Origin of the sequence: Marinobacter sp. DY40_1A1, from assembly GCF_016597815.1 — a bacterium.
Lineage (GTDB): Bacteria > Pseudomonadota > Gammaproteobacteria > Pseudomonadales > Oleiphilaceae > Marinobacter > Marinobacter xiaoshiensis.
Window position 1 is genome coordinate 56,622 of the sequence record NZ_VCHA01000002.1, and the last position, 230,686, is coordinate 287,307.

Sequence of the window (230,686 nt, forward strand, 5' to 3'; positions counted from 1 at the left end):
GACTACCGGACATTCCCATGTTTGATCTGAAAGGCTATGGCCCGGAGCTGCTGAACGGAGCAGTTGTCACCATTGAACTGGCCTTCCTGTCTCTTGCCCTGGCACTCGTTCTGGGGCTGATTGGTGCGGTGGCCAAGCTGTCTGGCAGCCGCGTAGCTGTTGGCCTTGCGACCACATATACCACCCTGATTCGTGGTGTTCCTGATCTGGTGATGATGCTGCTGTTCTATTACGGCGGCCAGGTGGGCGTGAACATGCTCTCCGACTATATTTGGGAGACGTACGAAGTCGATTTTTTCTTCCAGTTTAATCCGTTCATTTCCGGCGTAATAACCATAGGGCTGATTTTCGGCGCCTACATGACCGAGACTTTCCGGGGCGCTTTTCTGGCGGTTGAAACCGGGCAGATTGAAGCCGCCCGCGCCTACGGATTCAGTACCTGGCACACCTTCCGCAGAGTAATGGTTCCACAAATGCTGCGCCATGCCCTGCCAGGCATCGGCAATAACTGGCAGGTACTGCTCAAAACCACAGCTCTGGTGTCTATTATCGGCCTCACGGATATGGTCCGTGTAGCGGAGGAGGCGGCCAAGGCGGAGCGCATGCCCTTTCACTTTTTCATTCCGGTGGCGTTTGTGTATCTCGCCCTCACGGCAGGCTCCGAGCTTTTCATTAAGTGGCTCGACAAACGAGCCAATGTCGGCGTGATTCAGGAGACTTGACGATGCCACCCGACTTTATTGCTGCCTGGCTCAACAAAAACGATATTTTTACAGCCATGACCATCATGGAATACTGGGATGGGATGGTTACGACTGTTCAACTGGTATTTCTGTGCCTGATTATCGGGTTGGCGTTTGCGGTTCCTTTGGCAATTCTTCGTACGGTTAAGAACCCGTTTGTGTCTGGCCCGGTGTGGCTTTACACCTATCTTTTCCGTGGCACGCCGCTGCTGATTCAGCTGTACATTATTTACTATGGCGTTGCCCAGATTCCCGGCATTCAGGAAACTTTCTGGTGGGAGATTTTCCGGGAGCCCTTCTACCCTGCCCTGCTGGCATTCACTTTGAATACCTGCGCCTACACCACTGAGATTATTCGCGGTGCGATCATTTCGACACCCCATGGTGAGATTGAGGCTGCGAAGGCTTACGGTATGAATTGGTTTATGCGGATGCGGCGTATTGTGTTGCCCAGTGCTGCGCGGCGGGCGGTGCAGGCGTATTCCAATGAGGTTATTTTCATGCTGCACTCGAGTGCGATTGCGAGTGTGGTTACGATTGTGGATCTTACGGGGGCTGCGCGGAATATTTACTCCCGGTTTTATGCGCCGTTTGATGCGTTTATTTTTGTGGCGCTTTGCTACATGGTGCTTACGTTTATTCTGGTGTTTGCGTTCCGCAAACTTGAGAATCATTTGTTGCGGCATCAGCGGCCTGTGGGCTCTTGATCAATGATTAAAAGCACCGCCTGAAACAATGTGCCAGGGCAGGTGGTTACGCTCCTTCCGGGAGACGCTACGAGCACATCCATGTGGGCTTGACTGAAGCCATCCATGGCTTCAGACACTCCCGGAAGGAGCGTAACCGCCCGCCCTCCGAGCTCTTCGGGGAGCCTTCATGACAGCAACTGCACAAATACACTTATTTGAACCCAATCCTGACTGGCTAGCTCATACGCTTGCCCACGCCGCAGTCGATCTCCCGGAAACCAAAACCATCCTTTCTGATGGCACCTGCATCAGCCGCAAAGCTGTTGGTGTTTTACAGCTTACGCCGCCACCTGATCGTGCCAATCCGAATCAAGAGGCGCTGATTGTCTCAGCCGGAATTCACGGCAATGAAACCGCTCCCATAGAAGTTCTTAACGCGCTGCTCAGCGAGCTAGTGAACGGAGAGTGGCAGTTGGCTTGTCCGCTGTTGCTGATTATGGGAAACCCGCCAGCCATGGTGGCGGGGGAGCGGTTTTTGGATGTGAACCTTAACCGTTTGTTTAACGGTGCCCATGGCAAACCGGAGTATGACGGGCTGCCGGAAGCGGGTCGGGCGAAGTTTCTTGAGGAGGCCTGTCGGCAGTTTGCTACAGCGCATCCGCATGCCCTTTCCCACTATGATTTGCATACGGCCATAAGGCCTTCCCAGCGGGAGAAGTTTGCGCTTTATCCGTTTGTTGAAGGCAGGCAGGTGCCGGAGGTGCAGTGTGATTTCTTGCTGGAGGCGGAGGTGGAAACTCTGCTGTTGCAGCATAAGGTGGGCACTACGTTTTCGTCGTTTTCCTCATCCGTGCTGAACGCTGAAAGTTTTACGGTGGAGCTGGGCAAGGTTCATCCTTTCGGTATGAATGATCTCACTCGATTCGAGGGTGTTAAAAATGCACTTCGGCGGCGGTTTTGTGGTGAACCCGCTCCTGCCACACAACCACCCTTTGACCATCTCACGGTGTTTGAGGTGGTGTACGAGATTCTGAATACAGGGAAAAACTTTCAGTTTCACATTCCGGATGATGTGGCCAACTTTACCGAGTACGCCCCGGGTACCGTCATCTGGGAGGATGACGATACCTGTTACAAGGTTGGCGAGATTCCAGAGGCGATTGTGTTTCCAAACCGGGATGTGCCGGTTGGTCAGCGGGTGGGCCTGTTGATCAGGCCCCGTTAAGCCCCGCCGGCACAACGCTACGCCGGAGCGTTTTCCGGTTCAGCCACTTTCACCTTGATCAGCTGCGTACACACCGCGGGGATGACCAGCAGGGTCAGTACAGTTGAAGCCAGTAGCCCTGAGATGATCGCCCAAGCCATGGGTGGCCAGAGTGTGGAGCTGGAGAAGGCCAGTGGCAACAGGCCGGCTACGGTGGTTGCCGTGGTCAGCAGGATGGGCCGGGTTCTCTGGATCACGGCTTTGCGCATGGCTTCGTGAATGTTCTCGCCGTTTTCCAATTCTCTGTCCATCACATCGAGCAGTACTATGGCGTTGTTCACCACAATGCCCACCAATGCAATCACACCCAACAGCGACTGAAACCCGAAGGGTGAGCCGGAAAGCACCAGGCCGGGGATTATGCCCACAGTGGCCAAGGGTACGGTCAGCAGAATAATGCCCACGCGGCGGAATGAGTTGAACTGCAGCAACAGGAAGAAGAGCAGCAAGAGTATGCCGATGGGTGCTGCGGTTAGCAGTGCGCCATTAGCATCGCCGGAGCCTTCAGCATCACCACCCATTTCCAAACGGGTACCTTCAGGCAGAGGATTATCTTCCAGCGCGCGCTGCAATCCGTCCAGCGCCTGGCTGAAGCTGTAGCCCGTCAGCAGGTTAGCCGTAACTGTATTGAGTCGGGTACCGTTGCGCAGATAGCGGGCGGCGGGCTCCCAAGTGGTCTCCACACTGGCAACAGCAGAAAGTGGAACAGCTTGCCCCTGATCGTTATAGATATTCACCGAAAGCAATCGTTCCAGTGGCAGCGACGTGCCTTCCTGGGATCGCAGCACCAGTGGTATGGGGTCTTTCTCCTGGCGGTAACGCTCGGCAACCACACCAAAGCTTTGGCCATACAGGCTCTGGGCCACATCCGCACGGGTAAGCCCGTATCTTGCAGCGGTGGCATCGTCCACATTTATGGCAATGCTGGGCACACCAATATCCAGGTCGTGCCGCACATCCACGGTGCCTTCGACTTGGCGCAATGCACTGAACAACTGCTCCACCGCGTGCGTGCGGGTCTGTTCATCGGCGTGATAAACGCGCACCTCCACGGGGGCAATGCTTGGCGGCCCTTGTCCCAGAACACCTACGCCAACATCCAGCTCGGGCATCTGTTCATCTACGTGGGCACGAATCCAGCGAATCATTTCGGTTGTGTCTTCCAGCGTTGGTGTCGCTATCACTAGCCGGCCTCTGTTTGGTGCTTGAGGTGCGCGCTGGAGGTTGTAATAGAATGCGGGGCCGGTAAAGCCAACAAACCGGTGAATTTGTAGCGCTTTGGGCTGAGTACGTATGGCGTGCTCCAGATTGGCGGCCGCTTCAGCAGTGCGCTGCTGATCTGTGCCTTCGGGCATAAAGAGCTCGACAATCACCTGAGGCCGATCGGCATTGGGGAAGAACTGCTGTGCCATAAATGTCGTCATGGACAAACTGATCACAACCAGAAAAGCGCCAGCAGCAATCAGACGCTTTGGATGGCGGTACACCATGCCACCAAGAAAACGCGCCAGGCCTAGCAGCCGGTCGGCCTCGGCATTGCGGCGGGGCTTGAGGAAGCGTGCTGCCAGCAGGGGCACCACCGAGATCGCCAACAGGTAACTCACAGACAACGTGAGCATGATCATCACTGGCACGCCCCGCGTGAAGTCTGCCGCACCGCCCTTGGCAAGCAAAAGCGGAGCAAAGGCGGCGAGTGTAGTGCCGGTAGAAGCTCCCAGTGGTCCCGCAAGCTCACTAACCGCTTTGCGCAGAGCATCCAAACGGCGCATGCCCTCATCCAGATGGCCCTGAATGTTCTCCACGATCACAATGGCGTTGTCGATCAGGATACCCAGGGAAATAACCATCCCGATAACGGCTATCTGGTGCAGCACGCCACCGCCAAGATCGTAAAGCCCAACGCTGATCAGAGCCACCATCGGCAGAATGGAAGCCACCAGCAGGCCCATTCGAATACCCATGCCGGTGAACACCACAGCCACGATGATCAACACCGAAAGCACCAGGCTCCAGGCCAGATTATCCAGGCGCTCCGAGACCTTATCCGGCTGGAAGAACATCTCGCGGATTTCGTAGGGCTCAAAGTCAGGGCGAATCTGGGCAAGCCGTTCTCGCACCCGTTCACCAAAGCGGATCGCGTCAGTCGAACCTTCTTCCATAATCAACGAGAGCAATACAACTCGCTCACCATCGAACCAGGTTTCTGGCTGGCGTGGCTCTGCGGGGCCACGCCATACATCGGCCGCCGCCGCCAGCGGCACCTGAGAGCCGTCCGGAAGTTCGATCGGTGTCGCTCGAATGGCATCAATATCCGCAAACTCGGTATTGGGGAGCACTGACAATCGCCGGCCGTCGACAACCACAAAACCGCCGGGGGTGGTCTGGTTGCGCTGGGCAAGGGTTTGCAGAATTCGCGCCGGCGAGATGCCCAGGCGGTAAAGCGCCGCATCATCCAGAGCCAGGGTAATCTGCTCGTCGGCATCACCTTCCAGCTCAATTCGGGATACACCGCTGAGATCGGAGAGGTTTTCTTTCAGGCGTTCCGCCACACCCGTCAGCTCACTCACCGAAGGCGCGCCGCCAATAGCCAGAACAATGGCCGGGTTATCGATCAGGCGATCATCCAGAGCCATCTGACCAACGTCGTCCGGGAAGTCCTGCTGTGCACGCTCCATTGCTTGGCGAACTCGATCCCAGGCAGGGTCTGTATTGTAGATGTTATCGTTGAGGCGCAATCTTACAAGGGCAACGCCGGTGCGCGCCGTGCCCTGGGCAACATCCACTTCTTCAACCTGGCGCAGCTCATCGCTAAGAGGTCTCAGTACCAGTCGCTCTACAGCATCGGCACTGGCCCCCGGGTAGCTTACCGAGACCAGCCCGGCCCGGTAGGGAAATGAGGGATCTTCCTGGCGCGGCATGGTGCTGTATGCCGCGATACCCAGCAAACACAGCATGGTAACCACCATGCCCAACAATCGCTGGTAATTGAGCAAACGGCGCGTCATCAGCGCACCTCCACGGCATCACCGTCTGCAAGGCGCGTCATACCTGCATAAACCACTTGATCGCCGGGTTCCAGCTCACCTGTCCGCACCACAACGCGCTCACCTACAACACGCTCAACCTGTATGGGAACTCGCCGGGCAATGCCCTCACGTACCCGAAATACCGTCATGCCATCAGCGCTGCGGAGCACGGACAAAAGCGGCACTGTCATGGCTGATTCCCGAGTGGGTGTAATACCCACTTCAACAGGCTCACCGGTATCCAGGGTATTGATCGGCAAGCTAACCAGAACCGGATGCAACTCACCCCGGATAGCGCCCGCCTGAGCAATTTCAACAACCGAGCCAAGTACCGGAGCCTCAATTCGATTCTGCACAGACCATACCGGCAATTCTTCATCTACCGCAACATGGGCGAGCAGGTAGGCAGGCACCCGTACCTCTACTTCCTTACCTTCAGGAGAAGACAGACGCATTACCGGTTGGCCGGCCGCTACAAACTCGTCTCTTTCGACCAGTAGCGCTTCCACACGACCACCAAACGGCGCTCGCAAAGCACTTTCTTCCAACAGTTGAGCGGCCTCAGCCAATGCGGCCTGGGCTGTTGCTACGCTGGCCTTCAACGAATCCCGGCGAGCCGCAATCTGCTCAAGGTTTTGCTCTGAAACAACACCCCGCTCGTGCAGACGACTCGAACGCTCCCACTCACGCTTGGCTTGATCATAACGGGTGTTCAACTCGTCCAGCTTGGCTTTTGCCGAATCTCGCGCCGGTTCCAACGCCGGATTGTAAACTCGCGCCAACAAGTCGCCGGCGGCGACGGTCTGGCCCAATTCCACTGCCCGTTCCCGAAGCGTTCCGCTAACCTGGAAGGTAAGCGTTGCACGCTGGGTTGACCTTACAATGCCGGAAAAACGCAGGGTGATTTCCTGAGCTTCGCCACCCGTAACCTCTGAAACACGCACCGAAACCACATGCCCACCCGAGGCAGCGGGGGCATCATCAGCCAGGCAACCAGATAAAAACAGGCCGCAGGCAGCAAGAAATAAAAGGGCAGCAGGGGTACGCGATGGTGTCATAAAGTATCCTTTCGTCCGTGCTCAAGTTGTTGTTGATACCGCTTCCTGCGGAAATCCGGGGCGTTAAGCCCGACATGATGTCATTCTTTGACATTATGTCAATAATCAGCTTTCATTCTCCAATTGAAAAATTAACCGTTGAAAGAGCCTGACGAGAGAACCCGATGACTGAACCGCTGAAAACACGCCGTGAACGGGAAAAACAGGCCCGCTACGACACGATTCTGGACGCCGCTGAACGGGTCTTTTCAGAGAAGGGCTACGAACGCACCTCCATGGATGACATTGCCCGCACGGCAAGCCTGAGCCGGGCTCTACTGTATGTCTACTTCAAAGATAAGGCGGCAATTCAACGGGGCATCATGCTGCGTGCAGGGCATAGCTTGTATGAACGCTTCAGAAAGGCACGGCTGACTGCCGATACGGGGCTGGCGCAAATTCGCGCTATGGGGGAATCCTATTATCGTTTCTATCTGGATGAGCCAGATTATTTCTCTGCCCTCACCAAAGCCTCCACCGCTATGGCTGAGGCAGATGAAACCCAAGCCAAAGAAATGCTTTGCTCAAAGACAGAGCTGATGGCGCTGATGACTGAGGCCATAGAGCTGGGGCTGAAAGATGGCACCATGAGCCGTCAACGTATCCACAGCCCGGAGCAGACCGCGCTCTATCTACGCGGGGCACTGCACGGCGCTCTCTTGTTGTGCCAATCCGAAGCCAGCGAGAGTGGCGATAACTTCCCGGCCGAAAGCCTTATCCGACACACGATGGATATGCTGGCTTCTTCGATTGCGGCACCCTGACCATGCTTTTTCGGAGCAACCGGGAAGGCTGCTACATCTGGAAATCGTAAATAGAACCCAGCCCCAGAATTCCGGTCAGTTCATCCAGCGCTTTGCGCACTTCTTCCAGCAGCATGGGGTCGGCCAGGTCTTCCCTGCCAAGTTCGCTACGGTAGTGGGCTTCAACCCAGGTTGTCAGGCGCTCATAGAGCGCATCGGTCAGAATCACGCCCCGATGCATGGCCTTTAGTTCGTCGTCATTCAGAACCACTCGCAAACGCAGGCAAGCAGGGCCGCCGCCATTGCGCATGGACTGCTTCACATCAAACACTTCCACTGAGGTAATAGGCCCGCCAGAGGCCAGCAGCTTATCGAGGTACTTGCTCACAGAGGGCACTTCCCTGCACTCCCCCGGAACCGCCAGCAGCATGCCATCGGGCGTATTCAGCAACTGGCTGTTGAACAGGTAAGAAGCCACCGCGTCTGAAACAGGCACTTCCGCACTGCTTACACGAACAGCCTCCAGCTCAGCGCCAGTCAACCGGGCACGAATATCTGACAGCACCCGCTGTTCATCAAGAAACGCCAGGTCGTGATAGAAGAGCGTATTACCGTTACCCACCGCGATAACGTCGTTATGAAACACTCCCGCATCAATGGCTGCCGGGTTTTGTTGAGCAAATACCAGATGCCCATCTTTCAGGCCGTGCAGGCGGGCGATAGCCTGTGAGGCCTCAAGAGTCTGCCGGGCCGGGTATTTTTTCGGAGCCGGGGCTTGCTCGTTGAATGCAATCTGGCCATACACAAATAGCTCCACCCCCGGGTCACCATATCCGCCGCAAAGACGGGTGTGGTTGGCTGCGCCTTCATCACCAAAGTGACTGACCGAAGGCAGCGCCGGGTGATGGGCAAAATACCCTTCGTCCGCGAAGATAGATTTGAGCATGCGGCCAGTTACCCTGTGCTCAATGGAGCGATGGAACTTGGCGCTCAAGTTGGCGGGGGTGAAATGCACCCTGTGGTCGTCTGTATCGGCACTGGGTGAAACCGTAGCCGCATTAGCTGTCCACATGGACGAAGCCGAGGCCACAGCCGCCAAGATCGACGGGCTGGATTTAGCTGCTCGCGCCAGAATTTGTGCATCCGTGCCGCTGAACCCAAGCGCTTTCAGAGAAGGTATATGAGGGCGCTCATGGGGTGGCAATACACCCTGAACGTAGCCCCGATCTGCCAGGCGCTTCATTTTCGCCAACCCCTGAAGCGCTGCTTCCCGGGGGTTGGATAGCGCATTCACATTGGACTTCGATGCCACATTGCCCCAGGACAGGCCCGCATAATTGTGGGTTGGGCCAACCAGGCCATCAAAGTTTGCTTCTACCGCATGTTTTGCCATGTCTGGGAATTCCGTCCATCCGGATTCAGGGAATAAATCTCAACGTTGCCAATCAGGAATCGAAGTTAAGGCCCGGCGCCAGGCTTTCCGGCACCTCACTTTTGCCCGCTTCAAGAGAGGCCATAGGCCAGGCGCAGTAATCAGCCGCATAGTAGGCGCTGGCCCGATGATTTCCGCTGGCGCCTACGCCTCCAAAGGGTGCGGCACTACTGGCGCCGGTCAGAGGGCGGTTCCAGTTAACAATGCCTGCCCTTGCCTCTTCCAGTAATCGTTCGTAGAGCTTTCTGTCGTCTGAAAGCAGGCCGGCAGAAAGCCCATAACGGGTGTTGTTAGCCAGCTCCAGGGCATCATCAAAACTCTTGTACCGGTAGACGGTTAACAGGGGCCCGAAGAACTCCTCATCCGGCAGTTCCAACCCGGTTACATCCACAATGCCCGGAGAAAGAAGGCCGGTATCTGGCTTGAGTTGTTTCATCTCCAATAGCGATATTGCGCCTTTTTCGAGCATGCTGGCCTGAGCCGCCAAAAGCTTTTCCGCCGCCTGTGCGGAGATTACCGACCCCATAAACGGTTGGGGTTTGTCATCAAACTCCCCCACCTGGATACGGGCAGACACAGTCACAAGGCGATCCAGAAACTCGTCGCCCTTCGCGCCTTTTGGAACCAGCAACCTTCGCGCGCAAGTGCAACGCTGGCCAGCAGACAGAAATGCGGACTGCAGAGCGTGATGGACCGCGCCATCAACATCCGAAACATCTTGCACAATCAGCGGGTTGTTGCCGCCCATTTCCAGGGCAAGGATCTTCTCCGGCTGACCGCCAAGTTGCTCATGCAGCTTATGGCCCACCGTTGAGCTACCCGTAAAGAACAAACCATCAATTGCAGGGTGGCCCGCAAGCGACTTGCCTGTATCCGCAGCACCCTGAACCAGGTTGATTACACCATCCGGCAGTCCCGCCTTTTCCCACAACTTAACCGTCAGTTCCGCCACGCCGGGGGTCAGCTCACTGGGTTTGAATACAACCGTATTGCCCGCCAACAGTGCAGGCACAATATGGCCATTAGGGAGATGGCCGGGGAAGTTATACGGGCCAAATACAGCAACCACTCCGTGGGGCTTATGGCGAAGTACTGCATGACCACCGGCGACATCCGATTCAGAATGCCCGGTGCGATCATTATAGGCTTTCACCGAAATGCCGATTTTGCCTGCCATGGCAGCCACTTCCGTGCGGGACTCCCACAGGGGCTTGCCGGTTTCCAGGCCAATCTGGTGGGCCAGATCTTCCTTGTTTGCGTCCAGCAACTCAGCAAAAGCTTCAACAACCGCCAGGCGTTCGGCAAAGCTCTTGCGTCGCCATTTCAGGAAGGCGTCCCGCGCGCTCCGCACGGCTGCATCCACATCGGCCAGGCTCGCGCCGGTGCCTTCCCATACGGCCTCACCGGTAACGGGCTGAACAGACTCAAACGCGGCCCCGTGGCCTTGCAGCCAAAGCCCGCCAATAAACAGTTCGCCTGTCAGGTTTGCCATATCACTAACTCTCCTGCTGCTGGAATAATAAGTTTTTAGTTTGCGGCCTTTGCCGGTGCCTGAGACCTTTCCTTAAGAGGCGCCAACCGAACCGGATCGCCAGATTCGATTTGCAAGGCCTCTGCCACTTCCGGTGGCAGACTGACCGTATCTATGCCAACGCAACTGGCCGGCACCGTTGTTACCCGGAAGTTACGGAACGAACGATTGGAAATCATCACCCGCTTATCAGCTGGCACATCAAGATCAATGGCTTTGCGGGTCACCGAGGCATAGCGGTTGAAGCTGTCCCGAACTGTGCGAATGGTGTGCACGAACGCCTCAACTACCGGGCCACCATCAAAGATGTCGACCATGCCATTAAAGTTAAATCCTTCGGCTTTCAGCATGGTGAGCGCCGGAGCCGTATTGCCATGAACCCGCCCAATAACTGCCCGGGCCGAATCCGGCAACATGGGCAGGTAAATTGGGTACTTGGGCATCAGCTCAGCAATAAACGATTTATTGCCAAGCCCGGACAGCATGTCGGCTTCTATAAACTCCATATCAAAAAATTTGCTGCCCAGCGCATCCCAAAGCGGGCTCATTCCCTGCTCATCAGACACGCCGCGCATTTCTGCAAATACTTTTTCAGAGAAGTGCTTTCGAAACTCATCAAGAAACATGAAGCGACAACGGGACAAAAGCAGACCATTGCCACCGCCGTGGTAATCGCTGGATAGCAGCAACGAGCATATCTCGCTGGTGTCTGTCATATCGTTTGAAAGGTGCAGTGTGGGCGTACGCACATGCACACCCAGCTCTTTGGAGGCGTTTACGGTAACGCTGAGCCGATAGTTATAAAACACCTCATCCAGGCCCACACGGGCCTGAATACCGCTAATCCCTACAGCTTTGCCAGTATCTGTATCTTCCAGAGCAAACAGGTACAGGCCCGCTTCCGGTGCACAGCGCTGATTGAAGGTTTCCTGTGCCTGGTTAATTTTACGCTGCAACATGTCCCGGTCGGCTGGCAGCGAAGTCAGTCCTTTGCCCGCTCTCTGCGCCATAGTATAGAGATCTTCAAGATCGCTTTGCTGGAGCGGTCGGATGACTAACATGGCGCTACCCTCACTTCATCACCAGCGGTCTTCTCCAGTAAACTCCAGACCTTCACAGGTACCTTAAGGGTACCCTCAAGCGTGCCGGCTGCGCGGGCCAGAGTGCAACGAAATCCGGCGCCGTCACCCGCTGCAATCAGGCAAAGATCCCCACCTCCATCGTCAGCATCACCCACAGCACCATGGAGAGCTTTGAGCTGGCTGGTCACCAGCGTGTGTAAGGCATCAGTGCGCGCTTCCAGCACTGGCCCGCCGTCAAAAATGTCCAGATAACAGCCGGCCTGGAACCCTTCTCTCTGTAGCAGTTCAAGGTTTGGCACTGTCAGTTCATGGGGCTGCCCTAACGCCTCCTGCGCTGCCTCGGAAAGCAAAGTGACATACACAGGATGCGGCGGCATAAGCTCCGCAATAAAGGTTTTACTGAGCGCACCCGAGTGCTGGTCCGCCGTTTCAAAGTCCATATTGAAAAAGTGACGCCCCAGGCTGTCCCAGAATGGCACGCTGCCATCTGCATGCTGAACGCCCTGAATTTCCACTGCAACGCGCTGGGTGAACCAGTCGCGATGCCCGGCAATGAACAGGATTCGGGCTCTCGACAAGAGTTCAAAGGCTTCCGTGTTGCGCAATTCCGGGGTAATGGAAAACGAACACAGCAGTGTGTGATCGGTCAATCCGTGGCTGGGATAGAGAACGTCTACGCGGCTTGATATGCCAAGTTCGTGGGAGGCGTGAATCAATGCATCACGGCGGTAGTTATAAAACGGCTGACCATTGCCCGCACGGGCATCGATACCAGCTGCGCCGTGAACCCTGCCAGTGGCGGTATCTTCCAGAACAAACAGAAATCTTGGCAATGGGCCGCCAGCAATGGTTTTACCGGCGAGAGAAGTAAGCGAGTGTTTTATTTTTTCGGCAAGGGCTTCACGCTGCCGGGGCAGCGTGGATGAAAGGCGGGCGGTTTCTGAACCAGCCGCGCCTGCAATTTCCAGTATCTGGTTCACGTCATCCGGTAGTGCCGGACGTACCAACCACATAAGATCTCCTAGGCAGTCAGTCTCTTCACCGCCGCTTCGAAACGCTCAAGCGCTTCATCAATATCAGTATCCGGAATGATCAGCGAAGGTGCCAACCGAATCACATCAGCGCCAGCAATCAACACCATCACACCTTCATCCAGGCCAGCGTTGAGAAACTCTTTCGCCTTGCCTTTCCATTTTTCAGTCAGCACACAACCCAGCAAAAGCCCCTCACCGCGCACTTCACTGAAGACATCATAACGCTTGCCAATATCCATCATGCCTTTACGCAGGTGATCAGCGCGGGCCTTAACGCCTTTCAGGATCTCGGGCTGGCTCACGGTATCGAGTACCTTCTGGGCAACGGCACAGGCCAGCGCATTGCCGCCATAGGTGCTGCCGTGGGTGCCAATACCAAGGCTGGCTGCCACTTTTGCCGTGGTCAACATGGCGGCTACCGGGAAACCACCGCCCAAACCTTTGGCGCTGGTAAGAATATCAGGCACCACACCGTACATCTGATATGCATACAAATGGCCTGTACGGCCTACTCCAGACTGCACTTCATCAAAAATCAGCAAGGCATTGTTATCATCACAGAGCTTGCGCAAACCTTCCAGAAACTCAGGGTCAGCCGGAACCACACCGCTTTCACCCTGAATCGGCTCCACAACCACAGCGCAGGTCTTCGCCTTGGAGATCAGCTTTTTGACGGATTCCAGGTCGTTAAAGTCTGCGTGGTGAATACCACCTGGCGCAGGCTCAAATCCCTCCAGGTATTTTGCCTGTCCGCCCACACTCACGGTGAACAAGGTACGGCCGTGGAAGGCGTTCTTGAAGGAGATAATTTCGTGCTTCTCCGGGCCTGTGTGCTCCCAGCCATAACGACGTGCCAGTTTGAACGCCGCCTCGTTGGCTTCACCACCGGAGTTGGCAAAGAACACTCGCTCGGCAAACGTGAGATCGCATAAAGTTTTGGCCAAACGCAAAGCCGGCTCGTTAGTCATCACGTTAGAGAGGTGCCAGATTTTCTCTGCCTGCTCCATCAATGCACCAATCAGCCCGGGATGCGAATGCCCGAGACAGCTCACGGCAATGCCACCCTGAAGATCTATAAACTCGCGGCCGTCCTGATCCCAAATCCGGGAACCCTCGCCTCGCACGGGAATAATAGAACCCGGTGCGTAGTTGGGGACCATAACTTCATCAAACAGTTCTCGGCTGACAGGTTCTTTGTTCATAGATCTCTCTCGGAAAAGCAGTTAAGCCTATAAAAATAGTAGAGTTGCCGGCGTAGGCAAGTAAGTAGGTGTGCGGATCAGTCACTTATACTACGCCACTTGATGCCTCAGCACATCTGGCGCTATCGCCGCTGTAAAGTTCCGTCACACCACTGCAACACAGCCTCTTCTGAAAAAGGCAGGTCTATTGCCTGGCCACCACCAAACTCATGCCACTGGGAAAGGAACTTGCGCTTGACCACCGTCAAAACCGGAATACCAGCATCAAGCAACTGAATAATCTCTGCGCGGCAGCCTTTGCCATCTATTTCCTGCTGCCCAAACCGATTCACAACAGCCAGCCGCGGCGGCTGATTCAGTAACGCACGCAACACCTTGGTTGCATCCGCAAGCCCATGCGGGTCGAGGCAACAGGATTGCGACTCCTTCCCCAGGTTCTGGGCAATGGAATATTCCTTGCCGGTTTCCAGATCCTGAAGCGCCATTGGCGCTCGGCGCAGGCCCTGTTCATTCAATACCATCGCCAGACCGGCGGTTCTGTCACCACGCTGGTTCAGTGTCGCTGCGACCATGTGCAGCAGTTTATCCACGGGCTGCTCGTCGTTGTCGTAGATAACAGCGGCGAGGTTCAATTCTGTGCTCATAATTTCGGACCTATTCACCAGCGCGCAACCGGGTTCTGACGCCCCTGGTTGTCATTACACCCAGTACTTCAACCAGTGACCACAGCCCCCGGTCGTGCTGTCGAGGCGGCTTGCCATTGCCCATGCGCCCAAGTTGGCGCGCGTACCAGCTCACCTCCATCAACGCCATGTTGTCGATTGCCTTGATACCGGTTTTGATCGGTTTTACAAGGCTGGTAAAGGCTTCCCCCGACATGACCCGGTTTGGCAGATCCGGCTCCACTGCAAGCGGCCGGGCCAATCCCACCAGATCCGTCGCTCCGGAGGCCAGAGCATGGGCCATACCCTCGCTGGTACGAAAGCCCCCGGTAACCATCAAGGGCACATCCGCGCGCTTGCGCACCTTCTCTGCAAATGCCAGAAAGTATGCTTCCCGTGCCAGGGTGCTCTGCTTTACGTCTCCATCCCCTTTGCCTTTATTGGTTCCCTTCGCCATGGCAGGGCTCTCGTAATTGCCCCCTGAGATCTCAACCAGGTCAATTCCCTCGCTCGCCAGAGCATCGATAACCGCCAGGGACTCCTCCTCGGTGAAACCACCACGCTGAAAATCCGCCGAGTTCAATTTGATACCCACGCAAAAACCGGGTTGAGTTGACGCACGAATCGCTCGATAAACTTCAAGCACAAACCTCATCCGTTTCTCTGCGGATCCGCCCCACTCATCCGTGCGCTGGTTGTGGTGCGGCGACAAAAACTGACTTACCAGATACCCGTGAGCGCCGTGGATCTGCACGCCATCAAATCCTGCCTTCTCGGCAATGGCGGCACTGCGGGCAAACCGCTGAACAATGTCCTCAACTTCTGGCCCGGTGAGTGCTCTGGGCGTGCCGAACATGCTTTGCATTTCCTTGCGGAACGGGATAGCACTCGGCGACACCGGCGCCTTGTTGAGCATCTTCGGGATCTGTTTACCCGGATGGTTCAGCTGCATCCAGATCTGCTTACCCCCCACCTTGCCGGCTGCAGCCCACGCCTTGAGAAGCTCGATGTCCTGCTCATCCTCCAGCACAATATTCTGTGGCTCGCCAATATGCCGGCGATCGATCATCACGTTTCCGGTAATCGACAACCCCGTTCCGCCTTCAGCCCAGGTGCGGTAGAGCGTAACCAGTTCTTGGGTAGCCCGGTTATCAATCGTGCCCAGAGCCTCACTCATGGCAGACTTGGCGAAGCGATTGGGAATAACGGATCCGTTCTTGAGCTTTAGCGGTTTGGAAAGAACTTCAGCGGGGTTCATGACGAGCATCTCTGATGGGTCTCTGAATCACTTTATGGTGACAGAATACAAAAAATCCGCCCCAGCCAGGAAGACTGAAGGCGGATTCAACGTTATCAACCTACCAGAGCTTAGAGCAACAGGGTACGAATATCCCCTAGTAGCTGACTGAGCAGCGAGGTAAAGCGCGCCGCATCAGCGCCATTCACGGCACGATGATCGTAGGACAAAGACAGCGGCAGCATCAGCCTTGGCTGAAACTCGCTTCCATCCCACACAGGCTTCATAGCCGCTCTGGAAACCCCCAGTATCGCTACCTCCGGCGAATTCACAATCGGCGTGAATGCCGTACCACCGATACCGCCCAAGCTTGTGATGGTGAAACAGGCGCCCTGCATTTCTGCAGGTTTTAACTTCCTGTCACGGGCTTTCTGGGCAAGCTCGGCACTTTCTGCCGCCAGCTCCCACAGTCCCTTCTGATCCACATCACGAATCACCGGAACCATCAGCCCGTTGGGTGTATCCACTGCAATACCAATGTGAATGTATTGCTTGTGAACCACCTCTTTGCGCTCCATATCAAGAGACACGTTGAACTGCGGCAGCTCGGCCAGTGCCGTTGCACAGGCCTTCAGAATGAACGGCAGAGGCGTCATCTTCACGCCCTTCTTCTCACCCGCCGCTTTCTGGGATTTTCGGAATGCCTCCATATCGGAGATATCCGCATCCTCAAACTGGGTTACGTGGGGCACATTAAGCCAGCTACGCTGCATGTTGCTGGCAGTAACCGCCATCATCCGTGACATAGGCTCTCGCTCTATGTCGCCGAACTGGCTGAAATCTGGCAGCTTCACACCCGGTATTCCCGATCCCGTACCAGCGCCCGAGCCTCCCTGCTGAGTCTGTTGCAGCTGACTTTTCACATAGTCGTTCACATCGTCTTTCAGAATCCGGCTTTTCGGGCCAGATCCTTTGATGCGAGTCATATCTGCACCCAGCTCTCTAGCCAGTTTGCGCACAGCCGGGCCAGCATGAACTCTGGCACCCGGTGAGGGTGGCTCGTAGGTTGAACTTTGCGGCTGCACCTCCGGCTCTTTCGGTGGTGCTCCCTCTGACTTGGGCTCAGGCTTCGAATCCTGGCTGGAGCCTGACGATTCCTCGCTCTGCTCTTCAACTTCTTCATCACCGTCGTCGGCAACCATCATCTCCAGAAGTTTGTCACCCTCTGAAAGCTTGTCACCTTCGGCAACCAGAACCTTTACCACTTTGCCAGCATAAGGTGACGGTATATCCATAGATGCCTTATCAGATTCAACCGTCACCAAAGATGCATCTACCTCAATGGTATCGCCTTCAGATATGTTGACTTCGATAACCGGCACTTCTTCCATCCCATCCAGAGGCGGAACCAGCACCGTTTCCTTGCGGGAGCCGCCAGACTTTTTCTTCGGCTCCGGCTTGCTCTTTTCAGGCTCTGATTTGTCCTCGGAACTGGCGCCACTTTCTGCTTTCGCTTCCGGCTCATCCTCCGCTCCGCCAGCGGCGCCTTCCGCGTCCATCATCGCCACCACGTCGCCTTCTTTCACCTTGTCTCCAACCTTCACGGAAAGCTTGGTGATCTTACCGGCACCAGGGGATGGCAAATCTACGGAGGCCTTATCGGTTTCAACAGTCAGAATCGAGTCCTCTGCCTCCACCGAATCGCCGACACTTACCAGAATCTCAATTATCTCAACTTCATCTGCCCCGCCGAGATCGGGAACCTTGATTTCCTGTTCGCTCATGACGGTCTCCTTAGCAGTGCGCCGGGTTCGTTTTGTTACGATCGATACCGTACTTGCGCATGGCTTCAAGAACCTGTTCCTGCTTGACCTCGCCATCTTTCGCCAAGGCAGACAGAGCAGCAACCGTTACGTAATAACGATCCACCTCGAAGAAGCTTCTCAGCTTCTCGCGAGTGTCACTGCGACCAAAACCATCTGTACCCAATGTCAGGAATGTTTTGGGGATAAACGCCCGCAACTGTTCGGAGTGCAGCTTGATGTAGTCTGTCGACGAGACGACCGGGCCTACCTGGTTTTCCAGGCACTGAGTGACATGGGCCTTGCGGACTTTGTCATCCGGGTGCAGCAAGTTCCAGCGTTCCACGTGCTGACCATCACGGGCAAGCTCGTTAAAGCTGGTCACACTCCAGACATCCGAGGCAACACCCCAGTCCTCTTTCAGCATCTGAGCAGCAGCCCGCACTTCATTGAGAATGGCGCCTGCACCCAATAGCTGTACACGCAGCTTTTTCTTGCCGCCTTTCACTTCAACAGATTCGAACTTGTACATGCCTTTGATGATGTCTTCTTCACAACCCTTGGGCATGGCCGGCTGTTCATAGTTCTCGTTTTCCATGGTGATGTAGTAGAAAACGTTTTTGTTCTCTTCAAACATCTCCTTCAAACCGCGATGAATTACCACAGCCATTTCATAGCCGAAGGCAGGGTCATAGGCCTTACAATTGGGAATGGTGTTTGCCAGCACATGGCTATGACCATCCTGGTGCTGCAAACCCTCGCCATTCAGCGTGGTGCGCCCTGCGGTACCGCCAATCAGGAAGCCACGCGCCTGAATATCGCCCGCGGCCCAGGCCAGATCTCCCACCCGCTGGAAGCCAAACATGGAGTAGAAAGCATAGAAAGGAATCAGCGGGAAGTTGTTGTTGCTATAGGATGTCGCAGCCGCTATCCACGCGGCCATAGCACCACCTTCATTGATACCTTCCTGCAGGATCTGCCCCTTCTTGTCCTCCCGGTAATACATGATCTGTTCACGATCCTGGGGCACATATTTCTGGCCTTCAGATGTGTAGATACCCAGCTGGCGGAACATGCCCTCCATTCCGAAGGTGCGGGCTTCATCGGGCACAATCGGCACTATGCGCTTGCCAATGCGTTTGTCCTTGACCAGCGCGCCAAGCAACCGCACAAACGCCATGGTTGTGGATATTTCACGGCCGTTTGAACCTTCCAGAACCTGCTTGAAAATATCCAGATCAGGAATCTGGAGTGGCTGGCAGTCCTTGCGGCGCCGAGGATAGAAACCACCCAGTTCCTGCCGGCGCTTATTCATATACGTCAGCTCTGGACTGTCTGGCGCCGGGCGGTAATAGGGTACGTCTTCCAGCTCTTCGTCTTTCAGCGGAATCGCAAAGCGATCACGGAATGATTTGAGGGTTTCAAGATCCAGCTTCTTCAAGGAGTGAGCCGTATTCTGGGACTCACCCGCTGCACCAAAACCGTAGCCCTTGATGGTGTGGGCGAGAATAACAGTGGGCTTGCCATTGGCATCAGTCGCCGCTTTTTTATACGCGGCATATACTTTGTATGGGTCGTGACCACCACGGTTGAGCTTGTTGATGTCTTCGTCCGTCCAGCCTTCTACCAACTTGGCCAACTGCGGGTACTTGCCGAAGAAATGCTTGCGGGTGTGAGCAGGCCCGTTGTGGGTAAAGTTCTGCAGATCGCCATCGCAGATCTCGTCCATGGCACGCTGCATAACGCCGTGTTCGTCCTGATCGAACAAGGTGTCCCACACCCTGCCCCAGACTACCTTGATCACGTTCCAGCCAGCACCCCGGAAGGCGCCTTCCAGTTCCTGGATAATCTTGCCGTTACCCCGCACCGGCCCATCCAGACGCTGCAGGTTACAGTTCACTACGAACACAAGGTTATCGAGATTCTCCCGACCAGCCTTTGAAATACACCCGAGCGTTTCAGGCTCGTCAGTTTCACCGTCACCTACAAAACACCAGACTTTGCGGTCACCCATTTCAACGAGTTCGCGGCTGTCCAGATACTTCATTACGTGGGCCTGGTAGATAGCCTGAATCGGCCCAAGGCCCATGGAAACTGTAGGGAACTGCCAGTAATCCGGCATCAACCACGGGTGCGGGTAGGAAGAAAGGCCGTCTCCGTCAACTTCTTCGCGATATTTATCAAGCTGCTCTTCTGTGAACCGCCCTTCCAGAAAGGAGCGGGCATAATTCCCCGGCGATGCGTGGCCCTGGAAATAAACCAGATCAGACTCGCGCTTTTCATCACCGCCGTGGAAGAAGTAGTTGAAGCCCACGTCGTAAAGCGTGGCTGCCGAAGAAAATGTGGAAATGTGGCCGCCCAGATCGCCCGGGCGCTTGTTCGCCCGCACTACCATGGCCATGGCGTTCCATCGAATCAGCGAACGAATCCGGCGCTCCATAAACAGATCGCCCGGCATCCTCGCTTCCTGCGTTGCTGGAATGGTGTTCCGGAAAGGCGTCGTGATCGAATAAGGTAATTCGGTACCATCCCGGCTGGCGCGTTCGGAGAGGCGCTCCAGAATGTACTTAACCCGATCTATTCCTTCGTTCTCCATGAGCGATTCAAGCGCTTCAAGCCATTCGCTCGTTTCAATGGGATCATCATCCTGGTACATCAAACCTTCCCCCTTCGCATCCAAAAATGCTGCAGGTGCCAGTCGTGGCATCCGCGCATGCGGTAACAATAAAAACTGTGACAACGACAGTTTTTTCTATGAGTGTTCTGCCGGAAAACTTACCGGCCAAGGGTACAAACTGTATTCATCAAGCATAGAACAGCTTTTCCACTTTTACTGCCTGCCCCCTGTAAGGATGGCCAACTTGCAACACGAACTCGACCAACCCCCTGGACAAGAGCCCAAATTCCGTAGTCTTTTTACTACACAAAACTCCAAATCTACCCTTGAGAACGTGATGCCTTGCGGAAAACAGCAAAATTATTTCGATTAGTTACGCAATAATGCCTTTTTTCCGAACACCAAACAACCAGCCTCAGACCAACGTCTTAGTCCCGCAAGCCATCACTTTTTAATTACCACGCTAAATGATCAAAACAGAAACTACCCGAGAAAAAACTCAAACAATACTCTTATATTTCAACGCTATAGAAAACAACTGAAACCTGGAGTAACTTTATTCAACTCATTTTTAATTAGACCTGAAACTAAACAACAATTTATGTATACTCGCCTGCCCATTTTTTGACCATCGGAGCGGCGTTACTTTTGCCCTCCAGTCACTTCATTCTTTTAACCACAGAGGGCGAACTATGAATTCAATCGTCACCTTCCCTAATCGGATTCCCACCACAGAATTCGAGGAGCGACGCTTCAAGGTTTATACAGACCGCCAGCTAGACAAAATCGAAATCATCCAGAACCTTCCGGAAGAGACTCTGTTTGAAATGAAGGTGGTGGCCAGCGTGCTGCCGTTTCGCGTAAACGAATACGTGATCAATGAGCTGATCAACTGGGACAAAGTACCCAACGACCCCATCTACCAACTGGTATTCCCGCAAAAGGGCATGCTCAAAGACGAACACTTTGAGCGCATGGCCAAGCTGCACCGTGAAGGTGCCGAGAAAAAAGAGATTCAGGCCGTCGCCAAAGAAATTCGCGACGACCTGAACCCGCACCCGGCTGGCCAGATGGAAATGAACATGCCGGAACTGGAAGGCGAAGTGCTCGACGGCGTGCAGCACAAATACCGCGAAACCGTGCTGTTTTTCCCGGCCCAGGGCCAGACCTGCCACTCCTACTGCACCTTCTGCTTCCGCTGGGCGCAGTTTGTGGGCGACAAAGACCTGAAGATGTCCAGCACCGAGGCAGACAAGCTGCACGGCTACCTGCAGGAGCACACCGAAGTAACTGACCTTCTGGTTACCGGTGGCGACCCCATGGTGATGAAAACCAAGAGCCTGGCTCAGTACCTTGAGCCTCTGCTGCAGCCGGAATTCGACCACATCCAGACCATTCGCATTGGCACCAAGGCTTTGACCTTCTGGCCTTACCGCTTTGTAACCGACAAGGATGCAGATGAGCTGATTGACCTGTTCGCCAAGTTGGTGGATGCGGGCAAACACATTGCGATCATGGCCCATTACAACCACTGGCAGGAAATCACCACCGACATCGCCGAAGAGGCCATTCGCCGCATTCGCGCCACGGGCGCTGAAATTCGCGCGCAAGGCCCGCTGATCAAGCACGTTAACGACAATGCGGATGATTGGGCCAGGCTCTGGAAGAAAGAAGTACAGCTGGGCATCATCCCTTACTACATGTTTGTGGAGCGGGACACAGGCGCCAAGAACTACTTTGAAGTGCCCCTGGCCGAAGCCTTTTACATTTACCGCGAGGCCATGAAAAAGGTCAGCGGCCTGGCCCGAACCGCCCGCGGCCCCAGCATGAGCGCAGGCCCCGGCAAGGTTGAAGTTCAGGGCATTACGGAAGTCGCTGGCGAGAAAGTCTTCGTGCTGCGCTTCCTGCAGGGCCGCAACCCGGACTGGGTACAGCGTCCTTTCTTCGCCAAATACAGCGAGACGGCTACCTGGCTGCATGAGCTGGAGCCAGCGTTTGGTGAGGAGAAATTCTTCTTTGAGGATGAGTTTGAGGCGATGAAGCAGGGGATTGGCTAACGCTGCTGCATGAGCAGCATCGCAGATTGCGAGTGAGGCCGGGTGGAAGGATTAACCCGGCCTTTTAGTATGCTGTCTTCTCTTCAAAATCTGTCAAACAATGTAGAATTGTGTTTCTTTATATATCTGCAGTTTAACCACCTATCCCCCTCGAAAGCCTGCCCTTACTGGGCTAAACCCTCTTTTTGCTAAAACCACCTCGAAAATACTGAACCCGGGACACCCCCATATAGGGGCATGCACCCCAAAAGGCACATGCTAACTTCTTCGCCGTTAACATTGTCGATTCATAAGGGGTTTCCAGTGAAAAAATAAAACATATTGCTATGGCGGGCGCGCTGTCCTCCACATTGTTACTTGTTGGCTGCGGTGGATCATCGAGCAGCGAGAGTGGTGCGACGGTTGAACTTATCCGGGTCGACAATAGTGGGGCCCAAGTAGGGGGTGTGCTGGCAACTACAGCAACCTCAATCACCGGGGACTATACCCTCACCCTTCCTGAAGGAGTCAATCTTGCAGGCAACCTGGTTGTAAGAATTACCGGTAGCAATGATGCTCTCCACGCCCAAGTAGTAGAGAGGGAAGTGGACATCTCGCCGGTATCCGAGTTCGTGCTGCAGAAGTTCATCGACCAAGGCGCAGCACTGGACCAACTGGCAGTATCGGATGTTGTTAAGCTTTCTGGCCGAGTGGAGGAGTTTGACATCACTCTGGCAACCGCAGCCAATCTGGACGCCGTTTTTGCAGCCCTGGAAAGTGAAATAGGGGATTTCGTTGAAAATGAAGTGGCCGTTTCCACCGCACCTGCCGGTAACGCTGCCAGCATTGCAGGAAATTACCGTAACGCCGCTTTTTCATTCGGGCTCAGTGACAGTGAGAGCAATGGCTATGGCTCCTTTGCAATCGACGTATGGACGGGCGATTTTGCGTTTGCAGACAATGGAGCCAACAATCTTTCACTCACAATTCTAAACGAGGAAAGCGCATTCGGCGACCTACGTGGTACAGCAGTAAACCAGGGTAGCGTTTACTATGAGAGCGAGGTGGAGCCCAATATCAACGAGACCTTCCCCGGGAAACTCTCTGCCAATGGCATCCTTTCCGTTTCTGGCGAGTTCGAAGAAGATATCGATGGCGATTTTGGCTGGCGCTACCCTCCAATGGCATACAACTTTTCACAAGTTGGCGATTCGGGGCTTTTCTTTCTTCTTACTAACGAAGCGTCTGTCCGGTATGTCACCATTGATGCCAATGGCGATGGAATAAAGGATGCAATCGACCCACAACAAAAAAGTGGCGACGAAATCTTCCGAAATCTCGAAATGTTCAGTCGTCAACCGACAAATTTCAGCGACACTGATCTAGTGGGCCAGTTTGGCCGAGTCTATATCGAGGCCGGCATGTCCACGAGTCATATTGAACTACTCACGGAGACCAACACTCTCACGTTTGCAGGGGACGGCACCTTCACTTACGGCGCCTTTACCGATGCGGACGGCACCAATACGCAAGATGCAAACTTTGGCCAGACGTTCTTGCTGAAGCTCCCAACTGTCGCGCCCGATGTAACGAACAACAAATACCGAATGCTCCTGGTGGCTATGCAGCTGAGTGATAGTGGCGAACTCATTCTCTCTTCAAGCAAATTTAACAGTTATGTGAACATGAGTTCCGCCATAGAGGGAACTGTGGACGGCGCATTCATTGAAGTCATAAAGCCGAATCTTGGTGGCGACATTTCAGTCGAGACGTATACAGAGTCAGGTACAGATCTTACAGCCAATATCGCCAGTAATGGGGCGGCGACACTTACAGTAGGAGACACTGAAGGCACAATGACCATGGAGGGCTTCTTCAACAATGGCGCGACCTTGGGTATCTTCACGCTCCGCTATGCTGATTCTGGAAGCGATCCTGACGAGCTCGGCATCGTTATTCTGGTAAAAACCAACAGTTAATAAACACCCGAAACAGCAGAGCGCCCCTTATCCGAGCGCCCTGCTGTTCACCACACAAGCAGCACATCTACCGCAACAAAGCCGAAAGAATCGTACTAATCAATTGCCCCTGCCGACTCTGACCGGTTTTATGGAATATCTGTTTCAGATAACTACGAATGGTCGCCTCACTTTTATGCCGTTTTGCGGCAATGTCTTTCAGGCTGAGGCCGGTAACAAGATCCTCACAAACCTCCGCTTCCACCGGGGAAAGTAAAAAGTACTCGGCAATCTCTTCGGCACTGGGAAACACTCTCGAATCTGAATTTATCACCGTTATCAATACACCCCCGGTCAGCAAATCATTATGCTCAAGAGGCCTTAAGGTCATTACCAGCGGGGTTTCTTTATCCCGACCAATGATCAGGGTTTCAGGACGCGCGGTCTCATCGCCTACAACGACACCAGAAGCGCGCGTAACTGCACCAAGAAAGGCCTTTTGAACAACACTGGACTGAAAGCAGATGCGCTGATCCCGAATAGCCAGGCACTGTTCCCGGCCCATCAACTCATCACCTCGCTGATTCGAAAGCACCACATGCCCCCGGTTGTTCAAAACAAACGCCGCCTCGGAAATCAGCTCTGCTATTGCTGAAAGTGATTGTTCCGCGCTTGGATGCTGGTGAAAGGTCTGCGCCAGGCCGACCGTTTGCCGTACAAATGGCACAAGGCGGTTCAAGGCTTCAAGCTCTCCCGGTACATAGGGGCCTTGAGCGACAGTACGTTGAACGGTAAGCAATATAATGTGGGTGCCTGATGCATCAACCACCAACCACGCCGAATCAAGCATGCTCTGATCTGACTCCCACCGATCATAATCGTCGCCGGGACGGGCCATTCTCCAATAGCGGCAAGGCGGAATTGAACTCGCCTGGCGGCTGAGTAATCGCATAATTGGTGACTGCATCATGCTCAATCATATTGTTGTCAAGATACCAGGCTAGAACCTCATCAGAGAGCCCGGCGTGCCAGAGATGCTCTATCGCCCGGGGCGCCTTGCGGATGAAGGAAAGCTGGGCTGCGCATCCGTTAATGGCGGCCGTCAGCATAGCCAGAAAATCATGGAAGCCGGCTTGGTGCTGTAAAGACTCATACAGGCACCGAATCAACTCAGGCTCATCTGGAAGGACTTCCTGGTGGCTATATGCCCCATGAAGCGATTGAGACTCCATCAGCTCTCCCACGTAGTTGGTTTTTATTGTTACGGGAACTTATTACTTGCTTCCGCTAACCAAACTATAGAAGAAACTCAACGATATGTAGAGAAAAACGGGCTATCAGGGATTTTCGAGGAAGTTAGCGGGCCATCGTCATGGCGGACAACCCGCTAAATAATGGGATCAGTGCATAAGGGTATAAAGCTTGCGCCGGTATACGCGCACATCCGGGTTGTTATTCCCCAGCTTCTCAAACAACTCAACCAAGGTGGTTTTAGCCACCTCGTCTTTGTATTTACTGTCTACCTGCATAAGTTTGATGAGTAGTTCCATCGCTTCCGCATTTTTGTCCTGCAGCACATTGTGCAGCGCCAAAAGGTGCAAGGCATTGGGGTCTTTCGGGTTCTGCTCCAGCGCCATTTCAAGATCCTTCATGGGCGGTAGCTCTGCAGACTGCTTCAGGAACTTTATTCTGGCCGCCAGCTGTTTTGCCTGATGCTGCAGCTTTTCCTCTGGCGGAAGGCTTTCAAGCACCTGCTCGGCGGTTTCTATGTCACCACTTTCGGCTTTCAGCTGGGCCAGATCGATCAGCACCTTCATATTTTCCGGATCTTTCCGGTTCATCTCAGTGAGAATAGCCAACGCTTCATCAACATCACCTTCCTCCCAGATGCGGTGGGCTTTCTCGTATGGCGCTTCCTCAGGAAGCTCAACATGTTTCTCTAGCACCTTGCGGATTTCACTCTCAGGCAATGCCCCGTTGAATCCATCAACGGCCTGTCCATCCTTCACCATAATAACGGTTGGCAGGCTGCGCACACCCAGGCTGGTAGTTAGCTGCTCCTGCTCATCCGCATTGACCTTCGCAAGCCGAAAGGCCCCCTCGTACTCGATAGCCAGCTTTTCCAGCAAAGGCATTAGCTGTTTGCAGGGCGCGCACCACTCGGCCCACACATCCACAAGTACGGGCGTGGTAGAGGAGGCATCCATAACCTCCTGCTGGAAGTTTTCCATGGTGGCTTCAAAAATATGGGGAGAGCTGCTCATGTAGGGCACCTGAAATGTTCGTATATTGGTTAAAGCATAAATGGGGTTACAGAACTGGAATTCAAGAGCGTCAGGCCAAGGCTTGTGTGCCCTTGAGCTTGAAAATATAACTTTAGGCTCTAGGTAGTGAACAGACACGCCTCTTATCAGGAAGCATTAGCAGCATGAATCACGACACCGACAAAGACTCGCTGGAAGAATTCGAGGAAGACATCACCGAATACATTGGCAAAAATGAACACAGCAAGGAGTTGGCACTGCCGGCACAATCCTTGCCCAAGCGGATGTATGTATTGCCTGTATCAAACCGGCCATTTTTTCCGGCACAGGTGCAACCTGTCGTGGTTAATCAAAACCCATGGCAGGAGACCCTCAAACGCGTAGCCGAAACCGACCACAAAATGCTTGGCATTTGTTTCGTCGATGATCACCAGCCTGGGCAGAACATACCCGAGAGCGGCGAACTGGCCACGATTGGCTGCGCTGTACGGGTTCACCATGCGCAGAACAAGGATGGCAACGTTCAATTTATAGCCCAGGGTCTGCAGCGCTTCCGCATAGTTCAGTGGCTGCGCCGCAAACCGCCGTATCTGGTCGAAGTGGAATACCCTCAGGAGCCCGAAGAAGACGCCGATGAAACAAAGGCATACACCCTTGCCATCATCAGCGCCATTAAAGAACTGCTACGCACCAACCCGCTCTATGGCGAGGAAGTAAAGCAGTATCTCTCCCGCTTTGGTCCGGAAGACAGCTCCCCGCTGACAGATTTTGGCGCATCCATGACCAGCGCGCCCGGCACGGAGCTGCAAGAAGTTATAGACACTGTCCCGCTGCTCCGACGCATGGAAAAGGTGCTGTTACTGATGCGCAAAGAGCTGGAAGTTGCACGGCTCCAGACTGAAATCAGCGACGAAGTGAATGAGAAGGTGCAGAAGCACCAGCGAGACTTCTTCCTGAAAGAACAGCTCAAGGTTATCCAGCGCGAACTGGGCATGTCGAAAGACGACAAAACGGCCGATGCAGAGCGCTTCGAAGCGCGCATGGCGGAACTTGATCCGCCCGAGGCTGTGCAGGAGCGCTTTGATGAAGAACTGCAAAAGCTGCAGATTCTGGAACAGGGATCGCCGGAGTATGGTGTTACCCGCAACTACCTCGACTGGCTCACCCAGGTGCCCTGGGGCCAGCATTCCGAGGATCAGTTTGATCTGGCAAAAGCCCGCAGCATTCTGAACCGCGATCACGATGGCCTCGATGATGTAAAAGACCGGATTATCGAGTTCCTCGCCGAGGGTACGTTCAAGGGCGAAGTGAGCGGTTCCATACTACTGCTTGTTGGCCCGCCGGGTGTGGGTAAAACATCCATTGGCCACTCAGTGGCGGACGCGCTCGGGCGCAAGTTCTACAGATTCAGCGTTGGCGGCATGCGCGATGAAGCTGAAATCAAGGGCCACAGGCGCACCTATATCGGCGCCATGCCCGGTAAATTTGTGCAGGCACTGAAAGACACAAAAGTGGCCAACCCGGTGATCATGCTGGACGAAATCGACAAGATCGGTGCGTCTTATCAGGGCGACCCCGCGTCTGCACTGCTGGAAACCCTGGATCCGGAACAGAACAAGGAGTTTCTGGATCACTACCTGGATGTGCGTATGGACTTGTCCAAGGTGCTGTTTATTTGCACAGCCAACCAACTGGATACCATTCCCCGCCCGTTGCTGGATCGCATGGATGTTATTCGCCTGTCCGGGTATATCACCGAAGAAAAGCTGGCGATAGCCAAACATCACCTGCTTCCACGTCTACTGAAGCGGGCCGGATTGCTCAAGAAGCAGTTCAATATTACCGATGCTGCCATCCGCCAGATTATTGAAGGCTATGCCCGGGAGGCGGGCGTGCGGAATCTGGAAAAGATGCTTCACAAGGTCATGCGAAAAGGCATAGTAAAGCTGCTCGAATCCCCGGACGAGCCAATAAGGGTAGGCGTATCGGACTTGCAGGAATATCTGGGCCAGCCTGCGTTCCGCAAAGAGAAAGCCCTGAAAGGAATTGGGGTGGTCACCGGATTGGCCTGGACCTCTATGGGCGGCGCAACGCTGAGCATTGAGGCGTCACGAATTCATAGTAGCCAACGAGGCTTCAAGCTGACCGGCCAGCTTGGTGATGTCATGAAGGAATCCGCAGAGATCGCCTACAGTTACGTTGCCTCGAATCTGAAGCGGTTCAAGGGTGACCCTGGCTTTTTCGACAAGTCATTCGTACACCTTCATGTACCGGAAGGCGCAACACCTAAGGATGGGCCAAGTGCAGGTGTCACCATGGCAACAGCACTGCTTTCCATTGCCCGCCGGGAAGCACCTCAGCAAAACACAGCAATGACAGGAGAGCTGACACTCACCGGCCAAGTGCTACCCGTGGGAGGCATTCGCGAAAAGGTCATCGCGGCCCGCCGACAGAAAATCAGCAACCTGATTCTTCCGGAAGCGAACCGAGGAGATTACGACGAACTACCGGACTATCTCAAAGAGGGTCTGACCGTTAACTTTGCCCGACACTATAACGATGTGTTCCAGGTGTGCTTTGGCAACAAACCCAAAACCGGTTCAGTGGTGCATTGAGGCCGGGGAAAGAAAAGGCTCAGGCCTTTTCTTTCCAGCCATCATCCTTCAGCACAGGGCCGACATCCAGCACGGGTGAAGCATCAATGTCGTCGGCATCCATCATGTTGGCGACTCGCTGAAGGGAGGCCAGAATCATGTTCTGCTCCCATTCATGAAGGCTCTGGAATTTCTTGATGAAGTCTTCTTGCAAGGGGTTGGGCGCGCGAGAAAGTATGTCGGCACCACTCTCCGTCAGATGCGCATGAACCTTGCGTTTGTCTTGCGTACTGCGAACACGGTAAACCAGTTGCCGATGCTCCAGGCGATCAAGAATGGTAGTGACGGTTGCCTGGCTCAGGCTCACCTTGTCGGCAATGGTGCCAATCGTGACTTCACCCAGATCCCGGATGGTCCGCATAATCAGGAGTTGCGGCCCGGTAAGCCCCGCATTCTTGCTGAGTCGCTTGGAATGAAGATCTGTTGCCCGGATAACACGTCGGAGTGCCACCAGAACATGTTCATAATTCTGCACTGTATTACTGCTCCAATAAGGCCTACCGGCCATTGCTTACACCACTAACTATTAGAGGTTTTCGTACCCCTGAATGCAAGCAAATACACGCGCCTGCTTCCTTTTTTCCCCACTGCACGCAATACTTTTTTAATGTGAGCTTTGAACAGTTGCGCGACAACGAAAGCTTCCGCACACTGGCACTCACAGATCATCTCTACATCACCGGGACTTTAACTGGAAAATGTTAAATGATCGCAGAAGCCTCGGGCTAGCTTGACAAGGCAGGATGTGTAGTGTTTGTTTAGCTATCTGAGAACATAAGAATAACCCTGAACCTAACAGGACAGACTCAATGACAACTTCACTAAAAAAACTCGTAACCGCCGTTAGCACTTCCGTTGCACTCATGGGCGCAGGCTACGCAGCTGCAGACATCCAGATTGGTATCGCTGGTCCAATGACCGGCCCGGTTGCCCAGTATGGCGACATGCAGTTCTCCGGCGCCCGTATGGCCATTGCACAGATCAACGCAGCCGGTGGTGTAATGGGCGAGAAGCTCGTCGCTGTAGAGTACGACGACGTTTGCGACCCCAAACAGGCCGTTACTGTTGCGAACCGGTTGGTAAATGATGGCGTCAAGTATGTCATTGGCCACCTCTGCTCAAGTTCAACCCAGCCTGCGTCTGACATTTATGAAGACGAAGGCATTCTGATGATCACTCCTGCATCAACCAGCCCGGAAATCACCGAGCGTGGTTATGAACTGGTGTTCCGCACCATCGGCCTCGATAGCATGCAAGGCCCGGTTGCCGGCAACTACATCGCCAGCCAGAACCCCAAGCGCGTTGCTGTCGTGCACGACAAGCAGCAGTACGGTGAAGGTATCGCCACCGCCGTTCGCGACACTCTGAAAGACAAAGGCGTCGAAATCGCCATGTTTGAAGGTGTCACCGCCGGTGACAAAGACTTCTCTTCTCTGGTGACAAAGCTCAAGCAAGCCGACGTGGACTACGTTTACTTTGGCGGCTATCACCCTGAACTGGGCCTGATTCTGCGCCAGGCGCGCCAGGCAGACCTGAAAGCCAAGTTCATGGGTCCTGAAGGCGTTGGCAACAAAGACATCAACACTATTGCCGGCGAAGCCGCAGAAGGCCTTCTGGTAACTCTGCCACCCAGCTTTGATGAAAAGGCCGAGAACAAGGAACTGGTTAAAGCATTCGAAGCCAAAGGTGAAGATCCATCAGGCCCGTTTGTGCTGACATCTTACGCCGCCGTCCAGTTGGTTGCCCAAGGCATTGAAGCAGCGAAATCCACGGATGCATTCGACGTGGCAGCAGCACTTCGCAGTGGCAGCTTTGAAACGCCAATCGGCACAGTGCAGTACGACAAAGCCGGCGATATGAAGTCATTCGAGTTTGTTGTGTACGAATGGCATTCAGATGGCAGCAAAACTCCGGTAAACTAAGCCAGATCGTTACTAAACGGTAATCAAAAGAGCACCTTCTCACCGCGATCCGGGAGAAGGTGTTTTTCTAGGCTCCCGTTAATTCTGTCTCATTCCTGGCGTAGTTATCCTGCGCCAGGCTGAAACAGCGGAGGGAGCGGGCCTCCGGAGTCAAACAATAATGCAAGACCTCCTTTATTTCTCTCAGCAGCTCATTAACGGGCTTACGATCGGGAGTGCCTATGCCCTGATCGCCATCGGCTACACGATGGTTTACGGCATCATTGGCATGATCAACTTTGCCCATGGTGAGATCTACATGATCGGCGCCTACACCGCGCTCATCGCCATTACCGGCCTGACAGCTCTCGGCCTTGCCTGGCTACCACTGATTCTTATCGTTGCACTTCTGTGTGCCATGCTCGTCTCCAGTTCCATGGGCTGGGCAGTAGAACGAGTCGCCTATCGGCCAGTTCGCGGCCGTCACCGCCTGATCCCATTGATCTCTGCAATCGGCATGTCCATCTTTTTGCAAAACTATGTTCACCTGGCTCAGGGCTCCCGCAACATCGGCTTTCCTGCGCTCATAGAAGGCGGGTTCAACTTCAGCGCTGATGGTGCATTCGAGATGTCGCTCTCCTATATGCAAATCACCATCTTTATTACCACATTGATTTGTATGACCGCACTGTCGCTCTTTATTTCCCGCTCCCGCACAGGCAGAGCCTGCCGGGCTGTTTCCCAGGATATCGGCATGGCCAGCCTGCTGGGCATAGACACCAACCGCATCATTTCCGCCACTTTTATCATCGGCGCAGCACTGGCAGCAGTTGCCGGCCTGCTCCTTGGCATGTACTACGGCTCGGTTGATCCATTATTCGGCTTTATCGCGGGGCTCAAAGCCTTTACCGCGGCAGTACTTGGAGGTATCGGCAGCATTCCCGGCGCCATGCTTGGCGGCCTGATTCTCGGGGTCTCGGAAAGCATGACATCTGGCTATCTCAGCGGTGAGTATAAAGACGTGGTCTCCTTCGGCCTGCTCATTCTCATACTGCTGTTCAAACCCACGGGCCTGCTCGGCAAACCGGAGGTTGAGAAGATCTGATGGCTGCTAACAACATAAGACACGCCCTGTTCTGCGCGATTGTCACACTAATCATTTCTTTCCCTATTCTTGGCCTTAGCCTCGAAGCCAAGGGCGTAAACATCACGCTCTCCGGCGCAAAAACCTCAACCTATGTCGCCATAGTGCTGGCTGCGGTTGCCGTGTTTGTGTTCCAGATCTTCCGCGATACATTCATGGGCGCGCTGGGCAAGCTACCCAACCTCAACCCCTTGGCCGGCAGAGAGCCAATGGAACAGAACAAACGGGTAAAGCTCGAATCCTGGTTACTGACAGGTATCGTGGTGTTTGCACTGTTCTGGCCGTTCCTTGTGTCACGGGGCTCGGTGGATCTGGCAACGCTGGTACTGATCTATATCATGCTGGCTCTGGGCCTTAACGTAGTCGTAGGCCTCGCGGGCCTGCTGGATCTCGGGTACGTGGCATTCTATGCAGTTGGTGCTTACACCTTCGCCCTGCTGTCCCAGTACACTGGCATTTCGTTCTGGATGGCCTTGCCTATCGGGGCCTTGCTGGCCGGTTTGACCGGAATGATTCTGGGCTTCCCGGTATTACGGCTGAGGGGGGATTATCTGGCGATCGTCACCCTGGGCTTTGGCGAGATCATCCGCATCCTGCTCAACAACTGGACAACTCTGACCGGCGGCCCCAATGGCATTGGCGGCATTCCCGAGCCCACCCTGTTTGGCATGGAGTTCGGCCGTCGCGTGAAGGAAGAAGGCAACACCTCCTTCCACGAAACCTTTGGCATTGCTTATAGCGGCGAGCACAAGGTTATCTTCCTGTATCTGATTGCTCTGGTGCTTGCGGTTATTACGGCGCTGATCATCCGACGCTTCATGCGGATGCCCGTTGGCCGGGCCTGGGAAGCCTTGCGGGAAGACGAAATCGCAGCTCGCTCCCTTGGCCTTAGCCGAACGGCCGTCAAGCTATCTGCCTTCACCATTGGCGCTTTCTTTGCCGGGTTTGCGGGCACTGTATTTGCCTCCAAGCAGGGGTTTATCAGCCCCGAATCTTTCGTGTTCCTTGAATCCGCCATCATCCTGGCAATCGTGGTTCTGGGCGGCATGGGCTCTCAGCTTGGCGTCATATTGGCGGCTATTGCGGTAACCATCCTGCCGGAACTGGCACGAGAGTTTTCCGAGTACCGCATGCTTATTTTCGGCGCTGCCATGGTGCTGATGATGGTGTGGCGACCACAAGGCTTGCTGCCTGTGCGCCGTGTCCAAATCACACTGAACAAGCAGGGGTGACAGACGATGCTTGAAGTACAAAATCTGTCCATGCGTTTTGGCGGCCTGCTGGCAGTTGACGGCGTTTCACTGGACGTGCAGGAACGGGAAATCGTTTCTATCATCGGCCCTAACGGCGCCGGAAAAACCACCGTATTCAACTGCCTGAGCGGGTTTTACAAGCCCACGGGCGGCAAAGTCATTTTTGAAGGCAAAGAGATACAGGGTATACCAGACTACAAGATTTCCCGGCTGGGTATGGTGCGAACCTTTCAGCACGTGCGCCTGTTCACTCAGATGACCGTTGTGGAGAACCTGCTTGTAGCCCAGCACCGCCACCTTAACACCAACATGATTGCCGGCCTGCTGGGCACGCCCAATTACAAGGAACGGGAACAGAAAGCGCTGGATCGCGCAGCCTATTGGCTGGAGCGTGTTGGCCTTCTGGATCTCGCCAACCGGGATGCAGGCAATCTGGCTTACGGCCAGCAGCGGCGGCTTGAAATTGCTCGCTGCATGGTCACCGAGCCCAAACTGCTAATGCTCGACGAGCCCGCGGCTGGCCTGAACCCGGCGGAAACCAAAGAACTCAACCAGCTGATTGTGAGCCTGAAAGAGGACTACAACGTTTCCGTGGTGCTGATTGAGCACGACATGAGCCTGGTAATGGATATTTCCGACCGGATTAACGTCATCAACCAGGGCAAACCCCTGGCCAGCGGCACCCCGGAAGAAATCCGCCACAACGACGACGTGATCAAAGCCTACCTGGGCGAGGCCTGACTATGAGCATGCTTGTACTAGAAGATGTCCACACCCACTACGGCAAGATTGAGGCCCTGCATGGGGTATCTGTTGAGGTAAACAAAGGGGAAATTGTCTCGTTAATCGGGGCCAACGGCGCTGGGAAAACAACGCTGCTGATGACAGTATGCGGAATGCCTCAAGCCACGTCCGGGCGCATCATTCTGGAAGGCCGGGATATCACCCGCGAGCCCACCGCGCAGATCATGCGTTCAGGGTTGGCCATAGTGCCAGAAGGTCGGCGTATATTCTCTGGCCTGACGGTTGAAGAGAACCTGCACATGGGCGGGTTCTTCACCAGCAAATCCGAGATTCGCAAAAGCCAGGCCCATGTATACGAACTCTTCCCGCGATTGAAAGAACGTGAGAATCAACGTGCGGGCACCATGTCTGGTGGCGAGCAGCAGATGCTGGCCATAGGCCGGGCACTGATGAGCAGCCCCCACATGATCATCCTGGACGAACCCTCACTCGGGCTGGCGCCACTGATCATCAAACAGATCTTCGAGATCATCGGCCACCTGCGGGACGAAGGCATTACGGTGTTCCTGGTGGAGCAGAACGCTCACCAGGCATTGAATCTCGCCGACCGTGGCTATGTATTGGAAACAGGGAAAATTCGCCTGCATGACACAGGCAAAAACCTGCTCGCCAATCCGGACGTGCAAAACGCCTATCTGGGGGGCTAAGCGTCAATTCGCGTGACTCAAAACCGGAGCCTGCTCCGGTTTTTTTATGCCCGTTTTCTATCCCGCCAAATGAAAAAAGGCAAATAGTCTGGCGAAATCAAATAGTCACAGAAGTGTAGACTTGCCTTTATCAAATCTGCACTATACTCAAGGCAACGGTCTTAATGCCTGTCTCCACGGGAGCCCGTCAGGGCCGTTCCCCACAGCCAGCAACCGAGCTGGCCATGTGGATTTTGCGACGACTGTATAAAATACAAAGGAGTGGATAATGAAAAAATTGATCGCAGGTGCAATTCTTCTGGGTGCTTCTTCCATGGCTTTTGCTCAGCCTGGCTGTGGCGTTGGCGCCATGATCTGGAAAGGCCAATCAGGTATTGCTCCGCACGTACTGGCTGCTACAACTAACGGCACATTCGGCAACCAGACCTTCGGCATGACTTCTGGCACATTGGGCTGCACGACCAACGAGTCTGTTCAGTCAATGGCGATGTACATGGACAGCAACATCGACAAAGTAGCTCGCGACATGTCTCGCGGCAACGGCGAGAACCTGGAGACTCTGGCAGTTCTTCTGGGTGTTGAAGAAGCAGATCGTGGCGATTTCCGTCAGATTCTGCAGGACAACTTTGCTGCTATCTTCCCAAGCTCCGACACCACTTCTGGTGAAGCAGTAGACGCAATCGTCGCCCTGCTGGAGAAGAATGAGTCGCTGAGCAAATACGTAGCGGCCTGATAGCTAAACCGTAGGGATGCACCAAGCGCCAAGGATGGCGCGCTCCCCTCGCTTCATAACTCCCGACCGGACCTTGTATTAACCCATGGGCAAAACGCTTCGCATTGGGCCAGTGGTGCTTTGGCTCATCGCCAGTTTACCTCTACAGGCTCAGACTCAGGCCACCAAAGACCCGCTCCATCTGGATCCGGCCTGGCTCACACTCATTCATTATCAGCCCGACCTGCTCGGGAATGGCCATACCAGCCAAGCCGACGACCCGGACTTTTTTCTGAGCGAGGATGGCAAAACCTCCCCCAAGGCAGAACTGGAGGCGACACTGGCAGCAATACAACAAACTGGCAGCGGCGATAATCATGCCCGATGCCGTTTTCCTGCGCGGGATGCCTGGCTTCGTGAACGTCTGGAGCTACCGGCAACGGCAGCAGCGTGCCCGGGTTATCAGAAATGGACGGAAACGCTGAATACTGAAAGCGTTACGCTGGTTTTTGCTGCCTCATATCTGAACAGCCCTTCATCAATGTTCGGGCACACATTTCTGCGACTGGACCCACCCCAGGAAGACGAGCAAACCAACCTGCTGCTCGCCAATACGATCTCTTATGCGGCTGATGCCGCTGCCCACGACAGCGAATTGCTGTTCGCCTATCGTGGAATCTTTGGTGGTTACCCCGGCATTACAACCATTCAGCCTTATTACGAAAAAATCCGGCTCTACTCGGATATAGAGCACCGGGATCTTTGGGAATACAAACTCAACCTGAATCAGCAGGAAGTAGACTTCATGCTGGCTCACGCCTGGGAAATCCGGGACCGGAATTTTGATTACTACTTTTTCGATGAAAACTGCGCCTACCGGCTGCTGGCACTCATCGACATCGCGCGCCCTGGCACCAACCTCCTGGGCGAAGTCAGCACTCACGCCATTCCTTCTGACACCGTGCGCTGGGTGGTCGATAAAGATCTGGTTGAGAAGGTGCACTACCGTGCGTCTGCCGCCACGGCTGTAGCCCACAGCCTGGATGCGCTACCCAAACCACAGCAGACTCTTGCCGCAGCCATCGCAAATGGCTATGTGGAGCCAGACAGCGACGAAGTACTTGCCCTGCCAGCTCAAGAACGGGCGCACCTGCTAGACGCCACCTACGATTACGTGCGCTATCAAACTGAGGCGGATAGCTGGCCTAGAGAGGTCGCTGCTCCTCTATCCCACAACCTTCTACGCGAGCGCAGCAAAATTCACGGTGTAGTTTCCCTTGATGAACCACCAGAACCTCAGGTGCGTGACGATCAGGGACATGACACTTTCCGCATAAGCCTGGGAGCCGGCCAGTTGGACCATCGTGAGTTTACCCAGCTCACATTCCGACCGGCCTACCACGACGTTCTTGACCCACCGGCCGGCTATCGCAGTGGGGCACAGTTACAATTCCTGCGCCTGGATGCTCGCTACTACACAAACAACGACGAACTTCAGCTAGAGCAGCTTACTGGCGTTGAAATCCGCTCCCTGAGCCCGAGAGATGCGTTTTTCTCACCTTTATCCTGGCAGGTGGGCTTTGGTGGTCGTCGTACCGATACCGGCTACAAACGGGTTCTGACGCCCTACCTGGAAGGTGGTGCAGGTGGGAGCTGGCGCTTGGGCCAGCAAACGCAGGCCTTCGCCGTTTTTACTGCAGATGTGGAAATCGATGACGACCTTCGTCGCGGCTACGATGCGGCACCCGGCGCTGACATCGGCCTGTTGCACCAGAACAACCAATTCAGCCTGCTGGCCGGTGCAAAAGCCAAGGCCTGGATCGTCAGCAGTCAACACCGGCAAGATCAACTTTACGCCAAAGGCGACTGGCACTTCGGCCGCGAATTCAGCCTGTTCGCCGAATTTACCAGAGAAGATCACTACGACAGGTACCAGAGCGCATGGCACGCCGGACTCCACGTTTACTTCTGAAAACACGCTCGCTGAAAGCGCCCCTGCTGGCGCTTTTCGTCTCAGCCGCAGTACTTATGCAGGGCGGCTGCAGCAGCCTGTTCTTCTTTCCGGACAAGAACACCTACATCACCCCCGATCGCCTGAATCTTTCCTACGAAAACATCCACCTCAACACCGCAGACGGTGAAACCCTCCACGGCTGGTGGTTACCCGCAAAGGGCGAAGTAGTACAAGGCACCGTATACTTCCTCCATGGCAACGCCCAAAACATCAGCAGCCACCTGCTCAACGTGGCTTGGCTGCCAGCCGAAGGCTACAACGTATTCGCCATCGACTACCGGGGCTACGGTAACTCAACAGGCGCGCCCGACATAGAAGGCGCCCTGCACGATTCCGAAACCGGCCTGCGCTGGCTAGCCACAAAGCCTGAAACCAAAAACACCCCCATCTTCCTCCTGGGCCAAAGCCTGGGCGGCGCCTTAGGGCTAACTCTCGCCAGCGAATGGGTACAAAGAAACGAAACCCCGGAACTCAACGGCGTCATCCTCGACGGCACCTTCTCCGGCTTCCGTGGCATTGCGAGAGAAAAGCTCTCAGACTTCTGGCTAACCTGGGCCTTCCAGGTCCCCCTGAGCTGGACCATCCCGGACGAATACGAAGGCGTAGACCTTATCGCCAATATTAGCCCCACCCCGATTATGATCATCCACAGCGTGCGCGACGGTATCATCCCTTTCCATCACGGGCAGGCGCTTTATGAAGCTGCTGGCGAACCAAAGCAATTCCTGCCGACAGACACGCCTCATACGGCTACGTTCATAATTCCTGCGTATAAGGACGCCGTGTTGGAGTTTTTAGAAGGCAAATAGGCAACTCGGATACATAAGCCTCAGTCGGAAGAACCTTTTCAAAACTGTAGAGGGCCAAGGACGGCCCGAAACAAGCGCACATGGATGTGCTCGTAGCGTGTTTTGAAAAGGTTCTTTCGACTGAGGCCGCCACCCAAGCAGGGAGGCAAAAAAAACCCGCCAATCCATAGGAAAGGCGGGTTTTTATTAGCTGCTAACTATCAGTCAGAAAAGTCAGTCGGCTGCTCGCCTTCTTTCACTTCCTTCATGGACAGCTTCACACGGCCTCGGTTATCAACATCCAGAACCTTGACCAGAACTTCCTGACCTTCACTCAGCTCGTCAGTCACGTTCTCAATCCGGCGCTCGGAGATCTGGGAAATGTGCACCAGACCATCCTTGCCAGGCAGAATGTTAACAAAGGCACCAAAGTCCACAATGCGCTCAACGCGGCCCTTGTAGATAGCACCAACCTCAATCTCAGCAGTAATTTCCTTAACCCGGTTAACCGCCGCCTGAGCCGCTTCCTGGTTATCTGCGTAAATCTTCACGTTACCGTCGTCGTCCAGATCAATGGAAGCGCCAGTTTCGTCACAGATAGAACGGATCATGGAGCCGCCCTTACCGATAACGTCACGAATCTTCTCAGGGTTGATCTTGATCGCAGTGATGCTTGGAGCGCGCGGAGAAAGCTCGGTACGCGACTCAGAGATAACCTTGTTCATCTCACCCAGAATGTGCTGACGCGCGCCATAAGCCTGCTCAAGAGCAAGTTCCATGATTTCGTCAGTAATACCCTGGATCTTGATGTCCATCTGCAGTGCAGTAATACCGTCTTTGGTACCAGCAACCTTGAAGTCCATATCACCCAGGTGATCCTCATCACCCAGAATGTCGGTCAGGATGGCAAACTTGTCGCCTTCCTTGACCAGACCCATGGCGATACCGGCAACTGCTGCCTTCAGCGGAACACCAGCATCCATCAACGCCAAGCTTGAACCACAAACAGACGCCATAGAGCTGGAGCCGTTGGACTCAGTAATCTCGGACACCGAACGAACGGCATACGGGAATTCTTCCAAAGTCGGCATAACAGCCATCACACCGCGCTTGGCAAGACGCCCGTGGCCAACTTCACGACGACCTGGGGTGCCAACACGGCCCGCTTCACCTACCGAGTACGGAGGGAAGTTGTAATGGAACAGGAACGGATCCTTACGCTCGCCTTCGAGTGCATCGATAGTTTGCACGTCGCGGGAAGTACCCAGAGTCGTCGTAACGATTGCCTGAGTTTCACCACGGGTAAACAGTGCAGAACCGTGAACGCTTGGCAGAATGCCCACTTCGATTTCGATCGGACGAACTGTCTTGTTGTCACGGCCATCGATACGGGGCTTACCGTCGATAACCTGCTGACGAACAACTGCCTTCTCGATCTTACCGAAGTTCTTCTTAACATCTTCCGCAGAAGGCTCGCCTTCCTCTTCGCCGGCAAGCTTTTCAACCGCAGCGGCTTTGATTTCGCCAAGACGCTCGTAACGAGCCATCTTGTCGCGAATTCCGTAGGCTTCTTCGATCGCACCGGCAAACTCGGCTTTGATCGCGCCCAGTAGTTCAGTGTTTTCAGCAGCTGGCTGCCAATCCCAACGGGGCTTGCCATTTTCGGCTGCGAATTCCTTGATTGCAGTAACGGCTGCCTGCATTTCCTGGTGAGCATAAAGCACGCCGCCAAGCATCTGGTCTTCGGTCAGGCCTTTGGCCTCAGACTCAACCATAAGTACGGCTTCGTCCGTACCGGCCACAACCATATCCAGCAGTGAGCTTTCCAGCTCTTCAAAGCTTGGGTTTACGAAGTAACCTCTTTCGTTGGTGTAACCAACGCGACAAGCACCAATAGGGCCGTCAAAAGGAATACCGGAGATAGCCAGAGCGGCTGAAGCAGCCAGCATGGCAGCAATATCCGGATCCTGCTTCTTGCTGGACGACATTACCGTACAGATGACCTGGGTTTCGTTCATGTACCCGCTCGGGAACAGCGGACGAATCGGACGGTCGATCAGACGGGACGTCAGAGTTTCTTTCTCGGAAGGACGTCCTTCACGCTTGAAGAAACCGCCGGGGATTTTGCCCACAGCGTAGGTTTTTTCAAAATAGTTAACAGTCAGCGGGAAGAATGGCTGACCCGGCTTGGCTTCTTTGGCGCCAACAACAGTACCCAGAACCGAAATATCACCAATGGTGACCAGAACGGAACCTGTAGCTTGACGAGCAATACGGCCCGTTTCCAGAGTGACGGTTTCGCCACCCAGTTCAAATGATTTCTTACGCGGTTGCAGATCCACAACGAACTCCTGCGTTATCTGTTCAGAATGATTGAAGTGTGATTCTGAAGACACTCTGCCTGAAAGCTAACAGGCTGTTGTAAAACCCCGGCTGGATAGTCGGCACGCTGACATCGCGTACCGCCCGGGCTTTCAACAACCTGCTATCTAATTCAGCTTTCCAATACGACAGAAAAGCCCAGTTTCACCAAATTACTCAATGCAGTGATGAAAAGCACAACCGGCAGGCCCCCTGAGGAACCCGCCGGCTGGTGGCTACTTCCGGAACAATGCCGGAGCAGCCGTCAGGTCGTAAGACCGGATTTAGCGACGCAGACCCAGGCGCTTGATCAGCTCCAGGTAACGATCGCCGTTCTTCTTACGAAGGTAGTCCAGCAGCTTACGACGCTGGTTTACCATCCGAATAAGGCCACGGCGGGAGTGGTGATCCTGCTTGTTAACCTTGAAGTGATCCTGCAGCTTGTTGATGTTGGCGCTCAGCAGTGCAACCTGCACTTCCGGAGAACCAGTATCACCTTCAGCTTGCTGATAATCTTTAACGATCTGTGCTTTCTCATTGGCAGACAATGCCATAACTCACCTCAATGTTTGCGATGCTGTCTAATCCGGCCGAACCGCGCATCTCTACAGCCCGGCTAAACAGCGGCGCGCTTAACGCTTGCCGCTGTCACTCACCAGCCGACGTGGAACCAGTTTGGTCTCCTCGCCTTCCGGCAATGCTTCTGCCAGCCCGACAAAACCTTCGTTGCCATAAATGCGAACGAAGCCGTCATAAGCCTGGCCCGGTATTCTAACCGGTTGTCCATTCAATATCGACACCAAAGGCTGCCCCGACAGGCGGTGCTCCGGGAACATCGAAAGTGCTGCATCCGGTGCAACCAGAAGGCCATCCAGACTTTCATCACGCTCTCGCATAGCCTCAAGATCAGGCACTGCATGCACATCCGCCAGGGTAAACCCGGCAGCCAGAGTGCGCCTCAGCTCAATCACATGAGCCCCACAACCCAAGGCCTCGCCGATATCTTCAACGAGTGAGCGAATGTACGTACCCTTGGTGCATTTAACCGCAATATCCAGCTCATTTTCGCGCACAGCCAGAAGCTCAAGCTCGTAAATGGTTACCGGGCGTGCCGGGCGCTCAATTTCGATGCCTTCGCGGGCATATTCATAGAGCGGACGTCCATTGTGCTTGAGCGCGGAATACATGGAAGGGACTTGCTGGATATCACCACGGAACTGTTCAAGCACCGGCTCAAGCACTTCCGGTGTAAGATTTTCAGGTACTGGTTTGGTAGCAACCACAGCGCCTTCACTGTCACCGGTTTCGGTACGCTCACCGAGCCGCGCGGTAGCGATGTAGGCTTTATCGCTGTCCAGCATCATTTGGGAGAACTTTGTCGCTTCGCCGAAACACAGGGGAAGCACGCCAGTTGCAAGCGGGTCGAGAGCACCGGTATGGCCAGCCTTGGCAGCACCGTAAAGGCGCTTTACCTGCTGCAAAATGCCGTTGGAGGTAATACCCAACGGCTTATCGATTACCAGAATGCCATTAACTTCACGGCCTTTGCGTCTGCGGCTCAAGCGTTTGACTCCGGATCACTCTGACTGTCGTCCTGACTTTCTTCATTCAGCGTAACGGCTGGCTTGTCGCCAACCGCCTCGCGAATCAGGTTGTCCATTCTGCGGCTGTAGCCTTGAAGCGCATCAAAGTGGAAGCGAAGTTGCGGTATAACCCGCAGTTTCATGGCTCTTCCCACTTGCCCACGCAGGAACCCCGCCGCTCTGTTCAGTACGGAAATCGAATCCACGACCTCGGGAGACTCAGCAGTGAGCTCCTCGGTAGTCAACAGGGAGACATAGATATCGGCGTAGCCAAGGTCACGACTGACCTTGACCGCATTCACCGTTACCATGCCTAACCGCGGATCCTTGACCTCACGCTGAATCAGCAGGGCAAGCTCACGCTGCATCTGATCGCCAATGCGATCAATACGACTGAACTCTCTAGCCATTAGGCCCCCGTGGATTCGAGCTTACGCTCGACCCTGATACGATCAAAGACTTCGATCTGGTCACCGACCTTCACATCGTATCCCTTAACACCGATACCACATTCCATGCCGTTACGGACTTCGGGTACGTCGTCCTTGAAGCGGCGCAGGGATTCCAGCTCACCTTCAAAGATAACCACGTTGTCACGCAGCACACGAATCGGCTTGTTCCGGTATACGTTGCCCTCGGTCACCATGCAGCCAGCTACCTGACCAAACTTTGGTGAACGGAACACGTCGCGAACATCGGCAATGCCAACAATATCTTCGCGGAATTCCGGTGCCAACATACCTGTCAACGCGCCTTTAACATCGTCCAGCAAGTTGTAAATGATGCTGTAGTAGCGCAGATCCAGACCTTCCTGTTCAACCAGGCGCTTGGCTGATGTATCAGCACGCACGTTGAAGCCGAAAATTACGGCATTGGTTGCCATAGCCAGGCTTACATCTGTCTCAGCAATACCACCAACGCCAGACGACACAATTTTCACCTGAACTTCTTCGTTACCCAGATCCTGCAGCGACTTGGTAATCGCTTCCAGAGAACCGCGCACGTCTGTCTTGAGAACCAGGTTGAGGGTTTTAACTTCATCCTTACCCATGTTCTCGAACAGGTTCTCAAGCTTGGCTGCCTGTGCCCGCTGCAAACGCTGCTCGCGCTCACGTACGTGGCGGAACTCTGCCAGCTCTTTCGCCTTGCGCTCATCAGCTACAGCGAAGAACTCATCACCGGCGTTAGGCGTACCGTTCAAACCCAGAATCTCAACAGGGATAGACGGACCCGCTTCTTTAACTTGCTTGCCAGCCTCATCAGTCATTGCCCGGACCTTACCGAAGAAGGACCCAGCTACAACCATATCGCCCCGGCGCAATGTACCGTTCTGAACCAATACAGTAGCTACAGAACCACGACCGCGCTCAAGACTGGACTCAACAACAACGCCATTAGCTGGCGCGTCAGGAGAGGCTTCAAGCTCAAGAATTTCGGCCTGAAGCAAAACTGCTTCCAGAAGCGTATCAACGCCTTCGCCCGTGTGCGCGGAGATTGGTACGAACTGTACGTCGCCGCCCCAGTCTTCCGGGATAACTTCGATAGCAGAGAGCTCGTTCTTTACGCGATCCGGGTCGGCCTGCTCTTTGTCCATTTTGGTGATTGCCACAACAATGGGCACACCAGCAGAGCGGGCATGCTGCACCGCTTCTTTAGTCTGTGGCATAACGCCATCATCAGATGCAACTACCAGGATAACGATATCCGTACACTGGGCTCCACGAGCACGCATCGCTGTGAAAGCCGCGTGGCCCGGGGTATCCAGGAACGAAATCATGCCGTGGTCGGTTTCAACGTGGTATGCGCCAATGTGCTGCGTAATGCCACCGGATTCACCTGAAGCGACCTTGGTACGCCGAATGTAATCCAGCAGCGACGTCTTACCATGGTCAACGTGGCCCATAACACTCACAACAGGGGCACGCTTGGCCTTTTCCTGGCCTTCCACTTTGAATTCGCTGAGCACGTCATGCTCAAAAGCGTCATCGCTAATCGGCTTGGCCTTGTGACCCAGCTCCTCAACAACCAGTGTCGATGTTTCCTGGTCCAGAGGTTGGTTAATGGTTGCCATCACGCCCATGCCCATCAATGCTTTGATGACATCACCGGATTTGACGGCCATCCGCTGGGCAAGATCGCCAACGGTAATCACTTCGGGAACTTCTACTTCTCTGACCATTGGTTTGGTCGGCCTCTCGAAGCCATGACGCTTCTCTTTGGGTTTCTTTTTCGCCCGCAGTGGTTTGCGCAGCGTGGTGTCATCATCATCTTCCGAGACTACCAGCGGTGCATCTGCAGGACGACTGCGTGGCCCACGATGTCCAGCCTGCTTTTTCTTGGGCTTACCATCTTCAGCATCGTCGCCACGTTCGCGAACTTTTTCTTTCTTCTTCTTGGGCTTGCGATCTTTACCATCACCCTCAGGCGGCGGCATCGGGATATCTTCCGGAGCAATCACCGGATCAGCTTCTGCCGCTTTCTTGGGCTCAGCTTTTTCAGCTGCTGCCGGCTCGTCCACAACCGGTGCTTCCACCTTGGCTGCCTCAGAAGGCACTTCCGTCTCGGCCTGAGGCGCAGTTACCTTTGGCGCCTGCTCTGCCTGGGACTGCTCTACTTTTTGCTCTTCCGGCAACTCTTCTGCTACTGGTGCTGGCGTTGCCACTTCTGGCTCCGGTTGCAGCTCCGCACGCTTGACATAAGTGCGGCGCTTGCGTACTTCCACATTAACGGTCTTGGCTTTACCAGCCTTGAGCGTGGTAGTGGTCTTACGCTTGAGAGTAATCTTGTTCGGCTCAGCGCCTGCTTCACCGTGGGTCTTTCTCAGATAGGTCAGCAGCTGCTGCCTCTCATCACTGGATACAGCGTCGTTTTCCGAGCGGGCTTTCAGGCCAGCTTCCACGATCTGTTTCAGCAAACGATCCACGGGAGCGCCTACATCTTCGGCCAGTTGTTTTACCGTTACTTCAGCCATACTGGTCTCCTCCCGAATTAAGCCTGGTCTTCAAACCAGGGGGCGCGTGCTGCCATAATCAACTGGCCTGCACGCTCTTCATCCATACCTTCGATATCGAGCAAATCATCAACCGACTGCTCCGCCAGATCTTCCATGGTACGTACACCCATGCCGGCGAGTTTAAACGCCAGACCACGATCCATTCCGTCCATGCCCAGAAGATCTTCTGAGGGTTCTGCGCCGTCGAGGGCCTCTTCGCTAGCCAGAGCCTGGTTCAATAGGACATCTTTGGCTCTGCGGCGCAGCTCGGTGACTGTGTCTTCATCAAAACCTTCAATTGCCAGCATTTCTTCCATGGGTACATAGGCAACCTCTTCAATAGAGGTAAAGCCTTCGTCAATGAGCACGCCGGCAAATTCTTCATCCACATCAAGATGCGCAGTAAATGTTTCAACCAGAGTATTGTACTCCTGCTCCTGACGCTCACCGGCCTCCTCTTCAGTCATAACGTTAAGAGTCCAGCCTGTCAGCTCGGTCGCCAGGCGCACGTTCTGACCGTTACGGCCTATAGCTTGAGCCAGGTTGTCTGCCGCTACAGCTACTTCCATGGTGTGGCGATCTTCATCCATCACAATGGAGGCCACTTCTGCCGGAGACATGGCGTTAATAACCAACTGTGCGGGGTTGTCGTCCCAAAGAACGATATCAACACGCTCACCGCCCAGTTCGTTGGAAACAGCCTGAACACGGGAGCCGCGCATACCTACACAAGCACCAACAGGGTCAATACGACGGTCGTTGGTTTTCACTGCAATCTTGGCGCGGGAGCCAGGATCACGGGCAGCACCACGAATTTCGATCAAGTCCTCGGCGATCTCGGGAACCTCAATGCGGAACAGTTCAACCAACATCTGCGGAGCCGAACGGCTAAGAATCAGCTGTGGACCGCGGTGATCCGTGCGGATCTCCAGCAACAGCGAACGAACCCGGTCGCCCATGCGGAAGGTTTCACGCGGAATCAGGTGTTCTCTGGGCAGCAAGGCTTCAGCATTAGCGCCAAGATCGACAATTACGTTATCCCGAGTAACCTTTTTGACGGTACCTGAAACCAGCTCGCCAACACGGTCACGGTAGCTGTCGACAATTTTGCTGCGCTCAGCTTCACGAACCTTCTGGAAGATAATCTGCTTCGCGGCCTGAGCCCCGATGCGACCGAAGGCAACCGACTCAGCCTTTTCTTCATAGGTATCGCCCGGTTTCAGTTCGGGATCAATTTCTTCGGCTTCCTGAAGCGTCAGCTCGGTGCCAAGAGCAGGCACCGCATCGTTATCAACGATCAGCCAGCGACGGAAAGTTTCATACTCTCCGGTGCGACGGTCGATAGAAACACGCACATCCGACTCTTCATCTTCGTAGCGTTTTTTTGCCGCGGTGGCGAGTGCCAGTTCGATTGCCTCGAAAATCACTTCCTTCTCGACGCCTTTTTCGTTCGAGACGGCCTCAACTACCAGCAAGATCTCTTTACTCATTGGATTGCCCTGCCCTGAAAATAAACTGTGCATCTACTGAGTTGTTCAAATAGCTCACTCGAATACCGGAATGATTTGGGCTTTTTCAATGCTGTCAAAAGGCAACAAATACTCATGATCGTCTACAACAATCACAACTTCGTCGTCTTCCACACCCTTTATAAGCCCTTGAAACTTGCGTCGACCTTCAAACGCCATGCGCAAGCGAATTTGTACTTGATGCCCCACAAACGCCTGATATTGCTCAGGCCGGAACAGCGGTCGATCCATTCCCGGTGATGAAACCTCAAGCGTGTACTCGGTCTGGATGGGGTCTTCTACATCCATAACACCACTAATCTGACGGCTGACTTTCTCGCAATCGTCGATACCAATGCCTTTCTCGGCATCGTCTATAAATACCCGAAGCATGGACTGATAGCCCTTGGAGCGATACTCAATACCCCAATACTCGTAACCCATGCCTTCGACCACAGGGCGAAGAATGTCTTCCAGTTGTTTAAGCTTGCCTGACAAGTTAGGCGGTCTCCGTATGAAATTTACCGGCCCAAAAAACAAAAAAAGGGCTGTTGATCAGCCCTTTTTACGCACCAGGGCCTGTTGCGCCAGGCCCCTTAATCAAAAAGCCCCGATAACCGGGGCCTTTTGTTGCAAGAACTCGCAGGAAGCAAACCGGTAAACCGCTTCCTGCTGACAGACACCTGGCCTGCCAGAAGCCCAACAACAAAAGATGTCAGACTCCAATATCCGCCGGAGTATAGAGACGCCGAACGGACTGGTCAAGGACTGCTCAAAAAAACGGCCTGGATAATCCAAGCCGTTTTCTCATTCAATTGGTGCCCAAGGCCGGACTCGAACCGGCACAGCTTTCGCCACTACCCCCTCAAGATAGCGTGTCTACCAGTTCCACCACTTGGGCAAACCTCACTCGAGCTCGGGAAGATCAGACTCCCCGCTCCCGGTTTCGCTTCCAGCCGCATCCTGAACCGGAGCCTGGCGGGATTCCTTAACAGTTGGAATACCGGCTTCTCCAGCCACCTCAGCGCGCTGCTTGGCAAATACTGCCAACGAAAAACTTGTTACAAAAAACACGATTGCAAGCAAGGTTGTCATGCGGGTCAGGAAACTGCCACTACCCTGACTACCGAATACCGTTTGCGACGCGCCGCCTCCGAAGGCTGCACCTGCGTCCGCACCTTTGCCTTGCTGGATCAGAACAAGACCCACCAGTGCCACCGCGATAACCACGTGCACAACGACTACCAGTGTCTCCATCCAATCCATATCGATTCTCGCAAACCTTTAACTTTATGCACCCGCCGGGAAATACCGGCAAATACTAACAAAATCTTCTGCGACCAGCGATGCGCCACCGATTAAACCGCCGTCTATATCGGGCTCAGAAAAAAGCGCCGCTGCATTATCCGCTTTTACACTGCCGCCGTAAAGCAATGAAATCTCTTCGGCCGGGGCGCCCATATCTTTAAGTACGCCGCGTATTGATGCATGCATAGCCTGAGCGTCTTCTGCAGTAGCCGTCTTACCGGTACCGATAGCCCAAACTGGCTCGTAGGCGACTACGATATTCTTCCATGCACTTGCGCTACTTGCTGCCCGAACTACTGACGACAATCCTGCACGAACCTGAGCAGCAACAACCGATTTTGCCTGCCCGGACTCCCGCTCTTCGAGCGTTTCGCCAACACACACAATGGCCGTCAAACCACTGGCAAGAACCAGCGACACCTTCTCAGCGACCTGCTCATCAGTTTCACCGAAAAGCTGACGTCGCTCCGAGTGCCCAACCAGCACATAACGACAGCCGGCATCTTTTGCCATTTCCGAAGAAATCTCTCCGGTATAGGCGCCTGCCTGCCACTGCCCTACATTCTGGACGCCAACTGAAACAGCATCCTGCGCCAGCCTCAACACATCCCCGACATATAGTGCGGGAGGAATAATAACAACCTCCACGCCATTATCAAGAGATCCGGCCTCAGACCGGACATAGCCAACCAGTTTTTCCGAAAGGTCTTTCGACCCGTTCATTTTCCAGTTACCGGCTACAATCCTGCGACGCATAACAGTTCCCGAATGTAAGGGAGGGCGCACTATACAGCAGTCCCTCATAACAGACAACCGCCTGAATTCAACAAAATCAGGGCGTTGAGTTTTCTACAACTTTCACCAGCTTTTCCACAACGCGATGTATATCTCCGGCATTCCGGCCTTCCGCCATCACTCGAATCAAGGGCTCAGTCCCCGATGCCCGCAGCAAAATCCTGCCCGCATCACCAAGCTCCAGCTCTGCTTTCTTCACGGCCTCAACAATATCCGCACGACTGAATGGATCAAAGCGCTGCTCTACGCGCACGTTTATCATGGTCTGGGGCAACTTACTCATGCCTTTGCGCATTTCAGCAAGCGTTTTTCCAGACTTCCAGATTGACAAAAGCACCTGGAGCGCCGAAACGATACCATCACCGGTGCTGGTGCAATCCCGAATGACCATATGCCCAGAGCCCTCGCCACCTAGCACCCAATCATTTGCGATCAACCGCTCCATCACATAGCGGTCACCGACATTGGCACGCTCGAATGATATTCCCATTTCTGTCAGGGCCAACTCAACCCCAAGATTGGTCATAAGCGTACCAACCACGCCACCCTTGAGACGCCCCTCTTCAAACCTCTGGGCAGCCATGACGTACAGTAACTCGTCGCCATCAACTTCGGAGCCGTCACGGTCAACCATAAGTACCCGGTCACCATCGCCATCGAAGGCAATTCCCAGATCAGCATCTTTATCGATAACTGCCTGCTTGAGAGCATCCAGATGTGTAGAGCCAACTTTCAGATTGATGTTCAGCCCGTCTGGCTCCGCACCAATAACAAACACCTTGGCTCCCAGCTCGCGAAATACCTTTGGTGCTACGTGGTACGTAGCGCCGTGCGCGCAGTCAAGTACGATCTTCAGGTTATCCAGGGTAAACTCATTCGGCACGGTGCTCTTGCAGAATTCAACGTAACGCCCCGGCGCATCCTCTATTCTTGAGGCCTTACCCAACTCTCCCGGACCGCAAACCTCAATGGGCGTCTCGAGCCAACGCTCAATTTCTGCCTCCAGAGCATCATCGAGTTTGGTGCCCTCAGCGGAGAAGAACTTGATACCGTTGTCGTGATGGGGATTGTGGGAGGCACTGATCACGATACCTGCAGATGCCCGAAATGTACGAGTCAGATAGGCTATGGCCGGCGTGGGCATTGGCCCCAGAAGCTTCACATCCACTCCCGCTGCTGACAGACCTGCCTCGAGCGCAGATTCGAACATATAGCCAGATAAGCGGGTATCTTTGCCAATCAGCACACTGTTGCGCTGACCTGCTTTCTTGAATGCCTGTCCGGCAGCCCAACCCAAATGCAACATAAACTCAGGGGTAATTGGATGCTCACCCACTCTGCCGCGTATGCCGTCGGTTCCAAAATATTTTCTTCCGGCCATTAACTTGCCCCCTTTACGGCCGCCGCAATCTTGACGGCATCTATAGTTTCCCTGACATCGTGCACACGAATAATACTGGCACCCTTCATTGCAGATATTGTCGCGGCCGCGAGGCTCGCCGGCAACCTTTCATCAACGTCCCGACCCGTAATATGGCCAAGCATGGACTTTCGGGACATACCCACCAGCAACGGATGCCCCAGCGCCCGAAGCTGATCCAGATTAGCCAGCAGGCGCAAATTATGCTCAAGGTTTTTCCCAAACCCAAAGCCAGGATCGAGAATGATGTTCTCCGCAGAAATTCCAGCCTTCGCTGCAAGGTGAACGCGCTGAACCAAAAACTCCCCCACCTCTCGCATTACGTTCTGATATTCGGGGCGCTCCTGCATGGTTTGCGGCTCCCCCTGAATATGCATAATGCACACAGGCACATCGGCAGCTGCTGCTGCAGCCAAGGCTCCATCTCTTTGCAGTGCACGTACATCGTTAATGAGCCCAGCCCCCAGTTCAACCGTCTGAGCCATGACTGCCGGAGTACTTGTGTCGACGGAAACCACCACATCCAGCTCCCGGGAAATAGCCTCAACCACAGAACAAACCCGATCAAGCTCTTCCTGGACCGACACAACTGCAGCACCAGGGCGGGTTGACTCACCACCCACATCAATAAATGCTGCACCATCAGCGACCATCTGACGGGCTTTCAGAAGCGCCACATCAAGCTGATTGAACCGACCGCCATCGGAGAACGAATCTGGTGTCACGTTAAGGACACCCATTACATGACAACGGGACATGTCCAACGCTCGTCCGGCAAATTTCATTTCCATAAAAAACCTTTCTGGACTGGCATACCTGAACCGGGGGAAGAGCAACTTGCAAAAACAAACGCCGCCCATAGTCAGGGCGGCGTCAATCAGCTTGAGCGCTTTGAAGCCAGGAAGCTTAATGCTCTCCCGCTGGACGACCTACATCTGGCCGCTTGCCATCGTCAGCCGGCCTGGATTCGGAAGCACTGTCGGAACCGCCTGCTTTGGCACCACCTGCTGAATCCCGATCATCCCAGCCTTTGGGCGGACGCGGAGTGCGACCTTCCATAATGTCATCGATCTGATGACGATCAATGGTCTCGTACTTCATCAAGGCTTCTGCCATAGCATCGAGCTTATCCCGGTTAGCGACCAGAATCTCTGTCGCCTTCTCGTAGCACGAATCGATGATATTTCTGACTTCCTCATCAATACGCTGCGCCGTTTCGGGAGAGTATACCGTTTGCGCCTGGCCGGCCGAACGACCAAGGAACGGCTCTTCGCTGTCAGTATCGTACTGCAATGGCCCGAGCTTTTCGGACAAGCCCCAACGAGTGACCATATTACGCGCCAGACTGGTGGCACGCTCAATATCATTCGAGGCACCGGTGGTAACGCCGTCAAAGCCTAGCGTCAACTCTTCCGCAATACGACCGCCAAACAAACTACAAATAGAGCTGATCAGGAAGCGCTTGCTGTGGCTGTACCTGTCCTCTTCGGGCAGGAACATGGTCACACCCAGAGCGCGACCACGAGGAATAATGCTCACCTTGTAAACCGGATCATGCTCAGGCATCAACCGGCCAACAATCGCGTGGCCCGCCTCGTGGAAAGCAGTATTCAGCTTTTCCTTTTCACTCATCACCATGGACTTGCGCTCGGCGCCCATCATGATTTTATCTTTCGCGAGCTCAAATTCTTCCATGGATACCAGGCGCATATTCCGGCGAGCTGCAAAGAGCGCTGCCTCGTTAACCAGGTTTGCAAGATCAGCACCGGAGAAGCCCGGAGTACCACGAGCAATCAGCGCAGGTTCAACGTTCTCATCCAGGGGCACTTTTTTCATATGCACCTTGAGAATTTGCTCACGACCAATGATGTCGGGCAGACCAACAACCACCTGGCGATCGAAACGACCTGGGCGCAGCAGCGCCGGATCCAGAACGTCCGGGCGGTTAGTGGCAGCGATAACGATAACGCCTTCGTTGCCTTCAAAACCGTCCATTTCAACCAGCAACTGGTTAAGGGTCTGCTCACGCTCGTCGTGACCACCACCCATGCCAGCGCCACGGTGACGACCGACCGCATCAATTTCGTCAATGAAGATGATGCAAGGGCTTTGTTTCTTCGCCTGTTCGAACATGTCCCGCACACGGGATGCACCAACACCCACGAACATCTCGACAAAGTCCGAACCGGAAATCGAGAAGAACGGAACCTTCGCTTCGCCGGCAATGGCCTTGGCCAGCAGGGTTTTACCTGTACCCGGCTGCCCCACCATCAATACGCCTTTGGGAATGCTGCCACCAAGACGCTGGAACTTACTGGGATCCCGAAGAAAATCCACCAGTTCTTTAACATCTTCTTTGGCCTCATCCACACCGGCCACATCGGCAAACGTGGTTTTGATCTGATCTTCGCTCATCAGGCGCGCTTTACTCTTGCCGAACGACATGGGGCCTTTGCCACCACCTCCGCCCTGCATCTGGCGCATGAAGAACACAAACAGCGCAATAATGATCAGAATCGGGAAAGCTGCAACCAACAACTGCGTCCACAGGCTCTGGCGCTCGGGTTCTTTACCGATCACCTCCACCTTGTTCGCCAGCAGATCGTCCATCAGCTTGTTGTCCGCCACTTGTGGGCGAATTGTCTGAAACTGGGAACCATCGCCACGGGTGCCCTGAATTTCCAGACCATCAATAGTGACTTTATTGACCTGGCCCTGCTGGACCATCTCAACGAATTGGGAGTAATTGACTTGCTGACCGGTGGTGGTGGGAGAGAAGTTCTGAAACACCATCAACAGTACCGCGGCTATTATCAGCCAGAGAACCAGATTTTTTGCCATATCGTTCAAGGATCATCACCTGTGAATTGAAGAGCAGGCCATCGAAGGAACTACTCTTTACTGACACCTTACACCAATTATACGTCTATCCACCAGAAACGGCCCATCCGTAACGGCCACAGAAAAACGTAGCTGCGGATCAACCTGAAGACGTTCCTGAACGCCGGATAAATCCCCATGTTCCTTGTATGTGGGCCTTATCTCGGAAATTACAACGCCTGCAGGGTGATCTGTATACAAGGTTGTCTGTTACAATCCGCCGATTATACGACGTTGCCAGCGAATATGCCGCTGACCTTTTGTTAATTGCACCGATAAAGAGAATACATCATGAGCCTTTCAGCGGAACAGCGCCGGGAATACCGGGCCATCGCCCACAACCTGAAACCCGTCATCATTGTGGGCGACAAGGGACTCTCCGAAAACCTCCAGGAAGAACTGGAGCGCGCCCTGAACGACCACGAGCTTATCAAGATCAAAGTGGCGAGCCAGGATCGGGAAGCCCGCCAGGAAGCAATCACTGCCCTGTGCGAAGCCAGTGGCGCTGAGCTAGTGCAAACCATTGGCAAGATTGCTGTGTTGCTGCGCAGAGCCAAGAAGCCAAACCCGAAGCTGTCTAACCTCTTGCGCCTCAGGAACTGACTTTCCCGTAACTCATAAAACAAAAAGCCGGCTGCATATCACTCAGCCGGCTTTTCTTTGTGGACTGGATTGACCAGCGCTGCAAAATCAGATGTATTCAACCTTTCCGATTTCGTACTCCACAGTACCTGATGGCACACGGATGGCGACAACATCATCTTCGCTCTTGCCTACCAGTGCCCGCGCAATGGGCGAAGAGATCGATAGTTTGCCTTCCTTGATATCCGCCTCATCTTCACCGACGATTTTGTAAACCACCTCTTCGTCAGTATCCATATTCAACAGATGGACCGTGGTGCCGAAGATCACCCTGCCGGTATTTTCCATTTCCGTTACGTCGATTACCTGCGCCGCCGAAAGCTTGCCTTCGATTTCCTGAATGCGGCCCTCTATGAAACTCTGTTGCTCACGGGCAGCATGGTATTCAGCATTTTCCTTGAGATCACCGTGCTCGCGAGCATCCGAAATGGCCGCAATAACCCGCGGCCGATCCTTGGATTTCAGCTGCTGGAGCTCCTCACGTAAGCGGGCTTCCCCCGCCTTGGTCATAGGCACTCTATCACTCATAATCTTACTTCCCTGCGTGGAGGTCTTGCAGGCGGCGTACTGTACGCTCCGGGCCAAATTTGATGGCCCGACAGAAGGCTTCGCCGCCCGCCAGTGTTGTTGTATAAGCTACTTTGGTCTGCAGAGCTGACTGGCGAATCTGCGCCGAATCAGACACAGCCTTGCGACCTTCGGTAGTATTAATGATGAGCTGAACCTGGCCATTCTTGATGGCGTCCACAATATGCGGGCGCCCTTCGCCAACCTTGTTAACCCGCTCCACTTCGATGCCCTCAGCACGGAGCGCTTTCGCAGTTCCAGTGGTAGCAACAAGTTCGAAGCCAATAGCCACCAGATCACGGGCAACCTGAATTGCACCTGCCTTATCTACATCACGAACCGACATAAATACGGTTCCGCTGGACGGCAAACGCTCGCCAATCGCCAGCGACGCCTTGGCAAAGGCCTCGTCAAAGCTATCACCAAGCCCCATTACCTCACCCGTGGACTTCATTTCGGGCCCCAGGATCGGATCAACCGAGGGGAACTTGTTGAACGGGAATACAGACTCTTTTACCGCATAGTAGCTGGGCACGACTTCTTTGGTGAAGCCCTGCTCGGCAAGTGAGGTGCCCGCCATAACACGCGCTGCAACCTTGGCCAGAGACACTCCAATAGCCTTGGATACGAAAGGCACCGTTCTTGAAGCACGCGGGTTGACCTCGATCACGTAGATCTCGTCATCCTGCCACGCCAACTGAACGTTCATCAACCCGACAACCTCAAGCTCGAGAGCCATCTTCCTGACCGCATCACGCATGGCATCCTGAACTTCCGGCGGCAGCGTGTATGGCGGTAAGGAGCACGCAGAGTCACCGGAGTGAATACCCGCCTGCTCAATATGCTGCATGATTCCACCAATAACGACATCGGTACCGTCGCAGATGGCATCGATATCGACTTCAATGGCTGCATTCAGGAAGTGGTCCAGCAAAACCGGGCTGTCGTTGGAAACCAGCACGGCGCTGCGCATGTAACGCACCAACTCGTCCTCGCCGTAAACAATCTCCATTGCCCGGCCACCCAACACGTAGGAGGGGCGAACCACCAGCGGATAGCCAATCTTACTGGCTGCAACAATTCCTTCTTCAAGACTGCGCACGGTGGCGTTTTCCGGCTGCTTGAGCCCAAGGCGCTGAATCATCTGCTGGAACCGCTCACGATCTTCCGCGCGGTCTATCGCATCCGGGCTGGTACCAATAATGGGCACACCGGCGGCTTCCAGGCCACGAGCCAGCTTCAGGGGTGTCTGCCCGCCATACTGGACAATCACGCCCTTGGGCTTTTCTATGTGGATAATTTCCAGCACGTCTTCCAGAGTAATTGACTCAAAGTACAAGCGGTCAGAGGTATCGTAATCGGTGGATACCGTCTCCGGGTTGCAGTTGATCATGATGGTTTCGTAGCCATCTTCCCGCATGGCCAGTGCCGCGTGAACACAACAGTAATCGAACTCGATGCCCTGACCAATCCGGTTAGGGCCACCACCAATAACCACGATTTTTTCGCGATCAGTCGGCTCTGCTTCGCACTCTTCCTCGTAAGTGGAGTACATGTAAGCGGTATCGGAGGCAAACTCTGCTGCACAACTATCAACACGCTTGTATACGGGGCGAATATTCAGATCGTGCCGCAGCTTACGCATGCTCACGTCCGTAATGCCCAGCAACTTGGCCAAACGGGCATCCGAGAAGCCTTTACGCTTCAGGCGGAACAGGGTGGCGTGATCAATATCGGCCTTACCGGCTGATTTCAGCGCCTGCTCTTCTCGAATCAGATCTTCGATCTGCACCAGATACCAAGGGTCTACATGGGTGTACTCGAATACATCTTCCACGGTTAGCCCGGCACGGAACGCATCACCGATGTACCAAATACGCTCGGCACCGGGAACACTGAGTTCGCGAGTGAGGGTTTCACGAGAGGTTTCCGAGGTAAATTCTTCGAGCCGCTCATCAAATCCGTCTGAGCCGACCTCCAGCCCACGAAGGGCTTTCTGCAGGGATTCCTGGAAGGTGCGACCGATGGCCATGACCTCACCCACAGATTTCATCTGGGTGGTAAGGCGGGCGTCGGCCTGGGGGAATTTTTCGAATGTAAACCGGGGGATTTTGGTAACGACATAGTCGATGCTGGGCTCGAACGATGCCGGTGTTATACCACCGGTAATTTCATTGCGCAGCTCGTCCAGCGTGTAACCAACGGCCAGCTTGGCAGCAACCTTGGCAATCGGGAAACCCGTTGCTTTGGAGGCCAGCGCCGATGACCTGGAAACCCTTGGGTTCATTTCAATCACAACCATGCGGCCGGTGTCCGGATGGATACCAAACTGCACGTTGGAACCACCGGTTTCCACGCCGATTTCACGCAGTACAGCCAGGGAGGCGTCCCGCATGATTTGATATTCTTTATCAGTCAGCGTCTGCGCTGGTGCGACGGTGATGGAGTCGCCCGTGTGGACACCCATGGCATCGAAGTTCTCGATGGAGCACACGATTATGCAGTTATCTGCCTTGTCGCGCACAACTTCCATCTCATACTCTTTCCAACCAATCAGCGACTCATCGATGAGCAGCTCGTTGGTGGGCGAGAGATCAAGCCCGCGGGTGCAGATCTCCTCAAACTCGTCCCGGTTGTATGCAATACCACCGCCGGAGCCGCCCATGGTGAACGAGGGACGAATGATGCACGGGAAGCCGATGTCTGCAGCGACCTTCCACGCCTCTTCCATAGTGTGTGCAATGGAGGCACGAGGGCACTCAAGACCAATTGCCTTCATCGCCTTGTCGAAACGGCTCCGATCTTCGGCTTTGTCGATGGTGTCGGCGTTGGCGCCAATCATTTCCACACCGTACTGGGCCAGCACTCCGTGCTTTTCCAGTTCCAGTGCGCAGTTCAGTGCCGTTTGGCCGCCCATGGTTGGCAGTACGGCATCAGGTCTTTCTTTTTCTATAATTTTGGCAACGGTTTGCCAGGTAATCGGCTCGATGTAGGTGGCATCCGCCATCACCGGGTCGGTCATAATGGTGGCCGGGTTCGAGTTAACCAGGATGACGCGGTAGCCTTCCTCACGCAGGGCTTTACAGGCCTGGGCTCCGGAGTAGTCAAATTCGCACGCCTGCCCGATTACAATCGGGCCTGCGCCCAGAATCAGGATGCTTTTAATATCGGTCCGTTTTGGCATGTCTTGGTAAACCTGTCAGCAACATTTAAATTCTTGCAGCGCATAAACGCGGCGCGTGTCTGGTGTGGCACTTTTGCCATGAATCGGCTTCAGGCCGTTCTGGCTTCCATCAGCTGGACAAACTCATCAAACAATGAGGCCACATCACCGGGACCCGGGCTTGCTTCGGGGTGCCCCTGAAAACTGAATGCTGGTTTGTCGGTACGGCGAACACCCTGCAAGGTGCCATCAAACAGCGACTTGTGGGTAACTTCCAACACCGCAGGCAAGGATGCCTCATCCACTGCAAAGCCGTGGTTTTGGCTGGTAATCATGACTGTGCCGTTGGGTATCCTCTGAACCGGGTGGTTAGCACCGTGGTGGCCGTGCTTCATCTTCATGCTTTTCGCACCGCTGGCAATGGCAAGAAGCTGATGCCCCAAGCAGATGCCAAACACTGGAATTTCGGTTTCGAGCACTTCCTGGATTGCCTTGATTGCATAATCGCAGGGCTCTGGATCGCCCGGGCCGTTAGACAGGAAGATGCCATCCGGATTCATGGCCAGCACTTCTGAAGCAGGGGTTTGGGCAGGCACAACAGTGACTTCGCAGCCGCGGGAGGCAAGCATGCGCAAGATGTTGAACTTAACTCCGTAATCCCAGGCCACTACTTTAAACCTGGTTTCGCCGCCTTCTGCGTATCCTTTACCGAGCGTCCAGTCTCCCTGGGTCCATTTGTACGGCTTTTCGCAGCTAACCACTTTTGCCAAATCCATACCTTCGAGCCCGGGAAACGCGTTTGCGAGTTCCAGTGCGCGCTCGGCAGTGGCGTCAGCACCAGCCACAATGGCGCCGCTTTGTGAGCCTTTGTCGCGGAGGATGCGCGTTAGGCGTCGGGTGTCTATATCGGCTATTCCGACAATGTTGTTGCTTCGCAGGTATTCGTCGAGCGATCCGGTGCTGCGCCAGTTGCTGGCAACCAGTGGCAGGTCGCGGATAATCAGGCCGGCAGCCTGTATACGGTCTGATTCTACGTCTTCTTCGTTTACACCTGTGTTGCCGATGTGCGGGTAGGTCAGGGTAACGAGTTGGCGGGCGTAGGACGGATCGGTCAGTATTTCCTGGTAGCCGGTCATCGCGGTGTTGAACACCACTTCGCCGCTGGTTTCGCCGTCAGCGCCAATGGCGGTGCCATAAAACAGGCTTCCGTCTGCGAGTGCAAGGATTGCGGGTGTGCTCAAGGCTTGTATCCTCATCGAGTGGCGTTTCGTTTCGTCACGTGCAGGAACGCAAGCGCAAATTCAGGTCGCAAAAAAGCGAGAGGGAGTAAAAACTCCGTCCCGCTTATTGTTATCCGGGGACTTTTTGGTCCCTTGGGCTTTTCGAAGCCTACGCTTGGTGCAGTTAAACCGCCCTATTGTATGAAATTTGCGGTTTTGTGTCCATGTAAAATCGCCCTGCTTTAGAGTACGGCTGAAACACCGGCCGGCACTTGGGATCTTTGCTCCGGGAACCGCTACGAGCACATCCATGTGCGCTTGTCTCCGGCCGTCCTTGGCCTACGACATTCCCGGAGCAAAGATCCCAAGCCCCTGCCTCAGAGCAAGTCGTCAGAACCCCTCGGAAAGAGAGCTCACTTCAAGCTCAAAACATCCTGCATGTCGTACAAGCCAGCAGGCTTGTCTTTCAGCCACAGAGCTGCTCGCATGGCGCCTTTTGCGAAGGTCATCCGGCTGCTTGCCTTGTGAGTAATTTCGATGCGCTCACCTTCGGTGGCGAACAGGACTGTGTGATCGCCCACTACGTCACCGGCGCGGATGGTTTCGAAACCGATTTCCTTGCGGGTACGCTCGCCAGTGAAGCCTTCACGGCCATAGACTGCACACTCTTTGAGATCGCGGCCCAGTGCATCAGCAACCACTTCGCCCATGCGCAGAGCTGTGCCGGAGGGCGCGTCTTTTTTATGGCGATGATGGGCTTCGATGATTTCGACGTCATAGTCGTCACCCAGCGTTGCTGCAGCGGTGCGCAGGAGGTTGAGCACTACGTTAACGCCAACGCTCATATTGGGCGCAAATACTACCTGGGTAGATTCTGCCGCCATGGCCAACTGCTGCTTTTCGGCATCGGTCAGGCCGGTGGTTCCGATAATCAGCATTTTGCCGTTGGCTGCGCAGAACTCGGCGTTTTCCAGGGTGAGGTCCGGGAAGGTGAAATCGACAAGCACGTCGAAATCATCTTTCACGTCAGCCAGGGCGCCCGCCATCTTTACGCCGGTTTTGCCGATGCTGCTCATTTCGCCGGCATCGGCTCCGATAAGGCTGCTGCCTGGCTCGACAATGGCCGCGCCCAACTCGAGCCCCTCTGTGCCGTTAACCGCCTCAATCAGCACTTTACCCATGCGCCCGGCGGCGCCGATGATTGCTACCCTCATGGCCTTTTCCTTATGTGAAGCTGATCAGAATTTCATTTCGTCGAAGAAGCTCTTAACACCCTCAAACCAGGACGTTTTCTTCGGGGCATGGTTCGTGCCGTTGTTGCTGCCGTCGAGAGTTACCTGAAACTCCTGAAGCAGTTCTTTCTGGCGTTTGGTCAGGTTAACCGGTGTTTCGATAATCACACGGCACAAGAGATCACCTGATGGGCCACCGCGCACAGGGCTAACGCCTTTGTTGCGCAACCGGAACAACTTACCTGTTTGGGTCTCGGCCGGGATTTTCAGCTTCACGCGACCATCCAGCGTTGGCACTTCCAGCTCACCACCCAGCGTGGCGTCAATAATGCTGATCGGCACTTCACAGTACAGGTTGCGCCCGTCGCGGGTAAAGATTGAGTGCTCACGAACCGACATCTGCACATACAGATCGCCTGGCGGACCACCATCTATGCCCATCTCGCCTTCACCGGAGAGCCTTATACGGTCGCCAGTATCAACACCGGGCGGCACTTTAACAGAGAGGGTTTTCTCTTCCTGCACCCTGCCCTGTCCATGACAGGACTTACAGGGGTTCTTGATAATCTGACCGGAACCACGGCAAGTGGGACACGCCTGCTGCACGGCAAAGAAACCCTGCTGCATGCGCACTTGCCCCATACCCTTACAAGTACCGCAGGTTTCAGGACGGGAGCCTTTTTCCGCACCACTGCCATCACAGGTATCGCACTCCCTGTGTCCGGGAATGGTTATTTTTACGGTTTTGCCTTTTACCGCTTCTTCAAGATCCAGTTCCAGGGTGTAACGCAGATCCGAACCACGGGTATTGCGGCCGCCTCTGCCACCGCCACCAAAGATGTCACCAAACACATCACCGAAGATATCGGAGAAGTTACCACCACCGCCGAATCCACCGCCGGCTTGTCCATCTACGCCGGCATGGCCATATTGGTCGTATGCCGCACGCTTGGTCTGGTCTGCCAGCACTTCGTAGGCTTCAGTGGCCTCTTTGAATTTGCTCTCGGCGTCTTTGTCTTCGGAGTTGCGATCGGGATGGTATTTCATCGCAAGCTTTCTGTAAGCTCGCTTAATCTCTTTCTCGTCCGCGCTCCGGGAAACCCCGAGAACTTCGTAATAATCGCGCTTGGCCATGCTTCAAAACCCTGTTTTTTAAACGCGGAAAACGCGGATCAACTCCGCGTTTTCCAACCAACTACCTGATAAACGTCCGAATTACTTCTTTTCGTCGTCTTTAACTTCTTCGAACTCGGCATCCACTGCATCGTCGGCGGACTGAGCTTCTTCCTGTCCACCAGCCTGCTGTGCCTGGCCATCCTGATCTGCGTACATCTTCTGAGCCAACTCACCAGAAACCTCCGTGAGCTTCTGCGTTTTAGCTTCGATGTCGTCTTTATCAGAACCGGTCAGTGCTTCTTCCAAGTCCTTGATGGCCGCTTCAATAGACTCTTTCTCGCTGTCGCTGACTTTGTCTCCAGCGTCAGTCAGGGTCTTGCGCACGGCGTGAACCATGCCGTCGCCCTGGTTGCGAGCCTGAACCAACTCTTCAAACTTGCGATCTTCCTCAGCATTCGCTTCGGCGTCCTGCACCATTTTTTCGATTTCGTCATCGTTCAAGCCAGAAGAGGCCTTGATAACGATGGACTGCTCTTTGCCGGTAGCCTTATCTTTCGCAGACACGTTCAGAATACCGTTGGCATCGATATCGAAAGTAACCTCGATCTGCGGCACGCCACGTGAAGCAGGTGGAATATCAGCCAGATCGAAACGTCCCAGGGACTTGTTCTGCGTCGCCTGCTTGCGCTCACCCTGAACAACGTGAATGGTAACCGCTGTCTGGTTGTCTTCTGCCGTAGAGAAGGTCTGCGACTTCTTGGTCGGGATCGTGGTGTTCTTGTCGATTACTGGTGTAGCAACGCCACCCATGGTCTCAATGCCCAAGGTCAGAGGAGTTACGTCCAGAAGCAGAACGTCTTTCACATCGCCAGACAGTACGGCCGCCTGAATCGCTGCTCCCATTGCAACAGCTTCGTCCGGGTTCACATCCTTACGCGCTTCTTTGCCAAAGAATGCCTTAACTTTTTCCTGAACCAGCGGCATACGTGTCTGACCACCAACCAGGATAACTTCGTCGATCTCACCAACGCTCAAACCTGAGTCTTTCAGGGCAACCTTACAAGGCTCGAGACTGCGTTCAACGAGATCTTCTACCAGAGATTCAAGCTTGGAACGGGTCAGCTTCACGTTCATGTGCTTGGGACCGCTAGCATCTGCAGTGATGTACGGCAGGTTAACGTCGGTCTGCTGGCTGCTGGAAAGCTCAATCTTGGCCTTCTCACCCGCTTCTTTCAGGCGCTGCATGGCCAGTGAGTCACCGCGCAGATCAATGCCGCTGTCTTTCTTGAACTGGTCGGCCAGGAATTCGATGATTTTCATATCGAAATCTTCACCACCCAGGAAGGTGTCACCGTTGGTCGCCAGAACTTCAAACTGGTGCTCGCCATCAACATCTGCAATTTCGATAATGGAGAGGTCAAACGTACCACCACCCAAGTCGTAAACTGCTACTGTGCGGTCGCCAGTTTTCTTGTCCAGACCATAAGCCAGGGCTGCGGCAGTCGGTTCGTTAATGATGCGCTTCACATCCAGACCTGCAATCCGGCCCGCGTCTTTAGTAGCCTGACGCTGACTGTCGTTAAAGTAGGCCGGAACAGTAATTACCGCTTCGGTTACTTTCTCGCCCAGATAGTCCTCTGCAGTCTTCTTCATTTTCTTCAGGATTTCTGCAGACACCTGGGGAGGAGCCATTTTCTGGCCCTTTACTTCTACCCACGCATCGCCGTTATCTGCCTCGGCAATCTTGTAAGGCACCATCTTGATGTCTTTCTGAACAACATCATCTTTAAAACGACGACCAATCAAACGCTTGATAGCGAAGATTGTGTTTTGCGGGTTAGTAACCGCCTGACGCTTGGCAGACTGACCCACCAGAATTTCATTGTCATCAGCGTAAGCGATGATAGATGGAGTGGTGCGATCACCCTCTGCGTTTTCAATAACCCGGACTTTATCGCCATCCATAATGGCGACACACGAGTTCGTTGTTCCAAGGTCAATACCGATAATTCTGCTCATTTAATCACTCCAGTTCTTCTGAATGCGGTACTTAATGGTTGCCCGGAAAAATATAAATCCGGTTAGTTTTGCTTAATGGCTATATTGGCGCTTTAAGTGACTTTTCAAGCCTGCTCATCAATTTTTGGTGCATCCTGAGCCTTGGCCACCATCACCATTGCCGGACGCACTACGCGCCCGTTCAGCAGGTAGCCCTTCTGGATTACCGCTACCACGCTGTTGGGCTCAGCATTGGGTGCTGGCACCATCGACATGGCTTCGTGCTGCTGGGGATCAAACGGCTCGCCCACAGGGTTCAGCGGCTCCACATTGAATTTTTTCAGACTGGAAACAAACAAGCTGAGCGTCATTTCCACGCCCTGACGGATAGACGCCACTAACTCACCAGCACCTTCCTGCCCTTCTGTGCTCTCAACCGCCTTCTCAAGACTGTCTGCCACAGGCAGCAACTCTTTAACAAACTTTTCCAAGGCAAACTTATGCGCCTTCTCAACATCCATCTCGGCGCGGCGACGCACGTTTTGCATTTCCGCATGCAAGCGCAACATTTGCTCCTGCGAATCCTGAAGCTGCTCTTTCAGGGAGTCCAGCTCGGAAACCTCTTCCTGCTCTACTCCTTGCTCGCCAGCCTGCGCATCCTCAGCTGCTGCCTTGGCGGCTTCATTCAACTCATCCAACTGCTCGTTGCGGTTTTCTTCGGTGCTCATGAATACTCCTGCCAGATCTTCGGCGGCCGGCTTGAACGCGGCCAATTGAACATAGGCTCTGACCCCACGGAGCCAGAAGAATGCTATTGCGAACCGATATGGGGTTCAGCGCTCAGGTTTCAACCGTTAAAAGCACCATTCCTTGAGAAAATATCTGCGAAGTGATTGCAAACCCGAAAACCCCTGTATATATTCACAGTCACTGTATGAACGAACAGTATATTTTCAAGAGCGGAGGTTATCTGCATGCTCACACAGCTCACCGTTTCCAACTACGCGATCGCCGAAAGAGTAGAACTGCAATTCAGCAAGGGCATGACAGCTCTTACTGGCGAGACAGGAGCAGGCAAATCCATTGTGCTGGACGCACTGGGGTTGGCCATGGGCGGGCGCGCCGATGCGGGTGCTGTGCGCCATGGCGCCAAGCGTGCAGACATTACAGCCACTTTTGATGTTTCGGGCATATCAGATGCCCAACAGTGGCTGGAAAACCACGAGCTGGATGACGACAACGACTGCATTTTGCGCCGCGTCATCAGCAAGGACGGTCGGTCTCGAGCATACATTAATGGCCAACCCTGCCCTCTCGCGCATCTGAAAGACCTGGGTGGACTGCTGATGGACATCCACAGTCAACACCAGCACCAATCACTCCTGCGAAAAGAAACCCATCGCAAGCTGATAGATGAATACGCGGGCGCGGAAAATCTTGCAGACCAGACTCGCGAAGCATGGAAAGCCTGGAACCAGATTCGCACAAAACTGATCGAGCGCCAGCAAAATGCAGAGGAGTCTGAAGCCCGACTGCAGTTGCTGCGCTATCAAGTGGAAGAACTTGACCGCCTTGCTCTCGAAATCGGGGAGCAAGAGCAACTTGAGCAAGAGCAGGAACAACTGAGCCAGGCCGATGCAATTCTTCACAATAGCCATCAGGCAGCACTGCTGTGCACAGAAGATGAAACCAGCGCAGCTGGCTTATTGCGCCAGGCGCTACAGCAATTAGAGCAGTTACCGGTTGAAATACCTGCGCTGGCCGACACGATTCAAATGCTCAACGAAGCGCAGATCCAGATCAGTGAAGCGGGCGACAACCTTCGCCACTTTGTAGATGACTACGAAGCCGACCCTGCGCGCCTGACCGAAGTTGAAGACAGACTAAGCGCCATCTACCAGATGGCGCGCAAACACCGCATCAACCCCGAAGATCTCCCGGAGTTTCATTTGCGGCAAAGTGCGGAACTGGCCGAACTGGATGGCGGCGAAGGCAGCCTGGAACAACTGGAAATAGACCTTGAAAGCCACCGCACCACCTTCAATGAACTGGCAGGCAAACTCTCCGATCTCCGCGCTAAAGCAGCAGCTGAGCTGGATCAGCGCATTGCCGGTGAACTTGCCCAGCTGAGCATGCCATCGGTTCAGTTTGTTACCCACCTGAGCAACAACAACCAGAACGAACCGGCACCTCATGGGCTGGAAGAAGTGGAATTTCTGGTTAGCGCAAACCCGGGGCAACCCGCAAGACCTTTGGCAAAAGTTGCCTCCGGCGGCGAACTTTCACGAATCAGCTTGGCAATTCAGGTAGTAGTCGCGCAAACGTCTACCACTCCAACCCTGATCTTTGACGAAGTCGACGTGGGCATTGGCGGCGGCACAGCTGAGGTGGTTGGCAAGCTACTGCGCTCGCTGGGAGCCAACGGACAGGTTATCTGCGTCACTCACTTGCCGCAGGTTGCGGCCCAGTGTCACCAGCACTTGTTTGTGAGCAAATTCACCCAGCAAGACGCAACTTTCTCGAAAATCGAATCGCTGGACGATCAGGGAAGAATCAGTGAGGTGGCAAGAATGCTGGGGGGTGTTGATATGACAGAGCACACCATAGCCCACGCAACAGAAATGTTTTCCAAAGGACAGGCGACCCACCACTGAACGGATGCCGCCAAACACTCCCCCTCTCGACCCTGAGAGCTGTTGGGGCAGGCTTCACGGCCTGCCCCTTTTTTATTCGGGGATAACTCTGCAGCTTCAGGACTTCAGGGGTTTCACATACAGAATCAGACTGTGCTCGACTATTTCATAGCCGTGCTCTTTCGCAATTATCTGCTGACGCTCCTCAATCACTTCATCAACAAACTCAATCACTTGCCCTGTCTGGGTACAAACCATGTGATCATGATGATCTTCGCCGGCCATCTCAAATACTGCATGGCCGCCTTCAAAGTTGTGACGTAACACCAGTCCCGCTGTCTCAAACTGAGTAAGTACGCGGTATACGGTGGCCAGACCCACATCATCACCCTGATCCAGGAGCCGTTTGTACACATCTTCTGCGCTGAGATGATGGTCCTTGGCGTTTTCCAGGATGTTGAAGATCTTCACTCTTGGCAGAGTTACCTTGAGACCGACTTTTCGTAGTTCGGCGTTTTCAGATGACATGTTACTATTCACTCTTTGGTGTGCCTCACGGCTTCCGGTATGATGAAGCCGCCATTTAACGGTTAACCCGTGCCACACCTGCCCTTGGCAGGCGATTTCAAGATAGAGGATTTCCTCCGGCGATGCAAAAGCTCACAGCTCTCATTCTTACTATCATTCTCTCCGGTTGCGCTTTCCCGGGCGTATACAAGATCAATGTCCAGCAAGGCAACATTGTTACCGATGAAGAGCTGTCCAAACTTAACGAAGGCATGCCCCGTAGCCAGGTTCAGGCGTTACTCGGGACCCCTTTAATGCTCAACCCGGTTGATAGCTCCCGGGAGTACTATGTATACACCTTCCAACGCAGAGGCGGCTCTATTGAAGAGCAACGCATCATCGTCTTTTACGACGCTGACCGTTATACCCACTATGAAGCAGAACTCCTGAACGAGACCCCGGCCTACTGATCAGCTGCGGGCTTCTTTTTAGCCCGGTTCAATCGCGCCTGCTTCGGATCAATCTGGAGCGGGCGGTATAGCTCAACTCTATCCCCTTCTCGCAGTTCGTGATCCGCGGGCTTTTTTATCACCTTGCCAAATATCCCCATACTGATGGAGTCCACATCAATCTCCGGGAAAATAGTGGCAATTCCTGACAGCCGGGCAGCGTCGACGGCTGTCGCGCCATCAGGCACTTGTACCGATATTATTTCCTGCTTGTCTGGCCGCGCGTAAGCCACTTCAACCCTGAGCATCAGCCACCCCCTTTATAGATGTCATCCGCACGACGACAGAAGGCATCCACCATGGTTGTTGCTGCCTGATTGAATACAGGCCCGAAGGTCATGCGCGAAAGAGAACCCGAGAACTCGAATTCCAGCGTCAGAATCACCTTGCAGGCATTTTCATCCAGAGCTTTAAAGTGCCAGCGGCCCTTCAGGTTGCGAAACGGGCCATCCACCAGATTCATTTCAATGGCTTCGGGCATCAGCAACTGGTTGCGGGTGGTGAGCTTATGGCGAACGCCTCCCTTGGCAATTTCCAGCGACGCCATAATTTGCTCAGGGTTTTGCTGATGAATCTCAGCACCCGCACACCAGGGAAGAAACTCGGGGTAGCGGGCAATATCGTTAACCAAGTGAAACATGCGCTCCGCGGAGTGCATAACCAGGGCTGTTTTATCAATCTGATGAGCCATCGGAACCGGTTGTCCTGCTTACAAATACACTTTAAGGCCGACTACAGGCCCTACAACAACAATCACACCTGCGATCAAACGCTATGATAAAGGATATCACCGTCTTTAGGGGCATTTTGAGGGAGGGACTGAGGCAGGTCAGGTTTGTTCTCAGTCGCTTGCTCTGCTGGTAGCAACTCACCCGCACCCTCTCCTGCCCCGTCGTCGACAACACCCGCACTACCCGTTTCAATTATTTGTGGTGGAGTGCCATTTTGTTCCTGGAGCACCAGCCCAGGCCCGGGTTCGCACCAGAGTGCCTCACTGCCTGTGTCGCACATATTTACCAGTGAACCTGCAGTGTAGTGAACGCCAATGTAAGCAACGACCAGAGGCAGGACCAGGCGCATAACCCAGAACCAGATTGTGCCAAAAAGCCCCGGGGTCTTTCCGAGCATGCTTTTTGAGAGATTGCGTGTCAGGCACCAGCCAGTAAAGAGCGCTATAAGAATCGAAACTAAAGGAATCATCAACCCGCCGGTTAACAACTCAAGCCAGCGGAATACCGTGGCGCCTCCAAGCCGGTATTGCGACCACAAATTGAATGAAAACAAAGAAGCGAGCCCCGCAAGCCACACGACCAACCCCACTAACAAAACAGACAACCCTCGGGGCGCTCCCGTCCACTCACGGAACCAGCCAACGACCGGCTCCAGCAGTGCAAGTGCCGTCGACCAGACGATCATCACTACCATCAGAAAGACAGTTGCGATCACAAACTGACTCGCAGGCAGTTCAGCAAGCGAAACCGGAAGCGATACGAACAGAAGGCTAAAGCCTCGTTCACCATCAAAAGCACTGCCTTGCGTCGCCATGGCGAAAATCATTAACCCCGCCAGAATCGCAACCAGCGTATCCATCAACACAACGGCCAGAATGGATCGTTTGAGTTGCGTATTCGGTGTGGTGTAAGCACCCAGAACCGCCCACACACCCATACCTAATCCCAGGGTATAAAAGGCATGAAACAATGCCGCGCTCAGGCTGCCCCATGTGAGATCCTGTGGATGCATCTCGAGTATCTGGCTCATGGCGCCATCAATCCGGCCATACCAGGCAGCAAGCCCAAATAGCGCCAGCATAAGCATCAGCGTACCTGGCGCAACGATTCTGAAGGCCCGCTCAAGCCCGCCAACTACACCCTGCCCAGACACCCACAAGACCATCACCAGGAAGAACCCATGCCAACCCATGAATACGCGAAACTCGCGGGGGTCGGAAACCAGCGCAGCAAGAATCCCGGTAGCCTCTGCATGACCAACTCCGGAAAACCGTCCTACGGCACCGTAAAACACATAGGCCAGTGCAATCGCCCCGAAAACCGCCGTAAACGACAGGACCAGGAATGCGCCCAAAATACTGAGTCGACCCACGGCCATCCAGGCTCTCGAACGTTTAGCGCTGCGTATAAGCCCGTCCATCGCCAACACAATACCGTGACGGGCATGCCGGCCAATGACCGCCTCAGTAATCATTAGAGGCAGGGTAACCAGCAACAGGCATCCGAGATACAGGAGAATAAATAGCCCACCACCATGCAAGCTCGCCAGATAAGGGAACTGCCACAGGTTTGCCAAGCCCACAGTTGCACCCACTGCAGCCCAGAAAAAGGTTGATTTTCGGGTAAACGACCCGATATGTGTTTGGTATGGCGTAGGCATTTTCGCCTCGGAAAGTGTCTGGCCAAGTATTGTAGCCGAAGGACTCCTCCACGCACGAACCGCCTGTACCTTTGAGGGTGATTTCGTGACCAGTCTGGCACTCCTGAGCTACAATGCGCCTTTTGCCGACCTGCGACAGGCCGGCCCGTTCATTCGTCCGCATCCGGATAATTGATTCATGAGCAAGAAAAAACCCGGTACGCCGAGTAGTACCATCGCCCTGAACAAAAAGGCGAAACACGAATACCACATAGAAGAACGCTTCGAAGCGGGTATGGTCTTACTCGGCTGGGAAGTGAAATCACTGCGAGCCGGCAAGGCCCAGATAACCGACGCCTATGTATTATTAAAAGACGGCGAGGCTTTTCTGCTGGGCGGGCATTTTCAGCCCCTTACAGAAGCCTCCACCCATGTTATTGCCGATCCTACTCGCACCCGCAAATTGCTGCTGCACGCCAAGGAGTTGGCGAAGCTGATCGGGGAAACAAGCCAGGCAGGTCAGACTTGCGTGCCTTTGGCACTGTACTGGAAAAACAACAAGGTAAAGTGCGAGATCGCCTTGGTGAAGGGCAAGAAGCTATTCGACAAACGCGCTACTGAGAAAGAGCGCGACTGGGACCGCCAGAAGCAGCGTATTCTGCGTGATGGCAACGCCTGACACCAGTTTTTAGCCGACCCTATACTGATCCGCGTCATAAAGTGCAGGTGCTTTGTGTCGCATACTCCCTCTCTATGCACCGTTTTTTATCCTGCCTATACTGCGGTTTCGGTGCACCTCGGAGGGAGGAACTATGCCACCTAAACGAACCCCAATGACGGCGGTAGACCGCTCATGGTTGCGGATGGACACGGCCAGTAACCCGATGATGATCTCGGCGGTACTGGTTTTCGATAAACCGATCGCAACAAGCCGCCTCAAGCTCATCCTCAATGAGCGTTTCCTGCGTTTTCAGAGGTTCCGCCAGCACATTGTTGATGAAGGTGACAAGGTATACTGGCAGAACGACCCGCTCTTCGATATTGACAACCACCTGCACCGGATAGCCCTCCCTGGCAAAGCCGGAAAGAATGAACTCCAGGCATTGACCAGTGATCTGAACAGCACCTCGCTGGATTTTCGTCGCCCCCTCTGGCAGATACATTACATCGATAATTACCAGGGCGGATGCGCGCTCCTGATCCGCATCCACCATTGCATTGCAGATGGCATTTCCCTTGTACGGGTGCTGCTGTCACTCACAGACAAAACACCGGAACCCGGCAGCAAGAGAGCATTCCCGACACGAGCCCAAAAACAGCCCTCATCTTCAATCGTGGGCCGGGTTCTACATCGCGCCCTTGATACCACCGAAGCAGCAACACAGCAGGCTCGCCTGTTTATGCAGGCGGTAAGGGACCAACCCAACTACCCCCTAAAGCTTGCCAGCACTGCCAGCGGTGTTGCAGTGGACCTGCTAAAGCTGGGCCTTTCGCCCTTTGAACCCAAAACAGGCCTCAAAAACCCACTTTCTGGCCGCAAGCAGGTAGCGTGGGCGGAACCACTGGATCTTGCGGAAGTAAAAGCCTGTGCCAAGGCGCTGGGTGGCACTATTAACGATGTCCTCCTGTGCGCCACAACCGGCGCACTCCACAGGCACTTTAAAGCGAGCAAGGAAGTTATCCCGGGCTGCGGGATACGTGTTGCCGTGCCCTTCAACTTGCGGCCACTTAACCAGCCCATCGAAACGCTTGGAAACCAGTTTGGCCTGGTACTGGTATGCCTGCCGATTGAAATCGCAGACCCGATAATGTGTTTCCAGCAGGTGCAGGAGAACATGAACCGCCTCAAACAGTCCTATCAGGCCCAGGTTACCTACAGCCTGCTGGACCTGTTCGGGCGTGGCCCGGACATTCTGGAGCGGCGAGCCCTGGACCTCCTCAGCAATAAAGCCTCGGCGGTACTCACAAACGTACCGGGCCCAAGAGAACCCGTTTATCTGGCTGGGAGCAAACTGGTGCAGCCTATGTTTTGGGTGCCACAAAGCGGCAACATAGGTATTGGCATGAGCATTTTCAGCTACGCCGGTACGGTGCAGTTCGGTATTACTGTGGACAAAGCCATTCATGCCGACCCGAATGACGTGATGGACTATTTCCGGGACAGCTTCGAGGCCTTGAGCCACGCAGCTCTGGCAGGCCGGCATGAGAGCAAAAAACACCAGTCAGCCTGAGAATCATTGGCCCTTCAGGCAAGACCGCACAAAACAACAACAATGAGGCCTTGAAGTTAAGCGAGGCGGCCACATATACTGTGAGTAAGGGGACGACATGGCTTCGACGCTGGTGGCGAACCCTTGGGTGCATGTCGAGATGGCAGCGAATCTCGTAAATCCAAAGCTGCAACGCAATAGTCGCAAACGACGAAAACTACGCACTAGCAGCCTAAGGGCCGCTAGTCGTCCTGACTGGGTCGCCCGTAGCCCAGAGCTACATCTCAGGACGTCATCGCTTACGGGATGCTCCGTTATCCAGAGTTCACTGGCTAACGGCTAAGATTTAAAGAACTCGCCTCTTACACCCTGGCCTTCGGGTCGTTCGAGGTTAAATCAATAGAAGGACATAAACATGTAGATCTCAAGGCACAGTGCTGGCGGACGCGGGTTCAATTCCCGCCGTCTCCACCAACCAAGAGTTTCAAGGGGTCCAGCGAGACCCACTGAAACGCCCCAAAGCCCCGGAAACGGGGCTTTTTTATGCCTATTCATTCCATAATGATCCAAAAGCCAAATTACATCCCACTCCTTTCAAACCATGCATCATAAATCCGCTTATCCCATTTGCTCTGGAAGAACGCGATGGCGGCTTTTTGATCGTCCCTGGAGAGTTCATTTCCGAACGGGGGCATTTGGCCACCCATGGGAGCGCCACCCTGATTGATCGTGCCCATCAGCATGTCGAATGGATGGTGCCAGGCGTGCCCCGTTCCGTTAAGCGGTGGCGGCGGGAAGGAGCCATCTTCGAGCCGCTTTCTCCAATTAAAGGCCCCTTGGGCGTTGGAGCCGTGACAGCTTGCGCAGTTGTCGTCGAATACGGTTGCGCCACGCTCGACCTGGGCTTGGGTGTACCAGCGGCCATCTACCGTCCCGTCACTGCAACCACTGATCAATCCTACTAAAAGAATTCCAAATGAAATTTTTACCTTACGCATTCAATTCGTGCACCCAAGTTATTCAGTGGTGGTGTTCATCTATCTTCCTTTATGCTTCTTCTCTTAAAAGGAGAGCCGCGCCCCAACGACTACAAACCAATCCTCCGTGCTACCGCCATCGGCCCTGGCAAAATCCGCTGTATCACCGTATTTGCGTTCGTGAACAACACCAACGTAAGGCGAGAAAGCGCGGTCAACTAGGTCGTAGCTCAGCCGTAACCCGGTTTCTGTGGACACCAGGCCCTTCCCTACTCCAATTTCCCGATCCTCGCTGAACGCTGCTGTTGCATCGAAAGTAGCTGTGAGTATCCAGTAATTGGTGAGTAGCAATTCATACTCTGCATCCAGATCAGCAGAAGTGTCGCCGTCCTTGCTCACGTAAAGGTTCGCATCGATTTCAAACCACTGCGGCGCCAGGCCTGCCACACCGAGAACTGCATAGGTTCGATCCGGGCCTTCCGGAGTGTCGAATCGTACCCCGGCCTTTGCATCGAAGAATGTTGATATCGGGATTTGCCCCACCAACTGGTTTTCGAGTTTTTCGTAAGCTTGCTCTTCGAAGGAATACTCCCCACTGGAAAGCCAGCGAGCTTTGAAATTGTCAGTGCCATAAAAGAAATCCGCATCCCAAACACCTATTTCTTCATCACTGTCACTGTAACGGTATTCAAGTTCTTCGAACTGCGCGCCCCACACCTTCAGCGGCTGCTTACGCTGGGTGGTATCCGGCATCCGCTCTTGAGCAGACGCCAGCGCCGGTATGACACTCAAGCTAACAACCGCACTTGCAATCAACGGCATCCAAAGCTTCATACGTCACCCCCAATTTCGCTCGGCTGCTCACTGAATGCGGCCTGAGTGGATTCCGGCCCACCCTCAACAATCACTTTTCGGAACATGCCAGCCGCCATGTGGTAAGTCAGGTGGCAATGGAAGGCCCACTGCCCAGGCGCATCCACTTCGGTTTCCATGTAAACCGTCGTACCAGGCTGCACACTGACTGTGTGTTTGATCGGATTCCATTGGCCAGCACCGACATCGAGAATCGACCACATACCGTGCAGGTGCATGGGGTGCGTCATCATGGTTTCGTTTACAAATTTGAAGCGAACTCGTTCGCCATATTTCAGGCGTATGGGCTCAGCGTCCTCGTATTTAACGCCATTGATACTCCAGGTGTAGCGTTCCATGTTGCCGGTAAGCCGCAACTCGATTTCTCGTGCGGGCTCCCGTTCTTCATAAAGAGGCTTCTGTGCTTTCAGATCGGCATAGGATAGAAATTTGCCGCCATTGGCTGCGGTTGGAACCAGCCCGCTACCTTTAGCGTAAAACGGATCACTTGCACCGCCTTCAGGCATCATCATGGCGCTATGATCCATACCCTCCATATTGGAATGGTCCATATCGGGCATCTCAGCCATTTTGTTTGCACTGCCCATGTCACCGTGATCCATTCCCGGCATGCCGCCCATGTCCGCCATGGTCAATCGTGCGGGCTCGCGCAATCCGGGAACAGGCGCTTCCATTCCTTCCTCTGGCGCCAGCGTTGCTCGCGCATAGCCGGAACGCCCCATAGACTCGGCAAAAATCGTATAGGCTTGCTCGTCCTTGGGCCGAACGATCACGTCGTAGGTTTCCGCAACACCAATACGGAATTCATCCACATTGACCGGCTGTACGTTATTGCCATCAGCCTGGACAACGGTCATTTTCAGGCCCGGAATCCGGATGTCGAAATAGGTCATTGCGGATGAGTTTATAAAACGCAGCCGAATTCGCTCGCCGGGCTCAAAGAGACCGGTCCAGTTCTGTTCCGGACCTTTGCCATTAATCATGCCGGTAAAACCCTGCAGATCCTCAACATCGGCCTGCATCATGCGCATGTCGCCCCATGCCAGGCGTTCTTTCACCGTGCTCAGGAAGCCGTTTTCTGAAACGTCCGAAAAGAACTCCCCCACGGTTTGCTGTTTACGGTTGTAGTAATCCGGCGTTATCTTGAGGTTGCGCATAACCCGTTCGCTGGCGTGCGGGTGTTTATCCGTCAACTGAACCACGTATTCGCGATCGTAGCGAAACGGCTCTCGCCCTTCTGGTTCGATGATAATGGAACCAGAGGCCCCCTCCGGCTCCTGAAAGCCCGAGTGGCTGTGAAACCAGTAGGTTCCCGATTGTGTAATGGGGAACCTGTAGGTGAACGTCTCTCCGGGTTTGATGCCAGGAAAGCTGATCCCTGGAACACCATCCTGCTCAAAGGGAAGAATCAAACCGTGCCAGTGAATAGAGGTCATCTCGTCAAGGTTGTTGGTGACGTTGATAGAAACCTCTTCTCCCTCTTTGAAGCGTAAAGTGGGGCCAGGAGATGTACCGTTGTAACCAACCCCCTCTTTCACAAATTCCCCGGTATCGATTGTCACTCGGTCCACGGTCAGGTTGTACTCACCCGCTAAGCCAATAGCGGGCAAAAGCAGGCTCAATGCGCCTGCGACAAGGGTCCTCATCATGATCAACTGCTCCCGAACTACTTCGTCGTATTCAAAGATCCCGACGCGCCGGCTATTGAGCGGGCGCGCTAAACTCTTACTTGTTCAAAAGGATTCAGTTGAAATTCACTTCGCCGTACATGCCTGCCTGATAGTGCCCTGGAACGTTGCAGGCAAACTCGATATTGCCCTTTTCGGAAAACGTCCAGATGATTTCCTGGCTCTCTCCCGGCTCTAAAAGCACGCTGTTCGGGTCGTCGTGCTTCATGGACTTGCCGTGCCCCATATCCATTTCCATCATGTCGTGATTGAGCTTGCCGCCCTGAATAGCGCCGTGCTCAACCATCATCATCATTTCTTTTTGATGTGCTTCGTGCATATCGGGGGTGCCAATGTTGAATTCGTGCACCAATTGACCTTTGTTCTGAACCAAAAAACGCACCGTTTCTCCTGGTTTGACTTCGATAGCTTCAGGCTCGTAGTAGTTGTCATACATCTCCACTGTAATGCTGCGACTGACATCAGACGCTTTACCCGGTTCGCCGCTCTTGGCGCTGTGACCATGCCCACCTCCGTGGGTACCTGCTCCAAGTGCTGCCAAGGGCATTGAAATGGCAACTGCTGCAACTGCGAACTTTGCTAGACTCATCAAATCTTCTCCTGTGGTGCGGCGTAACGTGCGTTCAAAACCTGTGTTTGCCCCGCAACGTGAATGTTGTGCTAAAACGCCTGATACCATCGCGCACGAACCTGAACTCTTTCTGAAAATCCGGATTTATTTGCAGTTCAGGCTCAGTTCAGTTTGATAAGCGACACTGCTGCCGACTGTTTTGACGTAAGAAGGAAGCGACACATGAGACTGCTGCTGGTAGAGGATGATCAACTGCTTGCGGAGGGGCTTTCTAGCCAACTTGAGAAGGCTGGATTCAGTGTGGATATCGCCCACACAGCCAAAGAAGCGGGGGTTTTAGGTGAGCAGGAAGACTACAAGGCAGGCGTGCTGGATCTCGGGCTGCCAGACGGAAATGGCCTGGATGTGCTGAGACGGTGGCGCGCAAACAAAGTTGCCTTTCCGGTACTGATCCTGACCGCAAGGGGGGACTGGCAAGATAAGGTAAACGGCCTCAAAGCAGGCGCGGATGACTACCTGGCCAAACCCTTTCAAACGGAGGAGCTGATTGCCCGCTTGAATGCCATCATGCGCAGAAGCGAAGGCAGGGTTCACTCAACGGTAAAAGTGGGGCGGTTTGAACTCGACGAAAATCGACAGTGCCTGCAAATCGAAGATGGCACGGAACACAGCCTGACCGGTACGGAATTCCGGTTACTGCGCTGTCTGATGGGACGGCCTGGTCATATTTTCTCCAAAGAGCAGCTCATGGAGCAGCTATATAATCTAAACGAAAGCCCCAACGAAAATATCATCGAAGCTTACATCCGACGCCTGCGAAAGCTGGTTGGCGCAGAAACCATCGCAACCCGGCGCGGTCAGGGATATCTGTTTAATGACACTGTTTAGAAAGCCTGTTTCCATAAAAGGGGCACTTCTGCTCCTGCTATTACCCGCAGGCATAGGCTTGATGGCCATCGCATGGTTTGTGCATGGATTGCTTCTGGAACGAATGTCCCGGGAATTTGTCGAGAGCCGCCTAAAGGATGAAGTGGCTTTTCTGGAGCATCATATTCGCCAGGCTGATGGCCAGACAGACATGTTCAAGACTGGAGATTATTTTGAGAAAGTATTCCATCATGCTTTTGCTATCCAGTCTCCGGCTCAAACAGTCATATCTCCACAATCCTGGCAACCGTTGCTGAGCCCCATGCTGTTATCGAATGACCAGAACAGCATCAGGGTACACGGTGCTGAGATTCCGAATGCGCCCTCCGACATTCTCGCCTATCGAAAATCATTTTTGGCAAACGATATACCTTTCACCGTGATCGTTTCAGAAGATATGGGCGCGCTGCAAAACAGCCAAGCCGAACTGCATGCCTGGACAGCAATCGTATCGATTTTGCTGATCTTGTTGCTTGTGGGGATTATCTGGTTCGGCATCAATCTGTCGATGCGCCCCGTGGTCTCGCTCCAAGCTGCTCTCAAGCGCCTGCAGAGCGGTGAAATTTCCCGGATAAACGTGGAGGCTCCGGAAGAATTCCGGCCACTGGTGCAACAACTCAACCAACTTCTGGACTCCCTGGACCAGCGGCTTGAGCGCTCCCGGGAAGCGCTCGCAAACCTGTCTCACAGCGTTAAAACGCCCATCGCTGCCGTCAGGCAGGTTCTCGAAGATACCAGCCGCCCGCTGGAAAATGATCTGAGGCACGAGATGGGATCGCGCCTGAGTGATATTGACCGGCAGTTGGAAGCGGAAATGCGGCGCAGCCGGTTTGCGGGTCCTCAGGTGGGTAAAAGCGCCTATCCCGTTCAGCAAGCCCGCGATCTCCTGTGGATGCTGGGCCGGCTCTATCCCGAAAAGTCGTTTGAACTGTCAACGTCACTCAGCGGCGAGTGTCACTGGCCAATCGAGGAACAGGACCTGAACGAAATATTAGGGAACCTTCTCGATAATGCCGGTAAATGGTCGACCTCGTGCGTTGAACTTTCTCTGACACAAGGAAAAAGCATTGCCAGCATCGTTGTGACTGATGACGGCCCCGGAGTCAAAGCTCATGAAATGTCCAGCCTGGGCCAGCGCGGGTTGCGTCTGGATGAACAGATACCCGGGCATGGCCTGGGACTCGCCATCGTAAGTGAGATCGTTGAGCGGTACGGTGGGAACATAACCTTCTCATGCACTTCCAGGGGATTGAGCGTAGCTGTCGAAATGCCCAGCTAGCCTGCGAGCATCAACTGGATATAGCCCTCCCGATATCACTCTTGAACCTCGACATGACTGCTGAGTTCGGATGTTCCTCAGCATGCTTCCCAGAAGCCGCCAAACGAGCGCCTCCATGGGCAGAAAAACCGGGCCTGGATTGGTATTGGCAGGGTTTTTATGGCACTGTCCCGCGCCAGAATTTATTAAAAAAGGTTTAGTTTATGATTAAGGGCAACGACAAATCAGGCGGAGACTATTCAATAGCTCAGCTTGGCGACCCAGTAGTACTCACGCTCAGCGTTGGTTTTATTGCGCTGTTTGTTGGCTTTTCTCTGTTCGATCTCAAAGGCGTAGCTGAGCTGATTGGTAACGGTTTTGCCTGGACAGCCAAAGTGTTTGGCACTTACTTCCAGATGTTGTTGTTGGCCACATTCTTTATTGCTATTGGTCTGGCTTGTACCCCGGCAGCCAAAGCCAAGATTGGCAACCTTGCCAAGCCAGAGATGAGCACCTTTCGATGGCTCTCTATCATTATGTGTACTCTGCTGGCCGGTGGTGGCGTATTTTTTGCGGCTGGCGAGCCCATCTATCACTTTGTAGTAACACCGCCTGCCTACACCTCAGAGCCGGGCACTGCGGCTGCAGTTTCCAATGCACTGGCTCAGTCCTTTATGCACTGGGGCTTCCTGGCTTGGGCCGTTCTCGGCACCTTGGCCGCAATCATTCTGGCTCACGCCCACTATGTGCAGGGCAAACCACTGCAACCACGCACACTGCTTTACCCGGTATTCGGTGAGCGCGTTATGAGTGGCTGGCTGGGCAGTGTAGTAGACGCCTGCTGCGTAATCGCCATTGTAGCCGGTACTGTTGGCCCCATCGGCTTTCTCGCAACCCAGATGAGCTTTGGGCTCAGCGAACTGTTTGGCCTGACTGATGGCCTGATAACACAAATGGCCATCCTGATTGCCTTGGCTATGATCTACGTGACCTCAGCGGCAACCGGCGTTCACCGTGGCATTCAGTTTTTGAGCCGGATGAACGTGTTTTTGGCATTGGCCATCGGAGCCATTATTTTTGTCTTCGGCCCTACTTTGTTCCTCACCAACACCTACTTCCAGAGCATGGGCCAATACGTTTCTTCCTTCATGGCTATGGCAACCATGACGGCCGATACCGCCCCGGACTGGTGGATGCAGTGGTGGACTGTGTTCTTCTTCGCATGGTTTATTGGCTATGCACCGCTGATGGCCATTTTTGTTGCCCGTATCTCTCGCGGCAGAACCATTCGTGAAATGATTCTGGCGGTTGCGGTTATGGCACCTGTTGCCACTACCATCTGGTTTACCCTGCTGGGCGGCTCAGGCATCTACTACCAGATGACCGGCGTGATAGATCTGACTGAGGCTCTGAACAGCTTTCGCTTCGATATAGCAACTTTGACGGTTGCCCAGGCTCTGCCAGGCGGCGGCTTCATGGCACTGGCTATTCTGGTACTAACCACGGTTTTTGTTGCCACCACCGGTGACTCCATGAGTTACTCCATTGCTGTTGTGAGCACTGGCCACGATCAGCCGAATACTTTTGTGCGCGCATTCTGGGGTTTGGCAATGGCAGGCATGGCAGGCATTCTGCTGTACATGGGTGCGGGGCAGATCAGTGTGCTTCAGCAGTTCATTGTGATCACAGCCATTCCGGTATCTCTGATCCTGCTGCCTTCTCTGTGGCTCGGCCCCAAAGCGGCTTATGCCATGGCGCGGGAACAGAAGCTGATTCCTGAATAAACAATACTGATCAGCAGCCTCGGGAGCGTCGCTCTCAGGCTGTGAAACATTCTTGCTCCTCCCGACAAGCGCTCTGCTTTGCGGGAGGGGCAAGCACATCAGCACCCTGCCCCGTCACACCACGTCATACTGCAACTTCTCCAGAACAAAAGAGTGCATAGCTTGAGCTGCCGGGCTGAGCGTGCGGTTTGCCGCCTGCACCAATCCAATTCTGCGCACCACATCCGGATCACTTAACGGGATAAAGCAAAGGTTAGCGCTGTGCTCCGGGAACGCCAATCGCGGCAGGGTTGTTATGCCAGCACCCGCTTCCAGCATGGCAATCAGTGAAATCATATTGGAAATGTAAAAAGCGCTGTTCTCCACCAACTCCGTAGCCTCAGTGCCCATCAATAGCCGGGATGTTCCGTTCCGAATCAACTTTTCACCCTGCAAGCTGCGCCAATCCAGCGACGTTGCCGCAGCAAAGACATGATCCTTACGACACACCACCCCAACCTTGTCCTCAAAGAGGTGGGTGTATTCCAAGTCATCAGTATTTTGCCAAAGACTGGTTATTCCCAGATCAACCTCACCGTGCGCCACCATCTGACAAACATAGTGGGCGTTTTCATCATGCAAACTGATATTGAGACCGGGAAACTGCTCAATAAACTCCGCCAGGAACGACGGCATAATCCGACTGGCCACCGAGGGCACGGTGGCAATGTGTATGTGGCCCTGCTGCCCACCAGCCTGGCTCACCACATCTTTTGCAGTGCGGTCATGCTGGCCTACCAGATCACGGAACCTTGGCAGGCAGTACTCACCAAACGGCGTTAACTTGTTTTGTGCGCCACGCTCAAACAGGTTCTGCCCAAGGCGGTTTTCCAGCTCACGCACGGCCATTGAGATGGCTGGCTGGGTACGGTGCAATCGCCGGGATGCCCCGTGAAAACTACCCTCTTCCACAACCGTGATCACATAGCGTAACTGCTGAATTTTCAGCTCTGGCAATATTGCACTCACCTGATAAGCACTCCTTATCGCTCAATCTTTATAATTGATTATTCTTATTATTACATCTTGACTAGTATGCATGCATCGTAAATAAGGAGGTCGTCATGTCCACTTCGCATCCGCTTTATATCAATGGCCAATGGGTAACCGGGGCTAGCAGTATCACCAACACCAGCCCGTCTGATCTCAGCGATGTTATCGGCGAGTATGATCAGGCTACCAACGAGCAAACCAAAGAGGCCATCAGTGCCGCCCAAAGCGGTTTTGCCCAGTGGAGCCAAAGTGGCCTTGAGCAGCGCTATAACATTCTGATGGCAATCGGTAACGAGCTGATTGCCCGCCAGGATGAACTGGGCGAGTTGCTTTCCAGAGAGGAAGGCAAGCCTCTAGCAGAAGGCAAAGGCGAGGTTTATCGCTCTGGCCAGTTTTTCCATTACTACGCCGCCGAAGTTCTGCGCCAGATTGATGAGCGTGCAGACTCCGTTCGCCCTGGCGTGGAAATCGACGTTCGGCGTGAGCCACTTGGTGTTGTGGGCATCATCAGCCCATGGAACTTTCCGATGGCAACCGCCGTCTGGAAAATCGCCCCTGCACTGGCCTTTGGCAACGCGGTGGTATTCAAGCCCGCCAACCTGGTTCCTGCCAGCGCCTGGGCGCTAGCTGAAATCATCAGCAGACAAAACCTGCCTGCAGGCACCTTTAACCTGGTGATGGGTTCCGGTGGCGAAACCGGCGAAACCCTGATCAACAGCCCGGACATACAAGCCATTACCTTTACCGGTTCCCTCGAGGTAGGCCGCAGGGTTGCAGCAGCTACCGTAGGCAATCTGGTTAAGTGCCAGCTCGAAATGGGCTCAAAGAACGCCCTGATCGTGCTTGATGATGCAGACCTCGACCTTGCCGTAGAAGCCGCATTCAACGGTGCCTATTCAGGTAGTGGGCAAAAGTGCACCGCATCCTCGCGCTTGATCGTGACAGAAGCTGTTCATGATGAGTTTGTATCAAAACTGAAGGCACGGCTTGAGCAGGCCAAGGTCGGTCACGCGCTTGAAGAAGGTGTACAGATTGGCCCCATCGCAGACAAGCGTCAGCTGGAATCCAACATGGCGTGGATTGAGCGCGCCAAGGCCGACGGCGCAACACTCGCGTTTGGTGGCTCCAGAGTAGACACCAAAACCGATGGCTACTACATGCAGCCTACGCTCTTCACCGACACCACTAATGATATGGAAATCAACCGGGATGAGGTATTCGGCCCCATTGCGTGCGTCATCAAGGTACCCGACTACGAAACCGCGCTGTCCACCCTGAACGACACCCAATATGGGCTGACAGCCGGCATCATCACCAACTCATTAAAAATTGCTTCAGACTTCAAAGCCCGGGCACAAACCGGCTGCGTGATGGTGAATCTGCCAACCGCAGGTACGGATTACCACGTTCCGTTTGGAGGCCGCAAAAACTCCAGTTTCGGCCCCCGTGAGCAGGGTCAGTATGCCCGCGAATTCTACACCGTTGTGAAAACCTGCTACGTGCGGGCCTGATAAGAGGATGAACTCCATGCTCACCATTGATGGGCTTCAGTACTCCAACTGGTCCCGGGAGATATTCGAGCAGATGCGTGCCGGCGGTGTTTCCGCTGTGCACGCCACTCTGGTTTACCACGAGAACACGCGGGAGACTCTCTCACGATTTGGTGACTGGAACCGGCGCTTCGAACAACATAGCGACCTGATCATGCCGGTCTATGAAGCCGAGGATATCCAGGTAGCACAGGAAGCTGGCCGAATCGGCATCTTTTTTGGCGCCCAGAACTGCTCGCCCATCGAAGATGACATCGACATGATTGCCGTGATGCGCCGCCTTGGCCTGATGATCATGCAGCTCACCTACAACAACCAAAGCCTGCTGGCCGCTGGTTGTTATGAAGCTGAAGACAGTGGCGTGAGCCGGTTTGGTCGACAGGCCATCGCGGAAATGAACCGTGTGGGCATGATCATCGATATGTCCCACAGTTCGGAAAGATCTACGCTGGATGCCATTGAACTCTCCAGCCGGCCGGTGATTATTTCCCACGCCAACCCGGCTTCGTTTCATCCGGCGAAGCGTAACAAATCAGACAGGGTACTGAAGGCCATTTCGGAAAGCGGCGGGTTACTTGGTTTCTCCGTATACCCCTTTCACCTGAAAGACGGGCCGGACTGCACCCTCGAAAGCTTCTGCAACATGGTGGCCGATACCGCGGATTTGATGGGCATAGACCACATCGGCATTGGCACGGATTTGTGCCAAGGTCAGCCGCAGTCGGTTCTGGACTGGATGCGCAACGGCCGCTGGTCGAAAGAAATGGACTTTGGCGAGGGCAACAAGAACAACGCCGGATGGCCCAGGCCTCTGTCGTGGTTCAAGGACAACCGCGACTTCCCTGCCATTATCGAGGGGTTGCGACAAAAAGGATTTAACGAGACAGAGATAGAGAAAATCATGGGTCTTAACTGGCTGAACCAACTGAAAATCGGTACCAAGCCTTTGTAATGATCCTGAAATGCCAGCATGCACGGATGGCCAAACAGCACAGATAGAGCAAGGTGCAAAAACAACAAAGGTAGGCATCATGAAAAACAACAACATCAAGGCCGGTGGAGACTATTCTATAGCTCAACTTGGCGACCCCATTGTCCTTGCGTTAAGCGTGGGCTTTATCGTTCTGTTTGTCGGATTTTCGCTGTTTGATCTCAAAGGCGTGGCTGATTTGATTGGCGGTGGCTTTGCGTGGACGGCCAAAGTGTTTGGCACTTACTTCCAGATGTTACTGCTGGCAACCTTCTTTATCGCCATGGGTCTCGCCTGCACACCAGCAGCAAAGGCCAAAATCGGCAACCTCGACCGGCCGGAGATGAGCACCTTCCGCTGGCTCTCCATCATTATGTGCACCTTGCTGGCCGGCGGCGGCGTGTTCTTTGCGGCCGGTGAACCCATCTATCACTTTGTTGTGACACCTCCTGCGTATACAACAGAACCTGGTACCGCAGCGGCGGTGTCCAATGCCATGGCACAGTCCTTCATGCACTGGGGCTTTCTGGCTTGGGCGGTTCTGGGAACTCTCGCGGCGATTGTTCTGGCCCATGCTCACTATGTGAAGGGCAAACCGCTGCAGCCAAGAACACTGCTGTACCCGGTATTTGGTGAACGCATTATGTGCGGTTGGCTGGGCAGTGTGGTGGATGCCTGCTGCGTGATTGCTGTCGTTGCCGGAACCGTTGGCCCTATCGGCTTTTTGGCCACCCAGATGAGCTTTGGGCTTAGCGAATTATTCGGCATGACAGACGGCCTCGCCACACAAATGGCCATTCTGGTGGTTCTCGCAATTATCTACGTGACCTCCGCGGTAACGGGTATTCACCGCGGCATACAGTTCCTCAGCCGGCTAAACGTGTTTCTGGCGCTGGCTGTCGCCGCGATCATTTTCGTGTTTGGCCCAACACTGTTCCTCACCAACACCTATTTCCAGAGCATGGGGCAGTATGTGTCTTCATTCATGGAAATGGCCACCATGACCGCTGAAACGGCGCCGGGCTGGTGGATGCAGTGGTGGACCGTATTCTTCTTTGCCTGGTTTATTGGTTATGCACCGCTGATGGCAATCTTCGTGGCCCGCATCTCTCGCGGCAGAACCATCCGCGACATGATTCTGGCGGTTGCCGTGATGGCGCCTATTGCCACCACTATCTGGTTTACCTTGCTGGGCGGCTCAGGCATTTACTACCAGATGACCGGCGTGATTGATCTTGCCGAAGCACTGAACAACTTCCGCTTTGATGTGGCCACCCTCACGGTCGCCCAATCCCTTCCCGGTGGCGCATTCATGGCGCTGGCAATTCTGGTGCTGACTACCATTTTTGTCGCCACCACAGGTGACTCCATGAGCTACTCCATTGCCGTAGTAAGCTCAGGCCACGACCAGCCAAATACCTTTGTGCGGGCCTTCTGGGGCCTGGCGATGGCCGGCATGGCCGCCATCCTGCTGTACATGGGCGCCGGGCAGATCAGTGTGCTTCAACAGTTTATTGTGATCACCGCTATTCCGGTGTCGCTGGTACTGCTGCCATCGCTGTGGCTTGGGCCCAAAGCGGCCTATGCCATGGCACGAGAGCAGAAACTCATATCCTGATAACTTTGAACACTAGCCTGTAGATATGCCTGTAAGGGCAAGGGTGAGATCATGATTTCAGCAACCTCAGCATCCGCACCACACGACAACCTACGCCCTGCAAGTGAGGTGATGAAGCTGGAACGGCTGGGCAGCATGTTTGCCAGCCGGCTCAGCTTTGTCAGATCGCTAATGCGAAAAATGATCGCTGAAAGTTGGCAGATTACCAATACGGTGTTTGATCTGGATTCAAAGGGCCACGGCCTGGCGATCTACCGCATCACAACACCGGGTAACTACTACGAGTGTGTGATTTTTTCCAGGGATCTGGAGCCAGAACAGCGGTCCGACCGGGTAATAGCGGAAGCATGGGATGTCACCTTTGCCCTGGTTGAAGGCGAAGCAGAAAGCTCGCTGCTGGAACAAATGGCGGCCAACGTACCCTTGCAGGAAGCCGGCCGCCAGCACCCGAGGGTACTTGTGCTCTCACGGGCCAACAGAAGCCTGCGCAATTTCAGCCAGTTTCTGGCGGCTCTTTCTGCGGGAAAACAACCTGATCCTGGGTGGCTAACGGCCGTTGGCTATCTCTACAGAACCACGGCGGTTTATGGCAACGGCAAGTTTGGCATTGCTGACTTTGCCCGGCTTGAGCGCAATCCGGATTTTAATCGTCCATTTGCAGCCCAGATGCTGGCCGTTTACGTGCTACGGCAGTTCTCAGTGGAACAGCTGAATCATCTGGCAAAAGTGCAGTCGCCCGATCGGGCCGTGCCTTTGCACCCGGAGCTGCAACGCTATTTGGGCATTGGCAATTCCACGGGGCTTGGTATGGCTCCGTTTCTTATCGACCACCCGCAACTGATTCAGCAGTGGGTTTACGGTAGGGAGCGCGCTCTGGCCTTTGCCCGTGCAGAGCCTGCGAATGAACAAACCCACAAGGCATTGCGATCTCTGATGGCTCGCGCTCTGAAGCACCTGCAGCAGACCATCACTGAAGATGAAGAACAGACCCTGCGCAATCGGGAAACAGCCAAGTCGGTTATTGAAGTTATTGAATGGCTCGATCGCACGCCAGCGCACCAGGGGCTTTATAAAGAACTCATAAGCTGGGCCGGGAATCACTGTTCCCTGGAAGCCCAGGAACTCATCAACACCATGCTGATAGAGCTGTACCCGGAACTGGTTGAGCCTATTGATGATGAACTGGGCTGTCAGGAATCCATGGATCTGAAGCCCGACATGAAAGCCTCGAAACTGCGCGACCTGATTCACGAGAAGTTTGACTGGGCTCTGAGTTACCGCGAGGACTGCCCGGATGACAACTACTGGTTCTGGTATCGCTCCGTCGAAAAAGAAGAACCCAGGTTAGGCATTCGCGGAACGGAGTCCGGCGCCGAGAAGGAACTGGCCCTCGCGGTTGGCCCACGGATTAGCCGCTGTCTTACAAAGCTCGATGAATTTCTGGAGAGCAACCCGAATGCCATAGTAGTGGAGTTCCTCCTGGCCAACCCGGGGCAAAAGGAGTGCGTACGCCGCATCCAGACCATCGGAGATACACCTTACGGAGAGATCCGCGCAAACCTCTGGCACAGGGATATGAAACCCATGCACCTGTTAAGGACCAAACTGTCATTTTTTGGCGCCAGCCGGTTTGATCCGAAGTCTGACCGCTGGGTTCGCATCACGTTGTTTCAGGGGGCGCCGCTACCCTGTGAGCTGAACGATCCGAGGCTACCGTTACACCAATTGGATGACTGGGGCTTTCCTCTGGAACCTGGCCTCGAAAGTATTGTGAACGACCAGAAAACCCTGGGTGGCAAGCTATGAAAGTGTCATACAACGAGCTGCAAGGGCTCTCCCGAAAAGCATTCATAGGCATTGGTTTTGACGATGGCGATGCCAGCGATGCGGCTGACATGGTGGCCTGGATGGAAGCCCATGGCCTTAATGGCTTGGCGGCTCTGGGCAAAGGTCTGGACTTTCTGCTCAACGAAGACAAATCCCAGCCACCCAAGCTGATCTACCAGGATGCGGATTTGTGCGTTGTAGATGCCCAGAACAAGACGATTCTTGGCCACGCCAGCCTGGCAATTGAGCTGGGCTATGCAAAGTGCCGGGCCAGAGGCCTCTCGGTTACCAAAATTCGCCACTGCCATAACCGGATGCTGATTGTGGGATACCTTTCCCGCATCGCCCGCCGTGACATGAGTGTTACCGCATTCTGGCGCAACTCTCACGAGCCGTTGACGGAAATTCTGGTGAGCTTTAAATCAGGCGAGGCTGAGCCAGAGATATGCATGTACGGCTTGCCATCCATTCCAGATGACACCGAGCCCAATAACGGCATAACACTGGTGATGGTGAACCACGTAGACCTTCTGCCAAACCTTAAGCCCGAAGCGCCAGCAAATGACCTGATTTTGCAAAACCGCGCCGCAATGCTGGACTGGCATGAACGATCACTCGTTGATGGCATCGAAGTAGACACTGTTCTTTGGGAGCGACTCAAAGTACTGGCAACGAAAATGCTGGTGGAAGCTTCCGACGATTCACGTCAGGGCGCAGGCGCCGGAACAACCGATAACGACTAAGGAGTCACTGATGAATCCATATCCGGTTAAAACAGACTTACCTGCTTCCAAGTCCCCTCTGGCTTGGGCAACCGTGGGCAATGGCATGCTGTTTACAGCACAGATTCCCATTGATGCAGAGGGAAAGGTTGTGGATGGTGGTATTGAGCCTCAGATTATCCAGACCCTGGCCAATCTGAAGCACACACTGGAAAGCGCGGGGAGCCGTGTATCCGACCTGACCCAGGTTGTTATATACGTGACCGACCGGGAACATCTTGCTGTGGTGAACCGGGTATATGCAGATTTTGTATCCGAGCCTTACCCCAACCGCGCCGCCATTATTGTGTCCGGGTTTGCCCGTGAAGAAATGCTGGTGGAAATCCTCGCGTATGCGGTTGTACCTTAAGCCACGAACACTCATTGCCATCACTGCTCTAACTTTTCTGATGATAACGGCTCGTAAGCTTGCTATCGTTAGCCCGTATCGAATGTGATCTGCTCCCCTTACTCGCTCTGGCATTATGAGGGGGGCTATCTTCAAGGATCCGGGTGTTATGTCCAGTAAAGCCACACAATCCCAGAAATTGCTGTTATTCAACCTGTCCGGCAAGCGGCTATTCGGGATTGGCACACTGAAAATCCGCGAAATACTGCCCTTCAAACCGCTCACCAAAATGCCTCACAGTCATCCCGCGGTTGTAGGAGCAACGAGTTTCCGTGGTTCAGCCGTGCCGGTTATTGATATGGCTGCGGCCGTTGGTTATCCGGCGTTAACCGCAGACGAGCAAAAAACGTCGACCATTATTATCACGGACGTTCAACGCCAGGAAACAGGCTTTCTGGTGCGTAGTGTGCAGAAAATCATCGAGACAGACTGGAAGAAGGTGACGTCCCCACCGGCGATGCTGGGCGACAGGGCATTTATTACCGGCCTGCTGAACGTGGATGACGAGATTGTTCAGCTGTTGGATGTTGAGCTTCTGCTGGCGAACGTATACCCCGATTCGCTGGAAACCCGCGATGTTGCGCTCACAGACGTGCAGCGCGAAGCCTTGAAAGCCCTGAACATTCTTTTAGTGGATGATTCCAGAGTTGCTCGCAAGCAACTGTGTGATGTGCTCGACGCCAAAGGCATCCCCTACCAGGTCACCACCAACGGTGACGAAGCGCTGAAAATCCTGCTGAACGATAACGAACTCGGTAGACCGGTCGATATTCTGGTGAGCGATATCGAGATGCCCGGTCTCGACGGCTACGAATTGACGTTTAACGTTCGGGACAGGGCTACTCTGAAACAGCCATTCATCATTCTGCACACATCCTTGAACAGCCAAATGAGCCTGAGCTATGCCAATCAGGTAGGCGCAAACGAGGCCTTAACCAAGTTTGATGCAGACGAATTGCTAAACGCCATGCTCAGAGGCTGCCCGCCCAGGCAATAGGAGAATGACCGGATTATTCTGCTTGGGGTGGTTCAGCCTGAAGATGATTAACGGGCATCCGGTCTTCTCCCCAACTACGATAGACCCGTGCCATTACCCGCTTTAGCTCTTCCTCACCAACATCCGCCGGTTCACCCCGCTCAAGTGGATCGAAGTGGAAGATGTATAGCCGGGAGGTAAACTGCTCGAACGGCAGAGACGCTTCTCCAAACCGCTCCCCCATGCCTTCCGTGCTCACGTGCACATCATCACCCCAGTTTTGGCCACTGTCGTTATTTGGGTTGTAGAAATACGCGCGCATCTCGCCTTCCGGATCCAATGCTATCCGCAGAATGGTAATCGCGTGCCAGCCAATGAAACGTGCGGCCCTGTCGGTTACGGCAATCCCTGCAGGCTGGGGGTGTATCAGAGGTTGATTGCCATTGTAATAAGGGTGGTAACTGGCATAGAAATGCCTGATGAACCCCTCGAGATCCTGCAGGTTACCGGTAGCGACATCCACATTGATGGCAAACCCTCGCCCGGCAGACCAGCCATGGAATTCCGGGTTTACCCACCGGTGCGGGTCGCCCTCACGCCCTATGCACATGCGGCCCATCTCCCCGTATACCCGGTCAAGGTGGGGCACCACAACCAGCGAGACCGGGTCGAGATCCAAGGTCACTTCCGAAGCAACACCACCAAGGCTTTGCGTTGAAGAAACCGGCTGCCCTTCAAAATGCATGACAATTTCGTTGTCTCTGGCCGCCCAGGCAACCATCTGCAAGAGATAGTCAGGGTCGTTGTAGGCCCACATGGACAGAGCTCGAGCAGACTGACAGGTTGGATTGTTACCCTGCCCCACGCCCAAAGGCTGCCCCAGCATATTAAGCACACCCTGGATCAACCAGGTGCCTGCCTGAGGTTGATAGCCATAGGCAAGCTGCAGGCGTTCACGGGCCTCTGGGCAAAGATTCAATCTTGCTTGGCGCCAGAGCGCGGGTGCCACTGGGGGCTGATAAAGAATGCCCCGCTCCAGCATCAGTGCAAGGCCATACAGCCCCTGCGCTGTCTCAGGAAAAACACCTTCAGTGATGAGGGCATACACCAGTTCCCGGTAGCACATCATGCAATCGCGGCCGGTACTCGAGAGCCCCAGGGCTTCGCTTAGCAGGTAATCCTGCCCCTCCAGTATGTAGCGCACAAAGCAGGCATGGTAGGGCGACACCAGGCCGGTATCGTGCATGGAACGGGCAAAGCCGGTAGCTTCATTCTGCAGCGTTGGGCCATCCATGGATTCCAGCCGCTGCTGGTACACCACAATACCCGGGTCTTCGCTGCACGCCCGAGTCGGCCCGTACAAGCTGGAGATGAGTCGGTCCGCACCACGTCCCGCGTTGCCCAAATCGACATTGGGCTCAGCCCTGCAAATGGCAATCTGGGTAATCATCTTGCGCGCGTCACCCACCTGAATCGGGCGCTGCTGCAGAATCCGCCAAATTTCCTCAATCAGGCTATCAATAACGTGTTCGTAGCCAATATGCTCGGCCACGTGCTGCACAACGTGCTGGCTGATAAGTGCCAGCTTGCCCTGCTCACGCTCCGCCTCGCCGGCCATACCGAACAGCAGGCCAAGGTTAATTGCCAGAACCTGCGTCAGGTAGTCCCGTGCCTGCTCAGCAGACACCAGAGGATGCAAATAGGCGCCCCGGACAACCGCCAGCAAACGAAGCTCGCTAAGTGCTTCGATTACTACCGTATCTGCGTTCGGGCTTTGCAAAGAGTGGGTGGTTAAGGAGGGGAGCAAGGTGGCGGGCTCTGCCCAGTCCGAACCTGTGAATACACCGGCTTTTTCAAGGCGCTCTGCGCGCGCTTCAACAAATGCGCAACCTTCCGGCTGCACGAGTATCTGGCGCACAAGTTCGAATACAAGGGTGAGCTTGCCAAATCTGGCCAAACTCTCGCTTTCGTCCAAGGCACGGATAGCATCATCCAGCTTGTGCGCCAAACCATGCAGATCCATTGCCGGACCTGCATGGTCAGATGATTGATCGTTCAAACGATGTTCCTCGGGGCTTGCACCAAACCCCTTAGATGTTAGTGCATCACCCGATTATACATAGATATCCCGATCGCCCTGATGTTTCAGCGATTATCCGTTCAACTTCAGGGTAGAGAGCGTTCTTTCTCGTACTTTCGCCAGCAATTCACCGTCATTCACCAGTGACTGGCCGTAGGAAGGCACCATCACCTTCATGCGCTCCTGCCATTCAGGTGTCTGCATGCTCTGTGCAAAGCAGCGCTCAATAACGCTGATCATTGCATTTGCAGCTGTCGATGCACCAGGGGATGCCCCAAGAAGAGCCGCCAGGGTACCGTCTTTCGAGGCCACGATTTCAGTCCCGAACTCCAGTTTCCCGCCACCGCCTTCAGCCTGCTTGATTATCTGCACGCGCTGACCGGCATTCCGCAACTCCCAGTTTTCTTCCTCAGCTTCCGGGAAGAAGTTACGGAGCGCTTCCACACGGTCGCTGTGGGACTGGAAAACTTCGCCGATCAGGTAGCGGGTAAGATCCATGTTGCTCTTGCTCACCGACAACATGGGTTTGAGGTTGCTGGTGCGCACCGAGCCAAACAGATCGAAGATGGAGCCTTGCTTGAGGAAGCGGGTCGTGAAGCCGGCAAACGGGCCAAACAGCAGTGCCGGTTCGCCGTTGATTATACGGGTATCCAGGTGCGGTACCGACATGGGCGGTGCGCCAATGGGTGCCTTGCCGTATACCTTGGCGTGGTGCTGTTTTACGACCTCAGGCTTGCGGCATACCAGCCACTGCCCGCTAACGGGGAAGCCACCATAGCCTCGGGCTTCTGCAATGCCGGATTTCTGCAACAATGGTAGCGCACCACCACCGGCACCCAGGAATACAAAGCCGGTTTCCAGCTTTGTGAGCTCACCGGTGTGCTGGTTTTTAACCCTGACTTTCCAACGGCCATTATCGCGCTGGTCGATGTAATGCACCGGGCAGCTCAACATCAACTCAAAGTTGGGCTGACTTTGCAGGTACTCAACCATGCTGCGGGTAAGCGAACCAAAATCCACATCCGAGCCATGGCGAATGCGGGTTGCAGCAACCCGCTGCATTGGGTCCCTGCCTTCAACAACGAGAGGCATCCAGCTTTCAAGCTCTCGCGGGGACTCGGTGTATTCCATTTCGCGGAACAGGTGGTGTGCGCTCAGAAGTTCATAACGACGCTTGAGAAAGGCGACATCTTTTTCACCCCAAACAAAGCTCTGGTGCGGCGTACGGTTTATGAACTTTGATGGCTCGGGCAGCATGCCCTGCTCTACCAGATGCGACCACAGCTGAAGCGAAACCTCATATTGCGCATTGATCTGGAGCGCACGCTCGATCGCTACATCACCGTCTTCGGTCTCGGGCGTGTAATTCAGCTCGCAGTATCCTGCGTGCCCCGTTCCTGCGTTGTTCCATCCGTCCGTACTTTCATGGGCAACGTGATCCAAACGCTCCAGCATGATAATTTTCAGGGACGGGTCCAACTGCCTGAGCATTACGCCGAGGGTGGCGCTCATGACACCACCTCCGACCAGCACTACGTCTGCCTGTTTAGCGGCCATTGGTTTTTCATCCTAGCTAGTATTGAGCCTTTCGCCCCTTCAAGATTCAAGAAGAGGCCTGACGGGCGCGGGCAAGTCGCGAGGTAAGTGGCGCTGCCTTGGGCGTCCGTTTTGAATGAGCGCGTAATTATCCGGGTTTTCACAAAAATATAAATTGTGATTATTAAAGAACCCGGACCTGTGCGTAAATTGCACGTTAGTTTAACGGTTGTTAGCCCTGCATACGAACGGTGGCTTGCGCTGAATCATAGGTAATAATCCTGATGTGGCTGGCGGCAGGCCGCCGTGAACCTGTGATCACGCCAGCTCATCCGAAAGGGGCTGACCTCAACCGCACATATGCGGTATCTTGCACACCTTTCCGGTGCTTGCGCCTCTGATTACACAGAGCGCTCATGCACCTGCTTTTCAGATGCAACATGACTGGGGCTGAATCTATGGTTATGGCTATTGGCGCAATTATCGCCGGCCTTGTATTACTGGTCTGGAGTGCAGACAAATTTGTTGAAGGCGCTGCCGCCGTTGCCAAGCATCTGGGCATGCCCGCGCTACTTATCGGCATGGTCATCATCGGGTTCGGCACATCTGCACCCGAGTTGGCCGTATCCGCTATGGCCGCGGCCGATGGTAACCCGGGGCTCGCCCTGGGCAATGGCTATGGCTCCAACATCACCAATATTGCGTTAATTGTTGGCCTTACGGCCGTTATCGCACCTATCGCCGTGCACTCCCAGGTAATCCGCAAAGAACTTCCCCTGTTGGTGGTCCTTACCCTGATTGCCGGTGCGCAATTACTGGATGGTGAACTCTCCAGGCTGGATGGCTGGATACTCCTGGGTGTGTTTGCTGTGGTAATGGGCTGGTCGATCTTTCAGGGCTTACGAGGCAAGGGGGACGCGCTGGGAGGAGAAACCGATGCCCAGCTGACCGATAATCTGATGCCCATGAGATCCGCCATAATCTGGCTGATCATTGGCCTCATTCTCCTTGTTGTCAGCTCCCGCCTGCTGGTCTGGGGCGCAGTTACTATTGCCCAAAGTCTTGGTGTGAGCGACCTGGTAATCGGCCTGACCATCGTAGCCATTGGCACATCGCTGCCGGAACTGGCCTCAGCTCTGGCCGCTGTAAGGAAGAACGAACATGACCTGATCCTGGGCAACATTCTCGGCTCAGGCATCTTCAATACGCTTGCGGTTGTGGGTTTGGCTGCGGTTATTCAACCGCTATCGGTAGAACCGGAGGTCCTTTACCGGGACTGGACGCTGATGCTGGCGCTAACGGTTGGCCTGCTGGTGATGGGTTTCGGAATGACCGGTTGGCGCAAGATGATCAGCCGGTTTGATGGTTCTATTCTTTTGCTGGTTTACGTTGCCTATACCGGCTACCTGCTATCAACCGTTGTTGCTGCCAGCGCTAGCTGACAGCAACTGTCGTTGCTGCTGATGATAAACGACGCTCAATCGCCCTCTTTGAACACCATGGCAATGGAGTTCAGGCAATAGCGTTGCCCCGTGGGAGGCGGGCCATCCGGGAATACGTGTCCGAGGTGGCTATCGCAACGGGGGCAACGTACTTCCGTGCGAGACATTCCCAGGCTTGTATCCTCAATGTAGTGAATATGTTCCTTGTCGAATGGCTGAAAAAAGCTCGGCCAGCCAGTGCCGGAATCAAACTTTGCGCTTGAACTGAACAACGGAAGATCACACAGCCGGCAGTGGTAGACCCCAGCCAGCTTGTTATCCAGCAAAGTGCCACAAAATGGATGCTCCGTTCCATGATCCAGCAATACCTGACGCTCTTCTGGCGTCAGGCTTGCGGCTTTCTCTTGAATCTGTGCCTCTGTAAGAGGTGTCAGGTCATAACCTGCAGCAGAACTGCTCATTACCTATCTCCTCAAGCCAGGTTGTCGTTGGAATCGGTGTATTCCGGTTTTAGCCGATCACTGAAGCCCTCAACCAGCTTTTCCATTTTGGGGGCGGCAACAGCCATGATGTATGGCTGGTACGGATTCCTCGCCGCAAAATTCTGATGATGTGCCTCAGCCGGATAAAATGCTTGCAGAGGCTCCAGTGTTGTTACAACAGGGTCAGGATATACCCCGGCTTCATCAAGCTGACGAATGTAGGATTCCACCACCCGCCGCTGTTCCGGTGTTTCATAAAACACCGCAGAGCGGTATTGCGTACCCCGGTCGTTACCCTGCCGATTCAGCTGGGTTGGATCGTGCGCCACCGAGAAAAACACTCTGAGTATCTCCCCGAAACTAATCTGGCGGGGGTCGTAGTGAACGTTCACAACCTCTGCGTGGCCCGTGGTGCCCGAGCACACAGCGTCGTAATTGGCTGTATCTGCTGATCCGCCGGCATAACCGGATTCAACCCGTGTAACGCCATCCAGAGCCAGAACCACTGCCTCCACACACCAGAAGCAGCCACCGGCAAGAACCACTCTCTGCTCACTGTCTCCCGCTGGCAGATCCTGCTCCGGCTCCGGGAAGCGGCTGCGAGGTACTGTCAGGCCTGGAATGCTGCAAGATGATGTCATAATGACCTCTGCTAGTAGTGTGCGTGTCTTTACCAGTTTACTGATTGTGGCCGCAAACAGATCAGTTTATCAATGTTCCCCCATCAATCGCCTCCGCCCCGTGTCAGCTTTAGCGGGTCCATAAGCTCTTCCAGGTGCTTTCGGGCAAGACCACTTCTCTCTTCTGCAACATCAATAACCGGACGACCCGTTTTGTATGCTTCCTTGGCGATCTCCGACGCCAGGCTGTAACCAATCTCCGGGTTCAGTGCTGTTACCAGCACCGGGTTGCGGCCCACGCTGGCATTCAGCGTGTCTGTGTTCACAGTAAAACCCCGGACGCTCTTGTCCGCCAGCATGTTGGTTGCATTGCCAAGCAGGCCAATCATGTCCAGCAGGTTAGCCCCCAGAAGCGGCAGCATAACGTTGAGTTGAAAGTTACCAGACTGCCCTGCGATCGCATTGGCGCTGTCCAGCCCCATTACTTGTGCGCCCACCATGGCCACAGACTCGGGAACTACCGGGTTTACCTTGCCGGGCATGATACTGCTACCGGGCTGCAGGGCTGGAAGGCTGATTTCCGCCAGCCCATGAATCGGGCCACTGTTCATCCAGCGCAAATCGTTGGCAACTTTGGTTAGAACGATGCCCATCCCGCGCAATTGAGCTGACAGCGCCACCGGGCCATCCACTGCACTTATCCCTACAAACTTGTGCTCCATGGAACGGAACGGGTATCCGGTGTTGGCTTTGAGAAACTTCACAAACTGACCGGAAAACTCCGACAAGGCATTCACGCCGGTACCTACGGCAGTGCCGCCCTGAGGAACGGCAAGCAGTTCATTTGCTGCAGCATCGAGGCGCTTCTCAACCGCCAGCAGCTGCTCGCGCCAGGTGCGCAATTCCTGCCCAAGGGTAATCGGCATGGCATCCATAAGATGGGTGCGGCCTGTTTTCACCTGTTCAGAGAACTGGGCTTCGCGCTCGTATATTACGCCGCACATATGCATGAGTGCGGGAATGAGCCGCTCCCGAATGCCTATTACTGAACTCACGTGAATAGCGGTTGGTATCACATCGTTAGAGCTCTGGCTCATATTCACATGATCGTTAGGGTGCACCTCTACGCCGTTTCTGCCGGCAATGGACGCAATCACCTCATTCACATTCATATTGGTGCTGGTACCCGAGCCGGTCTGATAACGGTCAATCGGGAACTGGTCAGCAAACTCTCCGCGAATGAGCGCTCGGCATGCGTCGGTAATCGCATCGCAACGGTTGTTATCAAGCAGCCCCAAACTGGCATTGGCTTCCGCAGCGGCCTGTTTAACGTGGGCAACCGCCGCAATAAAAGCCGGCGGCATGGGCTGACCACTAACCGGGAAGTTATCAACGGCACGCTGGGTCTGGGCGCCCCAAAGAGCGTCTGCCGGCACGTGGACATCGCCCAAGCTGTCGGTTTCTGTTCTGTACTCGCTCATCACTCCCTCCTATCCATCCGTTTACGCATCAGGTTATGCATCTGTATGGCACGACCGCGTTAGTGTATCAACTAAAGCTCGGCATATTTTCTCAAGATAGAAACGCCAATGCAGTCACATAACCCCAACGAACAGCGGACTCCAGGCACGTTTGTAGGAAATTCCTACAGCAAAGCGTGCCGGGATTGCTAATCTTCTTGTCAGGCGAGATTTCAGGACTGCACCCACAATGGCCATTACGGAAGAACCACACATTTTCCTTCGTTACGACTGCGAAAATGCGCGCAATATTTTTGAAGAAGAGCTCGGTAACGACCTGCGCATTGATGCATTTCCAACGGATCAAGCCGCTATCTCGGCCCTGGAACGCGGCCCAGCGTCACCCAACGCCTTGTTCATTTTAGCAAGCCAGTCGCCAATCCAAGCCAGCCCCCCGCTGCTGGTGCATGCGCGAGATACCCACCCCGACCTGTTGAAAATCCTGATCAGCGATACTGTTCCGCTGGACATGCTGGTTTCTTTGCTGGAACAGCGACTGGTTGATCGCTGTTTTGAACAGCCGGTGGATCCGGACCTCATACGCTCCCACGTTCTTACCTCCGCGTTGGCCAGCAAACCCGGTTTGCCCGGCAGGGTTTCAGTGCCTGCCGCAGAAGCACCGATCGTCCTGATCGTGGATGATGAATCGACGGCCACAAAGTACCTTGCCCGCCAGTTGGAGCGCATGCAGAACGATTTTCGTGTGCTGTGCGCCGACAGTGCCGAGCAGGCTCTGGAAACCATCCAGTCACAAAGTGGAACATTGGCTGTAGTAATGACAGACCAGCGAATGCCGGGCATGCAGGGCAAGGAACTCATCGATGAACTCAAACAATCACACCCGGCAACTATCCGCATCCTCACCTCGGCATACGGCGAAGTGCGCGTAGCGCTTGATGCCGTGAACGAGGGGGAGATTTTCCGATACCAAAAGAAACCCTGGCGGGCAACGGAGTTGTTGCCCCTCTTTCAGGAGGCCGTGTCCCGGCACCTGACCTTGGCGTCAGCGAGGGAAAACACATTATCTCAACTGGAGCGCCAATTTTCAGAGCTACGCAAACAGCGCCGTGCACAGCTTCTGGAAAATCTTTCAGACTCTGTAAATGCCGCCGCTGGCGCACCAGCCATGTCGCTTTTTTTGCAGGCCCTGGATGCCATCCCTTGCCTGGCAGCCAACTCATCACACCTGAGAGCGAGCCTCGAAACCAACCTTGAGAAGGACCTGGTTCAGCAATTTGGTGAACAGGTACAGCAGCAACTAACACGGTTGCAAGTAACCGCTTCTGCCAGCACGAAGCTTGACGAAGCGTCTGTTCGCGCTGCATTGCAAAGCGCCGGGCTGGCCAAAGATGAACGCTACAACGCAACATCAACACTGTCAGTGCTCTGCCAGACGCTCACAACGCTTTTAGCAGCTTCCGGGCAGGACTGGCGCAATCTGGAACTGAGCCAGTCTTCTGACAATCAACTGGTACTGGCCAGCACAGTTCCGCTGAAGCTCTATGCACACCTGCTTGCACCACTGACGAGGCTATCCCGACCACTACTGGAGCAACAGGTGGCGCTTCTCTTGCTTGTCGTAACCACGTACCAGCTGGGGGGCTGGCTACAGATCAGCGGCGCGGCCCAGTCGTACGAACTTGTGCTTTCCTTGCCGCTGGCTAAAGCAACGGTGGTCTGATGTCTCAGAGTAACCGCAAGCTAAGGCTTTACGTAACCATTGGCCAGCGACTGTTTCGGGACAGCTTGCTATTCCAGCTCCTGTTGCACAACGAAATTGATCTGGTGGGTGAGTCCGAAAGCGGAATCGACACCTTGAAAAATCTGGAATCTGCCCGACCAGGCGTCTTGATTATTGAAGAGAATTTGCCGGACAACGATGGCCTGACCATTGCTGAGCATGCACTGAGCGAACACCCGACCATTGCGGTGTTACTGATTTCAGATACCCCGGTTAACGCCAACAGGCTGGCGATTTATCTGGAGGCTGGCATCAAGGCCGTTGTATCGAAACACCAGCCCATTCAAGATCTGGTTAAAACTCTGTTCTACATCCGCAACGGGCAAGTATATGTGGGAGCCTGGCAAAAGCCGGACGCGCCATCGCAAGGTATGCTGAATGCCTACAATGCGCTGTCAGGCCGTGAGCGAGAAGTCGCCCGGTTGATAGCCAGCCGCACTCCCATCAAGGATATTGCCGAACAGTTAGGTGTGTCCTGCAAAACAGTGCACTCCTACAAGGACAGAATTTTCGTCAAGCTCGGGTTCGAGCGCCTGCCAGAACTGATCCTGTTCATGAAACGCCACCACAATGGAGCCGCGGCATGACATTGCTCTCCGGCATGGATCAGGTTCGACAGTTGCCAGCACACCAGCAGCGACGTTACGAGCGCTTCTATCGCAGCCAGTCCCGGTTCCGGGTGCTGCCACTTTTTGCGGATGTGTCTCTGGGCATCACCTTTATCGGGACTCTCATATTCCTGTCTGGGCTTGCCCTATCGCCCACAGCGCCGGGTATTAGCGGTACTCACCTGTTTTACACCGCCGTTCTTGCAGGGCTGATAGCCGCTCACCGCTTTACGGGGCTGCGACGAGCGTCTCCTTTGATTGTCTATCTGGTGTTTTTCCACATGGCACTGTTCAGCTATTTGGGTTACATCGTCACCAGTGCTTCGCTGCCCCCTATCGTGGGCCTGCTTCTCTTCATAAGCTCCGTAGGGATCATCACCCTGTCCATGGTCCATACCATCATCATACTGGTGATTAACCTGGGCCTGTTGACGGTGGCTACTGCACTGGCTGTACCGGCCAGTGACTTTGGCAGCGCGCTAACAGCAATACTCACCAACTGGCTGGTGTTGATGTGCCTACTCATTGCCCCTGTATCGGCTCACTTTTTTCGCATGTTCTTGCGCAATCTTTTAGCCCTGCAATTCCTGCTCAAAGATCGCAACCGCACACTATCTCGGACCTTGCATGCGCTGGAGATAACCGAAGGCAGGCTGGCCCAGGAGCAAAAGCATCAGGCCCTGAGCCATATGGCAAAAGGTCTTCTGCATGAAATCATGAACCCGCTGAACTGCGCCAGCCAGGCCGTGGACTACGCCAGTGCCATCAACCGGAACAGCGACTTGTCAGAAGCACTGGACGATGCGGCACTACACCAGAAACGCATCGCCGACATAGTGTCTGACCTGATCGATTTCTCGCGGCCAGAGCCGGATCACGGTATAGAAACAGCCGATTTGGGCGCTCTCTTTGAAACGGCTCTGCGCTTATGCAAACACCAACTCAGGGGCACGGATGTGCGTCTTGGCATTCCGGCAAATATGTCGGTGGCCTGTTATCCGTCGGCGCTGACCCAGGTTTTTGTAAACCTGTTGCTGAATTCGGCATCCGCACTGGAAAAGGGGCGGGCGTCGCGGCGCATCGACATAACGGCTACGCCAAAGGCTGAGAACCTGACTATAGGCATACGGGACAATGGCCATGGCATAGCACCCGAGGACATTAAACGGCTGACAGACCCCTTCTACTCAACCAACAGGACGCCGGACAATCTTGGCCTCGGGCTGAGTATCTGCCAGACCATCATGCGTCACCATAACGGCCAGATGGAGATTTGCAGCGAGCCAGGTGAGTGGACGGAAGTTATCCTTACTCTGCCTCAGTCACCACACTAATACCGGAAAAGCACTCTCAGCGTGAACGCATTGCCAGTCGGGTCTGGTGCGAGGATAGTGCCCTCCACCTTTGGTACCAGCCAGTTCAGCCGAAGCTGAAACTGGTTACCCAGGTAATAGTTTGCCCCGACCAGCGCAATCGCCGCTCGCGCGCCTAGATCCCGGTCCTGCAAGTCGACCGCACTATAGCGAGCCACCAATTCAACGGCCCCCGCCGGCCCCGGCGAATCGGGGCCCTTGAACTCACCGTGTTTGTATCGGCGGTGGTCATTGGTGAGGAAAAAGCCTACTTGCAGGTAAGCACCGCTAAACCGCCAGTGCTCTCCGTTCTCACGTTCAACCTGCTGCGCCATCGCCTCACTCACCACAGTTAGCCGCCCTGACGACCAGGCTGCTTCCAGCCCTCCCAAGGTAGTGTGCCGGGCCTCAAAGCGCGGACTGCGCAGGATATTGTCAGCACTGAACACCTCACCTCTATCTTTGACCTGAAACCGAGCGCCATTCAAATCGCGCCAGGATGCGGCGATGCCGAAATGCAGTGTGCGCCGATTATTCTGAACGGGAGCAACGGTGTAGCGGCCCGTCACTGCCCGGGTCTCCTCCCCCTCCGGTTCTTTGGTAAACACGCCGAAAAACCAGGTGTTGGCTTTATTCAATTGCCCAATCGCCAGGCCTTGCGAACGACCTGGCGCAAAAGCCGATGTCACCATCGAGCGCTCACTGGTGCTGATGTTGGTATAACCAGTAAGACGCTCAAACCCAAAAGGCTCTTTGAAGCGCCCCAGCTTTGCCTCAAACCCGTTCGCGCCTTGGTATTGAACATACGCATCACCCAGTTCGGTTTCCCCGCGGTTACCCCGAGCCTTGTAGCTTCCGTCTATTTCTGCAGCCCAATTGCTTCCCCATTCCATTTCAAGTTCCAGTTTGGCGTTGCGCACGATGCCTCTGGTGGTATCAGGGTCGCCCTCTTCATTATAAAAAGGCCCAAAACGGTCAACTCCGGCGGCAATATACCCACCAAGATCCAGTTCCAGCGGGTCAGCCCTCAACGCTGATGGCGGAAGCAAAACAACCAACGCCAACCCTGCTATCAGCCAGGTCCGGTGGAGGTCAGCAAGCATTGTGCCCTTCCAGACGAAAATGCATGCGGAGCATAGCGGTATCCCGCAGATAGCTGATGGACACCACATCTACCCGAAACACATCCAGCCCGGTTCGCTCGCGCAAATCTGCAATTAACACCGCTTGTTGCCGGGCATGTACATTCTCGATTTTTTCGTACTCGACCTCTTTTTCTCCGTGCCGGGGTAGCAATAGTCGGGTTTCAAGAACCCGTGCCAAAAGAATAATCAGCAGGTTCAGCCCCGCCAGTTCGTAGTGCTGCATAGTGCCCACTGCCGCCAGCAGTGCCATGGCAATCACCAGAAAGAGATAAGTCATTTCCTTGATGCCAAGCGCCTCCGTTCGATAGCGCAACATTGAAAACACTGCGAACAGACCGAACGCAAAGCCCATGGTCACCGTAACCGAGTGCAGTAACGAGGTAACAAGAAAAACGCCCACCCCAAACAGAATGAAAGAGGCCGCGTTCTCCCTGTGACGAGAAAAGGCGTAATAGCACCGAATCAGAACAAATACGGAAACCGTGTTGATGATCAGCCGGATCACAAAATAGAGATCAACTGCCGATTCCATAAAGACTCCTTAGCAACGGCTTGAAACGATTGGTTTTTAATTGAGACCCATAAAGCAGGCTCGTGCCCACGCAGTATTTACTGAATGCCACCGGGCGGCAGCCGTGCCTGGCCAGGCTTTGCAGCATGGGGGAGCACCCTGAGTGACGATCATGCTTTACTTCCACAATGGCCACGCCAGACAGGTCAACAGACAGGGTTCGGTCGGGGGAGTGGAAGGCAAGCTGAGTGTCTATCGTGATCCGCTCAGGGTTCTGGGTGCTAATAAGGGTAATGCGCTGATAGGACACAAAAAGAGCCGGCTGCATCCCTGCAACCGGCAGGCCTGATTGCTCTTTCAGAAACCTTGTGGCCGAGCCATCCACGAAGGATTCAAACGTAACCGGCACCCGTGTTTTTACCGTGCGCTGGCGATTGGTTTTCTTTTTCACTTCCAGAAACATGATCTTGCTATGGCGATAGTGCCTTAGCCGAACCTTGAGCCGATTGAGCTTTCCGTTATGGTGGTCCAGAAACAGGCGCCGATCCGGGCTATCAAAATACAGGGTGTCGTAGACAAAGCGCCGGCATCCATCCATATCCAGTATCGTGTAGGCACCTCGCAGGCCCTGCAGGCACTGCTCCAGAGCCCCAGGCTGCACCACGAACTTGGCATCGACCCGGTCCATCAAAGCAACCCGCATCTGGTCGGCCAGGCCGTGGCCACAAAAGCCTGCCAGGGGATTGAGAACAGCCATATTCATTGCACATCAGGCCCATACTCAAGTGTCGCATCCAGCGTCAACTCAACATCGCCTGCGCTGGCACCTGTGCCAACCTTGATGAAAGTGACCTTGCCCTTCGCCCCAAGAGCCAAGGTGCGCACATCGCCAGGCAGACTCTCATCCACTTCGAACAGCAAGGCGTTGGTGGCAAAACCATGAAATTCATGGGTGCCTGGCACATAGTCTGATGCTTCGATAAACAGTTGCAGAACGTAGGGCTTATAGGCGTTGCTTGCATCCACACCAATAAGCAACAAGCTAATAACTTCCGGTGAGGACTCAGTGTCCACGGAGTAAACCAGACTATCCACACCGAAGGACGCAAAGGTCAGGCTGGCCGTTACAGGTTGCCCACTCGGCAGATTGAACTGGAAAGCTCCAGTATCCGTGCCATTCAACGCAGCCACTCTGCCGGTTAAAGGTGTGGTAACCGGCGCACTGCAATCGGGCCGGGTATCCGCAAGCCGGTATACCGCACCAGAAGGTGGGTCTTCCGCCAGCGCCTGCTCCAGTGCAACTCTGCGAGGCATGCGATAACTGTCATCTGCGGGCTCACCCTTGCCCGCTATAAATGCTTTGAGGCTGGCCACACTGGCCTCAGAGGTACCCGTCAGCACCCGAACCTGCTCCAGTTCCTGTAGCAATTGACTCTCGTTCCACTGGGTCGCCAGCAAATCCTCCAACTCAGCTTCGTATTGAGCCCGGTATTGCGGAAGATTAAACAGGCGGTCTGCCAGAGAAAAGTTTCTGTAGAACACCCCGGTGCCCGGTTTCAGCGGGTGCTCTCCACGAAAGGCGGTATCTGCCCCCCAGGGAATGAAATGGAAGCGGCCATCAGCCGGGGATCGATAGATATGAAAGTTATTGGCGTTGCCGGTAGCGGAATCCCAGGCACCAATAAGGGTTTCAACGGCCCAGAAGCGAATAAACTGATCCACATCCACCAGCTGCGGCAGCACGTTCATCAATTGGTCATCTGGCAGCGCCAGCGCATCGGTCACCGATTGCAGATCACTGCGGTCGTTTTCCTTTTCGTTGGTCTTCTTCTCGAATCTCTGGCTTAACCAGGTGCCAAAATCAGAAGTCTGTGCCTCATATTGATTGCCGTCATCATTACCAAAGGCACGGGCAAGAAATGGCTTTTTGATGGGCTCTACATTGGTAAAGATGCCAAGATTTTGGCCGTTCACCCGAACCCGGGCGTAATTACACCGGGGGGCTGCAATGCCGGCCTGACGAAACTGCTCGTAAGCCAGACATTGGCGGGCATTGGATGGATCCTGACGGTTGTTGTTCAGGGTCATCCGGGAACTGTTCTGATAGGTTCTGCCATCCCAAAGGTCGTTAAAATCCAGTTTTAGGGAGGGGATGCTCGGGCTGAGCGAGCCGATATAGCCTTTCTTGCGAACCACCACATCCTTCATGGCAACACCATCGATGGTGACGCTGGCTGAAAACTCGGTGTAGTCGTAATCGGACAGGCACTCTCGCGCCGTACTGGCCAATGTTCGGCCTTCAGCTCGGAGCTGGTCAAACTCGCTGGCGGCCATGGATATATTAATCTCCAGCAACCGATTCGGGGCGTATAGATCCCCATCGCCGCCCAGGTTTACTGGCTCTCTCGGTGCTTCGAAATCAGATGGGCTGGACACCTCTGTATCCCCACCGCACCCGGCAAAAAACAACACAGGCATGGCCACGACCAAGTAACTGATTGTTTTAAATCTACTGCCGCACAAATTCGCTCTTGCTTTCATCTGCTTCCCCCTCAGATGTTTGAAATCATTCCGGTATCAGGGCCGGTTGGGGGCAGTATTCCGTGGCAAGAGCGTAGCTGTCTGTAAGAAGGTCTTACGTGGGGCTGATCAAAGGAGTGAAATCAACACAAGCAGGCCCATGCATGGGCCTGCTTGTTATGGCCGGCTTAGAAAAAGCCCAGCGGGTTGATGTCGTAGCTGGTCAGCATACACTTGGTCTGCTGATAGTGTTCCAGCGCCATCTTATGGGTTTCACGGCCAATACCGGATTTCTTGTAACCGCCAAAGGCTGCGTGTGCCGGGTAGGCGTGATAACAGTTCATCCACACCCGGCCGGCCGCAAGGTTACGCCCTACCCGATAAGCTCGATTGGTGTCGCGGGTCCAGACGCCCGCACCCAGGCCGAACTCGGAATCGTTGGCAATCGCCACAGCTTCCTCTTCGGTTTTGAACGTAGTCACGCCTACAACCGGGCCAAAGATCTCCTCCTGGAACACCCGCATCTTGTTGTCGCCCTTGAACAGAGTGGGCTGAATATAGAAGCCGTCTTTGAATTCGGCACCCATTTCTTCCTTGAACCCTCCGGTGAGTAGCTCGGCGCCCTCCTGCTTGCCAATCTCAAGGTAAGACATAATCTTGTCGTATTGTTCCTTGCTGGCCTGGGCACCCACCTGCACATCCGTATCCAGCGGGTTACCACGTTTGATGGATTTGGTTCGCTCAATTACCTTCTGCATAAACTCTTCGTACATATCTTCCTGCACCAGCGCTCGAGATGGGCAGGTGCACACCTCACCCTGATTGAAGAACGCCAGAACCAGACCTTCCACACACTTGCTCACGAACTCAGGCTCAGACTTCATAACATCAGAGAAGTAGATGTTGGCAGATTTGCCACCCAGCTCAACCGTTGACGGAATGATGTTTTCCGCCGCGCACTTAAGAATGTGCGAGCCCACCGGGGTTGAGCCTGTGAAGGCAATTTTGGCAATGCGCTTGCTGGTTGCCAGCGCTTCACCCGCTTCGATGCCGTAGCCGTTAACAATGTTAACGACGCCCGGCGGCAGCAGGTCACCGATGATTTCCATAAGCACCAGAATACTGGCGGGCGTCTGTTCTGCCGGCTTGAGCACCGTACAGTTGCCGGCCGCCAGGCAAGGGCCAAGCTTCCATACAGCCATCAGAATCGGGAAGTTCCAGGGAATGATTTGCCCCACCACTCCGAGGGGCTCATGGAAATGATAGGCCACCGTATTGTGGTCGATCTCGCCCATGTGCCCTTCCTGGGCGCGGATGCAACCGGCAAAATAACGAAAGTGGTCTGCTGCCAATGGAATGTCAGCATTCAGGGTTTCACGTATCGCCTTGCCATTGTCCCAGGTTTCTGCGACAGCCAGCTTTTCCAGATTGGCGTCAATGCGATCAGCAATTTTGAGCAGAATGTTAGAGCGTTCTGCCGGAGAGGTTTTGCCCCAGGCGGGTGCAGCCTTGTGCGCAGCATCCAGAGCCAAATCAATATCTTCAGCGGTGGAACGGGGAATCTCGCAAATCACATCACCAGTCACCGGCGTTATGTTCTCGAAATACTCACCTTTAACCGGAGCAACCCACTCGCCACCAATGTAGTTTCCGTAACGGGTTTTGAAGGAAACGACGGAGCCGTCTTTTCCAGGTTGTGCATATATCATGGTCGTCACCTTTTGTTGTGGTTGTGAATGACAACGCGGTCATACGCGTTTACTCATTCACTGTAGACCTCAAACAACAATAGGTGAACCTCCGGGGAGTTCTGACAACTCCTGCACGCAGTCTTCAAGAAACTCCTGGGGGTCTGTCAGAATTGCTTCATCTGCAACCACACCGAACTGAACCTGCCCGGCATAGCTGACAATGCTGACTCCAAGCCCGATATCGCCTGCCTGAGGCACCCAGAACATCTGTTCGGTTATTCGGCAACCGGCAATGTAGCGCGCCTCCCGTGTACCGGGAACGTTGGAGACCACAGCACTGGCTTTGCGATAGAACATATCCGATAGTGGCTGGCGCAATGCTTCCGGGATAAGAGAGGCACAGGCCGCCAAACCCCAGGCTATGCCGGGCTGCCAACTCTTTTTGAGGCGACGGGTTTCCTGCTTGATGCGATAGAGCCGCTCCAACGCACTCTCACCATCGATGGGCAGAGGGACAAACACAGTACCGAAATAATTGCCAAGTGTTCCCGGCTCTGGTTGCAGGTCTTCCGGCAGGCGGCTGCGAATATCCACAGGAACCGCAACATGCAACATGGCGTCGTCCAGTGCCGGTCCAGCAATTCCAAGGCGGGGTCGAACTGCTGCCGCTACACAACTGAGCAAAACATCATTAATGGTGACATTGGTCGCCTTGGCAATTGACCGAAACTGGTCGAGAGGGACTGGTTCCGACCAGCGACAATGGCGCTGGCCCAGTAACGGCCGCTTGAGATCTGACGGTGTATCCTCCGGCTCAGCCAGAAAATCACTCATCTCATTAACCAACTTCAAACCATTGTGAGCCAGCTTCTCCAACCATTCACTGCAGCTGCCCCCCTGAGTTTCCGATTCCGGGCTCTGGTTATCAGTACCCGCATCAGAAGCCAAGTCTCCGCTAACCAGTTGCTCAAGCCGGTCTTTGGCCGCGGATACCCAAGGGGAAAAGCCTTCCGTTTGCTGCACGCCATATATTGCCGGGTATTGCTGTGGCGAAGCCGAGCACAGGCGATCAAAAATACCCGTTAGAGAAACGCCATCGGCATAGCAGTGGTGTATTCGAAGTAACAATGCGGCGCCGCCCTCAGCATTAGGCACCAACCAAAACTTCCATGGGGGGCGGTAGGCAGGAAATGGCTGATTAAGTCGCTCTGAAACCCACTCCTGCAGAGACGTTTCCGTGAAGCGATCAAGCACCACATCCAGATGGTGCCGGATATCAAAAACCGGATCTGGCTCCCAATACCACGCTGGCGCACGTTTGACCGGCATATACCGGAAGCGCTCCCACGCCATCCAGTAAACCTGCATAAACTCCCGGAGTCTGGGCGCAGTAAGGCCTTCGACCCGAAACATGACGGTGATAGTCATAGGGTTTTTGGGGGACTCCAAGGCCAGCCAGGCGGAATCCGCAGGCAGCATGAGGTGCGTTTGCTCGTGACTCAAACCCGAACATCCCCGGAAGTGGTGAAGTGAAAAACACAGAGTCGGACATTGTGCCAGACATACACTACTGGCTCCACAAAGCTGCACGGCACCCAAGATTACAAAATGTTACACATATATATACCTTCACCCTATACTGGTTATAAGGCTTGGTGTAATAGTTATTAGCATAAGGTTTCGACTGCCTATTGGCCGCAGGCATGCAAAAACTGAGTTACCAGCGCCAATAAAGATCAGAGCGAAGCGATGTACAACAAGGTTACCAGCACAACCAAGGTCAAATGACCACACTCTAAAAACAGGCAACTGCCGTGCTGGGAGGAGATGCAGTATGAAAGCAAGCCACATTCGCAAGCTCATCAGACCAATCGACAGCGCCTATTCAGAGATGTTCTCAGGGCGCGTATACCGTGTTGGCGAAGGTGCAGTGTCTATTCGCAATCACAGTGGCGAGGCGGAACATACCGTTATTGGCGTTCATGGCTTTCTGGAAAATCATTGCTACTTCACTCAGACCTATGACGCACCAACAACAGAACTGATCCTGCTTACCTGCAGCAATTATCACATCCCGGTGAATGGCGTAACGCCGGAAACCCCCGAATGGGAAGTTCCGATCAAGCACCTGGAAGGCACCATTGAATACGATGCCTGCATCTTGAACCAGGCGCTTTCAAACTTGCCCAGCACCCGAAATGTGCGCATTCACGGCCATTCCCGGGGCGGAGCAGTGACGCTGGAGGCAATAAAACAGCGCCCGGAGCTTTACGAAAACGTTGAAGTGGTTCTTGAAGCACCGGCACTTCCCCAAGGCAAAATCAGCCCTTTAATATCTGCTCTTCTGGAGCCTGTCAGCCACGGTATGTGGCCTTGGCTGATCCGCCTGATCAGCAACGCACCCGCGTCTGCTTACGGCCAATCCTTCTTCGGGAAAATGAACCCGCGTAAAAAGCAGTTGCTGGCCAGTTTGTTTTACTCTACACGTGACCAACTGACGATTGTTCGCAACATAGAGAACATACTGGACTGGATGCAGCGCACTGACACCAACGTGTACAAGCACGTGCGCCACGGCACCTTCCTGGTTCCCGGTGTAGACCGCATACTGGATCGGCAGGCCATGCTTGCCAGCGCACGGCAGAGCCCCACCACCATGCGCATTATCGAAACAGGCGCGCCCAGCCACTTCGTAACTCTCGATAGCAAAGAGTGGCTGCCGGGTTTTGAGTCTTTGGCCGCTGTTGCTCAAGGCTAGGGCTAAACACCTCTGCTCATGATGCAGCGCCCGGCACTTGGCCGGGTTTGCTGCACATAGAGCTCCCCTTCGGTAAACTGTCCGCTTCTAAGCAGAACCACCGGAGTTGGCACCATGTATCGTGAGCGCCTTGTTGGCACAGTCGTGCGCTCAGAAAGCGCCAGCCGCCTGCAGAAACTTTTGCTGGAATATCACGATTTCCGCCTCCACAAGACGAATCACCGGCTGCTCGATAACACATTTGTTATCGCTGACTGGCAGGCTGGGCGCCTGAAGGCGACTCATCAGGATTTGTATCAGCACCCTGGCTATCACGAAGGCCTGGAGTTTCTGCTAACTGACCTTTACGCACCCTCGAGCATGACCCGCCGCGACGACAACATAGATCGGGTGTTCCCGAAAATGGTCAAATGGCTGCCGGATCAACAACTTGAAGTACTGGCCGGACTGGTGGAGCTGAACCTGATTACCCAGCAACTGGATCTTGAGCTGGCGGAGCTGCTTGATGAGCGCCGCATCCCTGCACACCTGGTCACCGCAGAACACTACTGTGACGTTTACCGTGCCAGCCAGAAACTGGAACAGCGCAGAAGGCAGGTTGTGTTAGTCGCCGATGTGGGGCAGCAGCTGGATCGTTATGTGCGCAACAGAACCCTTGGCTGGCTGCTTGCAATGAGCCGAGCGCCCGCGGAAATGGCCGACCTGAGTGATCTGCACAACTTCCTGCATCGGGGTTACTCTGCATTTCGCAAAATGGACAAGGTGGACTTGCTGATTGAGCGGCTGGTAACCCGTGAACAGCGGGTTATGGAAAACATTCTCAACGGCCACCCTGAGCCATTTGCGCTCCCGGGTGACCTTTGATCGATCAAGCCTTCAGAATCTGATCAAGTTGGCTGTGAATTTCCTGTTCAATCCTTGATTTGAAAGGCCGTAGCAGCATACCCAGCTCCAGGCGCACATTGAGGTCGTTGCTGGTAATGTTCAAGTGCCCTTTAACGCCCGAGCGTTTGAACTTGAGCTGATCACCTTCCCACTGGTAATTGAGCTCAAACTTGCTGGAAAGATCCTTGGCAAGCGCTTCTGCAGCTTCACGAGCATGTTCTTTATCAAGAGTGTGGGCGCGATGTACATCGATTACGGACATGAATCAGTTTTCTCTTCAAAATTGAACGGTTTTACAGTGTAAGGCGGTATTAAACGTGTAGCTACCCTTGTAGCAACTCCGTCAAGCGTTAGAATACGGGGTTCAGATTCTGACAGGACATGCCCCATGAGCGAGCAACAAACGCCAACCATTCCCGGCAACAGCCAGGACGACGTTACACACTTCGGATTCCGCAATGTGGCCAAGAGCCAGAAAGCCAGCCAGGTAGCCGAGGTTTTTCATAGCGTCGCAGGCAAATACGACCTCATGAACGACCTTATGTCCATGGGTGTTCACAGGTTGTGGAAGCGCTTTACCATCGAACTTTCCGGCGTTCGCCCGGGGCACCAGGTTCTGGATATTGCCGGTGGCACCGGCGATCTCACCATGAAGTTCTCTGATCTTGTTGGGCGTGATGGCAAAGTGGTTCTCGCCGACATCAATGCCTCCATGCTGCAGGTTGGGCGCAGCCGCCTGACCGATCGCGGCTACGCCGGCAACATTGAGTACGTGCAAGCCGATGCAGAGCACCTACCCTTCCCGGACAACAGCTTCAACGCCGTATCCATTGCATTTGGCCTGCGTAACGTAACCGACAAGGATCAGGCTCTGCGGGACATGATGCGAGTGCTCAAGCCCGGCGGGAAGCTGATGGTGCTGGAATTTTCCAAGCCCACCAACCCGCTGCTGAGCAAGGCTTATGACACCTACTCGTTTACAGCCCTGCCTCTGATGGGCCAACTCATCGCCGGCGACAGCGAGAGCTACAAGTATCTGGCCGAATCCATCCGCATGCACCCGGATCAGGACACGCTCAAAGGCATGATGGAAAACGCGGGCATGGTGAACTGCAAGTACTACAACATGACCGGCGGTATTGTTGCCCTGCACGTGGGAACCAAACCCTGATGTTTCCCGGCCCGACCCTGCTTACGGCGCTAACTGCCATAATCGAGCGGGCACTGAACCACTCGCTTGAACTGGACCCCGCCGGCCAGCAGGCGCTGCTGGGCTCTCTTGAAGGGCCAGTACAGTTCCGCATTACCCACCCGATTTCTCTTACCTGCTCACTGCACAGGGCAGGCAATCAGGTGCAGGTGCGCAGCCAGCCAGTTGAAGATCCCGCATTGGAAATCAGTGGCAAGCCCCTGGCCTTCGCAGCGTTGGCCACCGGTGATAACCGTGTATTCACCGATAACCGGTTGAGCGTTACCGGTGACACCGCCCTGGCACACCAGTTCCAACGCGCGCTGGATAAGCTGAACCCGGACTGGGAAGCGGCCATGGCAAGACACATAGGCGACGTGCCGGCTCACTTCATCGGCAAGCGAATTCGCAATGCAGTCAGCTGGAGCCGACAGGCATTCGGCGCTCTGAACGCAAACATTGAAGAATATGTGCATGAGGAAAGCCGCGCCCTGCCCGGCCGCCGCGAACTGGAAGCCACGTTCGAAGACATAGACGCCCTGAACCTGCGCACCGAGCGCCTGGCAGCGCGCATAAGCCAGATTGAAAGCCGCGGCATTACTGACAAACCGGAGACTCCGTGACCCGCCTGCAACGCCTGATTCGCATTTCCTGGGTATTCTGCCGCTACCGGCTGGACACGTTTTTACCAATAGCGGAGCTTCCCGCACCGCTGAAGGTATTTTTTCTGCTGGCGCCCTGGCATCTTTTTCCGCAACCAAAACTTAGCCGCGGTGATCGCCTGCGCCTGGCCCTGGAAGAGCTTGGCCCGGTATTCGTAAAGTTCGGCCAAATACTCTCCACCCGCCGCGATTTGTTACCAGACGATATGGCGGAATCCCTAAAGACCCTTCAGGACCGCGTTCCGCCCTTCTCCAGCGACGTTGCCCGCAACATTATTGAGGGGTCTCTTGGAGCGCCGGTAGCTGAGCTATTCAAAGAGTTCAGCGCAGACCCGCTGGCCTCGGCTTCCGTTGCACAGGTTCATGCGGCTACTCTGCTGAACGGCCAGGATGTTGTGGTGAAAGTACTGCGCCCGGGTATTGAGAAAGTGATCCGGCAGGACCTTGCTCTGATGTACCTGATGGCCAACTTGCTGGAGAAATACTGGACAGAAGGCAAGCGACTGCACCCGGTAGAAGTGGTGGCCGACTACGATTCCACCATTCATGACGAACTGGACCTGCAGCGGGAAGCGGCCAACGCAAGCCAGTTGCGCCGCAACTTTGAAGGCTCCTCGCTGATCTACATTCCGTTTATCGACTGGGACTACACCCGCAAAAACGTGATGGTAATGGAGCGTATCTACGGCATTCCCATTGCCGATGTTCCCGCACTGGAAGCGGCTGGCGTAAACCTGAAAGTGCTGGCTGAAAAAGGCGTCGAGATCTTCTTTACCCAGGTATTCCGGGACAGCTTCTTCCACGCCGATATGCACCCGGGAAACATTTTTGTCGACGTTTCCAACCCCGCAGACCCGAAATACATCGCCATCGACTTTGGCATAGTAGGCACCCTGGCGCCGGACGATCAAAGCTACCTGGCGCGCAATCTTTTGGCCTTCTTCCGCCGGGATTACCGGCAAGTGGCGCAGCTTCACATTCAATCTGGCTGGGTACCACCAGATACAAGGGTAAACGAATTCGAAGCGGCCATCCGCACCGTATGCGAACCGATTTTTGAAAAGCCCCTGAAAGACATTTACTTCGGCCACTTCCTGCTACGCCTGTTCCAGACCGCGCGACGCTTCAACATGGAAGTGCAGCCACAGCTGGTTCTACTGCAAAAGACCCTGCTGAACGTAGAGGGCCTTGGCCGCCAGCTTTACCCGGAACTGGATCTTTGGAGCACGGCCCAACCTTACCTGGAAGGCTGGATGCGCAAGCGGATAGGCCCAAGCGGCCTGATAAAATCCCTGCAAACCCACCTGCCCTCATGGCTGGAACAGTCCCCTGAAATGCCCCAACTGGTTCACGATGCTCTACTGCAATTGCGCAGCGCCGGCCCCACCGAGAAACAGAACCAGGACACCCTGGCACTGCTCCGCGAACAACAGCTCAGAAGCGACCGCCGCTGGCGCCGGGGGATTGCAGCGATAGCACTGGTTGCCGCAGCTGTTATCGGAACCCAGCCAGAAGCCCGTGAGTGGGCAGAACACGCGCCAGTGTGGTCTTGGGTGTTGCTTGCTGCAGCAGGGGCGTTGGTTTGGCGTGGCAGCCGCTGAGAGCGACCATGGGACTCAAGCAGGTCAAAGAGAATCTATTAAGCACCGACTATCCACAATGGCGAAACCTGCTCTCTACCGCGGCTTTCCTGATTATGGTCACAGGAACTGCGTTTGCTTGGTTCTACACCTATTACACATCGCCCAATGCAGCATGCCACAAGGGTTTTCTCTACCTCACGTATGCGTGGCTATTTATTCAGTGGGTCGTCATCGGCTATCTTCACCAATCCAAAGACATTCCGTCATTTGCCAGAGATGCGATAAAGGTTTTGATCTTATTAGCGAATGTCTGGTTCGGGCTTTTCCTGTTTTCTTTGCAAGCCCTGCGCTTAGCTGGCGCTTGGTTCCTGGCGCAAAAAATTTTCAAGAGGCAACAATGGATAATGACCGGTGGGCGCAACTTATGGGTACCTGGGGCTTTGCCCCGCATCAGGAAACCTATGATTCCCTGATCACCGCCTATTCCGGGAAGGGCCGGCATTACCACACGCTGGAGCATATCTCAGCCTGCCTTCGGCATTTGGATAACTGCTCGGCCTTGCTTGACCACCCGCGAGAGGTGGAGCTCGCATTCTGGTTCCACGATGCCATTTACAAGCCTTTATCCAGCAAAAATGAACTGGAAAGCGCCGATTGGGCAGCTTCGTTTTTGGCAGAGTCCGGCGCAAGCGCTGAAGAAATCGATCGTGTTCACAGGCTCATTATGGTCACCGAGCATGATGCACCTACCCAATCCCGTGACGAATCGATTCTTGTGGATATTGATCTTTCGATTCTGGGAACGTCTCCGGAAACCTACGAGATTTTTGAGCAAGGGGTTCGCAAGGAGTACCGGCTCGTGCCTTCGTTTATCTACCGAAAGAAGCGTGCCGCTGTGCTCCGGGGATTTATGGAGCGCCCGCAGATTTACACGTCCGGGATATTCCCGGAAGCACGTGAGCGCCAAGCCAGGGAGAACCTTTCAAATGCGGTGTCCAAGCTGGAAGGGCGCGCATAATCCCGGCACCCTCCTGTGATCACAGGTACGCTTCAGCGCTGCCAACGCAGCTAGGGGGTTAACACTACCTTGCCTATATTGGCACGGCTTTCGATGTAGTCGTGGGCCAATGCGGCATCCTCAAAGCTGAAGGACTCGGCGATGGTGGGATTGATCCAACCCTCCTCCACGCCTGCTATGATTTTGCCCATCCACACACGGATCTTTTCAGGCTCATGCCAAAGCCGCCCCATATTAATTCCGAATACAGATTTGTTTTCGTTCATCAAACTGATGGGGTGGAAAATGGGCATCATCACTGCGGTTTTCGCCAGCGCCAACTTGCTGCCAATGCCATTGCCAGATGCGGCCGATATTCCGAACATCGCCAAGCGCCCGGACGCACGCAACGCCTTGTAACTCTTACGCCAGCTCTCTCCACCCAACGGGTCAAGAATCAGCTCAGCGCCTTTGCCATCAGTCAGGTGCATCAGCTCTGTGTACCAGTCGCTATTTCGGTAATCTATGGCGTAGTTAAGCCCGCGAGACAATAAGTATTCATGCTTTCCAGGGCTGGCTGTCCCAATGGTGGTGGCACCAATGTGTTGTGCAATATCCAATGCGGCAAGGCCTACTCCACCTCCCACATTGTGAATCAACACTGTATCTTCCGGTTGCAGTGCGCCGCAAATAACAAGGGCTTGCCATGCGGTCAGGTAGTTCACGGGGATAGCTGCAGCTTGCGCGTAGGAGAGCCGGCCTGGTTTCTCGAAGATCTGGTTGAGCGAAACAACTACCTGGGAGGCATGGCCGCCAAAACGGGTCAAAGCCATTACAGGCTTACCCAACCACTTTTCTTCGACACCGTCGCCAATGGAGTCGATCACACCTGACACTTCATACCCGGCCGTAAAGGGAAAGCCTGGGGCATCCTGATACAAACCTTGGCGCGCCATAATATCGGCAAAATTCAGCCCCGAGGCTTTAACCGAAATTCGCACCTCACCTGGCCCAACCTCCAGGCTTGGAAACTCCTTGAGTGCCAGTACACTGCTGCTTCCAGCTTTAGGTATGATCACACGTTTCATATAGGCTCCGGCATCGTATTCCAAGTATTATCTTTGTTCATCGGATATGACATAGTTCGAGAAAACGCTAGGAGTTATATCACAAGCATGTCGTCACTAGAGCTTAGAATCCCACCTCCCGCAGTTGCCGCTATTGCGGCGCTTATCATGTGGGGCATGGATTTGGTGACACCGCCACTCCAATTTCACGACACCATTCGAGTCATTGCGGCCACCTCAGTCGCACTACTTGGCGGCTGCATAAGTTTGGTTGGCGTTATCTCTTTTCGCCGAATGAAAACTACCATCAACCCAACCAGACCGGAAAAGGCATCTCTGCTGGTAGCTTCCGGAATATTCAAGGTTACGCGTAACCCCATGTACGTGGGCATGGTGCTAGTGCTGATTGGTTGGGCTGTCTTTCTTTCCTCTCCCGGAGCATTGCTCGGCCCTATCGGGTTTGCGCTCTATATAACCCGATTTCAGATTATTCCGGAAGAACGCGCTCTCGATGCGCGCTTCGGTTCAGAATATACTGCGTACAAGGCACGTGTCCGGCGCTGGATTTGATTTAAACGTGTAGCCAAAAAACCTGACCCAAAGCAGATAAACTATGGATTTTTCGATTACATTTTTTAAATTGTTTCTTTGGGGAACGTACTTCTCGCTCCCGATTCTACTTTCGATCTGTGTTTCCATTATTGCTCTCGGTTTGTTTGTTGGCCGCCTGGAGTCCTGGGGAAGGTTCGATGCGCTTTACTGGGCGTTTATAACGGCCTTTACTGTTGGCTACGGAGACATGCGCCCGTTGCGTAAACCCTCAAAAGTACTCTCTATCGCCATTGCCTGGTGCGGGATTATGCTAACAGGCCTGTTTGTGGCACTTGCTGTTAAAGCAGCATCTATCGCGTTTGAAATTCATATTGATCCCGAGGTTCTGAGAAGTGTCGGCCAAGGCATAATTGATTAGCCTATGCGAATGTCCAGGCCAATATTCTCGTAACCTTTTGCCCCTGCCTCATCTCGATTTCCCGTACCTCGGTCGCCCCAAGCTTGCGCATCAGTTTGGTGGAGGGCTTTACGTTCTCGGCTTTCGAAACCAGGCTTGTAAACCAACGGCATTGCGCTGCAAATAGCTGGCTCTCTTTTATCATTTTTTTAAGGAACATCTGTTCGCCGCCTTTGCACCATAGTTCCGCTTCCTGGCCACCAAAGTTCAGAGCTTGCGATGCAGCCCCGGGCTTTGTCTCACCCCGGTTGCGCGCAAGGTTTTTCAGCTTTAACTGACTGCTCTTGAGTGCTTCGTTTTGTGAAGCATGGAAGGGGGGATTGCACACGCTGACATCAAAAAACTCTCCTTCCCGAATAATTCCGTCGAAGATCTTGTGCCTGTCACTTTGCATACGCAGGGTGAAACGGTCTTTCAGTATGGGGTTGTTGGTGATAATCCGGGCCACGTTTTCAAGCGACTGAGCACTTATATCGCTGCCAACGCAATGCCAGCCGTACATTTGGCATGCCAGTATCGGGTATATGCCATTAGCCCCTGTGCCTATATCGAGCAAGGTTATGCCGGTTTGGGTGCTAGCCTGATTCGCAAATGGCTCAAGCTCCCCAAACAGTTCAGCCACGTGATGAATGTAATCTGCTCGCCCCGGAATAGGAGGGCAAAGCGCGCCTTCCGGAATATCCCAGCCAACAATGCCGTAGTAGTGTTTCAACAGGGCGGCGTTCAGCAATTTTACTGCCTTTGGATCTGCGAACTCTATGGAGAGGTTACCGTAAGCGTTTGCTTTAACGTAGGGTGTTAATGCCGGGTGGCTTTTTATAAGGGATGTAAAATCGTAGCCTTGCTTGTGAAGATTTTTGGGGTGTAAACCTTTTCCATCAGGCTTTGCCTGATGCCTGCCACTTCGCTGGGAACTGCTCACAGTTTTATTTCCGGGTGTGTAGCTCAAAGCCGGTGCCTGTGGTTGAGCAGATACCGGCTTTGAAGGTCTTAGCGGCTATGGATGCTCAGGAATTAGTGAGCTTTTCCCACTCTCTCATCGCGTCCTCTTTCGTGGTGCCGTATTTCTCTTGAACCTTACCAATAAAGTGGTCGCGGCGGCCGGCGATCTCATCCAGATCGTCGTCTGTCAGCTTGCCCCAGTTCTCGCGTACCTTACCTTTAAGCTGCTTCCAATTGCCTTCAATGATGTCTTTGTTCATAACGATTTCCTCAAGTTAACAGGGCGACGTAAAAACAAAGCGCCGCCGGGATAAAAGGAATATCCAGCTTGCTATGTCTACCGCAAGCCGCAACATCGATAGTAAACTTGGCACAGCAGCCTGCGTTTAACAATGCTTTCCAGGTTGCGATAAATTCATCCCGAGTCGTTTGCCAGGGTCCGGTGCCGCATTCGAAGAACACACCCTGCTCTGGATGAATTGTCGTTATAGCGGGTATATTGGCGGCGAAGTCACAAATACAGGCAGGAGCCTCAGATGCTGCAGGCCCACGAGTTCTGGTTGTTTTTCAGTGCGAGCTTTTTACTCTGGATAACTCCAGGACCAGACACCGTGTACATTTTAGCCAGAACCCTGTCCCAGGGGCGCGTTGCCGGGCTGTTATCGGTGTTCGGTGTAAGCGCGGGCATACTGGCACACACCCTGTTTGCTGCAATCGGGCTATCAGCACTGCTGGCAACGTCTGCACTGGCATTCACAGCGGTCAAGTTTGTTGGAGCTGCCTATCTGGCCTACCTTGGCATCCAGGCCCTGCGCGCTCACAACAAGCTCGCGCCAGCCTCTGTAACCGCCTTTCGGCGCCGCTCACAGCTGTTCTACCAGGGTTTTCTGACCAACCTGTTGAACCCGAAAATCGCAATCTTCTTTCTCGCTTTCCTGCCGCAGTTTGTGGCGCCCGGAGCCAGTAACAGCTCGGCAGTATTTCTGTTTTTAGGCGGTATTTTTGTGCTGGGTGGCACCTTGTGGTGTCTTTTTCTAGTCACATCTGCTGCCAGCTTTTCAAGCGCAGCCAGGTCGGACTCGCGCCTGTCTGGAGTGATAAGTAAAGTCACTGGGCTTGTGTACATCGGGCTTGGTTTGAACCTGCTTCGTGCGAAGCTATAGATCATACAAGGCAAAAGCTCCATGAACGCATCCCCACACGCTGCTCTGACCCGGATATTCGTCCTTCTACTGGTTGTCTGTGCCCTGTCCTTCGTGTGGGAAACCTCAAAGCATTTTGAATCGCAGCCAACTATTGGCCATGTAACCGCCCATCAGTACAGGGATTACACTATCCGTTATAGTATTCAGGGCCAGACCCATCAGTTTGTAACAAGGCGCGGGATTCTGGACTTTTTCGGGCGCCTTAAATCACTACAAACGGGAGACGAGGTGCCATTGCTGGTCAACCCGAAGCCCCCCTACGAGGCTGTGATCAACACTCTGAATGGCCGGTATCAAATTACCATTACCTTTGTCGCGCTTATGCTCGTGTTCGCTGCGACGGCCATGGCGTCGGGATTGCGGCGACTAAATGCTCAGGATTCATAAAAATGAAAGACTTATCTGATAATCTAGACACCCTTGATTGGCTCGATGCCATTCGCTGGACTGCGGACGGCCTGGTTCCTGCGATCGCACAGGATGCTGCCACGGGCGATATCCTGATGATGGCCTGGATGAACCGGGAATCCCTTCGCCTCACAGCTGAAGAGGGCCAAGCGGTTTACTGGTCACGTTCACGGGGTAAACTCTGGCGCAAGGGCGAAACGTCCGGGCACCAGCAAGTGGTCAAGGATATTCGCCTCGACTGTGACGAGGACGTTATCCTGCTAAAAGTAGAGCAAAAAGGCGGCATTGCATGCCACACTGGCCGGCGTAGCTGTTTTTACCGCTCATTAAAGGGCGACCAGTGGGTGGGCGTTGAACCCGTCATTAAAGATCCGGATGCCATTTATGGCAGTAACTGAGGAGTGGATGTATTGAGTGATGTTCTGGAAAATCTGACACGGGTTCTGGAAGCCCGTAAATCAGCCGACCCTGAGAAATCCTACGTCGCCAGCCTCCACGCCAAAGGCCTGAACAAGATTCTGGAAAAGGTTGGCGAAGAGTGTACAGAAACACTGCTGGCCGCCAAGGATGCGGAGCACTCGGGGGAGACCAGGGCAGTCATCAGTGAAACAGCAGATCTCTGGTTTCACTGCATGGTTATGCTTTCCAACCTGGGCCTGAGTTCCAAGGATATACTGGCTGAGTTGAGCAGCCGTTTCGACCTTTCCGGGCTGGAAGAAAAGGCGTCCCGGAGCAAGTGAGCAGGTAATACCCCTAACGGGGGTTTCCGCCACCCGGCTCTGGTAACGTATAATGCTAATCTACGAAAACATCAAAACGAGGATCCCGTAATGGGCATCAGCATCTGGCAACTTCTTATTGTACTGGGCATTGTGATTCTGTTGTTCGGAACCAAGAAGCTGCGCAACATTGGCACCGATCTTGGTGGAGCGATTCGCGGCTTCAAAAAATCCATGAATGACGAAGACAGCAAACCGGGCGACCCGGATTCGCTGGAAGGCACTCAGGAAGAACAGACGCGACAGGCGGCTGAAGACAAGCCCAAGGAAAAAGCCAAAAGCTGAGACCAGACAAGATGTTTGATATCGGCTTTCTTGAGCTGCTGATTTGCGGCGTTATAGCTCTATTGGTGCTTGGCCCCGAACGGCTTCCCACGGCTGCGAGGGCGGCTGGGCGCTGGGTTGGTGGCGCGCGCCGCATGGTCACCCAGTTCACCTCGGAGCTGGATCGCCAACTGAAAGCCGAAGAGCTGAGGAAAGAGCTGAGCGAAGCCGGTGATGTGGGCCTGGATGACGTAAAAAAGACCGTGCGTGGTGCTCTGGATGAAGCCAAAAAATATGAGCATATGGTCTTGTCGGATAAACCTGCCGGCAAGTCAGCGAGCGCGCAACAGTCTGAGCCGGACCAGGATCAGAAAGGCGACTCCATAGCCCCCCCAAGTGAAGACAAGCCGGCCCAGCCAAACGCCGCACCAAACCCGTCGGATAAGCCTTCATGAATGCAAAAACAGATGGCGAACAGCCGGAAATGCCACTGGTTGCGCACCTGCTGGAACTTCGCGACCGATTACTGAAGATGGTTTTGGCGGTAGTAATTTGTTTTGCCGCCATTTATCCGTTTGCCAATGAACTGTACCTCTGGCTATCCGAGCCTATCCGGTCACTGCTGCCGGTAGGTCAGACCATGATCGCAACGGATATTACCTCACCGTTTTTCGCGCCCCTGAAACTGGCCCTGTTTTTGTCGGTATTCGCCGCCATCCCTGTGATTCTCTACCAGCTTTGGAGCTTCGTTGCACCGGGCCTCTACGCCCATGAAAAGCGTTTGGCGTTTCCACTGCTGTTTACCTCGGTGATCCTGTTCTACCTTGGTGCCGCGTTTGCGTATTACGTGGTATTCCCGCTGGTGTTCGGCTTTTTTACGGCGATAGGCCCGGAAGGCATTGTTGAGCTGCCAGACATCAGCAGTTACCTGAATTTCGTACTGAAAATGTTCTTTGCATTCGGGATTGCCTTCGAAATCCCCATCGCGACGATTTTGCTGATTCTCAGTGGCGTAACGACTCCGTCAGACCTTGCAGCAAAACGTCCTTACGTTGTGGTGGGCTGCTTTGTAATCGGCATGATGCTGACCCCCCCGGATATCATTTCCCAGACACTTCTCGCTGTGCCCATGTGGATATTGTTCGAGCTGGGCATTTTGTTTGGCAGACTGGCAGTACGCGAAGTAGCAGAGACGGACGAGCCTTCCTCTTAATGAATCTCGCCTTACTGTTCGATGAGGATTTTGTTGCGCCTAACCGTGCTGTGCTGCGGGGGCGCAGGCTTGAGCACATGCGATCTGTGCTGGGCGCCACCCAGGGGGACCAGTTGCCGGTTGGCCGTGTAAACGGTCTTATGGGGTGGGGTGAAGTTGTAACGCTCACCGCTTCGGAAGCTGAGCTGCTTGTTACTCTGGACCAACCACCACCCTCACCACTCCCCTTTACACTCATTCTGGCCATGCCGCGGCCTAAAATGTTCCGCCGGGTTCTGCAAACCAGCGCCACTCTTGGGGTTAAGGATATCTGGCTGATCAACAGCTACAAGGTGGAAAAAAGCTTCTGGCAAACGCCCTGGCTGTCAGATGACAACTTGCGGGAAAACCTTACTCTTGGCCTGGAGCAGGCAAAAGATACGGCTATGCCGAAGGTGCATATACGCAAGCTGTTCAAACCTTTCGTGGAAGATGAGCTACCCGCCCTGTTACAAGGCAAGGTGGCCCTGGTTGCGCACCCCGGTACGGCCACCCCCTGCCCTACCCACCTCAACAAGCCAACCGCGCTATGTATTGGGCCTGAGGGCGGTTTTACGCCCTACGAAGTAGGTAAGCTTGAAGAGGCAGGCTGCCAAAGCGTTCACCTTGGGCCTCGCATTCTTCGGGTGGAAACAGCCGTTCCCGTTCTCGTAAGCCGTTTATTCGACGCTTGCCTCTGATCTGGATGCCAAGATCCTGATCAGTGGTGTAAGTACTGCCACAAGCAAAGCCCCCGCCAGCAAGCCAACCAGCCCATTAGCAACCGTGCTGAACAGCACAGCGGGAACACCGCCAAATCCTGCGGCGAAGTCTTCGATAGCGTTATAAAGGGGCGCTACCCCGTGAACAAGAATGCCGCCACCCACCAAAAACATGGCAATGGTGCCGACAATAGACAGGGTTTTCATCAAGTAAGGCGCAAACCACAGTATGCCGTGGCCTATCTTCTGAGCCACCGCGCTCTTTTGTTGGGTAAGGTAAAGCCCGCCGTCATCCAGCTTTACTATGCCGGCTACCAAGCCGTAAACACCGACTGTGATCAGCACTGCGACCACCGCCAGCACAGCAAACTGTATGCCGATAGTTTCTGCGGTTACGACCCCGAGAGTGATGGCAATTATTTCTGCCGACAAGATGAAATCGGTGCGTATAGCGCCTTTGATCTTTCGTCTTTCTACAACTCTCAAGTCCACATCAGGCTGTTTTAATGCCTTGAGAAGCTCGTCCTTCCGTTGCGTCTCTTCTTCCGAATGGAAGAACTTGTGAATGATTTTTTCCGCACCTTCAAAACATAAAAACGCACCACCAAGCATCAACAGGGGCGTAACCAGCCAAGGCACAAAAAAGCTGATGGCCACTGCGGCTGGCACCAATATGGCCTTGTTTGCGAATGACCCCTTGGCTACAGACCAGACAACAGGCAGTTCCCGCGCCGCTCTTACTCCAGTTACCTGTTGAGCGTTCAGTGCCAGATCATCCCCCAACACCCCGGCAGTTTTTTTGGCCGCCGCTTTGGTCATCATGGAGATGTCGTCGAGGATAGTGGCAATATCATCGAATAGCGCGAGAAGACTGGTTCCTGCCATAAGCGCAGATCCTTCAGTGTGATAGTAGGTTAAACATCAAGGCCCATGGCCTCGGCGGCAATTCTGTTCTTAATGGGGCCCAGGCCGTCCAGCCAACGCATCCCGGTGTTTCTCAGCCATCTGAGTGGCAATTCATCGCGGCCAAACAGTTGTTTGAAGCCTTCCATAGCAACCATCATGGCGAGATTTTCGCCTTTTCGGCGGCGTTGATAGCGCGCAAGAACCAGTTCATTAGCTGGGCTCAAGCCACTGCGTTTAGCCTTGGCCAGCCCCTCCAGCAAAACCCGGACATCGCCGTATCCGAGGTTGGCACCCTGGCCTGCAAGCGGGTGAATGGTGTGGGCCGCATCGCCCACCAACGCAAAACCGGGCGCAATATAGTCTTTCGCATGCCGCTGTCGCAGAGGAAAGGCAAAGCGTTTGGACACCGCCTCCAGGGCACCCAGCTCTCTTTCAATTGCCCGCTCCAGTTCCGCAGTGAAGGCTGCATCATCCAGAGCCATAAGGCGGCGGGCTTCTTCGGTATCCTGCGACCAAACAATAGAACAGAAGTGCTCGTCATTGTTTTCCGTGGCCAACGGCAAGAACGCCAAGGGCCCGGTTTGCGAAAATCTCTGCCAGGCTGTGTATCCATGGCTTTGAGCTGTGCGCACGGTACATACAATGGCCTGCTGGTCGTAATCCCATTCGCGGGTTGGCAAGCCTACCCACTGGCGCAGCCGGGAGTTTGCGCCATCGGCCGCAATAACCAGACGAGCCCCGAGTTTGCGTCCATCGGCAAGCTCAATGCTGCGCTGGTCGCCCTCCTGGGAGCAGCCGGTAACCTGCACACCATCAATCAGCTCAACACCACTGGTTTCCACAAGCTCGAACAGTGCCCGAACCAGGCTGCGGTTTTCAACGATCGTGCCCAGAGCGCGGGCCTGTAATTCAGCAGCATCAAAGTGAATACGCCCAGTGCCATCACCGTCCCACACAGTCATGCCCTGGTAGGGGCAATGGCGGCCCGCTACAACGCCCTGCCAGGCGCCTAATGAATCGAGCAACTGCTGGCTGGCCATGGAGATAGCGCTGACGCGAGGCTCAAAATCTGCCACGCTCTTCACCGTCACCGGGGCCTGCAACAATGCAGCGCGCTCACCGGCCTCTACCAATCCCACCTGCCAGCCCTGCTGCGACAAACCAAGAGCCAGAGCTGTGCCGGTCATGCCGCCGCCAACCACAAGAATATCGAACACCTTGGTATCACTCATTGCTTATCGCTCGTTGCTGGCCCATTGATAACAGCACGGCGCCCGGCTGTGCCCATCGCTTTTCGCGCAAACAAGCGCTTTGCACCGGGGAGCAAATCCAGCCCTACCAGCCCGGCATCCCGCGCTGCCGCAATAGGTGCCAATGAATGACCAAAGATGCGGATCAGTGAATCCGAGAACTGCACGGTTTGCTGCCAATCCGGCTTATGTAACTCGTGATAGCAGCGCAAAATCTGGAAGTCGCCCGGCGACCGGCCTTGTTCAACGGCCAACCGGAACTGCTCCACCAGAGTCATCAAACCCCGCAGCGCCAGGTTGAAGCCCTGCCCCGCCACCGGGTGCAATGCATGGGCAGCATTACCCACAAGCGCAACACCCGGCCTTACCGGCTCGTCTACTGTGGTCAGCGTTAGTGGGTAGTGGTTGCATTCACCTATGCGGGTGAATCGGCCCAAGCGCCACCCAAAGCGCTCCTGAAGCCGCTGGCATTTGTCGCTCTCCGACATGCCCAGAACCTCTTCAAGCTCCCTATCATTCAGCGTCCACACCAATGCAGATTGATGGCCGGCGCGAGAAGGTGAGCCATGGGGCAACAATGCCATAGGGCCGGCATCGGTAAAACGCTCGAAAGCAGTGAATTCGTGGCTGTCGCTGGTGGAAACGTTTGCGATCAGGGCATTCTGATCATAGCCGTGGTGATTTGTCTGGAAGCCGAGTTTTTCTCTCAGCCCGGAACGACCACCATCTGCAACAATCAGGCATTTGGCCTTCAGGGTGCTGGTCTCACTGCCGATTTTTACCGCAACGCTCACACCCTGTTCGGAAGACGCCATATCCGTCACTTCGGCGGGCGCCAGCCACTGGATATTGGTTGCAAGCAACTCCCGCATCAGGCATAGCCCCATCCAGCGGTTATCGACAACATAGCCCAGGGCTTGCTGCTGGAACTCGCTGGCATTCAGGCGGGTCGCGCCAAACCGGCCCCTGTCAGACACATGAATATGCTGGATGGGCGTCGCATGTTCTGATATCCGCTGCCATAGCCCAAGCTCTTCAAAAATCAGCCGGGAACCCCAGGCCAGCGCAGTGGAGCGTGCGTCGTAGCTGGGCTGATAAGCATCCGGCAAGGCATCCGCAGACAGCGGAAAAGCCTCGACCACCGTTACCCTCAATGCAGGAGCAACTTTGGCAAGTGCCAAGGCCAGCGTTGCGCCCGCCAGCCCGCCACCTGCAATGATCACATCGGTATCAGAGTGTTTCACAGGCTCATCCCGCCATCAGGGCTTCAATCTCTTCAATGGTTTTGGGTACGCCATTCGTAAGCACCCGACAACCATCCTTGGTAACCACCACGTCATCTTCGATACGAATGCCGATACCACGCCACTTTTCATCCACATCGGTATTGCTCGGCGAGATATACAGGCCAGGCTCAACCGTCAGCGCCATACCCGGCTCGAGCAACCGCCACGCGTCGCCAATTTTGTAGTCGCCCACATCGTGCACATCAAGGCCCAGCCAGTGACCGGTGCGGTGCATGAAGAAAGGCTTGAAGGCTTCACTTGCAATGGCATCTTCAACGGTGCCCGACAGCAGGCCCAACCAGATCAGGCCACCGGTCAGCACGCTCAAAGCCGCTTCATGGGGATGGTTCCAGTGATTACCGGGGCGCACCGCATCAATGGCTGCATACTGGGCCGCCAGCACCACCTCGTAGAGCGCCCGCTGCTCCGGGCTGAACTTGCCGTTGACCGGGAAAGTGCGAGTAATATCCGAGGCATAACACTCCACCTCACAGCCCGCATCGATGAGCACCAGATCGCCGTCCTTCAAAGGCGCTGTGTTCTCAATGTAATGCAAAATGCAGCCATTGGCGCCGCTGCCGACGATAGACGGATAAGCTGTAGAGCGGGCACCATGGTCCATAAATGTATGAATCAGTTCGGCCTCAAGGTTGTATTCGTAGCCACCCTTTCGAGCGCGCTTCATGGCACGGCAATGGGCTTCAGAACTGATCTGACCTGCCTTGGCCATGGCCTTGATTTCGTTTGCGCTCTTGAAAAGCCGAAGATCGTGCAGAAGGTGCTCCAGCGCCACAAACTCACCAGGCGGGTGCGCACCGCTTTTGACCTTGCTGCGGATAACCTTCACCCAGTCCATCACCCGGGTATCGAATCCCTGATCTTTGCCAAGCGGGTAATACACCCGGCTGCGACCTTCAATCATGCCGGGCAGAATGTCGTCGATATCGGCAATGGGGAACGCATCGTCCAGCCCGTAAAGCTCGATCGCGCCCTCAGGCCCCACAAGAAACCCATCCCACAATTCTTTTTCGGGGTTTTTCTCTTTGCAGAACAGCACCGACTCGCCGTGTTCACGGCCGGGAATCAGCGCCAGTACGGCCTCGGGCTCACCAAAGCCGGTCAGGTACTGGAAATCGCTATCCTGTCGAAACGGGTGCAAAACGTCGCGGTTACGAGCGCGCTCCGGCGCAGCCGGAATAATGGCAATACTGTCTGGCGCCATGCGCTCCATCAGTTTGCGGCGGCGCTCGGCAAATTCCTTGACGGGTATAATGGACGACATAGGTTCTCCCGCAGTGTGTGACATGATCAATGCAGTGTTGATACTTGTGACGCCGGTCGTTCGGGCGGATTGAATTCGGTAAACACGGCCAGAGCACCAAGCCGGATGTATTCGGTTATCTCCACCAGCTGCTGCTCGCTTTCCTGGTCTGATTCCTGATCTTCAGATACCTGGCTTATGGCCACCATGTCTTCGATAAGTTCGCGAATTTCCTCCGGCGCTTCACCCAGAGACTCTCCGGCAGACAAGGCCATGCCCTCCAGAAAACCACGCACCCAGGCTACAAGAGCCTCAAGGCGCTGGTCGATAGCATAGTCATCGTCTGGCAGCAGCGGATGGAAGCTCATATCCGCCGACTTCAAAAACGCCAAGGTCTGTTCGTAGGCTTCATTCATGAACACAGACAGACCATCAGCCTCCGCAGCTGCGCTTTCAGGCAAACCCATGTGCTCGCAAACCATGGCAAGCCACTCATCTTCCTCGATGCGAGAACCGGCAGCCAGTCGCCCGCACAGGGCACCATGAAGCTCGGAGGGATGGCTGAACGCTTTGTGCGCGGTGAAAACGTTCGCCCAGCGCTCAAATTCAGCGGCGTAGGCCGCGCCAACAGTGTCGGTTTCTGACATGGACCTTAACAATCCTGTGTTGAGAAGTTAGGCAACTATCCTAGCATTCAGGCGCCTTCAAGGCACTGAATGGTTGATTTTCGAGGAGCAAGAGAAGATCATGTTATAACATAACACTCATCACTAATGGACACGGGCATGCTCTCAAAAAACCATCGCGCATTCTCAATCGCTTTTGCACTGGCCAGCACCCCACTTATGGCCGCCGACAACCCGGGCTCACACCAACATGGCCAAGCTGAAATGCAACTCGCATTCGCGGATAACCAGGTTGAAGTACTACTCACATCCCCGGCTGGCAATATGCTGGGGTTCGAGCACCACCCTCGCACGCCAGAGCAGCACCAGATTGAAGAGCTCGTTACCCATTGGCTAGGCGAAAATCCGCTGATTAACACTCCGGAATCAACCTGTCAGATACATGCCACCACGGTTCAGCACGAAGTTGCAGGCAGTCACGATCATGGGGGGCACAGCCACGGGGACGAGAGCCAGCACGCCGATATCACCGTCACCCAGATTCTGAACTGCACCGGGCTGGATCATTCTGTTTCCCTGACTACACCACTTACCGCCCGTTTTCCGGCTCTGGAGCATCTCGATATTGCCTGGGCCGGGCCGGATGGACAGGGTGCAGCTCGCCTGGGGCAAGGTGAAAGCTCTTTCAAACTGGGGCGCTGAAGCTACTCCTCATAGAGCTCAACCGTTTCCGCCACCATTGAGTAGGATGACGTGCCAACATCGGTTTCTGTTCGATCTATCACCAACGTGCCTTCAATCCAGACAGGATCGTACAGGGCCTCGAGCTTGAACCCCTGCTTGTATTTAATATGGATAATCTGATTGGGCGGCGGGGGTGGCACGTGGATACAGGCACCGTAATAGGGCACCAGAAAGAATTCCAGAATGCGCATATCGTTGGTGGTTTTGAGGGGTACCACAAAACCCGGGATGCGGCCTTTAACACTGGCCATCTCGGGGACAACCCTGCCGGTCATGATTTCATCTGGCAGCAAGGCAGGGCCGTCGCCCTCATGCTCCAGTTCAGGCATATTTTCCAGCAGGGCCAGATCTTCTGCCGGCATCAGCTCCAGCCAGTCGATCTCCCGGAGTTCTGAGTAGGCCGGCATGGAAACGCTCAGCAAGAGAATAAACAACGCCGAAAGCCGAACCCGGGCAGAGGAACATGAAGTGGGGATCATTAGCAAAGCTCTCCGGAAAACCAACAGCCATTTCAGTGCACATGAATAGTAGCCAGACATAATACACGGGGCAGATAGCGATCAACATGAACAACCAGTCAGAAACCAACGCGCACCTTCGAGAACATGCGCCAGCGGCGATCGACGTCAAAAGCCTCAGCTTTAGCTGGGGCAGCCAACAGCCGACATTACTGTTCCCGGACCTCACACTACCTCAGGGCGAACACCTTTTTCTTCATGGCCCGAGTGGCACGGGGAAAAGTACGTTTCTGAGCCTTCTTGCCGGCATGCTCGCACCAGATGCGGGCTCCATCAAGCTACTGGGCACTGACATCCACCAACTGGGGGCCAGCAAACGTGACCGCTTCCGGGCGGACCACATGGGCGTTATATTCCAGCAGTTCAACCTGGTGCCCTACCTCACAGCCGAGGCCAATGTGACCCTGCCCTGCAGGCTGTCACATCGGCGCAAGGCTGCCACCGGCGAAGCGCCAGCTGCCGCCGCTCAGAGATTACTGGCGGCTCTGGCCATTCCACAGAGCCACTGGCAACGCAAGGTTACTCAGCTCAGCATTGGTCAGCAGCAGCGCATTGCCGCTGCACGGGCGCTGATCGGGGCGCCGGAGATTATTCTGGCAGATGAGCCCACATCCGCGCTGGACAGTGATAATCGCGACCGCTTCATTCAGCTATTGCTAACCATGGCTGAACAACGCAACACGTCCGTGCTGTTCGTCAGCCATGACCGCTCGCTGGCCCAGCACTTTCATCACCAGCTAGAACTCGGGCAGGTGGCGGCATGAAGATTCACCTCGCATTATCACTGGCAAGTGCCAGCCTGTGGCACCGGCGCAAAGTGCTGGCTCTGGTATGCCTCACCCTCACCTTGAGCGTCACCCTTCTGCTTGGAATCCAGTATTTGCGCACAGAAGTGAAGCAGTCCTTTACCAGCACCATCAGCGATACCGATTTGATTATCGGCGCCCGCAGCGGCCAACTTAACCTGCTGATGTACACGGTGTTCCATATCGGCGACGCCACCAACAACATCCGCTGGAGCACATTTCAGGATCTTGAACAGGACACGCGCATTGACTGGCTGATTCCCATTTCCCTGGGCGACAGTTACAAGGGTTTTCGGGTTGTAGGCACAGACAAAGGTTTTGCCGAGCATTTCCGGTTTGGCCGGGGCCAGCCTCTGAACCTGGCTGGGGGGCAGTGGTTTGACGGAATTTTCGATGTGGTACTGGGTGCCGGCGTTGCCAGAACCCTGAATCATGGCCTCGGAGATAAAATCATACTGTCCCATGGCGGCGGGCGCACAAGCTTCTCGAATCACAAAGACACGCCTTTCACCGTGACCGGCATTCTTGAAGCCACGGGCACACCTGTTGATCAAGCGGTATATATCAGCCTGCAAGGCATGGAGGCTATACACGTTGGCTGGGAATCGGGCGTCGCCATTCCTGGTCGCACACTCACCCCGGAGAAGGCACAAAACCGCGACTTCACACCCAAAACCATTACCGCTGTTTTTGCCGGGCTGGATCGCAAGATCCTCACGTTCCGCGTGCAGCGTGATCTGAACCAATACGCGGGCGAGCCACTCTCGGCCATTCTGCCCGGCGTGGCCTTGAGTGAATTGTGGCGACTGATGAGCCAGTTTGAGCAGGCACTGCTTGGCATCACCGGATTTGTGGTGGTGACGAGCCTGATAGGACTGATTGCGGTACTGCTCACACTGCAAACCCAGCGCGCCCACGAAATCGCAATTTTGCGTGCTACAGGTGCCTCTCCCGGCCTGATTGCAAGCCTCTACCTTATCGAGTGCCTGGCACTTGCCCTTGTAGCCTGTGTAATTTCGCTGGCATTGGGTGCTTTGGCGATTTCAATGTTTGGCCCCTGGCTGCTGACAAATTATGGAATTCAGCTTCAATTACGCCCATTAACCTTCGAAGAATGGTCTCTACTGATATCCGTGCCGCTGGCCGCCCTGTTAGTAGCACTTATTCCCGCCTTCAGCGCTTGGCGGCAAAGCCGTTCTCAGGGCTTTGGAAGCCCCGGTGGGACGTGACAGAATCGTGCTCAGAAGCGTCAAAGAACGGAAGGCTTCAACTTATGACACGCGTGTAAATTGACCGCTATGGCGCGCGCACTTATAGTTAGTCGCAATAACTTCAACCTATGCTGGGCACGTCATGGAACAGTCCGAAGTACAAGCATTAGCGGACAAGCTGGACAAGCTGATCGAACACTGCCAAAAACTGGAGCAGAGCAACGCTGCCCTGAGGCAGTTGCAGGATGACTGGAACCGGGAACGGGCCCAGCTTATGCAAAAAAATGATCTTGCCAAAAACAAGATCGAAGCCATGATCGGTCGCCTTCGGGCACTGGAGCACCATTGATGTCCAAGCAACCCACCACCGTTGAGGTAAAAATTCTCGACAAGGAATACCTGGTCGCCTGCCCTCCCGAAGCACAGGAGGCACTTGTTCGGGCCGCGAGGCATCTGGACAGCAAAATGCGGGAAATACGCACCAGCGGCAAGGTATTCGGAACCGAGCGCATTGCCGTGATGGCAGCACTGAATATGACCCATGATTTGCTAGAGCGGGACACCATGTCAGAAGCCACCAGCACGCTCCTGAAAGCCATGGACAGCAAGCTGGAAAACGCCCTCGGAGAGCAGTCAAACCACTGATTTATGGTAGATTCCCCGATAGGTGTTGCAATCGCACCCGGATCTGGCCCTATAATGGAATCACTTCCTGGGCTGTTCGCTGGTCGGACTCGTCCTCGAGCCGATGCGCTTTACCCAGGTGGCCACTACAGGGCATTGTGAGCATGTCCCCGCAGGGGGAAAGCCTAATATGTCACAGCGGCCGCCGACCTTGAACTTTGGGTTCAAGGGCCACGTCCGATAACGGCAGCTCGGGAAGCTTTATTTTGAGCCAGACGACCGACTCACACCCTTCCGAATTAGATTTAACTCCCTCGTCTCGCAACGCACTACGGAAGCATTTGCGCCAACTCAGGCGTGCACTGTCGGCAAGGGAGCAGGAACAGGCCTCGGCTTCTCTCGCTTTGAACCTGCTGAAAAATCCGGACCTGCACAGAGCCAGACACATTGCCGTCTACCTGCCCAACGATGGCGAGATTGACCCGCACCCGTACATGGCCATGGCCCGCAGCAAAGGCGTTCACTTTTACCTGCCCGTACTGCACCCGATCCATCCTGGCAGACTGGTTTTCAGCCCCTACTACGATGGTATCGTACTGACAGCCAACCGCTTTGGCATCCTCGAGCCAGCATTCAGCAAAGGACTCAGGCGACCAGCATGGGCACTAGACGCTGTGATGTTTCCATTAGTAGGGTTTGATGCCCATGGCGGGCGACTGGGGATGGGAGGCGGTTTTTACGATCGCACGTTCGCGTTCACCCGCCTGCGCCCGAGGCTGGCACCAAAACTCATCGGCCTGGCTCACCACTGTCAGCAGGTAAACAAACTACCCATCGAACCTTGGGATGTGCCACTGCATAGCGTTGTCACGGACGAGCAGGTGTATCGAGTAAAGTAAGGCGGAGAGCGTTACAGGGTCAACGGAATTCTGATCGGGTAGTCGCCATATAGGTGGAAACTGGCGCAGCAGAACTTTCCGTTACGGTCGCGGGTCTGTCTTCCGATGCCTGCAGCGAAGTAAACCCTGTAATTACAAGGCCGACAGCGAAGATCAGCACAATGGCCCGGATAATATCAGGCTTGCCACCCATGACACTTATTCCTGTTCCAAATAAAGTTAAATCTGCGAGAAATCAGCTGACTATTCTTGTTTCCAAGAATTTGTCGAAAGATTAACACGCATACTGGATTTTACAATTTTTGACAGGTTAAAGTTCAGTAAGAAAAAAACAGGGATAGGGATAGTAAATAGCCAGCCCGGAAGCCATCGCCCGGGCTGGCCGATTGACAGTATCAGGATGCCTTGCCGTTGCCTGCACCTAAAAACATCTGGTAAGCCTCGTTATCTGTCATATTTTCATAACGGAAGCCTACCTTGCCCAGCATGGTTTCAAAGTCCTTTACTTCATCATCCTCCACTTGCGCGCCCAGCAGTACTCGGCTGTATGCGGCACCGTGATTGCGGTAGTGGAACATCGAAATATTCCAGCGCGTTCCCAGCGACATCAGAAGTTTCAGCAGCGCCCCAGGGCGTTCCGGGAACTCAAACTGAAATACCTTCTCATTGGTAATGGTGGGCGCGTGGCCACCGACCATGTGGCGAATGTGCTGTTTGGCCATATCGCTGTCGGTGAGATCGAGAACGGAATAGCCGTTTTCACGAAGATCCTGCACCAACTCGTCTCTGCCCAAACCGCCAGCCTGAACCTGAACACCTACAAAAATCGTTGCCTTGCTTGCATCGGCATAGCGATAGTTAAACTCGGTAATGCTGCGCTTATGCAAAGCGTTGATAAAGGTCTTGAAAGCACCCGGTTTCTCCGGAATGGTCACCGCCAGAATAGCTTCACGCTTCTCACCAATCTCCGTGCGCTCTGAAACATAGCGCAGGCGGTCAAAATTCATATTGGCACCGCTCAGAGTGGCGATCAGGTTTTCATTCTCGATCTTTTCCCGTTCGATGTATTTCTTGATACCGGCAACGCCCAATGCACCTGCAGGCTCCGCGATCGAGCGTGTATCTTCAAAGATGTCCTTGATGGCGGCGCAGATCTCATCAGTGGAAACGGTAATCACCTCATCCACGTTATCCTTGCAGATCTCCCAGGGGTGCTTGCCAATCTGCTTTACCGCCACGCCGTCAGCAAAGATGCCCACTTCGTCCAAAACCACACGCTTGCCAGCCTTCATAGCGGCCTGCAGGCAATTGGAGTCTTCCGGCTCTACGCCAATCACCTTGATTTCAGGGCGCAGGTATTTGATATAGGCCGCCATGCCAGCTATCAGGCCACCCCCACCTACACAGATAAACACCGCATGGATAGGCTTGCTGAACTGCCACAACATTTCCATGGCAACTGTACCCTGCCCGGCAATGACATCGGGATCGTCATAGGGAGGAATGTAGGTGTAACCATGCTTCTCAACCAGCTCCTCGGCATGGGTAGCAGCTTCATCAAAGGCATCGCCCTTCAATACTACCCGCGCACCATGATCCCGGACTGAACGTACTTTGATCTCAGGTGTGGTCTGGGGCATCACGATAACGGCCTTGATACCCAGCTCTTTGGCAGCAAGCGCTACACCCTGCGCATGATTGCCTGCGGAAGCACAGATAACCCCTTTGGATTTTTGCTCTTCCGACAGCTGAACAAGCCGGTTGTACGCGCCGCGAATCTTGAAAGAAAACACCGGCTGAAGGTCTTCCCGCTTGAGCATAATATTGTTGCCAAAGCGCTTGGACAGACTACGGGCTTCAGTGAGGGGTGTTTCAATGGCCACGTCATAGACGCGCGCATCGAGAATCTTCTTGATGTAGCGTTGCGGCATGTTGGTTCCGGTTGCTGATTGGATGAATGGTCGGAGAAAACCCACAGTGTAGGAAGTTTGCACCACAGTCGTCTATAAGCAGGCGGCTCTTAAGCGCTATAATGACCCCGAACTCATTCGATTTGCCCCCCCGGAGCGCCTAATGACTCAGGACGAACTAAAGAAAGCCGTTGCCAAAGCGGCTGTGGATTACATTGCACCGCGCCTGGAGCGTGACAGTATTATTGGCGTAGGCACAGGAAGCACCGCCAACTTCTTTATCGACATGCTCGCAGATCTGAAAAACGAATTCGACGGCGCTGTCGCCAGCTCAGAAGCAACGGCAGAGCGCCTGAAAAGCCACGGCATACCTGTGTATGACCTGAACGGTGCCGGCGAACTGGAGTTTTATATTGACGGCGCCGACGAGACCAACGAACGCCTTGAGCTAATCAAAGGCGGTGGTGGCGCACTCACCCGCGAAAAGATCGTGGCGGAGGTCGCCAAGACCTTCATCTGCATTGCCGATGAATCCAAAAAGGTCGGCGTACTGGGCGAATTCCCGCTACCTGTAGAGGTAGTTCCCATGGCACGGAGCCATGTTGGCCGCGAAATCGTCAAACTGGGTGGCGACCCCGTTTACCGGGACGGCTTCACCACTGACAACGGCAACATTATCCTGGATATTTATAACATGGATATTTCCCGCCCGATTCAGGTTGAAGAACGGCTGAACAATATAGTGGGCGTTGTCACTAACGGTTTATTTGCCCGTCGCCCAGCAGATCTGTTGCTGCTGGGCACCAGCACCGGCGTTCAGAGCATTCCTCGCAAAGACACCTGATCCCCGCCACCCCACGAAAAACTGGCGCTACATGCCAGTTTTTTTATGCCTGCCAGACTCCAAACCAAGCGCTTGCTTGGTGCTAAAAATTGAGCGACACTAAGGCCTGCCAAATACAAATATAGAGGTGTTCCACCGTGTCCAGTTACTTCAATGAAACCCATGAACAGGCACGCATGAGCGCGCGCAAATTCATCTCTACGCATGTACTTCCTCATATCGATGAATGGGAAGAAGCCGGCGAGTTTCCCCGCGAGATCTACAAAAAAGCCGGGGATGCTGGCCTGCTGGGCATTGGTTTCCCGGAGGCCTTGGGCGGTGTTGGTGAAGGGGACATCTTCCTGAAAGTAGCGGTTTCCGAAGAGCTTATGCGCTCCACATCTGGCGGCTTTGTTGCCAGCATTGGCTCTCTCGACATTGGTTTGCCACCGGTTGCCAAGTGGGCTAAAAAAGAAATCCGGGAACAGATTGTCCCCTCGATTCTAAGTGGCGATAAAATTTCTGCGCTGGCGATCACTGAACCGGGCGGCGGCTCCGACGTAGCCAATCTGAAAACCCGCGCGGTAAAAGATGGCGATCACTACATAGTGAACGGCAGCAAAACCTTCATCACCAGCGGCACACGGGCCGACCACTTCACCGTAGCCGTAAGAACCGGGGGCGAAGGCCATGCTGGCATCAGCTTGCTACTGATCGACCGCGACATGCCCGGCTTCTCCAATGGCAACAAGCTTAAAAAGATGGGCTGGTGGGCCAGTGATACCGCTGAGCTGTTCTTTGAAGACTGCCGAGTACCTGCAGACCGCCTGATCGGCGCAGAGAACGCGGGTTTTATAGCCATCATGAGCAACTTCCTGGCGGAGCGCCTCAGCTTATCCGTCATGGCCTACATGACCGCACAGCTGGCGTACGAAGCGGCCATGGAGTACGTAAAACAGCGCCAGGCATTCGGCCGCCCGGTTTCCGGTTTCCAGGTAACTCGCCACAAACTGGTCGACATGGCCACCCAGATCGACGTGGCTCGTGAATACACCTACCGCTGCGCAGCATTGATGCAGGCTGGCAAAAACCCGATCAAACAGGTGGCCATGGCAAAGAATTTCTCAGTGGATATCTGCGAAAAAGTCACCAGGGAAGCGGTGCAGCTTTTTGGCGGCATGGGCTTTATGCGGGAATCTGTAGTGGATAGGCTATATCGGGATACCAAGATTTTGTCGATTGGCGGCGGAACCACCGAAATCATGAAGGAGCTAATTGCCAAACAGATCCGGCTGTAGGCTTCGATCACGTCGAAATCAGGTTTGCTCAAATGCTCGGGCTGCCCTCTGCCGGTACTGCCCAAAAACGTGGAGCGCCAAGGATGGCGCGACCGAGCCCTACAGGGAAGTATTTACGGGCGTTTTTTGGGCACTACCGGCAGAGGGCAGCGTGCACTAAAGCCCCCCAACCAAGGTTTAGTTTCGAATGCCTGCAGAGTCCCGTATAATTGCGCTCACTTTTCAAGCACAGTTAAACGAACCTAACGTATCAGGAAGGAACTCTCATGCAATTCAGCAATATCCCTGCGGGCAAAAACCCACCAGAAGACATCTACGTAGCCATCGAAATCCCGGCTAACAGCTCCCCGGTCAAGTACGAACTCGACAAAGACATGGGCGCTCTGCTGGTAGACCGTTTTATGGCAACGCCTATGTTCTACCCAGCCAACTACGGTTTTATCCCTCACACCTTGGGTGAAGACGGCGATCCGCTGGACGTTCTGGTTGTTACCCCTTACGCGCTTCAGGCGGGCTCAGTGATCCGCTGCCGCCCGGTAGGCGTGCTGAATATGGACGACGAAGCCGGTGGCGATGCCAAGCTGGTAGCCGTACCCCACAGCAAGCTGACCAACTCGTACCAGGACATTCACGAAATCGACGACCTGCCTGTTCTGCTGCGCGACCAGATCCGCCACTTTTTTGAAAATTACAAAACACTTGAGCCAGGCAAGTGGGTCAAGGTAAAAGGCTGGGACAACGCTGCTGCAGCCAAACAAGCCATTGTTGATTCGATCAAAGCTTACCAAGGCTGATCTGATCTGCAGAAAGCAAAAAACCGGGCAAAAGCCCGGTTTTTTTATGCCTGAACAAACGCCTCTGGCTTAGCCTCGTGACAGCAGATCCCGCATATCACTAATTGCCGCATTAGCGCGGGAAAGGTAAGCCGCCATCGTCAGCGAGTGGTTCGCCAGAACCCCAAACCCACTGCCGTTGAGGATAACCGGGCTCCACATTTCGCCCTGGGCACCCTCTAACTCAATGATTACCTGCTTCACGCTGGAAATAGCATTCTTGTCCTGGAGAACCTTGCGGAAATCCACTTCAATCGCGCGGAAAATATGCAACAACGCCCACGAACTGCCCCGAGCCTCATAAAACACATCGTCAATCTTGGTCCAGTCGGTTTTGATATCGCCGCCACCGGTTTCTTCGTTCAGCGGATTGTCTGCATCCACATTGGCTACCGCTTCTGACACCGATGCCTTACCAACGCTCTCACCAAGTGTGCGCGAAAGGCTGCCCAGCCGGGTTTCCAGATCACCAAGCCAGTTGCTCAGGTTGTCGGCTCTGGCAAAGAACTGGGCGTTTGCCTGCTCCGGGCTGGACAGCCGATTAAGATAACGCTTCAGCGCGGCAATACCACGACGATACTCCGCCTCTGTGGAGGGTATAGCCCAGCTCTCGCTGTCAAAGTGAAACTGGGGCTCCGCTATGATCAAATCCGGGTCTTCCGCAGATTGGCTCTGAGAGCGGCTTATGTCCTTACGCATGGCCCGAGACAGGTCGCGAAGCTGCACCAGCACGCCGTACTCCCAGTTGGGCTGGTTATCCAGCCAAAGCCCCGGGGGAAATATATCGTTGGACAGGTAGCCACCTGGCTTATCGAGAAGCGTTTCGGCTATACGGATCATGGTTACCGTTGTAGCAAAGCCGGTTATGGGTTCCCGCTGCATTTCATTGGCCACTGCCCGCGTATGCTCACGCACAGAGAAGGCCTCGGGCTCACTGCTCCAATAGATCCCCAGTACAACCGTTACCAGCAAATATACCAGCAAGACAACAGCTACAAATTTGCCGATCACGCCGTTGTTGCCGGCAAAATCCTGAGCGTCTTCTTTCTTGTCTCTGAAATACTGTCTGATTTTGCCTGGCATATTACGTTAAGCCCCTTGTCTGTTAATTGACTGCATTACGGTCTGTATGGATCCTAACCCATGGCGCTTTCTATATACACACCTCAGAATTCACAAACAATTACATGGTGCAACCTACGCCCACAACTCTAAACACTATAGACTCCAAAAACAGACTAAAGTTGGAAAAAACGTCCACGCCCTGAAGGACGGCCCATAATGAAAAGAGGCAGCCCCGAGAATAATGAGCGACGCAAGCCAGAAAGAAAAACTCAGGCAGCATTTTGCACGCCGCGTGACCACTCAGGCCCGGGTTGTACTGGACACCTGGCAGAAGATTAATGCCAACAGCGGATCATTTCCCGCGCTTCGCGAGGAGTTCCAGGCCGCATCCGACAAACTGGTGCGCTATGCCCAAAGATTTGAGATGGCAGACCATGCGGAAGCAGGCAACCAGATTCTCAACGCTGTAACAAACTGGTCGGGCGAGACTGCACCAGACGACGCCACGGAGCTACAGCTCCAGGATGCCATTGACGCACTTGCACGAAGTACCCTGAGACGAACCGACCACAGTGACACAGAAGCACCTCACCAGTTCCGGCGCACCCCGGTATACATAGCACTCACCAACTCCGAGATGGCTAACAGGTTAATTCGTCAGCTTGAGTTTTTCGGCTTTCGTGCTGCGGCGTTCAATTCGGCTAAAGAACTGACCGAAGCCTGCGCCCTGCATAAGCCCGAAACCATCCTTATGGATGTAAATTTCGGAGGTGCCCCGAACGCCGGCATAGCCACCATCGAGCAACTGCAAGAGCGGCACGACACGCCTGTTCCAGTTATTTTCATGAGCGACGAAGACGGCACCATTGAAACCCGTCTGCGCGCCTCCCGCTGCGGCGGCGAAGAGTTCTTCTACCCTGCGGTTGATCCGGGCCAGCTTATCGAGAAGATTGAAACCTACACCCACGGCAATACTGTGGAGCCTTACCGGGTACTTGTTCTGGACGATTCCAGGGCACAGGCCAAATTCATGGAAACGGTTCTCAAAAAAGCGGGCATGACTGCCCACATAATTACCGATCCCATGGAAATCATTCACGCACTGGACACATTCTCACCAGAGATCATCATCCTCGACATGTACATGCCTGGCTGCACCGGCATGGAGATTGCGCGCGTTATCCGGCAGCAAGACCGGTTTCACAGCGTGCCGATTATCTACCTTTCTGGCGAAGAAGATGTCACCAAACAGTTGCACGCCATGAGCCTTGGCGGCGACGACTTCCTGACCAAGCCCGTAGACCCCAAACATCTGATTGCCACACTCCATAACCGCGGCCGTCGCGCACGTTCTCTCCTGGCGCTGATGATCCGCGACAGTCTCACCGGGCTCTACAACCACACTCACACCCTGTATTTGCTGGATCAGGAAATCGCACGCGCAAGGCAAAAAGGCCAGTCACTGTGCTTTGCGATGATCGATATTGATTACTTCAAGAAGGTGAATGACACCTACGGCCACCCCATTGGCGACCGTGTTATTCGCAGCCTCTCCATGTTTTTCAAACAGCGCCTGCGCAAAACCGATCATATTGGCCGTTTTGGTGGCGAAGAATTCGCCATCATTCTTCCCAATACCCGGCCAAGCGATGCGCGCAACGTTTTGAATGAAATCCGGGAGCGTTTTGCCGAACTTCAGCAGCCTGCCGGTGACCGGGAGTTTAATGTTACCTTCAGCTGTGGCGTGGCTGCATGGAATAATGACCCCGCCCATACTCTATGCGAACGTGCCGACCGCGCGCTCTATGTTTCCAAGGAACGCGGGCGTAATTGCGTCACCCTGGCCGACAGCTGATCAGCTCAGGCAACTGACCGGGCAGCCCACACAAGGCTGCCCGTATGAAACCATCGTCGTATAGAAGTCCCCTCCTCCGTTAACGACAATGATAAGTATCAGCAAAAAGAACATGCGGGCGCCTCCAGCCTCTGGGATGTGGCCGATCGCTAGCATGCAACATTGTCAAAAAGTGTTGATCTGAAGAATAAAAGCACACACCATGGGTGGAAAATGCCGTTATATTCGGCGATTCTGTTTATAAAGTGAAAAAGGCAGACGCAACCATGTCGACAATTCTCGTGCTCCATGGCCCCAACCTCAACATGCTCGGTATTCGCGAGCCAGAGGTTTATGGCCACGAGACACTGGCGGATATTGATGACCGGTTACGAGGGATAGCCGCAGAAAAGGGCCATCACCTGCTGCACCTGCAATCAAATGCCGAATACGAACTGATTGAACGGATCCACGAAGCCCGGGCAGAGGGCGTGGATTTCATCATTATCAATCCTGCCGCTTTCACTCATACCAGTGTTGCCTTACGGGACGCCATACTGGCCACAGGAATCCCGTTCATAGAAGTGCATCTTTCCAACGTGCATGCGCGGGAAGCCTTCCGCCATCATTCGTATTTTTCTGATATCGCCGTAGGCGTTATCTGCGGATTAGGCAGCCAGGGGTACGAACTCGCCCTTCAGGCCGCCATGCAACGAATTCACCGATAGACCTGATACAACGGGATTGGACTGACTATGGATATTCGCAAAATCAAGAAACTGATCGAACTCATCGAAGAGTCTGACGTCGAAGAGATTGAGATTCATGAAGGAGATGATTCTGTTCGCATCTCCCGACGTCGTGAACAGGCTTCCGGTACCCAGTACATTAGCCAATACGCTCCACCAGCACCGCAGTATGCGCCGGCACCAGAGACCCCGGGCCCGGTTCAGGAAGATAGTGCACCGCAACCCGTCCACAATGGACATGCGCTACGCTCCCCCATGGTTGGAACCTTCTACAGGGCGCCTTCTCCCACTGCCGACGCCTTTGCAGAGATTGGCCAGCAGGTAAAAGCGGGCGACATCGTCTGCATCGTAGAAGCCATGAAAATGATGAACCAGATCGAAGCCGACAAGAGCGGCACGATTACAGAAATTCTGGTTGAAAACGGTCAGCCCGTGGAGTTTGACCAGCCGCTGTTAATCATTTCCTGAACCGGTGATAGCTACTCATGGCCATGTTAGAAAAAGTTCTGATCGCAAACCGGGGTGAAATAGCCCTCCGGATTCTGCGTGCCTGCAAAGAACTCGGCATCAAGACCGTCGCGGTTCACTCACAGGTTGACCGCGACCTGATGCACGTTCGCCTTGCCGATGAATCTGTTTGCATCGGCCCCAACAGCCCTCTGGAAAGTTACCTCAACATTCCAGCCATTATCAGTGCTGCTGAAGTAACCGATTCCGTAGGCATACACCCTGGTTACGGCTTTCTCGCAGAAAACCCGGACTTTGCCGAGCAGGTCGAGAAAAGCGGTTTCCGCTTTATCGGCCCCAGAGCAGAAACCATCCGCCTGATGGGCAACAAGGTGTCTGCCATAAACGCAATGATTCGTGCTGGTGTTCCGACCGTGCCGGGCTCAGACGGCCCGCTGACCGACGACGACGAGCGCACTCTGCAAGTGGCACGCAAAATCGGATATCCGGTGATGATCAAGGCCGCTTCCGGCGGCGGTGGTCGCGGTATGCAGGTAGTTCACTCCGAGGCTGCCTTGCTCAAGGCCGTGCAGATAACACAGACCGAAGCTCAAAATGCCTTTGGCGACCCCACGGTTTATCTGGAAAAGTTCCTTGAAACGCCACGCCACGTTGAAGTTCAGATTCTGGCCGACATGCACGGCAACTGTATTCATCTGGGCGACCGTGACTGTTCCTTCCAGCGCCGTAACCAGAAAGTTATAGAAGAAGCGCCCGCGCCCAACATCAACCCGGAAGCCCGCGAGCGCACACTCAAAGCCTGTGTAGATGCATGCAAAGAGATTGGCTATGTCGGCGCCGGCACCTTTGAATTCCTGTATCAGGACGGTGAGTTCTTTTTCATCGAAATGAATACCCGGGTTCAGGTAGAACACCCGATCACCGAAATGGTCACGGGTGTCGACATTGTTCGTGAGCAGTTGCGCATTGCCAGCGGCCTGCCCCTGCAATACAAGCAGGAAGATATCCAGATCCGGGGCCATGCAATGGAGTGCCGCATCAACGCGGAAGATCCGAATACCTTCGTGCCAAGCCCCGGAAAGGTGAAATATTTTCACGCTCCTGGAGGTTACGGTGTGCGAGTAGATTCCCACCTGTATAGTGGCTATACCGTTCCACCGTTTTACGACTCCCTGATTGCCAAACTGATCACCTGGGGCGACGATAGACAGGTGGCCCGCCGGCGTATGAAGATCGCTCTGGACGAGCTGTTGATTGAGGGCATCAAGACCAATCAGCCTCTGCATCGGAAACTGGTACGCGATGGCGGCTTTAAAACGGTAGACTTCACCATCCACTACCTTGAGAAACTGATGCGGGACTAACCTCCTGCATCGCAATGCAGGAAGAGCTATGCCCTGGATACAACTTCAGATCCCAGCTGATCCCGAGACCGCGGATCAGCTTGAAGATCTGCTTATGGAGATGGGCGCTGATGCCGTCTCCATGGAAGACGCAGCCGATCAACCGCTCTACGAACCCGACCACGGCACCACACCCTTGTGGAGCCAGACCACCGTTACCGGGCTTTTTCAAGCCGACCGCGATATAGACCAGCTGTGCTCAGACATACGCAATGCCTGGCACCAGCAAACCCAACAATCACTCTCCGATATAGACGTTACCCTGGTAGAAGACAAAGACTGGGAGCGCGCCTGGATGGACGATTTTCATCCGCTGCAGTTCGGCGAGCGCTTGTGGATAGTGCCAAGCTGGCATGAAGCTCCGGATCCGGATGCCGCCAACCTGATGCTGGACCCAGGTTTGGCCTTTGGCACAGGCACGCACCCCACCACTGCCCTTTGCCTGGAGTGGCTGGATGGTGCGGATGTTACAGACAAGCAGGTAATCGACTATGGCTGCGGCTCGGGCATACTCGGCCTGGCAGCTCTGCTTCTTGGCGCCAATCACGTTACCGGCGTAGACACCGACCCCCAGGCACTCGAAGCCAGTCGTGAAAACGCCCGTCGCAACGGTGTGGACGAAGCCAGACTGGATCTGTACCTTCCTGAAAATGAGCCAGACGGCAAAGCCGATGTAATGCTGGCCAATATTCTTGCACAACCGCTGATTGGCCTTGCGCCTCATCTGGCCAAGCTGACAAACCCCGGGGGTGACCTGGTACTTTCGGGCATTCTTTCTTACCAGGCCCGCTCGGTAATGGCTGCTTACGAGCCCTGGTTTATTATGGATGAGCCAGCACAGCGCGAAGAGTGGGTACGCCTCACAGGACGGCGCAATGACAGATGACGGAGGCTGTCTTAAAGACTAAACTCCCAACTCGTATTTCAGTTCATAGCTCAGTCGCTTTCAGGAACAAAGCATGGCCCAGAGTAGTCTGCAAACCGAATGCCCAAAATGTCATACCCGCTTCCGGGTGACCGATGAGCAGCTTGGCCTTGCCAAGGGAAAGGTGCGCTGTGGTCATTGCATGGCTGTTTTCAACGCGATTGAGCACAAGATAGCAAGTGCCACAAGCGGCACCCAGAAAGCACCCTCGGTTACAGGCAGTAAAACGCCTCCGGAGCGTGAATCATCTGAAGAGTCCGCCAGCGGCTTCGTCAGCGACACCTCGGGAGATGACTTCATCTTCGCGGATAACCCCGAAGAAGATGCTCAAGAAGGGCGCTATGCCGGCACAAAACTGACGTTCTCGGATGACGAACTGAGTGACAGCTTCCGTAGCTTCGACGACCGAAATCCGTCATCGCTGGATGAAACCAGCGATGACGACCCCACTGGGGATGTTGATGAAAGCTGGGCCGAAGCGATCCTCCGGGAAGACGACGCTCCAGCCGATCCCGCAAAACCCGGCCCTGAGACTGCTACAGAAGCACCCTCAGAATCAAAGCCACAGCCTGAACCTTTGGCTAAAGAAGCTGAGCCAGAAAAAGACGACAGCCCTACAGAAAACCCCCAGGAACTCCAGCAAGAAGATCCTTCTGGCTTCTTCGTTGACGAGCAGGCCGATCCGGCGCTTGAGTCCTTCGCCAATGAGCATGAGCCAGATCCAGATCGCGGACACCAAGCTAAAAAGGAGCCCTTTGAAGCGGGCGCACCCTTTGGGGATCTCCGACACGAGCCGATTTCCATGGGCGGAGGCAACAAAAGCTGGCTCCGCACCCTGACCTGGTCTGTCATTGTGCTTGGCCTTATCGGGGTTCTGGTTGCGCAAGTCACCTGGTTCCAATTTGACCGATTGTCTGCAATACCCGAACTACGACCATTCTATGAAAAAGGCTGCGAACTGGCAGGTTGCGAGCTGAAGCCTTTGATCAATGTTGAGGCTATTCAGAGCCGCAAGTTAGTCGTTCGCACCGATCCGGAAAACCGAAACCAACTGGTGGTAGACGCAGTCATCATCAACCGGGCAGTGTTTCAGCAACCCTTCCCCGCCATTGCTCTGACCTTCTCCAACCTGAACGGAGACGTCGTTGCCCAAAGTATTTTCACTCCTTCGGACTACCTTGCCGGCGAAGCTGAAGAACTCGACATCATGCCCGTGGAAACCCCTGTGCGCATCGCCATCACCATTCGCGACCCAGGTCGCGACGCGGTCAACTACAATATAATTTTCCGCCCCTACACCCCCTGAGCGAACCTGCCGGAGATCACCCGGCAGGCACTCCACTCGCCACCCCGTAGAACAAAAGTCAACCAAAAAGAGCGAAAAATAATCAGTTTTTTCGCTCCCTTGCCCCTTCAATCAAAGTGCCCCCGGCGGTATCATTAGCGCCCTTCGGAACTGGCATCGGTTATTTATTAAACAACCGCACCACTCCGACTTTTGCATTCTCTGCTGTGATACGGGTTCAAACCATGTTGCCGACGGCAAAAATCGGGCCGTACACGCTGCCCAATCCGCTGATTGTTGCGCCCATGGCCGGTGTAACAGATCGACCATTCCGACTGCTTTGCCGAAAGATGGGCGCGGGGTTGGCGGTCTCGGAAATGGTAATAGCAGACAGCAAGCTCTGGCATACGCGCAAATCCCGAACCCGCATGGATCATGCAGGGGAGCCCGAACCAAGGTCTGTCCAGATCGCGGGTGGTGACCCGGAAATGCTGGCCAATGCGGCGCGGCTTAATGCCGAATCCGGTGCTCAGATAATCGACATCAACATGGGCTGCCCGGCTAAAAAAGTGTGCAATAAAGCTGCCGGCTCAGCCTTGATGAAAGATGAGCGCCTGGTCAGGGAAATTCTGGAAGCGGTGGTCAGCGCGGTAAACATACCCGTTACCCTGAAAATGCGTACCGGTTGGGACCAAAGCTACCGTAACGCACCAGCAATAGCGCGCATGGCAGAGGATATCGGCATTCAGGCTCTGGCCGTTCATGGCCGCACCCGCGCCGACAAGTACAACGGCGATGCAGAGTACGACACCATCGCTGAAGTTAAAGCCAGTGTTGGCATTCCGGTTTTCGCCAATGGCGACATCACATCACCGGAAAAGGCACGTGAAGTTCTGGCATATACCGGTGCCGATGGCCTGCTTATTGGCCGTGCGGCTCAAGGTAGTCCCTGGATTTTCAGAGAAATACTGCATTTCCTCGAAACCGGACAACACTTGCCAGCGCCCCCGCTGAATGAAGTGGAAAAGATATTAAGCGAACACCTGGTTGCCCTGCACAGCTTTTACGGCGAACTCATGGGCGTGCGTATTGCCAGAAAACACGTGGGCTGGTACCTGCAGTCCCACGACACGGACAAACAGTTCCGCAGTCGCTTCAACGCGTTCGACACCGCGCTGGAGCAGAAAGACAGTATCCAACAGTATTTTTCAGGCTTACGAAATGGAGAGGAATTCGCAGCATGACCGCTGAGACTTTGGTACAAAACACCTTGAACACCCCAGCCAACGATGATCTACACCAGTTGCAAACGGTGAATAGCAGCGGCAACACCGTTACCCTGCGCGATAACGTTGAAGTGGCTCTGAAGAACTACTTTGCCCAACTTGATGGAGCGCCCGTTACAGAGGTTTACCAGCTGGTACTCTCGGAAGTGGAAGCGCCGCTGCTGGAGCAGGTAATGAAGTACACCCGCAACAATCAGACCAAAGCATCCACCATGCTAGGCCTGAACCGCGGAACCCTGCGCAAGAAGCTCAAGCAGTACGGACTGCTATAATCGAGACGCCCTGACTTGAAGAGGGCCTCCCGGACACCCTTCGCGAGGCCCTTGTTCGTTCACCCCAAGTGAAGAATGTGACCCCATGGCAAACCAGGCTAATACCCCCGTCCGTCGCGCACTCATCAGCGTTAGTGATAAATCCGGCATCGTCGAGTTCGGCCGCGCCCTTACCGACCGCGGCATCGAATTGCTCTCCACCGGAGGCACGTTCCGCCTCCTGAAAGAAAACAGCGTTCCCGTTACGGAAGTCTCCGACTACACCGGGTTCCCGGAGATGATGGACGGCCGGGTAAAAACCCTGCATCCGAAAATTCACGGTGGCATTTTAGGCCGCAGAGGCACCGACGACGCCATCATGGGTGAGCACGGTATAAACCCGATTGATATGGTTGTGGTTAACCTCTATCCGTTCGAATCTACCGTCGCTGATCCGGATTGCGACCTTGCAACCGCCATTGAAAACATCGACATCGGCGGCCCAACAATGGTTCGCGCCGCAGCCAAGAACCACAATGATGTAGCCATTGTGGTCAACGCATCTGATTACAGCCGCATTCTGCAAGAGCTGGATGACACTGATGGTCAGCTCACCCATGCCACGCGCTTTGACCTGGCCGTTAAAGCCTTCGAGCACACCGCAGGCTATGACGGCGCTATCGCCAACTACCTGGGTGGCCGCACCGCCGATAACGACAACGCTGATTTCCCCCGCACGTTTAATGCCCAGTATGTAAAAGTGCAGGACATGCGTTACGGTGAAAACCCGCACCAGCGCGCGGCCTTCTATGCCGAGCGCAACCCGAAGGAAGCCAGTGTTGCCACGGCAAAGCAGCTTCAGGGTAAAGAGCTCTCCTATAACAACGTGGCAGATACAGACGCGGCTCTGGAATGCGTCAAACCTTTTGCAGACCCGGCCTGTGTAATCGTCAAGCACGCCAACCCCTGCGGTGTTGCGATCGGTGCGGATATTCTTCAGGCCTATGATCTGGCCTTTGCTACCGACCCCACCTCGGCGTTCGGCGGCATTATTGCCTTTAACCGGGAACTGGATGCAGAAACCGCCAAGACAATTATTGATCGTCAGTTTGTTGAGGTCATCATTGCACCAAGCGTCGCACCAGAAGCGGTAGAACTGGTAGCTACCAAAAAGAACGTGAGGCTACTGGCCTGTGGTGATCTGAATGGTGAACGCGCCCAGTCCATGGACTACAAGCGCGTTACAGGCGGCCTTCTGGTACAGGATCGTGACCTGGGCATGGTGGCTATGGCCGACGTAAAAGTCGTAACCACCCGCCAGCCAACCGAACACGAACTGAACGACCTGCTGTTTGCCTGGGAAGTGGCTAAGTACGTTAAGTCCAATGCCATCGTTTATGCCCGTTCGGGCCGCACCATCGGTGTGGGCGCAGGCCAGATGAGCCGCGTGTACAGTGCCCGCATTGCCGGCATCAAAGCTGCCGATGAGAACCTGGAAGTGAAGGGCTCGGTTATGGCCTCCGATGCGTTTTTCCCGTTCCGGGATGGCATTGATGCGGCCGCCGAAGCTGGCATTACTGCGGTGATCCAACCCGGTGGTTCCATGCGGGATCAGGAAGTCATCGACGCTGCCAACGAACACGGCATCGCTATGGTCTTCACTGGCATGCGCCATTTCCGGCACTGATGACACCACTTTATAACAGCTCTTTTTAAACCTACGGGGCAGTAAGATATGAATATTCTGGTAATCGGCAGTGGCGGGCGCGAACACGCCCTGGCCTGGAAGGCAGCCCAGTCTCCGGGCGTGGGCACAGTGTTTGTAGCACCTGGTAATGCGGGTACTGCTCGCGAGCCGGGCGTTGAGAACGTCAACATAGATGCTCTGGATATTGGAGGCTTAGCCACATTCGCATCCGACAACAACGTAGGTTTGACCATCGTTGGCCCGGAAGCACCGCTGGTTGCCGGTATTGTGGATCTGTTTGAAGAGCGCGGCCTGCGCGTCTTTGGCCCCACGGCCGACGCAGCACAGCTCGAAGGCTCGAAAGCCTTCACCAAAGACTTCCTTGCCCGTCAGAAAATCCCGACAGCCGGCTACGGAAACTTCACCGATATAGATGAAGCTCTGGCATACGTTCGTGAACAGGGCGCACCTATTGTGGTCAAAGCTGACGGCCTGGCCGCCGGCAAAGGCGTTATCGTCGCAATGACCCTTGAAGAGGCAGAAAATGCCATTCGAGACATGCTGGCAGGCAACGCGTTTGGCGAAGCCGGTAGCCGTGTTGTGGTTGAGGAGTTCCTTGAGGGCGAAGAGGCCAGCTTTATTGTAATGGTGGATGGCGAGAATGTTCTGCCTATGGCCACCTCACAAGATCACAAGCGCGTTGGTGACGGCGATACCGGCCCGAATACAGGTGGCATGGGAGCCTATTCTCCGGCGCCTGTGGTAACCCCTGAAGTGCACAAGCGCATTATGGATGAAGTTATCTACCCAACTGTGCGCGGCATGGCTGCTGAAGGCCTTCCTTACAAGGGCTTCCTGTACGCTGGCCTGATGATAGACGCCAACGGAGCCCCGAAGGTTATCGAATTCAACTGCCGTTTTGGCGATCCGGAAACCCAGCCAATCCTGCTGCGCATGAAGTCAGACATTGTTGCGCTCTGCCAGGCGGCTATCGACGGAAAACTGGATGAATGCAGTTCAGACTGGGACGAGCGCGCCGCAGTCGGCATTGTACTGGCCGCAGGCGGGTATCCTGGCGACTACAACAAAGGCGATGTTATTTCCGGGTTGCCGGTAACGGACACCGAAGGTGAGAAGGCGTTTCATGCTGGCACCAGCCTGAGCCAGGATGGTAGCCAAGTGCTTACCAATGGCGGTCGGGTACTCTGCGCAACCGCGCTGGGCCATAGCGTTACGGAAGCTCAACAGAAGGCTTACGCACTCGCGAAAAAAATACACTGGAATGGCGTATTTTATCGCAAGGACATTGCCTATCGTGCGATCGCGCGGGAAGGATCATAACGACGCACTGCATACTGAAGCCCGGCCAATGTCCGGGCTTTTTTATAGAGTAATGTACATGCAGTCGCCCAGCCGGCACAAAATACAAACAACCTGGATTCGCCCCACATGCTGAAAAAATCCCATTTTACTGCCGTTGCTCTGCTTTTATCTGTGATGTTGCTCAGCGCCTGCTCCCGCCAGGGCATCTATGAAACAGCCATTGGCTTTGAGCGCGCCTCTGCCGGCCTTGAAGCAGACAATATCACTGTGGGTGATCTGGAGATCGCGTACCTGCGAAACGCCGAAGCAAACAACGGTGATACCATTGTTCTGGTACACGGTTTTGGCGCGAACAAAGACAATTGGACACGCATCGCCCGAGAGCTCACCGACAGTTTCAATGTCTACGCCATAGACCTTCCAGGCCACGGCGAAAGCAGTAAACCGCTGGATTTGGGATACCGTTTTGAAGAGCAGGTCGCCCACCTAGCCGGTATTCTTGAAGCCTTGGGCATCAACGAGATGCATATGATGGGCAACTCCATGGGCGGCGGCATTACCGCCCTTTACACCGCCACCCACCCAGAACAAATTAAATCAGCGGTGCTGTTCGACCCCGCGGGCATCCTGGATTATGAAAACGAAATGGTGGGCATGGTGCTCGCAGGCGACAACCCGCTTATACCCGGCAAGCCTGGAGATTTCGATCGCCTGATGGATTTTGCCCTTGAAAAAAGGCCTTTTGTTCCCTGGCCGATTCTGGGTGTTATGGAAGAAAAAGCCATCGCCAATCAAGAAGTGAACCAAGTAATCTTTGCCGCCATAAAAGAAGTTGGCTTTACCCCGGATTTCCGCAATGCCATTGAACGCATAGAATCCCCCGTTCTCATAGTGTGGGGTAAAGAAGACCGCATACTTGACTACCGCAATGGCGCTGTCTTTCAGAAGGCGATTCCCGGCTCACAGCTTGAGATACTGGAAGGCATTGGTCACGCGCCAATGATTGAGGCACCCGAAGAATCTGCACGTCTGTTCCTTGAATTCGCCAAACCCTTCATATCAAAAGCCGACTAAGTCAATTGGGCAAGAGGTTGTGCCGTTATTGTCTTCAACGGTTGGGGAAAACAAGGTAGCCTTACACGGAAGCTAATTTTTCCCTTAAAGAACCTCCCATGCCTGAAGCTATCTGGATTTCTTTTGCATTCGGCCTTGGCCTTCTGATCAAGTCTGTCGGCCTGCCACCACTGGTAGGCTATCTGGCAGCCGGCTTTGTGCTCAGTGGCCTTGCCTCCAGTCCATCTATTGGCATTTCTGCAGAACCCACAGCGGTACTGGCGCATATAGCTCACCTGGGCGTTCTGCTCATGCTGTTCACCGTGGGCCTCAAGCTTAAACTCAAATCGGTTATCAGCCCGGAAGTCATAGGCGGCAGTCTTCTGCACTTTGCCATCACCTGCTTCGTGTTTACCCCCGGCCTCTATCTGCTGATGGACGTAAGCTGGTACGTAGCATTTATGCTGGCTGTTGCCCTGTCTTTCTCATCGACTGTGTTGGCCGCGAAGGTACTGGAAAACAAGCGCGAACTAAGGGCCTTTCACGGCCGGGTATCCATCGGCATTCTGATCATGCAGGATTTGATTGCGCTGCTGGTTATGAGCCTGGCGGCAGGCCAGACACCTTCGGAATGGGCACTGATTGTCTTTGGCTTGCCGCTGCTGCGGCCGCTGCTGTACAAATTGCTGGACGCCAGTGGGCACGATGAACTGTTGGTTCTTCTGGGGTTGCTGCTCGCTCTGGTTATCGGCGGTTTGGGCTTTCAGTCCGTCGGGCTTAGCTCAGAACTGGGCGCTCTGGTATTCGGTGCTATTCTTGCCAACCATCCTCGTAGCCAGGAGCTGGCAAAGTCTCTCTGGAGCGTGAAGGAAATCTTCCTGGTTGGTTTCTTTCTGCAAATCGGCATAGGCGGCCTGCCCGATACCAATGCCATTATTTTTGCCGTGGTGGCCGCTCTGGTGCTGCCCATAAAGGGCATGCTGTTCTTTTTCCTGATGTTGCTGTTCCGCCTGCGCGCCCGCAGTGGCTTTCTTACCGCACTGGCACTCACCAACTACAGTGAGTTCGGGCTGATCGTTGCCAGTATTGCGCTGCCGGAGTGGCTGGTGCCTTTGGCCATTACAGTTGCCCTCTCTTTCCTTATCTCTGCACCACTGAACCGGCTTGCTCACCCACTGTATGACCGGCTGAGTAATCGACTTGTACCCTTCGAGAGCAAACAACGTCACCCTGATGAATTGCCCATCTCTTTAGGTGACACCCGGGTTCTTGTGATGGGCATGGGGCGTACAGGCACAGCGGCTTATGACTGGCTGAAAATCTCAGAGGCAAGGTTGATGGGGCTGGATTCTGACCTTGCAAAAGTGATGCGGCACCAGAAAGAGGGGCGGAACGTAGTTTATGCCGACGCTGAAGATAAAACCTTTTGGGAAGCACTACACATGCCTTCGCTGGACGCTGTCATTCTTGCCATGAGCGATATAGAAGCAAAGCTGATCGCTGCAAAAAAATTACGGAAATATGGTTTTACTGGCTACATTGTTGCCCATTCCATGTTCGAAGACGAAGCCAGGAGCATTTGCGAAGCCGGCGCTGACGAGGCCTATCTCACCATGAGTGAGACAGGTGTGGCTCTGGCCAGTCATCTTCTTGAACGCTCCCCGGGCACCATGCCCGCGCCGGTTTCAGACAAGGCGAGCTGAGGCCTGCTTCAGCTCAAGGCACAGGTCCGGAAGCCCGTGTATACATCGTTTCTCTGCGGCAGGTACGCCTGACGGTAGGTACCACGAATGAGACTGGATGACGTGGCACAACTGCCTCCACGGCTGACCTTGTGATCCCCGAACTGAAGCGTGGACATGAATGGGTACATGTCGATGCGAAAGCCGTCGTAGGGGAGAAATTGACTACTGGTCCACTCCCATAGGGTGCCGATCATCTGCCGGCAGCCGAAAGGACTGGCGCCATCAGGATAATCCGCCACCGGGTTCTGGGCCATGCCGCTCGCGTTCATATCAGCGCGCCTGGAATCCGGCAGTTCATTACCCCAGGGGAATTTACGAAATTCCTCACCGTTGCGATTGCCAAGCGCCGCCACTTCCCACTCCTGCTCTGTAGGCAACCGCCGCCCCGCCCAATGGCAATAGGCTTCGGCCTCCCAATAAGTCACATGGGAAACTGGCGCATCGGGGTTCAGAGGTTGCCATTTATCGAACAGACGCTCTCGCCACCGGCCTTCGAAGAGGCGCCAATAAACCGGATGCTTTGGCGTTTGCAGCATTGGTTCTGGCAAGCCCTGAGCCAGCGCCATATCAACTTCCGTTCGCAGCCATTTCTGACCACCAAAGGACCAGAGCTCGGGCCTTTGGTAACCGCCGTCTTCAACAAACCCCATAAACTCATGATTGCTCACCAGGCACCTGGATATCGCAAACTCATTCAGGCTCACAACATGGCGAGGCTTTTCGGCATCGAACGCAAAATCCTCCGTTGCGTAGTGCCCGGAATCTCCCGGCATGCCTATCAGCCAATCGCCGGCTGGAAGCAAGGCATCCGATTGCTTTGGGTTGGCAGACATCTCACCCGGCGCCGGGCGCTCAAAGGTTGCCCCGGGTGGTAACGCGTACCCAACAGTCTGGCGGCACCATACCAACGACTCTATGTGCATATTCTGGTGATAGATGGCGTAGCGAAACAGGTAGACCTCCTGATCGCTCAGTTGTGCTTGTTCAATGCGCTGGGCCATTTTTTTGTACACATGGTCGAAGTAGGCCAGGGTCTTTTCAAGGCCGGGAAACATGTCCCGGCGCCACCGATCCGGATGATCAATATGAAACGAGTCCCACAGATCGTCCATGGAAGGGTCAAAACTGGCGTCGCCGTCCAGAAGATTGAACACAAACACTTCATAGAAAAAAGCGGCATGGCCCATTTCCCACAGTGGTGGATTCACACCTGGGTGATATGGCACATCAAGCTGTTGTTCGCCCAGCGATGTAATGAGCTCCCGCGTTCGCTTTCGCGTGTTCTCAAGCTCTGCCAGCAATTCAGCTTTGTGCATTGGCTTTGCCTCCATCATGGTTCCTCAAGCTTGTTTCGTTTTCACAGGATCAGGTCCAGACCAGCATAATCATTGGTACGGCAACAATGGTTACTATGATTGTCAGGGGCAATCCCAGGCGCCAGTAGTCGCCAAATTCGTAGCCCCCCGGCTCCATTACCAGCGCGTTGGACTGGTGCCCTATTGGTGTCATGAACGCACACGAGGCACCAACCGCAACCGCCATCAACACGGCATCAGATGGCATCTGTAATTCGCTGGCCAGGCTCAGGGAAATCGGCGCAACCACAATAGCGGCGGCGGCATTATTTACTACGTTGGATAACAGTGTTGTGCCCACCAGTATCATGGCCAGCACCGAAGCAATCGACAGATTTTCACCCAGCACCAGCATTTGTGACGCTATCAAAGCAGCTCCGCCGGTGGATTCCATCGCCTGGCCGACCGGTATCATGGCCGCGAGCAGAACGATCACAGACCAGTCAATCGCCTTGTAGGCTTCAGAAGCAGACATCAACTTCACCAGAACCATTGCCACGGCCCCCGCAACCAGAGCAACGGGGGCAGATAGCAGGCCGGCCACGATAACTGCAATACTGACGAGAAAGATGCCGGAAGCCATCGCAGTGTTGCGGGGAGAGCCAAGCTTTAACCCTCGCTCAGCCAGTGGCAGGCAACCTAGCTCTGCCAGGGTGCCACTCAGCGAATCCTCAAAGCCCTGCACCAGCAATATGTCACCCGCATTGAACCTGATGTCACCAATGCGCCGCTTGAGCCGTTGCCCCAGCCGCGCTACGGCAACAATGTTGAGCTGGTTACGCTCCCGCAATCTCAGCCGGTTAGCGGTTTGCCCCACCAGAGAAGACTCCGGGGCGATAACGGCTTCCACCAGATACAGCTCGCCTTTGTCTATCCGGGCTGCTGCCTTTTCATCGTCTTTTTCAACGTTCTTGCCATTACCCTCGCTGGCATCGCCAATGACTTTATCTTTGCTTTTTTCAGCGTCGTCTGCGCCTTCATCTTCAACAGCCTGATTCGCCAGTTCAAGCTTCGTTTTGTCGAGAAACACCTGCAAACTGGAGGTGTCGGCTTCTACAAGCAGCACATCCCCTTCACGCAGGATTTTATAGGTAGACGGAACTGCCTGTAACTTCTCATCGCGAATCAGGGCGAGAACAACAATGTCTGCTTCATCTTCTGCTGCTGCCAAAAGGCTGTGCAACGTTGAGCCCGCATGGTTTGAGTCTTTCGGCAGACGAAGCTCTGTCAGATATTCGCCAACGCTGAACAGCTTGGCATTCGCAGAAGCCTCCTCCCTGCGCGGGGTAAGACGCCAGCCAATCAGGGTAATAAAGACGATCCCGGCCAGCGTAATTGCTACACCGACAGGTGCAAAATCAAACAACCCGAAGGTTCCGCTCTCACGATACGAAGCAATGATGATATTGGGCGGTGTACCAATAAGGGTCATGGTGCCGCCTAATAATGACCCGAAGGCCAGAGGCATCAACAGCAGTGAAGGCGAACGCCCTGCTTCCCGGGACATCCAGATGGCTACCGGCATCAATAACGCCAGCGCGCCTACGTTGTTAATAAAGCCGGAGCAAAGCGCCACTACGCTGGTCAGCGTGAGTACCTGAAGTGTAGGCCGGTGGCCAATTTTTCCCAGTAGACGCGCAATGTTGTCCACCACACCGCCATTCACCAGCCCCTGGCTGATCACAAGAACAGCAGCCACCGTAATCACGGCGGGATGACCAAACCCCGCAAACAACTCTTCGGTGGGAACCAGTCCGGATATGGCAACCGCAAGCAGGGCAAGCATAGCCACCACATCAAAACGGATGCGGTTCCACACAAACATGGCGAGGGTGATTCCGAGTACCGCAAACACAATGCCTTGCTCGATACTCAAGGGGCGAACTCCTGTTAATGGATGATCAACAGAATATAACAAAGCCCAAAACAAAAACCCCGCTAACTGTTTCCAGTTGCGGGGTTTTGTACTCCCGGAACAAGCCCGGGAGTGAGGGTGCTATAACCCTGCTACAAACTGTTCTCTTAGAACTGGTTCATAGTGTTGTCGGCACCACCGGCTTTCAGCGCAGCATCACCTGCGAAGAATTCCTTGTGGTCATCACCGATGTTAGATCCAGCCATATCCTGGTGCTTAACAGTAGCGATGCCCTGACGGATCTCTTCACGCTGTACGCCTTTAACGTAGGCCAGCATGCCTTCAGCACCGAAGTAGCCTTTGGCCAGGTTGTCGGTAGACAGAGCCGCAGTGTGGTAAGTCGGCAGAGTGATCAAGTGGTGGAATACACCCGCTTCACGCGCAGCGTCGCGCTGGAAGTTAGCAGTCCACTCGTCAGCCAGCTTGCCCAGCTCAGTGTTGTCGTATTCTGCGCTCATCAGCTTGGCGCGGTCGTAAGCAGATACATCCTTGCCTTCTTCCTGCATGGCGTCGAACACCTGCTGACGGAAGTTCAGAGTCCAGTTGAAAGATGGGCTGTTGTTGTAAACCAGCTTGGCATCGGGAACAACTTCCTTGATGCGGTTTACCATGGCAGCGATCTGACCAACGTGAGGCTTCTCAGTCTCGATCCACAGCATGTCTGCACCGTTCTGCAGGCTAGTGATGCAGTCCAGAACAACACGATCTTCACCAGAACCTTCTTTGAACTGGAACAGGCCAGAAGCCAGACGCTTGGGCTTCAGCAGCTTGCCGTTAGACTTGATTACAACGTCGCCGTTCTCGATCTGGGAAGCATCTTCGATGTACTCGCCATCGATGAAGCTGTTGTACTGGTCACCCAGGTCACCCGGCTCGTTGGTTACAGCGATTTGCTTGGTCAGGCCAGCACCCAGAGAGTCGGTACGAGCAACGATAACACCGTCATCCACACCCAGCTCAAGGAACGCCAGGCGAACAGCGTTGATCTTGGACAGGAAGTCGGCGTGAGGAACGGTTACTTTACCGTCCTGGTGTCCACACTGCTTCTCGTCAGAAACCTGGTTTTCGATCTGGATGCAGCAAGCACCCGCTTCGATCATCTTCTTGGCCAGCAGGTAAGTTGCTTCGTCGTTACCGAAACCAGCGTCGATGTCAGCAATGATCGGTACAACGTGAGTTTCGTGGTTGTCGATCTGCTTGACCAGCTCAGCAGCCTTGGCGCTGTCGCCAGCTTTTTCAGCAGCTTCCAGATCACGGAACAAGTGGTTCAGTTCCCATGCATCAGCCTGACGCAGGAAGGTGTACAGCTCTTCAATCAGACCAGGAACAGCAGTCTTCTCGTGCATGGACTGGTCAGGCAGTGGGCCAAACTCAGAACGCAGAGCAGCAACCATCCAGCCAGACAGGTACAGGTAGCGACGCTTGGTGTTACCGAAGTGCTTCTTGATAGCAATCATCTTCTGCTGGCCGATAAAGCCATGCCAGCAACCCAGAGACTGGGTGTACTTGGAAGAGTCGGCGTCGTAAGCAGCCATATCTTCACGCATGATCTTCGCAGTGTACTTGGCGATGTCCAGACCAGTCTTGAATTTGTTCTGGGCGCGCATGCGAGCAGCGTGCTTAGGGTTAATCGCGTGCCAGGTAGGGTTTTGCTTCACGATGGAAGCAATAGTATCGACGTCTTGTGCGTATGGCATGGTCTCGATCCTTTGTGTGTTGATGAAGGGGGTTAATGATTTGAGCCCGGGCAAAACACCGAGCTGGTTGTCAGCGTTGGCAGTACTTTAATGGCCCAGAACTTATAATTGAAATTTATATGATGTATTTTCAGCATTTATCTTATGAATGCTCAGCATAACTGCTTTATCGAACAAGGTTTCAGGACTGGCACAGCACAACCAGCCGATCCCCAGGCTGCAACTCAAGATATTGCCTGCGCGGAGGATTCAGGAGCAGATGCCTGCCGCGGGCATCTGCGGTAGCACGAAAAACTCCAAGCGCCACTTCACCCTCAGCTGCCAGCACCTTTTCCAGCACATGGAAGTCGGCACTCGCTGGCAGCGGATAGTCATCAGGATTGCTGAACCTGATTTCACCGCCGCCTACTGTAAACAGCTCGTCCAGTACCGCTCTGAGTTCCCGGCGCAAAGCCACCTGCGCCAGAATGTGGCTAAGTATCATCGGGCTGATGAGCACCTCACTCTGGTGACCGTACAGCAGTTGGCGATTGTCCGGATCGCTAAGCTCCATAATCAGCTGCGGGCGCCCGGGCGACTCTGCCAGTATGTCTTCAAGCTGGAGATAGCCCACCATGGTCCGTGCATCGGCCTCTTCCCCAGAGGCCAATCGATCACTACTGAGAAGTATAATCGTGTCGTAGCTCGCAGGGTTGATCCGGCGCAATTCATCCTCAACCATATAGTCGGCTTCGATATGGCTGTACGTATCAAGAAGCTTGTGTTTTTCATAACGGCTGAGCGCTTGCTCACGTTCAGACACTGGCACAACAGAAACAAGATCCAGCAGGGGTTGCCCGGGGCCATAACTGGCGAACTCGGCCATCAGGCTGGGCACCCTGCGATTCCAACCAAGCAACAGAATACGATGCCCCTCCAGCCCTTCGCCGCGCACAGAGCGTTTCGCTTCTCCACGGGTTATACGGGGTAATGCCTCGGCTTTTGGATCCGCATCTGTTTCGGAATAATCCCGGGCCATCATAACGACCCTGTCCTCAGCTTCTATGCAAGTATCAGAAGGAGCAGCCAAACGGATATCCCACCCCTGCTCACTGCTACGAAGCAACCCAAGAATGATTACGTTCGGGCGCTCAGCGGCCAACTCACCAAGAGACAGACCCGCCACTGTTTCCCCACCGCGAACATAAATCTCGTTACCTTCACCCGCTGTGAGCAGTTCGTTATAAATTTCAGACAGGCCGGGATGCAGCACATTTTGCACCATAAGACGGCTTATAGTCGCATTGCCTGCGACCACCTCAATAGGCCCGGGATAAGCCCTCTCAACCACTGGAAGCTTGCGGATATCCTGAATCTCGGCCACTACAAATGGCAGGGGTGCCTGGTACTGTCTGGCCTGGGCGGCAATCGACAACAAGGCTTTAACGGTTTCCACATCCGAGGTTATCAAGCTTCCCGCTGCATACACGGCACTGGGCACAATCACCGCTGCTGCATCAAGGCAGGCGACCCGGTGCAAGGCATCCGGCTGAATGGCGGAGCCGGAACGCAGGATTATCTGCCGGGCGCGGCGCCCGATGCCGGGTTCATTACGCAGTTCATGGACCTGTTCCGCAGAAGCCTCTTCCGATAGCACCACCAGATTAAGCTTCTGGGTGTCATGTTTTTCCAGGAATCGGCGCATACGCCCGGATGAGCCCAGCAGCTCGGACAGCAAAGGTAGCGTTTGGCTGGTCCAGCCCAGCACGACCACGTGCTTTTTCAGGGTAACTGGCGTAAGCCCACGCTCAAGCTCTGCCATTTTGGCAATCAGCCAGCGGGTAAGAATGGCCACCAGAGTGCCCATGAACACCACATAACCGCTGATGGTCAGGAGCGTTGAAACAAACCGCTGCCAGGTGCCCACATCGTCACCCAGATAACCAGGGTCCGTCAGGCGCAGAAATGCCCACCAGACAGCGGACCCCGGATCGTCGAAGTCACCGCCTTGAGGGACAACCAGAAGGCCGCCAATCAACGAAATCAAACCGATAAAAACACCCACCACCAAAAGCTGAAAGCCCGCCCCTTTTACGAGCTGCCGTTCAACAATAAACTTCACTCTGTCGACAACGCGAAACGGCAACATGGCGTTTTTTTTCATCTCTGGGCTCCGGTGAGCGTTGGGGCCTGCTTAGCCATGGATGACAAAGGCAGCGCAAGGGCCTCTCGTAATGTGGGCGCAAACTGCAACACGCCCTCCACCGGCCCAAGGCCACTCCGCGCGAGCGCTCGCTGGGGCTGGGATTGCAGGTCGGCAATTACAATACGAGTACCGTCTTTCTGGCAGGTTGCAATCAGTTTGTTGAGGGCAGACAGGCCACCAGCATCCAGAACGGTAACCCCATCCATATACAGAATGATTCCCTCTACGTTGCGGGACAGCTCCGCAAGCTCGCCAAAAATACGGTCCGCCGCTGCGAAAAACAGCGGGCCATTGATTTTAAACACCCGCCATCCTGCAGGCAGGTTTTCATCACTGACCCGCTTACCGGTAGTGATGTCTGTAACCTTGGTCATCTCTGCCATTTCACGCATGAATAGCACCGCTGCCAGCAGAACGCCGGTGGTAATGGCAATAACCATGTCCAGTGCCACAGTGAGGGAAAAACAGGTGAGGAAGACCCACACATCGCTGCGTGGCGCTGTTTTCAGCAGGCGCACCGCCTTGGGCGCTTCGCTCATATTCCAGGCCACCATAATCAACAGGGCTGCCATGGCAGGCATGGGTAAATAGGCCAGAATGCCCGCCAGCGATACCAGGGCTAGTAGTACCACCATGGCATGGATCATTGCGGCGACCGGGGATTCGGCGCCAGCGCGGTAATTAGCTGCAGAGCGCGCAATGGCGGCTGTTGCAGTAATGCCTCCGAAAAACGGCACAATAATATTACCCAGCCCCTGCCCCATCAGTTCGCTGTTGGCGCTATGGCGCTTCCCCGTCATGCCATCAAGCACCACGGCACAGAGCAGGGATTCGATCGCGCCAAGCATGGCAATGGCAAAAGCAGCCGGTAAGAGTTCCCGCACCATGCTCCAGGAAAGCCCAAGGGCGTTACCACTGGCATCCGCCTGCTGCCAAGGCCAGGCAAATTCCGGCAAAAACGGCGGGATGCCTGCACCCGTGCCACCACCAGGCAACAAATAGCTGAAGCGCGACCCAATCGTATCCACTGAGGCACCATTGGCGTTTAACCATATGGCAATCAGACTACCCACAATCACAGCTGGCAGGTGCGGCGGAACCGGGGTTCTGAGCCGTGGCCAGATCAGCATAATCGCAAGCGTAACCAAGGCCACCAAAGCGCTCATGCTATCCAGCGCAGGAAAGCTCTGCGCCAGCACCGCCAGCTTGTCCCAATAGTGCTCCGGCATGCTCTCAACAGACAAACCAAAAAAGTCATTCACCTGCAGAGTTGCAATCACCACGGCAATGCCGCTGGTAAAACCAAGGGTGACCGACTCAGGAATGTATTCGATGAAACGTCCCAGCCGCATGAGTGCCATAATGACCAACAGCACACCCGACATCAGCGTGGCGAGCAAAAGCCCTCCGAGACCATAGGTTTGAGCGATAGGATAAAGAATAACCACAAACGCCGCCGTGGGGCCCGAAACGCTGAACCGGCTACCACCGGTAAGGGCAATTATAAAACCGGCAATGAACGCTGTATAAAGACCGTACTGAGGCGCAACGCCACTGGCGATCGCCAACGCCATGGCCAGTGGAATTGCAATAATGCCCACGGTAACGCCAGCCATAAGATCCCGCAGGAACCGGCGGCTGTTGTACGGCTGGTCAATGCAGGCTTCCCGGAAGGCATGGGCAAGCCGGAGAGAAAAAAGATGGGCGCGATGGGGCATACTGGCCTCGTGTCTGGGAATACATACAAGTAGCGAGGCCTTACATCATATATAATTTTTCCATGAAAAGTTTGTTCATCACTGCACTGGCTCTACTAACAGGCACCCTGGCTGGGTGTGCCACCGCATTCCATTCCAGTGAAAGCAACACAGGCGCGAGACCAGAAACCCTTTACGAGGCTCAGCTGGTAGACGCCAACAGTGGCACGCAGCTGAGCGTGGATGCGCTCGCTCAAAGGCTTGCCCATACGGATATAGTCGTTATTGGCGAGTACCACGGCCACCAGGCTGCCCATCTGCTGCAATCCCGGATTCAGGCAGCGCTTTATCGCCAGCATCCTCTGCAGGTGTTGTCCATGGAACAGTTCAACCTGGACAGCCAAGCTGCCGTTGATGCCTACCTCAGTGGCAAAACCGGCGAAACCGAGTTCATTGAAGACAGCGGAGCCTGGGATAATTACCGTGCTTCCTACCGCCCACTGGTGGAGTTTGCCCGGCAGCATGGCCTGCCCGTAGTGGCGGCTAACGCCCCCGCCGCTATTGTGCGTTGCGTCGGCCGTACAGGACCGGACTACCTGAACAAGCTGCCAGCCAACGAACGCGCACAGTTACCCAGCGATGCATTTTTGGACACCCCCGCCTACCGGGAAAAATTCAATGCGGCTATTAACAGCAGCCACAGCGCAGCAAACGACGCCATGAGCGAGCGAATGCACAACACCTATCAAGCCCAGTTGTTGCGCGACAACACCATGGCCAACCGTATACTGGAGGCCCGCAAAGCACACCCGAACGCACAGATAATTCACACCACCGGCACCTTCCACAGTGAAGAACATCTGGGAACCGTTGCACTTCTCAGCCAGCGGGCGCCAGATGTTTCAGTCGCGGTGATTTCACCGGTAGTATGGCCAGCGGATGCCGGCAAGATGCCTCTGCAGAAAAACCGGTTAAAAGGCGACTACCTCTACTTCATCCAGCCGTTGCCGCAGGAATTCCTTGATGAAGATCGCGAACACAAGGCGATGTCCGCAAGGTTCCGGCGCCCTAATATAGAAACTTGTGAGGGAGACACTTTATGAAAGTCATTGCTGCCCTGATCCTGGGTGTTAGCGCCATTATTTCAGCCTCGCTGATCAGCAGCGGCCTCACAGACCTGCGCACCGGTGATCGCTATGTCACCGTGAAAGGTGTGGCGGAACGGGAAGTGAATGCCGACCTGGCCTTGTGGCCGATTCGATTTGTGGCCACCGGGGCCAGCCTCAGCGAGGCCCAGGAAAAAGCCCGAAATAGCCGCAACGCCATCATGGCATTTCTGAAACTGCAGGCCATCGGTGACAACTCAGTGGAGTTGCAGCGCCTTGATGTAACCGACACCCGCGCCAACCCATACCAGGACAACAATAACGAACAGAAATTCATCGTCAGCCAGACTCTGATGGTGCGCAGCAATGACATTCAAAAGATTCGCCAGGCCGCACAGGGCGTGAGCGAACTGGTGGATTCCGGCGTGGTGCTGTCTTCAGACTACGGCCCAAGTGGCCCAACCTATCTGTTTAACGGCCTGAATGACATCAAGCCCGCCATGATTGCCGAAGCCACAGCATCCGCCCGCGAAGCCGCCAGCCAGTTTGCCGAAGATGCGAAAACCGAGCTGGGCGATCTTCGCAGGGCCAACCAGGGCGTATTCCAGATACTGGCCAGGGACCAGGCACCGGGAGTTTCTGAACAACAGCACCCGGTAAAGACCGTGCGGGTGGTTTCAACTGTTGAGTATTATTTGCGGTAGCCGGCTCGCGAACCAGCCAGAGGAACGCATGGCTCGGTGCTATTGCAATGATGAAGAGGTCACGCGATTACATAGCGGGAAAGCCTGGACACGCATAAGGCATTGTTATTAGATGTTATTTTTTGCAGCGGCCAGAAAGGGGCTGAATGAATTGTGGAAGTCACGTTTGTGCCGTAAAAGTTACTTCCACCTAACCACTGTTAGGGTAAAAAAACTCTTGCCTTTTGCTTAGAGTAAACTATAGTAACTATAGTTTCTCTGGAGTGAGAGGTTGTTATGTCAGCTAAGACCGTAAGTATTGAGTTGGATAAAGATGTATTCGAAGCGCTGCAGCGTTTGGCAAAACCATTTGTCGATACCCCGAGTAGCGTAATTAAGAGATTGATTGAGCAGGCCTTGAGACCTGATCAAGAGGAGGCAAGGCCAGAAGCACCACCCAGTGAAAAAGGGTTAGCGTCATTCCGCGGTGCCACGATTCCTTTCGGAAACCTTCGTGCAACGTACAAGCCGAGAGGTGGCAATAAAGCATTTAAATTTGATGCTAAAGTCACTTCAAAAGGTATTGAGTTTGACGGTGAAGTCTTTGATAACCCGTCCTCTGCCGGGATTCATGCAAAGAAGCTAGCTGGTGCGAAAGGTTCTGCCTCAAGCACAAACGGGTGGGAGTTTTGGGAGTATTATGACTCCGAAACCAACTCGTGGGTTCTGATCGACACATTTAGACGGCGGCAAAATGTCAACGAGCTCACGCTGAAGGATCTTGGACTGGAGTGAGACCCTAACCAGTCGCGTCACTCGGATGGCCTTTACGCCGCTTCGCTCTGTAAAGGCCACCGGTGCGCTCAGCGGTTAAATTGCCGAGTTGCCTATGAAAGACGATATTTCACAGAAAGCGACATCCGCATATCAAGTTATTGAGCTTATGAAGCAGCAGGCCTTAGACGAGGCAAAGCTTGATAAGAGGGCCAAGCAATCATCTATCAAACTTGAGTCTCTGCTTGATGAGCAGACCAAGCTGTTGAAGGAGGCGAATGAACGTGCTGCTTCAATGGAGAAAAGGGCAGAGGAGTCGGAGAAGGACGCAAGAGAGGCAAAGCGTCATGCAGTCTGGGCAAACATTATTGCGTTGGTTGCCTTGGCGATTACAGCATTTCAATACTTGTCTGGGAGCTAGCAAGTTTTAACACGTTGTTGTAGTTCGCTCCGGCCTATAGCCTCCACCGGACGCCCTTGTCAGGGCGCTGAACAAAAGCGTTATACGGTATGAAAATTTGGAGTAGATAATGAAATCTGATGGTGTTTCAGCTGCTTTTGCCTTAATACTCGATGAAATTGAGGCCGTTGAAGTCCAGTTAAATCGTGAAGGCGCGATTGCATTTGGCAAAAGTCAGTATGACGATGCTGCGGCCATCAGTAGCTCTGGGAAAAAGCTTGAAGAGTTTCGCTCCAAACTTGAAAAGCTTCATAGTGAGTGGAGCTCAGGAATTGACGTAAAAACTCGAGAAAGAGTGAAGATCGAGCCTGGATACTCGTTAAAGCCGCACTCAAAAGGAGCTCGTACAGCTCTCAGAGTGACTTTAGCTAATGGCTGTGTCATTCAGAGTAATACTGCAGCTCAGACAATGGCTGACACGATCGAATATTTTGGTGTGGAAAATGTTCGTGCTCTGCAGTTCACTGTGAACGGAATCGAGCTAGTGTCTACGTCTAAACACCCAAAATACGGGCAAACTCGCGTTGGCAATTTTTTCATTTGTACTCACAGCAACACTGAGAGCAAAAAAAAGATGCTGGAGCGTTTGGCTATCAAGCTCAATCGACCGCTCACAGTTGAGGTGGTGTGAAATACCGTATAACCAGTCGGACAACCGGACACCAAAAGCGCACCGCTTTTGGTTCCCTCCGCTGCGCTCCGGCGCCGATTACCTTCAGCGTTAGCACCTCATCCCCGACGGTTGTCGTTCACCTCGTCCGCAAGCCAAGCCTTAATCAGTGACTGATAGGGCATGTCTCGCTTGTTGGCTTCGATTTTGATCCGATTAAGCAACGTTTCGGGCAAACGGAGTGAGATAGTCTTGGTTGAAGGCTTCAGCTTCGGACTGGCTGACGCCATGCTTCTCCGCGTTTTTGCGGGAGTTGCCGTCAACAAGTGCTAACCAATGCATGCACGGCAACGCCCATTACATAGCGCCTTCGGCTCCATTCTATGGGCGCGCATGCTGCAAGCGTTAATAAATGTACAGAAGGAGATCCCCTCATGGGGCTGAAGGGAAGCTGTTTGTGCGGTGAGATAAGTTACGAAATAGACTCTGTGGATATGCCCATTGTGCATTGCCACTGCCAAACTTGTCTTAAAGCCCACGCTGCTCCATTTGCCTCTACGGCTGGCGTAAAGCGCGAGAATTTCCGCTGGCTGAAGGGTGCAAGTTCCATTTCAACGTTCGAGTCCTCGCCAGGGAAGTTGCGTCATTTTTGCAAATGCTGTGGGTCTCAGTTGGTGGCAGAGAGGCCGGCGCAAGCACAGAGAATGGCGTGACGACATTTAACCAGTCAATCAAGTTCGTTCCGGCCTGCGGCCTCCACCGGACGCCACTGACGTGGCGCCGCCAAGCTCAGCGCTAACGTTCACCCCTCGCGGCCAAAGTAACCCAGGATGCCTCTGCGTCCAGAAGGTATTGGTAGAGCCCCCGGATTGTGCTCTCATCGAACATCCTCATTTCCGGTGTTGAATGGCACTCCTTGAGTTCAGCCAGTTCTTCATCACTCAGTTGCTCCAGCATAACGTAACTGACTAATTGGCTATATTTTGTCGTTTCACCGGACATCTTTTCGAACTCGGCCTCATTATAGTATGAGTCCATCATTTCCCGGGTTCGCCCTAACATCGGGTACTTTTCCTTCATGTCCAGATTCATCAGCCAGAACATCTGCTTTGTGGTCTTCAGCCAGATTTCCGGATTGCGATATTGGCTCTGCAGAGGCTTCACTTTTTCCATTCGATCGGGGTCTGGCTCGGTAATGCCCAGCTCGAGGGGCACCAGTTTATCGCGAAAGACCTGTGCGCCCTGCCTGGTCAGTCGCTGGTATTGAGCGAAATGGTATTTTTTCATGGAATCACTGGTGAAGCATTCCATTAGGCCCGCCACATGCTTTTGTTCCAGAGATTTGGTGAATTCCTGCACCGAATAACTAAAAATCGCCTGAATATCGAGCTTACCGGCGAAGTCGCGGAAAATCCGTGCAAGCTTTTCGGTGGGTACTCCCCGGGCAGTCCGGTTGTTGGCCTCAGAAACGCTCAGGCGGAAAGATAATACTTTCAGGTCAAGTCGACTGGCTTCTACGAGCTTTTTTACGTCATCCGGTGAGACTTCTGCTCTGGCCAATGGCATGGTGACCAGTAACAACAGCACAACAAGGTACTTCATAACGACCGCAAGCACTGATTAACTCAGAGCACTCCTTTGCGTTTTTTGATAAAGCAGGGCCCAATGGTACCACCTGAATCTTAGGCAATGCGGAAGTGGCCAGCAAAACAAAGAGTCTGCGTGGGGGTTAGTATCGAGCTCATGAAACGCGACTCACTGTGTCTGAACCATCTCATCCGTCACCTTGTACTCACCCACTAGCCACCGCAGAATTTCAGTGGCTGCCGGGTGATCGTAGGCATCGTATGTGCGCAGCAGGCTTTGCCGCTTTTCCTCGCTGATTCGCCCCAGCCCTGCATCCTGAAGCACCAGCAAATCACTGTGAAGCTGCTCTGCCAATTCCCTGCCCAGCACTTCTTTGGCAGCGCTGAAAAACGCATGTCCGTACTGGTATTCAGAACCCTGACGATAAGAATCTGCCAGAGTTATGGCAGGAATTCTGGTTAACGTGGGCTGAAGCGCCGGGTTGATGCCATGGCCGGAAATATAGGCACCATTAGCCGCCGGGCGACCTGTAAACCCTCGCAGGTGAAGGTGCTGCGACATGCGGTCGCCGTCGTTTACCGGGTAGTTGTCCCAGAGCACGGGTTTGCGTCCGAGCTGTTCATTCACACGTTTGAGATGCCCAGGGGAGATTTCTCTGGAACAAACTTCCTCTCCTGTCCAGAAAACCTGGATGTCATGATGCAGCAGGCGGCCAAGGGTTTCCAGATAGCCGGGCGGGCGTTCACCGAACACCCGATCCAGCACCGGATCATCTGAATAGTAGCTGGGGCATATTGAGAGGATACGAGCCTGAGTGCGCTCCCGAATCCAGTGCATGATCTCTACTTGAGTTTCGGCAAGCCCCGGGGTGTCGGAGTGCATGTCGTCAAACAGTATGGCCAGTTCATCAATCCCGATACGGTCAAGCTGTTCGAGCTTCACGGCCAGTGCGCTGCGGGCGTCATCATCAAAGTTATTGAAGATTTCGAAGGGGCTCAGGCCAATACCAAACCGCAGGCCTTGTTTACGGCAAAACCGACCAAACTCCGCTAATTCTGAAACTATTTCCGGCGGGTGAGGCTCTTGCCAGCGCCGGCGCAGAAAGGCGTCGGCCTTGGGTGCATAAAGATAAAAGCAGTATCCATGGGGCGCAAGCGCGCGAACCAGCTGCTGTCGCTCTTGCCAGTTCCATACTGGCCCGTAAAAGCCTTCGATAATGCCAAGTGTTGTACCCATGGCGCTCTCCCTATCAGCTCGGTGTGTTAACACATGGTATACCTACCGCAAGCGAATGGTATATCTCATCCGTATTGTCGGCCGCAAAAGCAAGCTACTATAAAGCGAAATCCCGACGGAACCGGCTATGAATCCATCTCAGGCAAGGCTGGGCAGTCTTGATGCATTGCGTGGCCTCGCAGCTCTGGGGGTGGTGCTTTTTCATTACCTGCCCTATTACGACAAGCTCTTTGGCCATTCATTCGAGTTGCCGCAGCTGCTGACAGAGGCTCTGCTCTTTGGCCGTTACGGTGTGCACCTGTTCTTCATTCTCAGCGGCTTTGTCATCTTCATGACCCTTGAACGCACCCGCAATGCCGCCTGGTTTGGTTTGGCGAGGGCGGTGCGGCTGCTGCCAGCACTCTGGGCCGGCATTATTCTTACGTTCACCTCTGTGCATCTTCTTGGCCCCGAAAGCCGCGCGGTCAGTTTTGAAACCGCCTTGCTCAACGCAACCTTGCTGCATGAGTATTTTGGCGCCGAGCATGTGGATGGTGCTTACTGGAGCCTTGTCGTTGAGGTGACCTTCTACAGCTGGATGGCATTATTGTTTTATACCCTGCGGGACTGGTCACGGCTGCGCCTGGCCTTCTGGGTGTGGATGCTGGTGAGCTATGCAGGCGTGATCTGGTGGAAGCAGATACCTGAGGGCGTGGAGTTTCTGGTCAAGGACCTGATGTTTGTAAAATATGCCCCCCTGTTTATGGGCGGCATACTGATTTACCGCATTTACAAATACGGCCGGCCAGCGATAGCAGATACCGCATTGCTGGCGCTGGCGGTTTGCCACGGCCTGCTTGCCTACAAAATGCCCTACAGTTTTTTTGTACTGGGGTGTTTCACTGTGTTTGCTCTCGCTGTAGCCGGTCGCCTTAACTGGCTGGCAAACCGGCCCCTGCTGTGGCTGGGCAGCCTCTCCTACAGCCTCTATCTGGTGCACCAGAATATTGGATATGGGGTAATCAGCTGGAGCTACAACGCGGGCCTGCCGGGCTGGCTGGGCGTAATTCTCGCGCTCGCCACGGCATTTGTGCTTGCCTCGCTGATTCATTACACCGTTGAAAAGCCCACTCAGCGCCAGTTCCGTAGCTGGCGCCGTCGTTCTGAGGCCGTCAGAACTGCAGGCACAACAGCAAAAGCCGTCGAATAGGCTAACCTTTGATCACTGGATTGACTAAATACCCGACTGCCGGAGTTTGGCCATGGAAATAAAAACCTTTGAAGATCTGATTGACTGGACCCGCCAGCTGCACGCTCACCTGGCTAGGTGCCTGCACGATGCAGCAGAGAAACACAGCAATGAACGCGCAAGTGCGCTTATGGACTACGTTGCCAGCCACGAAACCCTGTTAGCCAAGGCGGTGGCAGAATTCGAAAAACAGGCTGACCCAAAAGTACTGAAAACGCGGCTTTATGACTATCAAACGCACAAGCCCTTTACCCCTGGCGCGGCCTGCGATCCTCGGCTTACGACCATGAGCTTTGATGACATAGCCAAAGAAGTTTTTACCTTTCACGATGAGATTATGGAGCTGTACAAAACACTCATTGGCAAGGCTGAAATCGAGGGCGCAAAGACACTGCTAGAGGATCTCCTGTCCCTGGAACAACACCACGCCATGCAGCTTTCCAGCCAGATTGGCAGGATGAACGACCTTTGAGGCCACTCTTCGGCCTACGACCTATGTCTTACCCAGGGTGATTTTTCGTTTTACTGGCGCAGGTTACTTGTTAATGTGAACCAGTTGAAAGACCTCTCAAAAGAAGGTCCAGCTCGATCCATAACAATGACAAAAGGACACAAGAGCAATGAAAATCCGTTCTGTTCTATCGGCAGCCGTGCTCGCCGTAGCTGCTACGTTCACCTCCGCACAAGCCTTTGCACAAGACACCTTCACCCTGAAAATGGCAGAAACCTGGGGCCCGAACTTCCCGATTTTTGGTGACACAACCAAGAACTTTGCGAAGTCCGTCGAAACCATGTCTAACGGACGCCTCAAGATTCGCATAGATTCCGCCAACAAGCACAAAGCACCTCTGGGCGTGTTTGATATGGTGAAAGCTGGCCAGTACGACATGGGCCACTCGGCTTCCTATTACTGGAAAGGCAAGGTTCCTGAGACCCTGTTCTTCACCAGCATGCCCTTTGGCATGAATGCTATGGAACAATATGCCTGGTTCTACCATGGTGGCGGCATGGAACTCATGCAGGAAGTTTACGGCGCCCACAACATGCTGTCTTTCCCCGGCGGCAACACAGGCGTTCAAATGGGTGGCTGGTTTCGCGAGGAAATCAAATCGCTGGACGACCTCAAAGGTCTGAAAATGCGTATCCCTGGCTTCGCCGGTGAAGTCTTCGCAGAAGTGGGCGTGAATCCCACCAACATTGCACCGGGGGAGCTTTACACCGCATTGGAGCGCAACACCATTGATGCGGTTGAGTGGGTAGGTCCGGCCCTGGATTTGCGCCTTGGCTTTCAGCAGATTGCCGATTACTACTACACCGGGTGGCACGAGCCAGCTACCGAACTGCAGTTCCTGATCAACAAGAAAGTGTGGGAAAAGCTGCCGGCTGATCTGAAGGAAATCCTGCGTGTTGCCATGCGCACCGCCTCTTACGACATGCTGGTTCTTTCCCAGCACGCCAATGCGGAAGCCTGGGCCAACATCAAGAAAGACTATCCCAACGTGCAGATCAAACAGTTCCCACAGGATATCTTCCAGGCCATGTACGATGCCAACAAGAAACTCCTGAAAGAAGCGTCTGCGAGCAACGAGCAAGCAGCCCGGATTGTGAAGTCGCAACAGGACTATCTGGCGCAAAGCCGTGCTTACACCGATATTTCTGAACGCGCCTACCTGAACACCATGGGCACAGTCGAGTAAGATAGCGCTTGAAAAGGAGCCGGGATCGCTCTGAAGGTGATCCCGGTTTTGTTGTTTATAGCAATAGCAGAATCGCCAACCCCCAGGCGGAGGATAGTGAATGCAGTGGATTATAAAGCTGGATGAGGGCCTGGCCCGCGTATCCATTTTTTGCGGCTGGATTGCCTGCGTCGCAATGCTGCTGATGGCAGGCAATGTGTTTTACGACGTTGTCGCCCGATACGCATTCAATGAAGTGTCCATTGGCATGCAAGAAATGGAATGGCACCTCTACTCAGTGGTGTTTCTGCTCGGCATCCCCTATGCACTGCGCACCGACGGCCACGTAAGGGTTGATGTGTTTTACACGCGCTGGAGCAACAAGGCCAAGGCTTGGGTAAACCTGACAGGCGCCCTGCTGTTCGTTGTGCCATTTGCCTGGCTGATAGGCATCTATGGGTATGATTTTGCACTGGACGCTTACACCATGGGCGAAGGCAGTGGTGATCCGGGGGGGTTGCCGTATCGCTGGGTGATCAAATCTGTAATCCCGCTCTCGGCGTTTTTTATCGCCATTGCCGGCCTGAATATGGCCACCTTTGCCCTGCGCGTAATGGCTGGCGACAAGCAGTACGATGTAGAGCACAGCGGAGGGGGCCTCGCATGATCGGCATGATTATGTTCCTCGTCGCCCTATTCATGCTGATGCTGGGCTTCCCTGTTGCCTTCACATTTGGCGGCGTTGCTTTGTTCTTCGGCGTATTTGCAGAAGGCATGGATCTGTTCGCCTTCATGCCTTATCGCATCATGAGCGTAATGCAGAATACGGTGTTGATGGCCGTACCCCTGTTTATATTCATGGGCGTTGTTCTGCAACGCACGCGCCTGGCAGAGCAGTTGTTAACATCCATGGGTCGCTTGTTTGGTGGCCTGCCCGGTGGCCTGGCCATTTCAACCATTCTTGTGGGTGCCCTGCTTGCAGCCTCTACCGGTGTTGTGGGTGCAAGCGTGGTGGCTATGGGGCTGATTTCTTTACCTGTCATGCTGGCCCACAAGTACGACAAACGCCTGGCAACCGGCACCATCTGTGCAGCGGGCACCTTGGGGCAGATAGTTCCCCCATCAATCATTCTGATTATTCTGGGCGACGTGCTTGGGCTCCCCGTAGGGGATCTGTTCAAGGCAGCCGTTGGGCCGGGCGTGGTTCTTATTGGCCTCTACATTGTCTACATTCTGGTGGTAACACGCTTCAAGCCGGAGACCGCCCCGGCTATGCCAAAAGACGACAGCGTGTCCCGTAAAAAGGAAATCATGAACGCTCTGTTGGCGATCATTCCGCCACTGGCATTGATTGTTATAGTGCTTGGCTCGATCTTTACTGGCATAGCGACACCCACAGAATCCTCCGCACTGGGCGGCATCGGCGCCATTATTCTGGCCATTATCTATCGTCAGTTCTCATTCCAGATGGTGTGGGACGCCTCGAAAGATACGGTTAAAGTAACCGCCATGGTGTTTGCCATCCTGATCGGTGCAACCGCCTTCTCAATGGTGTTCAGCTACACCGGTGGCGATTATCTGCTGGAGGAATGGATGCTGGCGCTTCCGGGCGAGAAGTGGGGCTTTATCATCCTCGCCATGCTGGTGATTATGATTCTGGGCTTTTTCATCGACTTTGTGGAAATCTCCTTCATCATCGTGCCTATTCTGGCGCCGGTAGCAGAAGCCCTGGGTATCAATATGCTCTGGTTTGCCATACTCATCGCCATGAACCTGCAAACCAGCTTCCTCACACCGCCTTTCGGGTTCTCCCTGTTCTATCTCAAAGGAGTTGCGCCGCCAGAAGTGCGAACGGTCGACATCTACAAAGGGGTCTTGCCGTTCATCCTCCTGCAGGTATTGGTACTGGCAATGATCGTGATATTCCCGGAGTGGTTTGGCATGAGTTCCTCTTACTGACACTGAACGCAGCCGGGTCGCCCGATCCGGCTGCAACTTCTCTCCCCGCACAGACCTGACAAACGCAAAACCTTTTCTATACTGAACAGACAATCAAACATTCTCAGACAAGTATTCGGGATTAGCCTTGGCGTAGAGCCGCCGGCCTGAACAGCAATGTTAAGGTAAAAGAGGAAAAGTCCGTGAACCAGAACAGTGCCCAAAAGAGCACCAAAAGGAGTGCTCAAGCCACTGGGCTTAACGAACACTCAAATCAACGCCATGTCCTCAACCTTCCTTTACAGAATACCCACGTAGAGCGCGCACCCCATACCCATGAGCGCTGGCTTGTCGCCAAGCTGATGCGTATGGCAGGGTCTCCCCCGATTCGCTTTCAGCTATGGAATAGCGATGTGATTGAGCCATCGGACCAGCCGGCCCGGTTTACCATAAGGCTTGCAGACCCGAAGGCGCTCTATGCTCTGGTTACCAACCCCAACCTGGCCTTTGGCGACCTTTACAGCGCGGGCCGACTGGATGTGGAAGGCGATCTGCCAGAGCTAATGGTTACTATCTATCAGGCTATCCACCAAGCCCGACAGAAATGGCCAAGATGGCTTGAAGCCTTATGGCGAAACCACACCCCCCGCTCAACAGGCCTGATGGAAGCTCGAGACAATATTCACCACCATTATGATCTGGGTAATGACTTCTATCAGCTCTGGCTGGATAAGGCCGAAATGCAGTACACCTGCGCCTACTACGAGCGGCCAGAACTGAGTTTGGAGCAGGCTCAACTGGCAAAGATGGAACATGTATGCAGAAAACTCAGGCTCAAACCGGGCATGACCGTGGTTGAAGCCGGCTGTGGCTGGGGTGGGCTTGCCCGCTACATGGCTCGAAACTATGGGGTAACCGTTCATGCCTACAACATTTCCAGGGAGCAGATCGCCTATGCTCGCGAACAGGCGCGCCAGCAAGGGCTGGAAAGCCAGATTGAGTACATTGAAGACGACTACAGAAACATCCGGGGACAATATGATGCGTTCGTTTCGGTGGGCATGCTGGAACACGTAGGCAAGGAGAACTACCTGGAGTTATCTGAACTGATAAAACGCACGCTCAGCCCCAATGGCATGGCGTTGCTTCACAGCATCGGTCGAAACACGCCCATGCTGATGAACGCCTGGATTGAAAAGCGCATTTTCCCCGGGGCCTATCCCCCGAGCATTGGCGAAATCATGGCGCTGTGTGAGCACAGCAGTTTTTCCGTACTCGATGTAGAAAACCTCCGCCTTCACTATGCCGAAACTCTCAGTGAGTGGCTGGAGCGCTTCAATACAGTCGAAGCAAACATCACTGACATGTACGACGAGCACTTCACCCGCGCCTGGCGAATGTATCTGGCCGGTTCCATTGCCGCCTTTCGGGCAGGTTCGCTGCAGCTTTTCCAGGTTGTATTCACCCACGGCGACAACCACCAGCTGCCCAAAACTCGACAGGACTTGTACCACTTCCCCGCTGCCCCCGAAAACGCTTGAGGTTACCGGCTATGGAATCCTATGACCTGATTATAATTGGTGCCGGCCCGGCGGGGTCGACTCTGGCCAAATCTCTGGAAAATAGTGGCAAGCGTATTCTGCTGATTGATAAGCAGGATTTCCCTCGGGACAAAACCTGCGCCGGCTGGGTAACCCCTGCAGTCATTGATGCCCTCGACATTGATTTGGCTGAGTACGGCAATGCCCGAACGCTTCAACCTATACGCCGTTTTCGAATTGGGATGATGGGGCAGCCGGCAGTGGAAAACGATCATGGCAGCACCATCAGCTATGGTATCCGGCGCTGTGAGTTTGACGATTATCTTCTGGCGAGAACCAGCGTGCCAAAGCAACTCGGCACACCCGTAAAAAGCATTGTTCGAAAGGATGATAACTGGCTGATCAATAACGCCTTCAGTGCCCCATTACTGGTGGGTGCCGGCGGGCACTTCTGCCCGGTTGCGAGGCTGATTGGTGATGGCCCGGGAGGCCATGAAACTGTCGTGGCCGCCAAGGAAATCGAATTCGAAATGACTCCGGAGCAGGCCAAAGCCTGCGAAGCCCGGGGAGACACACCCGAGCTCTGGTTTTGCAAAGACCTCAAAGGTTACGCCTGGGTATTTCGTAAGGGCAATTTTCTGAACATTGGCCTTGGGCGCGAGGATAATCACAAACTGACCGAACATTTACAGGATTTTGTCGAGACCATGAAAACAACGGGCAGGATTCCTTCCGACTTGCCCGGTCGCTTCAAGGGGCACGCTTATTTGCTTTATGATCATGCCGCACGAGCGCTGGTAGACGATGGTCTGCTCCTGATTGGCGATGCGGCTGGGCTTGCCTATACCCAAAGTGGTGAAGGGATTCGCCCAGCCATTGAGTCCGCATTGCTGGCAGCTGACGTTATCCGGCACGCACAGGATTTCTCTGCTACCACCTTGCAGGCCTATGGCGATGCCATAGCAGCGCGCTTTGGGCACCGACGATCTGTTACCGAGGAGGGTTTTCAGGTGCCGGACTGGATCAAAATGCCTCTGGCAGGCACTTTGATGCGTTCGCACTGGTTTACACGCAAGGTAGTGACTGAAAAGTGGTTCCTGCACCAGGAGCTACCAGCCTTGGCTGCAAACTCGTGATACTCGCACTGTAGGCGGGTATCAAAAGATCAGGCATAAAAAAGGCGGCCGATTGGCCGCCTCGTAACTGCTTCCTGAGTTTAGTGCCCCAGGTAACTGCGATACATCCAGACCGTTTTTTCCTGCTGGGATATGTAATCGCTCATCAGTGCCACTGTGCCTTCATCTTGAGCATCGCCCGCAAGATTCAGCAAATCCCGCTGTTTGCCAATCAGCTTGGCAAAGCTGTCGACGATATTGTTCATGGCCGTTTTGCCATCAGCAACGTCTTTCTGCTCCGGGATTTCGGAGCGCTCAATGTAGGTGCTGTATGCGTGGGAAGGACGGTGCCCAAGCGTAAGAACGCGCTCTGCAATTTCATCAATCTTGAGCAGAAGATCGTCGTACAACTCCTCAAATTTCACGTGCAACTCAAAAAAGTTATCGCCTTTGATATTCCAGTGATAACCGCGCACGTTCATATAAAAAATCTGGTAGTTGGACAGCAGATCATTAAGAGAGTCGGACAGTTTTACTGTTTTTTCTTTATCCAGACCAATAAAGTTCTTAGTCATCGTACATCTCCTTCGTGGCTGTTAATTCGAACCTGAAACCAATATAACCAAGGCTTCAGGTGTGCGTGAAGTTAACTTATCGCATACACGCCATAGCGGGAATCAATCCCCGGCAGAAAACCTAGACACCAGGGCCGCAATCGGTGCAATCACCCTCTGGAACCGGCCCAATGTTGAGGTTCCGATTCAGATCTCTGAGCGCCGTTCTAACTCCTTCTTCAATAACCGGGTGGTAAAACGGCATTTCCAGCATTTCACTGACCGTCAACCGCCGCTGTACCGACCAGGCCAAGAGGTGTGCAATGTGCTCGGCTGCCGGGCCAAACATCTCAGCCCCCATGAACAACCCACTGCCATGCTCGGCGTAGACTCGAAGCAGGCCTCGGTTCTTACCAATCACCCGACTCCGGCCCTGGTTTTCAAAGGACACTTCGCCAACTGCGAAGCAGCCTCCACAGCGCTTGTCCACCTCATTGATTGTTAAGCCCACACTGGCTATCTGGGGGTCGGTAAACACAACTGCAAGGGGCGTGCTTCGCTTACCGGCCCTTACCTCCGGGTAAGACGCTGCGTTATTTCCGGCAATTCGCCCTTCATCTGCGGCTTCGTGCAGCAGCGGCAAATTGTTGTTGGCATCCCCGGCAATAAAGATATGGCTCTGGCCGCAACGCAGTGTGTGCGCATCGAACAAAGGCATGCCCCTGTCATCCAGCTCTATATCCGCATTCTGTATATCCAGGTTATCTACGTTGGGTCTGCGGCCCGTGGCCGCGAGCAGGTACTCAAAGGTTTCGGTTTTCTCGCCCGCATCACCATTGCTAAATGTAACGGCCACTCCACCATCCACACGCTCGACCCGCTTCACGTCGCCATCCGGGTCCAGGGGAAACTCTTCATTGAAGCGTTTGAGCGCATACTCTCGGATACTGTCATCCTGAATCGGGCCCACAGCGCCGCCCACTCCAAACATGCGTACCCGAACACCCAGGCGACTGAGCGCCTGGCCCAACTCCAGCCCGATCACACCCGGCCCGAAAACCACCACAGACTCTGGCAAGTCCTGCCAATCGAAAATATCGTCATTTATCACCAGACGATCTTTTGCTTCTTTCAGAAAGCCCGGAATATTCGGGCGGGAACCGGTTGCGATGATAATGCGCTGAGCGCTAATTTCGATTTTGTTGTCTACGATGAGCCGGTTGGGCCCAGCAAAACGTGCGTGGCCCATAATCTTATGCTCCTCGGAGAACGCCTCCACTGTGCGAATAACCGAAGCAACAAAGCGGTCACGTTCCGAACGAACCCGCTCCATAACCTGCTTGCCATCCACTGAAATTTTGCCTGGGGATACTCCAAACTGGCCTGCGTGTGCCATCTGATATGCGCTGTCTGCAGCGGCCAGTAGCAGTTTACTCGGCATGCAACCCACTCGAGCACAGGTAGTGCCATACTGATCACCCTCAATTAGCACTACTTTATCAGTGACCTTTCGCACACGACTGTAGGCAACCATTCCCGCCGTACCTGCACCAATAATGGCAACGTCAACTTCTCGCTTTTCCATAAAACAGTCTCCAGACCGTTATTCCCGGGAGCCGGGAACGTGGGTGAAATTTCCTATCGTGATGACACCAGTATAGAAGCCGGAATTATTTTATTCGGTACGTGAAAAAACCGACGGCTGGATTTATGCTGACAGGCTTGCAAAGGTTCTGACACACTCTGATTCCCCACAAGCCTTTGCGCCAATGCCTGATACAGCCTAGTCCAGATACAAAGAACCCAGAGAGAAATTTGCGTATGAACAGTTACTGGCCGGAATTCTTTACTGTGGCACTCGTTCACCTGCTCGCTGTTGCAAGCCCGGGGCCGGATTTTGCTGTAATGCTGAGGCAGGCCCTGTGCCAGAGCCGGAGAAATGCGCTGCTCACCGCAGCCGGCATCGGGGTCGGTATTCTGGTGCACGTCAGCTATTCACTGCTGGGTATTGGCTTGATCATCCAGCAGTCGATCTTGTTGTTCACCATTCTCAAAATTGCAGGTGCGCTCTACCTCACCTGGATCGCTGTGCAGTGCCTGAGAGCCCAGGAAGGTGGGGTTTACGTGGACACAAAAAACAGCTCTCAACAGACAGGACTTGCTGCTCTGAGGCTTGGTTTTCTGACCAATGCCCTGAACCCAAAGGCTACGTTGTTCTTTGTCTCGCTATTCTCGGTGATCATAAGCCCAGGCACACCTGTTGCTGTGCAGGCTGGATACGGCGCTTATATGGCGCTGGCAACCGGGCTTTGGTTCACCCTGGTTGCTGTGTTTTTCACGCTGCCTGCCGTGCGCAAAAACTTTAACCGCTTTGGCCACTGGCTGGACCGGCTCATGGGCGGTGTGCTGCTGCTGTTAGCTGGCCAACTTTTGCTCTCTACAGTGAGCGGAGCAGAGCCTCCGTCTGATCCCAGCTCAGGCATGGGTCAGTAATAGAACAGCCATAACGCAGGTCGTCGCCATCATTTTGCCGGCCTGCCTCCAAAAAGCTTTCCAGCATCAGGCCCCGAATACCTGCAGAACCCGCATGCTTCTGGCGCATCACTTCACGGGCTACGTCGATCTGTCGCTCAGCCTGCTTACAGGCATTATCGTGACTGCAATCCACCATGATTGCGGCACACAGGCCGGCATCAGACAAACTCTTCGTGGCATGCTGAATGCTCTGTTCGTCATAATTGGTGATGCCACGGCCGCCACGCAACACAAGGTGAGTGTCCGGGTTGCCACGAGTGCTGACCATAACCGGTGTTCCGTGGCTGGATACGCCCAAGTGGTGATGCGGATGAGCACCAGACTGCATCGCGTTGATAGCCACGCTGATCCCGCCATCGGTACCATTCTTGAACCCGGCAGGCATGGGCAAGCCGCTAACCATTTCACGGTGAATCTGGGATTCAGTGGTGCGGGCTCCAATCGCCGTCCAGCTTACGAGATCGCCCAGGTAGTCCATGGCAAAGGGACTCAGCGCTTCTGTGGCAAGCGGCAATCCCATCTCGGCCAGATTCAGAAGCAGGCGGCGCGAGCGCAGCAAACCTTCGTTGAGGTCGCCCGATCCCGTGCGTTCGGGATCGTACAGCAACCCCTTCCAGCCTACTGTCGTTCTTGGCTTCTCCAGGTAGGCTCGCATCACAATCAGAAAACGGTCGCTGAGCGCATCGGCCAGAACTTTGAGTTTTTCACCATACTCCAGCGCGGCTACCTCATCGTGAACCGAGCAAGGTCCCACTACAATCAGCGTGCGCTCGTCTGAGCCGTGTAAAATATCCCGCACAGCTTGCCGGTGCCTGCCCACCTGCCGGGCAAGTCGCTCATCGACAGGCAGGCGCTGGCGCAGCTCAGCCGGCGTTGGTAATGCAGTTTCCTGCCGATGTGTTGCGGCGGCACTCTGCATCTGACGTTCCCCAACAGTGTTTAAAGGCATGTTCATGTCTGTGTTCCCGTTTCCTTGCTTCAGAATCAAAAAAGCCCCGGCTGGGCTACAGTCGGGGCTTTTTTGATTCCGACGGCAGCCTGGTTTTTCGCCGGGCTGCCATCCTCGTTGTTCGTTTTTTGAAGATGTTATGGGCGGCCCTGGCTCTGGCTATAATAAAAGCCATAACCAAACCACCAAAAAAATACAGCAGCGACTGCCGCCAACGGTTTTTGGCCGAAAGCTTGCAAAACATTCAATTGACAGATCGCTTGTGTCGTCTTCATGCTTATCAATATATACCCCGGGTTTTCAACTTGGCAACCCGTAAACCGGATTATTTAACAAACAAACCGGCTTTATCAGAAGGATGGGAACCAGCTATGGCACTGAAATCAAGGAATCTCAGCTTCCTGCTCCTTTTTATAACTGCGCTTGTACTTTTTTCCGGAGCTGGCACTGCACACGCTGAATCCCGGGCTTATCAGCTCAAAAACCGGCCCGCGACAGACGTTGCCAGCCAGGTAAGGGAGCTCTACCAGGGTGAGCCCATCTCTATTACCACCCGGGGCCAACAGCTGGTTATCCGCGGCGAACAGCAACTGCTGGATGAAATAGCAACCCTGATTGACACACTCGATGTGGCCCCTGCACAACTCCGAATCACTGTGCGGTCTACAGAAGATATTGGCGGCAAGCGCTCCGGCGCTGGTGTTACCTCAACACGCAACGAAATTGGCGTAACCGCAGAGCACAGGGTTACCAGCACCGGCGGCTCCCGGGAAAGAAGCCTTGTGGTTATGGATGGGCAGTCTGCTCATATCAGCTCAGGCCAGGTACGCACCCTGCCCTTCGCAGTGCGCGGTGGCCGAAACCCTGCCGCTATTTTGACCCAGGTAGAAACGCGCAGTGGGTTCGTGGTTAGCCCACAGGTGATTTCAGATCGCTCGGTGGAACTGAACATTGTGTCTTTCGAGGCCGACCCTGCCGAACTGAAGGGCTATGATACTCAAGCAGTTGTCACCATTCGCAGAGTAGAGCCTGGACAGTGGATTTCCCTTGGCAGCACGTCAACGGAATCTACCAGCAGGCAATCAGGCATTGCTTACAGCGTGAATAGTAGCCGGTCTGATAATCGCAGCTTTGAAGTCAAGGTCGACGTCATCCACTAACCTTCACTCCCTGGTACGCAGTAATACACTTTTGGCTTCGTTGATTTTTGCGGCCAGATAATCGCTCCCGCCGCGATCCGGGTGCAGCTTCTGTATGAGGCGGCGGTGCGCCAAAACAACATCCTCTTTTGAGCAAGCCGTTGTAACACCCAGTATTTCGCAGGCCTCTCGCTCTGTCATGCCATTACCGGGCGTTTGCCCGGCCCCGGCGTGATCTGCATTTGGCCCGACACTATCCTTTCCGGTAAACAGGCGATTAAGCGCCGGAAAGAAACGGGCAAGCTCGGGCAATTTACGCAGCAACGGGATCAGTGCTGCAACGGAGGCTGTCAGCACATGCACCCGGCCGGTTAAAACCATTACAAGCAGAAACACCCCGCCAACAATAAGTACGAGCTTCCAGGTTGCGGCTTTCTTCTTTTCCGCAGACAATCTGCCCCACTGTTTCAGAATTACAAAGACGGCTGCCGCCAGCGCAATTCCCAATATCCAATGCATGAATGATCCCTTGCCGCTAAAAGAACGTAATTCTGGCACCTAGTGTAACGACAATGTTCGCCAAAAGTACCTACAAACCGGTGACAACAGCACGCGGAATTTTGTAGCATGCTATGTTTTGTCGCGAATCAATCCTTCCCGCATCCAAACAGAGATTTCCAGGACCAGAATTATGCGCACTGCTTCCCGCTTCCTGATCGCAATTATTTTCCTTGGCGTGGTGCTTGGTGGCATCTTCGGCTACAAGTTTTACCAGTTCGGCCAAATGGGAGAAATGCTGTCCAAACCCCAACCGCCTGCAGAAATCGCTGCAACTGTCGCCCGCACTGAAAGCTGGACACCGTCGATCAAAGCGGTAGGCAGCATCAAGGCGGTAAATGGCATAGAGGTGGCGAATGAGATGCCGGGCGTTATCGAAACCATTAACTTTGAGTCTGGCGATGTCGTAAAACAGGGCGATATACTCATTCGCCTTAACACCGCAATTGATGAAGCAGCGGTGCGCACCCGCCGTGCAGAAGCACAGTTGGCTGAGCAAGAGTTCAAGCGCATCTCCGATCTGCTGCCAAAACGTGCCGTGTCACAGTCCCAGTATGATGAATCCAAGGCGAACTTTGATGCCGCTTCGGCACGTGTAAATGAAGCTGAAGCGCAACTGAGCAAGAAGATTATCAGAGCACCCTTTAACGGTACTCTGGGCATTCGTATGGTGGACCAGGGCGAATACATTCCCACAGGCACACCGATTGTCGAAATTAACATGCTTGACCCGATCTACGTCGACTTCACTCTCTCTGAAAAGAACTTGCAGGGTGTTGCCCGAGGCTATTCTGTTGTCGCAACCGTTGCTGCAGTTCCTGAACAGGAATTTGAGGGTAAGGTCAGCGCCATCAATACCTCGGTGAATCCGGAAACCCGCACCGTGCGTGTGCGCGCTACCCTGAGCAATCCGCAGAAACTGCTGCGGCCAGGCATGTTTGCAACCATTCAGACCCTGCAGCCAAACGATAACGAAGTGGTTACCGTGCCCCGCACAGCTGTGTCTTACAACACCTACGGTGATTTCGTATTTGTTATTGAAGAAAATGACGAAGGTGAATTGACGGTCAATCGCCGCAGCGTCTCCACAGGTCAAACCCGAGACACCTATGTGGCTATTCTCTCCGGCCTCGAAGCTGGCGAGAAAGTAGTTTCCAAAGGATTGCTGAGACTCCGCGCAGGCCAGAAGGTCAAGATTCAGGACGAAAGTCAGGAAAAGCAGCCGCAGGAGGCATCTGAGTAATGCGATTCACCGACATTTTCATCCATCGTCCCGTATTGGCGACGGTGGTTAGCCTACTTATCCTGCTGCTCGGTGCCCGTGCCGCCATGGAAATGGAGATCCGGCAATACCCGGAGCTCGAAAGTACAACGGTTACGGTTACAACAGCCTATCCTGGCGCCAGCTCAGACCTCATCCAGGGCTTCATTACCACACCGCTGCAACAGGCAATCGCCGAAGCAAGCGGCATCGACTACCTGACCTCTACCAGCTCTCAGGGCGTGTCGACCATTGAAGCCAAGATGGAGTTGAACTACGACGCCAACGCAGCTCTTGCTGAAATTCAGGCAAAAGTCGCCAGCCAGCGTAACGTGCTTCCTGCAGACGCCCAAGACCCGGTTATTACCTCTACCACCGGTGACTCCACGGCCCTGATGTACATTGCCTTTTACAGCTCGGAAATGGCCGTACCGCAGATTACCGATTACCTGACCCGGGTGGTTCAACCCAGGCTTCAGGCACTCTCGGGCGTAGGTAAGGCACAACTCCTTGGCCGTAAGTTTGCTTTGAGGGTCTGGCTCGACCCGGAACGCCTTGCAGCTGTGGACATGACGCCCCAGGAAGTGGTCGCCAAGCTGCGCGCGAACAACTATCAGGCCGCTGTTGGCAACACCAAGGGCACCTATACCGAAGTCAGCATGACCAGTGACACAGATGTGGCGGACCCGAACGAGTTCCGTAATCTGGTGGTCAAACAGGTTAATGACACCCAGATTCGCCTACAGGACATCGCCCGAGTAGAGCTGGGATCAGAAACCTACAGCTCGCTGGCCCTGTATAAAGGACAGCCGGCAACCTATGTCGCTATCGAACTGGCGCCCGGCGCCAACCCGCTAACCGTGGCTGATTTGGTTAAAGGCGACCTCCCCGAAATCAAAAGCCAGTTGCCAGGCGATTTGGATGTGCGCCTGGCCTATGACGCGTCAGACTTTATTGAAGACTCCATAAACGAGGTCATCCGTACCCTGCTTGAAGCCATGGGTATTGTGCTTGTGGTGGTTTTCCTTTGCCTGGGCTCAATTCGTGCTTCAATCGTTCCTTCGGTCGCCGTGCCGCTGTCGTTGATTGGCGGTGCCTTTATCATGTTGATGTTCGGGTTCTCGCTGAACCTGCTCACATTACTGTCCATGGTTCTGGCCATTGGCCTGGTGGTGGACGACGCCATCATCATGGTAGAGAACGTACACAGGCATATTGAAGCGGGTGAATCGCGGTATGAGGCAGCACTACACGGTGCCCGTGAGATGGCCGTGCCAATCATTGCAATGACCACCACCCTGGTAGCCGTTTACGCACCCATCGGGTTCATGGGCGGCCTTGTGGGCTCTCTGTTTACTGAATTCGCCTTCACCCTTGCGGGCACGGTCGTTGTTTCAGGCATCGTTGCCCTGACGCTGTCTCCCATGCTTTCTGGCATGGTACTCAAGCCCCACGGCAACCCCGGCAAGTTTGAAAAACTGGTAGAACGCACGTTTAACGGCATTGCTTCTGGCTATAAGTCGGCCCTTGGCTCTCTGATGGAAACCAAATCCGTTGTGGTGTTCTTTGCACTGATTGTCCTGGGCTCCATCTACTTCATGGCCATGATGAGCCAAAACGAGCTGGCGCCCACTGAAGATCAGGGCATTCTGTTCTACCAGGGTCTTGGGCCCCAGACAGCCACGCTGGACTACTTGCTTGAGCATGGTGAGGAAGTACAGGGCCGCCTGGCTGCGACCCCGGGTTATGCTGAAGACTTTATGATCGTGGGCATAACCGCACCCAACGCCGTATTCGGTGGTTTCAAAATGGAACCTTGGAGCAAGCGTGACGTGAGCCAGTTTGAGGTTCAGCCACAGCTTGATGCTGCCCTCAAGAAAGTAACAGGACTGCAAACCGCAGCATTTGCGCCTCCCGCGCTTCCCGGATCTGGTGGCGGTTTGCCGTTCCAGTTCGTGATCACCACAGGTAGCAGCTATGAGCAGCTCGACCAGGTGGCCGACGAGATGCTGGGCAAGGCAATGGCCAGCGGCAACTTTATGTTCCTGCAAAAATCCATCAACTTCGACCGTCCGGTTACGCGTATCAACGTGGATCGCGACCGGGTTGCCGATCTCGGGCTATCAATGCAGGACGTAGGGCAGTCGCTTTCCAGTATGCTGGGTGGCGGTTATATCAACCGTTTCAGCATGGAAGGCCGCTCCTATCAGGTCATCCCGCAGGTGGATCAGAAGTTCCGCCTGGATGAGCAGGCGCTGAACGACTATTACATTCGTACCGGCAAGGGCGATCTGGTGCCACTGGGCAGCGTTGTGAGCTTCACCCACGATGTTGAGCCGTCCAACCGCACACAGTTCAACCAGCAGAACTCCCTCACTCTGCAGGGCGTGGTTATGCCAGGTGTCGCTGCGGGTACAGCCATGGACTTCATGGAACAAACCGCTGACGAAGTGTTCCCTCTGGGCTTCACTTACGACTACACCGGTCAAAGCCGACAGCTGGCCACTCAAGGCAGCGCACTGGTTGTTACTTTCTTCCTGTCGCTACTGGTCATCTATCTGGTGCTTGCGGCGCAGTTTGAGAGCTGGCGCGACCCGTTCATCATCCTGGTTTCGGTTCCCATGTCGATCGCCGGCGCAATGGCGTTTATCGTACTTGGCTTTGCGACCATGAATATCTATACGCAGGTAGGCTTGATTACCCTGATCGGGGTTGTCTCCAAGAACGGCATACTTATTGTAGAGTTCGCCAACCTGCTGCAGAAAGACAAAGGCATGAACAAAACGGATGCTGTTATTGAGGCAGCGGCCATTCGCTTGCGCCCAATCATCATGACCTCGCTGGCGTTGATCTTTGCCATGGTGCCTCTGTTGCTGGCCGCTGGCCCAGGCGCAGAAAGCCGCTTTGCTATCGGCCTGACCATCTGTGCCGGCCTGGGCATTGGCACACTGTTCACTGTTTTCGTGCTGCCAGCGTTCTACATTCTGCTGGCGCGTGATCACAACGAAGGTAAAGACCAACAGGATGGTGATCCAAAACCCCTGCCCGTGACGTCCTGACGGGTAGCGGATAAGTAGGAAAACCCGGCTCACTGAACGGTGAGCCGGGTTTTTTTATGAAAGGCTTTTATAAGAGAAGAATGGCCAAACGCCGGTATTGGCTAAAGCTCAAGCAGGGCTACTACGATAGGGATCAGCAATTATGTCTTGTACTTGTTGCCAACGCTGCGGCCGGGCCATCAAAAAGCCCTGCCCACGCTGACACTTCAACTCACATAGTTCCTCATACTGCGCCTGGGTTTCGACACCTTCTGCAACCACATCAAGATCTAGCGCCTCGGCTATTCCCAGAATCGCCGTTACAATCTGTGAACCACCACTTTGGCCGCCAAGACTGCTAATGAACTGGCGATCAATCTTGAGAACTTGCACTGGCAGGTTTTGCAGATACGCCAGCGATGAATAACCGGTTCCAAAATCATCAATCGCTATCCCGACCCCCTGCTCACGCAACGCTCTCAGTGTTTCCAGGCATTGGTCAGAAAGGTTCATCACATGGGTCTCTGTGATCTCTATTTCCGGGCGCCAGCCGAGTTCACGAATACGATCAAATAAAGGGCCTATCGCTAAGCCCAACCGGGCATCCGTGATCTGGCGCGCAGATATGTTGATTGCCAGGCCAGGCCTGCCCTGCAACGCCGGGCGTGCATCCCGTAAATCCCCCATAATGCCGCGCACCAGCTGCTGGGTGATTTCATGAATCTGACCACGGCGTTCCGCCAACGGAATAAAATCGCCGGGGGACACAGGCCCGAACGCCGGGTGTTCCCAGCGCAACAAGGCCTCAACTCCCACAACCTGCCCTGAGCAGAGGTCGTACTGTGGCTGGTAAACCACATAAAACTCGTCAGATGCGGTTTTAAGCGAAACCGTCAGAGCTTCAGAAAGCTCATGCTCACGGCGGCCTTTCTCGTCGTCCTCTTCACTGTATATGCGATAACACGAGCGCCCTGCCAGTTTGGCCATGTGCATGGCACGATCTGCCTTTTGCAGAAGTTCTGTACCATTTTCACCATGTACCGGATATACCGCAGCCCCTGCAGATGCCGAGATGAAACACTCACGCTCGCCAACAATCACGGGGGCACGAAACGCCTGAATCATGCGCTCGCATATCTCATGCAGCATGCTGTATTGCTGAAGCTCCACAATGACGGCAAATTCATCACCTGAAAGCCGGGCTACTATGTCATCCTTGCCCACAACACTCTGGATGCAGCTTGCCGCCTGTTTCAGCACACCGTCGCCACGTTCGTGGCCATGCAAGCTATTGATCATTTTGAAAAAATCGAGATTAACAAACAGAACAGCGAAGCAGGCTTCACCCCGTATGTGCTGGCTGACGCGAGCGTTCAGGAACTCCTTGAATAACGAGCGGTTAGGTAGTTCCGTAAGCGGGTCATAATAGGCAAGTGAGGCCAGGCGCTCATCTGCCCCTGCTCTCTCGCCCATATCCATAAACATTCCGACATACACATGCTGGCCGTTGTCTTCCATGGCGTAAATACTGAGCCACTGTGGGTAGTCTTCACCGTTCTTTTTCCGGTTCCAGATCAGCCCTTCCCAACGCCCGTCACTGGCAAGAGACTGCCACATAACTCTGTAGAACTCTGGCGTATGAAGCCCGGAACTCAAAACCGAAGGGGATTTGCCCACCACGTCGTCAGACTGGTAGCCAGTGACAGAGTAGAACATGTGGTTTACGTAGGTAATTCTGGGCTCTTTGGTAGCAATCATGATTGCGCGCGGATACTGATCCACCAATGCCCTGAAATCGTGCGGCTGCTCAATTTGCATGAACTACATGCTCCTGGTACTTCAGTCCGCAATGCTCTCTTCTGCGCACTATTCACTCTAGAGGGAAGCAGCCCGCTTAACATTCCGTGTTGCATGTAAGCTGGATGAACTTCCTTGTAATGGTAAATAGTAACCAAATGAACAACGATTCACCATTCTACAGGCGCAAGCAATTTCCCAATGCAGGTTTGCAGCCAGTCCGCCCCATAGTGATTCCCCAAACACCCACAATTAAGGTAGGCTGGAACTCGACCCGCTATCACTTTCGGAAATCTGCCACTATCGTGTTGTTATTATGACTCTTGGGACACTGTTCTGGCTGTTTACAGCTGGTTTTGCTATCTGGTACTGGTGGCGTGCCAAGGCCATTAAGGACTCGGTGCTACAGGCTGCTCACCGCTACTGCAAAACAATGGATGTGATGCTCCTTGATGATGCTATCTATCTCAGGGGGATCTGGTTCAAGCGGGATGATCAGGGCCAACTCCGCGTTTGGCGGCGCTTCCTGTTCGATTTCACATCCACGGGTGAAGAGCGCTACAGCGGCCGGATTGTCATGCTTGGCCCGCGCATCCTGCACATGGAACTGGACCCTCACCGGTTTTCCTGACTTGTATAACTGCAGTTCCCGATCTAAAACCATCTCAGATCATCACTGAAACATCCCTGTAATAATTCTGCCTCATTCTTCCCGCAACGCTAACTATCTGTTGTTATGAGGTTTTACGATGCTGCAACACCACCCGCTCCATCTGCAGAGCGCCCTGTTGGGCGTGTTCTGCCTTTTTTTGATATTCAATGCACCTGTAATCCAGGCCGAAGGTATGCAGATTCACGGTTCCAATACCATTGGCGCCGAACTCGCCCCTCTGCTTGTTGAAGGCTTCCTGAAAAATCGTGGTAGCGATCCGGTAAGGATTCTTGCCAATGGCAAAGATAATGAGAAACTCCTGATTGGAAATCAGAGCGGCACGCCCCTGAGAATCCTGGTAGCCGCCCATGGCTCCAGCACTGGTTTCAAAGCACTGGAGGCAAGAAAAGCAGATGTGTGGGCCTCCTCCCGCCCCGTCAAACCGGCTGAGGTGCAAAAAATGGCCGGGCAAACCAACCTGAGGGATTCCGGTAGCGAGCATGTGGTTGCCATAGACGGCCTCGCGGTATTGGTTCATCAGTCAAACCCAGTCGATCAACTGGACATCAATACTCTGGCCGGAATATTTTCGGGCAAAATCAGCAACTGGTCAGAGGTCGGCGGCGCCAACCGACACATCAACCTGTACGCCCGGGATGGTCGCTCCGGGACTTGGGATACCTTCAAAAGCCTGGTTCTGAGCGAGCCGCACTCCCTTCACTCTTCTGCCCGGCGTTATGAATCAAATGACCAACTCTCGGATGATGTCAGCATCGACCCCGGCGGCATTGGCTTTTCCGGGCTTGCTTCTGTTCGCGATAGCAAAGTGCTGGCGATTTCTGATGGCCAGGCGCCCGCACTAAAACCTTCCAGACTAACCGTTGCCAGTGAAGACTACCCGCTCTCCAGGCGCCTGTTCATATACACCCATGGCAATTCCGCCTCGACTCTTGCGAAGGACTTTGTTGAGTTCGTATTGAGTGAAGAAGGTCAGGCCCTTGTATCAACCTCTGGCTTTGTTTCCCAAAATCCGCTTGCAGTTAAACCCGACCTGGCTGAAAGCACCCCTCCCACCTTTAAAGTGTTAACACGGAATTACAGTCGACTGACAGTCAACTTCCGCTTCTCTGAGGGGCGGACTACTTTGGACAACAAGGCGCAGAGAGATTTACAACGAATTGCTGACTTCCTCAGCAAGAAAGGCCTCACCTCAAATGACCTGATGCTTATCGGTTTTGCCGACCAGCAAACAGATGAATTACGTGCACAGATGATCTCGGAACTGCGGGCGCTTTCTGTGCGCAAGGCACTCGCTGACTTCGGCGTTCGGGATGTCCGCTACACCGGTTACGGACACTATATGCCTGTGGGCATGGCAGGTGGAAAAAGCGGCCAACTGCGTAATGGGCGAGTGGAGGTATGGATTCGCGACCGCCAAGCGAGGTGACACTTCGGCAATCACCTATCCTTATAGCGCTCACAGATATGTTTGGGTTTCCTATACTGTCGGGGCCACTCCCAACCAACAGACAGAGACAATGGACATTCATAACGACCAGCGCTTTGCAATTAACCTGAACGTTCGAGGCATTCAGCCTTCCGCCACGCTTCGGATCAACGAGCTGAGCAACCAGCTCAAAGCCGAAGGCAAGGACATCATCAAGCTTGGGCTGGGCCAATCGCCCTTCCCGGTTCCCCAGCGCGTGGTGGATGCTCTTAAAGACCATGCTCACGAAAAAGACTACTTGCCGGTCAAGGGCCTGAAAAGCCTGCGTGAATCCATTGCCGGTTACATTAACCGCAGTGAGCGCATGCGGTGCACCTGGGAAGATGTTCTGATCGGCCCTGGCTCCAAGGAGCTGCTGTTTATTCTGCAGCTGGCCTACTACGGCGACCTGCTTATCCCACGCCCAAGCTGGGTTTCCTATGCGCCCCAGGCACGCATTATTGGCCGTTCAGTACACTGGCTGCCCACCCATGCCGAAAACAACTGGCAGCTGACCGCTGAAGAGCTGGACATCATTTGCCGGGACGATGCCTCTCGTCCGCGCATTCTGATACTCAACTACCCGTCCAACCCAACCGGTTGTACTTACACGGACGACCAGCTGCTGGCCATTGCCAATGTGGCCAGAAAGTACCGGCTAATCCTGCTCTCCGACGAGATCTATGGTGAAGTGCAGTTTGATGGAAAGCACAAGTCCATCGCCCGCTACTACCCGGAAGGCACCATCATCAGCACCGGGCTGAGCAAGTGGGCGGGCGCAGGCGGCTGGCGACTGGGTACTTTCATTTTCCCGAAGGAATTGCGTGCCCTGCAGGACGCCATGGCCATCATCGCCAGCGAAACCTACACCTCCACCAGCGCACCCACACAGTACGCTGCCATCGCTGCTTTTGACGGTGGTGATGACATTGAGGAGTACCTCAAGCAATCCCGCCGTGTGCTTAAGGTGGTTGGTGAGTACATGCACTCCCGCCTGAGCGCCATGGGCGCGGTTGTGCAAAAGCCCGAAGGTGCATTCTATGTATTCCCGGACTTCTCCAACTTCCGGGACGAGCTTGCAAGAAAAGACATCAAGACCAGCCAGGCGTTTTGCCAGTCTTTACTGGAGAACACCGGTGTCGCCATTCTGCCTGCCAGCGACTTCGGGTTTGCACCCGACCACTTGGGCGCGCGCTTGGCGTTCGTTGATTTTGACGGTGCTGACGCCTTGCAACTGGCCGGTGAAGACCAGACAGGTCAGGAGTTGGGCAACGACTTTATCGAAAAGGCGTGCCCACGCCTGGTGAAAGCTATGGACAAGATGGAAGCCTGGCTGAACAGCCTCTGATCCAGCCGTGGTAGACTGGCGCTCTCACTCTTCAGAGAAGGTTCAAAGGGGGCGCCATGTCTGATTCTGTTTCCCTGCGGGACATTACCGATTTCGCAGAAGATCTGGCTACTGAAGCCGGAGAGTTGATTCGCAGGGAGCGTGATAAAACCACCCTCCGCACTGAATACAAATACGAAGCTGAATTGGTGACCCATGCCGATATAATGGCCGATGAATTCATCACCAGCGCCATTCAGAAACGCTTCCCGGATCATCGTATTCTGTCTGAGGAAAACACTCCGGACCTCAGCCAGGCCGAGAACCTCGAAACACCTCTTTGGATCGTTGACCCGATTGACGGCACCGTAAACTACGCCTACGGCCATCCGCAGGTTGCCGTGTCCATTGCCTACGCAGAAAACGGCCGCGTGCAAGCCGGCGTGGTACATGCACCCTTCCCCGGCGAAACCTTCCGCGCCACCCGCGGCGACGGCGCCACGCTCAACGGTAATCCTATTCACAATAGCGGTGCAACGGTTCCCAGAGACTCACTCTTTGCAACTGGCTTCCCTTACACCAAAGACAACCTGGCCCCACTGGTTAACCGCCTGAACGCAATGATCCATGAATGCCGCGACCTGCGCCGAATCGGTTCTGCCGCCCTGGATATTTGCTGGGTAGCCTGCGGCAGACTGGATATCTACTACGAAAACGTCAGCCCCTGGGATTTCGCCGCTGCGCGCCTGATCGCCCTCGAGGCTGGTGCCACAGCCGGCCACTTCAGCGAAGTGCCTGAGGGTTACCCGGCAGACCTTTGGGGCCGTGACATTCTGATTTCGGCGCCTGCCATCTGGGAGCCCATACGTCAGATTCTTCGGTCTGCTTCCGGGTATGAGTGAGGCTTGGGCCAAACAGCTTCAGCAACCAACTCCCAACTCTCGTCAAACTCAGCCGTGGGCAAACGAGAAAACGATGAGCGGATAAACCGCTGAATTCGGCCTTCCATAAACACCAGAACAAAATCCGCACCCCGAGTCGCACTGGTACGCGGCCGCAAGCCCTGACGGATGTCGCCTTCTTTCAGGGTTTGCCGAACCTGGGTTTCCAGGCGCTCGAAAAACTGGGAAGCACGCTTGCGCAGCGCCTCGTTTTCGCCAACCAAAGCATCGCCCGTCAGCACACAACACAAGCCCGGATTACGCTCGGCGAATACCAAAACCAGATGGGCTAACTGCTGCAAACGCACGCGCACATCTTCCTGCTCCTGCAGGATTACCTGGCAGCGGGAGAATACCGCTTCCTCCGCAAACTCCAGAAGCGCTTCAAACATCTTCCGCTTGCTGGGAAAGTGGCGGTACAGCGCCGCCTCTGTTACACCAACGGACTTGGCGAGCACAGAGGTGGTAAGCCTGGCGCCAGGTTCCTTTTCCAGCAACTCAAGAAGAGCGTGGAGGATAGCCTCCCGGCGACTCGGTTTCTGATCGGTTACAGCCATACTACAGTTCTCTCAATCAGAGCCTGACTTAAAAGAAAGTACCATCAAGAGGCGAAGATGCACTGGCGTACAGCTTTTTGGGCATCCGCCCTGCCAGATAGGCTTCACGGCCCGCTTCAATGGCCAAACGCATGGCGTTGGCCATTCTGATTGGGTCTTTGGCCTGCGCGATGGCGGTATTCATCAATACGCCGTCGCAACCCAGTTCCATGGCGATGGTGGCATCGGAGGCTGTGCCTACGCCCGCATCCACCAACACTGGAACCTTGGCATTTTCGACGATCAACCGGATGTTATAACGGTTCTGAATACCCAGCCCGGAGCCAATAGGCGCGCCCAAAGGCATGATGGCGATACAGCCCATTTCCTCAAGAATTGTGGCCAGCAAAGGATCGTCGGAACAGTAAACCATTACCTTGAAACCGTCTTTAATCAGTTCTTCCGCAGCTGCCAGGGTTTCCGGCATGTTCGGGTACAGGGTTTTGTGTTCGCCCAGCACTTCCAGTTTTACCAGATCGCGACCGTCTAGAAGTTCCCGCGCCAGCTTGCAGGTGCGCACTGCCTCTTTGGCGGTATAACAGCCTGCCGTGTTGGGCAGGATGGTGTAGCGGTCCGGGGAAATCACATCCAGAAGATTAGGCTCATCCGGATTCTGGCCCAGGTTTGTGCGGCGAACCGCCACAGTCACAATTTCAGCACCACTCGCTTCGATGGCACGGCCTGTTTCCGCCAGGTCACGGTATTTGCCGGTGCCAACCAGCAGCCGCGACTGATAAACGCGACCAGCAATTTCAAGCGGTTTATCTTCGGGCAACAGGATTTCTGGTGTGTCGGTCATAGTGTTTCCGGATTGGTAAAACGTAAGGATGTAATCTCTTGAACATGCATAACACAGCCAGGAGCCAGCCTGGCTAAATGGGGATTAACCGCCCCCTATGGCGTGTACCACCTCAACGCGGTCTCCATCATTGAGGGTAAACTCGACGTGCTGGCTGCGAGGCACTATGTCCTCATTTACTTCCACCGCCAGTCGCTTACCTGTCAGTGCCATTTCTTCTAACAATGATGAAACGGTGGCGCCTTTTGTGAGCACCATGGCTTCGCCATTTACCTGAACCTGCATAACGCCCCTAACCTCTCTCTTGATTCGTTTGCTGGCCCACGCCAGCGGTCAGCAACAATAGCCAGCCGATCATAAAACATACACCGCCCATGGGTGTAACCGGGCCAATCCACCGTATTTCGGTCAGCACCAGTGTATACAAGCTGCCACTGAACAACAGAATGCCTGCCACAAAGAATCCAGCAGCCAGCCCGAGCCATCGCCGCGAAAGCCCAAAGCCTGCCAGCAAAGCAACCAGTACCAGCGCAATGGCGTGATACATCTGATAGGTAACCGCCGTTTGGAAGACTTCCAGGCTGCGCTCGCTCACCAGGTTACGCAGGCCATGGGCACCAAATGCTCCAGCCATGACCGCAGTGAGGGCAAAAAACGAACCGATCATAATGGGCAGGCGCATAAGGCCCGAGGTGTGTGGCTTTGAGGCTTCAACAGTCACAGTGGATTTTTTCTCCGGTATCCAGGTTCATCATGGTGAGCGCTCCGCCCCAAACGCAGCCAGTATCCAGGCCTATAAAGCGGTCTTTGCCTGTCTCACCTTCGATAGCGGCCCAATGGCCAAAGATCACGCGCAAGTCATCCGGGCGGGGAAATTCAAACCAGGGGGCATAGCCCTCGGGCGCGCTGCCAACGGACTCTTTAGCGGTGAGCTCAAGCCTGCCGTCTTGTGCAATAAAACGCATCCGGGTGAAGTAATTGGTTATCACCCGCCAGCGATCCATGCCTGTGAGGCTTGCGTCCCACCCTTCCGGAATATTCCCGTACATCAACGCAAAATATTCCTTGGCGTGCTCGCCACGAATGACCTCTTCCACCTCCCGGGCGCTGGCCAAAGCTTGTTCAACAGTCCAGATGTGAGGCACGCCCGCATGGGCCATGATGAGGTTGCGCTCAGGATCATGCACGCACAGATTCTGCTGTCGTAGCCACCCCAAGAGCTTATCGCGATCGGGCGCCTTCAGGATTCCCTTGAGCGTGTCCTTGCGCTTTGGCTCGTGGCCGCCAAACGCTACTGCCAAAAGGTGCAGGTCGTGATTACCCAGAACCACCACGGCAGAATCGCCAAGACTCTCGATGTAACGCAGGGTTTTAAGGGAGGATGGGCCACGATTAATCAAATCTCCCGCCACCCAGAGGCGGTCACGGGAAGGCGAAAAGCCCACCTTGGCCAGGACATCCTGCAAACGGTCATAGCAGCCCTGAATATCGCCTATGGCGTAATCAGTCATGGCTATCTCCGCTTACGTCTCCTGCGCCAGCTTCACCAGTCTGAACAGCTGCTGGGTCATTACCTTTTTCAGTTGCCAGCAAATCCGCAATGCTAACGTAATCCGCCAGGCTGAGGTTTTCGGGCCGCAAGCCGTCGTTAATACCCAGAGCCTGCAACTGCTCCAGGGTCACCATGCCGGCCAAGGCCTTACGCAAGGTTTTCCGGCGAGCGTTGAATGCAGTTCTTACAACCGCCTGCAATGTAACCAGATCTTTGGCCGGATGCGGCAGTTCCTTGTGAGGAACCAGCCGTACAATGGCGGAATCCACTTTTGGAGCGGGCCGGAATGCACCAGGACCCACTTCAAACAACGGCTGAACCTTGCAGAAGTACTGGGTCATGATGCCCAGCCGGCCATAATTATTATCACCAGGTACCGCTGCCATCCGCTGCACCACTTCTTTCTGCAGCATGAAGTGCATGTCTTGCACCACACCCGATTGCGCCAGAAGGTGGAATATCAGCGGCGTAGAGATGTTATAGGGCAAATTGCCAATAATGCGCAGAGGCTTGTCATCCACAAGCTGGCTGAAATCGAACTTCAGTGCGTCAGCTTCGTGAATGCGAAATTCCGGGTAGTTGAAAAACTTGGTGCGCAGCACAGGGATCAGGTCTCGATCCAACTCCACAACCTGCAGTTTTGGATTAACCGCCAGGATTTCCTCAGTGATCGCACCAAGGCCGGGGCCGATTTCAACAATGGCATCATCCGGCTTTGGGTGAATGGCCCGAATGATACGCTCGATGATGCCCGGATCGTGAAGGAAGTTCTGGCCAAACCGTTTCCTGGCCTGATGGCCGGCTTTTTTACTCACTCAGATGTCTCTTTGTTGGGGGCTTTGCGATTCGCAGACTTGAGGGAGCGAGCCATTTGCCCACCCACCCGGATAGCCGTGTACAGACTGCCGGAGTCTGCCTTGCCTGTACCGGCGAGATCCAGCGCTGTGCCGTGATCTACCGATGTGCGCACAATGGGCAAACCCAGGGTAATATTTACAGCTCGCCCAAAACCCTGAAACTTGAGAACAGGCAGCCCCTGATCGTGGTACATGGCCAAAGCTGCGTCAGCATCATCAAGCCAGTGCGGTGTGAACAGTGTATCCGCCGGTAGCGGACCAATCAGCTGCATGCCTTCAGCGCGAAGTTTCTCAAGTGCTGGCTCAATAACGTCAATTTCTTCCCGACCAAGATGGCCACCTTCCCCGGCATGGGGGTTCAGACCGGTAACGAGAATTCTTGGCCTCTCAATGCCGAAAAACTTTTTCAGATCGGCATTCAGAATCCTGGTGACTTGAGTAATCCGCTCTGGTGTAACCGCCGCAGATACGTCCTTCAAGGGTAAGTGAGTTGTTACCAACGCTACTCGCAGCTCTTCTGTGGCAAGCATCATGACCACTCGCTCAACCCCGCAGAGCTCCTGCAGGAATTCGGTATGGCCACTGAACTCAATTCCGGCTTCGTTGATGATGCCCTTGTGAACGGGCGCAGTAACCATGCCATCAAAATCACCCGCAAGACAGCCGTTGGCCGCAACTTTGAGGGTTTCCAGCACATAGTGACTGTTGGCAACATCCAGCTTGCCCGCCTGAAACGATGCACAGCCCTCAACATGCAAAATAGAAAGCTCTCCCGCACCTTTTTTTGGCATCATGCCGGGTTGCCAGAGGTGCAGTTTGACGTTGATGCCCAGAAGCTGGGCCCGAGCCTCCAGCAACGGCTGGCTGGCGATAACTACCACACCTGCGTCACGTTGAGCTGCCGCCAGTTGCAGACATAGCTCGGGGCCTATGCCGGCAGGCTCACCCGCCGTGAGCGCCAGAACAATCTCATCACTCATTATTCTGAAGAATCCTGAAAGTCACTTGGTTCGTCTTCCACAGTGTCGGTTGCATACTCACCTTTAAGTTCAACAAAGGCTTCATCCCGGATTTCCCTCAGCCAGTTTTGCAACTCGGAGTCGAACTTGCGGCGATAGATAGCCTGCCGCGCTTCCGCCTGTTTCACATCAACACTGATGTCTTTCTGGCGACGCTCTTCAACCAGAAGGATGTGCCAACCAAACTGGGAACGGAACGGTCCTTTGATCTCACCGACTTCAGCTTCCTGCATGGCTTGCTCAAATGCTGGCACCATCTGCCCTGGGCTCACCCAGTCCAGATTACCACCGTCAGATCCGGAAACCGGGTCGTCAGAATACTGCCGTGCCAGGGCTGCAAAATCAGCACCGTCCTGCAACTGCTGATAAAGCTCCCTAATGGTAGCTTCCGCCTCCGCTTCGGTGACCGCTCCAGAAGGCCGAATCAGGATATGGCGCACACGATTTTGTTGTATGACCTTTTTCTGGGCACCACCGCGCTTGTCCATCACCATAACCATGTGGAAGCCGCTGTTGTTCTCCAAAACCTCCGAAGGCTGGCCAATTTCAAGCGCAGGTACAACTGGCGCAACCAGTGATGGCAACTGGCTTTCAGGGCGCCAACCCATATCTCCACCTTCAAGAGCATTGCTGGCATCGGATTCAGCCACCGCCACCTCACGGAAATCACGTCCATTCAGTATGGCGGTACGGAGCGCTTCAGCTTTCTCGCGAGTGGCATCTACTGCGGCATCGTCAGCCGGGTTATCCAGCTGGATAAATATGTAGGCCAGGCGATACTCAGCGTCGTTACCACCACCAGACTCCAAAGCCAGAAGATAGTTCTCAACTTCCCGGTCGGTCACGCGAACGCGGTTACCAACCAGCCGCTGCTGTACGCGGCCTGTGAGCATTTCCTGGCGAATCTGTTCCCGGGCCTGTCGGTAGCTTACGCCTTCCTCGGCCAGCTGGCTTTCAAACTCAGACAGGCTCATGCCGTTACTCTTGGCAATGTTGACGAGGGTTTCGTTCAGCTCGTTATCACTGATGCGCATGCCCATTTTGTCGGCCATCTGCAACTGGACAGACTCGGTAATCAGCTGTTCCAGAACCCGCTCTTCAAGAAGGCGACGTGGCGGCAAGCCAGTGCCTTGAGCCGCAAGGCGACCAGTAATGGTGCTGACCCGCGCTTCCAGTTCAGTCTGAAGAACCACGTCGTCATCCACAATGGCAACCACCTGGTCGAGCAGTTTGCGCTCAGCGTGAGCCGAAAAAGACAGCACCACTGCCAACACCATCAGCAGTGCCTGAAATCCTTGGCGAATCGTCGCCTTCATAATCACCTCATAATGAAGAAATAAGCCTGCGGACAGGGTACCGGAATGGCACGGTTACCGTCAGGGCAAAACGAATCAGCGGGTTCCGAAACGGCGCCGCTCGCGCTCATCAAACCCATATATAGCTTCGGAGATCGACGTAGAGGACCCACCACTACCACCCAGGCCTTTTAGCTGAATCTGGAACAGTATACGGCTGTCCAGCTGCTGATCATCTGTCAGGTAATTCTGGTGAACCACCTGAACACTCCAGCAGCAATTGTTGTACTCAATTCCGGCCAAAGAGCCGACGGTACGATCCAGATCTGAATCGTACACCCAGCGGCCGATCAGACTAACACGGTCTGTTGCCGGGAGAACCGCCGCAATATCAGACTGATCCAGCTCGCCTTTGCTGTAACTGTGGCCAACACTCGCCAGATACCGGTAGTCCTCTGAATGGAAAATCAACTGACTGCGACCTTCTTCTGTATCTCCGGTTTCAGGGTCCCACAACCCGGAAGACCGGATTTGTAAATTCTGCAAGGGATTCAGCACCACCTCTCCCGCCAGTGGCGAACGGCTGCGATCACTTCCGCCTTCACCAAACAGCGTCACCTCACGATCCTCGAAGTACTGGACCTGGCCAATGCTGAAACGAGCCCGCTCGGCGCCGGTAAGCAAATCGTTGAAACGGCTGGTTAACGCCACCGTCAACTGATTAGCCTCCCCTACACGGTCGCCCCCAACAAATCGATCTGGACGGAACAGCTGTTCAAAGCGAAACGTCTGCAAGGCCGTATCAAACGACGGAATGTAGTTCTGATCTGCTTCTGCATCGGCCCAGGCGTAATACAAGCGGGGCTCAAGGGTCTGGTTGTAGGGCACATCAAACAGGCTCGCCTGACGATCAAAATACAGGCCGTTGTCCCATTCCACCACAGGCACCGTACGATCAAATCCATTCGTGCCGGCGCTGTAGTCTTCCAGCTCGTAGCGGGTGTAATCCAGACTCACCGATGGACGACTGAAACCCCAGAGGGCGCGCATTGGCAGGGCCAGCTCCGGGCGTGCACGGAAGCGCTGGCCATTTGCTTTGTCGAGCCCTGTCAGTGTGTCGTTGTCGCGATAGAACCAGGTGTACTGGCTTTCCAGCTCTGCCTCAAACACGCCGGCTTTGGCGGTTCCGGCATACACCACATCCGGTAGCTGAGCATAGGGCCTGTCTGCCTGGGCAATGCGGTCGCTGACGGTCTGATAATCATTGAGATACACATCAAAATACTGGTCTTGCCCCTGATAGCGCACGCCTCCTTTGCGCTGCAGGTGCGTGGCCTGATTAATTTCCAGGCTGCGGTTGAGATCGCTCAGGTAATCCTCATCACTGACTACAGAAAAATCACCATAGCCGTTCCAACCACTGCCAAACGCAGCCCGCGTAGAAGCATCCAAAGCCCAACGCTGACCGGACTCCGCAGGGTTGTCGTCTGCGTAGGCAGAATCGTTATCTATATACCCCAACTGCAAAGTGGTCTCGCCCAGTCCACTGAGATACCGGCCTTCCACTTCGTTAAACAATCCACGTCCATGGATGTACTGGGGGGTAAATGTGGCATCGTAATGAGGTGCCAGATTCAAGTAATAAGGCGTGGCAATGAATGCGCCGCTGCCCGCGCTGGAGGAACCAAACTGCGGGTACAGAAAACCGGTTTTGCGGCGGTCATCAATGGGGAAGCTGGCGTAGGGCCAGTAAAACACCGGAACATCCAGAACCTCCAGGCGAACATGCTTGGCGGTTCCAAAACCTTCTGCCTGATCCAGCTCGATTTCGGAGGCCACAATCGCCCAGTCATTTTGCTGCGGGCCGCAGGTGGTGAGCATGCCGTCGTGAATTTCTACCCGGGAATCATCCACCCGGGAAAGGCTTCCGGCACTGCCCCGCATTTCCGGGCCATGCAGCAGAAAAGTCGCGGTATTGATATCAAATCGCCCGGAGTCGACGCTGTATTCAGCGCGCTCACCAGTCAACAAAAACCCGTCACCACGGCTCACCAAGGGGCCTTGAATCGACACCTGGCCAGCACTCTGGCTATACCGGGCCTCAGAGCCGGTCACCTGAAAGCTACCCTGGCGCACCTGGACATCGCCCTGCAGATAGAGTTCCCGATCTATTTCATAACGGGCGTTCAAGCCGCTGGCTTGCAGGGCCGCTGCGCCATCAGGGCTTTCACCAAAAACAGCTGAGTCATCTTCGCCAAAGCCCGAAGGCAGGTACCCGCCGGAGCAAAATACCGGCAATGAATCCCTGACCGCATCGGGAAGCTGGCTTTTCGGGCGCCAATCCAGCTCGGCCGCAGATGGCGTATCTGCGCCAGCAGACAAACTGGCAGCCGACATCAGGGCAAACCCGGCAAACAGGCTCGCAAACCGGCGTTGCAACGTGCCTTTCTGCGCCTGCAGATAGCTGTCGGACATTGGCACGGTAGCGAGGTTCCTGTTCCAGGTGCATGAAGGAGTGTGGATAGTGCAACAGAGCGCCTAAACACAAACAACAGCGGCCTAGTTTACACGTGCCCCGAAGGCTTGTTAACGGAAACGGGACCGGATAAACGAAACTCCGCTGCAAATCCGGCTTACCCTCTTTATACTCCATGCAAAGAAGCCAACAGGAGAGCGCTTTTAATCGGTGCAACTCCGGCTAACCAACGTTATGTTTACAATGCACACTTTTCCAGGATAACAGCCCGAGCTATGGATAACCGCCTGCAGATGCTGACCGCCTGGGTCAGCCAGTTCCCCGGCTTTGAGAACGCCGAAGCCCAACCCGTTTCCGGCGATGCCAGTTTCCGGCGCTACTTTCGGGTCTGCAAAACGGAGGCGAACGGCAACCAAACCCCATTTATTGTTATGGATTCACCCCCCGAGCTGGAGGACTGTGGACCCTTCGTGCTCATCGGCAGGTATTGGCGTCAGTCCGGAATTGCAGTTCCCCGGATATTCGAAGCCGACCCGGTGCGCGGCTTTCTCTTGCTGGAGGACTTTGGCGACAGGTTAATGCTGGGCCAGCTAACCCCGGATACAGCAAACTCTCTTTATCAGGGTGCTCTGGACGAGCTTGTTCGTATCCAGCAAATCCCCCCACAACCCCACCACCCTCTGCCAGCCTATAATGCAGCACTGCTGAACCGCGAAATGGCTCTATTCCGGGACTGGTTGCTGGAGGGCTACCTCGGGCTGACGCTCGATAATGTTGAGAAATCCATGCTCGACACCACCTTTGCACTGCTCCGCGAGAGCGCTCTGGCCCAACCGGAGGTCACCGTACACCGGGATTACCACTCCCGAAATCTGCTGGTGCGAGAACAGCACACTCGCCCTGGTGTAATTGATTTTCAGGATGCCGTATCCGGCCCGGTAACCTACGACGCAGTGTCACTGCTCAAGGACTGCTACATCCAGTGGCCTGAGGAGCGTATTTGTGAGTGGCTGGAAAGCTTCCGCAAAAAGAGCCAGCAAGCAGGACTGCATCGTGCAGACCAGGACACTTTCCGCCAGTGGTTTGAATTGATGGGCATGCAGCGCCACCTGAAAGCCGCAGGCATTTTTGCCCGCCTGGCCATGCGTGACGGCAAAACTCGCTATCTTGAGGACATTCCCCGCACTGTCGGCTACCTGCTCACCGCCAGCAAGCGGCAACCTGCACTGAGGCATTTCCATGACTGGCTGGCTGCAGTTGCCGTGCCACGGATTGAAGAGTTGATAGGCCCAATTCCGGCCCAGGAGCAAACTCAGTGAAAGCGATGATTCTTGCAGCCGGCAAGGGAGAGCGCATGCGGCCACTCACCCTGACCACGCCAAAACCCTTACTCAGTGCAGGCGGCAAACCGCTCATTGAGCATCATCTTGAGCATCTGAACCGTGCCGGTTTCCGGGATGTGGTCATCAACCATGCCTGGCTCGGCGAGCAAATTGAGTACACCCTGGGTGAAGGTGATCGGTTCGGCCTGTCCCTGCACTACTCACGAGAAGGCGAACCACTGGAAACTGCCGGCGGCATTGTCCGCGCCTTACCGCTACTTGAATCCAGCGACACCCAGTGGTTTATGGTTATCAACGGGGACATCTGGAGCGACTTCGACCTGACCCGGTTACAGCCACCAGCCTCGGGTGAACAAGCGTCTCTCGACGCAATTCTGGTGATGGCAGACAACCCGGTGCATCACCGAAAAGGTGATTTTTGCCTGAACGACAACGGCCTGCTTTCCGAAGAATGTGCTGGCAAAGAGGGCGAGAAGCTGACCTTTACCGGCATCAGCCTTCTTCACCGAAGGTTGTTTGAGGGGCTGACGGATCAGGCCGGCAAGCTTGGGCCCGTTCTACGAGCGGCCATGGCAAAAAGCCGGGTAGCCGGCCTGCACCACCTTGGCAGCTGGGTTGATGTCGGAACGCCTGAGCGGTTACGGGCGCTGGATCAGCAACTGGCGGCTCAGGAGCCTTAGCCCGATGGCGACTCATTCAGCGCAACCCGCCCTGCCGCCGCGAATGGAAGCTGAATTTTCTACCCTGCTGCACAAGCTTTCAGCATCCAGCCACCAGGCGCACACTCTGATTGGCAAAACCAGCCTGCCCCGCTGGTGCCGGCGCCCTCTGTTTTTCTTTCTGGGTTACATTGCGAAATCGGAGGGTCGAGTTTCGGAGCAGGACATAGGGTTTGCAGAAAACCTTATTACAGCGCTAAGGCTGTCCAAGCGCCAAAGACGCAAGGCCATCAGCAGCTTCCAGCAAGGCAAAGCATCGGAAACCCTGCCTCCGCTTACCGGGCTGACACTCAGGCTCAGCCATCGCGTCTGGCCAGCCCCTGCGTTGAAAATGGCCATTTGCCTGTGCCATGCCGCCCAACTCAAAGGCCGACCAGGCAAACCCCGCCGCTACCGCTGCGAGGATACGATTGACCACATTGGCATGCCGGTCAGCATCAGCGAAGACATTTTCGACAGTTACGCCAGCCGGGTATGGGGTGACATCAGCAACGCGCCGTCCACGCCAGTCAACCTCGAGCAGGCCTGCGCCCTATTGGGCGTTACACGGCGGGACCCTGTGGCAACCATCAAGCGCGCATACCGTAAAAAAGTCTCCGAGTGCCATCCGGACAAGCTGGCGCAACAGCAACTCACCTCCGCCGAACGGGCCCTGGCCAAAGAGCGGCTGCTAGCCTACCAACAAGCCTGGGAGATGATCCGGCGTCGCCTCTGAAGTCGCAGCATCCGCTATTGTCGTGCATCCGGTGCTAACCAGGCGGCTATCCTGCCCGCAAGAGCCTTCCCATCTCGCGGGACAAATCCCGTTCCCGAACCCACTGGCTGCAGGCTAAAGCCTTGCACTCCGGCTCTCGCCAAACTTGCCCTTCGGTCGCTACCTTCACCAGACGACGACAACTCCAGAATACGCGGCACCGAGGCTTTCTCAAGTGTGGGGGCAAGCCGCTCAGCATCACCCGGATAAAACTTTGGCCCAGCCCATATCAGCGCAGGAGGTGTCCCCAACCCAGCTGCGTAGGACACAACATGATTACTGCCTCGCCCTATACCGACCAGGGCTACCAGCTCGTATTCACGCGTGTTAAGTTCCGCGGCTCCGGCCGCAAGTTCATCGCGAATTCGCTCCCGATAGGCGGTTTCCTGATCTCCCGGGGCTTCCACCGCCATAACGTCAATCGTGGTCGGAATGGCAGCTTCCGGGCTCTGCCCTTCCGGCTTGGCTTCCGGTGCAAGCTGCGGACGTTCCAGTATCCTCTTGAGGGCCGCTGGCGGTGTTTCCAGCCCCAGGCTGAGCACAGCCAGTTTACGATGGGTCAACTCCCGGGCAAGAGCACCAGCCAGCCCCGATTCCGCGTTCTCGCCTTCATCCGCCAGAATGATCACGGCGCCTCGTGCCGGCGTTTCCATCTCGGGCCAGAACAGCGCCAGCGTGCGTGTGCCGTCCTCCAGCTCAAGCCAGAGCGCAGAATCCGGAAATCGCTGGCTCAAACCCCACTCACCCTGTCCGGAAGAGACGACACCCCGCACTTCGGTAGAAGCAGATGGCGCGGGCTCTGCATCTTTGTCCTGATCCTGCGCTAATGCTGACGTCCCAGCAACTGCCAGCATAAAGGCCAACAGGCAACCGGTAATGCGCCCAGGGTATATGCTTTTACTAATTGTTCTGATTCGGCGCACAGTTCCAGCTCCTCTGGCTACGAAAACACGCTCTGGTGCTGTTAGACTGTCATTATTATTAATGGCTGCCAATTGTTTGCGAGAACCGTGATGAATCCTTATCTGATTGCCCCATCCATTTTGTCTGCTGATTTTGCTCGTTTGGGCGAAGAAGTGGATAACGTACTGGCCGCTGGCGCAGACGTGGTGCACTTTGACGTTATGGACAACCATTATGTGCCCAACCTGACCATTGGGCCGATGGTATGCGAAGCCCTACGTAAACATGGTGTTACCGCACCCATCGATGTACACCTGATGGTATCGCCGGTGGATGACCTGATCCGCATGTTTATCGACGCCGGTGCCAGCTACATCACCTTCCACCCGGAGGCGTCCCAGCACATTGACCGCTCACTGCAACTGATTCGTGAGGGCGGCTGTAAAGCAGGCCTGGTATTCAACCCCGCCACACCACTGCATTACATGGACCATGTAATGGATAAGCTCGACATGGTGCTGATGATGTCGGTCAACCCGGGCTTTGGCGGTCAGAAGTTCATTCCTGGCACCCTCGACAAACTTCGGGATGCCCGCAAGCGCATCGACGCCAGCAATTACAACATCAGGCTGGAAATCGACGGCGGCGTAAAAATCGACAATATTCGTGAAATTGCCGAAGCCGGTGCAGACACCTTTGTTGCGGGCTCCGCTATTTTTAATACTGACGATTATAAAGCCACCATTGACGCCATGCGTCAGGAGTTGGAGCAGGCCCGCACTGCATTGGGTCACCAGGTGCCAAACCAATGAGCCTGGCTGGCCTGTTTAACGCCCGCTGGCCCGGGGTTGCCCTGTTTGATCTGGATGGCACTCTGGTAGACAGTGCACCGGATCTTGCCGCGGCGGTTGACCGCACCCTCGAGCAGCTTGGGCGCAAGCCCGCCGGCCTTGAACAGGTGCGCCAATGGGTGGGTCACGGCTCCCCCATTCTGATGCGTCGTGCCCTGGCTGGCAAAGCCGACTGGGAACCTGCACGTGCAGCCGACGATGCTCTTTTTGACGACGCGCTGGCGCTATTTTATGCCAACTATCGGGAGTTCAACGGCCAACATGCGGTGGTATACCCCGGTGTTAAAGCCTGCCTGGAATTCCTGAGTGAGCGTAACTGCCCCATGGCCGTAGTAACCAACAAGCCAGAACAGTTTGTGGGCCCTTTATTGAAACAGCTGGGGCTGGATTACCACTTTAAACTGGTGATTGGTGGCGATACGCTGGAAACAAGAAAACCAGACCCTGGCCCCTTGCTTCACGCCATGGGAGCACTGAAAGGCAGTCGAGGCACCACCGTAATGATTGGTGACTCTGCTGCAGATGTCACCGCTGCCCAGGCTGCAGGTATTCCCTGTGTTGCTGTCACCTATGGCTACAATTTTGGCCGACGAGTACATGCGCTTGGAGCGGACGCTGTGGTTGATTCCCTGAGCGAGCTTTTGTAACCTCTCAACTCTTGGACTTTAATTCTTTTCAATTCGGGAGATTCCTGCCGTGCAGGGACTGAATCTGACTGCCGCGCGAGGCATCCTGACTACCCGCGCAACACGATGGTGGCGATGGCGTACCGGCTGAATAATCTCAGCCCGGCGAAAAGCGCGCCCCTGCCCGCTTAACGCCACCACCCGACAGGCGAAACCTACAGTACCGTTTGCCTGCTCGAACGCAGATCAGATCCCAGGAAACCCGACCATGAACTCCGAACAGTTCCGCAAGCTGGCACAGGCCGGCTTCAATCGTATCCCCGTGTATCGTGAAGTCCTCGCGGACATGGACACCCCTTTAAGCACCTACCTCAAGCTCGCCAGCGGGCCATATTCGTACCTGTTTGAATCCGTTCAGGGTGGCGAAAAATGGGGCCGCTACTCCATCATTGGTCTGCCCAGCCAGGAAGTGCTCAAGGTGTTCGACCACCGTATCGAGATTCGTCGGCACGGCGAACTAATCGAAGCTGCTGAAGTAGAAGACCCTCTGGCATTTGTAGCCAGTTACCAGGAACGCTTCAACGCCCCGGATCTGGAAGAGCTACCCCGTTTCAATGGCGGTCTGGTGGGCTATTTCGGATATGACACGGTTCGCTATATCGAAAAGCGCCTGGCTACCAGCTGCCCCCCGGATCGCATAGGCACCCCCGATATACTGCTGATGGTCTCCGACGAACTGGTGGTATTCGACAACCTGCGGGGCAAGCTGCACCTGATAGTGCATGTGAATCCGGCGGATGACGGTAGCTACGAACAAGCACAATCAAGGCTCGACGAACTCGAACAGAAACTACACCGGCAAACCGCCAATGCTCCACAAACGCCAGCTCATCTGCGCGGGAAAACGGTGGATGAAAGCGAGTTTGTATCAGGCTTCAGCCAGGAAAAGTTCGAAGCCGCTGTTGGTAAAATCAAGGATTACGTGCTGGACGGCGACGTGATGCAAACCGTCATCTCCCAGCGCATGTCGATTCCGTTTGAAGCACCGCCACTTAATCTCTATCGCTCACTCAGGGTACTTAACCCATCTCCATACATGTACTTCCTGGATTTGGACGATTTCCACATTGTGGGCTCTTCCCCGGAAATCCTGGCGCGTATGGAAGACCGGGAAGTCACTGTTCGCCCCATCGCCGGCACCCGCAAACGCGGCGCCACCGATGCAGAAGACCGAGCGCTTGAAGCCGAATTGCTGGCCGATCCGAAAGAAATCGCCGAGCACCTGATGCTGATAGACCTGGGCCGCAACGACGCCGGCCGCATATCGGAAACCGGCACCGTGAAGCTCACCGAAAAAATGGCGGTAGAGCGCTACTCCCACGTGATGCACATTGTGTCCAACGTGACTGGCCAGGTAAAAGACGGCATCAGCTGCCTTGATGTACTCAAGGCCACCCTGCCTGCAGGCACCCTGAGCGGCGCCCCGAAAACCCGGGCCATGGAAATCATTGATGAACTGGAGCCGGTGAAGCGTGGTGTATACGGCGGCGCTGTGGGCTATCTCTCGTTCAATGGCAACATGGATACCGCAATCGCTATCCGCACCGCCGTTATCAAGGACAATACCCTGCACATACAGGCCGGCGCCGGCATAGTTGCCGATTCAGTTCCTCGCCTTGAGTGGAAAGAAACCATGAACAAGGGCCGCGCCATCTTCCGCGCGGTGGCCATGACCTACAACGATTTTAACCACTGAGGCGAGGGATACATCATGCTACTAATGATCGACAACTACGATTCCTTCACCTACAACGTGGTGCAATATCTTGCGGAACTGGGCGCCGATGTACAGGTGCACCGCAATGACGAAATCACCGTGGAACAGATAGAGGCGCTTAAACCCGAACGGCTGGTAATCTCTCCAGGCCCCTGCACACCAAATGAAGCGGGGGTTTCCATGGAGGCCATCCGCCACTTTGCCGGCAAGATTCCCATTCTCGGTATCTGCCTCGGGCACCAGGCCATTGGGCAGGTATTCGGCGGTAAAATTATCCGCGCCGGGCGTGTCATGCACGGCAAAGTATCCCCGGTGTTTCACAACAGCACTGGCGTATTCCGTGGCCTCAACAACCCTTTGCAGTCTACCCGCTACCACAGCCTGGCAATCGAGCAAGCCAGCCTCCCGGAATGCCTGGAAATGACGGCATGGACTCGCAACAGCGATGGCACCGTGGAAGAAATCATGGGCGTGCGCCACAAAACCCTGGCCATTGAAGGGGTACAGTTCCACCCCGAATCCATCATGAGCGAACAGGGCCACGAGCTGCTCCGCAACTTCCTGCGAACCCAATAAGAAAAGGCACTACGAATGAACATGAAAGACGCACTGAACCGGGTGGCCGAAAACCTCGATATGTCCCGGGAAGAAATGAAAAGCGTGATGCGCATCGTTATGAACGGGGAAGCCACCGATGCCCAGATTGGCGCCCTGCTCATGGGTTTGCGGATAAAAAGTGAAACCGTCGATGAAATCACCGGCGCTGTGGAAGTTATGCGCGAACTGGTCTCTGGCGTAACTATTAAAGCCGAGCCACTGGTTGATATCGTGGGCACCGGCGGTGACGGCGCCAACCTGTTCAACGTCTCCTCCGCCTCCGCTTTCGTTGTTGCTGCCGCTGGCGGCTTTGTTGCCAAACATGGTAACCGCGCGGTGTCTTCCAAAAGCGGAAGTGCCGACCTGATCGAACAAGCAGGCATCAACCTGAACCTGACGCCTGAACAAGTCGCCCGCTGCGTAGAACAAATCGGCGTAGGCTTCATGTTCGCTCCATCCCATCACGGTGCCATGAAACACGCCGTGGGCCCACGTAAAGAAATGGGCTGCCGCACCCTGTTCAACATCCTCGGCCCCATGACTAACCCGGCGGGCGTTAAACGCCAGTTGGTGGGAGTATTCAGTAAAGCCCTCTGCCGCCCCATGGCCGAAGTGCTGCAAAAACTCGGCTCCGAACACATCATGGTGGTCGCCTCCAAAGACGGCCTGGACGAAATCAGCCTGGCCAGCGTCACCCACGTGGCTGAACTGAAAGATGGCGAGATCACCGAATACCAGCTCACCCCGGAAGACCTGGGCATAAAGAGCCAGACTCTGGTGGGATTGTCTGTTGATACTGCCGAGCAATCCCTCAACCTGATCAAAGCCGCCTTCGGTCGAGGCCACGACGAAATGGCCGAAAAAGCCCGAGACATGATCGCCCTGAACGCCGGCGCAGCAATCTATGTTGCCGGCCTGACACCAACCCCGAAGATGGGCGTTGAAATGGCCCTGGATGCCATGGGCTCCGGCCTCGCAGCTGGAAAACTCGCAGAACTCGCAGATTTTTCACACTGCTTCTGAGTCAGGAAAACTCGAATGAACAAGCAAAACGACAAAACCCCCACCATCCTGCGCAAAATCGTAGAAAGAAAGTGGGAAGAAATCGACTTTCGCAAACGGCAAACGAGCCTGGAAGATCTCAAGGCCATGTCTGGCGACCAGCCTGCGACAAGGGGCTTCGCCAACGCCCTGCGCCGGCGCATCGAAGCCGGCACACCAGCCGTCATTGCCGAAATCAAAAAAGCCTCACCCAGCAAAGGCATACTTCGCGACCCCTTTGAGCCCGCCGAAATCGCCGAAAGCTACGAAAAAGGCGGTGCCGCCTGTTTGTCAGTTCTCACTGACCACGACTTCTTCCAGGGCCACGAAGATTACCTAGTAGCCGCCCGCAACGCATGCAGCCTGCCCGTTATCCGCAAAGACTTCATGGTTGCGCCTTATCAAGTATACGAAGCCCGCACCATCGGTGCCGACTGCATACTGCTCATTGCAGCGTGCCTCACCAAAGACCAGATGCAGGAATTGGAAGGTATCGCCCATGAGATTGGCATGGACGTACTGGTAGAAGTGCACAACAGCGAAGAAATGGACGATGCACTCACGCTGACCACACCTCTTGTGGGCATCAACAACCGCGACTTGCACAGCTTCGAGGTATCGCTCGAGACCACCTTCAACCTGCACCAGCGCATCGGCAAAGAACGCATGGCCATTACCGAAAGCGGCATCATGACCCGCGCCGATGTGGAAGCCATGACCGGCCGCGGAATATATGGGTTTCTCGTAGGAGAATCCTTCATGCGCGCTGCTGACCCGGGCGAGAAGCTGCAAGAACTGTTCGGCTGATCCGCACAAAACTTCAGCTTCATGGCCAACACCCCCAACCAAGCTTCAGACCCGATATTGGCCGGCCCCTGCTGGCCGGCCTTTTTCCGTTACGCCATTCCGTCTGTCGCCGGGTTGCTCGCACTGACGACTGCCAACATAGTCGATGGCATTTTCATTGGTAATTTCGCCGGTGCCGATGCCCTCGCAGCACTGAACCTGTTGATTCCCTGGTTCACCTTACTGTTTGGCATGGCTCTGGCGCTAGCTATCGGCGGCACCGTACGTGCTGGCCGCTATCTTGGTGAAGGCAAGCGTGACGCCGCATCGGCGATATTCAGCAAATGCCTGATGGCTACAGTTGCACTGGCGCTGGCCGGGGCGCTACTCGGGTTACTGTGTCACGAGCCCATCTATCGTCTACTGGGCGCCTCCCCTGCTGTTTTCCCACTGATGTCAGAGTATTTTCTGGTGATCATATGGGTGATGGTGCTGCAGCTGTTCACCATGGTGCTTTATTACTTCGTACGTGTAGATGGATTCCCCGAGCTGGCCACCACCGCACTGGTGCTGGGAGCTGCCGGCAATATTGTGCTGGACGCCCTTCTGGTGGGTTATCTGGATTACGGATTGCGTGGTGCAGCCATCGCTACAGGGCTGGCCCAGCTGCTACAGCTTGCCGTGCTGATGCTCTATTTCCACAAACCCTCTCGCAAGCTGGTATTCCGGCTGCGTCAGCACAACTGGTGCGAGGTGGCTAAGGCCTTCACCAACGGCGTGTCTGAATGGATCAACGAGATGTCTGCAGGCCTGGTGATGCTGTTGATCAATTGGCTGTTGATCACCTCTCAGGGGCTGGCAGGCGTTGCAGCGTTCACCGTAGTTAACTATCTGATTTTTCTGAGTTTGATGTTGTTTTACGGAATATCAGATGCTATGCACGTATTGATTAGCCACAACCTCGGGGCCGGCAACACCGAGCGTATACGTCAGTTCATGGGTTGCGGTGTCACGGTGATTCTGACTCTGGCCCTGGCTTTGGTGAGCAGTGTCTGGTTATTCGGCAACCAGTTAGTCCGGCTCTTCCTCGACACTTCTAGCGACCCGGCCATCGCCCTGCTGGCAGATCAGTTCCTGACTATCCTTTGGCCACTATTTGTGGTCAACGGAATTAACGTGCTGCTGTCAGTATATCTCACTGCCACACATCACGCCCTGCCCTCTGCCCTTGTAGCCTTCTCTCGAAGCCTGGTACTGCCGGCCCTGTTGCTGATGGGCCTTGCGCGGTTTGCACCGGACTGGCCACTCCTGCTGGCACTGCCGCTGGCTGAGTGGCTCACCTTCGGCCTTGCTCTCGCGCTATTTTTCCGTTTTCGTCCCCGGCGTTTGGTAGGTCCCGTCACCAACTGAGTCAGGCGCTACCAGGTTGCCAGTTAACTTCTGCCACCTCCTCGCCAGCAAAGCCGATGAGGTGGGAGGACACAACCTTTCCCAGATCTTCCAATTCTTCTGCTGTTGGAGACTCGCACACCAACGTCAGCGCCCCGTTTTCAGAACTCAGCTGACATTCGCCAATAGAGAAGGTCAGAAAACCGCTGGTTTCGCTCCACTCAGCTTCAATCTTATGGCTGAAATGTTTGCATAAGCGGTTAATCAAACGGCTTGGATTCGTAGTGGATACGCTTGCGCTCATAAACGGCATAACAATCTCCGTGGGTTCAGCGAACACTGGCGGGCAACGGGCGGTCCGCCAGCACAATGGGTTGGCCCTGCGAACAGCGTTCAATACGGGCTTCAATGCCGTAGGTGCGGGCCAGCAGCTCCGGCGTTAGCACCTGTTCCGGGGTGCCCAGCACGGCTTGCCCGCCCGGTGACAACACCAGAACCTGATCGCAATAGCGCAGGGCCAGATTGAGGTCGTGGCACGCCACCAGCGCGATAGACTTTGCGTGGGTGGTGGCATCGCGCACGGCGTTCAACACGTTCAATTGCCAATGCAGGTCCAGCGCACTGGTGGGTTCATCCAGCAGCATCAACGGCGTCTGGCGTACCAACACCTGGGCCAGACCCACCATTTGCCGCTGGCCACCGGACATTTCAGACAGACGTCGCAGGGCCAGTTGCCGTATGCCCAGTGTGTCGAACACCTCTTCGATGGCCTGTTCGGTCTCTTCGCGGGACCAGTCGCCCCGGGCCGAGCGGCAGGCACTGAACACGGTTTCGTAGGCCACCAGCGGGATAGCTTGCGGCAACGGCTGAGGCAGATAGCCAACACGGCGGGTACGCTGATGGGATGTGAGCCCCGCCAGATTTTCCCCGGCGAAGGTCATGGTGCCGGAGATGGGCAGTAAACCCGCGATGGACTTCAGCAATGTCGACTTACCCACCGCATTCGGCCCAATCACGGCCACCAATGCACCCGCAGGTATTTCCGGCAGTGACAGGTTGCTGAATACAGCGCGATTTCGATAGCCTGCGGTAACGGACTCCAGCTTCAGGGTCACAAGGCGACCCTCCGGCTGCGGCCAATGATCAGCAGGATGAACAGCGGAATCCCCACCAATGCGGTGACAATGCCCACCGGCAACACTACGCCCGGCACCAGCAATTTACTGGCAATGGATGACAGCGACAGCAGCACCGCACCGGCAAGGGCACTGCCCGGGAGCAAAAACTGATGGTCTTCGCCCAGCATCAGGCGGGCAATATGAGGCGCCACCAAGCCAATAAACCCTATTTCCCCCACAAAACACATGGCTGCGGCAGTGAGCAGGCTGACGCGCATCAACACCGTCAGGCGCAGCCGCTCAACGCGAATACCCAGGCTCCGGGCCTGTTCTTCACCGCTGCGTAACAAAGTCATGGCCCAGGCATTACGCAATGAAAAGGGCAAACAGATTGCCAGCACCAACGCCACAATCAGTACTTTATCGAGACTCGCCCGGGCCAGACTGCCCATGGTCCAGAACACAATTTGCTGCACTGATTCGGCATCTGCAACAAACTGGATCAACCCCACCACGGCGTTAATACCAAACAGCAAAGCAATGCCGAACAACACTACGGCATGCACCGAGGCACCCAGAGAGCGCGACAGAATCAGAATCAACAGCGATGCCACGGCCGCAAACACAAAGGCCGACAACGGCAGCAAAATATGGGCCGCCAGCCCAAGAAAGGAAATATTGAAGGCAATCACCAGCGACGCACCAAGCGTAGCCGCCGCCCCCACGCCCAGGGTAAAGGGGCTGGCAAGCGGGTTGTTCAACACCGTTTGCATCTCTGCCCCCGCGAGGCCTAAACAAGCCCCTACCACCACGGCCATCAAGGCATAAGGCAAACGAATGTCCTCAATGATGACGCGGGTACCGGCGTCGATGCTTTCAGGGTTCAACAAACCATGAACCACATCGGCCAAGCCCAGCATGGAGGGCCCACTGGCTATGTTCACCAGCAAGGCCACCACCGCCACCACTGCCAAAGCCACCAGACACACAACACGGCGCAAGACAAAACGCCGGTATTCGCTTGCCAGTGTTGTGTGAGGGGCAGAGTCGCCCAATTTAGTCATTTGCGCCGGCGACACTGAACTCATTCAGCTGGCTCCCGGGCGCGAACCCAGTAGATACCATCCAGTTCGATCGGCTGAAAGCGCTGGTAGAATTCCGCCAGTGTGGCCTCCGGATCCAGTTCCGAAAAGGCTTCCGGGTGAAACCAGCGGGCCAGTGCTTGAACGGCGATCACATTCATCGGGGTATTGTAAAAGTGGTGCCAAATGGCCATCGCGTGGCCTTCGCGGATGGGTTCTACCGCTCGCAGTCCGGGTCTGTCAGTGGCTTGTGCCAGTGAGGCCCGGGCTGTCGCCGTATCGATACCAGCGCCCAGCATCACGTAGCTGTAGTCGGATTCCGAGGTGGTGTATTTGCGGGAGCCGATAGCGGTCGCCACATAGTAGTCCGGCGGGTTGCTGATCAGGTATTCCAGGTTCAGCACCCCGCTCACACCCGGCACCTTCCCTTCCGCCACGTTGCGCGCGCCCGCGGCCTTGAGAAAATGCCCCATCATGCCTTCCACCATGGTTTCACAGCAGCTGTCGTGCAGTCCCAAACGGCTATGGAGGAAGACGCTCGGCCAGTCAGTTTCGGGAATCTGCACAACCACATCGGTCACCTTTGCCAGTTCCCGCTGGTAAAACCGGTTGAACGTTTGCGCTTCCTCCTGTCGCCCGAGCACCTCACCCAGAAGCGCCATGCTTTTGGGTGTATTCACCAAGGGGTTCTGGCGGAAGTCAATGAACACCACAACTACACCGGCTCGCTGAAGCTGATCAATCAACATCTTGTTACGGGCGCCAGGGCCGTGTCCCTCCAGGCTGAAGATAGCCAGATCAGCACCCAGACCAAGCACGCTTTCCAGGCTAAAGCTGTCGGCCGAGGTGTGCCCCACCCGGGGCACATCCGCCAGTGCCGGGAAGGCTTTCAGGTACTGGGCGTAACCGCCCGGATCGGTCATCTCGAAATCTGGCAGCATACCGGCCAAGCGGTCGGGTAGCGCGTCTCCGTCCAGTATGGCAAGCGCCGGGATATAGCGGCTTTCACCCAGCACGATCCGATTCACCTCACTTGGCAACTCAACCGAACGACCTGCTAAATCAGTGACCGTGCGGGCAGCCAGAGAGAGGTCAGCCCACAAACAGAAAAGGCCGCCCACCAGGGCGGCTATGCATCGAATGCGTAACATCATCGGCCTCAAAAGCGCATGGCCAAACCAAGGCGAATATCCCGACCGGGTGCGGGCATACCCACAACACCTTCGTATCCTGCTATGCCCTGATAATCGGCATTACTGGCATGGTCGAGGTATTGCTTGTCGCCAACATTCTTCACCGCCAGAGTCAGACGCAGATCTTCATTACCCGTTGGCAGCCAGTTCACGAACAGGTCGTGCACCCCGTAACCTGGCTTATCGATCGCGCCCACAGTGGTTTCAAGGTCGTCGATTCCCTGCACAAATTGGCCCTGCCACCCAAATTCCAGGTTATGGCTCCAGAGGTAGATCAGGTCAGCGACCCAGGTATCACCGATGGTATTGCCCAGCAGGTTATGCTCGTACACGGTCAAAGGCTGGCCATCGACTTCGGCGTCATTGCTGTGAAAACTCAAGCCGGCACTCAAGGCATTCCACTGGTAGCCGGTTGCAATGCGATAGCCGTCAGATTTCAGATCGCCAATGTTCCGGTAGATGGCAGGCCCGAACAGAACATCGGCGATAGCATCCTTGATTTCAGACCGGTAAACCTCCGCCGACAGGGAGAAGTTCTGGTAAACATAATCAAAGCCCACTTCGGTGTTCTTCGCCCTTTCACCTTTGAGGTCAGGATCGTTCTGCGCAAGATCTACCTTGAAGGCGTCACGCGGCATAGGCCCGCGGAAAGCTTCGGCGTAGCCAGCTTTCAGCGTCAAACCATTCAGAACTTGCCAAGCCAGACTTGCATTCGGGCTAACGGCATCCTCACTGAATGTCTGGTCGTTGTTATCCTGCAAGTTGTAGTCGTCATAACGGGCGCCTGCGCTGAGCAACAATTGCTGTGTAAGCCAAACGTCCGCTTGCAGGTATACGCCCAGGACATCACCGGTTTCTTCTTCGGCCCGCTTATCAGCTTCCCCACCGGCATTGACTTTGTCTTCACGGTAATCGACGCCGTAGGTCAGGCTGTGGCTGCCCAACTGGCTGGTATTGCGCAGATCCCCACCGATGCTGCGAGTAAAACCGAAGTACCGGCCCCAGCGATCTGCCACATTCTGCTCCAGCTCCGCTTTGCTCTGATACAAAGTGAATTCTGCGTCCAACCAGGGATTGCCTTCCGGCGCCACACCATAGTTAAGAGTGGTCGTATCCCGGCGGCCATCAAGGTCGTAGAGTTTATTGAAGCTGCTGACGGCCCACTGGGGGCGCTGCGGCCGCTCACCCTCATCGTTGCGGATTTCGTGGCTCAGACGCAGTGTTTGGCCATTGGCGAAGTGCCCCACCAGTTTCGCCATACCAACTTGTTGGCGGGCATCAGTGCCGGGCACCTCGTCACCGTTACCGTCTTCATAACGCTCATGATCGCTCTGATTTACAGAAACCAGAGTGCTCCACTGATCGTTCAGGCGCCCAAAAATTGTGGTACTGGCACTGTAGCCTTTGGTGTTGGAGAAGGAACCCAGTTTGACCAAAGCACCGACAGTCTCACCTTCACGCAGGAGATCTTCCGGGTCTTTGGTAATAAAACGAATCGCCCCACCCAGAGCGCCGGCACCGGCCGTGGCTTTACCGGCACCGGTATCCACCTCCACTCGTTTCAGCAGGTCCGGATCAACCGCGATTCGGCCGGTATGGTGAAACAATACGCCTGCTTGAGTGGCACCATCCACGCTGACGTTCAGCAGTGGATCTTCCAAACCGCGAACGTAGACTTTCTGGGCGACGCCTACAGAGCTGCCTACACTCACCTCCGGCTCGCCGGCAAAGATATCTTCCAGATCGGCAGAGAGAAAACGCTCAATACTTTTAGCATCCACCACTGCGTCGGCCTCTGCCTCACGCTCGGCTGTTACCTGTATCGTTTCCAGGGCAACGGGTTCAGCATACACAACAGGGCTGGATACAAGAGCCAACCAAAGAGCACTGCGGCGAAAGTGTTTCGGTTGTGCGACTGTGGAAAAAACTGCCATAGCGACCAAACTCCATCATGATAATGATTCGTATTTGGCATGCATTCTCGATAACTTGTGTCGCTAAGGAAACCGGTTTTACATTTGTTACATCTGCTCTCGCTCTGTCACGTATCCATCGCTTTACAGAAAGCAGTAACCTTTGCCGTGTACGGTTTGCAGGCGGTCACTGGCCACCCCCGCCGCAACCAGCTTGCGGCGGATGCGGCTAAGATGCATATCCAGGCTGCGGTCGTACCGATTGAACTCTTTTTCGAGCACCACTTGGTACAGGTAGGGCTTGCTCAGAGGCTCTCGTTGATGCAGAACCAGAATCCAGAGCAAACGAAACTGAATGGGGGTGAGGCTCACCAGCCTCCCCTGGAAGCTTACCTGTAGCTTTTGCCGATCCAGTTGCAGCTCACCGAGTTGCAATGTTGATGGCTCAGCTCTTTGGTCGGTATCGCCTCGCGTTCGTCGAAGCAGCGCCTCAATTCTCAGAAACAATTCGGTAAAGCTGAAAGGCTTGGGCAAACAGTCGTCGGCGCCTGCCCTATAGCCCATGATGCGCTCGTCCTCTGCATCGCACGCAGTCAGCATCATGATTGGGGTTTGACTGGTTTTGCGAAGCCTTTTGAGCACTTCGAAACCCGTCATTTTTGGCAAAAGAATGTCAAGAAGGATTAAGTCGAACCGCTGGGCCAGAGCGGCAACCAACGCCTGATCACCGTCATGGCTTTGTAGTACTCGATACCCGCGGGAGGACAGCTCGCTTGCCAACTGCCCCCTCAGGACCGGGTTATTTTCGGCAATCAGGATCTTTGGGTTGTTATTGGCAGGCACAGCCATCTAATGATACCGGATATCAAATGATAATGAGTATCATACGCACCAGATAAAAGCGCCTCAAGTGTCGTGTTTAATCACCTGTCTCAGAGGTCAATGCTTCCTGTAACAACGCCTGCAGATGGCTTGGCAGGTTCACTGCCAGCGCCAAGGCCCGCTCATGGGCCCGCTGCGACATTTTGCCCCAGGTTCGTCGCACAATCCGGAGCCATTTTTCCCGATCATATTCCGCGTTATCCGCATAGAACTGGGCAAAATACTTCTCGAGAAACACCATACAGGCGACGTCTTCCAGCAGTTGTGTGTCTGCGTCTTTACGCAACTCCCGCTTGGTCACAATCACCTCAACCCGCTCACATTCGCTCTCGGGGTAGCCACACTCCGCCATAATCTCAGCGGCCCTGCGCCCGTGCATGCGCCCACAGGCCAGACGCCACTCGTAATAGGACTTTCGGCCCTCCGGGTAATCACTGCGGGGCATCTTCCAGCGTTCAAGATGCTGGGCACGGCAGGCTATCTGCACTCGTTCGGAGGGGGCTGGCTCCAGCTCATACAGCCAGCGAGTCATGTGCAAACTGTAGGCATATTCCCTTGGTATGGACTCGCCTGCTACAACCTCCTCATTCGGGTCTGCGCGATTTGCACCATCAATCGCATCCAGAACACATTTAAGAGATGCCTCACTCATACTGTCTCCTTTTACGACACAATTACCCCTCAAGGGCTATTGCGCCGAACCTCGTATTATCTGATGATCAAAACTACTGGCAGCCGGATAAAGACCATGGTGAATATTTCAATCCCCAAAACACCATATAGAAAGGTCCCGGCCCCATGGCGCGCGGCCTATGAGGCGCATATCCAGATAGTAGAACGACAAGTTGCCGTTGTTGCGGCTTGGGTGCTATTGATCACCGTGGTTTTTTATCAGTTTACCCGCCAGTTGCGCCTTGGCCACAACGCTGACGTGTGGCTGACCGAGGCGGCGTGCCGGTTACCGGTTTTGCTATGCGCATTGCTCACGCTCGTCTCCCACTACACCGGAAAACCCAGATGCCAGAGCCGCTATCTGCTCCGAGCCATGGGGCTCTCGGTGATGACCATGATACTGTCACTGTTTCTGGTTCACTACAGTGGGCAGCATGAAAATATTTATCAAGTAACCAACGGAATGGTTATCAGCTTTTTCGGGGTTACCGTTCTCTCAGTTAGAGGCCCAAAAGAGTTTTGGCTCCTGTTCGCGGTGCCGCTGGCCATTTTTGTACCCGTGGCGCTGGCAATGGGCATTGCTACAAAGGCACTGCTTCCCTTTTTGTTTGACCCGATGGTTATGATGGTTATTGGCTTCGTGCTCAGTGAAGCACTGAGGCAACTCCGGAAAGGTGAGTTTCTGGCCCGGCAACAACTCAGGGAACAGGCGACAACCGACCAACTGACCGGGTTACTGAATCGACGCGCCATGCTCCAGCTGCTGGAGCAGGAACACGCCAGGGCGCAGCGCTACGGCGCCACTTATAGCCTTATTCTTGGTGATCTGGACCGGTTCAAAGGGGTAAACGACCGCTACGGCCACAATATTGGTGACATCGTGCTTCAGGAAACCGCTCACAGGCTAAAACGTCAAATTCGCGCCGAGGATGCCTTATGTCGCTGGGGTGGCGAAGAATTCCTTATACTTTTACCACAGACGAGTCTGGATGGCGCCCTGCATGTAGCCGAGAAGGCTCGTCTTGCCCTGGCAGACGAGCCCATGGAAGCCGGAGAGCACAGCATTCATCAAACCATTAGCCTGGGAATGACGAGCTGCCAGGGGGTCAATGACATTGAAAGCGCCATAAAGCGTGCCGATGATGCTTTGTACCTCGCCAAAGAAAATGGGCGCAACCGCATTGAAGTGATAGCTGCGCCTGGCTCGGAGCCGGCTGTAACCGCAGACGATATCAAGCCTGCGCAGACGGGCGCGCCTTGATACGGTCATACCATGCTTGAAGATGGGCATGCTCCGGCAGGATGCGGATATTCACTACACGGGCGAAGGCTACAGTAGTGAACGCGTTTATATCAGCAGCGGTTAACCGGTCGCAGCAGAGATATTCCTTGTCCGCGAGGTGATTGTTCAGAAATGCCATAAACTTTCCAACACTCTTCCCGCAGTCTTCACCCCACTCCTTGATCGGGTTCATTCTGTCTTTGAAATAGCCACTGGTGTGCTGAAAGCACATGCCTGTTGGCATAAAGAAGTAGAACTCCACCCATCTGACCCACTGCTCAATCAGCGCTTTCTCCAGCGGAGTATCTCCCAGCAGAGTGGGCGTTTCCGGATAGCTTTCTTCAAAATAACGGCAAATGGCCATGGTTTCGGCAATGCAGGTGCCGTCGTCCAGCTCCATCACCGGCACTTTCTTCATAGGGTTGCGTGCCACGTACTCCGGCGTCAGGTTTTCGCCCTTCTGCAGGTCAATCTCGATGAATTCGGCTTTCTCAAGCAGCCCTTTTTCTGCCATGAACATGCGTACGCGGCGAGGATTCGGTGCGGTTTTTGTTTCGAAAATTTTCATTATTATCAGCTCCGTTCCGGAAAAGCAGGATGAATCAAAGTTAAAAGCCTTCGAGAGATTGGCCCGAAAAAAGGGTTGCGTCAAGCAACTGGCCAGAAGCCCCAACAGCGGTCCGGATACGTCCTCATAAATGCCACATTTTTGTTAAAACCTTGTAACTGAGCTCAGGACCCTTATGCTTATAGCTACGTAGTAACCGAGATGAATCGTTTTGCCCTACTCCCGGCCTTGCCAGAAAACTGCAAATCAGAGAGCCGTTCCCGGTTACTCCATATCAGTAATACAACAACCCATAAAACAACTGATACCCGATTTCACCAACCCTCAAACGGAGAAGTGACTATGCGAAAGCTTACGTCTGCTGCACTGCTATGTGCGCTATCTGTGCCCGCCATGGCACAAGCCAACTGTGGCGAAGTTTCCATTACAGAAATGAACTGGGCTTCCAATACAGTGGTCACCAACGTAGCCAAGTTCATCATGGAACAAGGTTATGGCTGCGACGTGTCAGTCATCCCGTCAGACACAGTCCCGGCTGTGACGTCGGTTGCAGAAAACGGCGAACCCGACATTGTCACCGAACTGTGGTTGAACTCGGCCGGCGAGGCGTACCTGCGCCTCGAAGAAGAAGGCAAAATTGAGCGGCTGGCTAAAGTACTGGACCCCGGCGGCGAAGAAGGATGGTGGCTGCCCACCTACCTGGTTGAAAAACACCCTGAGTTGAAGACCATTGAGGGCGTGATGGCCAACCCCGAACTGGTAGGCTCGCGCTTCAACAACTGCCCGGACGGCTGGGGCTGCAGAATTGTAAACGACAACCTGATTCGAGCCATGGATCTTGAAAAATCCGGTATCGATGTATTCAACCATGGTTCCGGCGAAACCCTCGCTTCTTCAATGGCATCTGCCGTACAAAAAGAAGAACCATGGTTCGGCTATTACTGGGGCCCCACCGTGCCTATGGGCAAGTACGACATGACCCGTGTAAAGCTCGGCGATTACAAGCAGAAGGTGCACGAGAAAAACCAGAACGCCAACGCCGACAACCCGGGTGTTTCCGAGTTCCCGGCGGCAACGGTTCTTACATCAGTCACTACCGACTTCAAGAAACGCGAGCCTGAAGTGACCGCAATGCTCAGCAAAATGACGTTCAAAACAGACACCATGAGTGGCCTTCTGGCATGGATGGACTCCAATAACGCATCCGCGGAAGAAGCAGCGGTGTATTTCCTGAGCACCCACCGCGAAGAATGGTCTGACTGGCTGAACGATGAAGCCAGAACAAAGCTTGCTGCTATTCTTGAATAACTGACAGCCCCGCCCTTGCCCGGGTGCAGCATTTGCAAAAATCTGCCCCGGGCACACCTGTTAATGAGAACAACTGAATCTGTGGCGTATGGCTCCCCATGCGCAGAAGAGGCTAAACAAAGATGGCAACCTACGACTCCCTGTTTTCAGCACTTGGGTTAAAAGACTGGTGCGCGAAAGGTAAAGAAGACGGCCCGATGTCGATGGCTGATCTGCTCGCCAAAGCCAAGGGCAAAGATGCAGAGCCAGAATCCCTGTGGGACGTTCCGTTCCCGTCGATGGACGCGCTTAACGACTCCTGCGCCGCATTCCCCCAATCCAGAGAGCTTACAAAAGGCCTTGAAGAGGGCTTCCTTGCAGTAAAAGACAACCTGAGCCTGGTGCTTGACCCACTAACCCAGCCGCTAAGCTGGGCACTTGATGGCGCCCTTTACGGCATGCTCAACACGCCTTGGTGGATCATCATCCCCATCATGTTGGCGGTGGTTTTTCTGGTCACCAAATCCTGGAAACTGGTGCTGTTTGTGGGCGTCAGTATTTGTCTGTTGGCGTTCATCGATTACTACGAATACGCCATGCAGACCCTTGCCATCATTTTCGTCTGCGCTTTCCTTTGTGTACTGTTTGGTGTGCCCATAGGCATTGCCATGTCCAGAAGTGACACCTTGCAACGGCTGACAATCCCGGTTTTGGACATGCTGCAGACCTTGCCACCTTTTGTTTATCTGATTCCGCTGATCTTCCTGTTCAGTGTGACGGAATCCAAGCTTTACGGTATCGCCATTATTCTCTACGCCATTGTGCCGGTGGTGAGGCTGACCAACCTGGGTATCCGGCTGGTAGACAAGGATGTAATCGAAGCGGCGGATGCCTTCGGGATGACGCCCAGACAGAAGCTGTTCAAGGTTCAGATTCCCCTGGCTTTACCCAACATTATGGCTGGCGTAAACCAGACCATCATGATGAGTCTCGCGATGGTTGTTATTGCATCACTTGTTTCCGCACCGGGCCTGGGTGTTCTGGTACTTCGCGGTATCCGCAACCTGGAACTCGGCGTTGGCCTGGTAGCTGGCCTCGGTATCGTGATCCTGGCGGTGGTCCTTGACCGAGTTACCAAGGCTTCTCTGGCACGCATCAATGCCACCCAAAAGCAGTGAGGACGAAACGTGGCAAATGATATAAAGATTTCCATAAAAAACCTCTACAAGATCTTCGGCCCCACGCCAGACGTGGCGCTTGAGTATGTAAAACGGGGCATGAACAAGGCAGACCTTCTGGACCAGCAAAACCATGTTCTTGGGCTGAGGGATATCAACGTAGATATCCTCAGTGGCAAGATCACCGTTATTATGGGGCTTTCGGGCTCTGGCAAATCCACTCTGATCCGCCACCTGAACCGCCTGATTGAACCTACCGCCGGTGAAATTCGCCTTGATGGCAAGAACGTTCTGGATTTGAACGAGGAAGAACTGCGCCAGCTGCGGCGGGAACAGATGTCCATGGTGTTCCAGAAGTTCGCGTTACTGCCCCACAAAACGGTACTTGAGAACGCCGGTATGGCGCTCAACATTCGAGGTTCGAAAGTCGCAGATTTCGAAAGTGAGGCGGTAAAGTGGCTGGCCAGAGTTGGGCTTGAGGGCAACGAAAACCAGTTTCCCCACCAGCTGTCTGGCGGCATGCAGCAACGGGTAGGCATAGCCCGGGCGCTGGTTTCCAACTCGCCCGTGATGTTGATGGACGAAGCCTTCTCGGCTCTGGACCCACTGATCCGCTCAGACATGCAGGATCTGCTACTGGAACTGCAGGGTGAACTGCAAAAAACCATTGTGTTCATCACCCACGATCTGGACGAAGCACTGAAACTGTCCGACCACCTGGTGATACTCAAAGATGGAGAAGTAGTGCAACAAGGTGACCCCCAGGACATCCTGCTCAACCCCAACGATCCTTACATAGTCGCCTTTATAAACGATATAAATCGCGCACGGGTTCTTCGGGTACGCTCGATCATGAGCCGCGATGTTGATAAGGACACAGATTATGCCGGAGACCTTTCCGAAAAAGACAATCTGGAAACTGTGCTTTCTCTGTCTGGTGGCGATACTGACAAGGTATTCAGAGTGGTACGCAACGGCGAGGCAGTTGGAAGCCTGTGCATGAAAGCTCTGACAAGAGCGCTGGTGCCCTCAAGCGACTAATAAACGCCGCGACAGCCTGGATTAATTATTCGGGGCCGATACAAAATGGGGTGTGTGGTCTATTATTCCACCATATTCCTGCCCAAAGTACTCTGGCCCCTGACATGCTCCGAGCGATACTTGCAGTCTTATTTATCAGCCTGGCCGGCTGTTCTCCCCCGGATGAAAAGCCAGCCAGCATTACATCACAATCCGCTGACACGCCTGATGTAACCCTGTCTGCAAATCGTGACAAGTTTACCGTTATCATTGCCGCAGACCCTTGGTGTCCTCACAACTGTATCGCTGGTTCCGGCCGCGAGGGTTATGCCATAGATATAGCAAGAGCGGTCTTTGCTTCCGCTGGGTACCGCGTCGAATACATGAATGCAGGTTGGGCGAGAGCCATTCAGCTTGCCAAAGATAATCACGCAGATGCTGTAGTAGGCGCATTCAGGGGGGATGTACCGGATTTCATATTCCCTCTGGAACCCATTGGAATTTCACGAACACATCTCTACACCAACGCTGAAAGCCAGTGGGTTTATAACGGAATAGCTTCTTTGAAGGGGCGCACACTGCTGGCCATTAACGGCTACTCCTACTCACCTGAGCTGGACAGTTACATTGAGCGCAACCACCAAAATCAGGGCAGTGTATGGCTATTGTCCGGACCCGCTCCCCTGAGCCGTGCAGTTGTTCTACTTGATCAACGCCGGACAGATATTTTTGTAGAAGATGAGCTTGTGATGAACTGGGCACTGCAGAACCAGGCAGCGTTGCCTGCGCCTCGGGACGCCGGCGAAATCCACCGCGCACCCTTCTATATTGCGTTTTCACCTGCAAACCCGAAAGCCGCCGAGCTGGCACGCATCCTGTCGGATGGCATCAGAAATCTGCGACAATCAGGTCAGTTCGATGACATTCTTGCCAGCTACGGGGTGCCTTTACTCTCAGTTGACTGAAACGCGGTGATGGTCTCGCCCGTGTCCGTTGTCAGCACCAACTCACCGTTACGCCCAATAGCAGCACGCTTCACTTTTGATAAGAGCTCCAGAAAACGATCTTCCTGATTCATCAAAGCAGGCGCGCAAGCCATTTTCGTGGCAAACATGTGGTCAAAGCTCACTCCTTCAGCTGTGAGTTCGTACTGCCCGCCGTAACGGTTGCATGAAGCCCTGCCGGCAACACGGTTGTCCTCAAAAAACTCGATGGTTATACGGGAGCGGTCAATAATGCCCGCGTTTGCGAGGTCTTCAACAACCCACTCAGCGCCCCGGAACAGGCGGTCCGTATCACCGCCGCAGCCCTGAAACACCTCACCGTTCAATTCAAGGCGAACCTGAGCCGGAAACTGGGCACCCGACATGTTGTCTTCACACAGTTGGCGAGCAACTTTCATCGTAAGTTCCTGGCCTTCCAGCTCGCCACGAAACTCCCGGCCGTGGCGGTTTGCAACGGTTGTTTCCAGAGCAACTCTTTCGGGTTCTCCGGTGTCATAAGGGCGGTTCATTACCAGCTCCTCGCCATCTACACGGATGTGCCAAAAAGGCTCATTGCCAGTGGCTTCAAACGGCATTTCCAGCGCTCCGGCCTGCAAACACTCGGGATAAGTCTGGCCTTTTACAGTAAAGGTGGCCCGCTCACCTTTGCTCCAGAACTGGGTCTGATCATCTCCGGTGGCCACATAAAGTTCACCAGACGCGCTTTGCTTTGGTTTCAGGAGTAGCCGTTTGCCCTGGTAATCAACACCCAGTAAATCGCCATCGCCCGCGTTGGCAACCGTGACATCCAGTTGACCACACTGGTAGCTGCCAATAGCACCCGAGGTCTTTGGCCCCGAGGCACACGCGGAGATAAAAAGCCCCGTCGCGGCGACGGCAGATGCCTTCAAAAAGCGCTGCAAATACATAGACACACCTTGAGTGTTAGATCGTGAATGAATGGTGGCATCTTAATGTCTCATATGCCTAAAAACCAACTGCCGGGGCCCGGCAGCCATTAAAACACGCAACCCGAGCACCCCTTTCCACTTTTTATCTATCGGGCACGACGCTATGCTGAGCCTTCTCACTCAGGAGGCAGCCCATGGCACTCAGGCTCTACCAATTTGCAATATCCCACTACTGCGAAAAAGTCCGCTGGGCACTGGACTACAAGAATCTCAATTATGAAACCACAAACCTTCTGCCTGGGCAGCATATAAAAACCATGCAAAAGCTCACCAAAGGCGCGGGGGCATCTGTACCTGTTCTGGTCCACGAGGGTGAGGTTATTCAGGGTTCCTCAAACATTCTCGACTATCTTGAACACACCTTCCCCGACAACCCCATTACCCCAGTTGATGAGCCGGCAAAAGCTCAGGCTCTGGCGTGGGAAAAACGCCTCGATGATCTGGCTGGGCCAGCCGTGCGCTGCTATTCCTACCACCATTTTCTGCAGCGCCCGAAAATAGTGGTACCGTTACTCGCTGCAGGTACCCCCTTCTACAATCGCATCCTGCTAAGCCTGGCATTCAGCCGGGTAAACGAAGTTATGCGGAAGTGGATGAAGATCAATGAGAAAACCGCCGAACAATCCCGGAAGGTACTGGAAGAATTACTCACGGAACTGGCAGAAATCTACAGTCAGCAGCCGTTTCTGGCCGGCGACGCATTCTCCCGCGCCGATCTGACAGCCGCATCCCTGTTTGCACCTTTGTTTCAACCAGAGGCCTACCCGGTTCCCTGGCCAAAGCCAGCGAGAATACCGAAAGAAATAAAAGCCTGGCTCAACCAGTGGCAGCCACAGTTGCTGATACTCAACCGGGTTTATAATGAGCATCGATAACCTTGTGGCAGACCATTAACTGCCCCCAATAGCGTCCGGTACACACCATGCAAGAGCAATCTTTGAGCCTGAATGGCCAGAATAACCACACCATTACAGGCGCGATTTTTTCCCCGGACACGCCTCGTTCAGTCCTGGTTATCGCCCATGGCATGGCAGAACACGCCGAGCGCTACGCTGATTTCGCCCGGTGGCTGACAGAACGGAACATTGCCGTTGTGACTATGAATCACCGGGGGCATGGCCCTGGCTGCACTCCTGACCAGCTTGGGCACTACAGCGATACAGACGGCTGGGGGAAAGTCGTCGACGACCTGAACCGCGTATTACTGGATACCCGGGTGCGCTTCCCCGGAATCCTTCTTGCCCTGCTTGGGCACAGCATGGGGTCGTTCATAGCCCAAAGTTGCGCACAGCAACACCCGGCCTCTCTGGATATGTTGATACTCAGTGCCACCAACCGCATTCACCGACCACAGCTATGGGTATCCGGAATCCTGATTAACGGCATCCGGCGATTCCACGGCAAGCATCACCGAAGCCCAACGATTGCAAAAATGTCCTTCGGCAAGTTTAACCGTATGTTCAAGCCCAACCGGACCGACTGCGATTGGCTAAGCCGGGATACTACCCAGGTAGACAAATATATTACAGACCCACTCTGCGGATTCGAGTGCACCACAGGCCTGTGGCATGATTTCATTCAAGGGATGCTGACAATCAGACCTTCCGCGTGGCGCAAAGATCTTCCGGTTCACCTGTTTGCTGGCACAGATGACCCCGTAGGGGAAATGAGCAAAGGCATTACCCGGCACTTTGAAGACATTCGCCAAACCGGTGTAAGAGATACCAGCCTTCGGCTATTTGAAGGCGGCCGCCATGAGATGCTAAATGAAACCAACGCCGAAGAGGTTCGGGAACACGTGCTATCGTTGCTTACCCGGAGAAATATAACCGATGCCTGATAGTAATGAACGCCTGGTTCCAAGGCTAAGACTCAAAGCCGGCCACGCCATCGCTCTCGGGCCTGGCAAGGCTCAATTGCTTGAATTGATTCAGCAGCACCGCTCAATCTCTGCGGCCGCACGAGCTTTAAAAATGAGCTATCGGCGCGCATGGTTGCTGGTGGACACCATGAACACCTGCTTCCAGAAGCCTTTGGTACTCACCGCCACAGGTGGCAATCAGGGCGGTGGTGCTGAGCTTTCAGAAGAGGGGCTAAAGGTGCTCACGCTCTATCGGCAGTACGAAAAAGCCGTAGCAGAGCGCCCCGAACTCGTTGAGCTGGCGACCTTACTCAGAGACAAGCCTGCGCCCTGAGTTTTCCAGACAACACGCTAATTCTCTTGTATCCGACCCACGGCGACTATATTATTCTCAGCGTTATATCCGAGCGGATACAAGGAGAAAGATCCATGCTCATGAAAACAAAGCTCTATCGCCAGCTGGCAGCTCTATGCCTGACAATCCTTCTACCTCTGGCATCAGCCAGCACTGCCTTCGCCGCCGATGTGCGCATCGCCGTGGCCGCCAACTTTACCGACACGACACGTGAACTCATTGCTGCCTTTGGTGAAACAACCGGACTGGAGGCAGTTGCAAGCTACGGCTCCACCGGCAAGCTCTACGCCCAAATTGATAACGGCGCGCCGTACGATGTTTTTCTTGCTGCCGACAGCCTTCGCCCCGAACTGCTTGAAAAAAATGGCCAAGGCGTAGCAGGCACACGATTCACCTATGCACGCGGCAAACTTGCGCTCTGGAGCCCGGTACCCGGTACCTTTGATGACCCCAAGGCCTGGCTTGAGTCTGGCGAGTTTGCTCGCCTGGCGATTGCGAACCCGAAAACAGCGCCCTACGGTTTCGCGGCCCAGGAAGTTCTCATCAAGATGGGTGTTTGGGACGCCTTGCAGGATCGCCTGGTACGCGGCGACTCTATTGCCCAGACCTTCCAGTTTGTTGCAACCACCAACGCCCAATCCGGCTTTGTCGCGCTCTCACAGGTGCGCGCCTGGGATGACAAAGGCGGCTCCCTATGGCTGATTCCGCAAGCCGACTATTCCCCCATCAACCAACAGGCTATTCTTCTGACTCGCAGCAAAAATAACGATGCCGCCCATCAGTGGCTTGAATTCCTGCGCGGTGACAAAGCCCGAAATATTATTGAAAGCTTTGGTTATGAGACCGATCATTAAACCGTAAACCGGGCAACTCCATGGACATATACTGGGAGCCAGTGTGGCTCACCTTGAAGCTTGCAGGTTTCACCACGGCCATACTTCTGGTTGTAGGAACACCTATTGCCTGGTGGCTGGCCCGTAGCCATCACTGGATAAGGCAGCCTATTGCAGCGATTGTTGCCTTGCCCCTGGTATTGCCGCCTACGGTTCTGGGGTTCTACCTGCTGGTGCTGATGGGCCCGAAAGGCATGGTTGGCCAGATCACCGAGCAGTTGGGGCTTGGTTTGTTGCCGTTCACCTTCGAAGGTCTGGTCATTGCATCGGTAATCTATTCCCTGCCGTTTACCGTTCAGCCCCTGCAAAATGCGTTTGCTTCCATTAATCAGCAACTTCTTGAGGTCGCATCCACGCTTCGGGCATCGCCCCGGGACCAGTTTTTTTCTATCGTGATCCCCTTGGCAAGGCCGGGCTTTCTGACCGCCAGCGTGCTCACCTTCGCCCATACCATCGGCGAGTTTGGCGTTGTACTTATGATCGGCGGCAACATCCCCGGCGAAACCAAGGTGCTCTCGGTGGCCATTTACGACCATGTGGAATCCCTGGAGTACACCCAGGCTCACTGGTTGGCTGCGGGCATGGTTGTCTTCTCCTTTGTTGTACTTGTAACCCTGTATTCACTCAATGGCCGGCTGCAGTCGGGGCTGGTGAAATGATGGCAGCACCTGGAATACAGGCACGTTTCGCCTGCAAGGTTGGAACATTTGAACTGGACGTTGATCTGAACCTGCCAGGTAGCGGGCTCACCGCCCTCTTCGGGCATTCAGGCTGCGGCAAAACAACCTTGCTGCGCTGCATGGCAGGCCTGCAGGCGGCAGAAGGAATCATGCGCGTTAACGGTGACGAATGGCAGAACAAAACTGGCAGCCGCCCCGTCCATCAACGGCCCCTGGCCTACGTGTTTCAGGAAACCAGCCTGTTCCCCCACCTTTCGGTAAAGCGCAACCTGATGTACGGGTACAAACGCATTCCCCAAAGCGACCGCCAAATATCCTTCGATCAGGCGGTTGAATGGCTGGGGCTCTCGCGCCTGCTTGGCCGTATGCCGGAAAAACTCTCTGGCGGAGAGCGTCAGCGCGTAGCCATTGCCCGGGCACTGCTCACAAGCCCCAGGTTGCTGCTGATGGATGAACCCCTGTCTGCCCTCGACCAGGCCAGCAAACAGGACATCATGCCCTACCTGGAAGCCTTGCGGGATAACCTGGCCATCCCGATGCTCTATGTGTCCCACTCTACCGCTGAAGTTGCACGACTGGCAGACCACATCGTGATGATGGATGGCGGAAGGGTTGTTGCTGAAGGCCCACTGCAACAGATCATGGCACGCACGAACCAACCCTTCGGGCTTGAGAAAGATGCCGGGGTGATTCTCGATGCCACCCTGTCAGAACGGGATGAGCAATGGCACCTGTGCCGTGCTGATTTTGGAGGCGGCCATCTCTGGCTGCGTGCAGATGAGAGCCTGATGATCGGGCATAAAATTCGGCTGCAGGTGCTCGCAAGGGATGTCAGCCTGGCCCGGAGCAAGCAAACCGATCAGAGCATCCAGAATCTGTTGCCTGCAATCGTTGATGAAGTAGCTTTCGAGGTCAGCCCGGGCACATCCATTGTGCGCTTGCTGGCAGGGCAAACCCCCTTTCTTTCTCGCCTTACCAGCCGAGCCGTACACACTCTGGCCCTTGAGCCCGGACAGCAAGTCTGGATGCAGATCAAGTCAGTCGCCATTGTCGATTGATCAACCGGACCGGGTTATGGCCCTTTTGGCCACAGCCTCTAGGGATTCAGACACGTAAGCTTCCTTGCATACACCGTTCAACTCCTGATAACGGGCCTGCAATGATGTACAACACCCACCGCATCACCAGTAACAACATCTCACTGCATGCCGTGACCGAGGGGAATCCTGACGGCATACCTCTGGTGCTGGTTCACGGGTACCCGGACAACCACCGCGTGTGGGACAAGGTTGTTAGCGCTCTGGCTTCAGACTTCTTTCTCGTGCGCTACGACGTTCGGGGTGCAGGCCTTTCAGACAAGCCGGTTCGCACACGGGACTATCGCTTGTCGTTGCTCGCGCAGGATCTTGAAGCCGTTGTGGATGAGTTGTTGCCTAACCGCCGGTTTCATCTGCTGGCCCACGACTGGGGTTCCATACAAAGTTGGGAGTCTGTGGGCTCAGGCCCTCTTCAGAAGCGTATTCTCTCCTTCACATCGATTTCCGGCCCCTGTCTCGATCATGTCGGGGCCTGGCTAAGAGCACAGTCTTCAAACCTGAGCGGTGGTGGGCCAGTGAGAATGACCAGGCAGCTGCTTAAATCCTGGTACGTATTTCTGTTTCAGATACCCGTTGTACCGGAAGCTATCTGGAGCCTGGGGCTTGATAGAAAGTGGCCGGTCATATTGCAGAAGCGGGAGGGAGTAGCAGATGCCTGTTTCAGCAGTACTCAGAAGGATGACGGACGTTACGGAGTGCGATTATACCGGGCCAACTTCCTGTCCCGTCTGCTCATGCCGCAACCAAGGTTCGCGAGCTGCCCGGTGCAATTGATCATTCTGAAGCAAGACAATTATGTGGGTGCCGACTTGTTCGGACAGCTAAACCAGTGGGTGGGCAAACTTACTCGAGTGCAATTAAACGCACCGCACTGGGCGCAGCTCACAGAACCAGACGCCATTGCCAGTGCAGTACGCAGCTTTATTCGCTCTTAACGGGTTCCGAAAACCACCATGGTTTTGCCTTTTACCCGCACAAGCCCCTGATCTTCAAGGGTTTTAAGCACTCTGCCAACCATCTCCCGGGAGCAGCCTACAATTCGCCCAATTTCCTGACGTGTGATCTTGATCTGCATGCCATCCGGGTGAGTCATGGCGTCTGGCTCCTTGCACAAATCAAGCAAGGTACGGGCAACCCGACCAGTGACGTCCAGGAATGCCAGATCACCCACTTTACGGGTGGTTTGACGCAGGCGCGACGCCATTTGCTCGCCAATAAAATAGAGAACTCCAAGATCCTGCTGGGCAATTTCCCGGAATTTGGGATAGCTGATTTCAGCCACCTCACACTCGGTTTTTGCCTTCACCCAGGCACTGCGGGAATCCATATTATCGAACAACCCCATCTCGCCAAAGAAGTCTCCGGCATTGAGGTAGGCCATGATCATTTCACGACCATCATCATCTTCAATGATAACCGTGACGGAACCCTTAACGATGTAAAAGAGGGAGTCGCTTTTGTCGCCCGCGTAAATAATGGTGCTCTTGGCCGGGTAGCGACGGCGATGGCACTGAGAAAGAAAATAGTCGAGATGCTTTGTTTTCTGCTCAACTGGCTTAATGATTGTGGCCATGGTGCGGGTTATGCCTCCTCAAATACTGGCGGGATCCGATGTTTGTTGTTCACCCGGCTTTCCATGCGG

214 protein-coding genes, 1 tRNA gene, 2 other RNA genes and 1 pseudogene are annotated in these 230,686 nt (G+C 54.5%); 117 read left to right on the forward strand and 101 right to left on the reverse strand.

Features of this window, described 5'->3' with window-relative positions:
* Nucleotides 1-17 precede the first annotated feature (17 nt).
* The 3 genes from FFI61_RS06150 (at nt 18) to FFI61_RS06160 (ending at nt 2,657) form a co-directional block, all read left to right on the forward strand.
* Complete coding sequence (locus FFI61_RS06150; protein ID WP_200369656.1) at nt 18-722, forward strand: ABC transporter permease; 705 nt, start codon at nt 18-20, stop codon at nt 720-722.
* Nucleotides 723-724: 2 nt separating this feature from the next.
* A complete protein-coding gene (locus FFI61_RS06155; RefSeq protein WP_200202931.1) occupies nt 725-1,450 on the forward strand; it encodes an ABC transporter permease in 726 nt (241 codons plus the stop codon).
* Between the two features lie 169 nt (nt 1,451-1,619).
* Nucleotides 1,620-2,657 (forward strand): succinylglutamate desuccinylase, encoded by a 1,038-nt coding sequence (locus FFI61_RS06160; RefSeq protein WP_200369657.1) that lies wholly within the window; start codon nt 1,620-1,622, stop codon nt 2,655-2,657.
* A gap of 17 nt (nt 2,658-2,674) precedes the next feature.
* On the opposite strand, the gene FFI61_RS06165 is transcribed toward FFI61_RS06160, so the two are convergent.
* Entirely contained in the window at nt 2,675-5,701 is a 3,027-nt protein-coding gene (locus tag FFI61_RS06165; protein WP_200369658.1) for an efflux RND transporter permease subunit, read from the reverse strand.
* Nucleotides 5,701-6,780, reverse strand: a complete 1,080-nt coding sequence (locus tag FFI61_RS06170) for an efflux RND transporter periplasmic adaptor subunit (RefSeq protein WP_200369659.1) — start codon at nt 6,778-6,780, stop codon at nt 5,701-5,703. Before FFI61_RS06170 ends, FFI61_RS06165 begins: the two co-directional genes overlap by 1 nt.
* A gap of 164 nt (nt 6,781-6,944) precedes the next feature.
* Here FFI61_RS06170 and FFI61_RS06175 point away from each other — a divergent pair, with 164 nt between their 5' ends.
* Complete coding sequence (locus tag FFI61_RS06175) at nt 6,945-7,583, forward strand: TetR/AcrR family transcriptional regulator (RefSeq protein ID WP_200202935.1); 639 nt, start codon at nt 6,945-6,947, stop codon at nt 7,581-7,583.
* 31 nt (nt 7,584-7,614) lie between these two features.
* On the opposite strand, the gene astB is transcribed toward FFI61_RS06175, so the two are convergent.
* The 9 genes from astB to aceE all read right to left on the reverse strand — a co-directional run bounded on the left by astB (nt 7,615) and on the right by aceE (nt 20,200).
* The gene (gene astB / locus FFI61_RS06180) at nt 7,615-8,955 is read right to left on the reverse strand and encodes an N-succinylarginine dihydrolase (protein ID WP_200202936.1); all 1,341 of its coding nucleotides are present in this window, start codon (nt 8,953-8,955) and stop codon (nt 7,615-7,617) included.
* 52 nt (nt 8,956-9,007) lie between these two features.
* Nucleotides 9,008-10,486 (reverse strand): succinylglutamate-semialdehyde dehydrogenase, encoded by a 1,479-nt coding sequence (astD, locus tag FFI61_RS06185; RefSeq protein ID WP_200369660.1) that lies wholly within the window; start codon nt 10,484-10,486, stop codon nt 9,008-9,010.
* A gap of 35 nt (nt 10,487-10,521) precedes the next feature.
* Nucleotides 10,522-11,586 (reverse strand): arginine N-succinyltransferase, encoded by a 1,065-nt coding sequence (astA, locus tag FFI61_RS06190; protein WP_200202938.1) that lies wholly within the window; start codon nt 11,584-11,586, stop codon nt 10,522-10,524.
* The gene (locus FFI61_RS06195) at nt 11,580-12,620 is read right to left on the reverse strand and encodes an arginine N-succinyltransferase (RefSeq protein WP_200369661.1); all 1,041 of its coding nucleotides are present in this window, start codon (nt 12,618-12,620) and stop codon (nt 11,580-11,582) included. The genes astA and FFI61_RS06195 overlap by 7 nt, the downstream gene beginning before the upstream one ends.
* 8 nt (nt 12,621-12,628) lie before the next feature.
* On the reverse strand, nt 12,629-13,843 hold the full coding sequence (locus FFI61_RS06200; RefSeq protein ID WP_200202940.1) for an aspartate aminotransferase family protein: 1,215 nt from the start codon (nt 13,841-13,843) through the stop codon (nt 12,629-12,631).
* 122 nt (nt 13,844-13,965) lie between these two features.
* Nucleotides 13,966-14,487 carry a DUF2478 domain-containing protein gene (locus FFI61_RS06205; RefSeq protein ID WP_200202941.1) on the reverse strand — a complete coding sequence of 174 codons (522 nt, stop codon included), beginning with the start codon at nt 14,485-14,487 and terminating at the stop codon, nt 13,966-13,968.
* 10 nt (nt 14,488-14,497) lie between these two features.
* Nucleotides 14,498-15,763 (reverse strand): NADH:flavin oxidoreductase/NADH oxidase family protein, encoded by a 1,266-nt coding sequence (locus FFI61_RS06210; RefSeq protein ID WP_200202942.1) that lies wholly within the window; start codon nt 15,761-15,763, stop codon nt 14,498-14,500.
* Nucleotides 15,764-15,873: 110 nt separating this feature from the next.
* The gene (gene aceF, locus FFI61_RS06215; protein ID WP_200202943.1) at nt 15,874-17,526 is read right to left on the reverse strand and encodes a dihydrolipoyllysine-residue acetyltransferase; all 1,653 of its coding nucleotides are present in this window, start codon (nt 17,524-17,526) and stop codon (nt 15,874-15,876) included.
* A 10-nt stretch (nt 17,527-17,536) separates the two neighbouring features.
* Complete coding sequence (gene aceE, locus FFI61_RS06220) at nt 17,537-20,200, reverse strand: pyruvate dehydrogenase (acetyl-transferring), homodimeric type (protein WP_200369927.1); 2,664 nt, start codon at nt 20,198-20,200, stop codon at nt 17,537-17,539.
* A gap of 653 nt (nt 20,201-20,853) precedes the next feature.
* Between aceE and FFI61_RS06225 the strand changes: the two genes are divergently transcribed.
* Both FFI61_RS06225 and FFI61_RS06230 read left to right on the forward strand, forming a co-directional pair.
* The gene (locus tag FFI61_RS06225; RefSeq protein ID WP_200369662.1) at nt 20,854-22,218 is read left to right on the forward strand and encodes a KamA family radical SAM protein; all 1,365 of its coding nucleotides are present in this window, start codon (nt 20,854-20,856) and stop codon (nt 22,216-22,218) included.
* 326 nt (nt 22,219-22,544) lie between these two features.
* Complete coding sequence (locus FFI61_RS06230) at nt 22,545-24,176, forward strand: hypothetical protein (RefSeq protein WP_200369663.1); 1,632 nt, start codon at nt 22,545-22,547, stop codon at nt 24,174-24,176.
* Between the two features lie 67 nt (nt 24,177-24,243).
* On the opposite strand, the gene FFI61_RS06235 is transcribed toward FFI61_RS06230, so the two are convergent.
* The 3 genes from FFI61_RS06235 to trxA all read right to left on the reverse strand — a co-directional run bounded on the left by FFI61_RS06235 (nt 24,244) and on the right by trxA (nt 26,419).
* On the reverse strand, nt 24,244-25,005 hold the full coding sequence (locus tag FFI61_RS06235) for a helix-turn-helix transcriptional regulator (RefSeq protein ID WP_200369664.1): 762 nt from the start codon (nt 25,003-25,005) through the stop codon (nt 24,244-24,246).
* Between the two features lie 22 nt (nt 25,006-25,027).
* On the reverse strand, nt 25,028-25,387 hold the full coding sequence (locus FFI61_RS06240) for a hypothetical protein (RefSeq protein ID WP_200369665.1): 360 nt from the start codon (nt 25,385-25,387) through the stop codon (nt 25,028-25,030).
* Between the two features lie 168 nt (nt 25,388-25,555).
* Nucleotides 25,556-26,419, reverse strand: coding sequence for a thioredoxin (trxA, locus tag FFI61_RS06245; protein WP_200369666.1), 864 nt, complete (start codon nt 26,417-26,419; stop codon nt 25,556-25,558).
* A 164-nt stretch (nt 26,420-26,583) separates the two neighbouring features.
* Here trxA and lon point away from each other — a divergent pair, with 164 nt between their 5' ends.
* Nucleotides 26,584-29,034 carry an endopeptidase La gene (lon, locus tag FFI61_RS06250; RefSeq protein ID WP_200369667.1) on the forward strand — a complete coding sequence of 817 codons (2,451 nt, stop codon included), beginning with the start codon at nt 26,584-26,586 and terminating at the stop codon, nt 29,032-29,034.
* 19 nt (nt 29,035-29,053) lie between these two features.
* On the opposite strand, the gene FFI61_RS06255 is transcribed toward lon, so the two are convergent.
* A complete protein-coding gene (locus FFI61_RS06255; protein ID WP_200202949.1) occupies nt 29,054-29,548 on the reverse strand; it encodes a MarR family winged helix-turn-helix transcriptional regulator in 495 nt (164 codons plus the stop codon).
* A gap of 334 nt (nt 29,549-29,882) precedes the next feature.
* On the opposite strand from FFI61_RS06255, the gene FFI61_RS06260 reads away from it, so the two are divergent.
* The 8 genes from FFI61_RS06260 to FFI61_RS06295 all read left to right on the forward strand — a co-directional run bounded on the left by FFI61_RS06260 (nt 29,883) and on the right by FFI61_RS06295 (nt 38,357).
* Entirely contained in the window at nt 29,883-30,995 is a 1,113-nt protein-coding gene (locus FFI61_RS06260) for a branched-chain amino acid ABC transporter substrate-binding protein (RefSeq protein ID WP_200202950.1), read from the forward strand.
* A 160-nt stretch (nt 30,996-31,155) separates the two neighbouring features.
* A complete protein-coding gene (gene livH / locus FFI61_RS06265) occupies nt 31,156-32,079 on the forward strand; it encodes a high-affinity branched-chain amino acid ABC transporter permease LivH (protein WP_200202951.1) in 924 nt (307 codons plus the stop codon).
* Nucleotides 32,079-33,350: a high-affinity branched-chain amino acid ABC transporter permease LivM gene (gene livM, locus FFI61_RS06270; RefSeq protein WP_200202952.1), complete on the forward strand. Its 1,272-nt coding sequence runs from the start codon at nt 32,079-32,081 to the stop codon at nt 33,348-33,350. The genes livH and livM overlap by 1 nt, the downstream gene beginning before the upstream one ends.
* Nucleotides 33,351-33,356: 6 nt before the next feature.
* Nucleotides 33,357-34,112 carry a high-affinity branched-chain amino acid ABC transporter ATP-binding protein LivG gene (gene livG, locus FFI61_RS06275; RefSeq protein WP_200202953.1) on the forward strand — a complete coding sequence of 252 codons (756 nt, stop codon included), beginning with the start codon at nt 33,357-33,359 and terminating at the stop codon, nt 34,110-34,112.
* Nucleotides 34,113-34,120: 8 nt separating this feature from the next.
* On the forward strand, nt 34,121-34,822 hold the full coding sequence (locus tag FFI61_RS06280) for an ABC transporter ATP-binding protein (protein ID WP_200369928.1): 702 nt from the start codon (nt 34,121-34,123) through the stop codon (nt 34,820-34,822).
* Between the two features lie 268 nt (nt 34,823-35,090).
* Complete coding sequence (locus tag FFI61_RS06285) at nt 35,091-35,555, forward strand: DUF3015 domain-containing protein (RefSeq protein WP_200369668.1); 465 nt, start codon at nt 35,091-35,093, stop codon at nt 35,553-35,555.
* Between the two features lie 85 nt (nt 35,556-35,640).
* Nucleotides 35,641-37,506: a DUF4105 domain-containing protein gene (locus FFI61_RS06290; RefSeq protein ID WP_200369669.1), complete on the forward strand. Its 1,866-nt coding sequence runs from the start codon at nt 35,641-35,643 to the stop codon at nt 37,504-37,506.
* On the forward strand, nt 37,476-38,357 hold the full coding sequence (locus FFI61_RS06295; RefSeq protein ID WP_200369670.1) for an alpha/beta hydrolase: 882 nt from the start codon (nt 37,476-37,478) through the stop codon (nt 38,355-38,357). The genes FFI61_RS06290 and FFI61_RS06295 overlap by 31 nt, the downstream gene beginning before the upstream one ends.
* A gap of 200 nt (nt 38,358-38,557) precedes the next feature.
* On the opposite strand, the gene pnp is transcribed toward FFI61_RS06295, so the two are convergent.
* The 13 genes from pnp to ftsH all read right to left on the reverse strand — a co-directional run bounded on the left by pnp (nt 38,558) and on the right by ftsH (nt 53,153).
* Nucleotides 38,558-40,672: a polyribonucleotide nucleotidyltransferase gene (pnp, locus tag FFI61_RS06300; RefSeq protein WP_227714746.1), complete on the reverse strand. Its 2,115-nt coding sequence runs from the start codon at nt 40,670-40,672 to the stop codon at nt 38,558-38,560.
* A 309-nt stretch (nt 40,673-40,981) separates the two neighbouring features.
* Entirely contained in the window at nt 40,982-41,251 is a 270-nt protein-coding gene (gene rpsO / locus FFI61_RS06305; RefSeq protein ID WP_100638168.1) for a 30S ribosomal protein S15, read from the reverse strand.
* A gap of 78 nt (nt 41,252-41,329) precedes the next feature.
* Entirely contained in the window at nt 41,330-42,259 is a 930-nt protein-coding gene (gene truB / locus FFI61_RS06310; RefSeq protein WP_200369671.1) for a tRNA pseudouridine(55) synthase TruB, read from the reverse strand.
* Nucleotides 42,256-42,690 (reverse strand): 30S ribosome-binding factor RbfA, encoded by a 435-nt coding sequence (rbfA, locus tag FFI61_RS06315; RefSeq protein WP_200202961.1) that lies wholly within the window; start codon nt 42,688-42,690, stop codon nt 42,256-42,258. Before rbfA ends, truB begins: the two co-directional genes overlap by 4 nt.
* The gene (gene infB, locus FFI61_RS06320; RefSeq protein WP_200202962.1) at nt 42,690-45,251 is read right to left on the reverse strand and encodes a translation initiation factor IF-2; all 2,562 of its coding nucleotides are present in this window, start codon (nt 45,249-45,251) and stop codon (nt 42,690-42,692) included. The genes rbfA and infB overlap by 1 nt, the downstream gene beginning before the upstream one ends.
* A gap of 17 nt (nt 45,252-45,268) precedes the next feature.
* Nucleotides 45,269-46,762, reverse strand: coding sequence for a transcription termination factor NusA (gene nusA, locus FFI61_RS06325; protein WP_200202963.1), 1,494 nt, complete (start codon nt 46,760-46,762; stop codon nt 45,269-45,271).
* Nucleotides 46,763-46,816: 54 nt separating this feature from the next.
* On the reverse strand, nt 46,817-47,278 hold the full coding sequence (rimP, locus tag FFI61_RS06330) for a ribosome maturation factor RimP (protein WP_200202964.1): 462 nt from the start codon (nt 47,276-47,278) through the stop codon (nt 46,817-46,819).
* 318 nt (nt 47,279-47,596) lie between these two features.
* Nucleotides 47,597-47,681: transfer RNA gene (locus tag FFI61_RS06335), tRNA-Leu, on the reverse strand.
* A gap of 5 nt (nt 47,682-47,686) precedes the next feature.
* The gene (secG, locus tag FFI61_RS06340) at nt 47,687-48,046 is read right to left on the reverse strand and encodes a preprotein translocase subunit SecG (protein ID WP_200202965.1); all 360 of its coding nucleotides are present in this window, start codon (nt 48,044-48,046) and stop codon (nt 47,687-47,689) included.
* Between the two features lie 24 nt (nt 48,047-48,070).
* Nucleotides 48,071-48,844, reverse strand: a complete 774-nt coding sequence (tpiA, locus tag FFI61_RS06345; RefSeq protein ID WP_200369672.1) for a triose-phosphate isomerase — start codon at nt 48,842-48,844, stop codon at nt 48,071-48,073.
* A 76-nt stretch (nt 48,845-48,920) separates the two neighbouring features.
* Nucleotides 48,921-50,264: a phosphoglucosamine mutase gene (gene glmM / locus FFI61_RS06350; RefSeq protein ID WP_200369673.1), complete on the reverse strand. Its 1,344-nt coding sequence runs from the start codon at nt 50,262-50,264 to the stop codon at nt 48,921-48,923.
* Entirely contained in the window at nt 50,264-51,094 is an 831-nt protein-coding gene (gene folP / locus FFI61_RS06355) for a dihydropteroate synthase (protein ID WP_200369674.1), read from the reverse strand. Before folP ends, glmM begins: the two co-directional genes overlap by 1 nt.
* A gap of 115 nt (nt 51,095-51,209) precedes the next feature.
* A complete protein-coding gene (gene ftsH / locus FFI61_RS06360; protein ID WP_265092107.1) occupies nt 51,210-53,153 on the reverse strand; it encodes an ATP-dependent zinc metalloprotease FtsH in 1,944 nt (647 codons plus the stop codon).
* A 321-nt stretch (nt 53,154-53,474) separates the two neighbouring features.
* On the opposite strand from ftsH, the gene yhbY reads away from it, so the two are divergent.
* Nucleotides 53,475-53,786 carry a ribosome assembly RNA-binding protein YhbY gene (gene yhbY, locus FFI61_RS06365; protein ID WP_200202969.1) on the forward strand — a complete coding sequence of 104 codons (312 nt, stop codon included), beginning with the start codon at nt 53,475-53,477 and terminating at the stop codon, nt 53,784-53,786.
* Nucleotides 53,787-53,873: 87 nt separating this feature from the next.
* Here yhbY and greA read toward each other — a convergent pair whose 3' ends face one another.
* The 7 genes from greA to grpE form a co-directional block, all read right to left on the reverse strand.
* Nucleotides 53,874-54,353, reverse strand: a complete 480-nt coding sequence (gene greA, locus FFI61_RS06370) for a transcription elongation factor GreA (protein ID WP_200202970.1) — start codon at nt 54,351-54,353, stop codon at nt 53,874-53,876.
* 4 nt (nt 54,354-54,357) lie between these two features.
* Nucleotides 54,358-57,576, reverse strand: coding sequence for a carbamoyl-phosphate synthase large subunit (gene carB / locus FFI61_RS06375; protein WP_200369675.1), 3,219 nt, complete (start codon nt 57,574-57,576; stop codon nt 54,358-54,360).
* Nucleotides 57,577-57,665: 89 nt separating this feature from the next.
* Entirely contained in the window at nt 57,666-58,796 is a 1,131-nt protein-coding gene (carA, locus tag FFI61_RS06380) for a glutamine-hydrolyzing carbamoyl-phosphate synthase small subunit (protein WP_227714708.1), read from the reverse strand.
* 392 nt (nt 58,797-59,188) lie between these two features.
* Nucleotides 59,189-59,989 carry a 4-hydroxy-tetrahydrodipicolinate reductase gene (gene dapB / locus FFI61_RS06385; RefSeq protein ID WP_200369677.1) on the reverse strand — a complete coding sequence of 267 codons (801 nt, stop codon included), beginning with the start codon at nt 59,987-59,989 and terminating at the stop codon, nt 59,189-59,191.
* 24 nt (nt 59,990-60,013) lie between these two features.
* Entirely contained in the window at nt 60,014-61,141 is a 1,128-nt protein-coding gene (dnaJ, locus tag FFI61_RS06390; RefSeq protein WP_200202975.1) for a molecular chaperone DnaJ, read from the reverse strand.
* An 81-nt stretch (nt 61,142-61,222) separates the two neighbouring features.
* Complete coding sequence (dnaK, locus tag FFI61_RS06395) at nt 61,223-63,142, reverse strand: molecular chaperone DnaK (RefSeq protein WP_200202984.1); 1,920 nt, start codon at nt 63,140-63,142, stop codon at nt 61,223-61,225.
* A 104-nt stretch (nt 63,143-63,246) separates the two neighbouring features.
* Entirely contained in the window at nt 63,247-63,849 is a 603-nt protein-coding gene (gene grpE, locus FFI61_RS06400; RefSeq protein WP_200369678.1) for a nucleotide exchange factor GrpE, read from the reverse strand.
* A gap of 246 nt (nt 63,850-64,095) precedes the next feature.
* Between grpE and recN the strand changes: the two genes are divergently transcribed.
* Nucleotides 64,096-65,775, forward strand: a complete 1,680-nt coding sequence (recN, locus tag FFI61_RS06405; protein ID WP_200369679.1) for a DNA repair protein RecN — start codon at nt 64,096-64,098, stop codon at nt 65,773-65,775.
* 96 nt (nt 65,776-65,871) lie between these two features.
* Here the strand turns inward: recN and fur are convergent, their stop codons facing one another.
* The gene (gene fur / locus FFI61_RS06410; protein ID WP_200202991.1) at nt 65,872-66,282 is read right to left on the reverse strand and encodes a ferric iron uptake transcriptional regulator; all 411 of its coding nucleotides are present in this window, start codon (nt 66,280-66,282) and stop codon (nt 65,872-65,874) included.
* A 122-nt stretch (nt 66,283-66,404) separates the two neighbouring features.
* Here fur and FFI61_RS06415 point away from each other — a divergent pair, with 122 nt between their 5' ends.
* Complete coding sequence (locus FFI61_RS06415; RefSeq protein ID WP_200202993.1) at nt 66,405-66,731, forward strand: outer membrane protein assembly factor BamE; 327 nt, start codon at nt 66,405-66,407, stop codon at nt 66,729-66,731.
* Here the strand turns inward: FFI61_RS06415 and FFI61_RS06420 are convergent.
* The 3 genes from FFI61_RS06420 to FFI61_RS06430 all read right to left on the reverse strand — a co-directional run bounded on the left by FFI61_RS06420 (nt 66,725) and on the right by FFI61_RS06430 (nt 69,161).
* A complete protein-coding gene (locus FFI61_RS06420; RefSeq protein WP_200202996.1) occupies nt 66,725-67,018 on the reverse strand; it encodes an RnfH family protein in 294 nt (97 codons plus the stop codon). The genes FFI61_RS06415 and FFI61_RS06420 overlap by 7 nt on opposite strands.
* Nucleotides 67,018-67,461: a type II toxin-antitoxin system RatA family toxin gene (locus FFI61_RS06425; protein WP_200369680.1), complete on the reverse strand. Its 444-nt coding sequence runs from the start codon at nt 67,459-67,461 to the stop codon at nt 67,018-67,020. The genes FFI61_RS06420 and FFI61_RS06425 overlap by 1 nt, the downstream gene beginning before the upstream one ends.
* Before the next feature lie 74 nt (nt 67,462-67,535).
* A complete protein-coding gene (locus FFI61_RS06430; protein ID WP_200369681.1) occupies nt 67,536-69,161 on the reverse strand; it encodes a sodium-dependent transporter in 1,626 nt (541 codons plus the stop codon).
* Nucleotides 69,162-69,339: 178 nt separating this feature from the next.
* Between FFI61_RS06430 and smpB the strand changes: the two genes are divergently transcribed.
* From smpB to ssrA, 3 genes are all read left to right on the forward strand, one after another.
* Nucleotides 69,340-69,819 (forward strand): SsrA-binding protein SmpB, encoded by a 480-nt coding sequence (gene smpB / locus FFI61_RS06435; protein ID WP_200203011.1) that lies wholly within the window; start codon nt 69,340-69,342, stop codon nt 69,817-69,819.
* 133 nt (nt 69,820-69,952) lie between these two features.
* Nucleotides 69,953-71,371, forward strand: coding sequence for a WS/DGAT/MGAT family O-acyltransferase (locus FFI61_RS06440; RefSeq protein ID WP_200203013.1), 1,419 nt, complete (start codon nt 69,953-69,955; stop codon nt 71,369-71,371).
* Between the two features lie 88 nt (nt 71,372-71,459).
* Nucleotides 71,460-71,824, forward strand: a transfer-messenger RNA (tmRNA) gene (gene ssrA / locus FFI61_RS06445).
* A gap of 104 nt (nt 71,825-71,928) precedes the next feature.
* Here ssrA and FFI61_RS06450 read toward each other — a convergent pair.
* The 4 genes from FFI61_RS06450 to FFI61_RS06465 all read right to left on the reverse strand — a co-directional run bounded on the left by FFI61_RS06450 (nt 71,929) and on the right by FFI61_RS06465 (nt 75,477).
* Nucleotides 71,929-72,348, reverse strand: coding sequence for a c-type cytochrome (locus FFI61_RS06450; RefSeq protein WP_200369682.1), 420 nt, complete (start codon nt 72,346-72,348; stop codon nt 71,929-71,931).
* Nucleotides 72,349-72,411: 63 nt separating this feature from the next.
* Nucleotides 72,412-73,161 (reverse strand): copper resistance protein B, encoded by a 750-nt coding sequence (locus FFI61_RS06455; protein ID WP_200369683.1) that lies wholly within the window; start codon nt 73,159-73,161, stop codon nt 72,412-72,414.
* Nucleotides 73,158-74,849, reverse strand: coding sequence for a copper resistance system multicopper oxidase (locus FFI61_RS06460; RefSeq protein ID WP_200369684.1), 1,692 nt, complete (start codon nt 74,847-74,849; stop codon nt 73,158-73,160). The genes FFI61_RS06455 and FFI61_RS06460 overlap by 4 nt, the downstream gene beginning before the upstream one ends.
* A 94-nt stretch (nt 74,850-74,943) precedes the next feature.
* On the reverse strand, nt 74,944-75,477 hold the full coding sequence (locus tag FFI61_RS06465; protein ID WP_200369685.1) for a cupredoxin domain-containing protein: 534 nt from the start codon (nt 75,475-75,477) through the stop codon (nt 74,944-74,946).
* Between the two features lie 204 nt (nt 75,478-75,681).
* On the opposite strand from FFI61_RS06465, the gene FFI61_RS06470 reads away from it, so the two are divergent.
* From FFI61_RS06470 to FFI61_RS06480, 3 genes are all read left to right on the forward strand, one after another.
* Complete coding sequence (locus FFI61_RS06470) at nt 75,682-76,347, forward strand: response regulator transcription factor (RefSeq protein ID WP_200369686.1); 666 nt, start codon at nt 75,682-75,684, stop codon at nt 76,345-76,347.
* Nucleotides 76,334-77,665, forward strand: coding sequence for an ATP-binding protein (locus FFI61_RS06475; protein WP_200369687.1), 1,332 nt, complete (start codon nt 76,334-76,336; stop codon nt 77,663-77,665). The genes FFI61_RS06470 and FFI61_RS06475 overlap by 14 nt, the downstream gene beginning before the upstream one ends.
* Nucleotides 77,666-77,868: 203 nt before the next feature.
* Nucleotides 77,869-79,428: a BCCT family transporter gene (locus FFI61_RS06480; protein WP_200369688.1), complete on the forward strand. Its 1,560-nt coding sequence runs from the start codon at nt 77,869-77,871 to the stop codon at nt 79,426-79,428.
* 114 nt (nt 79,429-79,542) lie between these two features.
* Here the strand turns inward: FFI61_RS06480 and FFI61_RS06485 are convergent, their stop codons facing one another.
* Nucleotides 79,543-80,427 (reverse strand): LysR family transcriptional regulator, encoded by an 885-nt coding sequence (locus FFI61_RS06485; RefSeq protein WP_200369930.1) that lies wholly within the window; start codon nt 80,425-80,427, stop codon nt 79,543-79,545.
* 104 nt (nt 80,428-80,531) lie between these two features.
* Here FFI61_RS06485 and FFI61_RS06490 point away from each other — a divergent pair, with 104 nt between their 5' ends.
* From FFI61_RS06490 to FFI61_RS06520, 7 genes are all read left to right on the forward strand, one after another.
* Nucleotides 80,532-81,971, forward strand: coding sequence for an aldehyde dehydrogenase family protein (locus FFI61_RS06490; RefSeq protein ID WP_200369689.1), 1,440 nt, complete (start codon nt 80,532-80,534; stop codon nt 81,969-81,971).
* Nucleotides 81,972-81,978: 7 nt separating this feature from the next.
* Nucleotides 81,979-82,962 (forward strand): dipeptidase, encoded by a 984-nt coding sequence (locus FFI61_RS06495; RefSeq protein WP_227714709.1) that lies wholly within the window; start codon nt 81,979-81,981, stop codon nt 82,960-82,962.
* Between the two features lie 79 nt (nt 82,963-83,041).
* Nucleotides 83,042-84,598, forward strand: a complete 1,557-nt coding sequence (locus FFI61_RS06500; protein ID WP_200203035.1) for a BCCT family transporter — start codon at nt 83,042-83,044, stop codon at nt 84,596-84,598.
* Between the two features lie 51 nt (nt 84,599-84,649).
* Nucleotides 84,650-86,404, forward strand: a complete 1,755-nt coding sequence (locus FFI61_RS06505; RefSeq protein ID WP_200369691.1) for a hypothetical protein — start codon at nt 84,650-84,652, stop codon at nt 86,402-86,404.
* Nucleotides 86,401-87,168, forward strand: a complete 768-nt coding sequence (locus tag FFI61_RS06510; protein WP_200203039.1) for a DUF3726 domain-containing protein — start codon at nt 86,401-86,403, stop codon at nt 87,166-87,168. Before FFI61_RS06505 ends, FFI61_RS06510 begins: the two co-directional genes overlap by 4 nt.
* Before the next feature lie 10 nt (nt 87,169-87,178).
* Entirely contained in the window at nt 87,179-87,556 is a 378-nt protein-coding gene (locus FFI61_RS06515; RefSeq protein WP_200203041.1) for a RidA family protein, read from the forward strand.
* Nucleotides 87,557-87,704: 148 nt separating this feature from the next.
* On the forward strand, nt 87,705-88,592 hold the full coding sequence (locus tag FFI61_RS06520; RefSeq protein ID WP_200369692.1) for a chemotaxis protein: 888 nt from the start codon (nt 87,705-87,707) through the stop codon (nt 88,590-88,592).
* A gap of 13 nt (nt 88,593-88,605) precedes the next feature.
* Here the strand turns inward: FFI61_RS06520 and FFI61_RS06525 are convergent, their stop codons facing one another.
* Both FFI61_RS06525 and mqo read right to left on the reverse strand, forming a co-directional pair.
* Nucleotides 88,606-90,594 carry a hypothetical protein gene (locus FFI61_RS06525; protein WP_200369931.1) on the reverse strand — a complete coding sequence of 663 codons (1,989 nt, stop codon included), beginning with the start codon at nt 90,592-90,594 and terminating at the stop codon, nt 88,606-88,608.
* 129 nt (nt 90,595-90,723) lie between these two features.
* Nucleotides 90,724-92,208: a malate dehydrogenase (quinone) gene (gene mqo, locus FFI61_RS06530; protein WP_200369693.1), complete on the reverse strand. Its 1,485-nt coding sequence runs from the start codon at nt 92,206-92,208 to the stop codon at nt 90,724-90,726.
* A 437-nt stretch (nt 92,209-92,645) separates the two neighbouring features.
* On the opposite strand from mqo, the gene FFI61_RS06535 reads away from it, so the two are divergent.
* Nucleotides 92,646-93,629, forward strand: coding sequence for a calcium/sodium antiporter (locus tag FFI61_RS06535; RefSeq protein WP_200369932.1), 984 nt, complete (start codon nt 92,646-92,648; stop codon nt 93,627-93,629).
* 35 nt (nt 93,630-93,664) lie between these two features.
* On the opposite strand, the gene msrB is transcribed toward FFI61_RS06535, so the two are convergent.
* From msrB to FFI61_RS06550, 3 genes are all read right to left on the reverse strand, one after another.
* The gene (gene msrB, locus FFI61_RS06540; RefSeq protein WP_200203047.1) at nt 93,665-94,090 is read right to left on the reverse strand and encodes a peptide-methionine (R)-S-oxide reductase MsrB; all 426 of its coding nucleotides are present in this window, start codon (nt 94,088-94,090) and stop codon (nt 93,665-93,667) included.
* Nucleotides 94,091-94,101: 11 nt separating this feature from the next.
* The gene (msrA, locus tag FFI61_RS06545; RefSeq protein ID WP_200203049.1) at nt 94,102-94,752 is read right to left on the reverse strand and encodes a peptide-methionine (S)-S-oxide reductase MsrA; all 651 of its coding nucleotides are present in this window, start codon (nt 94,750-94,752) and stop codon (nt 94,102-94,104) included.
* A gap of 83 nt (nt 94,753-94,835) precedes the next feature.
* Entirely contained in the window at nt 94,836-96,212 is a 1,377-nt protein-coding gene (locus FFI61_RS06550) for a class II fumarate hydratase (protein WP_200369694.1), read from the reverse strand.
* A gap of 229 nt (nt 96,213-96,441) precedes the next feature.
* Between FFI61_RS06550 and FFI61_RS06555 the strand changes: the two genes are divergently transcribed.
* Genes FFI61_RS06555 through FFI61_RS06565 form a run of 3 tightly spaced genes read left to right on the forward strand, consistent with a single transcriptional unit; the run spans nt 96,442 to nt 99,934 of the window.
* Complete coding sequence (locus tag FFI61_RS06555) at nt 96,442-97,932, forward strand: response regulator (protein ID WP_200369695.1); 1,491 nt, start codon at nt 96,442-96,444, stop codon at nt 97,930-97,932.
* Nucleotides 97,932-98,579 (forward strand): response regulator transcription factor, encoded by a 648-nt coding sequence (locus FFI61_RS06560; RefSeq protein WP_227714711.1) that lies wholly within the window; start codon nt 97,932-97,934, stop codon nt 98,577-98,579. The genes FFI61_RS06555 and FFI61_RS06560 overlap by 1 nt, the downstream gene beginning before the upstream one ends.
* Entirely contained in the window at nt 98,576-99,934 is a 1,359-nt protein-coding gene (locus FFI61_RS06565; RefSeq protein WP_200369696.1) for a sensor histidine kinase, read from the forward strand. The genes FFI61_RS06560 and FFI61_RS06565 overlap by 4 nt, the downstream gene beginning before the upstream one ends.
* Here FFI61_RS06565 and FFI61_RS06570 read toward each other — a convergent pair.
* The 6 genes from FFI61_RS06570 to FFI61_RS06595 all read right to left on the reverse strand — a co-directional run bounded on the left by FFI61_RS06570 (nt 99,931) and on the right by FFI61_RS06595 (nt 107,322).
* Nucleotides 99,931-101,055, reverse strand: a complete 1,125-nt coding sequence (locus FFI61_RS06570; protein ID WP_200369697.1) for an OprO/OprP family phosphate-selective porin — start codon at nt 101,053-101,055, stop codon at nt 99,931-99,933. The two genes, FFI61_RS06565 and FFI61_RS06570, sit on opposite strands and share 4 nt — an antisense overlap.
* Nucleotides 101,045-101,629 (reverse strand): DUF4956 domain-containing protein, encoded by a 585-nt coding sequence (locus FFI61_RS06575; protein ID WP_200369698.1) that lies wholly within the window; start codon nt 101,627-101,629, stop codon nt 101,045-101,047. The genes FFI61_RS06570 and FFI61_RS06575 overlap by 11 nt, the downstream gene beginning before the upstream one ends.
* Nucleotides 101,613-102,371 (reverse strand): polyphosphate polymerase domain-containing protein, encoded by a 759-nt coding sequence (locus FFI61_RS06580; protein ID WP_200369699.1) that lies wholly within the window; start codon nt 102,369-102,371, stop codon nt 101,613-101,615. Before FFI61_RS06580 ends, FFI61_RS06575 begins: the two co-directional genes overlap by 17 nt.
* On the reverse strand, nt 102,368-104,086 hold the full coding sequence (locus FFI61_RS06585) for a CotH kinase family protein (RefSeq protein ID WP_200369700.1): 1,719 nt from the start codon (nt 104,084-104,086) through the stop codon (nt 102,368-102,370). Before FFI61_RS06585 ends, FFI61_RS06580 begins: the two co-directional genes overlap by 4 nt.
* Before the next feature lie 230 nt (nt 104,087-104,316).
* The gene (locus tag FFI61_RS06590; RefSeq protein WP_200203059.1) at nt 104,317-105,837 is read right to left on the reverse strand and encodes an aldehyde dehydrogenase family protein; all 1,521 of its coding nucleotides are present in this window, start codon (nt 105,835-105,837) and stop codon (nt 104,317-104,319) included.
* 69 nt (nt 105,838-105,906) lie between these two features.
* Nucleotides 105,907-107,322 carry a WS/DGAT domain-containing protein gene (locus FFI61_RS06595; RefSeq protein ID WP_227714712.1) on the reverse strand — a complete coding sequence of 472 codons (1,416 nt, stop codon included), beginning with the start codon at nt 107,320-107,322 and terminating at the stop codon, nt 105,907-105,909.
* A gap of 331 nt (nt 107,323-107,653) precedes the next feature.
* Here FFI61_RS06595 and FFI61_RS06600 point away from each other — a divergent pair, with 331 nt between their 5' ends.
* Both FFI61_RS06600 and FFI61_RS06605 read left to right on the forward strand, forming a co-directional pair.
* Nucleotides 107,654-108,577, forward strand: a complete 924-nt coding sequence (locus FFI61_RS06600) for an alpha/beta hydrolase (RefSeq protein WP_200369701.1) — start codon at nt 107,654-107,656, stop codon at nt 108,575-108,577.
* A 114-nt stretch (nt 108,578-108,691) separates the two neighbouring features.
* Nucleotides 108,692-109,441 carry an FFLEELY motif protein gene (locus tag FFI61_RS06605; protein WP_200203063.1) on the forward strand — a complete coding sequence of 250 codons (750 nt, stop codon included), beginning with the start codon at nt 108,692-108,694 and terminating at the stop codon, nt 109,439-109,441.
* 4 nt (nt 109,442-109,445) lie between these two features.
* Here FFI61_RS06605 and FFI61_RS06610 read toward each other — a convergent pair whose 3' ends face one another.
* Nucleotides 109,446-109,724, reverse strand: coding sequence for a polyhydroxyalkanoic acid system family protein (locus FFI61_RS06610; protein WP_200369702.1), 279 nt, complete (start codon nt 109,722-109,724; stop codon nt 109,446-109,448).
* A gap of 126 nt (nt 109,725-109,850) precedes the next feature.
* On the opposite strand from FFI61_RS06610, the gene ubiE reads away from it, so the two are divergent.
* From ubiE to FFI61_RS06635, 5 genes are read left to right on the forward strand one after another with little or no spacing between them, the layout of a single operon-like run.
* Entirely contained in the window at nt 109,851-110,633 is a 783-nt protein-coding gene (gene ubiE / locus FFI61_RS06615) for a bifunctional demethylmenaquinone methyltransferase/2-methoxy-6-polyprenyl-1,4-benzoquinol methylase UbiE (protein ID WP_200369703.1), read from the forward strand.
* Complete coding sequence (locus tag FFI61_RS06620) at nt 110,633-111,274, forward strand: SCP2 domain-containing protein (protein WP_200369704.1); 642 nt, start codon at nt 110,633-110,635, stop codon at nt 111,272-111,274. The genes ubiE and FFI61_RS06620 overlap by 1 nt, the downstream gene beginning before the upstream one ends.
* Nucleotides 111,271-112,914: a ubiquinone biosynthesis regulatory protein kinase UbiB gene (ubiB, locus tag FFI61_RS06625; protein ID WP_200369705.1), complete on the forward strand. Its 1,644-nt coding sequence runs from the start codon at nt 111,271-111,273 to the stop codon at nt 112,912-112,914. Before FFI61_RS06620 ends, ubiB begins: the two co-directional genes overlap by 4 nt.
* Nucleotides 112,896-113,369, forward strand: coding sequence for a hypothetical protein (locus FFI61_RS06630; protein ID WP_227714713.1), 474 nt, complete (start codon nt 112,896-112,898; stop codon nt 113,367-113,369). The genes ubiB and FFI61_RS06630 overlap by 19 nt, the downstream gene beginning before the upstream one ends.
* Nucleotides 113,294-113,914: a hypothetical protein gene (locus tag FFI61_RS06635; RefSeq protein WP_200203076.1), complete on the forward strand. Its 621-nt coding sequence runs from the start codon at nt 113,294-113,296 to the stop codon at nt 113,912-113,914. Before FFI61_RS06630 ends, FFI61_RS06635 begins: the two co-directional genes overlap by 76 nt.
* A 50-nt stretch (nt 113,915-113,964) precedes the next feature.
* Here the strand turns inward: FFI61_RS06635 and FFI61_RS06640 are convergent, their stop codons facing one another.
* Complete coding sequence (locus FFI61_RS06640) at nt 113,965-114,981, reverse strand: zinc-binding dehydrogenase (protein WP_200203078.1); 1,017 nt, start codon at nt 114,979-114,981, stop codon at nt 113,965-113,967.
* 87 nt (nt 114,982-115,068) lie between these two features.
* On the opposite strand from FFI61_RS06640, the gene FFI61_RS06645 reads away from it, so the two are divergent.
* On the forward strand, nt 115,069-115,530 hold the full coding sequence (locus FFI61_RS06645) for a methyltransferase family protein (protein ID WP_200369707.1): 462 nt from the start codon (nt 115,069-115,071) through the stop codon (nt 115,528-115,530).
* A 43-nt stretch (nt 115,531-115,573) separates the two neighbouring features.
* Entirely contained in the window at nt 115,574-115,930 is a 357-nt protein-coding gene (locus FFI61_RS06650; RefSeq protein WP_200369708.1) for a potassium channel family protein, read from the forward strand.
* A 1-nt stretch (nt 115,931) separates the two neighbouring features.
* Here FFI61_RS06650 and rlmF read toward each other — a convergent pair whose 3' ends face one another.
* The gene (gene rlmF / locus FFI61_RS06655) at nt 115,932-116,891 is read right to left on the reverse strand and encodes a 23S rRNA (adenine(1618)-N(6))-methyltransferase RlmF (RefSeq protein ID WP_200369709.1); all 960 of its coding nucleotides are present in this window, start codon (nt 116,889-116,891) and stop codon (nt 115,932-115,934) included.
* An 85-nt stretch (nt 116,892-116,976) separates the two neighbouring features.
* Nucleotides 116,977-117,171 (reverse strand): CsbD family protein, encoded by a 195-nt coding sequence (locus tag FFI61_RS06660; RefSeq protein WP_200202132.1) that lies wholly within the window; start codon nt 117,169-117,171, stop codon nt 116,977-116,979.
* A 276-nt stretch (nt 117,172-117,447) separates the two neighbouring features.
* On the opposite strand from FFI61_RS06660, the gene FFI61_RS06665 reads away from it, so the two are divergent.
* The 8 genes from FFI61_RS06665 (at nt 117,448) to FFI61_RS06700 (ending at nt 121,499) form a co-directional block, all read left to right on the forward strand.
* Complete coding sequence (locus tag FFI61_RS06665; protein ID WP_200369710.1) at nt 117,448-118,074, forward strand: LysE family translocator; 627 nt, start codon at nt 117,448-117,450, stop codon at nt 118,072-118,074.
* A gap of 21 nt (nt 118,075-118,095) precedes the next feature.
* Nucleotides 118,096-118,503 (forward strand): DUF3592 domain-containing protein, encoded by a 408-nt coding sequence (locus tag FFI61_RS06670; RefSeq protein ID WP_200369711.1) that lies wholly within the window; start codon nt 118,096-118,098, stop codon nt 118,501-118,503.
* A gap of 2 nt (nt 118,504-118,505) precedes the next feature.
* Nucleotides 118,506-118,922: a phosphoribosyl-AMP cyclohydrolase gene (hisI, locus tag FFI61_RS06675; protein WP_200202135.1), complete on the forward strand. Its 417-nt coding sequence runs from the start codon at nt 118,506-118,508 to the stop codon at nt 118,920-118,922.
* Nucleotides 118,923-118,934: 12 nt separating this feature from the next.
* Entirely contained in the window at nt 118,935-119,264 is a 330-nt protein-coding gene (locus FFI61_RS06680; RefSeq protein WP_200369712.1) for a phosphoribosyl-ATP diphosphatase, read from the forward strand.
* 90 nt (nt 119,265-119,354) lie between these two features.
* Nucleotides 119,355-119,588, forward strand: a complete 234-nt coding sequence (gene tatA / locus FFI61_RS06685) for a Sec-independent protein translocase subunit TatA (protein WP_200202137.1) — start codon at nt 119,355-119,357, stop codon at nt 119,586-119,588.
* An 11-nt stretch (nt 119,589-119,599) separates the two neighbouring features.
* The gene (tatB, locus tag FFI61_RS06690) at nt 119,600-120,022 is read left to right on the forward strand and encodes a Sec-independent protein translocase protein TatB (RefSeq protein ID WP_200369713.1); all 423 of its coding nucleotides are present in this window, start codon (nt 119,600-119,602) and stop codon (nt 120,020-120,022) included.
* Entirely contained in the window at nt 120,019-120,780 is a 762-nt protein-coding gene (gene tatC / locus FFI61_RS06695) for a twin-arginine translocase subunit TatC (RefSeq protein WP_200202139.1), read from the forward strand. Before tatB ends, tatC begins: the two co-directional genes overlap by 4 nt.
* Entirely contained in the window at nt 120,780-121,499 is a 720-nt protein-coding gene (locus FFI61_RS06700; protein ID WP_200369714.1) for a 16S rRNA (uracil(1498)-N(3))-methyltransferase, read from the forward strand. Before tatC ends, FFI61_RS06700 begins: the two co-directional genes overlap by 1 nt.
* On the opposite strand, the gene FFI61_RS06705 is transcribed toward FFI61_RS06700, so the two are convergent.
* The 5 genes from FFI61_RS06705 to FFI61_RS06725 are packed head-to-tail and all read right to left on the reverse strand — an operon-like array spanning nt 121,479 to nt 126,870.
* Nucleotides 121,479-122,405, reverse strand: coding sequence for a DUF808 domain-containing protein (locus FFI61_RS06705; RefSeq protein ID WP_200369715.1), 927 nt, complete (start codon nt 122,403-122,405; stop codon nt 121,479-121,481). The two genes, FFI61_RS06700 and FFI61_RS06705, sit on opposite strands and share 21 nt — an antisense overlap.
* Before the next feature lie 29 nt (nt 122,406-122,434).
* Nucleotides 122,435-123,658 carry a UbiH/UbiF/VisC/COQ6 family ubiquinone biosynthesis hydroxylase gene (locus FFI61_RS06710; RefSeq protein WP_200369716.1) on the reverse strand — a complete coding sequence of 408 codons (1,224 nt, stop codon included), beginning with the start codon at nt 123,656-123,658 and terminating at the stop codon, nt 122,435-122,437.
* A complete protein-coding gene (gene ubiH, locus FFI61_RS06715) occupies nt 123,655-124,920 on the reverse strand; it encodes a 2-octaprenyl-6-methoxyphenyl hydroxylase (protein WP_200369717.1) in 1,266 nt (421 codons plus the stop codon). The genes FFI61_RS06710 and ubiH overlap by 4 nt, the downstream gene beginning before the upstream one ends.
* Nucleotides 124,921-124,924: 4 nt before the next feature.
* Nucleotides 124,925-126,244 (reverse strand): Xaa-Pro aminopeptidase, encoded by a 1,320-nt coding sequence (gene pepP / locus FFI61_RS06720; RefSeq protein WP_200369718.1) that lies wholly within the window; start codon nt 126,242-126,244, stop codon nt 124,925-124,927.
* A gap of 26 nt (nt 126,245-126,270) precedes the next feature.
* On the reverse strand, nt 126,271-126,870 hold the full coding sequence (locus FFI61_RS06725) for a UPF0149 family protein (RefSeq protein ID WP_200369719.1): 600 nt from the start codon (nt 126,868-126,870) through the stop codon (nt 126,271-126,273).
* A gap of 138 nt (nt 126,871-127,008) precedes the next feature.
* Between FFI61_RS06725 and FFI61_RS06730 the strand changes: the two genes are divergently transcribed.
* Complete coding sequence (locus FFI61_RS06730) at nt 127,009-127,551, forward strand: ZrgA family zinc uptake protein (RefSeq protein WP_200202146.1); 543 nt, start codon at nt 127,009-127,011, stop codon at nt 127,549-127,551.
* Nucleotides 127,552-127,553: 2 nt separating this feature from the next.
* On the opposite strand, the gene FFI61_RS06735 is transcribed toward FFI61_RS06730, so the two are convergent.
* Nucleotides 127,554-128,072, reverse strand: a complete 519-nt coding sequence (locus FFI61_RS06735) for a DUF3299 domain-containing protein (protein WP_200369720.1) — start codon at nt 128,070-128,072, stop codon at nt 127,554-127,556.
* 86 nt (nt 128,073-128,158) lie between these two features.
* Between FFI61_RS06735 and FFI61_RS06740 the strand changes: the two genes are divergently transcribed.
* The 6 genes from FFI61_RS06740 (at nt 128,159) to FFI61_RS06765 (ending at nt 131,651) form a co-directional block, all read left to right on the forward strand.
* Nucleotides 128,159-128,875 (forward strand): ABC transporter ATP-binding protein, encoded by a 717-nt coding sequence (locus FFI61_RS06740; protein WP_200369721.1) that lies wholly within the window; start codon nt 128,159-128,161, stop codon nt 128,873-128,875.
* Nucleotides 128,872-130,146 (forward strand): ABC transporter permease, encoded by a 1,275-nt coding sequence (locus tag FFI61_RS06745; protein ID WP_200369722.1) that lies wholly within the window; start codon nt 128,872-128,874, stop codon nt 130,144-130,146. Before FFI61_RS06740 ends, FFI61_RS06745 begins: the two co-directional genes overlap by 4 nt.
* A gap of 124 nt (nt 130,147-130,270) precedes the next feature.
* On the forward strand, nt 130,271-130,477 hold the full coding sequence (locus tag FFI61_RS06750; protein ID WP_200202150.1) for a TIGR02449 family protein: 207 nt from the start codon (nt 130,271-130,273) through the stop codon (nt 130,475-130,477).
* On the forward strand, nt 130,477-130,773 hold the full coding sequence (locus FFI61_RS06755; protein WP_200202151.1) for a cell division protein ZapA: 297 nt from the start codon (nt 130,477-130,479) through the stop codon (nt 130,771-130,773). Before FFI61_RS06750 ends, FFI61_RS06755 begins: the two co-directional genes overlap by 1 nt.
* Before the next feature lie 61 nt (nt 130,774-130,834).
* Nucleotides 130,835-131,014: non-coding RNA, 6S RNA (gene ssrS, locus FFI61_RS06760), on the forward strand.
* Between the two features lie 4 nt (nt 131,015-131,018).
* Nucleotides 131,019-131,651 (forward strand): 5-formyltetrahydrofolate cyclo-ligase, encoded by a 633-nt coding sequence (locus FFI61_RS06765; RefSeq protein ID WP_200369723.1) that lies wholly within the window; start codon nt 131,019-131,021, stop codon nt 131,649-131,651.
* Nucleotides 131,652-131,670: 19 nt separating this feature from the next.
* Here FFI61_RS06765 and FFI61_RS06770 read toward each other — a convergent pair whose 3' ends face one another.
* Nucleotides 131,671-131,844 carry a hypothetical protein gene (locus tag FFI61_RS06770; protein ID WP_200202153.1) on the reverse strand — a complete coding sequence of 58 codons (174 nt, stop codon included), beginning with the start codon at nt 131,842-131,844 and terminating at the stop codon, nt 131,671-131,673.
* A gap of 202 nt (nt 131,845-132,046) precedes the next feature.
* The gene (gene ilvA / locus FFI61_RS06775; protein WP_200369724.1) at nt 132,047-133,582 is read right to left on the reverse strand and encodes a threonine ammonia-lyase, biosynthetic; all 1,536 of its coding nucleotides are present in this window, start codon (nt 133,580-133,582) and stop codon (nt 132,047-132,049) included.
* 142 nt (nt 133,583-133,724) lie between these two features.
* On the opposite strand from ilvA, the gene rpiA reads away from it, so the two are divergent.
* The 3 genes from rpiA to ppa all read left to right on the forward strand — a co-directional run bounded on the left by rpiA (nt 133,725) and on the right by ppa (nt 136,476).
* Nucleotides 133,725-134,405: a ribose-5-phosphate isomerase RpiA gene (gene rpiA / locus FFI61_RS06780; RefSeq protein WP_200202155.1), complete on the forward strand. Its 681-nt coding sequence runs from the start codon at nt 133,725-133,727 to the stop codon at nt 134,403-134,405.
* 137 nt (nt 134,406-134,542) lie between these two features.
* A complete protein-coding gene (locus FFI61_RS06785) occupies nt 134,543-135,682 on the forward strand; it encodes an acyl-CoA dehydrogenase family protein (RefSeq protein ID WP_200202156.1) in 1,140 nt (379 codons plus the stop codon).
* A gap of 266 nt (nt 135,683-135,948) precedes the next feature.
* On the forward strand, nt 135,949-136,476 hold the full coding sequence (gene ppa / locus FFI61_RS06790) for an inorganic diphosphatase (RefSeq protein ID WP_200202157.1): 528 nt from the start codon (nt 135,949-135,951) through the stop codon (nt 136,474-136,476).
* Nucleotides 136,477-136,545: 69 nt separating this feature from the next.
* On the opposite strand, the gene FFI61_RS06795 is transcribed toward ppa, so the two are convergent.
* The gene (locus FFI61_RS06795; RefSeq protein ID WP_200202158.1) at nt 136,546-137,598 is read right to left on the reverse strand and encodes a DUF2333 family protein; all 1,053 of its coding nucleotides are present in this window, start codon (nt 137,596-137,598) and stop codon (nt 136,546-136,548) included.
* Nucleotides 137,599-137,821: 223 nt separating this feature from the next.
* On the opposite strand from FFI61_RS06795, the gene FFI61_RS06800 reads away from it, so the two are divergent.
* From FFI61_RS06800 to FFI61_RS06855, 12 genes are all read left to right on the forward strand, one after another.
* Complete coding sequence (locus FFI61_RS06800; protein ID WP_200369725.1) at nt 137,822-139,435, forward strand: diguanylate cyclase; 1,614 nt, start codon at nt 137,822-137,824, stop codon at nt 139,433-139,435.
* Between the two features lie 266 nt (nt 139,436-139,701).
* The gene (gene aroQ / locus FFI61_RS06805) at nt 139,702-140,142 is read left to right on the forward strand and encodes a type II 3-dehydroquinate dehydratase (protein WP_200202160.1); all 441 of its coding nucleotides are present in this window, start codon (nt 139,702-139,704) and stop codon (nt 140,140-140,142) included.
* A gap of 27 nt (nt 140,143-140,169) precedes the next feature.
* Entirely contained in the window at nt 140,170-140,631 is a 462-nt protein-coding gene (gene accB / locus FFI61_RS06810; protein WP_200202161.1) for an acetyl-CoA carboxylase biotin carboxyl carrier protein, read from the forward strand.
* 17 nt (nt 140,632-140,648) lie between these two features.
* Nucleotides 140,649-141,995, forward strand: coding sequence for an acetyl-CoA carboxylase biotin carboxylase subunit (gene accC, locus FFI61_RS06815; RefSeq protein WP_200202162.1), 1,347 nt, complete (start codon nt 140,649-140,651; stop codon nt 141,993-141,995).
* 28 nt (nt 141,996-142,023) lie between these two features.
* Entirely contained in the window at nt 142,024-142,920 is an 897-nt protein-coding gene (prmA, locus tag FFI61_RS06820; protein WP_200202163.1) for a 50S ribosomal protein L11 methyltransferase, read from the forward strand.
* Nucleotides 142,921-142,993: 73 nt separating this feature from the next.
* Nucleotides 142,994-144,265: a DUF3426 domain-containing protein gene (locus FFI61_RS06825; RefSeq protein ID WP_200369726.1), complete on the forward strand. Its 1,272-nt coding sequence runs from the start codon at nt 142,994-142,996 to the stop codon at nt 144,263-144,265.
* A 227-nt stretch (nt 144,266-144,492) separates the two neighbouring features.
* Entirely contained in the window at nt 144,493-145,488 is a 996-nt protein-coding gene (dusB, locus tag FFI61_RS06830) for a tRNA dihydrouridine synthase DusB (protein WP_227714753.1), read from the forward strand.
* Nucleotides 145,485-145,802 carry a DNA-binding transcriptional regulator Fis gene (gene fis / locus FFI61_RS06835; protein WP_200369728.1) on the forward strand — a complete coding sequence of 106 codons (318 nt, stop codon included), beginning with the start codon at nt 145,485-145,487 and terminating at the stop codon, nt 145,800-145,802. Before dusB ends, fis begins: the two co-directional genes overlap by 4 nt.
* An 85-nt stretch (nt 145,803-145,887) precedes the next feature.
* Entirely contained in the window at nt 145,888-147,468 is a 1,581-nt protein-coding gene (gene purH, locus FFI61_RS06840; RefSeq protein WP_200369729.1) for a bifunctional phosphoribosylaminoimidazolecarboxamide formyltransferase/IMP cyclohydrolase, read from the forward strand.
* A 48-nt stretch (nt 147,469-147,516) separates the two neighbouring features.
* Nucleotides 147,517-148,809, forward strand: a complete 1,293-nt coding sequence (purD, locus tag FFI61_RS06845) for a phosphoribosylamine--glycine ligase (protein ID WP_200369730.1) — start codon at nt 147,517-147,519, stop codon at nt 148,807-148,809.
* A gap of 108 nt (nt 148,810-148,917) precedes the next feature.
* Nucleotides 148,918-149,865 (forward strand): alpha/beta fold hydrolase, encoded by a 948-nt coding sequence (locus tag FFI61_RS06850; protein ID WP_200369731.1) that lies wholly within the window; start codon nt 148,918-148,920, stop codon nt 149,863-149,865.
* Between the two features lie 98 nt (nt 149,866-149,963).
* The gene (locus tag FFI61_RS06855) at nt 149,964-151,547 is read left to right on the forward strand and encodes a cation:proton antiporter family protein (protein WP_200369732.1); all 1,584 of its coding nucleotides are present in this window, start codon (nt 149,964-149,966) and stop codon (nt 151,545-151,547) included.
* A gap of 8 nt (nt 151,548-151,555) precedes the next feature.
* Here FFI61_RS06855 and senA read toward each other — a convergent pair whose 3' ends face one another.
* From senA to dauA, 5 genes are all read right to left on the reverse strand, one after another.
* Entirely contained in the window at nt 151,556-152,905 is a 1,350-nt protein-coding gene (senA, locus tag FFI61_RS06860; RefSeq protein WP_200369733.1) for a selenoneine synthase SenA, read from the reverse strand.
* 49 nt (nt 152,906-152,954) lie between these two features.
* Nucleotides 152,955-154,820 (reverse strand): SLC13 family permease, encoded by a 1,866-nt coding sequence (locus FFI61_RS06865; protein WP_200369734.1) that lies wholly within the window; start codon nt 154,818-154,820, stop codon nt 152,955-152,957.
* Nucleotides 154,821-154,966: 146 nt separating this feature from the next.
* Nucleotides 154,967-156,556, reverse strand: coding sequence for an isocitrate lyase (locus FFI61_RS06870; protein WP_200202173.1), 1,590 nt, complete (start codon nt 156,554-156,556; stop codon nt 154,967-154,969).
* A gap of 181 nt (nt 156,557-156,737) precedes the next feature.
* Nucleotides 156,738-158,684, reverse strand: coding sequence for a CASTOR/POLLUX-related putative ion channel (locus FFI61_RS06875; protein WP_200369935.1), 1,947 nt, complete (start codon nt 158,682-158,684; stop codon nt 156,738-156,740).
* Nucleotides 158,685-158,695: 11 nt separating this feature from the next.
* Complete coding sequence (dauA, locus tag FFI61_RS06880) at nt 158,696-160,459, reverse strand: C4-dicarboxylic acid transporter DauA (RefSeq protein ID WP_200369735.1); 1,764 nt, start codon at nt 160,457-160,459, stop codon at nt 158,696-158,698.
* A gap of 62 nt (nt 160,460-160,521) precedes the next feature.
* On the opposite strand from dauA, the gene FFI61_RS06885 reads away from it, so the two are divergent.
* The 5 genes from FFI61_RS06885 to FFI61_RS06905 all read left to right on the forward strand — a co-directional run bounded on the left by FFI61_RS06885 (nt 160,522) and on the right by FFI61_RS06905 (nt 164,092).
* The gene (locus tag FFI61_RS06885) at nt 160,522-161,541 is read left to right on the forward strand and encodes a ChaN family lipoprotein (protein WP_200369736.1); all 1,020 of its coding nucleotides are present in this window, start codon (nt 160,522-160,524) and stop codon (nt 161,539-161,541) included.
* Nucleotides 161,538-162,248: an SIMPL domain-containing protein gene (locus tag FFI61_RS06890; RefSeq protein WP_200202176.1), complete on the forward strand. Its 711-nt coding sequence runs from the start codon at nt 161,538-161,540 to the stop codon at nt 162,246-162,248. The genes FFI61_RS06885 and FFI61_RS06890 overlap by 4 nt, the downstream gene beginning before the upstream one ends.
* Nucleotides 162,249-162,524: 276 nt before the next feature.
* Nucleotides 162,525-163,022, forward strand: coding sequence for a hypothetical protein (locus FFI61_RS06895; RefSeq protein ID WP_200369737.1), 498 nt, complete (start codon nt 162,525-162,527; stop codon nt 163,020-163,022).
* Between the two features lie 94 nt (nt 163,023-163,116).
* Nucleotides 163,117-163,422: a hypothetical protein gene (locus FFI61_RS06900; RefSeq protein ID WP_200369738.1), complete on the forward strand. Its 306-nt coding sequence runs from the start codon at nt 163,117-163,119 to the stop codon at nt 163,420-163,422.
* 109 nt (nt 163,423-163,531) lie between these two features.
* The gene (locus FFI61_RS06905; RefSeq protein WP_200369739.1) at nt 163,532-164,092 is read left to right on the forward strand and encodes a hypothetical protein; all 561 of its coding nucleotides are present in this window, start codon (nt 163,532-163,534) and stop codon (nt 164,090-164,092) included.
* Between the two features lie 98 nt (nt 164,093-164,190).
* Here the strand turns inward: FFI61_RS06905 and FFI61_RS06910 are convergent, their stop codons facing one another.
* Nucleotides 164,191-164,361 carry a CopG family antitoxin gene (locus FFI61_RS06910; protein ID WP_200369740.1) on the reverse strand — a complete coding sequence of 57 codons (171 nt, stop codon included), beginning with the start codon at nt 164,359-164,361 and terminating at the stop codon, nt 164,191-164,193.
* A gap of 144 nt (nt 164,362-164,505) precedes the next feature.
* Here FFI61_RS06910 and FFI61_RS06915 point away from each other — a divergent pair.
* Nucleotides 164,506-164,766, forward strand: a pseudogene (locus tag FFI61_RS06915) (GFA family protein); the annotation flags it as partial.
* Nucleotides 164,767-164,866: 100 nt separating this feature from the next.
* Here FFI61_RS06915 and FFI61_RS06920 read toward each other — a convergent pair.
* Both FFI61_RS06920 and FFI61_RS06925 read right to left on the reverse strand, forming a co-directional pair.
* Nucleotides 164,867-165,673, reverse strand: a complete 807-nt coding sequence (locus FFI61_RS06920) for a hypothetical protein (RefSeq protein WP_200369742.1) — start codon at nt 165,671-165,673, stop codon at nt 164,867-164,869.
* 153 nt (nt 165,674-165,826) lie between these two features.
* Complete coding sequence (locus tag FFI61_RS06925; RefSeq protein ID WP_200369743.1) at nt 165,827-166,894, reverse strand: beta-N-acetylglucosaminidase domain-containing protein; 1,068 nt, start codon at nt 166,892-166,894, stop codon at nt 165,827-165,829.
* 127 nt (nt 166,895-167,021) lie between these two features.
* Between FFI61_RS06925 and FFI61_RS06930 the strand changes: the two genes are divergently transcribed.
* The 7 genes from FFI61_RS06930 to FFI61_RS06960 all read left to right on the forward strand — a co-directional run bounded on the left by FFI61_RS06930 (nt 167,022) and on the right by FFI61_RS06960 (nt 174,413).
* On the forward strand, nt 167,022-168,083 hold the full coding sequence (locus FFI61_RS06930) for an acyltransferase family protein (RefSeq protein WP_200369744.1): 1,062 nt from the start codon (nt 167,022-167,024) through the stop codon (nt 168,081-168,083).
* Nucleotides 168,084-168,135: 52 nt separating this feature from the next.
* Nucleotides 168,136-168,594: an ATPase gene (locus FFI61_RS06935; RefSeq protein WP_200369745.1), complete on the forward strand. Its 459-nt coding sequence runs from the start codon at nt 168,136-168,138 to the stop codon at nt 168,592-168,594.
* 148 nt (nt 168,595-168,742) lie between these two features.
* Complete coding sequence (locus FFI61_RS06940; protein ID WP_200202188.1) at nt 168,743-169,819, forward strand: TRAP transporter substrate-binding protein; 1,077 nt, start codon at nt 168,743-168,745, stop codon at nt 169,817-169,819.
* Nucleotides 169,820-169,919: 100 nt separating this feature from the next.
* Nucleotides 169,920-170,465 (forward strand): TRAP transporter small permease subunit, encoded by a 546-nt coding sequence (locus tag FFI61_RS06945; RefSeq protein ID WP_200202189.1) that lies wholly within the window; start codon nt 169,920-169,922, stop codon nt 170,463-170,465.
* Nucleotides 170,462-171,757 (forward strand): TRAP transporter large permease, encoded by a 1,296-nt coding sequence (locus FFI61_RS06950; protein WP_200369746.1) that lies wholly within the window; start codon nt 170,462-170,464, stop codon nt 171,755-171,757. The genes FFI61_RS06945 and FFI61_RS06950 overlap by 4 nt, the downstream gene beginning before the upstream one ends.
* Before the next feature lie 182 nt (nt 171,758-171,939).
* A complete protein-coding gene (locus tag FFI61_RS06955) occupies nt 171,940-173,277 on the forward strand; it encodes an SAM-dependent methyltransferase (protein WP_200369747.1) in 1,338 nt (445 codons plus the stop codon).
* An 11-nt stretch (nt 173,278-173,288) separates the two neighbouring features.
* Nucleotides 173,289-174,413: an NAD(P)/FAD-dependent oxidoreductase gene (locus FFI61_RS06960; protein ID WP_200369748.1), complete on the forward strand. Its 1,125-nt coding sequence runs from the start codon at nt 173,289-173,291 to the stop codon at nt 174,411-174,413.
* A gap of 80 nt (nt 174,414-174,493) precedes the next feature.
* Here the strand turns inward: FFI61_RS06960 and FFI61_RS06965 are convergent, their stop codons facing one another.
* Together FFI61_RS06965 and FFI61_RS06970 are read right to left on the reverse strand one after the other, a co-directional pair.
* Complete coding sequence (locus FFI61_RS06965; RefSeq protein WP_200369749.1) at nt 174,494-174,967, reverse strand: Dps family protein; 474 nt, start codon at nt 174,965-174,967, stop codon at nt 174,494-174,496.
* Between the two features lie 121 nt (nt 174,968-175,088).
* The gene (locus FFI61_RS06970) at nt 175,089-176,531 is read right to left on the reverse strand and encodes a dihydrolipoyl dehydrogenase (protein WP_200202194.1); all 1,443 of its coding nucleotides are present in this window, start codon (nt 176,529-176,531) and stop codon (nt 175,089-175,091) included.
* Nucleotides 176,532-176,767: 236 nt separating this feature from the next.
* On the opposite strand from FFI61_RS06970, the gene FFI61_RS06975 reads away from it, so the two are divergent.
* Nucleotides 176,768-177,439, forward strand: coding sequence for a LysE family transporter (locus FFI61_RS06975; RefSeq protein ID WP_200202195.1), 672 nt, complete (start codon nt 176,768-176,770; stop codon nt 177,437-177,439).
* Here the strand turns inward: FFI61_RS06975 and FFI61_RS06980 are convergent.
* Complete coding sequence (locus tag FFI61_RS06980; RefSeq protein WP_200369750.1) at nt 177,384-178,436, reverse strand: 3-deoxy-7-phosphoheptulonate synthase; 1,053 nt, start codon at nt 178,434-178,436, stop codon at nt 177,384-177,386. The genes FFI61_RS06975 and FFI61_RS06980 overlap by 56 nt on opposite strands.
* 365 nt (nt 178,437-178,801) lie before the next feature.
* Here FFI61_RS06980 and FFI61_RS06985 point away from each other — a divergent pair, with 365 nt between their 5' ends.
* A complete protein-coding gene (locus tag FFI61_RS06985) occupies nt 178,802-179,590 on the forward strand; it encodes a secretin N-terminal domain-containing protein (RefSeq protein ID WP_200369751.1) in 789 nt (262 codons plus the stop codon).
* Nucleotides 179,591-179,593: 3 nt separating this feature from the next.
* Here FFI61_RS06985 and FFI61_RS06990 read toward each other — a convergent pair whose 3' ends face one another.
* On the reverse strand, nt 179,594-180,088 hold the full coding sequence (locus tag FFI61_RS06990; RefSeq protein ID WP_200202198.1) for a molecular chaperone DnaJ: 495 nt from the start codon (nt 180,086-180,088) through the stop codon (nt 179,594-179,596).
* A gap of 172 nt (nt 180,089-180,260) precedes the next feature.
* On the opposite strand from FFI61_RS06990, the gene FFI61_RS06995 reads away from it, so the two are divergent.
* On the forward strand, nt 180,261-181,370 hold the full coding sequence (locus tag FFI61_RS06995; protein WP_200202199.1) for an efflux RND transporter periplasmic adaptor subunit: 1,110 nt from the start codon (nt 180,261-180,263) through the stop codon (nt 181,368-181,370).
* Nucleotides 181,370-184,447 carry an efflux RND transporter permease subunit gene (locus FFI61_RS07000; protein WP_200202200.1) on the forward strand — a complete coding sequence of 1,026 codons (3,078 nt, stop codon included), beginning with the start codon at nt 181,370-181,372 and terminating at the stop codon, nt 184,445-184,447. The genes FFI61_RS06995 and FFI61_RS07000 overlap by 1 nt, the downstream gene beginning before the upstream one ends.
* A 108-nt stretch (nt 184,448-184,555) precedes the next feature.
* On the opposite strand, the gene FFI61_RS07005 is transcribed toward FFI61_RS07000, so the two are convergent.
* Complete coding sequence (locus FFI61_RS07005) at nt 184,556-186,244, reverse strand: putative bifunctional diguanylate cyclase/phosphodiesterase (RefSeq protein ID WP_200369752.1); 1,689 nt, start codon at nt 186,242-186,244, stop codon at nt 184,556-184,558.
* Nucleotides 186,245-186,539: 295 nt separating this feature from the next.
* On the opposite strand from FFI61_RS07005, the gene FFI61_RS07010 reads away from it, so the two are divergent.
* The 4 genes from FFI61_RS07010 (at nt 186,540) to FFI61_RS07025 (ending at nt 190,590) form a co-directional block, all read left to right on the forward strand.
* A complete protein-coding gene (locus FFI61_RS07010) occupies nt 186,540-186,854 on the forward strand; it encodes a DUF3301 domain-containing protein (protein WP_200202202.1) in 315 nt (104 codons plus the stop codon).
* Nucleotides 186,855-187,068: 214 nt separating this feature from the next.
* Nucleotides 187,069-188,322, forward strand: coding sequence for a substrate-binding domain-containing protein (locus FFI61_RS07015; RefSeq protein ID WP_227714716.1), 1,254 nt, complete (start codon nt 187,069-187,071; stop codon nt 188,320-188,322).
* A 91-nt stretch (nt 188,323-188,413) separates the two neighbouring features.
* Nucleotides 188,414-189,709, forward strand: a complete 1,296-nt coding sequence (locus tag FFI61_RS07020; protein WP_200202204.1) for a pyridoxal phosphate-dependent aminotransferase — start codon at nt 188,414-188,416, stop codon at nt 189,707-189,709.
* A 56-nt stretch (nt 189,710-189,765) separates the two neighbouring features.
* On the forward strand, nt 189,766-190,590 hold the full coding sequence (locus FFI61_RS07025) for an inositol monophosphatase family protein (RefSeq protein WP_200202205.1): 825 nt from the start codon (nt 189,766-189,768) through the stop codon (nt 190,588-190,590).
* On the opposite strand, the gene slmA is transcribed toward FFI61_RS07025, so the two are convergent.
* The 9 genes from slmA to FFI61_RS07070 all read right to left on the reverse strand — a co-directional run bounded on the left by slmA (nt 190,557) and on the right by FFI61_RS07070 (nt 199,144).
* Complete coding sequence (slmA, locus tag FFI61_RS07030) at nt 190,557-191,186, reverse strand: nucleoid occlusion factor SlmA (RefSeq protein WP_200369754.1); 630 nt, start codon at nt 191,184-191,186, stop codon at nt 190,557-190,559. The genes FFI61_RS07025 and slmA overlap by 34 nt on opposite strands.
* Nucleotides 191,187-191,214: 28 nt before the next feature.
* Nucleotides 191,215-192,024: a thiazole synthase gene (locus FFI61_RS07035; RefSeq protein WP_200369755.1), complete on the reverse strand. Its 810-nt coding sequence runs from the start codon at nt 192,022-192,024 to the stop codon at nt 191,215-191,217.
* An 84-nt stretch (nt 192,025-192,108) separates the two neighbouring features.
* Entirely contained in the window at nt 192,109-192,309 is a 201-nt protein-coding gene (gene thiS, locus FFI61_RS07040) for a sulfur carrier protein ThiS (RefSeq protein ID WP_200202207.1), read from the reverse strand.
* Nucleotides 192,310-192,316: 7 nt separating this feature from the next.
* Nucleotides 192,317-192,691: a DUF423 domain-containing protein gene (locus FFI61_RS07045; protein ID WP_200369936.1), complete on the reverse strand. Its 375-nt coding sequence runs from the start codon at nt 192,689-192,691 to the stop codon at nt 192,317-192,319.
* A 43-nt stretch (nt 192,692-192,734) separates the two neighbouring features.
* Nucleotides 192,735-193,535: a symmetrical bis(5'-nucleosyl)-tetraphosphatase gene (locus FFI61_RS07050; RefSeq protein ID WP_200202208.1), complete on the reverse strand. Its 801-nt coding sequence runs from the start codon at nt 193,533-193,535 to the stop codon at nt 192,735-192,737.
* Nucleotides 193,528-194,391: a 16S rRNA (adenine(1518)-N(6)/adenine(1519)-N(6))-dimethyltransferase RsmA gene (gene rsmA, locus FFI61_RS07055; protein ID WP_310966526.1), complete on the reverse strand. Its 864-nt coding sequence runs from the start codon at nt 194,389-194,391 to the stop codon at nt 193,528-193,530. Before rsmA ends, FFI61_RS07050 begins: the two co-directional genes overlap by 8 nt.
* Nucleotides 194,388-195,413, reverse strand: coding sequence for a 4-hydroxythreonine-4-phosphate dehydrogenase PdxA (gene pdxA / locus FFI61_RS07060; RefSeq protein WP_200369756.1), 1,026 nt, complete (start codon nt 195,411-195,413; stop codon nt 194,388-194,390). Before pdxA ends, rsmA begins: the two co-directional genes overlap by 4 nt.
* Nucleotides 195,413-196,768, reverse strand: coding sequence for a peptidylprolyl isomerase (locus FFI61_RS07065; RefSeq protein WP_200369757.1), 1,356 nt, complete (start codon nt 196,766-196,768; stop codon nt 195,413-195,415). Before FFI61_RS07065 ends, pdxA begins: the two co-directional genes overlap by 1 nt.
* A 75-nt stretch (nt 196,769-196,843) precedes the next feature.
* The gene (locus tag FFI61_RS07070; protein ID WP_200369937.1) at nt 196,844-199,144 is read right to left on the reverse strand and encodes an LPS-assembly protein LptD; all 2,301 of its coding nucleotides are present in this window, start codon (nt 199,142-199,144) and stop codon (nt 196,844-196,846) included.
* Between the two features lie 354 nt (nt 199,145-199,498).
* Here FFI61_RS07070 and FFI61_RS07075 point away from each other — a divergent pair, with 354 nt between their 5' ends.
* The 3 genes from FFI61_RS07075 to FFI61_RS07085 are packed head-to-tail and all read left to right on the forward strand — an operon-like array spanning nt 199,499 to nt 202,000.
* Nucleotides 199,499-200,542, forward strand: coding sequence for an aminoglycoside phosphotransferase family protein (locus tag FFI61_RS07075; protein ID WP_200369758.1), 1,044 nt, complete (start codon nt 199,499-199,501; stop codon nt 200,540-200,542).
* Nucleotides 200,539-201,246, forward strand: coding sequence for an N-acetylmuramate alpha-1-phosphate uridylyltransferase MurU (murU, locus tag FFI61_RS07080; protein WP_200369759.1), 708 nt, complete (start codon nt 200,539-200,541; stop codon nt 201,244-201,246). Before FFI61_RS07075 ends, murU begins: the two co-directional genes overlap by 4 nt.
* 4 nt (nt 201,247-201,250) lie before the next feature.
* Nucleotides 201,251-202,000, forward strand: coding sequence for a molecular chaperone DjlA (locus FFI61_RS07085; RefSeq protein ID WP_200369760.1), 750 nt, complete (start codon nt 201,251-201,253; stop codon nt 201,998-202,000).
* A gap of 14 nt (nt 202,001-202,014) precedes the next feature.
* Here FFI61_RS07085 and FFI61_RS07090 read toward each other — a convergent pair whose 3' ends face one another.
* Nucleotides 202,015-202,962, reverse strand: coding sequence for a DUF3530 family protein (locus FFI61_RS07090; RefSeq protein WP_200202214.1), 948 nt, complete (start codon nt 202,960-202,962; stop codon nt 202,015-202,017).
* 90 nt (nt 202,963-203,052) lie between these two features.
* Between FFI61_RS07090 and rpe the strand changes: the two genes are divergently transcribed.
* From rpe to FFI61_RS07125, 7 genes are all read left to right on the forward strand, one after another.
* Nucleotides 203,053-203,754, forward strand: a complete 702-nt coding sequence (gene rpe / locus FFI61_RS07095) for a ribulose-phosphate 3-epimerase (protein WP_200202215.1) — start codon at nt 203,053-203,055, stop codon at nt 203,752-203,754.
* Nucleotides 203,751-204,440: a phosphoglycolate phosphatase gene (locus FFI61_RS07100; RefSeq protein WP_200202216.1), complete on the forward strand. Its 690-nt coding sequence runs from the start codon at nt 203,751-203,753 to the stop codon at nt 204,438-204,440. Before rpe ends, FFI61_RS07100 begins: the two co-directional genes overlap by 4 nt.
* A gap of 247 nt (nt 204,441-204,687) precedes the next feature.
* Nucleotides 204,688-206,175 (forward strand): anthranilate synthase component I, encoded by a 1,488-nt coding sequence (gene trpE / locus FFI61_RS07105; RefSeq protein ID WP_200202217.1) that lies wholly within the window; start codon nt 204,688-204,690, stop codon nt 206,173-206,175.
* Between the two features lie 15 nt (nt 206,176-206,190).
* On the forward strand, nt 206,191-206,772 hold the full coding sequence (locus FFI61_RS07110; RefSeq protein ID WP_200202218.1) for an anthranilate synthase component II: 582 nt from the start codon (nt 206,191-206,193) through the stop codon (nt 206,770-206,772).
* A 15-nt stretch (nt 206,773-206,787) separates the two neighbouring features.
* Nucleotides 206,788-207,816 (forward strand): anthranilate phosphoribosyltransferase, encoded by a 1,029-nt coding sequence (gene trpD / locus FFI61_RS07115; RefSeq protein WP_200202219.1) that lies wholly within the window; start codon nt 206,788-206,790, stop codon nt 207,814-207,816.
* Between the two features lie 15 nt (nt 207,817-207,831).
* A complete protein-coding gene (trpC, locus tag FFI61_RS07120) occupies nt 207,832-208,641 on the forward strand; it encodes an indole-3-glycerol phosphate synthase TrpC (RefSeq protein ID WP_200369761.1) in 810 nt (269 codons plus the stop codon).
* Nucleotides 208,642-208,662: 21 nt separating this feature from the next.
* Complete coding sequence (locus FFI61_RS07125; RefSeq protein ID WP_200369762.1) at nt 208,663-210,030, forward strand: MATE family efflux transporter; 1,368 nt, start codon at nt 208,663-208,665, stop codon at nt 210,028-210,030.
* Between the two features lies 1 nt (nt 210,031).
* On the opposite strand, the gene FFI61_RS07130 is transcribed toward FFI61_RS07125, so the two are convergent.
* From FFI61_RS07130 to FFI61_RS07160, 7 genes are all read right to left on the reverse strand, one after another.
* Nucleotides 210,032-210,322 carry a DUF2218 domain-containing protein gene (locus tag FFI61_RS07130; protein WP_200369763.1) on the reverse strand — a complete coding sequence of 97 codons (291 nt, stop codon included), beginning with the start codon at nt 210,320-210,322 and terminating at the stop codon, nt 210,032-210,034.
* A 16-nt stretch (nt 210,323-210,338) separates the two neighbouring features.
* On the reverse strand, nt 210,339-211,124 hold the full coding sequence (locus tag FFI61_RS07135; RefSeq protein ID WP_200202222.1) for an ABC transporter ATP-binding protein: 786 nt from the start codon (nt 211,122-211,124) through the stop codon (nt 210,339-210,341).
* Nucleotides 211,121-212,191 (reverse strand): FecCD family ABC transporter permease, encoded by a 1,071-nt coding sequence (locus FFI61_RS07140; protein WP_227714760.1) that lies wholly within the window; start codon nt 212,189-212,191, stop codon nt 211,121-211,123. Before FFI61_RS07140 ends, FFI61_RS07135 begins: the two co-directional genes overlap by 4 nt.
* A 20-nt stretch (nt 212,192-212,211) precedes the next feature.
* The gene (locus FFI61_RS07145) at nt 212,212-213,363 is read right to left on the reverse strand and encodes an ABC transporter substrate-binding protein (RefSeq protein ID WP_227714717.1); all 1,152 of its coding nucleotides are present in this window, start codon (nt 213,361-213,363) and stop codon (nt 212,212-212,214) included.
* Nucleotides 213,364-213,368: 5 nt separating this feature from the next.
* Entirely contained in the window at nt 213,369-215,336 is a 1,968-nt protein-coding gene (locus tag FFI61_RS07150; RefSeq protein WP_200369765.1) for a TonB-dependent receptor domain-containing protein, read from the reverse strand.
* Between the two features lie 123 nt (nt 215,337-215,459).
* The gene (locus tag FFI61_RS07155) at nt 215,460-216,164 is read right to left on the reverse strand and encodes a response regulator transcription factor (protein ID WP_200369766.1); all 705 of its coding nucleotides are present in this window, start codon (nt 216,162-216,164) and stop codon (nt 215,460-215,462) included.
* A 70-nt stretch (nt 216,165-216,234) separates the two neighbouring features.
* Nucleotides 216,235-216,849: a DUF4202 domain-containing protein gene (locus FFI61_RS07160; RefSeq protein ID WP_200369767.1), complete on the reverse strand. Its 615-nt coding sequence runs from the start codon at nt 216,847-216,849 to the stop codon at nt 216,235-216,237.
* A 96-nt stretch (nt 216,850-216,945) separates the two neighbouring features.
* On the opposite strand from FFI61_RS07160, the gene FFI61_RS07165 reads away from it, so the two are divergent.
* A complete protein-coding gene (locus tag FFI61_RS07165) occupies nt 216,946-218,130 on the forward strand; it encodes a GGDEF domain-containing protein (protein WP_227714718.1) in 1,185 nt (394 codons plus the stop codon).
* Here the strand turns inward: FFI61_RS07165 and FFI61_RS07170 are convergent.
* Nucleotides 218,102-218,719: a glutathione S-transferase family protein gene (locus tag FFI61_RS07170; RefSeq protein WP_200202228.1), complete on the reverse strand. Its 618-nt coding sequence runs from the start codon at nt 218,717-218,719 to the stop codon at nt 218,102-218,104. The two genes, FFI61_RS07165 and FFI61_RS07170, sit on opposite strands and share 29 nt — an antisense overlap.
* A gap of 342 nt (nt 218,720-219,061) precedes the next feature.
* On the opposite strand from FFI61_RS07170, the gene FFI61_RS07175 reads away from it, so the two are divergent.
* From FFI61_RS07175 to FFI61_RS07190, 4 genes are all read left to right on the forward strand, one after another.
* Nucleotides 219,062-220,027, forward strand: a complete 966-nt coding sequence (locus FFI61_RS07175) for an ABC transporter substrate-binding protein (RefSeq protein ID WP_200202229.1) — start codon at nt 219,062-219,064, stop codon at nt 220,025-220,027.
* A gap of 122 nt (nt 220,028-220,149) precedes the next feature.
* On the forward strand, nt 220,150-221,184 hold the full coding sequence (locus tag FFI61_RS07180) for an ABC transporter permease (RefSeq protein WP_200202230.1): 1,035 nt from the start codon (nt 220,150-220,152) through the stop codon (nt 221,182-221,184).
* A 9-nt stretch (nt 221,185-221,193) separates the two neighbouring features.
* Nucleotides 221,194-222,225 (forward strand): ATP-binding cassette domain-containing protein, encoded by a 1,032-nt coding sequence (locus FFI61_RS07185; protein WP_200369768.1) that lies wholly within the window; start codon nt 221,194-221,196, stop codon nt 222,223-222,225.
* A 104-nt stretch (nt 222,226-222,329) separates the two neighbouring features.
* Nucleotides 222,330-223,169, forward strand: a complete 840-nt coding sequence (locus tag FFI61_RS07190) for a substrate-binding periplasmic protein (RefSeq protein ID WP_200369769.1) — start codon at nt 222,330-222,332, stop codon at nt 223,167-223,169.
* Here the strand turns inward: FFI61_RS07190 and FFI61_RS07195 are convergent.
* Nucleotides 223,139-224,116: an META domain-containing protein gene (locus tag FFI61_RS07195; RefSeq protein WP_200369770.1), complete on the reverse strand. Its 978-nt coding sequence runs from the start codon at nt 224,114-224,116 to the stop codon at nt 223,139-223,141. The genes FFI61_RS07190 and FFI61_RS07195 overlap by 31 nt on opposite strands.
* A gap of 176 nt (nt 224,117-224,292) precedes the next feature.
* On the opposite strand from FFI61_RS07195, the gene FFI61_RS07200 reads away from it, so the two are divergent.
* The 7 genes from FFI61_RS07200 (at nt 224,293) to FFI61_RS07230 (ending at nt 229,979) form a co-directional block, all read left to right on the forward strand.
* Nucleotides 224,293-225,033: a glutathione S-transferase family protein gene (locus FFI61_RS07200; protein ID WP_200369771.1), complete on the forward strand. Its 741-nt coding sequence runs from the start codon at nt 224,293-224,295 to the stop codon at nt 225,031-225,033.
* Nucleotides 225,034-225,080: 47 nt separating this feature from the next.
* The gene (locus tag FFI61_RS07205) at nt 225,081-225,998 is read left to right on the forward strand and encodes an alpha/beta hydrolase (protein WP_200369772.1); all 918 of its coding nucleotides are present in this window, start codon (nt 225,081-225,083) and stop codon (nt 225,996-225,998) included.
* Nucleotides 225,991-226,353, forward strand: coding sequence for a winged helix-turn-helix domain-containing protein (locus tag FFI61_RS07210; RefSeq protein WP_200202236.1), 363 nt, complete (start codon nt 225,991-225,993; stop codon nt 226,351-226,353). The genes FFI61_RS07205 and FFI61_RS07210 overlap by 8 nt, the downstream gene beginning before the upstream one ends.
* A gap of 95 nt (nt 226,354-226,448) precedes the next feature.
* On the forward strand, nt 226,449-227,228 hold the full coding sequence (modA, locus tag FFI61_RS07215) for a molybdate ABC transporter substrate-binding protein (RefSeq protein ID WP_227714719.1): 780 nt from the start codon (nt 226,449-226,451) through the stop codon (nt 227,226-227,228).
* A gap of 20 nt (nt 227,229-227,248) precedes the next feature.
* Complete coding sequence (modB, locus tag FFI61_RS07220) at nt 227,249-227,926, forward strand: molybdate ABC transporter permease subunit (RefSeq protein WP_200202237.1); 678 nt, start codon at nt 227,249-227,251, stop codon at nt 227,924-227,926.
* Nucleotides 227,926-229,005 (forward strand): molybdenum ABC transporter ATP-binding protein, encoded by a 1,080-nt coding sequence (gene modC / locus FFI61_RS07225; protein WP_200369940.1) that lies wholly within the window; start codon nt 227,926-227,928, stop codon nt 229,003-229,005. The genes modB and modC overlap by 1 nt, the downstream gene beginning before the upstream one ends.
* Nucleotides 229,006-229,106: 101 nt before the next feature.
* Nucleotides 229,107-229,979 (forward strand): alpha/beta fold hydrolase, encoded by an 873-nt coding sequence (locus tag FFI61_RS07230; RefSeq protein ID WP_200369773.1) that lies wholly within the window; start codon nt 229,107-229,109, stop codon nt 229,977-229,979.
* Here the strand turns inward: FFI61_RS07230 and crp are convergent.
* Nucleotides 229,976-230,617 (reverse strand): cAMP-activated global transcriptional regulator CRP, encoded by a 642-nt coding sequence (gene crp / locus FFI61_RS07235; protein WP_100638015.1) that lies wholly within the window; start codon nt 230,615-230,617, stop codon nt 229,976-229,978. The two genes, FFI61_RS07230 and crp, sit on opposite strands and share 4 nt — an antisense overlap.
* Nucleotides 230,618-230,686: the final 69 nt, after the last annotated feature.

Coding starts and splice junctions, on each gene's coding strand:
- FFI61_RS06150 (WP_200369656.1), top strand. CDS start 18: ATGTTTGATCTGAAAGGCTATGGCCCGGAGCTGCTGAACGGAGCAGTT.
- FFI61_RS06155 (WP_200202931.1), top strand. CDS start 725: ATGCCACCCGACTTTATTGCTGCCTGGCTCAACAAAAACGATATTTTT.
- FFI61_RS06160 (WP_200369657.1), top strand. CDS start 1,620: ATGACAGCAACTGCACAAATACACTTATTTGAACCCAATCCTGACTGG.
- FFI61_RS06165 (WP_200369658.1), bottom strand. CDS start 5,701: ATGACGCGCCGTTTGCTCAATTACCAGCGATTGTTGGGCATGGTGGTT.
- FFI61_RS06170 (WP_200369659.1), bottom strand. CDS start 6,780: ATGACACCATCGCGTACCCCTGCTGCCCTTTTATTTCTTGCTGCCTGC.
- FFI61_RS06175 (WP_200202935.1), top strand. CDS start 6,945: ATGACTGAACCGCTGAAAACACGCCGTGAACGGGAAAAACAGGCCCGC.
- astB (WP_200202936.1), bottom strand. CDS start 8,955: ATGGCAAAACATGCGGTAGAAGCAAACTTTGATGGCCTGGTTGGCCCA.
- astD (WP_200369660.1), bottom strand. CDS start 10,486: ATGGCAAACCTGACAGGCGAACTGTTTATTGGCGGGCTTTGGCTGCAA.
- astA (WP_200202938.1), bottom strand. CDS start 11,586: ATGTTAGTCATCCGACCGCTCCAGCAAAGCGATCTTGAAGATCTCTAT.
- FFI61_RS06195 (WP_200369661.1), bottom strand. CDS start 12,620: ATGTGGTTGGTACGTCCGGCACTACCGGATGACGTGAACCAGATACTG.
- FFI61_RS06200 (WP_200202940.1), bottom strand. CDS start 13,843: ATGAACAAAGAACCTGTCAGCCGAGAACTGTTTGATGAAGTTATGGTC.
- FFI61_RS06205 (WP_200202941.1), bottom strand. CDS start 14,487: ATGAGCACAGAATTGAACCTCGCCGCTGTTATCTACGACAACGACGAG.
- FFI61_RS06210 (WP_200202942.1), bottom strand. CDS start 15,763: ATGAACCCCGCTGAAGTTCTTTCCAAACCGCTAAAGCTCAAGAACGGA.
- aceF (WP_200202943.1), bottom strand. CDS start 17,526: ATGAGCGAACAGGAAATCAAGGTTCCCGATCTCGGCGGGGCAGATGAA.
- aceE (WP_200369927.1), bottom strand. CDS start 20,200: ATGTACCAGGATGATGATCCCATTGAAACGAGCGAATGGCTTGAAGCG.
- FFI61_RS06225 (WP_200369662.1), top strand. CDS start 20,854: ATGAATTCAATCGTCACCTTCCCTAATCGGATTCCCACCACAGAATTC.
- FFI61_RS06230 (WP_200369663.1), top strand. CDS start 22,545: ATGGCGGGCGCGCTGTCCTCCACATTGTTACTTGTTGGCTGCGGTGGA.
- FFI61_RS06235 (WP_200369664.1), bottom strand. CDS start 25,005: ATGCTTGATTCGGCGTGGTTGGTGGTTGATGCATCAGGCACCCACATT.
- FFI61_RS06240 (WP_200369665.1), bottom strand. CDS start 25,387: ATGGAGTCTCAATCGCTTCATGGGGCATATAGCCACCAGGAAGTCCTT.
- trxA (WP_200369666.1), bottom strand. CDS start 26,419: ATGAGCAGCTCTCCCCATATTTTTGAAGCCACCATGGAAAACTTCCAG.
- lon (WP_200369667.1), top strand. CDS start 26,584: ATGAATCACGACACCGACAAAGACTCGCTGGAAGAATTCGAGGAAGAC.
- FFI61_RS06260 (WP_200202950.1), top strand. CDS start 29,883: ATGACAACTTCACTAAAAAAACTCGTAACCGCCGTTAGCACTTCCGTT.
- livH (WP_200202951.1), top strand. CDS start 31,156: ATGCAAGACCTCCTTTATTTCTCTCAGCAGCTCATTAACGGGCTTACG.
- livM (WP_200202952.1), top strand. CDS start 32,079: ATGGCTGCTAACAACATAAGACACGCCCTGTTCTGCGCGATTGTCACA.
- livG (WP_200202953.1), top strand. CDS start 33,357: ATGCTTGAAGTACAAAATCTGTCCATGCGTTTTGGCGGCCTGCTGGCA.
- FFI61_RS06280 (WP_200369928.1), top strand. CDS start 34,121: ATGCTTGTACTAGAAGATGTCCACACCCACTACGGCAAGATTGAGGCC.
- FFI61_RS06285 (WP_200369668.1), top strand. CDS start 35,091: ATGAAAAAATTGATCGCAGGTGCAATTCTTCTGGGTGCTTCTTCCATG.
- FFI61_RS06290 (WP_200369669.1), top strand. CDS start 35,641: ATGGGCAAAACGCTTCGCATTGGGCCAGTGGTGCTTTGGCTCATCGCC.
- FFI61_RS06295 (WP_200369670.1), top strand. CDS start 37,476: ATGGCACGCCGGACTCCACGTTTACTTCTGAAAACACGCTCGCTGAAA.
- rpsO (WP_100638168.1), bottom strand. CDS start 41,251: ATGGCATTGTCTGCCAATGAGAAAGCACAGATCGTTAAAGATTATCAG.
- rbfA (WP_200202961.1), bottom strand. CDS start 42,690: ATGGCTAGAGAGTTCAGTCGTATTGATCGCATTGGCGATCAGATGCAG.
- infB (WP_200202962.1), bottom strand. CDS start 45,251: ATGGCTGAAGTAACGGTAAAACAACTGGCCGAAGATGTAGGCGCTCCC.
- nusA (WP_200202963.1), bottom strand. CDS start 46,762: ATGAGTAAAGAGATCTTGCTGGTAGTTGAGGCCGTCTCGAACGAAAAA.
- secG (WP_200202965.1), bottom strand. CDS start 48,046: ATGGATTGGATGGAGACACTGGTAGTCGTTGTGCACGTGGTTATCGCG.
- tpiA (WP_200369672.1), bottom strand. CDS start 48,844: ATGCGTCGCAGGATTGTAGCCGGTAACTGGAAAATGAACGGGTCGAAA.
- glmM (WP_200369673.1), bottom strand. CDS start 50,264: ATGGCCGGAAGAAAATATTTTGGAACCGACGGCATACGCGGCAGAGTG.
- folP (WP_200369674.1), bottom strand. CDS start 51,094: ATGGAAATGAAATTTGCCGGACGAGCGTTGGACATGTCCCGTTGTCAT.
- yhbY (WP_200202969.1), top strand. CDS start 53,475: ATGAGCCTTTCAGCGGAACAGCGCCGGGAATACCGGGCCATCGCCCAC.
- greA (WP_200202970.1), bottom strand. CDS start 54,353: ATGAGTGATAGAGTGCCTATGACCAAGGCGGGGGAAGCCCGCTTACGT.
- carB (WP_200369675.1), bottom strand. CDS start 57,576: ATGCCAAAACGGACCGATATTAAAAGCATCCTGATTCTGGGCGCAGGC.
- dapB (WP_200369677.1), bottom strand. CDS start 59,989: ATGAGGGTAGCAATCATCGGCGCCGCCGGGCGCATGGGTAAAGTGCTG.
- dnaJ (WP_200202975.1), bottom strand. CDS start 61,141: ATGGCCAAGCGCGATTATTACGAAGTTCTCGGGGTTTCCCGGAGCGCG.
- dnaK (WP_200202984.1), bottom strand. CDS start 63,142: ATGAGCAGAATTATCGGTATTGACCTTGGAACAACGAACTCGTGTGTC.
- grpE (WP_200369678.1), bottom strand. CDS start 63,849: ATGAGCACCGAAGAAAACCGCAACGAGCAGTTGGATGAGTTGAATGAA.
- recN (WP_200369679.1), top strand. CDS start 64,096: ATGCTCACACAGCTCACCGTTTCCAACTACGCGATCGCCGAAAGAGTA.
- fur (WP_200202991.1), bottom strand. CDS start 66,282: ATGTCATCTGAAAACGCCGAACTACGAAAAGTCGGTCTCAAGGTAACT.
- FFI61_RS06415 (WP_200202993.1), top strand. CDS start 66,405: ATGCAAAAGCTCACAGCTCTCATTCTTACTATCATTCTCTCCGGTTGC.
- FFI61_RS06420 (WP_200202996.1), bottom strand. CDS start 67,018: ATGCTCAGGGTTGAAGTGGCTTACGCGCGGCCAGACAAGCAGGAAATA.
- FFI61_RS06425 (WP_200369680.1), bottom strand. CDS start 67,461: ATGGCTCATCAGATTGATAAAACAGCCCTGGTTATGCACTCCGCGGAG.
- FFI61_RS06430 (WP_200369681.1), bottom strand. CDS start 69,161: ATGCCTACGCCATACCAAACACATATCGGGTCGTTTACCCGAAAATCA.
- smpB (WP_200203011.1), top strand. CDS start 69,340: ATGAGCAAGAAAAAACCCGGTACGCCGAGTAGTACCATCGCCCTGAAC.
- FFI61_RS06440 (WP_200203013.1), top strand. CDS start 69,953: ATGCCACCTAAACGAACCCCAATGACGGCGGTAGACCGCTCATGGTTG.
- FFI61_RS06450 (WP_200369682.1), bottom strand. CDS start 72,348: ATGCGTAAGGTAAAAATTTCATTTGGAATTCTTTTAGTAGGATTGATC.
- FFI61_RS06455 (WP_200369683.1), bottom strand. CDS start 73,161: ATGAAGCTTTGGATGCCGTTGATTGCAAGTGCGGTTGTTAGCTTGAGT.
- FFI61_RS06460 (WP_200369684.1), bottom strand. CDS start 74,849: ATGATGAGGACCCTTGTCGCAGGCGCATTGAGCCTGCTTTTGCCCGCT.
- FFI61_RS06465 (WP_200369685.1), bottom strand. CDS start 75,477: ATGAGTCTAGCAAAGTTCGCAGTTGCAGCAGTTGCCATTTCAATGCCC.
- FFI61_RS06470 (WP_200369686.1), top strand. CDS start 75,682: ATGAGACTGCTGCTGGTAGAGGATGATCAACTGCTTGCGGAGGGGCTT.
- FFI61_RS06475 (WP_200369687.1), top strand. CDS start 76,334: ATGACACTGTTTAGAAAGCCTGTTTCCATAAAAGGGGCACTTCTGCTC.
- FFI61_RS06480 (WP_200369688.1), top strand. CDS start 77,869: ATGATTAAGGGCAACGACAAATCAGGCGGAGACTATTCAATAGCTCAG.
- FFI61_RS06490 (WP_200369689.1), top strand. CDS start 80,532: ATGTCCACTTCGCATCCGCTTTATATCAATGGCCAATGGGTAACCGGG.
- FFI61_RS06495 (WP_227714709.1), top strand. CDS start 81,979: ATGAACTCCATGCTCACCATTGATGGGCTTCAGTACTCCAACTGGTCC.
- FFI61_RS06500 (WP_200203035.1), top strand. CDS start 83,042: ATGAAAAACAACAACATCAAGGCCGGTGGAGACTATTCTATAGCTCAA.
- FFI61_RS06505 (WP_200369691.1), top strand. CDS start 84,650: ATGATTTCAGCAACCTCAGCATCCGCACCACACGACAACCTACGCCCT.
- FFI61_RS06510 (WP_200203039.1), top strand. CDS start 86,401: ATGAAAGTGTCATACAACGAGCTGCAAGGGCTCTCCCGAAAAGCATTC.
- FFI61_RS06515 (WP_200203041.1), top strand. CDS start 87,179: ATGAATCCATATCCGGTTAAAACAGACTTACCTGCTTCCAAGTCCCCT.
- FFI61_RS06520 (WP_200369692.1), top strand. CDS start 87,705: ATGTCCAGTAAAGCCACACAATCCCAGAAATTGCTGTTATTCAACCTG.
- FFI61_RS06525 (WP_200369931.1), bottom strand. CDS start 90,594: ATGGATCTGCATGGTTTGGCGCACAAGCTGGATGATGCTATCCGTGCC.
- mqo (WP_200369693.1), bottom strand. CDS start 92,208: ATGGCCGCTAAACAGGCAGACGTAGTGCTGGTCGGAGGTGGTGTCATG.
- FFI61_RS06535 (WP_200369932.1), top strand. CDS start 92,646: ATGGTTATGGCTATTGGCGCAATTATCGCCGGCCTTGTATTACTGGTC.
- msrB (WP_200203047.1), bottom strand. CDS start 94,090: ATGAGCAGTTCTGCTGCAGGTTATGACCTGACACCTCTTACAGAGGCA.
- msrA (WP_200203049.1), bottom strand. CDS start 94,752: ATGACATCATCTTGCAGCATTCCAGGCCTGACAGTACCTCGCAGCCGC.
- FFI61_RS06550 (WP_200369694.1), bottom strand. CDS start 96,212: ATGAGCGAGTACAGAACAGAAACCGACAGCTTGGGCGATGTCCACGTG.
- FFI61_RS06555 (WP_200369695.1), top strand. CDS start 96,442: ATGGCCATTACGGAAGAACCACACATTTTCCTTCGTTACGACTGCGAA.
- FFI61_RS06560 (WP_227714711.1), top strand. CDS start 97,932: ATGTCTCAGAGTAACCGCAAGCTAAGGCTTTACGTAACCATTGGCCAG.
- FFI61_RS06565 (WP_200369696.1), top strand. CDS start 98,576: ATGACATTGCTCTCCGGCATGGATCAGGTTCGACAGTTGCCAGCACAC.
- FFI61_RS06570 (WP_200369697.1), bottom strand. CDS start 101,055: ATGCTTGCTGACCTCCACCGGACCTGGCTGATAGCAGGGTTGGCGTTG.
- FFI61_RS06575 (WP_200369698.1), bottom strand. CDS start 101,629: ATGGAATCGGCAGTTGATCTCTATTTTGTGATCCGGCTGATCATCAAC.
- FFI61_RS06580 (WP_200369699.1), bottom strand. CDS start 102,371: ATGAATATGGCTGTTCTCAATCCCCTGGCAGGCTTTTGTGGCCACGGC.
- FFI61_RS06585 (WP_200369700.1), bottom strand. CDS start 104,086: ATGCCTGTGTTGTTTTTTGCCGGGTGCGGTGGGGATACAGAGGTGTCC.
- FFI61_RS06590 (WP_200203059.1), bottom strand. CDS start 105,837: ATGATATATGCACAACCTGGAAAAGACGGCTCCGTCGTTTCCTTCAAA.
- FFI61_RS06600 (WP_200369701.1), top strand. CDS start 107,654: ATGAAAGCAAGCCACATTCGCAAGCTCATCAGACCAATCGACAGCGCC.
- FFI61_RS06605 (WP_200203063.1), top strand. CDS start 108,692: ATGTATCGTGAGCGCCTTGTTGGCACAGTCGTGCGCTCAGAAAGCGCC.
- FFI61_RS06610 (WP_200369702.1), bottom strand. CDS start 109,724: ATGTCCGTAATCGATGTACATCGCGCCCACACTCTTGATAAAGAACAT.
- ubiE (WP_200369703.1), top strand. CDS start 109,851: ATGAGCGAGCAACAAACGCCAACCATTCCCGGCAACAGCCAGGACGAC.
- FFI61_RS06620 (WP_200369704.1), top strand. CDS start 110,633: ATGTTTCCCGGCCCGACCCTGCTTACGGCGCTAACTGCCATAATCGAG.
- FFI61_RS06635 (WP_200203076.1), top strand. CDS start 113,294: ATGGATAATGACCGGTGGGCGCAACTTATGGGTACCTGGGGCTTTGCC.
- FFI61_RS06640 (WP_200203078.1), bottom strand. CDS start 114,981: ATGAAACGTGTGATCATACCTAAAGCTGGAAGCAGCAGTGTACTGGCA.
- FFI61_RS06645 (WP_200369707.1), top strand. CDS start 115,069: ATGTCGTCACTAGAGCTTAGAATCCCACCTCCCGCAGTTGCCGCTATT.
- FFI61_RS06650 (WP_200369708.1), top strand. CDS start 115,574: ATGGATTTTTCGATTACATTTTTTAAATTGTTTCTTTGGGGAACGTAC.
- FFI61_RS06660 (WP_200202132.1), bottom strand. CDS start 117,171: ATGAACAAAGACATCATTGAAGGCAATTGGAAGCAGCTTAAAGGTAAG.
- FFI61_RS06665 (WP_200369710.1), top strand. CDS start 117,448: ATGCTGCAGGCCCACGAGTTCTGGTTGTTTTTCAGTGCGAGCTTTTTA.
- FFI61_RS06670 (WP_200369711.1), top strand. CDS start 118,096: ATGAACGCATCCCCACACGCTGCTCTGACCCGGATATTCGTCCTTCTA.
- hisI (WP_200202135.1), top strand. CDS start 118,506: ATGAAAGACTTATCTGATAATCTAGACACCCTTGATTGGCTCGATGCC.
- tatA (WP_200202137.1), top strand. CDS start 119,355: ATGGGCATCAGCATCTGGCAACTTCTTATTGTACTGGGCATTGTGATT.
- tatB (WP_200369713.1), top strand. CDS start 119,600: ATGTTTGATATCGGCTTTCTTGAGCTGCTGATTTGCGGCGTTATAGCT.
- tatC (WP_200202139.1), top strand. CDS start 120,019: ATGAATGCAAAAACAGATGGCGAACAGCCGGAAATGCCACTGGTTGCG.
- FFI61_RS06700 (WP_200369714.1), top strand. CDS start 120,780: ATGAATCTCGCCTTACTGTTCGATGAGGATTTTGTTGCGCCTAACCGT.
- FFI61_RS06705 (WP_200369715.1), bottom strand. CDS start 122,405: ATGGCAGGAACCAGTCTTCTCGCGCTATTCGATGATATTGCCACTATC.
- FFI61_RS06710 (WP_200369716.1), bottom strand. CDS start 123,658: ATGAGTGATACCAAGGTGTTCGATATTCTTGTGGTTGGCGGCGGCATG.
- pepP (WP_200369718.1), bottom strand. CDS start 126,244: ATGTCGTCCATTATACCCGTCAAGGAATTTGCCGAGCGCCGCCGCAAA.
- FFI61_RS06725 (WP_200369719.1), bottom strand. CDS start 126,870: ATGTCAGAAACCGACACTGTTGGCGCGGCCTACGCCGCTGAATTTGAG.
- FFI61_RS06730 (WP_200202146.1), top strand. CDS start 127,009: ATGCTCTCAAAAAACCATCGCGCATTCTCAATCGCTTTTGCACTGGCC.
- FFI61_RS06735 (WP_200369720.1), bottom strand. CDS start 128,072: ATGATCCCCACTTCATGTTCCTCTGCCCGGGTTCGGCTTTCGGCGTTG.
- FFI61_RS06740 (WP_200369721.1), top strand. CDS start 128,159: ATGAACAACCAGTCAGAAACCAACGCGCACCTTCGAGAACATGCGCCA.
- FFI61_RS06745 (WP_200369722.1), top strand. CDS start 128,872: ATGAAGATTCACCTCGCATTATCACTGGCAAGTGCCAGCCTGTGGCAC.
- FFI61_RS06750 (WP_200202150.1), top strand. CDS start 130,271: ATGGAACAGTCCGAAGTACAAGCATTAGCGGACAAGCTGGACAAGCTG.
- FFI61_RS06755 (WP_200202151.1), top strand. CDS start 130,477: ATGTCCAAGCAACCCACCACCGTTGAGGTAAAAATTCTCGACAAGGAA.
- FFI61_RS06770 (WP_200202153.1), bottom strand. CDS start 131,844: ATGGGTGGCAAGCCTGATATTATCCGGGCCATTGTGCTGATCTTCGCT.
- ilvA (WP_200369724.1), bottom strand. CDS start 133,582: ATGCCGCAACGCTACATCAAGAAGATTCTCGATGCGCGCGTCTATGAC.
- rpiA (WP_200202155.1), top strand. CDS start 133,725: ATGACTCAGGACGAACTAAAGAAAGCCGTTGCCAAAGCGGCTGTGGAT.
- ppa (WP_200202157.1), top strand. CDS start 135,949: ATGCAATTCAGCAATATCCCTGCGGGCAAAAACCCACCAGAAGACATC.
- FFI61_RS06795 (WP_200202158.1), bottom strand. CDS start 137,598: ATGCCAGGCAAAATCAGACAGTATTTCAGAGACAAGAAAGAAGACGCT.
- FFI61_RS06800 (WP_200369725.1), top strand. CDS start 137,822: ATGAGCGACGCAAGCCAGAAAGAAAAACTCAGGCAGCATTTTGCACGC.
- aroQ (WP_200202160.1), top strand. CDS start 139,702: ATGTCGACAATTCTCGTGCTCCATGGCCCCAACCTCAACATGCTCGGT.
- accB (WP_200202161.1), top strand. CDS start 140,170: ATGGATATTCGCAAAATCAAGAAACTGATCGAACTCATCGAAGAGTCT.
- accC (WP_200202162.1), top strand. CDS start 140,649: ATGGCCATGTTAGAAAAAGTTCTGATCGCAAACCGGGGTGAAATAGCC.
- prmA (WP_200202163.1), top strand. CDS start 142,024: ATGCCCTGGATACAACTTCAGATCCCAGCTGATCCCGAGACCGCGGAT.
- FFI61_RS06825 (WP_200369726.1), top strand. CDS start 142,994: ATGGCCCAGAGTAGTCTGCAAACCGAATGCCCAAAATGTCATACCCGC.
- fis (WP_200369728.1), top strand. CDS start 145,485: ATGACCGCTGAGACTTTGGTACAAAACACCTTGAACACCCCAGCCAAC.
- purH (WP_200369729.1), top strand. CDS start 145,888: ATGGCAAACCAGGCTAATACCCCCGTCCGTCGCGCACTCATCAGCGTT.
- purD (WP_200369730.1), top strand. CDS start 147,517: ATGAATATTCTGGTAATCGGCAGTGGCGGGCGCGAACACGCCCTGGCC.
- FFI61_RS06850 (WP_200369731.1), top strand. CDS start 148,918: ATGCTGAAAAAATCCCATTTTACTGCCGTTGCTCTGCTTTTATCTGTG.
- FFI61_RS06855 (WP_200369732.1), top strand. CDS start 149,964: ATGCCTGAAGCTATCTGGATTTCTTTTGCATTCGGCCTTGGCCTTCTG.
- senA (WP_200369733.1), bottom strand. CDS start 152,905: ATGCACAAAGCTGAATTGCTGGCAGAGCTTGAGAACACGCGAAAGCGA.
- FFI61_RS06870 (WP_200202173.1), bottom strand. CDS start 156,556: ATGCCATACGCACAAGACGTCGATACTATTGCTTCCATCGTGAAGCAA.
- FFI61_RS06875 (WP_200369935.1), bottom strand. CDS start 158,684: ATGTTGCCGTTTCGCGTTGTCGACAGAGTGAAGTTTATTGTTGAACGG.
- dauA (WP_200369735.1), bottom strand. CDS start 160,459: ATGCCCCATCGCGCCCATCTTTTTTCTCTCCGGCTTGCCCATGCCTTC.
- FFI61_RS06885 (WP_200369736.1), top strand. CDS start 160,522: ATGAAAAGTTTGTTCATCACTGCACTGGCTCTACTAACAGGCACCCTG.
- FFI61_RS06890 (WP_200202176.1), top strand. CDS start 161,538: ATGAAAGTCATTGCTGCCCTGATCCTGGGTGTTAGCGCCATTATTTCA.
- FFI61_RS06895 (WP_200369737.1), top strand. CDS start 162,525: ATGTCAGCTAAGACCGTAAGTATTGAGTTGGATAAAGATGTATTCGAA.
- FFI61_RS06900 (WP_200369738.1), top strand. CDS start 163,117: ATGAAAGACGATATTTCACAGAAAGCGACATCCGCATATCAAGTTATT.
- FFI61_RS06905 (WP_200369739.1), top strand. CDS start 163,532: ATGAAATCTGATGGTGTTTCAGCTGCTTTTGCCTTAATACTCGATGAA.
- FFI61_RS06910 (WP_200369740.1), bottom strand. CDS start 164,361: ATGGCGTCAGCCAGTCCGAAGCTGAAGCCTTCAACCAAGACTATCTCA.
- FFI61_RS06920 (WP_200369742.1), bottom strand. CDS start 165,673: ATGAAGTACCTTGTTGTGCTGTTGTTACTGGTCACCATGCCATTGGCC.
- FFI61_RS06925 (WP_200369743.1), bottom strand. CDS start 166,894: ATGGGTACAACACTTGGCATTATCGAAGGCTTTTACGGGCCAGTATGG.
- FFI61_RS06930 (WP_200369744.1), top strand. CDS start 167,022: ATGAATCCATCTCAGGCAAGGCTGGGCAGTCTTGATGCATTGCGTGGC.
- FFI61_RS06935 (WP_200369745.1), top strand. CDS start 168,136: ATGGAAATAAAAACCTTTGAAGATCTGATTGACTGGACCCGCCAGCTG.
- FFI61_RS06940 (WP_200202188.1), top strand. CDS start 168,743: ATGAAAATCCGTTCTGTTCTATCGGCAGCCGTGCTCGCCGTAGCTGCT.
- FFI61_RS06945 (WP_200202189.1), top strand. CDS start 169,920: ATGCAGTGGATTATAAAGCTGGATGAGGGCCTGGCCCGCGTATCCATT.
- FFI61_RS06950 (WP_200369746.1), top strand. CDS start 170,462: ATGATCGGCATGATTATGTTCCTCGTCGCCCTATTCATGCTGATGCTG.
- FFI61_RS06960 (WP_200369748.1), top strand. CDS start 173,289: ATGGAATCCTATGACCTGATTATAATTGGTGCCGGCCCGGCGGGGTCG.
- FFI61_RS06965 (WP_200369749.1), bottom strand. CDS start 174,967: ATGACTAAGAACTTTATTGGTCTGGATAAAGAAAAAACAGTAAAACTG.
- FFI61_RS06970 (WP_200202194.1), bottom strand. CDS start 176,531: ATGGAAAAGCGAGAAGTTGACGTTGCCATTATTGGTGCAGGTACGGCG.
- FFI61_RS06975 (WP_200202195.1), top strand. CDS start 176,768: ATGAACAGTTACTGGCCGGAATTCTTTACTGTGGCACTCGTTCACCTG.
- FFI61_RS06980 (WP_200369750.1), bottom strand. CDS start 178,436: ATGAACATGCCTTTAAACACTGTTGGGGAACGTCAGATGCAGAGTGCC.
- FFI61_RS06985 (WP_200369751.1), top strand. CDS start 178,802: ATGGCACTGAAATCAAGGAATCTCAGCTTCCTGCTCCTTTTTATAACT.
- FFI61_RS06990 (WP_200202198.1), bottom strand. CDS start 180,088: ATGCATTGGATATTGGGAATTGCGCTGGCGGCAGCCGTCTTTGTAATT.
- FFI61_RS06995 (WP_200202199.1), top strand. CDS start 180,261: ATGCGCACTGCTTCCCGCTTCCTGATCGCAATTATTTTCCTTGGCGTG.
- FFI61_RS07000 (WP_200202200.1), top strand. CDS start 181,370: ATGCGATTCACCGACATTTTCATCCATCGTCCCGTATTGGCGACGGTG.
- FFI61_RS07005 (WP_200369752.1), bottom strand. CDS start 186,244: ATGCAAATTGAGCAGCCGCACGATTTCAGGGCATTGGTGGATCAGTAT.
- FFI61_RS07010 (WP_200202202.1), top strand. CDS start 186,540: ATGACTCTTGGGACACTGTTCTGGCTGTTTACAGCTGGTTTTGCTATC.
- FFI61_RS07015 (WP_227714716.1), top strand. CDS start 187,069: ATGCAGATTCACGGTTCCAATACCATTGGCGCCGAACTCGCCCCTCTG.
- FFI61_RS07020 (WP_200202204.1), top strand. CDS start 188,414: ATGGACATTCATAACGACCAGCGCTTTGCAATTAACCTGAACGTTCGA.
- FFI61_RS07025 (WP_200202205.1), top strand. CDS start 189,766: ATGTCTGATTCTGTTTCCCTGCGGGACATTACCGATTTCGCAGAAGAT.
- slmA (WP_200369754.1), bottom strand. CDS start 191,186: ATGGCTGTAACCGATCAGAAACCGAGTCGCCGGGAGGCTATCCTCCAC.
- FFI61_RS07035 (WP_200369755.1), bottom strand. CDS start 192,024: ATGACCGACACACCAGAAATCCTGTTGCCCGAAGATAAACCGCTTGAA.
- thiS (WP_200202207.1), bottom strand. CDS start 192,309: ATGCAGGTTCAGGTAAATGGCGAAGCCATGGTGCTCACAAAAGGCGCC.
- FFI61_RS07045 (WP_200369936.1), bottom strand. CDS start 192,691: ATGATCGGTTCGTTTTTTGCCCTCACTGCGGTCATGGCTGGAGCATTT.
- FFI61_RS07050 (WP_200202208.1), bottom strand. CDS start 193,535: ATGACTGATTACGCCATAGGCGATATTCAGGGCTGCTATGACCGTTTG.
- pdxA (WP_200369756.1), bottom strand. CDS start 195,413: ATGAGTGATGAGATTGTTCTGGCGCTCACGGCGGGTGAGCCTGCCGGC.
- FFI61_RS07065 (WP_200369757.1), bottom strand. CDS start 196,768: ATGAAGGCGACGATTCGCCAAGGATTTCAGGCACTGCTGATGGTGTTG.
- FFI61_RS07070 (WP_200369937.1), bottom strand. CDS start 199,144: ATGTCGGCTGCCAGTTTGTCTGCTGGCGCAGATACGCCATCTGCGGCC.
- FFI61_RS07075 (WP_200369758.1), top strand. CDS start 199,499: ATGGATAACCGCCTGCAGATGCTGACCGCCTGGGTCAGCCAGTTCCCC.
- FFI61_RS07085 (WP_200369760.1), top strand. CDS start 201,251: ATGGCGACTCATTCAGCGCAACCCGCCCTGCCGCCGCGAATGGAAGCT.
- rpe (WP_200202215.1), top strand. CDS start 203,053: ATGAATCCTTATCTGATTGCCCCATCCATTTTGTCTGCTGATTTTGCT.
- FFI61_RS07100 (WP_200202216.1), top strand. CDS start 203,751: ATGAGCCTGGCTGGCCTGTTTAACGCCCGCTGGCCCGGGGTTGCCCTG.
- trpE (WP_200202217.1), top strand. CDS start 204,688: ATGAACTCCGAACAGTTCCGCAAGCTGGCACAGGCCGGCTTCAATCGT.
- FFI61_RS07110 (WP_200202218.1), top strand. CDS start 206,191: ATGCTACTAATGATCGACAACTACGATTCCTTCACCTACAACGTGGTG.
- trpD (WP_200202219.1), top strand. CDS start 206,788: ATGAACATGAAAGACGCACTGAACCGGGTGGCCGAAAACCTCGATATG.
- trpC (WP_200369761.1), top strand. CDS start 207,832: ATGAACAAGCAAAACGACAAAACCCCCACCATCCTGCGCAAAATCGTA.
- FFI61_RS07125 (WP_200369762.1), top strand. CDS start 208,663: ATGGCCAACACCCCCAACCAAGCTTCAGACCCGATATTGGCCGGCCCC.
- FFI61_RS07130 (WP_200369763.1), bottom strand. CDS start 210,322: ATGCCGTTTATGAGCGCAAGCGTATCCACTACGAATCCAAGCCGTTTG.
- FFI61_RS07140 (WP_227714760.1), bottom strand. CDS start 212,191: ATGACTAAATTGGGCGACTCTGCCCCTCACACAACACTGGCAAGCGAA.
- FFI61_RS07145 (WP_227714717.1), bottom strand. CDS start 213,363: ATGATGTTACGCATTCGATGCATAGCCGCCCTGGTGGGCGGCCTTTTC.
- FFI61_RS07150 (WP_200369765.1), bottom strand. CDS start 215,336: ATGGCAGTTTTTTCCACAGTCGCACAACCGAAACACTTTCGCCGCAGT.
- FFI61_RS07155 (WP_200369766.1), bottom strand. CDS start 216,164: ATGGCTGTGCCTGCCAATAACAACCCAAAGATCCTGATTGCCGAAAAT.
- FFI61_RS07160 (WP_200369767.1), bottom strand. CDS start 216,849: ATGAGTGAGGCATCTCTTAAATGTGTTCTGGATGCGATTGATGGTGCA.
- FFI61_RS07165 (WP_227714718.1), top strand. CDS start 216,946: ATGGTGAATATTTCAATCCCCAAAACACCATATAGAAAGGTCCCGGCC.
- FFI61_RS07170 (WP_200202228.1), bottom strand. CDS start 218,719: ATGAAAATTTTCGAAACAAAAACCGCACCGAATCCTCGCCGCGTACGC.
- FFI61_RS07175 (WP_200202229.1), top strand. CDS start 219,062: ATGCGAAAGCTTACGTCTGCTGCACTGCTATGTGCGCTATCTGTGCCC.
- FFI61_RS07180 (WP_200202230.1), top strand. CDS start 220,150: ATGGCAACCTACGACTCCCTGTTTTCAGCACTTGGGTTAAAAGACTGG.
- FFI61_RS07190 (WP_200369769.1), top strand. CDS start 222,330: ATGCTCCGAGCGATACTTGCAGTCTTATTTATCAGCCTGGCCGGCTGT.
- FFI61_RS07195 (WP_200369770.1), bottom strand. CDS start 224,116: ATGTATTTGCAGCGCTTTTTGAAGGCATCTGCCGTCGCCGCGACGGGG.
- FFI61_RS07200 (WP_200369771.1), top strand. CDS start 224,293: ATGGCACTCAGGCTCTACCAATTTGCAATATCCCACTACTGCGAAAAA.
- FFI61_RS07205 (WP_200369772.1), top strand. CDS start 225,081: ATGCAAGAGCAATCTTTGAGCCTGAATGGCCAGAATAACCACACCATT.
- FFI61_RS07210 (WP_200202236.1), top strand. CDS start 225,991: ATGCCTGATAGTAATGAACGCCTGGTTCCAAGGCTAAGACTCAAAGCC.
- modA (WP_227714719.1), top strand. CDS start 226,449: ATGCTCATGAAAACAAAGCTCTATCGCCAGCTGGCAGCTCTATGCCTG.
- modB (WP_200202237.1), top strand. CDS start 227,249: ATGGACATATACTGGGAGCCAGTGTGGCTCACCTTGAAGCTTGCAGGT.
- modC (WP_200369940.1), top strand. CDS start 227,926: ATGGCAGCACCTGGAATACAGGCACGTTTCGCCTGCAAGGTTGGAACA.
- FFI61_RS07230 (WP_200369773.1), top strand. CDS start 229,107: ATGATGTACAACACCCACCGCATCACCAGTAACAACATCTCACTGCAT.
- crp (WP_100638015.1), bottom strand. CDS start 230,617: ATGGCCACAATCATTAAGCCAGTTGAGCAGAAAACAAAGCATCTCGAC.